The sequence below is a fragment of the Desulfallas sp. Bu1-1 genome, from assembly GCF_015594625.1.
GTDB lineage: Bacteria > Bacillota > Desulfotomaculia > Desulfotomaculales > Desulfallaceae > JADNRQ01.
This window is the reverse complement of sequence record NZ_JADNRQ010000001.1, coordinates 1-230,686: the sequence shown is the minus strand read 5'-3', so window position 1 is coordinate 230,686 and position 230,686 is coordinate 1. Positions and strand designations below refer to the sequence as shown.

Sequence of the window (230,686 nt, the reverse complement as noted above, 5' to 3'; positions counted from 1 at the left end):
GGTTGTCAAGATCAAGGTGCCAGGCACCTGTCAAAATTTGCTACGTGCCTGGCACCTGGGCGCGGGGTCGGGGAAGATTCAATTGCAATAAGTTAAGTTCCTGGCAACGGACTAGTTTACAACTGACCATAACCATATACCGGCACTTTAATAACCCGCCTTGCCTTGGGCGGCCTATCCTTCATCTTGTCAAGCTCTTTAATGACATCGGAATCAAAATATTGCTCTCCGCAACGCTCGCAAACCCATGCCGGAACGTTCTCCACCAAGGTCAACGTATCACCCCACCAATTCTCGGCAATAATAAGTTTTCTTACAGTCGAACTCCCACACTGAAAACATCTGGTCACCATATTAATCCCCCTTTCCGCGGGTGCGTTCATTAATCCACTTTGGAGGTTCAGGAAAATAAACCGTAATTATTATTAATGTGTCCGAAGGATCCATCCCACAAACAGCGTGCACCGGCTTACCGGGCCCAATATAACCGAGTACCAAACAACTGTGTCCACGGGGATCTTCCGGGTAATCCTCAATTATTTCCCCGTTCGCTATGGCAATGGCCACATGGGTCCAATATCCATTAAAGTCCATTCCTGGTCGTAAACAGTTTGGTTTAATTTATTTTGACATGATAAGGGGTAAAAAAACAAGAACACCCTGTATTTTATTTACCAAGGGTGTATGTAAAAAATTAACAGGTGCCTGGCACCTGTATCATTTTACGAAGAATATTGCTATAATAATAACAGCAAAGGGGAAAGGAGATTTATTATGCCTAACATTAAGCCGATTTCCGATTTAAGGAATTACAATGAAGTGTTGCGCAGCATAGAGGAGGGTTCACCGGTCTTTTTAACAAAAAATGGCCGTGGCCGCTATGTGGTTATGGATATGCAGGAATATGAAAAAATGCAGGCAAAATTAAAATTACTCACTGAACTTGCTAAAGGTGAAAAGGCAGGGCGGGAAAATGGATGGCTAACCATTGATGAACTAGAAGCAGCCCTGGGGGTAACGAATGGTTAATCTTAAAATTTCGCCCAAAGCGCAATAGGATATGCTGAAGATAAGCATATATCTCCGAAGAGTTATGTAATCCTACAGCAGCCACGAATGTGCTGGCCAAAATCACCAAACGGATCAGAGATCTTATAGATTTTCCGTTGATTGGAGCGCCCTTGTCCTCTGTTATTAAAATTGAAACAAGCTATCGTTACCTTGTGTGCGGGCAATATACAGCTTTTTACCGTTATGAAAATGATACTGTATATGTGGACAGAGTGCTATATGGCAGACGAGATTTTTTGCGAACCCTCTTTGGGGATGTTGCAGAGGAAGAAGACAACTGATTATCAAATATAAGATTTTAATTGGTAAGAGCATCGCTTAGATGGTGCTTTTTTCTTGCCCATTTTTAGGAGGAACGAAAATGAAGCTATCGATAAAATTAATATAAAAAAGTCGGTAAAGCCTCAGCCGTATAAATGAGGAACCAAAAAAGTACTTTTTTTAGGATAGCATAAAGCTATCCTATTTTGCTATGATAGGAATTGGATAGGTTTTGAAAAGAATCTATATATGTGCAATTCAAGATGATTATATCCAGTTCTTAAAACAACAACCGTAAATGATTTACATTCGATAGCTAATTAGTAAAATTGAAAATTCTTATTATTTTAAAAATTTATCGGACTATGTAAAATGGCGCCACCCTGCTGTGGAACAGGTTATTTGACGCCAATATTACTATACAAACAGATAGCCCGTCGGCCCAATAGCGACCTGCGGGCATTTTGCTGTTTATTGTCGAATTTTTAGAGTGAAGTGCCAGGCACCTTACGTCTATGTTAAACTGCCCTCAAATCCACTATTTTCAGGTCTATCTGGTACCCAAGGCGATTCAAATAGCTTCGGCAATCTTCCCAGGTAATGCCGAATGCTTTTACGTCAGCCAGGCCCAGACGACCGGTGATATCTTTGAGGTTTTCGTAGTCTTTTTCGTCAAAATCAGCTTCCATCATGGATTTTTCGGCCCAATCAATAAGTTCTGCCAGGGTAATACGATGGTAAAGGTAATCAATAATTTTTTGGGCTATATGTTTACGTGTAATTATCATTTTGTTTCTCCTTTCAAAACTTTTATGTGGCCTTTGTCAACAGGATATTTTTCGTGTATTTCAACAAGGGTACCGTTTTGGTCGTAGATTTCTTGATAGAATCTAACGGTAATTTCCGCTTGATCAACTTCTTTGACGTAACGGGCCGACCAGCCGTGTTTTCCTTTTATTTCGTAAAAATAGCGGCGGCCACCGTCGGGAAGATTGATCCAGAAACCAAACTTCTTTTCATTTTCTTTGCGTTTTTTAGACACACTTAAACCTCTTGTTTTTTATTGATTATATCTAGCATAGAGGTGTATGTCAATATTAACCATATATGAAAATATCTTCTGCTGTTTTATGCACCCCGCAGGTAAAAGTTAACTTTAAATTATCTATCGTTAGCTTAATTATACGGTATTTTACGTAAAACTTCACGACTTTTTAGCATTTTGGTTCGCGGATTCAGGTATGAGCTATTTGGTGTCTGGTACCGTAGGCTTCCCGAGGTAATAAGCTAAGCGCCTGTCAATATCACTATAAAAACACATAACCCGCTGGCCCAATGGCGACATGCGGGCATTTGCTAATTCAACACGGGCAAAAACCAACTCAACAATAAGTTAAGTGCCTGGCACCGGATTACGATTAGATTATTAAAATTAGCATCCCTTTAAATTTTAATGTATAATTTTGTCCAATAAACAAATTACGTTTAAAATGCTCTGGAGTTGGTTACTATGAAACGCCTTATTTTAGGCGTTGTAATCGGCATATTGATGGTAACCTCCTTAGTGGGTAGCAATTATAGCCCCGGTTTCAGCCCGGAACCCCGCCGGGGCGGCGAAATTGCCGCAGCCAAAAACCGGCCCTTAAATATTCTTTATATCCCCCTCGACAACAGGCCTTTAAATTACGACAACGTGATTTCCCTGGCCGAAATAGCCGGGGTCCAACTGCTTGCCCCGCCCCCGGAGATGCCCGGCGAGGGCAGCGGACCGGCGCAAACCGATGAGATTTGGAATTGGTTTAAAGATAACGCCGGCCGGGCCGACGCCTGCGTAATCTCCCTGGACATGCTGTTATACGGCGGGCTGGCTCCTTCCCGCTCCCATGACAGAAGCAAACAGGATATATTGGAAGACATGCAACAGCTGAGGGACCTGTTGAAGGGCATAAAAGACAAAGGTACCCCGGTGTACGTCTTCGCCACCGTGATGCGATCAGCCGCCTCCAGCGCCAGCGCCAGCCAGCCCGGCTACTTTGCCCGGCACGGCGACAGCATTCTGCGCTTATCCCAGTTATCGGATTTGGCCGAGCAAAAGCTGGCATCCCCCGGGCAATTGGTGGAGATGCAAAGGGTCAAGGACTCAATTCCACCGGAAATACTGGAAAATTACCTGTCGCGCCGTGACACCAACCTGACCGCGCTGAAGGAAGCGGTGCGCCTGACTGCGGAAGGGCTGGTCAACTACCTGGTGGTGGGCCGGGACGACTGCACCCCGTATAGTTTCAGCCGCATGGATATGAGGAAGCTGGACAACGCCATAAAACAGCATGGCGTGGCGAATCAAACAGACAGCTACCCCGGCGCCGACGAGCTGGGAGCGGTCCTCCTGGCCCGGGCCGTGAATGATTTACGGAGATACGAGCCCCGGGTTTACACTGTATGGGCCACTCCCGGGGGACCGGGCATCACCGCCCTGTATGAAGATATAACACTGGGGGAAAACGTAAGCCTGCATATTAAATCCGCCGGCGGCAGGGTGGTTGACAGCCCCGGTAAGGCTGACCTGATACTGGCGGTAAACACGCCGGCAGGTAAAGTAGTCGAAGCGGCAACACAGCCTGTAGAACCGCATCCTGCCGGGCACCACCATAACCTGGCCGATCAAATAGCAAGATGGATTGGTGAGGGCAAACCTGTCGCTGTAATCGACGTCGCCTACGCCAACGGCAGCGACCGAGCCCTGATGGGCGTCCTGGCCGACCGTGCAGTGCTGCCCCGGCTGGCGGGCTACGCCGGGTGCAATACCGCGGGGAACAGTATCGGAATGGCCCTGGCTCACGGCTTATTATACATAACCGGGGAAAACGGCAGTACCGGCAAAGAGGAGAAAACGGAGGCGCACCGGGAATACCTGGTGGCAAGGCTTGTGGAGGATTGGGGATTTCAGGCGATAGTGCGGCCCGGTTTGATAGCCCGGCATTACGGGGCCAGGGGGGCGGGAACTGTTCTGGATAATGAAACGGCAACCGTTTTACAAAACAAGATTAACTCCGAACTGAACAGCTTTTTACAAGAGGAAATAAACCCTCAATTTGGCCAAAAAAACAAGGTGACTAACGTCACCCTCCCCTGGAACCGGTTGTTTGATCTCCGGTTTGAGTTGCGGGCAATGTAGCGATGCTACGAAGGATCCATCCCGCAAACAGCATAGGGGGCAAAAAACAAGAACACCCTGTATTTTATTTACCAAGGGTGTATGTAAAAAATTAACAGGTGCCTGGCACCTGTACTGCCTGGCACCTGTTTAATTGGTTTATTCCAATACTATTTCGTAAATCATATCCCATAACATGTATACAGAAACTTTATAACCGCTGTTAAGATTAGTTTTACCTAAAGTGGTGCCGCTGGTATTGTGAATATATACATTATCTTGCAAGTCGTATCTTCTCCAGCTGTTTCCTTCTACCAGGTAAATACTGTCGCCGTTAACATCCGCGCTGAAGGCCAGTTTACTAGATACCTTTTCCATAACCCTGAAAACATACCCACCGTCATCGTTTTCGATAACTTCCACCCTGTCACCAATAGCCAGGGCGCTTAATGTCGAATATACTTTACTGCCGTTTTCAACCTTGCTACCGTTGCTGAAGGACACCGTGGTGGTTTTACCGTTAAACAACTTCAGGCTTACGGTACTCCTGGTTGTATCAAGAAAAGTAACCTGACCGTAAAGCGGATTGAGCACTTCAACCGACTTCAAATCACTGCCGCTAAAAACAGCCCGCACAAGATCGCCTTTATTCACATCCGCCACGTCGGGATAAGTAATGCCGGGGATAATCAGTTCCGCGCCGTCTCGGATATATAATCGTTCACTGTCTCCTTCTTCATCCACCACATCCAGCCTGTTTAAAGAATCCCTGACTGTTTCAACCCTGCAGATCAAGGTGCTCCGAAGATCTATTTCTATTACTTTATCGCCGGATAATACCAGGTACGCATAGTCGCCTCTTCTAAGTTCGTCCACTTCGTCCCTGTTATCCTTGCTGTCAACGTCAACATTTTTTGCTATAAAGTAAGTTTCTCTGTCACCGTTATCCCTCTGGAACTCCATGATCAAACTGTCGGAATCAATGCTGGTAATTATGCCGCCAATTTTATTGTCGGTTTCCAGATAGATGATATCTCCGTTAAACAGGCGAATCTTAACATCCATATCCTTTTTTAAATCACTTAATTCTGCATCATCGTCGTCATCTACTATGATGCGCGCATTACTCAAAACGTCATAAACCTTTAATGTCCCGGTGCGGTCTTTTAGAGTTATCCGGTCGTTAGTCGTGTCAACGGCCATTACGGTGGCGGTAAAATCATTCTCAACCTGGCGCCCGGAAACGGTTATTGATGTTACCTCGCCATCATTGATTGTCGCCGAAACCGTATCCCCCTCTTGCAAATCAGAGACATAAGCGCTGGTCATACCGGAAATGTTAACCCGCACATCCGCAGGCAAACTGTAAACACACAACTTACCGTTTACTTCAAGGTTAATAAAGTTCTTATCTGTATTAAGGGTAATAATCTTACCTGTTACGGTGAGCCGTGATGCAACCTCCAGTATTTCAATGGCGATAACCTGGTCGTCTTCAATGGTTACTTTAACCCGGTCACCTGTAGTAATATCATTCAAGGTAGGCAACCTAACCCCTTGGGCGGTAACATTGACCATGCTACTCAACCTGTAAGGTTGCAACCGGTTATCACTTAATTGAAGGGTTAAAAGCCCGGTTTCCATGTCCAAGTCATATACGATCCCTTCTGTTGCTAAAGAGCTACTTCTTGATTTAACATTTATACTTAAAACATAGCCTTGCGCATCCAGTCCAACACTTACTTCATCCCCGGGCTGAAGCGCATTTAAACCCTGGGCGCTGGAGCCCACAACAGAAACGGAAGCGCTATCCGGCAAGTATAGAGTTCTTAGGTTACCTCCTGCCTCCTCCACTACAAAGGCGCTTAATTCCGGATAAACTTTTACCACCAGGCCGTTTACAGTGCTGGATACCTGCTGCCCGGTATTATAGCCGCTTGTACCCGGTAATTCATTTGATGCGCGGCTTAAAAAAGATACCATTTCCGCCCGGGTGACTTCACGGTCGGGCTTAAATGAATTATCAGGATAACCTGCTATCAGGTCATAGTCCTGGGCCACCCGAACGTAGTAAACGGCCCAATCCGGTATTTTGAAAGTATCAGTAAATACGGGCATTAATAGTTTTTCCTCGGCTTCCGCTTCTTTACCGATCATCCGCACCAGGAGCCTGGCTACCCAGGCCCTGTTTGCAGCGCTATAAGCGCTAAACTGATCTGTATCTTTGATCAACCCCTGCTGCAATGCCAGTTTAACATCATTTTCCGCATAACTGGGAACAGGAAAAGTAATTTGAGGCAATGTGCCTGATGAAGAAGTTTGCAAACCCATAGCTCTAACAGCCATGCATATTGCGTCAACCTGGCTGACGGTATTGTTGGGTCTGAAAGTTCCATCAGGATAACCGCCTATAACTCCCCTGTCCGACATTGTTTTAATTATATTCGCAGCCCAATGGTCGGGCTTTACATCGGAAAAATCAGCCCATGCCGCCCCACTAAAAAAAATAGACAGAAGCAAGGTCAACGACATAACCCATAATCCCTTGAGCAGGCTTCGATTCCTCATGATAATATTCACTCCCCTGGCATATTCTACATGTGTATTTCGACATTAAGCGTTTATGTCCTGCCAAATTCCGGTTGGGCGACATGATTTTTTCAACCCACCGGCTCGGCAGACATGCCGGGCGAACGCAAAAACCCACCGGTCTGACAGCGACCCGTGGGCTTATAAAATAATTATTTAATCTTTAAAGTACCAGGCACTAATTATAAAGTTCCACCTTAACTTAAAAAAGATAACCATGGCTTTTTAAAGGTTAACTTGCATAAATTATAGTTAATCTTTATGTTTAGTAAATCCCCTTCAGCTTTGACAATAGCCATTTGGCTGTTTAAAAGGTCGTCCTTGGTTATCATACCGCTGTCATATAAGGCTTGTGCGTTTTTTAAACCCAATTCAGCCGTGGCCAGCGCCTGCGTTGCAGATTCATAAGAAATTTCCAGGGTTTTTAGGGAATCATATAATTCTTTCATTTTTTTTCGTGTTTCAACCCTGGCCTCGTCGTAGCTTAATCTGGCTTTATCAATGTCAACTTTACCGGCTTCCTCGGGCTGTGTATATGTCCAGGCATACTTTTGCAGTTCATAGCCTTCCTTTTTGCTCCACAAATACGGGTTTTGGTCAGGGTTCATGGCTCTTATAATTTCAGCATCAAGGGATGGTATCTCCAGTTTTTCAAATTCCACCGGGGTTACTAATTTGGGCCTGAAATCATTATCTTTACCCATGATCTTGTTTAAGGCCCGGTAGGCGTTTTCAAGGTCGGACCGGGCGAATTCCAGAGCGCTTTTGGCACCCTCAAGCTCCGTTTTTTTAGCCTGCACTGTTGTGCTGGTGACCATGCCCACTTCATTCTTGATTTTTGCTTGATTGTAAGCCCGTTCGGCTATTTCCAAGGTTAACTTTGCCGCATCCAAATTTTGTTGCTTTTTAATAATATCATAATAACTTTGCGTTACCTGGATGTTAATTGCATCCTGGCTGATTTCATATGTTTTCTTTTGTATAAACGCAGCACGGTCGGCGGCCAGGGCTTGAAAAAGAGAATCATCATCCGTACCGGGTAAACTCATGAACGCCTGTTCCGTTGGTACCCATGTTTTGCTCAACATGTAACGGTGATTGTCCCACGCCGCGTCCCGGACCTTTTCAGCCCGGTCGACATCAAGCTTGGCCTGCTGAATTTTAAAACTGTTTTTAAGCGCACTGTTTATTGCATCATCGAGCGTCAGCTCAACACCGGCAGGGCTTCCCTGGTTCTGCTGGTCTTCCGCGGCAAATGAAGTAAGGGCAAAACAAAAAACCATGGCTAATGTTATTAGAGCAATAATTACATGCCGTCGCCGCAATATGACCAACCCCTTCAATTGATTAATAATTTACCTATTTAAGTATAATGGCACATATTTAGCTAGTCAAGCCAAAATAATCTACTTTAAAGTCATTGCAAGTGGCGTAGCGGCGCAGCACCCCGCACTTCGCACGTAACATAAGAAAAACCCGGGTTTATGGCCCGGGCTTTTCATTGTTTCAGTTACTTAACGAACTTGAACGTAGCGGTCTTGGTGGCATCATCCCAGGTGAGCTCTCCACCAAAGGCCATCTGGATGCCGCGCAGAGTGGCGTAGGTGTAATTGTTGATAATCTTGCCGCCCTGATCGACAGCTATCTTGGTACCGTTGATGTAAATGGCGTTTTCACCCATCGGGAAAGCAACCACTTTGCCGTTCAGCACGAAGTAAGCGGTCTTGGTAGCTTCATCCCAGCTCTTCTGCATGCCGAGGACTTCGCACAGTTTGTTGACTTGTACCAAAGTGCGACCATTTACAACTGCCACGCCTTCGTCACCAACCTTGAAGGTGGCGGTAACTTCGTTCTCATTGACAACGGTGGCGTTGGCCACAGTGGCAATCACGCCAGTGTCGTCATAGTCTTCAATCAACGTAGCAACAGTAGTATTACTGTCAGCTCCGTCAACAAGATCCCTATCAATGTAGTAAGCCTTTAGTACCACATCACCGGTCAGTGCCAGGCGGCCAGTGTCGTAGTTAATGTTGTAAATCTTGATTTCACTAGCATCGGAGCTTTCCCTGGTTACTTCCAGCGCAATGATACTGTCGTCAATGACGGTGATATCGCCGTCAAAGTTGCCCTCAACTACATCAAGTTTCGGCTTGCCGTTTAGTTCAACACCTGAGGGCAGTTCCAGTACAAGCACGTCGTCCTTCTTCAGAGCGCCGTCGCCGGCTTCCTTGATGATGATGTCACCGGCTTTTTGGTTCAGAGCTTCGGCCAGAATCGGGGTTTTTTCAGCACTCAGTGTAATGGGCTTGGCTACCACACCGATGGTTACGTCGTCGAGGTCACCGTAATCGCCACCGATGGTCAGGGTGATGTCGCCGGGCTCAACGTCGTTAGGCAGTTTAATTTCCAAATCTTCCAAAGTAAACTTGTCAGCTATACTAGTACCGCTAAATGCTACATAAAAAGCTTTGTTGCTATCATAACGTTTGACAGATGTACCATTACCTGTAACAGTAGGATCTTTAGTGAATTTACCTTTATTCAGTTTAAAGGTCATCATATCGCCGTCTTTAAAGCTTGAGCCGTCTTCAGTTTTAATCTTTATTGAAACATCCAGTTCAGTTTTTTGGCCGCTGTATGCAACAGTATCATTGTCTTCCAGCTTGTCAATCTTCGCCTTGGCATCGCCAACGGTAGCTACTACAACAGTTGTTCTGCTAATGGTGCTTGTGCTAGTGTTTATCTTAAAGTAACCACTGGATTCAACAGTGCCTTTGACGCTGCTTACACGGATTTTAATATCACCAGTCGCATCCGGATCCACGTCTAATATTGGGGTTAAAACAATATCTCCGGGGAAGATATTTGATTTTGCAGTGGGCTTAAACACAAGTGTTTCATAATCGTCATCCGTGAAATACAGAGTACCTCCACTGAAGCTTACAGCTTGCACATTGCTATCGGGAGAGCCATTAGTTTCGCTAAACTTTACACCGCTGGTCATAATGTCAAAACGAACAGCCTCATCACTGGCTAATTTCCCAGGTTGAGTCTCATATACTTTTATATCTGCACCAGTTTTATTGCTACCCTTGGTAACATTTTTCGCAGTCTTTGCGGATACAAGAACGTCACCGGAACCTGCAACCTTAGCCAATGTTACTGTATCAGACTCGCTCCATACAACCGAATTATTACTAAGAGCCCAAACTTCGATTGTAGCATCAAGATTACCGGTGAAATCCGAATCAATGTCTACAGGCATAACCTTAACAGTATTGCCGCTAGCATCTTTGTACGAAAAAGTGAACTTTGTTTCAAAAGTTGCAGTAGTGCTAGTGTCAATTAAACCCTTCAAGGTTATGCTTGATGAATCGGACTTAACATAGTAAGTAGTACCAGAACCATCAGGTATATAACCAGTCAATCCAGTAACATTTACAAAATTCTTGGTTGGATCACTACTATTATTAACATTATCTTTAGTAGGTTTGTCGGTAAATTCAACACCGGATGGCAATGTTAACTTAACCTGGATATAGGTAGCACCAGCAACGCTCATTCCACTTTTTGCGGCTACGGCAGCAGTACCTATTGCTTGTTCAGTGTCAGCAGTAACATAATTGTAGGTGCTGCTGTATTTCGTATTGTCATTGTCTGCCGCGAAGCCTGCCACCGGCATAATTACTGTGAACAGGAAGATCAGAGTAATTGCCAGTGAAATTGACTTTCTCTTCTTGAGCAAATCGGTTTCCCTCCTTGAATTAATTGATTGGTTTTTTGGGACAATTCCCTGCGGCCTTTCGACCAAGTGGTTACCTGCTTACAGTGTTGCACATCCCTCCCCCGGTTGGTTCTTAATTTTGTCTCGTGTGCCGTTCGCGCTGCTTGCGGAGGCACTTCCCTTACCCTGTTTTCCGGCGGGGAACCGTGTTTATAGAGCGGGTTATTATTGCTGTTCCCCATTTTTGCGGGTAAGGTAGACAGGAAATGCATATTCTACATGCCCCGCCAAATTTCCTGCCTGCTGAGTAAAATTATGCAGTTGTGCAACGGCAAGGTTATGCAGTGTATGTTTTACTGATTTGGATGCCTCGTCCTTGCCATCTGATTAGTTAGACACGGCAGTTCCGGAAAAAGTTCCTTGCAGGCAAATTTTTTTTACCTGTTAAATTTTAACCATTTGAACCATGGGGCAAATTGAAGTAAATTAATATAGTAGGAATGGGGGCACACCCTTGATAAACACCGGGCAATGTTCCCGAATCAACTAGATACGTAAATATAACACACTAAAATACCATATGATTATTTTTTGAAAATTTTACTCCCTTCCGGAACTTTAATGTTATTTTTATTGTCTAAAATGTAACCGGAGCGGAGGGTCGGAAGGAATGTCTTCCCTTGGACAGAACCGTCAAGCTACTGGTAAACAAATCTAAACAGGGCAGCAACGAAGCGTTTGAACAACTTGTCAAGCTATATCAAAATAAAGTTTACGCGCTTTGTTATCAACTGACCAACAGCCGGTCCGACGCCCAGGATCTTGCCCAGGAGACATTTATCAAGGCTTACAGATCCCTGTCCGGGTTCCGTAACGAAGCGGATTTCGGAACATGGATGCATCGAATTGCCGTTAACCTTTGGATAAACATCAAGCGACGCAAAAAGCCGGAAGTTTCACTGGACGCCACAATAACTACGGACAACGGCGAAATGTCTATTGACGTGGCGTCCAATGACGAAACGCCCGATGAAAAGCTGGAGCGTAAGGAATTTAACACACTGGTTAAACTGGCGCTCAATGATTTGTCCGAAGAACATAGAACTGTGCTAATACTAAGGGAAATGTACGGCTATAATTACGAAGAAATTGCGCAAATTATGGACTGCTCCCTGGGCACGGTAAAATCGAGAATAAACAGGGCGCGCCAAAGCCTGAAAGAAAAAATTTTAAGGCAAGCGCAGGCCCGGGATTTAAAGTTGCCTTACGTAAACAGGCATTGACTTTATGGCGGTGATATACATGAAATGCGACAATTACATGCAAGAATTAATTTCGGCCTGGCTTGACGGCGAATTGGACCGGGCCGAAGCCGAAACGGTGGAGAAGCACCTGGGCGAATGCACCGCCTGCCGGGAGCACCTGGCATTTTTGAAGCAGATTCAAGCGGAGTTACGCGCCTGCGCGCTGGAATTGCCCGCGCCCGAGGGTCTCTCCGCCGCGGTAATGGCCCAAATAGCCGAACCGGGGTTGCCGAGCTCTGCTCGCAATGATAAGCGCAGAACATGGCGCTTGGGAAGTATTGTGGCCAACTGGAAGCGCAGTATTGCCGCGGCTGCCGCCACTGTGCTGATTGCCTGCGGAAGTTATGCCGCTGCCACGCATTCAGGTTTGACCACGGGAATACTGGTGGCCGATAAAAATAAAACTCGGGTGGCGGAGATTAACCCTGATAATAACGGGACTGTTGCACCGGTTAACAAACCCGGGAACGATATGGAAACAGAACCGGTGGTCAATAATGGTAATCCCGGTAACCCTGGTAACCTTGATAGCACAAACAATCAGGATGGGAATGGTGTTAATAACACTCTACCTAAAACAACCGAGGATAACGGTAAACAGCCGGAAAAATTCAGCACTACTTCCACACCGGCAGTTGATGTGATGCAAACTCCGGAGCTGGTCGCCCTGCTTAGTGTTGATAAGCAACGGATTATCAAAAGTACGCTGATTAAAACCAGGGTTGAAGAGCCCGGTACCGCGCGGGAACGGGTAAATTCGCTGGCAGGGAAATATAAAGCAAGCATCCGGCTGACGGAATCACAGAACACAGCCGGAGGAAGTCTTATAGGCTATGAAATAACGGTTGACAGGAATAAAGCCGATAATTTGATAAGTGAACTTGAAACCATCGGAACACTGGTTAATAAGGATGAAAGCAGCAAGGATATCGGAGGCCAGTATAACAAGCAGGTGGAGCAGTATCAATCTCTGGCCGCTCAATTAAAGAGGAGCGATAACGTTGAAGAACAGGAAAGATTAAGTTTAAGAATGAATGAAATTGCGCAGCAGCTGAAAGCATGGGATAGTAGTGCCAGCAAGCAGACAATTGTAATCTGGCTGGAAGGCTAGTGGAAGGGATTGCCATACTTCCCTCGCAATGATAAAAACATTTGGTTTAACGAATTAAAAAGGGAGCGATATGAAATTTGCTCCCTTTTTTATTTTTATTTGTGGCACAATATCACTGTTGCAGTTGTTTGCTTACCTGGTTTAGCAGTCGGTTTAATACCGCCGCCGTTTCTGCCCGGGTAATATTTGCTTGTGGCTCAAACTTATGGCCCGCTCTCCCGCCCAGCAAGCCCGCCTGCCCGGCAGTATCCACGCTGGTGCGCGCCCAACCGGGTATGCCGCCCGCATCACGGTAATTTGGGCTTGGGTTTTTTGCATCCAATTCAACATTAAGGGCTTGGGCCAACCGGACAAACATAACCGTGGCTTCCGCCCTGGTGAGAAGTGCCCGGGGGCGAAATGTGTTGTCCTCATAGCCCGTAATCAGCCCCCGGCCGTTGGCCAGCCGCACGGAAGTTTTGGCCCATTCCGGTATATCACCGGTATCTTTGTAGCCAAGCTGCGGCATGGAATTATTTTGCCCGCCCAGCAGCCGGGTCAGCATGGCTGTAAACTCAACCCTTGTTATGGGCTGTTCGGGCCGGAAGCTGTTATCGCCATAACCTGCAAGCATGCCCCTGGAAACCAAGCTTAATATTTCCACCTCGGCCCAATGCCCGGCTATGTCGTTAAAAACCTTGCCCCGGTGATCCGGCAGTTTAACTCGCACCCCGGTAACCGCACCGGTTTTGGCATCAACTGCCACAAGCTGCACCACACCCCCATTGGGGTAATAGACAGGATAATAAAACTCACCGTTTGTTAATTTAACCGGTTCCGATCTACCGTCCGCATACCAGGCCAAAAGCTTTGACGCCGGTGTTTTTCCCTTGATAATATAAAAGTTTTCAAAAGGAATGGTTGATTCAACAAACAAGTTCAAATCGCCGGCTTCCGGGGAACTGTGAGCCTCTGCGGAAACAAGTGCCTGAAAATTATTATTCTGCCCGCGCAGAGAAACCAGGTCAACCTCTTCCCCCGGGAGCAAGTCTACTGCTTGAACCGGGTAACCATTTTTGGTTATTGACGTTTTAGAAGTTATGACGTAGTTATGGCCGGATTCCGTGCTAAGCAGACTGTCTTTCTGATTATAGGACTTGACAACCTCCCGGCCCTGGAACCCGGTTTCCGCAATGTCAACCCTTAAAAGATTACCAGTGTTTGGATTAATTATTAACCGGACCCACTGGCCCGGCGCCAGCAGCGAGGTATCCGAAACCAGACCCCAGCGGTAAACCCGGGTATCCTGGTTGAACCTGTATTGCCGGTTTACCAGGTGGTTGTCAGTAATGTATAAAGTATTTTGGCCTGCAAAATACACACGCCCGTATACACAGGTTGAATAAACCGAAAGTGCCAGCACTTTGTTGCTGCCCGGAATAATTATACCCATAACCAGGTCGCCCGGTTGCAGCGCCGAAAATGAGGCCGCTTTGTCATCCCTGAGCAGTTTTATCCCCGGTAACACCTGGTATTCATCACCGGACGTCAAGGAAAATCTCCCGCCCTTTACATCAACGGAAGCAATATCACCCACAACAACCTGGCGTTCAGCCTCCATATGATAAACCGTACCGTCCTGGCCCAGAATCAGGCGGACAGGCATACCGGGCATGATATTTTCTTTATCTCCGGGCACAGGAGCGCCAAAAGGAACTGATTCGGGATCGCCCCCGGCAATTTTATCGTTAAAAGTAACAGCCAGTTCGGAGGCAACATTAAACTTTTCTTTATTATTCAGGAGTTCCAGTTCCTGGTTATCCCAATCCAGACTTTTTACAACCCCTTCCACTTCATGACTAGATGCCAGTACCTGCCATAACTTTTGGGTAGTGGGGTTAATTGACGCTTCAATACTCGCGCCCGGCGGTATGCCAACTCCACTGGGCAGTTTAATTCCGTTAAGCTTAACAGTGTTTTTGGGATGTTCATCAATATAATACCCTCCCTCCCTATAATCGCGGTTAATCCTGACCATCATTGTGCCCGCAGCGGAGAAGAGCGCCTTGATCCCGGATGCCTGCCAGCTCCGGCCGACCGCCAGCGCAGCCTCAGGTGTATTGGACGGCCCGGCCAGGTAAATATCGGAACCGGGAAGCGGGTCTCCGGGTACAATTTTACCGTTCAGGCTGGTCTTTAAATTTCCGGGTTTGTCTATTGTTTTACCGGAAGTCAATTCCAATTTATCGTTTTCATCTTTGACGACCACGCTTTGAAGGGGCGGCTGCCCGTACACCAGGGCGAAATCCTGTTTAACCATGTTCAAAACTGATGAAGCCTTAGTATTAACCGATGTTCCATGTACTTCAATTTTATAGTTTCCGGGTACAGGATTATTGATAACTACTTGTTCAACGTTGTTTTTGCTATCCGGCACCCCGCGCCCGCTGCTGTCATTACCCAGATGTTTTTTGCCGTCCGGACTAATTACGACCAGGTCCAGATTATTAACCAGTGCTTTTTTCGCCCCCGGGGTCGCCGGGGGATCTGTCCAGGCCAGGGTGACCTTAAACGGAGTTTCAGAGGATTTAACTTTAAATTCCCTGGTCTCGATGTCCCCTTCAGCAATCCCTTTCCGGTTATCCTCCAATTCGAAAAGTTTTTGCTGCAGCGCCAGCACGGTTCCGGCCATATCCAGCAAACCAAAGCCTGCTTGACGCACATTACCATCCAGAGGCCGGGCGCCGTTGATCAACACGGCCTTAAGCAGGGCAGCCGATGGTTTGTCCAAATCCGTATAATGCTGAAAATACTCGGCCAGTAATGCCGCGCTGCCGCCTGTTACGGCTGCAGCCATACTGGTCCCCTGCAGCCTGGTATATTCTTCACGACCGGGCAGATTGCTTTCAACCAGGCTGGAGCAGGTGGAAATAATTGAAGTCCCCGGGGCCAATAGTTCAGGCTTAATTCTACCGTCACCGGTTGGACCACTGCTGGAGAAGTCCGCAACTTGCTGTGTGTTACCTGTATCATTATCAAATACCGGCCTGGGGCTGCGTGAAGCGCCGACCACCAGCGCATTTTTACTGTTGGCTTCAGACGTTAGAGTACCGTCACCGGGCCCGAAATTACCCGCCCCAAAAATTGGAATAAAATCGGGGTGTTGACGCACAAAATCGTCTATTTGACTTGCGGCGCTGGCATATTGGTTATTTTTTCTCCCCCAGCCGTTGACATGAATGCGCGCACCGGCTTCATAAGCGGGCATAAACAGGCGGGACAGGTCGTGGGGAGGTATGATATTGTCATTGGCGTCCACTATGCCCTGGAAGTATAAGCTTGCATCCGGAGCTATACCGGCGTATTTCCCGGCGGAAGCAGCCCCACTGCCTACAATAGTGCCGGCCATATGAGTGCCGTGACCGATATTATCCGCAGGCGGGTCAACCCCCGCCAGGGAGTTAATCACCAGCACCCTCGGTCTTTTACCTTTATCATTGCGCAGGTCGGGGTGTAAAGTGCCCAACTTGCCGGTATCCAGGCCACTGTCAGCCAGCCCGACAATAACATTTTTACCCGTCAGGCCGCCCGGGGTAAAAAAATTGGGTATCGCCAGCGGTCCCGCCCCGGTGATATCCCTGGCCCGGTCATTTAAAAATTCGGGCCGGTGATATTCTTCCACATATAATACCCATGGGGAGGTAGATATCTTTTTAATATTGGTAACCGGAAGCCGCACTCTAAGGTAATTATCTTGGGTGTTCGCACCATCCAAGATTACGCCGTCAAGTTCCTGCACCAGTTTAACTACGTAGGATTTATCCTCTGCTTTAACCAGGGTCAGCGTTAAATCAAGTTGTTTTGCGTTTTGTTTTATGTTTTGACCGCCTGCATCCTTACCGAAACTGCTTTGTAATTCCCCGGTCATCTTTTCTTCCGGCTGATATGTATTAATTTCTCTAATATACGGCAGTTCTTTAAGCTTGTTTGCCGTTTCCGCTCCGGTGCGCACCATCATGAAAACGCCGTCAAGCTGCCTCATCCAATCAACTTTTCTTGCTAATTCAGCCCTTTCGCTGTCACTGAGCGAGCGTTCCAGTTTCAGGGTATACAATTCTAATTTACTGTCTGACATGCTGCCAGATGTGCCATCCAATGTGCTATCAACGGTCCCGCCGGCTTTTTCCGAGTCACCCGAGTTCGGGTTAATGACGGTTTGCCAGTTGATCAAGAAAAAAGCCAATAATGATAACGCAACTACAACTATCGTTTTTTGGGGATTTAGCGTAAACACCACCCCTTTCCGGCTATTATTTTCTCCATAAATCGCTATACTTGTTTCATTTTCTATAATTTATGCTGTAAATCCTTTTATTAAATCAGTTAATATTTAATATAATTAACTAACTTTTTTTAAAAAGGAATACATATTATATTTACGGGCAGATATGATCCGGCAGGAGGAATGAATTGCAAAACTTTACGCTTGCCCGGTTCGAGAATACCCAGGAGAGCAGCTTCTGTTTTTGGCTGCAATATACCGCTGTCTGGTATATAAAATGGCTTTCCGTCCCAACTGCCCGCCCCGGCAAAAACGCCCCCCCGGGGGTTTAGCAATAGGGCAACCCTTTGTTGGGACTCTATGGTTATGCTGTATACCACTCCATAGTTACCGGGATTTCTTGTATAAAGTACATTTTGGCCGCTGGTCACATCCTTGCCGTAAAGGAATGCATCATCCTTCCCGTCCGCTATAACAATCCTTGAGGGCTGTTGATTAAAATCAGGTATTTTCACAGTCATGTTTCGGCTGGGCAGTTGAAAGGTGCCTCTCGTATGGGTTTGATCCCGGGGAAGCACAGGTAGCTGTTCATAATCATTTATGGGGTCTTGTTTCCCTACGGCAACGATGGCAAAGGTTAAATAGCTGTCCGAACTAACATCAAAAATCCCGTGCACGGTCTGCCCGGGCTTTATTGGGTTATTAGCATCCTTGTTTAATATAATTTTTTCCCCCGGCTGCAGTTCCAAGGAATATGAATCGGATTGATCAAACCCCAAAAAATTGTAGGCAGCCAAACGGCCCACATCCATTGGGTTTGACGGACCCGCCATACCTTGTCTTTTTACCCAAAGCGTGGCAGGCCTGGAGCCGTTATTGATCGCCAGTAAATAGACACTTTTGGGCTGGTTTGCGCCGTTAAGGTGGTGATAAAGGATCCGGTTGTTACCCGTAACCTCATCTCTGTACAGAACACCGTCTCTTGTAAATGTTTCCGGGCAATTACTAATAATTACACTTTCTTTCTTCATGGTTACCACCCGGCTTAATATTTTCATTTCCAGCACCGGTAGATGAGAGACATCCAGAGCCTTGCCAAGGACAGGGTGGTTAAAATAATATGCCAGTTGATCCATTTCCACCTGGTCGGTAATTTTAATAATCTGGCTATAGGGTTCACTCCAGGCGCCGTTGCTGTCCTTGACCGTCAGGGATACTTTGTATTCACCCTGTTTAAAATATGCGTTTTCCCGGCCTTCCCATTTTCTTTCAATAATTGCATCGCCGTCGGGATCGTAGCTTTCATCTTCATATGCTATCGTTTCGCCCTGGGCATATGTATCTTTTGGCAATTTAAACAAAGCAACGGGACGCTGATTGGGAGGAGGTAATTTTTTAATCTGGATTTCTTTTGTATTTGTATTATAATTTACTTGATAATTCAGGTTTTGCGCCAGAAATCGCAAAGGAACCATTGTAGTACCGTCTTGTATCAATGTTACAATATCAGTAGTGCTTGAGGTGCCGTTAATATAGGCTATATTATTATGCGTATCAATTTGTATAGATTGTTTTTCATTCATCTTTAGGTTAACAATACCGGTATACTGTTCCCAGGAAACAGTACCCCCAAAAATTTCGGAAATTACACGCAGGGGCACCATAGTAACCCCTTCATGGACAGTTGGAGCTATTTGCATCTCATGCGCCTGTCCATCAACATAATAGTTGGTATCCCCCAGTTTCATTTCAACACTGTTTGCTTGCGGGTTGGCCAGGGCAATGCCGGGATAGCCCACTAAAAAAATCATAATTAATGTCCATTTCTTAAAAACATTCACAATAGCACAACCTCCCAAAAAAAATAACTGTAGCTTCCTCGCAAGATGTTTGTAGTTAACCCTTGCAAAATAGTGCCAAACCACTACTTTCACAACGCTAAGGGGGCATAGCTTGGGGATATGACGGGCCAGGGACCGCATCCAGTGTCTCACTTCTCCAGAAATCCGCCGGATCGCCTGCCGCTGTAGTTTTTTTTGCGGTTAACTCACAATTGTTTTTGTTATAGACGTTTGTTTTTTTTGTTTTGTTCCGGCTATATGCACAAAAAAAATAGGGACAGGCATCTTTTCAAAAAGCGAAAAATAGCCTGTCCCTTTTTTATCTATCAGCCGTCGTTAATTTTTGCCTGACCGCTTTGCTGATCAACCGCCGCTTGTGCTGGGCGTTCAGCACGTTGAGCATGGTCAGCGCCCTGCCGGTGCCGATGGCCACGCAGGAGAGCGGGTCTTCGGCCACGAAAACGTTCAGCCCGGTTTCCCTGGCCAGCAGCGTGTCGAGGCCGTGCAGCAGCGCCCCGCCGCCGGTGAGCACGATACCCTTGTCCACGATGTCCGCGGCCAGTTCCGGCGGCGTTTGTTCCAGCACTTCTTTGACCGTGCTCACGATCAGGGCAAGGTTGTCACTAATCGCTTCATGGATGTGATCGCTGGTAATGGTTATTTCCTTGGGCAGCCCGTCCACCAGGTCCCGGCCCCTCACCTGCATCCGGGCCGGCGCGCTGCCGTCGGGGTAGGCGTTGGCTATCTCCATTTTGATTTCCTCGGCGGTGCGCTCGCCAATGGCCAGGCTGAGTTCCCGGCGAACGTATTTTACAATGGCTTCATCAAATTTGTCACCGCCCACCCGGAGGGACCGGCTGATCACGATACCCCCCAGGGAGAGCACGGCCACGTCGGTAGTTCCGCCGCCGATGTCCACCACCATGGTTCCGCCGGGCTGGGAGATGTCAAGCCCGGCGCCCAGCGCCGCGGCCAGGGGTTCCTCGATCACAAAAGCCTGGCTGGCGCCCGCCTGAATTGCGGCCTGTTTTACCGCCCGTTCCTCCACCCCGGTGACATTGGCGGGTATGCATACCATCACCCGTGGTTTGAAAAGCAATCTTTTTCCGTTGGCTTTATCAATAAAGTAGCGCAGCATTTTTTCCGTGACGTCGTAATCGGCAATCACCCCGTCGCGCAGGGGGCGGGTGGCCACAATGTTGCCCGGGGTGCGGCCCAGCATGCGCCTGGCCTCCGAGCCCACCGCGATTACTTTACCCGAGTTTTTATCGATTGCCACCACCGACGGCTCCCTTAATACTATACCTCTTCCCTTCACATATACAATTATATTGGCTGTGCCCAGGTCAATCGCAATGTCGGTACTCATGCGGAACATGAACTTGTCCCCTTTCAGGATTGTTTCGCAGGTGCCTGCCCTTTTGGTCGTTAGTCGTTAGTCGTTGGTCGTTGGTATTATTAACTATTGGGCAGGCTGACGTTGATTATTTCTACTTGTTGGGACAAATTCCTCCAAGTTCTGCTATTTTTGTTAGTTATTTTGACGATATTTTTTTCTGGTGGCTTCTCCCCCGCGCAGGTGTCGTTCCGATTTATTGAAATCCAGTACTTTCTTTACCTGGTTGGCAAGTTCCTTGTTCAGCGACGGCAGCCTCTCCGTCATGTCCTTATGTACCGTGCTTTTGCTTACTCCGAACACCTGCGCGGCCTGGCGCACGGTGGCCTGGGTTTCCAGGATGTAGGTGCAGATTTCCAGAACTCGCTTTTGGATGTACTCCTGCATTGCCTTACCTCCCCGGGCATTTGTACATTATATGCAGGGGGAGGGTAGAAATGCTTTTGAACTTTCTAAGAAAATTCAGGATAAGTTGTTTAACATTAATCGCAAAATAGAACCCGCATTAATTTCATTTGAATATAAGGATCAATACCAAGCAGCCAGCGCCTCAGCCACTCGCGGTACTTTTCCAGGGGGTCGATATCCCGCAATCTTTTGCCAAAGGGCCACATAAATTTATCCTCCTTTTTAATTTTACCGGAGATAAATTTATTGTGGCCCGTTTATTCGATTTAATTCTCCCTTTTTATATCTTGCGCGGCCAAGCAGTGTGGTAATTAAAGATATTTTAGTTTTGGGAAATGAAGCACCGTTTTTAGTGCAAACGGGAGTTTCAATCTTTCAACACCCGGTACAAATTCTGAATACTGACGCCGGTATAATAATGCTTCAGGATCTGCCGGTAATCGTAACCGTGCTCCGCCATGCCCTTGGCGCCGTACTGGCACATGCCCACCCCGTGACCGTATCCGATCGTTTTGAAAGTGATTTTGTCGTCCTTGAGCTGCCAGGTAAAGTTGGTGGAGCGCAGGTTCAGCTTTTGCCTTACCTCCGTGGCGGGCAAGGGCTTGTCCCCCACCAGCAGCGTTTTGGGGCGGCCGGTGGAGGTGCTCTCCATAACCCGGATCATCTTATTGCTGCCCGTGGAAACCGCTACCGCGTGCAGATCGACGCCCAGGGCTTTTTCCACCCCGCCCAGGGTGAGGGTTACCTGCCGCTCCGGTTCCGGATCGGCGTCGTAGGGGCAGGCCACGCTGCGCAAATATGGGACCTCGAATTTCCATACATCTTCGGAATTTTCCGTGCGCCCGCCGCAGGATGCGTGGAATACCGGGTCGATGGGCTGGCCCCGGTAAGTGATGATTTCACCCGCCGTATCGTCCACAGCCATGCGAATTTTATAGTAATAGCGGTAGTAATTGACCGTACCCCAGCGTTTTTTCATTTCCTCCCGGGAAATCCAGGCCTGGGCGTGGTTTGGATCGTCACAGGTGTCGGCGCCCGGGTGGCTATTGTTCATCACGCCGCCGGCCACCATGCGCTTGTATATGTAGGTCCGGGCCGCCACCGCCTGGGCCATGAGCGCCTGGGAGGGGAATTCGGCGGGCATTTCGGCGGCCACCACGCCGGTGACGTAATCCTCCAGCGGAATCAGTTCAACCTCGCCGGTGGCGTGCCTGTACAGGCGCACAATGGTGCCCTCGTCCCGCACGGGCATCTCCATTATACGGTCGACCACCCAGGGCAGCCCCAGGGCCAGCAGCAGCGCCAGGATCAAGGTAATAAGAAAAATTCTACGCATAAGCCTTCACCCTTTATAACGCCTGTTCCAACATTATATGCCTCGCAACAGGCAATTATTACCTATTATTTCCTTTCGGGGTGAGGCTTAAACTTTTTCCGGGGCCATAACGGGGTAAGCGCCGAGTGCTTGAGCTTGAAAGAACAGGGCACCTGGTATATAGTTTAGGTGTAGTTATTATAGACACAAAACCAGTAAGATATGAATACTGCTTCAGTAAAAGTAATTTTTGTTATATGGGAGTAACGGGGTGAAGTAGATTGGCAAAAAGGTTGAACAAATTTTTAAAAGCCGATATCGAGCGGGGGTTTATCCTTGCTTACTACGAATTGGTCAAGGGTTGTTCGGTCAGCCTGGACAAGCCGGGGGAAAACTTTATGCCGGTAGTGGCTTTTGCCCATAAACCGGGAGAAATTTACGGCATGGATTTCTCAAGCACTTATCACTTCGCGGAAAAAGAAAAACCCCAAACGAGGTTGCGCCGGGTAAGAAGGAAAATTGACGAATTGCAGCGCTTTGTCAAATTTATGGAATCTCAGTGGGAAATGGAACACCGGTTGGTTTATGAAATCTGGTGTTTCTTGCGGCCTAACAGATTTGTTACCGAAACCGTAGATGCTGCAAGAAAAGAGGGCTTGCCCGTGGAACTGGTGGACCTGGATCAGGTGCATGAGAGAATCAGGCAGGTGGCCATGTTGGAGCCAATGAATCAGGATGTTATTTATGAGAACGCGTTCCTGTGGGCGGCCAGGCTTTTCCGGGAAGCCGGCGCCTGGAAATAGCCTGCAGCCGTTTTGCATAAATCAAAATGTTTCGCTCATTCAAACGCACCTCATTACCATGTTTTAACTTTATTATAACCTATCCGCAAAGAGCGCACAAGGTGCCAATTTAAAAAGGCCGGTGTTGGTGCTCCATTCGTTCCGGAAATCCACCGGATCGCCTACCGCTGTTATGTTTATGCAGTTAAACCACCTCTTCTATTTCCGCCCCCAGGCCCCGCAGTTTTTCCACCAGGCGCTCGTAGCCCCGCTCGATGTGGTGGACGTTGCCCACCACGGTTTCCCCCCCGGCGCGCAGGCCGGCCAGCACCAGGGCGGCCCCGGCCCGCAGGTCGGTGGCCTTGACGGGCGCGCCGCTCAGCCCGGCCGGTCCCTGGACAACGGCGTTGCGGCCCACCGTTTTAATTTTCGCCCCCATGCGCCTCAATTCGCTCACGTGCATGAAGCGGTTTTCGAATACGGTCTCGGTAATAATTCCCGTACCCCTGGCCCCGGTCATCAGCGCCATCATCTGGGGCTGCATGTCCGTGGGAAAGCCGGGGTAAGGCATGGTCTTGACGTCGACGGCCCGGTACTCGTCCCGGCCGGTGACCCGCAGCCCTTCGGATTCCTCGTAAACCATGATGCCCATTTCATTCAATTTAGCCACCACGGGCTTGACGTGGTCCAGGATAACGTTTTGCACAAGCACATTTCCGCCGGTGATGGCTCCGGCCAGCAGGAAGGTGCCCGCTTCGATGCGGTCCGGTATCACCGGGTGGGTGACTCCGTGCAGTTCTTTTACGCCGTTGATCCTGATCACCTTGGTTCCGGCGCCCTTGATTTGCGCGCCCATGGCGTTTAAAAAGTTGGCCAGGTCCACCACTTCGGGCTCTTCGGCGGCGTTTTCGATAATTGTTTGCCCTTCCGCCAACACGGCGGCCATGATGATGTTTTCGGTCGCCCCGACGCTGGGAAAATCCAGGTAAATCCGGTTGCCCCGCAGGCCGTTGGGGCCCACTTCGGCCCGCACGCTGCCGTAGCCGTGCTCGATGCGCGCGCCCAGCGTGTGGAATCCCTTCAGGTGCAAATCCACGGGCCTGCTGCCGATGGCGCAGCCCCCGGGCAATGATATGGTCGCTTGTCCCGTGCGAGCCAGCAGCGGCCCCATCACCAGGAAGGAGGCCCTCATCCGGCGCACAATTTCGTAGGGAGCCTCCGTGCAAGGTCTTTCCGGAGGATGAATCACCAGGGTGCTGCCGCTGCGATCAATCCTGGCGCCCAGGTGCTCCAGCACCAGGCAGATTGTGTGCACGTCGACCAGGTCCGGTATATCTTCCAGGGTGCACGGAGTAACGGGAAGCAGGCAGGCGGCGATAATGGGCAGCACGGCGTTCTTGGAACCGCTGACCCGCACGCTGCCGTTAAGGGGCCTGCCGCCCCGGATGACCAGGTTCTTCACCGTACACCTCCCATACCGGCATATATTACCTATTGTTACCAGTTTGTGCCCCGGACATACTTTATGTATCTAACACTAAGATTTGATGGATTGCAACAGTCATCCGTACCTGATCATACCCGTTGACATGGGGGCATAACAATGGTACATTACCGTCAATATCAGATTTTGTTATAGGCCAAATGCGGACCATCTTCCTCCCCATTTTCACGCCAGTTTTGGTGAACATGAAGAGGATGAATTGCTGGAAAACTGGCATCGGGCTTTCAACAATCAAGAGATGTTTAGAATTGATCCATTAAGATAGGAGGTTAACTTGTCGATGATCGCGCCGGGCTTAATTCAGGTCTGTGCAAATGACGATTATTCTATAACATGCCAATTTGCAGATGGAAAAATTACCAGGTTTTGCTTGCAAGATTTAATTAATAAGGGTGTTTTTACGCGATTAAAGGATAAAAATGTTTTCAAAGAAGCGCTCACTATATTGAATGATACAGCAGCTTGGGATTTGGAGGGCAACCGGGATGAAACCAAATGCATAGATATTGATAGGTGGGTATTATATACCAGTGAAGAAGTTAATTAAAGTTCGCGTATAAGAGATAATTCTATGAATATGTTTTTTTCTCCGACGCTGCATAACTTGGAGGCAAACCGAATGCAATTAATATTTAAGCGTAGAGTGCCATAATTGAACTGATAGAGCAACGTATAGCAGTAAGCTAAACAGGGGACAGGATGCTCAAGGCACTCTGTCCCCTGTTAATTGTTCACTTTGTTATTGTTCGGTTTGTCTTATTACGGTTATTGTTGATTATCGCGATATATTAATACTGCAGTTATTACAGTTACGACAGGCCTGACCCCTTAGCTTACGGCTTTGAGGCGGTTCAGGGCGCGCTTGAGGGCGGCTTCCGCCCGGGCGATATCGATGTCGGGGCCGCCGGCGGCCAGGCGCTGCTCGGCCCGCTGCTTGGCGGCCTCGGCCCTGGCCACGTCGATCTGGTCCTCACGCTCGGCGGCGTTGGCCAGAATGGTGACCCGGCTGTTGCGCACTTCCACAAACCCGCCGCTGACGGCAATTTTTAGCACCTTGCCGTCCTTGTGCACCCTGACCAGGCCGATTTTCAGCGCGCTGACCAGGGGGGCATGGTCGGGCAGGAAACCCAGTTCGCCCTCGCTGCCGGGAACCACCACGAACCGCACGTCTTCGCTGTATACCTTGCGTTCAGGTGTGACAACTTCCAGGCGTTGCAGTTTTTCTTCCGCCATACCTATGCACTTCCTTCTGCCAGACGTTTCGCCTTTTCAACTGCCTCCTCGATGGTACCCACCATGTAGAACGCGTCTTCAGGCAGGTCATCGTGCTTGCCGTCCAGGATCTCCTGGAACCCGCGGATGGTGTCCTTAAGCGCCACGTATTTACCGGGCATGCTGGTGAATGTCTCCGCCACGTGGAAGGGCTGGGAAAGGAAGCGCTGCAGTTTCCGGGCCCGGGCCACGATCAGTTTGTCTTCGTCGGACAATTCTTCCATACCGAGGATGGCGATGATGTCCTGCAGTTCCTTATAGCGCTGCAGCACCTGCTGCACGCCGCGGGCGGTCTGGTAGTGCTCCTGCCCGATGACGTTGGGGTCCAGAATCCGGGACGTGGAGTCCAGCGGGTCCACGGCCGGGTAAATGCCCAGCTCCGCGATTTGACGGGACAGAACGACGGTACCGTCCAGGTGGGCGAAGGTGGTCGCCGGCGCGGGGTCGGTCAGGTCGTCGGCGGGCACGTAAACGGCCTGCACGGATGTAACCGAACCCTTCTTGGTGGATGTAATCCGCTCCTGCATCTGGCCCATCTCAGTGGCCAGGGTGGGCTGGTAACCCACGGCGGAGGGCATCCGGCCCAGCAGCGCCGAAACCTCGGAACCGGCCTGGGTGAAACGGAAAATGTTATCGATGAACAGCAGCGTGTCGGCGCCCAGTTCATCCCGGAAGTACTCGGCCATGCACAGTCCGGTCAGCGCGACCCGGAGACGCACCCCGGGCGGCTCGTTCATCTGGCCGAATACCATGGTGGTTTTATCCAGAACGCCGGCCTCGGTCATCTCACGGTACAGGTCGTTACCCTCACGGGTACGCTCGCCCACACCGGCGAACACGGAGATACCGCCGTGCTGCTTGGCGATGTTGTTGATCAGTTCCATCACGATAACGGTCTTGCCCACGCCGGCGCCGCCGAACATACCGACCTTGCCGCCCTTGAGGAAGGGCACCAGCAGGTCGATAACCTTGATCCCGGTTTCCAGCTGCTCCGCGCGAGTGGACTGGTCCACCAGGGCCGGAGCCGGCCGGTGAATGGGATACTCCTGTTCACTTATAATGGGTCCCTTACCGTCAATGGGCTGCCCCAGCACGTCCACCAGGCGGCCGAGCACCGGCTTGCCCACGGGAACGCTGATGGGTTTCCCCAGGTCGACGGCCTTCATCCCCCGCACCAGGCCGTCGGTCGTGGACATGGCCACGGTGCGCACGATATTGTTGCCCAGGTGCTGGGCCACTTCCAGGGTGAGGTCGATTTTTCTTCCGAAAGCGTCCTCTTCATCGCTGGTAATTTTGATAGCGTTATAAATATCAGGTACCTGGCCGGGTGGGAAACGGATGTCCACCACCACGCCAATGACCTGTACTACTTCACCTACGTTAGCCATTAGCTACTCCGTACCTCCTTTGCCTTCGATATACTGGCTAACCGTACGGAACCCCCGCCCCGGTTACTCCAGAGCGGCGGCGCCGCCGACAATTTCGGAGATTTCCTTGGTGATGGCGGCCTGACGGGCACGGTTCATGGACAGCGTCAGCCTGTCGATCATGTCCGCGGCGTTGCTGGTTGCGTTATCCATGGCCGTCATGCGGGCGCTGTGCTCGCCGGCCTTGGATTCAAGCAGCGCCTGGAACATGGCGTTTTCCACGTACATGGGCAACAGCCGGCCCATGATCTGTTCCGCATCGGGCTCGAAAATATAGTCCACTCGCTTGCCGTCGTCCTCGCCCTCCGGGGGCTCGACGGGCAGGAGCTTTTGTACCACCGGCTTTTGTACCAGCACGTTCACAAACTGGCTGTAAATCAAATATACTTCGTCATACTCCTCGGCCGCGTACTTATCCATCACAAACTTGGCCACCCGGCGGGCCAGCCCGATGTCGGCGGTTTCACCGATGCCAACATACTGCTGGGCGATGTTGTAACCCCGGCGGCGGAAGTAATCCCGGCCTTTACGGCCGATAGTGACAACCTCGACGTTCGGGCGATCTTTCATCTCCTGAACGGCCTTTTTGATGATGTTGGCGTTAAAGCCCCCGCACAGGCCGCGGTCCGCGGTCACGATCACATATGCCACCCTGTTCGGCTCGCGCACGGCCAGCAGCGGGTGCTTCAGGCCCACGGAAGCCGAGCCCACCCGGCCCAGCACATCGCGCATCCGCCGCGCGAATGGCCTGGCGGCCAGCACGCTTTCCTGGGCGCGGCGCATTTTGGCCGCGGACACCGCCTTCATGGCCTTGGTGATTTGCTGGGTGCTCTTAATACTCTTGATACGGCGCCGGAGGTCGCGTAAACTTGCCATCTACTTTTTCACCACCTCGCTGTTAACTTTCGCCGGGTGCGTTACTTGACAAATGTATCCTTGAATTCCTTGATGGCGGCTTTGAGTTTTTCTTCCAGATCCTTGGAAATTTCCTGTTTGTCGCTCAGTTCCTGCCGGATCTCGGGCTTGTTGCTCTTGATGAACTTGAGCAGCCCTTCTTCAAACGGCAGCACCTGTTCCACCGGCAGGTCGTCCAGGAAGCCCCTGGTGCCGGCGAAAATGGAGATAACCTGGTCCTCAACGTCCATGGGCACGTACTGCCCCTGCTTGAGCAGTTCCACCAGGCGCTGGCCCCTGGTCAGGCGGGCCTGGGTGGCTTTGTCCAGGTCGGATCCGAACTGGGCGAAAGCGGCCAGCTCGCGGTACTGGGCCAGGTCGAGGCGCAGGGTGCCGGCAACCTGTTTCATGGCCTTGATCTGGGCCGCGCCACCCACGCGGGACACCGAGATACCCACGTTAACGGCGGGGCGGACACCGGCGTAGAACAGGTCGGGCTCCAGGTAAATCTGGCCGTCGGTGATGGAAATCACGTTAGTGGGAATGTACGCCGAAACGTCGCCGGCCTGGGTTTCAATAATCGGCAGGGCGGTCATGGAACCGGCTCCCCGCTCGTCACTAAGCTTACAGGCGCGCTCCAGCAGGCGGGAGTGCAGGTTGAACACGTCGCCGGGGTAAGCCTCACGACCGGGCGGGCGGCGCAGCAGCAGTGAAAGCTCGCGGTATGCCGCGGCCTGCTTGGTCAGGTCGTCATAAACAATCAATACGTGCTTGCCGTTCTCCATGAACTCCTCGCCCATGGCGGCGCCGGCAAACGGTGCAATGAACAACAGCGGAGCCGGGTCGGACGCGGTGGCGGACACCACGATGCTGTAGTCCATGGCTCCGGTATCCTTCAGTTTTTGCACCACGTTGGCCACCGTTGAGTTCTTCTGGCCCACGGCAACATAGATGCAGATAACATCTTTGCCCTTCTGGTTGATGATGGCGTCCACCGCGATGGCGGTTTTACCGGTCTGGCGGTCGCCCAGGATCAATTCCCGCTGGCCCCGGCCGATGGGAATCATGGAGTCGATGGCTTTGAGGCCGGTCTGCAGCGGCTGGTGCACGGATTTACGCTCGATAACGCCGGGAGCGATCCGTTCAACGGGACGGAACTTGTCGGAGTTGATGGGGCCAAGCCCGTCAATGGGCTGACCCAGCGGGTTGACCACCCGGCCGATCAGCGCGTCGCCCACGGGCACGGAAATAATCCGTCCGGTGCGCTTGACGGTGTCGCCCTCTTTAATGTGGGTGTAGGGTCCCAGGAGCACGCAGCCGATGTTGTCCTCTTCCAGGTTCAGCGCCATGCCCATGGTGCCGCCGGGGAACTCCAACAGCTCGCTAGCCATACATTTCTCCAGGCCGTAGACCCTGGCAATACCGTCACCCACCTGGATGACCGTTCCAACGTCGCTGACTTCAATTTCAGCTTTATATTTCTCAATTTGCTGCCGAATGATCGAACTGATCTCTTCAGGTCGCAAATTCATCTACTGTTTCACCCCTATCCACTTTAACTTATTTGCCTGAGGTGTTCGCGCAGGGTTTGCAGGCGGGTACGCACGCTGCCATCAATAACCTTGTCGCCAACGCGGACCACCACGCCGCCCAGCAGGGCCGGGTCGACGTCATAGCTGAGCTTGACTTGCTTGCCGGTGCATTTTTCCATGGCCCCGGCAAGCCGTTTCTTTTCCTCCTTGGTCAGTTCCACCGCCGAGGTGACCTTGACGTCGGTAATGTTGCGCGCCTTGTTGGCCAAATCAACAAAATAATCAGTGATATCGGCCAGGTAAATTTCCCTGCGGCGTTCCACCAGAAGCCCCAGGAAATTCATGGCGACCTCGGAAATGCGGTCCTTGAACAGGCTGTCCAGCACTTCCTTTTTTTCCGCGGCGGTAATGCGGGGGTGAAAAAGAACTTTTCTCAGCTGTACCGATTCATTCACCACGTCAACTACCGCTTTTAGTTCTTTTTCCAGTTGGTCAACCAAGTTTGCTTTAACCGCAATTTCATAAAGGGCCTCGGCATAGCGCCCGGCCACGGCCCCCTTTAGCATGGCAGATCCCCTGCCTCTTTAATAAATTCATCAATCATACCGCGCTGAATATCGGCGGTGATTTTCTCGCTGACAATCTTACCGGCAACCAGGATGGACAGCGTGGCCACCTGGTCGCGCAATTCTGCCACAGCCTTCTCCTTCTCCCTGTTAATATCCTGCATGGCGGCTTCCTTGATGCGGTTGGCTTCCGCCTTGGCCGCCTCGATAATTTCACGGGCCTGCTCTTCGCCGGCCTTGGTGGCCTGCTGGATAATCTCCCGCGCCTCGTCCTTGGCCTTTTGCATATCGGCCAGGTACTGCTGGCGCAAAGCCTCGGCCTGTTTTCTTTCTTCCTCGGCGGCGGCCACGTTGTTTTCAATGTAGTTCTGCCGCTCTTCCAAAATCCTGACGATATGAGGATATACAACAATGCGAAGGAAGATGAGTAACATAATAAAGTTGAAAACTTGCGCCACCAGGGTAGCATTAAGGCCTAAAGCCTGAACAACGGCATCCACAACTTACCCTCCTTCCTTTCGTTTGTGACAAAAGGAAGGCGATAGCAGGTCTTGAGCTGATCAAAACCCGCTATACCGCCTTTCGCCACAACATTCCTTGCCAGACGGGGTTAACCTCCAATTTTACCCATCAAAATGAAGGCGATAACGACAGCGATAATGGGCAGCGCCTCGATCAGACCTACGGAAATGAACATCATGGTCATCAGGTTACCCCTCATTTCGGGCTGGCGAGCGATAGATTCCACGGTTTTACCGGTTACGAGACCGTCGCCGATACCGGCGCCGATGGAAGCCAGGCCCACGGCCAGAGCCGTACCGATTGCAGCAGCACCCGCTAATTCCATTCTTTTCCCCTCCTTTCTCCAAATTTGTAAAATTAAACTATGGCTAGGTTATGGTGGCATATCTCTATTAAAGAGGCTTCCTGTTTCATTGAGTGGATCTCTCCGACAGGCGTAACTTCGGGCGGTCCCCGCCCTGGCCGCCTTTCATCCTCGCCCTCACGGACGGGGACTTCCCGGCGGAAAAGTTAATGATGTTCGGCGGTTACCTGGGAAATGTACGCAATGGTAAGCATGGTAAAAATGAAGGCCTGGATAAAACCGACGAAGATACTGAAGGCCAGCCATACCACCGACGCGATGAACCCGCCGAAAATGGTAATGGTCAGCGGGATCAACCCCAACAGCACCGCGATGAGCACCTCACCGGCGTAGATGTTGCCGTAAAGACGGAAGGCCAGCGTCAATGGCTTGGACAGTTCCTCGACGATCACCAGCGGAAGGAAGAATACAAACGGTTCGACGAAATGCTTGAAGTACTTGGCCTTGCGGTAATATAGGCCGAGGATCTGGACCGTAATAAACACCCCGATGGCCATCCCCAGCGTGGTGTTGACGTCCGCCGTGGGAGACATCATGGTGGGTATCAGGCCCCAGAGATTGCAGAACAACAGGTAAATAAAGAGGCTGAACAAAAGACACATCAAAGCGGCGCCTTTTTTCGGATCCAGGTTCTCGTAGGCCAGACCCCGCAAAAACTGGTACATCTCCTCCACCATCAATTGCAACTTGCCGGGACGTTTCAACTGCATGTTCCGGGTGGCGGACACGGTAAACAGGATTACCAGCGCCATCACGATCCAGGTCATGACCAGTGTTTTCAGGTTCATGGGAAAACCCAAAATATCCACCGGCGTCTCGGGAAACCCCCAAACGTTCAAGTTATGGTGCACCGTGGTAAGCATGTCTTGGCTTGCTTCGTGACCTGCGGCTGCGGACAACTCTCTCTCACCCCTTTCCCTTGATAAATTAATTATTTATATCTTATCAACGGCATTGCGTGCCGCGAAATACCGGTACAGCGCAACATTGGCGTCCACCACGGTGATCAGGGTGGGCACCAGAAGCCCGGCCCCCACGCCGTAAACGTTGATGAAGTCGATCCTGCCGGCCAGGTAGATTACCGCGATGATCATGCCCATGCGCGGGTAAAACCCCGCCCGCATGAACATTTTGGCCTGTTTCCGGCCGGCCTGCCGGCGGTCCGGCCGCATTTGCATGATCATTTCCACCAGCATGCGCATGCGCTTGACCAGAAAATAGCAGTTCACGATACCGGCGACGCTGCCCACAATAAAGCCCAGGATCAACGGGTCTTTGGGGCTCAAGACAAGCCCCGGCAACGTCAGGGCCGCGATCAGAGCCGTGATCCTGGTGGTGCGCGCGTATTGCAGATCGATATCTCTGATGGGTGTCCCGGACAACCCGATCACTCCTAACTTTTAAAAAACCGCTGCATGGTCTGGATGATGCCCGCTATGCCCACACCCACCCCGGTCAGGATGCCCGCGATCATGAACCAGGGATCGGTGCCCAGCCTGTCATCCAGCAATCTGCCCCCGTAAAATCCCAGGAGCACGGTAATGGCGAGCTCGGTGCCGATGGTGGTTGTCGCGGCTATAGCCATAAGCGCTCCGCTTTTCCTGGTTTTGGGTTCCTCCACGGTACCACGCCCATTCAACAAAAAATGTCGCATACCTTACATTTCTGTCCACAGAATACTTTCTACAAAAAAGAGGGTATTCCTCCAGCGGGAAATTACTTTTTTAAGGGATACGACTTTATTTATTTTTTGCAACCTTGGAAATAATTATGACAAAATAATTATGACCTTGTGACAAGGCGTACTTTTTAACCCGCACAAAACACTCCCTACATGCAGATATATTAAATAGATGCCTTACTTAGTAGATACAAATTCTCCGCCAAAAGGTGTTTTTCCTCCCCCCCGGAGCACGATGAAATTATATTTTTTGATTTCGCTGCAAAAAACCGGTACTTGTATCAGGCGCTCCAACGGTTTCTTCCGTTCGTTTCGCAATTTTACCCTTGGGGCCGGAGATGTTTGCAGTTAAATCATCTTTTCCGTTTTGGGGCCGGGTTTGCGCCGGGGCATGCTTAGGTATTTTTTCATTTTCCGGACCACGGTGGATTGATTGATGCCAAGGGCCTCGGCCATCCGGTATGTGTTGCCGTACGTTTTATAGGCCTTTTCAATTAACTGTTTTTCCACCTCTTCCACGGCATCCCCCAGGGGGCAGACATCCGGAACGTAAATCTTATTCAAATTTTTGCTCACGTGATTCAGCACGTAGCCTGGCAAATGGGCGGGTTGAATTTCAACTGTATCGGACGTTACAGCCAGCCTTTCCACGATATTTTCCACTTCCCGCACATTGCCCGGCCAGCCATACCGCTCCAGGATGGCCCTGGTTTCCGGGGCCAGTTTTTTGGCCATGCCGTACTTCCGGTTAATTGCATCCAGGTAGTATTCCACCAGCGGCATGATATCTTCGCGGCGATCCCGCAGGGGCGGTATCTCCAGCGGAATAACGTTGAGCCTGTAAAACAAATCCTCCCTGAATTTGCCCTCCGCCACCATATCCCTGATATTGCGGTTGGTGGCGGCAATAAACCTTACGTCCACATTGACGGGGGCTGTGCCCCCGACGGGCATGACGTTTTTCTGCTGGATCACGTGCAGCAATTTGACCTGCAAGTTGAGGGGAAGCTCGGCCACCTCGTCCAGGAACACCGTACCGCCGTCACCCATGGGAATCAAACCGCGCTTACCTCCCTTGAGGGCGCCGGTAAAGGCTCCCGGCGCGTACCCGAACAGTTCCGATTCCAGCAAGTTCTCCGGTATGGCCCCGCAATTGATGGATACAAACGGTCCGTCACACCTGCCGCTCAGCCGGTGAATCCGGTTTGCCACGACACCCTTGCCAACTCCGGATTCACCTGTGATCAACACCGTGCTGTCCACACCGGCCACCTTGTCCACCAGTTCCAAAAGCTTAACCATTTGCGGGCTGCGGGCAATAAATTCCTTGCGCCGGGTTTTATCGCTTTCCAGCTGCATCACCTGCTTGCGGTACGTTTCGGCCAGCTGCTCGGTTTCCTTCAGGCGCTGGCGCAGGGTGGCCAGCTCGGAAATATCCCGGGAGTTGACCACAATCCTGATAATATTGCCGCGCTCATCGAACACCGGGTTGGCGGTGACGATCAGTTCCTTGCCGCTGCGAGTGTGCTGGGTAATGGTGACGCGCTGCTTGCGTTCGAAAACAAGGCGGGTAACTGAAGGGGAAAAATAACCCTCTTTCTCCAAATCAAGCACGTTTTTACCGACGAGTTCGCTGGTTTTAACGCCGTAATAGGACTCGCCCGCCTTGTTGATTCTTTTGGTGATGCCGTTGCCGTCAATAACGAATATCTCATCGTATGATGAATCCAGAATGGCTTCCAGCTCCTCGTTGACTTCCTCCAACCGGCGGAGCCGTTCTTTCAGCTTTTCATGCTCGGTGATATCCTGAATGATAAAGATTGAACCTATGGGCCTGGTGTTTTCATAGACCGGGGTCCGGCTGACAACCACGCGCCTGCCGAAAATGGTGAGCTGCTCCTCCACAGTGGTCCTGTCCGTCCACAAAACATCGGTGAGCCTGCTGTCCGGGATGATTTCCTTGATCATTGTACCTGTGATATGGCGATACTCCAGGCCCAGCAGCACCCTGGCCGCTTCGTTCAGCATGGTTATCCTGCCCGCAGCGTCTGTGGTTATTACTCCGTGATTGCTTGTATTAAGCTGCATATCCCCCCACCTTTCAAAGGGCTCTTGCCTGTTATGCAGATGCCCTTGTCAACATTATACCAGACTTATTTGATTATCTAAAAAGTTTGCCGCTTTAATCGCCCGGTTGATCACTGGTCCCTGCGGGGGGATCCGGCAAAAAAAGTGGCCCGCATCAACGGGCCTGTTTTAGGAAGATGGAAATTATATTTGGAACTTGCGCGCCATTCAACCGGCGCGCAAAAGCATATTCCGCCGCACTCCTAGCTGATTCTGCCGTAGCGCTTCTCGTCCTTGCGGTCAATCAGGCGCATCAGTTCCCTGACCTGTTTTTCCAGCTCCTCCAGCTTGCGCACCGCCTGGTTGGGGGCACAATTGCCGTACTGGGCACACTTGCTGCATGGATCAGAGTAAGCGATGGGGCATCCGGTCATCTCCCATCACCCCCTTTTGTTATTAATTCACGATCAACCTAAGCCGGCTTGGCCTCACGCTTGATGTCGGCGTACATCTGGTTGCCCAGCCAGCCCCTCACGCGCATGCCCTCGCTGATACGCTCGATGGCCACCATGTAGGCCGCGCCCCGCATGTCGACATCCTTGCGCTTGCTGTACAGGCTGTAAACGTTATTGAAGGCTTCGACCATCTTTCTTTCCAGCCTGTTGTTGACTTCTTCCTCGCTCCAGTAATAACCGTACTGGTTCTGCACCCACTCGAAGTAGGACACGGTCACGCCGCCGGAGTTGGCCAGCACGTCGGGCAGCACCAGGATTTTCCTTTCGGCCAGGATCCGGTCCGCTTCGGGGGTGGTGGGACCGTTAGCCCCTTCGGCCACGATTTTGGCTTTGATCTTGCCGGCGTTCTGACCGGTGATCTGGTTCTCCAGCGCGGCCGGCACCAGAATATCGCATTCCAAAGTAAGCAACTCTTCGTTGCTGATTTCCTTGCTGCCCGGGAAGCCCTTGACGCTGCCGGTCCGGGCCTTGTGTTCCTCCACGGCGGCAATGTCCAAACCGTTGGGGTTGTATATTCCGCCCGTGGAGTCGCTAACCGCCAGTACGCGACAACCGTCCTCCTGCTGGAGCAGCCTGGCGGCGATGCTGCCCACGTTGCCGAATCCCTGCACAACCACGGTGGCCCCTTTCAGTTTCAGGCCGGTAACCCTGGCCGCCTCGCGGATTACAAACACACACCCGCGGGAGGTGGCTTCCACGCGACCCAGGGAACCACCCACGATGACAGGTTTGCCGGTAATCACGCCAAACTCGTTGTAACCCCTGATGCGGGCGAATTCGTCCATCATCCAGCTCATCACCTGGCCGTTGGTTCCCACATCGGGCGCGGGAATATCCAGGTCGGCACCGATCACGGGCGCGATGGCGCGGATATAGCCGCGGCTGAGCCTTTCCAACTCACCCCGGGAAAGGGTCTTGGGGTTGACGATAACCCCGCCCTTGCCGCCGCCATACGGAATGTTGGCCACGGCGCACTTCAGGGTCATCCAGGTGGACAGTGCTTTCACCTCGTCCAGGTTGACGTCATGGTGGAAACGAATGCCGCCCTTATAAGGACCAAGGGCGTTGTTGTGCTGGGAGCGGTAACCGGTGAAGACTTTGACGGACCCGTCATCCATTTGCACCGGAATGGTTACGGTCAACACGCGCTGGGGTTCACTGAGAATTTCACAAACCGACTTGCTTAAATTCAGCTTTTTGACGGAAGTGTCAATTAGATTTTTTACGATTTCAAAACTGTTGATTTCCTGGGTCATGCAAAGCCCTCCTTAAATGTCACCGTATTATTTGGTATATGTTGATTTATCTAACAAGCAAAAGGAGTGCCACATGACGCCGGTTTTTAAAAACATGACAGATTGTTTGTTTTTCAGGCATTGTTATATTTTCACCCCGGCGGGCGCAATGGATATTAATGCCTTACTGCATCATTTCCGTTCAAATCCAGATTGTATGCAATACACAAGCCCCAATCCCACCCACATTTATGCCTTTCTGCATCAAAATTTTAAATTAATTTACTTTTGCATTAATACATGCCGTTTGCTGCGGCAAATCTCCTTTTCCGGTTCATTAACCAGCAAATCATTATTATAATAATCACAATAAAATAACTTTTTCTTAATAATGTGTCTCAAACGTGATCCATTATGTTTCATGGTTGAGATTATTTTATCGTTTTTGAGACACTGTTGCGCTAAATAAAAGGATTTTTCTTAATGACACAGAAAATAAATGACAATTATACGGGGAAGTGATGGCCATGTCGCTATTATTATCGATTTCCGACACCGCCCAGCAGGTGGCGGAAGCCATTTCCGCAGTGCTGGACGTGGAAACCGAAATTCTGGACAACAATTACACCATCGTCGCAGGAACCGGAAAATATAAGGATTTGGTGGGCACCAAGGACGACGAGGCCTGGCATCCCGACGGGAATTTCATTTACACCCGGGTGCTGAAAACGGGAAAAACATTCATTATCGAGGATCCCGGGGAAAGCATTTACGGTCCGATTTTAATCGGCGAAATGGGCGAAATATGCTGCCCCATTAAGCTGCGGGATTCCGTAATCGGCGTGCTGGCCCTGGTTGCTTTTGATGAAACGCAGAAGAAACAGCTGCTTGGGAAAAAGGAACAGCTGGTTAATTTTCTGCACCGCATGGCCTTTTTGCTCGCCTCCAGGGTGTCGGAAGTTGAGGCATACAACCGGCTGGAGGTGACATCCAACAAGCTGAAGGTCATCCTGGAAACCATCAACCAGGGCATCCTGTCGGTAAATAAGGATAATATTATTACACATTGCAATAGTTATGCCGAATCGCTCACCGGCATTCCTCGAAAGCATCTCCTGGGCCGCCACATCCAGGAAATTTGGCCCGGCTCCCCGGTTGCGGAGGTGCTCAACACAGGCGTGGGTTACAGGGAGAAGGAGGAAATATACGGCTCTCCCCCGCAGCAAATGCATCTTTTGGTTACGGCCACGCCGATCCTGGTGGACAACAGGCCGATGGGGGCCGTGATTTCCTTCCGGAACATGTCCGACGCCCGCCAGCTGGCCTATGACCTGACCGATAACAAAATCGCCCTGGAACTGGACCAGATCAAGGGCAACAGCAGAAAAATAGTGGAAGTAAAGCGCCAGGCCCTGCGCGTGGCCAGAGGCTCTTCAACCATTCTGATTACCGGCGAGAGCGGCACGGGCAAGGAACTGTTCGCCCGGGCCATCCACTATGCCAGCCCCAGAAAGGACAAGCCGCTGGTCATCGTCAACTGCGGAGCCATTCCGGAAACCCTGCTGGAAAGCGAACTTTTTGGTTACGAGGAAGGGGCGTTTACCGGCGCCCGCAGGGGAGGGCGGCCCGGCAAATTCGAACTGGCCAACGGGGGCACTATTTTCCTGGATGAAATCGGTGACCTGCCCCTGCACTTGCAGGTTAAATTATTGCATGTAATCCAGCGCCGGCAGGTGGAAAGGGTGGGGGGAAACAAACCGATACCGGTGGACGTGCGGATAATCGCCGCCACCAACCGGAACCTGGAATCCATGTGCAAGACTGGTGAATTCAGGGAAGACCTGTACTACAGGCTCAACGTGATCCCGCTGTCCATCCCCCCGCTGCGGAACCGCAAGGAAGACATCGCCATCCTGATGGAATATTTCCTGGGAAAATACTGTAAACTGCTGGGGAAAAACATCACCGATTTCAGCGAAAACGTGCGCCGGGCCTTCACCCGGTACGACTGGCCGGGAAACGTGCGGGAACTGGAAAACGCCATCGAGTACGCTGTGAACATGGAGCCCGGCAAAATCATCACCCTGGAAAGCATTCCCCAAAAGATCACCGCCCAGTGGCTTACCGAAGACCAGGTGCACTCCGACAGCAACCTCAGGGACGACCTGGAGCACCTGGAAAAAGACCTTTTAATCTCCAAAATAATGGAGCTTTCCAGGCGCAACCTAAATAAAAAGGAAATCGCCGCCGCGCTGGGCATCAGCAGGGCCACGCTGTACAGGAAAATTAAGCAGTATGGAATCAGGATATAGACTTTTTATCGCTTTCATAATTTCCTGCATTATTTCGGGCGCGACCATATTAGAAATACACCTCTTTTCTTGAATGTTTTAATGCGGTTTGTATTTCTCTTTTTAGTTTTAATTATCCTCTTATTGCTATAGTATAGCCTGGTGAAAAAAAAGAAGCCGCCGGAGGCTTTATCTTTATAAAAGACATTCCAGCGACTTGATTGAGCGCAACCATTTTTGTTTGCACGGTTTTGTCCAACACATTTCGACAGCCTGTTATTTTATCCTTCCGGAACAGTTGGCGCAATTGCCGCTGCAACCGGCAATGCCTGTTTATTGTTCAAGCACCCGAATACTTCGTAGATGATTTTCAGCGCGGCCCAGGTGGTAATATCGGAATGATCCAGGGCGGGTGAAACCTCCACTATGTCCATGGCCTTGACCGGCAAATTGGTCATGATCAATTTGACCAGTTCCATCAGCTCGCGGCTGGACAGCCCCCCCGGCTCGGGCGTGCCTGTTCCCGGCGCAAAGGCGGGGTCCAGCACATCGATGTCCAGGGTGAAATAGATGGCGGAATAATCCCGGTAACGCTTTTCTATTTCCCGGTACGCTTCAATAATACCGTAATTGTATATATCCAGGGCATGGATTATTTTTATCTCCGGATGCGCCTTCAGAAACCCCGGTTCCTCAGCTTCGTACGAGCGAATACCCAAAAGCGTCAGATCCCCCGGCCCGATGACACCCTCCAGGCTTCTCCTTTCGGTGCAGGCATGCGACCAGCATTTCCCGTCATAGGTATCGCACAGGTCGCAGTGGGCGTCAAAGTGAATAATACCGTACTTGCCGGCCGTCCCGGCCCGGGCGCGGGCGGCCTCCCGGCAGCGCCCGAAGGCCCTGTGCAGGGGAATTGTTACCGAATGGTCCCCGCCCAGAAACAGGCAAAACTTGTTTGTCGCCATTAATTCAAAGGCTTTGTCCTCAACGGCTTTAAAGTAATTCTCCCAGTCGGGGTCCGGGGGGACGTCCCCGGCGTCATACACCTTGATCCTATCGATGAAAAGTCCCGTTTCCGTGGTGGGCGGAAAGTAGCGGGACAGCCTCCTGATTCTTTCCGGTGCCCGGGCGGCGCCCTTTCCGCAGCTTACCGCCAGGTCAAAGGGCAGCCCCAAAATGCATACACCGGCCGCGTCCAGTTCGGTTGCCAGCAAGTCCCCCCAGGGATGAAATTCAACCATACCATACCTCCCATGCCGCCGCTAATAACAAACCGGTATAAGTACTGCCATTATACCCAACCGCAGCGAAAGCTGCAAGCGGCGCGCAACACGAGCCGGTACCGGCAAGACCGCCCGGCCCGCCTCAAATATCGCCACCGGGATGGGCGGCACAAAGCTTATGCCTGAAATATGTCTTCAAATTTTTTGCGGTCATTTTCCCGGGACATGGGCTTCAAATTTTTGCCCCAAATCGCATACCAGATCATCGGCAAAATCAACATGGGCACTCCAACATACAGCGACGCCCTCAAATCGGGATTCAGCGCGACAACCACCAGGCAGGCCACCTGTGCCCAGATGGCAAAATGAGTAAAGTAAGGGAAGAAAGGCACCTTGAACTTCAACTTGTCAATGCCAAGCCCGCCCTGCTCCAGCCGCCGGCGGAACTTAAGCTGGCACCAGCAGATGGAAATCCAGGCCATGGCCCCGGTGAAGCCGGACAGCGCCAGGAGATAGGTATAAAGCATTTCACTTTTGTCCACCGTAAAGGCAATAACCCCGAGCCAGCAGCCGGCCACCGAGAATAATATGGCGTTGTAAGGTACGCCCTTTTTGTTCACCTTGCCCAGCCACCGGGGTGCCATGCCCTCCCTGGCCAGGGCGTATACCGCCCGGGAGGTGGCGTAAAGGCCGCTGTTGGAGCAGGAAATGGCCGCGGTCAGAACAACAAAGGAAAATATCGCGCCCGCCCACTTGAAACCATAACTGTTCAAGGCCATGGCAAACACGCTTTCCTCCAGGCCGGCGTCCTTCCAGGGGATGATGGTCACCAGCAGCATCACCGGGATAACATAAAGAGCAATAATCCGGTATGAAACGTTCTTTACAGCCACGGGTATGGATTTTTCGGGCTGCTGGCTTTCACCAGCCGCGAGGCCGATGATCTCGGAGCCCTGGAAATTGACCAGAATCATCACCATGGTAAGAAATACCGCCCATACGCCGTTGGGAAACATCCCCCCGTGACCCAGCAGATTGGAAGTTCCCAGGGGAGCTTTCGTTCCGATCAAGCCGAAGATAATCAACACCGCAATAACCGAAAACATAATGATGGCCAGTATTTTGATCAATGCCAGCCAAAACTCCAGTTCGCCGAACGTGCCTACGTAGGTCAGATTGACCACCGTGATCAACAGGCCGAAAAATAATGCCCAGTAAACCGTCGGTATCGCAGGGACAAAGGTATGCATGATAATGCCTGCCGCGATCATCTCGGATGGAACGTATGTAACCCACGTTGTCCAGTAGGACCAGCCCACGCCGCAGCCCCAGGTGGGGCTGATAAAGTCATTGGCGTAGTTGACAAATGAACCCGAAATGGGAATATGTACAGCCAGCTCGCCCAGGCACATCATCACCATGTAAACAAGCAGGCCGCCCAGCAAATACGCGAACATGGCCGCCGGGCCGGTTGACTCAACCACGTACCCGGTTCCAAGAAAATAACAACTGCCGATGATGCCGCCAAGGGCAATAAGTTGCAAATGTCTGGGTTTGAGGCCCCTTTTAAGCCCGCCCGCTTCAAGCCCGGGCTGGCTTGCATTATACTCCTGAACCGACATAGATATCCTCCTTTACCGGATAATTGCTTGTCGAATTACCGGATTGTTGCTTAATTTTTTTGCTTTTCTGAATCAATTATTTTAAACGGTAGTCCAAATTTTACTTATACAAGACTGGGTCCAGTATTCCGCAGCGTTCAACCTCCCGCCACCACCGGGAAGATGATCAAATGATCACCTTCCCGCAGCGCGGTTTGCATGGTTCCCTTTTTTCCATTAACCACTATCAATCCCACGTGATGGCATGGAATGTGCAACTGGTTCAGGATTTCCAGCACAGTGACCCCGTTGTCAGCTGTCATTTCCATCCTGCCGGTTCCCTTGTCCCGGGTACCGTAGCGCGCCAGCGGCCCGCGCAATTCAATTTTGACGGTCCCCATATCGCCCGGTTAAGCCAGGCCCAGACGGGCCAGCTTTTCCGGCGTGGGCCTGCCGTTTTCGTCCCAGCCCCGGAGAGAGTAATATTCGGCCAGCATCTTTTTAAACTCCCCTTCGGGCAGAGTTTTGCCCATGGTGGCGCCGCCCGGCAGCGGGTGGCTGTAAATTCTCTCCGGCAGGACGTCGTCTTTGGCGCCCATACCCTCCCGGATATTGAACAGCCTGGCCAGGTTGAAGATCCTTTCCCCGGCCAATTCCAGGTCCCCGGCGGTAATTTCCCGGCCCAGCAGCGCCGCCAGCATTTCGGCCATCAGGTCGAAGGAAAGCGCCCAGAAGTCGCAGAGGATCAAGGAAAACTTGGCCGCGTTGTAATGCTGCAGGTCTTTCACCAGCTCCGCCTTGCCTTCAATGGTAAAGGGATCGCGCTCGCCGTAGGCCTCCTCGGCCACCGGCCACGCGCTCATGTGGCAGGCGCCGCGGGGTGCGGTGGCGTAGGCCAGGCCCATGCCCCAGGAACCCCGCGGGTCATAGCCCGGGAACTCCAGGCCCTTCACCTGCATGGCAAACTCCCGGCCGCCGTAAGTTTCCGCCAGTTTTTTCACGCCGTTTGCCAGTTCGGCGCCAAGGCCCCGCCTGGTGGCGATCAGCCCGGGCAGTTCAAGGTATTTTTCCACATCCCCGAACCGGATGCCGAAATCGTGAATGCCCTTCTCGGTCATTTCCATGGCAAAGGCGATCACCCCGCCCGTGGAAATAGAGTCTAATCCGTAAGCGTCACAGTAGTTGTTAAATTTGGCGATGGCGCCGAGGTCGCCGATTCCGCAGTTTGATCCGGCGACGGACAGTGTTTCATACTCGGGGCCTTCCACCACGACATCGCCGGCTTTGATAAAGTTACCGCAGCCCAGGCCGCAGCTGGTGCAACCTTTTTTGGCCAGCCTGGCCGCCGTCACCGACTCGGACTTGATGCCGGCAAATTTGTCAAAGTTACCCTGCTGGAAGTTATTAGTGGGCAAAATCCCCGTGGTTTGGGACAGTTCCACGATCATCGGCGTGCCATCGGTATAAGCCCAGAGGTTGGTGTCCGTTAGCAGGTCGTTTTTGAACGCGTTATGGGCGACTTCCATCAGTTTTTGGATATCGGCCGCCCCGACCCCGCCGGTTCCCTTGACCACCACGGCTTTAAGCATCTTGCTGCCCATGACGGCCCCGACCCCGCCCCGGCCCGCCTGCCTGTACATATCGGAAGTGATGCAGGCGAAGGTGACCAGGTTTTCGCCGGCCGGCCCGGTGGAAAGGACGCTATAATCATCGCCGTAAGTTTGCTTGAATTTTTCTTCGGTATCGTGGCAGCCAAGACCCCAGTAATCCTTTGCTTCCCTGAGTTCCACCCGGTCGTCTTCAATCAGCAGGTAGACCGGGTGGTCCGACTTGCCTTCAATAATTACCGCGTCATACCCGGCACGCTTGATCTCCACCGCGGCGGAACCGCCGATGGAGCAATCCAGGATCGTGCCGCTGGCCGGCGATTTGGTGACGATGGAAAGCTTGCCGGAGCAGGGCACGATTGTCCCGGTAAACGGGCCGGTCATGAAAATCAGCTTGTTTTCCGGGGCCAGGGCTCCGGCGCCGGGGCCCACTTCTTCGTACAGGTATTTCATGCCCAGGCCCTTGCCCCCCAGGTAATCCGCGGCCCATTCCATGTTTAATCTTTCAGTGGTCACTTTTTGATTGGTCAGGTCAACCCTGAGCACCAATCCCTGGTAACCGCCCATCTACCTCGCCTCCTCTACCAGCAACGCTCCATGGGGACACCATTTGACGCAGTACGGGTCGCCCCGGCAGCCGTCGCACACCAGGGGAAAACCCTGCCCGCCGGGGCGCAAAACACCCGTGGGGCAGGCCTCGAAGCAGGCGCCGCAGTTGACGCATTCGTCCCCGTTCAGCACCAGCTGGGCCGCGTCAAACTTCAGCGCGCCTGTTGTGCAGGCGTCGACGCATTTCAGGCACCGGTCGCACAGCCTGGCCTCGTTGACCAGGTTGTAGGACTTGTATTTCGATGATACTTGCAGCCGGGCCAAAGCGGGGTTGAAAACCCCCTCTTTGTAACCGGAACAGGCCAGCTCACACAGGTGGCAGCCAATACACTTTTCCGGTTGGAATTTTAATTTCACGCTTACGCCTCCTTTTATGGGAGTTTTTCGAGGCAGGTCAATCATTCCATCAACCAGCAAATCTTAATCCGATTTTGCCGTTATGGTCAAGCATTATTTTAGTTCCACCGCGATTTTGTTTACTTCCTCCAGGGTTGCGGCAAGCCGCTCGATCACCTGGTCCTGCTGCTCCCTGGTGATGGTGAGCGGCGGCTCAATGCGAATGGACTTGGCGTTGATCAGGGTACCCGCCACCAGCACGCCCCGGGCGAACAGGCCCTTGGCCACTTCGTAGCCCAGCTCGTTGGTTTGAAACTCGATGCCGATCATCAAACCCCTGCCCCTGACTTCCTGCACCACGGCGGGATATTTTTCCGCCAGTTCCCTGAGTTTGCCCAGCATGTAGGCGCCGGACTCGGCCGACCGCCGGGGCAGGTTTTCCTCCAGCAGCACGTTGATGTTGGCTATGGCCGCGGCGCAGCAAACCGGGTTGCCGCCAAAGGTGGTGGTGTGGAGGAAGGGGTTCTCAATCAACTTTTCCCAGACCGGCTTTCTGGCCACGGTGGCGCCGATGGGCATCACCCCGCCGCCGAAGGCTTTGGCCAGGCATAGAATATCGGGCACCACGCCGCTGTGCTCGCAGGCGAACATTTTGCCGGTGCGCCCCATGCCGGTCTGCACTTCGTCCAGAATCAACAGCGCGCCGTACCTGTCGCAGAGTTCCCGCAGCCTGGGCAGGTAGTCGTCGGGCGGGACGATCACGCCGCCCTCGCCCTGGATGGGCTCAACGATCACCGCGGCCACATCTTCCCCGATAAAGGCGCAGCTCTCCAGCATCATTTCCACCGCATCTGCGTTGCCGTAAGGCACGTGGTGGAAGCCCGGAACCAGCGGCAGGAATGGCTTTCTAAAGACCCCCTTGGCGGTGGCGCTGAGCGACCCCAGCGATTTGCCGTGGAAGGCCCGGGTGGTGGAAATAAAGCTGCGCCTGCCGGTATACATTTTGGCGAATTTAATGCCGGCTTCAACCGACTCGGTGCCGCTGTTGACAAAAAACACATATTGCAGGTCCCCGGGGGTGATGGCCGCCACCAGTTTGGCCAGCAGCGCGCGCAGCGGGTCCAACAATTCCTGGCTGTGCAGGGACTGGCGCTTGAGCTGGTCCAGCACCGCCTTCATCACCTTGGGATGGCGGTGGCCCACGTTATAAATGCCGTATCCTCCCAGGCAATCAATGAATTCCTTGCCCCAGATGTCGGTGAAAGTGGAGCCGGAGTCCTTCCATTCCACCGAGGTATAATCCGTGGACACCGACTTCCTGTATTCCAGAAACCCGGGGTTGACGTTTTCCCTGAATCCCTCGACGGTTTCCCTGACCACCCATTCCTTTTCCTCCCGGGTCAATTCCTCTTTGGCGATCATGTCCAGGTAACGTTGTGATTGAGCGATAATGTCGTCATAGTTTTTAAGCATTTTTACCTCCTGCAGCATTTAATATTTGATTTAACTGCAAAAACACCACAGCGGCAGGCGATCCGGCGGATTTCTGGAGTGAGTGGAGCACTGGATGCGGTCCCTAGCCCGTCATATCCCAAGAGTCATGACCCCTTAGGGCGTGAAGAAGTAGTTAGGCAGTGAGTTGCAAGCGTTAACTACAAGCTTCACTGTCCTCAAGAGTAAAATTGTGAAACGAACGGAAGAAACCGCCGGAGCGCCAGATACAAGTAACGGTTTTTACAGCGAAATCATATTTTAAATAAAGTTTTTTTATCTGATTGATGAGCCGGGTCAAAACACCCCCCTTCTGGCAACAAAAGGTTGACCCAAGTGTTATGCAATCAGGGTGCCATACCGCCGCCGTGCCCCGCAAAGCAACATTTAAGCCCATTTCCCGGACACAAATAAATTTTTTCAGCCCCCCTTTGTCTTATTTATAAGACACCGCGACCCATACCGTGGTTTTGGTTGAATTTTGTGTATTTTCTAACTATATAACCAACAAATAAGGTATAACTGGTTGCTCGTTTTAATGCTATTCTTTCACAAGGATTATCTCAATTTTTAAACAATAGTCTTAATTCTGATACATTGTATACGTAATGCAAAATAATAAGCCCCAAAGCCGGTTTCCCGGCCGGAGCCCCTAAAAGTATATCGTATAATTGTCGTCCCAATTTGTACCCGGTTTTGGGACAGCGACCGTTTATCTCACAATGCGGCCACGGCGCCAAAATCCATCCGGGAGCCCCGGGTGATTGGAAATAACTGCGTCGTCGTGAACGCTGTTGCCGCTTACCACCCGCGCAGGCGGTAATAATCGTCCACCATCTTGTTGAGTTCCGCGAGGGTGATGCCGTTTTGCCCGTCGTTGACCTTCTCTTCGAACAACCGGGCCGGCAGAGTGTCGTCCGCCCTGGTCATGCCCTGCCGCAGGTTGAATTCTCTCGTTGCGGTGACGATCCGGTTGGCGATCTCCTCCAGGTCTTCTTTGGTATAGTCCAGGCCGGTGAGGGCGCGGTTCAGTTCCACCAGGGTCTCCCAGGGGATCAGGTCCCGGAAGAATACGCACAGGATCTGGGTGTTGAAGATGGTCAACCGGTTTTCAAAGTCGATGAATAGTTCGGCCTTGCCCTCGGTGGTGGAGGGGTCGATCATGCCCGCCAGTTCGGGTTTGTAGAAGGTGGCCCGCAGGTGGCAGGCGCCACGGGTCGAGGTGGCGTAGGCCAGTCCCATGCCTTTGAGTACCCGGGGGTCGTAGCCCGCGGGTTCCAAACCCTTGACGTGAATGGCGATGCTTTCAAGGCCCAGTTGTTTGCCGGCTTCTTTGATGCCCAGGGCGAGGGTGGCGCCCAGGTCTCTGCGCTCGGCGATCTGGTTGACCAGTTCCACCGCGGCGTTTATGTCGCCGTATTTGTAAGGGGCGTCGATGAGGCCGCGCTCCACGCCTTCCATGATCAGGCCCACCAGGTTGCCGGTGGTGATGGTATCCAGGCCCAGGCGGTCGCACAGGTCGTTCAGGTAGGCCACCCGGTCCAGCCTGTTGATGGCGCACAGCCCGCCGAAGGAGTAGATGGTTTCGTATTCGGGGCCTTCGATTTCCAGACCCGCGTATTCGCCGCCGGTGATGGTTACGTGTTTGCCGCAGGCCATGAAGCAATTGGGGCAGGCGGTCGATTTGACTTTGTGTTGCTGGAGCAGGGTGTCGCCGCTCAGGTTTTCCCAGTCCGGGTCGAAGGCCCGGTTCCAGTACCTGTTGGGAAAGGCTTTGGCGCCGTTCATGATTTTAACCATGACGGTGGTGCCGTAGGTCCGGTAGTTGTTGACACCGGGGTTGTCTTTGCCCAGTTCCCGGATTTTTTTAACTACTTCTTTTAATAGTTCGGGATCGGCGATTTCGGCTTTTTGGTTGCCGTGGAAGACCACAGCTTTTAGTTTTTTGGAACCCATGACGGCGCCCATGCCGGTGCGGCCGGCGGAGCGCCAGCGGTTGTTCTCGATGCAGGCGAAGCGCACCAGGTTTTCGCCCGCGGGGCCGATGACCAGCGCCTGGGCGCCGGGTACGTTCACTTTGTCCAGCGCCGCTTGTTCGGCGGCGTAGGTGTCTTTGCCCCACAGGCCGGTGGCGTCGTGGTAGGTTACGCCGCTGTCGCTGATTTCCAGCATGACGGGTTTTTCCGAGGCGCCTTCGATAATGATGGCGTCATAGCCGGTGCGGCGCATGGCCGGCGCCACCCGCCCGCCGGAGTAACTTTCGGCGTAGCCGCCCGTCTGCGGCGATTTGCCGTAGACGCCGTAGCGGCTGTTGCCCACCATGATGGTGTCGGTGGCGGCGCCGGTGGTGAAGATGAGTTTGTTGCCGGGCGACAGGGGGTCGACGCCCGGTCCCACGTTCTCCAGCAACAGGTGGGAGCCCAGGCCTTTGCCGCCCAGGTATTGTTCAAGTATTGTTTCGGGTATTGGTTCTTCCGTATGGCTTTGCCGGGTCAGGTCTATCCGCAGCAGTTTGCCGTAGAATCCTTTCATTTCTCTACCTCCCGGTAGTTCTAATAAAACTTCAAACTTTCAACAGTTGGTGCCAGGCACCAACTGTTGAAAGTTGACGAAGATCGCTTTAAAACAAACCGCTTATTTCAATCTTTCAACCTTTCAACACCTGGCACCAACGCTGGCTACGGCTTGTTCGAGCACATCGAGTCCTTTCTCCAGCTGTTCGTCGGTGATGACCAGCGGAATGAGGGTGCGGATGACGTTGCTGAAGATGCCCGCGGTGATGACGATGACGCCGTGTTCGATGCAGTATTTGGATATGGCCGCGGTTTCGTCTTTGGCCGGTTCTTTGGTCCGGCGGTCTTTGACCAGTTCGATGGCGTTCATGGCGCCCAGGCCGCGCACGTCACCGATGATGGGGTATTTTTCTTTCATTTCCAGCATGCGGGCGCGGGTCTTCTCGCCAATCTTCCGCGCCCGTTCCACCAGGTTTTCTTTTTGCATGTATTCAATGTTGGCCAGCCCCGCAACACAGGAGACCGGGTTGCCGCTGTAGGTGCCGCCCACTTCTCCGGGGTTCGGGGCGTCCATTATTTCCGCCTTGCCGACAACACCGCTCAGAGGCATGCCGGCGGCGATGGATTTGGCCACGGTCATCAGGTCGGGCTGCAGGCCGAAGTGTTCGCAGGCGAACATTTTACCGGTCCGGGCAAAGCCGGTCTGCACTTCGTCGGCAATCAGCACGATGCCGTGCTTGTCGCAGATTTTGCGCAGCCCGGGCAAGAATTCCGGCGGCGGAACGATGAAACCGCCCTCGCCCTGGACGGGCTCGATGATCATGGCCGCCACGGTTTCCGGTGCTACTTCCGAGGCAAACATCCGGTCGAATTGCTCCAGGCAGTGCATGCCGCATTCCGGGTAGGTGGACCGATAGTAGCAGCGGTAGCAGTAGGCGGACGGGATTTTGTAGACTTCCGGCGCGAACGGCCCGAAGCCGAATTTGTAGGGCTTGACTTTGCTGGTCAGGGTCATGGTCATCAGGGTGCGGCCGTGGAAGGCGCACTCAAAGGAAATTACAGCAGGCCGCTTGGTGTAGGAACGGGCGATCTTGACGGCGTTTTCCACGCACTCGGCGCCGCTGTTGACAAACATGACTTTTTTGGCATAGTTGCCGGGGGTAATTTCAATCAGTTTCTCCGCCAGGTCGAGGTAGGAATCGTACATGGTGACCATGAAGCAGGTGTGCAGCAGTTTTTCGGCCTGGTTCTTGATGGCTTCCACCACGGGGGGCGGGCAGTGGCCGGAGTTTAATGTGCCGATGCCGGCGTAAAAGTCGATGTATTCGTTGCCGTCTACGTCGATGATGGTGGCGCCTTTGGCCTCCTTGACGAATATGTTGGTGGAGTTGGAGATGCCGCGGGATATCAACTTTTGTTTTCTTGCCAGCAGTTCTTCTTGTACTTTGCTCATTTGGTTTTACCTCCAGTTAATTAATTTATTATTTTATTATTTATCCTTAAAGCAAGGAAAGACAAATCGGTTATGCGCCTGTTAAGCGGCGTTATCCTTTCTTTGAGACTCCGAGCCGAAAACATGTTCACGCATTCTTTTATCGGCTTCATTTATACCGTAAGCAGACCTGGCCCAGAAGTATAATCCCACACCAAGAATGGTCCAGACCAACACAATGGCCCATTCGTATGGCCAGATCAGGGCGGTGGGACTGCCTGGCATGCAAAGCAATATAAATATAGCGCTTAAGATAACGGCCCCGTAACCAATAAAATTGCCGTTACTGACCTTGAAGGGGCGGTCCATATGGGGTTCTTTTTTCCTTAAGATAACAAATGAGAGGGCCACCATAGTATAAGCAAGCATAATCCCAAGGCCGCCGGCGTCAACCAGCCAGACGAGCATCTTTCTGCCAAAAAGCGGGGCCAGAGTTGTGAGTATACCAATTAATAGAACAGCGTTATGCGGAGTTTTATACTTGGGATGCAATTTGCCCAAAAAAGCGGGAAGCATTTTGGCCTGTGCCATGGCATAGATGGCACGGCTGCCGCCAATGTAAAACGCGTTCCAGCTTGTAATAATACCGCAAATACCGCCTACGATGAGTATTTTACCGGCCCAGGAACCATTAAAGAGAATGGTCATGGCGTCAGCGGTAACCAGGGAAGATTTGGTCATTTGCTCCGCGGTCATGGCCATGCCGACGCTAAAGATCACGGCAATATACCAGAACGCCGCCATGAATACGGATAATATAAGCACTTTACCAATGGCTTTATAGGGCAGGTTGATTTCCTCAGCCGCCTGCGGGATAACGTTAAAGCCTACAAACATCAGCGGCGTCATTAATAATACAGCAAACATACCTTTAAAACCGCCGACAAATAAAGGTTCCATATTTGCAGGAGTACCGTTTAATAAACTGCCGGTGATCAAGAGCAGTCCCACCAGGGCGATACCCACAGTAAATACATTTTGCAAAAACGCTGCCACTTTAATGCCGATGTAGTTGAAAATCATGATCAAGATGGACCCGACTACACCCATCGCCGCCCAGGTTGCATATACATCCCAACCGGCGATGGTCCAAAGGTAGCCCTTGATATAATTGGGGAACAGGTATTCCACAACCGTGGGCAGCGCCACCGCTTCAAAAGCCACCACGGAGATATAGCCCAAAAGAATAGCCCAGGTACCGATAAATGATGCCGTTACACCCATAGCCCGGTAACAGAAAACCTGCTCGCCGCCCACCTTGGGCATGGCAGCGGTGAGCTCGGAATAGGTCAGCCCCACGAAAATTACCAGTATGCCGCCCAGTAAAAAGGCCAGCATGGCTCCCAGCGAGCCCGCGGAATTGACCCAGGAACCGGCCAGGACCACCCAACCCCAACCGATCATGGCGCCGAATGCTAAAAACAATACATCAGTGCGGCCCAAAACTTTTTCAAGATTCTGCTTCTGCTGACTCATCCTCTTCCTCCTTATTAATTAATATTAAGCAGCTCATTATCAAAGCAAGAACCTGGCCACGGAATATACACGCTTGAATGCACTATTTACAATAGTCTGAATAGTATTACTTGCGCCGGTTCAATGCGCTGTCGCATTGTTTTAGCACACCCTGGCTGGACATGCCCTCACCAATAAGCATTTCTATAAATGCGCCATTGCATTGTTTTAATGTTTAGGGGCATTTTTCGACATAATTTTAAGCCCCGGACGGCCCGCTCTCATAAACGCTCCTATAAATTACTTTTTATAATTATCTAAAGTCCCGTGCATCTCCAATTCACAACCGAACATGAGAATAATACCGGCTATTTTCAGATTAAATTCACGCTATTTCTAAAAGTATTCTATTACCGGCAGCCGGCCCCTTTTGCCCGTTTTTACCAACGGGTAATAAAAAAGCCCCGCCTTTTTGCCGGCGGGGCCGCTGCTTCTCATTCCCTTACATATACCATTTGCAGGACATATACGGCCTTAACTTTTTCATCATTCCGGGCAGGTGGGCCTATGTGCTCATTTGGCCCTACCTCCAATTTATTTATTTTTAGCCTCCTGTAATGTAGGGAAAAAGGATCACTTTGTCGCCCGGGTTCAGCTTTTCATCCCAGGTCTTTTTTTCGCCGTTAACGGTGACAAAGCTGATGTAATCCCCTGGTATGCCCAGCCGGTCGACCAGTTGCCTCAAGGTTGCCCCGCGCGGCAACCGCACGTTTACTTTGGGTTTCCTGTACGCTTCATCCACAACATGGCGGGCCAGCGCGATGCCCATGTCCACTGTCACGTCAAAGTTCATTTTATTCATCACTACCCGAGATATTTTTTCATTTTGCGCATAACGGTGGACTGGTTGATACCCGGTATCTCCGCCATGCGATAAGTATTGCCGTACTTGTCACAGGCTTTTTTCAGAAGCTGCTTTTACAGTCGCTCGACAGCATCCTTGATGGCGCCGAGACGGAATGCTGATTATTTAATGATTGCATTAACGCCCCGGTGGTTTTCCTAAAACCACCGGGGCGCCGTGTAATTCAACTTTGCACCAACTCGTACCGGAACTATTGATTAACTGGAATATTGCTTGCCATTGCCGAATTTGCCCAAAACATGCTCCCGCATGATCCTGTCCGCTTCGTTCTTGCCGTAGGACAGCCTGGCCCAGATATAGAATACCAGCCCCAGAACAGACCATCCCAAAAAGATCATCCATTCAAAAGGCCACACCAGGGCCGCCGGGCTGCCCGGCAGATACAGCAGTACAAATGCCAAGCTAAAAACCACGGCAATGTAGCCGATCCAAACGCTGCCCACCTTGAAGGGCCTGATCATGTTCGGCTCTTTTTTCCTCAGGATCACAAAGGACAGGGCCACCATGAAATAGGCTACTACGATGCCCAGCCCGCCGGCGTCCACCAGCCAGACCAGCATTTTCCTGCCAAACAGGGGAGCGGCAACGGATAATAATCCGATCAACAACACGGCGTTATGCGGGGTTTTGTATTTGGGATGGAGCTTGCCCAGAAAAGCCGGCAACATCTTGGCCTGCGCCATGGCATAAATGGCCCGGCTGCCGCCAATGTAAAAACCGTTCCAGCTGGTCAGAATACCGCAGATACCGCCGATGATAAGCAGCTTGCCGGCCCAGGCGCCGCCGAACAACGCGGTCATGGCGTCGGCGGCAACCAGGGAAGCATCACTCATCTGTGCCGCCGTAAGCGCCCTGGAAACGCCAAAAATAACCAGGATATACCATAGAGCCGCCAGGAACACGGATAAAATCAATATTTTGCCGATGGTCTTATAAGGTATATTTATTTCCTCCGCCGCCTGGGGAATGACGTCAAATCCGACAAACATGAAGGGCGTCATAATGGCCACAGCAAAGATGCCCTTGATGCCGTTAACAAACAGCGGGTGCATATTGGCCGCGCTGCCGTTGAACGTGGCGCCAAACATCAGAACGAGGCCCACCAGTGCAATTCCTAAAGTAAAAATCAATTGCAAAAATGCTGCCAACCTTATGCCCAGGTAATTTACCACGGTAATGAGTATGGAACCGAGAACCCCGATGGCAACCCAGGAAGCGTACACGTCCCAGCCGGCTATGTTCCAAAGAAAGCCTTTCATGTAATTGGGAAACAGGTATTCCACAACGGTGGGCAGAGCCACCGCCTCAAAGGCCACAACGGAAACATAACCCAAGATAATGGCCCAAGTACAGATAAATGAGGCCGTTACACCCATGGCACGGTAGCTGAAAACGTGCTCACCGCCCACCAGCGGCATTGCCGATGTAAGCTCGGAATAAGTCAAGCCCACCAAAATTACCAGCAGGCCGCCCAGCAAAAAAGCCAGCATGGCGCCCAGCGAACCGGCCGAATTGACCCAGGAGCCGGCAAGCACCACCCAGCCCCAGCCGATCATGGCGCCAAAAGCAAGAACAAGAACGTCTTTGCGCGATAGTACCCTGACAAAGCTTTCATTATTATTGTGTTGACTCAAGTCAAGACCTCCTCATGAAACCACATAATTTTGTCAATATCAGAGCAAATCAAAAGAAACCAACTTCTATACCAACTCCCCCTTTCCGGTGGTTTTTCAATCATTGCCAGATGCTGCAAATTCCTGCAAGCAAAAGACAAGTCATTTGCTCAACACACTATTTTTAACAGTCAGAAAAGTGCATACAATAACATAATGTAGATGCGCATTACAGATTTGCGCCGGCCAACCAAAATCTCCGGAATTAACTGTATTTGAAATAATGCAGCGCAGAATTTTGAAAATGCTGCCGCGCATTATTTCAGTAGATTTATATTACATACTATTGGAATATAAAAAGCCCTTTGAAGAATACAATTCTTCAAAGGGCCCCTTTGCCCCAAACGGTACTATATATTAAATCAATTTAATTATATATATTTTATTATAATTCGTCAATTACTAATTATTAAAAATAAATTTATTCAAAAATTTTTAATCGTTTTGGACATATCATTCCTTGCCGCATCTTCGCTTATTGAACCGCTTAACCGGCATTGGTACCGGTAACCGTTGTTTTTCCGGGGGCGCCGGAGAACTCGCGCCTTGCGTGCGCGATAGTCTTGCACCGGCGCGTATCCTCGGGCTCACTCGTTCTTTGAATTAAGCTCGTATGCAACCCTCCAATTAACACGAAACCACGCTGAATTTGAGTTTTTCAGGGGAAACTAGTTAGGCAGTGAGTTGCAAGCGCTAACTACAAGCTTCACCGTCCTCAAGAGAAAAATTGTGAAACGAACGATTGATGCCGCCGGAGCGCCAGATACAAGTAATGGTTTTTGCAGCGAAATCAGTTCTACTTACCCGAATTTTTGATGGTGATTTCGATGTACTCATCAAGCCCGGCCAGGCTCTTTCTGGCAGCGGCGCCGCCCATGATCAGGTTGGCCGGGTCGGCGGCCCGCACCGCCGCCAGTTCCTCAGCGGTGGGCTCGGGCGCGGTTTTTAGGCCGGCGGCCACTTTCAGATCCCAGCCCACCAGAGATTTTACCTCTTCCACGGCGACGCCGGGATAGATGGTATCCAGGTACATCTCATGCGTTTGGGGGTCAAACCGGAACAGGGCCTTGTCGGTCACCACCGCCACCGGGCCGCTGCCCAATAGTCCCGCTTTCTTCCTGGCGCCGGGGCTGCCGTCCAGGAATCCCGGAGTGGTTAGATAATCCACTTTTTCCACGAAGCGCAGGGGCTCCAGCCTCACCATCACCACCACGCGGCCGATGTTGGAGCCGATGTCGTTTCCGCCCCCGCTGCCCGGCAGGCGAACTTTGGGGGAATAGTAATCCTGCTCGCCGAAAATGGCGGTGGTGTTAAGGTTCCCGTACTTGTCGATCTGGGCCGCACCCAGAACCCCCACATCATAATAACCGCACTGCATGTCGCTGAACACCCGCCACTCGGAGGTCAGGCAAAGGGCGCCGTCCGCCGCCGAAGAATCGCCCACATTGAAATCGACGCGGTATTTTTGCGGCCCGATACAGCCGGATTCATACACGATATTTAGATTTGGCGCGTGAAAACGCTTGGCGGTGATTCCCGCCACCAGGGGGATGCCGATGCCTACGAAGGCAACCTCCCAGTCCCGGAATTCCTTGGCGGTCATGATGGCCATCAATTCCGACTTGGTGTATCTCGTTTCGCTCATGTTAATCCTCCCTCCTATCCCGGAATGCGGTTGAACCGGCGCTCCATGCCCATCAGCTTTTGCAGCCGGTCCCAGCCCACCTTTGCGCAGTAAGCCAGGTGGTCTTCCGAGCTGAGCACGTAATGGTCCAGCCATTTCAGGAATTTATCCCTGTCCTTGGCGGCTTCGTGATAGTCGCCGCAGAACAAAACATCATAAGCGTAGTAGCCGTAACAGGATTGCGGGTGGCACCCGAAGGGCACCTGTACCACGGCGTCCACACAGTAGAATGGAATCAGGGTAAGATTGCCCTGGCGCCTGATCTCGTCCGTGGACACGATTTCCTCGCAGGTGATGATGGTATGCCTGGCAGCGCGGGCCTTGTTTTCGTCGTTGCCGGTAAAGCCCCAAACCTGGGCGTTGCCCATCACGTCCGCGCGCTGCACGTGGATTATCGCCACGTCCGGGCGGGCCGCCGGAACAAGGGCGACGGGCTCTCCCTCATAAGGGTCGTTGATTACCTTGACCCGCTCATTGTACTTGATAATGTCCGTTCCCAGCATGGACCTGGTGGCCATGAAGGGGACGTTCAGGCTTCCGGCCAGGAATCGCATGCTGATACCGGCATTGGACCAGTCCTCCAGTTCGATCTTCAATGGCACGCCCTTTTCCACCGAGCGCCTGATATTGGGTGCCAGGCCGATGGCGCCGTACCCGAGGTAGGCTCCTTCCCACCTTTTAACGCAACCGGCGCCGACCAGTAAATCCATCACATCTGTTTTACTGTCGTCAATCACCGTCAGGTCACGGATTCCCTGCCTGATGATCTCGTGCGCGGCGGCAACGCAGTCCCGGCCGATGAAACCACCAAAGGTGATGCTGCAACCGCTTTGAACATATTTTTTAATCGCTTCCTGAAGCGTCATTTGCTTACTGGCATAATTAGACTCTGTCATAGCACATCCACCCCCTGGTTGACGTTTATGTAGGTACGATTTCTAAAAAGACCATAACCGCGTAGTGTTGCTACAATTCACCCCCTTCAATTGCTTCCGGCGAAGCGCCCAGGCGAATGGAAGCGTCCCGGGCGCATTTTTTGGCGACTGCCAGGTACCCCATCAACGCCTCCCGGCTCAACCTGGTCACCGGCCCCAGGATATTCAGAGAAGCAACCATTTTCCCGTGGCGGTCCCATACCGGCACCGAAAGACTTGCTCCCCCGGTAATTCTTTCACCGAAACTACTGGCCCACCCTCGCCGGTTAATCTCTTTCAGCTCCTGGAACAACAACCTCCTGTCGATGACGCCGCCATTCAGCCCGGCCTGTTCACACTGGGTCAGCACATTCGCCACTTCCTCCTCCGTCATGTAAGCCAGCAGCAGCTTACCGGGCGAGCCGGTATGGGCATTGAGGGGCACAACGGTTCCAACCCCCACCGAGTATTTCAGGGGGTGCGGGCTGACTATTTCCGCCACGCACACCCTGCTGTAACCCTTGCGCACGTATAAAGTCACTGTTTCCCCGGTATGCCGCCACAATTTCTGCATGAAGGGGTACACGCACTGCACCAGCTGTTGCTCCCGGGACAAACTTTCGGACAACAGCCCGATCAGGCCCCAGTGCAAAAAGTACCTGCCGGTTTCCTCGTCCCGGGCCACGAAGTTCTTTTTCTGCAGCGCCCCCAGAATACGGTAAACGGTAGCTTTGCTTAAATTAACTTCCTGGCTGATTTCCGTCAGAGTTTTTTCGCTGGTGCCCAGGCATTTTAAAATGTCCGCCGCCCGCTCCACGGAACGCACGCTGCCGGAACCTTTTTCCGCCATGTCTTTTCGCAGTGATTCCATACGGCTCAATTCCACCCCCTCACCAGATGTTTCACCTGACGAAACCCTATTTTAAATATTTATTTATGTCACAATTAAACATCACGAGTAAAAAATCCTCCTGAGAAATTTAATTATGTTTACTGATATGGGCAAATCACAGCTGTTTACTAAATCTAGTTAATTGATTTGACATTCAAAAAAGGTTAAAGTATGTTATGAATAGACAAAGATTACGATTTTTAATTTTGAATTGGGATTTCACAGGGCAATACAAGGGCGGTGAAACAATGCTGGTAAAGGATATTATGACCAGAAGCGAAATCACCTTAAAACCCGGCCAGGATGTCCTGGAGGCATGGGATATTTTTATCCGGACCGGGCTCAAGGGCATTCCCGTCACCGGTGACGGGGGCGGCGTTACCGGCATCGTCACCTGGGAGGAAATCATCAAAGCCGGCCCGCAAATCTGCGCCGGCGGTATCACAATTCAATCAATCATGCAGGACGAGGTCTACACCCTTGGTGAGAACCTGCCGGTTTCCGACGCCTGGACCCTGCCGGCCAACGTGTTTCCAGTGGTCGACGAGGACGGGCGGGTGACCGGTATTCTGGACCGGTCGGAGGTCGGACATGCCCTGTTTAAAAAAGCCAGCCAGCTGTTCCAGCAAATTGAAACCATCATGGACTCGGCCCATAACGGCATTGTCGCCATCGATAAGGACGGCATTATTACCACCTTCAACCAGGCCGCGGAGAAGATAACCCGGCGCAAAAAAAGCGAAGCCATCGGCCGGCACCTTTCGGAAGTGATCATACCCCGCGGCCTGCTGGATATTTTGAAAGAGGGCAATTACCAGTCCCATTATAAATTTACCGTGGAATATTCTTCCGGCACGCACACCTACCTGACCAACCGCAGCCCCATTATAGAAAACGGCAAGGTGGTGGGCGCCATCGGCGTGTTCCAGGACATTTCGGAAATTGAATTCATTTCTGAAGAATTAAGTACCGTCAAGCAGCTCAACAAGGAGCTGGAAGCAATCATTGAATCTTCATATGATGGAATTCTCGTCACCGACCGGGACGGCAACATCGTCAGGGCCAACCGGGCCAGCGAAAGAATCACCGGCATTGCAACCGGCAAACTGCAAAACATGAACATCCGTGATTTGATTGAAAAAAGCGGTTACTCCCAATCAGTGGTGGACGCCGTGATTAAAAAGGGCGAGCCGGTCACCCTGATGGATCAGACGGTCAACCAGAATCACCTGCTGATCACCGGCAACCCGGTGCACAACCATGCAGGAGAAATTGTCCGGGTCGTGATCAATATCAGGGACATGACGGACTTAAACAAGCTGCAGGCGCAGCTGGAGCAGAGCATCGCCCTGAGCGAGCGGTACCACGGTGAATTGACCCAGTTGCGCAGCAAGCTGATCGAACAGGAAGACCTGGTGATAAAATCCACTCAAATGAAAAAGGTGATGGAAATCGCCCTGCGGCTGGCCCAGGTTGATTCGACGGTACTTTTACTGGGGGAATCGGGCGTGGGCAAGGAAGTGGTGGCCAAAACCATCCACAAGCACAGCAAGCGCGGCGACGGCCCCTTTATCACCGTAAACTGCGGCGCCATCCCGGAAAACCTGCTGGAGTCGGAATTGTTCGGTTACGAGAGAGGTGCCTTTACCGGCGCCAACCGGGAAGGCAAGGCCGGCATGTTCGAACTGGCCGACAACGGCACCCTGTTCCTGGACGAAATCGGCGACCTGCCGCCGCCTTTCCAGGTTAAACTGCTGCGGGCCATTCAAGAACGGGAGATTACGCGGATCGGGGGCACCAAGCCCCGCCCCGTCAACGTGCGCATTATCGCGGCCACCAACCAGCCTCTGGAAGAACTGGTGCAACAGGGCAAATTCCGGGAGGACTTGTATTTCCGCCTGAACGTGGTTCCCATCAAGATACCGCCCCTGAGGGAAAGAAAAAATGATATCGTACCTTTGATTTACGCTTTCAAGAAGCACTTTGAAAAGATTTACGGCATTGAAAAGGAATTCTCACCCCAGGTTTTTAAAGCGCTGCTGGAATACCACTGGCCGGGCAATGTGCGGGAAATCAAAAACGTGGTGGAGCGGCTGCTGGTAACCTCCCCCGACAAGGTGATCAAATCCGTGGATATACCGCTGGAAATAGCACCCCAATCCAGGAGCGATACCCGGGAAATTACCGTCACCGGCATTATGCCTCTGAAAAAGGCACAGCTGGAATTGGAGCGCCAGCTGATCGGCACCGCGCTAAAAGAACTGGGCAGCACGTACAAGGCGGCCAGGGCGCTGTGCGTGGACCAGTCCACCATCGTGAGAAAAATAAACCGGATCAAGGAGCAGGGACTAACGATTTAAATCGCCGGTCGCCGGTCGGGTGCGACACCGGGGACACCGGGGGACACCGGGCGGGGGGGGGTGCGACACCGGGGCGACACCGGGGGGGCGACACCGGGGACGGTTCTTGCGGTGCGGGTGCGACACCGAGGTGCGACAACGGGGACGGTTCTTGGTTGTAGCACTAGCGATCGCTGCTCGTGCGCGACTTTGCGACATTTACGAACCGTCCCCTTGTCGCAGCGGTGCTTAGGTAGCAAAAAAAGACCTTTCTGGAACTGGCTGGTTCCGGAAAGGTCTTTATATTGAAATGCCCGGGTTAACTGGTTATTAGAGAATGGCCGAGATAAACGCCCCGGCGGCGACGGCGGTGCCGATAACCCCGGCCACGTTGGGTCCCATGGCGTGCATCAGCAAGTAGTTCTGCGGGTTGGCTTCGGCGCCCAAATTGTGCACCACCCGGGCGGCCATGGGCACGGCCGATACTCCGGCGGCGCCGATGAGCGGGTTGACCTTGTTCTTGGTGAACAGGTTCATCAGCTTGGCGATCAGCACGCCGCCCGCGGTGGCGAAGGCGAAGGCCACCACGCCCATAATAAACACGCCGATGGTTTTCCAGGTTAAAAAGGTTTCCGCCGTCATGGTGGAGCCCACGCCCACCCCCAGCAGGATGGTCACGATATTCATCAGCGCATCGCGGCTCACGTTGGTCAGGCGTTCCACCACGCCGCTCTCCATGAACAGGTTGCCCAGCATGAACATGGCGATTAGCGGAGCGGACTTGGGAACAAGCAGCATAATGACAATGGACGTTAACAGGGGAAAAACAATTTTTTCCGTCTTACTGACCATTCTCATCTGGGTCATTACCATCGCCCGTTCCTGCTTGGTGGTCAAAAGCTTGGCGATGGGCGGAATAATAATCGGCACCAGTGCCATGTAGGAGTAAGCCGCCACCGCCACCGAGCCCATCATGTGCGGGGCCAGGTTGGCCGACAGGAAAATGGAAGTCGGGCCGTCGGCTCCGCCAATAATACCGATACAGGCTGCCTCACTGATAGTAAAGCCCATGAGCAGAGCGCCGAAAAACGCAACATACACGCCCAGCTGGGCCGCCGCCCCCAGGAGCAGCGTTTTGGGATTGGCAATCACCGGGCCGAAATCGGTCATGGCGCCCAACCCCAGGAAAATCAGGGGGGGTATTAATTCATTTTCAATACCGTAATGGTAGAAAATATAAAACAGTCCACCCTCTTCTAAAAGGCCGGTCAGGGGGAAGTTGGCCGCAAAAATTCCGAACCCGATGGGAACAAGGAGCAGCGGCTCAACCCCCTTCTTGATGGCCAGGTAAAAGAGGACAAAGGCAATCAGCCACATGGCAATGTTGCCGGCGGTTAACTGAGTGATCCCCACCCCGCTGAATATTTCAATCAGCTGATTCATGCCCCTTCCTCCCAATTATTGTCTAATTATTTCAATGCAACCAGCACGGTTTCAGTATTGACAACATCTCCCGCGCTGACGTTAACTTCCGCCACTTCACCGTCGCTGGGCGCGTAAACTTTAATCTGCATTTTCATGGCTTCCAGGGTTACTACCACATCGTTCTTTTTCACCTGGTCGCCTACCTTCACTTCCACCGATAAAACCTTGCCCACCATGGGAGCATTGACTTGTACCATTAACCTAACCTCCCCAAATTAAGCTTTTTGTTTTTCCTTTTGTTTTTGGGCCTGGCTGTTGATAATCGCGCCGGCCACTTGAACGGTGACCTGTAAAACAGCCAGCACCGCGAATACCGACACTATACCTGACAGGGCCACCCTGACAGCTGCATCCCAGTCAACCATTTTGTAATTCCCTCCCTCTAGCCGCCTTTCATCCCCGCCCGCACGGACGGGGACTTCCCGGCGGAAAAGTTAAAGAGCTCTTGTTTTTAATGCACCGGCCCGGCCAAAACCCGGTTTTATTACATGTTGATGTTGGAGAACTTCCTCCAGGGCCTGGCCACTGTTTTGTTCTCAAGCAGGTCAAGTGATGCGCAAATCTTCTTCCTGGTTTCCGAGGGCAGAATAATATCGTCCACGTAACCGCGCGCCGCCGCATGGTACGGGTTTTCGTACAGGTCGCGGTACTCCTGGATCCGCTTGGCCCTGACCTCGGCCGGGTTTTCCGCGTTTTTGATTTCCTTGGCGAAGATTACGCTGGCCGCGGTTTCAGCGCCCACGATGGTAATGGTTGCCTCGGGCCAGGCGAAAACGATGTCGGCGCCGGTGTCCTTGCAGCACATGCCCAGGTAGGCGCCGGCGAAGGACTTGCGCATAATCACGGTAACCTTGGGCACCGTGGCGTCAATGTAGGCGAAAAGCATCTTGGCGCCGTGCCGCAGGATGCCCTTCCATTCCTGCTCGGGTCCAATCATGTAGGCCGGGGTGTCGTGCAGGTTGACCAGCGGGATGTTGAACAGGTCGCAGAACCGGACGAACCGGGCCACCTTGTCCGCGGCGTCGCAGTCAATCACGCCGCCCATCCAGTTGGGCTGGCTGGCCACAATACCGGTACTCCGGCCGTTGAACCGGGCAAAGCCGATAATCACGTTCTTGGCAAAGTCGGGCATTATTTCAAAGAATACACCATTGTCCACCAGTTTGTAAATAACTTCGTGCATATCGTAGGGGATCATGGTTTGCTCGGGAATCATCCCGTCCAGTTCGGGCACCAGGCGCATTGCTTCGTCACCGGTATCCACCCGGGCCGGTTTTTCCTTGTTGTTCTGGGGCAGGTAAGCCAGCAGTTCCTTGGCCTTGTCAATGCAGTCTTTGTCGTCGCCGGCGACGATATGGGTACAGCCGGACTTGACGGCGTGCGCTTGAACGCCGCACAGGGTTTGTAAGTCAATGTCAATGCCCAGCTGGGTCTTGACAAAGGCCGGGCCGGCAATGCCCATGTAACCGTGGTTGCGGCTCTGGATGACGAAGTCCTGCATCACCGGGTGATATGCTTGGCCGCCAAGGCACGGACCCAGCAGTAACGCTATCTGGGGGATAATGCCGGAAGCCAGGTTTTGGGCCTTGAACAACCAGGCGTAGGCTTCCAGAGTGTCCATGCCCTCCTGCAGCCTGGCGCCGCCGGAGTCGTTCAAGCCGATGAAGGGGATGCCCATATCCCTGGCCATTTCAATGGCCGCGGCAAATTTTTTACCGTGATACTCACCGAAGGTGCCGGCCATGGAGGTGTAGTCTTCCGCGCCCACCATGACCATTCTGCCGTTGACTTTACCGTAGCCGCAGACAACGCCTTCCGCCGGAACTTCCTTTTTGTCCATGCCGAAAGCGGTGATCCGGTGGGTGACAAAAGTGCCGATTTCCGTGAATGTTCCGGGGTCGAATAAATATTCAACTCTCTCCCGGGCGGTTAATTTGCCTTCCGCATGCTGCTTGGCCACGGCCTTTTCGCCGCCCATCTGCATGATTTTAGCTCTTCTGCGCTGAAACTCTTCATATTTTTGACTCAAGCTCAACAACCTCCCGTCCTTGAATTGCTCCAATATGTTATATTACCGGTTGGCCTTGCGGTAACCGAGGGCGTCCTGGGCAATGATGAATTTCTGGATATTGCTGGTGCCCTCGACGATCTGGTAGGACTTGGCGTCGCGGTAGTAGCGCGCCACCGGGTATTCCTCGGAATATCCGTAGGAACCGTATATCTTCATGGCACAGTCGGCGCAGAAGTTGGCCGCTTCACCGCACCAGTATTTGGCCATGGAAGTTTCCAGCGCGCAGGGTTTGCCCTGATCCTTCAACCAGGCCGCCTTGTAAAGCAGCAGGCGGGCAGCTTCGGTTTTCACGATCATCTGGGCGATCATGTCCTGGTTCATCTGGAATTTGCCGATGGGTTGGCCGAATTGCTGGCGCTCGTTGGCATATTGCAGCACCGCGTCAATGCAGGCCTGAGCAACGCCCAGTCCGCCGGCGGCGCAACCCAGGCGGGTGTCGTTCAACTGCTCCATGCAGATCTTGAAGCCCTGGCCTTCCTGGCCCAGCAGGTTTTCCTTGGGCACGGGGGTATCTTCAAAGGTAATCACACCCACGGGAGCGGCCCAGGTGCCCAGTTTTTCGGTGATGGGCTCGACGGAGATGCCGGGCGACTTCATGTCCACGATAAATGCGGACATGCCCTTGACTTTTACGCTCGGATCGGTGTAAGCATATACCAGCGCGATATCGGCGACGGGAGCGTTGGAGATCCACATTTTATCGCCGTTGAGAACATACTTTTCGCCGTCCCAAATGGCCCTGGTTTTCATGCTGGCCACGTCGGAGCCGGCGTTGGCCTCGGTAATGGCAAAGCAACCCAGGATGCTGGCGTCACACAAACCGGGGAGATACTTTTTCTTCAATTCTTCACTGCCGTACCTCAGGATGGTTTGGGCGGGCCCGAGGGCGTTCATGTTGAAAGGCAGGCGCATGGAACTGTGCACCCTGGCTATTTGCTCGGCAATCAAGGTGATGGCTAAAAAGCCCATTTCATTGCCGCCGTATTCTTCGGGAATAACACAGCCGAAAAAGCCCAGCTCGCCCATCTTGTTGACGATATCGCGGCGGAACCGGTGCGCTTTATCGTCCTCGTCCACCGTGGGGGCGATTTCCTTCAGCGCGAAATCACGGGCCATTTTCTGAACGTCAAGCAGCTCTTCGGTGAGTTCAAAATTCATGTTATACCCTCCTTGATTTTTTAAATTTTAAACAGGCACAGGACCCATAAACAGGGCTGTATATACGCTTATCATAACCAAGCAATTGCCGTGCCAAATCACCGGGAGCGACATTGCAGGTGTAATATTGCATACAACCCCCGTAAACAGAGACTTTGGCTGTAGACCAAATAAAAAAGCCGGCCCCCTTTCCGGAGAACCGGTAACTGCATTTTTACATCGATAATGTATTTTTGCAAGGCAATCGTGGCGTATTTTGGAGAAATATTGACTAGCCGGGCAATGCATTTTTGCAGCAGGTTTCATCTCTTTCCAAAAATTTTAATCTGAAAATGCTGGAGGTAATGCCCTGTCAAATTCCTGCGGTCTGTGGCCGGCCAGCTTAAATACATATTTTATGGCCTGGACGATCCGGGCGGCGGCCCGCCCGTCCCCGTACGGGTTAACGGCTTCGGCCATGGCCCGGTAATGGTCCCGGTCGACCAACAGGCGCTCGGTTTCCTCCCGCACGGTGCCGCGGCTCGTGCCCACCAGGCGGACAGTACCCGCCTCCACCGCCTCGGGACGCTCGGTGGTATTGCGCAGCACCAGTACCGGCTTGCCCAGGGAGGGCGCTTCCTCCTGCATCCCCCCGGAGTCGGTGAGCACAAGATGGCACCGGGCCATCAGGTTGACAAAGGGCTCGTAGTCCATGGGCTCCACCAGGTGCACCTGATCGGAGCCGCCCAGCACTTCTTGCACCACCCGGCGCACCGCGGGGTTTTTGTGCACGGGGAAGATCACCCGCACGTCCGGGTGCCGCTCCAGCACCTCCCGCAGGGCCAGGTAAATCTCCCGCATGGGATCGCCCAGGTTTTCCCGGCGGTGGGTGGTCATCAGGATAACCCGGTGCCGGTTAAAATCCATTTCGTCCAGCAGCGGATCGCCGAACCGGTAATCTTTCCGCACTGTGGCCAGCAGGGCGTCAATCACGGTATTGCCGGTGACAAAAATTTGCGCGGGGTCCACCCCTTCCCGCAGCAGGTTGGCCCGGGCCCGGGCGGTGGGGGCGAAATGCAGTTCGGCCAGCGCCCCGGCCAGTCGCCGGTTCATTTCCTCGGGGAAGGGGGAATACTTGTTGCCGGTGCGCAACCCGGCCTCCACGTGGCCCACCGGCAGCTGCATGTAGTAAGCGGCCAGCGCGGCCACAAAGGTGGTGGTGGTATCGCCGTGCACCAGCACCAGGTCCGGCCGCTCCGCTTCCAGTACCTCCTGCAGGCCCGCCAGGGCGCGCCCGGTAATGTCGAACAGGGTCTGCCCCGCCCGCATGATGTTCAGGTCGTAATCCGGTGCAATATCGAAAAGGCGCAGCACCTGGTCCAGCATTTCCCTGTGCTGCGCCGTCACCGCCACCCTGCAATCCAACTGCCCGTCCTTTTGCAGCATTTGTACCAGGGGCGCCATCTTGATGGCCTCCGGCCTGGTACCGAACACAACCAGCACTTTCAACCCAAAAAACACCCTCTCTTCTCAGGGGTCAGGCCTGTCGTAACTGTAATAACTATATTATTTATATATACTAATGATCCTATTCGGTATTTCCCTCTCCCGGGACCAGATACCCCTTTTGGATCAATTTTTTGATATGTTCATCCAGGGCTTTTTCAATACTGACACCGTAATGTTCCTCCAGAACAAACATCATGGAAACGGCGGTCTGGGCCACGTCCAGCAGTTCCCTGGTGATCCGCGCCAGCGCCTCGCGTTCGCCCACGGTACGGCGCTCCCCGCTCATCCCCCGCAGCTTGCCGATGGCCTGGGCCAGTTCCCCCGCTTCCTCCATCAGCTTGAGGGCGGTGGATTCCATGGTGGGGGTTAAATTATTCAGCTTGGGCAGGGCGACAATTTTCTTTTGCATCGGCATCACCGTTTTCCCTGTATAGCATTATCAAATTCCACCGGTTGTCCATTTTCACCCAAATAGATAATCTTATCAATCAGAGCATTCCTGATCATTCTCCGGCAGAGCAGGCACGGTTCGCCGGGAGCTATGGTTCCATCCGCATAAAAACCGGCGATATAAATAGTGGCGCCCTTCATTTTAACAGGGTCCCCGTTGATAATCGCGTTTTGCTCCGCGTGGACGGCCACGCACAATTCATAACGCTCACCCCGGGGAATGTTTAATTCATTTCTCAAGCATTTACCGGTATCGGAACAATTGGCCTCGCCTCTTGGCGCGCCGTTATACCCCGTACTGACTATGATTCTGTCATTGACTATAACAGCTCCATAGCGCCTTCTCAAGCAAGTGGAACGTGTCGACACAACCCGGGCGATTTCAAGGAAGTATTCATCCCAGGACGGTCTTCTTGAGTTTGTCCTGCTCAAATAGATTTCCCCCTATTATAATCAACTGACACCACCTTAATCAAGATTACCGGAACTGATCCAGGTAACCTGTATATAATTCCCCCTTTTGCACCGGCAGTCCTTCCGGCCATCCGAAAAACAGCGCGAATAATAACAAATTTCAAAGCGGCCAAGGTAGCTACCACGGCCGCTTTGTTATGTCTGACAATCATTGCCCCAACGGCTAACTAAAGGCCCATATCTTCATTAACAACCAGGATGCGCAAATCAGTTAAAGGAGGCTTGCGCTCAACAACAGTCATAATGCGACAAATGCGATCGGGGGAGTTGCAGTCGTGGCAAAAGCCGGTTTTGGCGCAAGGGGTGTTTTTGTTAAGCCGCTTGGCATTGGGAGGGGCTGCATATCTTTTAATCCGCTTAACCGCTTCCTCCACATTGTCGACGATTTTGTTCCGCCCGGCCACCACAATAACCTTTTTGGGCCCGAAGAACATCGATCCCACCCGGTTGCCCGTCATATCGATGTTCACGAGGCAACCGGACAAGGTCAGGGCGCCCGTACCGGCCAGGAACAGGTCACTGGTCAGCTGGCGGCGCATGATATTCAGCACTTCTTCAGGCTTTAGCCCCGGCTTGCCATGGATAAGCAGCTCTTTGCCCATTTCCGCCAGTTTCTCAGCCACCGCCAGGCCGGCTACGGACATGGAACCGCCGAATCCGACCGTCTGGGCATCCCGGGCTTCCTGCAAAATATAGTCGGCAGCCTGCTGTTTGGCCGGGCAGTATATAGCCGTAAAGCCGTTCTTTTCAAGGGCTTGTACCGCCTTCCGGCATTTCTGCTCGTAATTCCAGTTGACAAGTTCGGTTATATTCATGTTTTTATCCTCCCAACTAAAATAAGACAGGCTGCTTTTAACCTTTGAAAAGCAACCCATCCCATTTTATTTCGTTAAACAATTAAAAACCAGTTTCCCGGGAACGCCACTTTTTAGCCCAAGTGAGGAGCTGCATAGACTCCGCCTTCACGGTAGATGGGAAAGCGCCGACATAAACCGGCGGCCATTTCCCGGGCCTGCTGCCGGCGTTTGGTGTCGTCACCGAAACTCAAGGCCAGGTGGATGATCTCAGCCACTTCGACCATTTCCGTTTCTTTAAGACCTCTAGTGGTTACGGCTGGAGTGCCAATCCGAATGCCGCTGGTAATAAGCGGGGGCTGGGGATCAAAGGGAATGGCGTTTTTGTTTACGGTAACGCCCACTTCATCCAGCACTTGCTCGGCTTCCCGCCCGGTAATATTTTTGTTACGCAGGTCCACCAGCATCATATGGTTGTCGGTGCCGCCGGAGACCAGTTCGAAGCCGCGTTCCACCAGCGCCGCGGCCAGAGTCCGGGCGTTGCTGACGATCTGCTGCTGGTACTCCCGGAAGCCCGGTTGAAGCGCCTCGCCGAACGCCACCGCCTTGGCTGCGATTACGTGCATCAACGGGCCGCCCTGAATACCGGGGAATACGGCTTTGTCCACGGCAGTGGCATACTTATCTCTACACAGAATCATACCGCCCCGGGGCCCGCGCAATGTTTTATGGGTGGTAGTGGTAACCGCATCGGCATGCGGAACAGGACTGTTATGCAAGCCTGCCGCCACCAGGCCGGCAATATGCGCCATATCCACCATCAAGTAAGCGCCCACCGCATCGGCTATTTCTTTCATGCGGGCAAAATCAATTTCCCTGGGGTAGGCGCTGGCACCGGCCACGATAATTTTAGGCTTACTTTTGATAGCCGCTTCCAAAACCTGGTCGTAATTGATCCGCCCCGTGTCCTGCTCCACCCCGTAAAAAGTGACATTAAAATAGCGGCCCGAAATGTTTAAAGGGCTGCCATGGGTCAGATGCCCCCCGTGAGCGAGATTCATTCCCAGAATGGTATCGCCGGGCTCAAGCAGGGCGAAATAGACGGCCATGTTGGCCTGTGAACCGGAATGGGGCTGCACGTTCACATGCTCGGCGTGAAATATTTTTTTCGCCCGTTCAATAGCCAGCGTCTCAACTACATCCACATAACCGCAACCCCCGTAGTAGCGGCGCCCGGGCAATCCTTCGGCATATTTATTGGTGAGCACCGAACCCTGGGCTTCCATAACGGCTCGGCTGACAATATTTTCAGAAGCGATTAATTCCAGTGTGTTGCGCTGCCTGTCCAGTTCCTGGGCAACAGCACGGGAGATTTCAGGGTCCACCTGGGAAAGAGGGCTGTAAAAACTCATTAAAACTTCCTCCTAAAGCAAGCTAGATTAGTCGTCGGTCGTCGGTGGTCAGTCGTCAGTGTATGAATACATCCACCCGGTAAATGAAATATACCGGGATAACTATTTGCAGTTAAAACTTCTTTCTATCTCCGCAATCTTTTCAAGCCGGCGGGCATGTCTGCCGCCGGCAAACCGGGCGTTAAGCCAGGCGGCGACTATATCGCGGGCCAGACCGGGCCCGACTACCCGCTCGCCCAGGGTGATAATATTGGCCATGTTATGCTCGCTCGCCATCCGGGCGGAATAAGTGTCATGGCAAAGGGCGGCCCTGATGCCCGGCACCTTGTTGGCGGCAATGCTTACGCCAATGCCGGTGCCGCAGCACAGAATACCCCGTTGGAATTCTCCCCCCGCCACGGCTTCGGCCACGGCCCGGGCAAAATCGGGGTAATCCACCGAATCCAGCGAGTATGTACCGAAGTCATTGTATTCTATATGATGTTCCTTCAGGTAAGCGATGATTTCCGCTTTTAGTTTGAATCCGCCGTGATCGCTGCCAATGGCTACCCGCAAGGTTTTTCCCTTCCTTTTAAGCAAAATTAAACATAAAATTAAAACCGAAATTCGGCCGGATCCAACCCCGACCCCTTAACACGAACATATTCTACATTATTTGCCCGGTTTCCTCCAGATGTGCTTAAAATATCAAAACAGCCCTCTTGGCAAACTTAACCACCACCTGCTAAAGCAGGTGGGACTGGTATCGACTGAAAATCGACTTAAGCAGGAGTGCCGCAGACCCCCGACTTCAGTCGGGGGTAGTTGAACATTCTACCGCTTCCCCAAAACCCCCGTTTTTAAACGGGGGGTCAAGAAACAGGCGCTAAAGCTTTCCGGCTGAAAGCCGGAGGTTTTAGACCTGGCGGCTGGAAAATAAATCAACTTATGCAAATAATGCAGTTATTACAGTTACGACAGGCCTGACCCCTGGATGAAGCGGTGGAGGGCCTGGCGCACCAGGTTGTCGAGTTTGCCGGCGACGGAACGGTAGTAATTTTCGTCAAGGCCGAACGGGTCGGGGATATCGCCGCCGGAGCCGGCATATTCGGCCAGGGTGTGGATTTTGCCCGCGGCTTCCGGGGCCGCCCGGCACAGCATATCCCGGTGGGCGGCGGTCATGGTCAGAACCAGCGCCGCCTTCTCCACGTCTTCGGGCTCGACCCGGGAAGATTTGTGACCGGCCAGGTCGATGCCCATCTCGCCCAACACGGCGACCGCCCGGGATGAAGCCCCGGTACCGGGCAGGGCGGCGATTCCCGCCGATTTGATTTCAATGTCATCCCGGCCGGGATAAAGCTCGTCCAACGCCCGGCGGGCCAGCGCCTCGGCCATGGCGCTGCGGCACGTGTTGCCCGTACAAATAAACAGGATTGTTTTCTTGCCCATCGCGTTCAATCTCCCCATCCTGAAAAATATTCCTGCGCTGCGCTTCGCTTCACTCCGGAAACCCGCCGGATCGATTGCCGCTAAGGCATAATCATGCGCAACCCGATACCCACCAGCAATAACCCGCCGCCCAACACGGCGCGCTCGCCCACGCGGATGCCCACGAACCGGCCCAGAACGAGGCCGGCCGCCGTCATCACCCCGGCGGTTACGCCGATGATGCCGGCGGTTACGGGCAGGTTCACCTGCCTTGTACCCAGGGAAAAGCCCACGCTCAGGGCATCCATGCTGACGCTGGCGGCCAGCAACAAGAGGCCCCAGGTATTGACCAGCACCACCCTGGGATCTGCAGCATCCCCGCCCTTCCAAGCCGAACGGATCATTTTCACTCCCAGGTAAACCAACAACAATGCGCCGGCGATACCGGCGGCCCGCCCCGCCAGGGTACCCACGAATTCACCGGCGTACCAGCCCAGCAGGGGCATTACGATGTGAAACACCAGCACCGTCAGGCTGACGATCAATATCTGGCGGCGGGTCACCCCGGCCATGCCGAGCCCCAGGCACATGGAAAAAGCGTCGGTACCAAGGGCTACCGCCAGGGCTAAAACGGTTAAAAGGCTCAACTTGATTCCCCCGAGTCACATTTTTGTTTATGTCTATGCGCAAGCTCTGGGGCTATGACGGGCCAGCTATGATATTCCCTCCCGCGGCCCGCCGCAGCCTGTTCATCACCGCCAGGCCGACCCCATCTTCGGAAATACCCTCGGCCAGAATCACATCAACCTCCATCCGGTCAAACCGCCGCAGCGATTCGTACAGCGCCGCGGCCACGCTTTCAGGATCGGACCGCCTGCCGGCCACAACCACGGGATATCCCTCGCGGGCGTAAATCTGCGCCGTTTCCTCGCAGGCCAGGATACCCACCTTTCGCCCCTCTCCGGCCAGCCGCCCGGCCTCCGCCAGGATGCGCGCGGCCATGGACTCTTTACCGCAGCCTTCGAAAAGCAGCAGCGGCGCGCGGGGCGCGTAATGCGTATATTTCATGCCGGGAGAACGGGGCTTGCCCCCGGGCGCCTGGCCGTCAACCGAGGGGTCCAGTTCCACCGGCCCCAGCACCGCCTCCAGTTCCCGCCTGGTAACCCCACCCGGGCGCAAAATAACCGGGTTCCGCCCGGTTAGATCCAGCACGGTGGATTCCACGCCCAGACCGGAAGGGCCGCCGTCCAGCACCAGGTCAATTCGCCCGGCCAGGTCGTCCATCACGTGGCCGGCCGTGGTTGGGCTGGGGCGTCCCGAGATGTTGGCGCTGGGAGCGGCCACCGGTACGCCCGCCGCCCGGATCAGGGCCAGGGCCACCGGGTGACCGGGCACCCGCACTGCCACTGTTTCGAGACCACCGGTAACCACCGCGGGAAATTTATTCCTGTTTTCAATCACCAGGGTAAGCGGCCCGGGCCAGAAACGCTCCGCCAGCTTCGACACCGCCGGCGGAATTCTTTCAACATAATTTGCCAGTGCCTCCGGGCCTTCAATATGTACGATCAGCGGGTTGTCGCCGGGCCGGCCCTTGGCCCTGAAAATACCCGTCACCGCCCGGGGGTCAAGGGCGTTGGCCCCCAGGCCGTAAACCGTTTCGGTGGGGAAAGCCACCAGCCCGCCCTGGCGCAATACCGCCCCGGCCTCCCGGATTACAGAGGGATTCGGGTGTTTCGGATCCACCACCAGGCGCTGCGTGGAGCCATTATCCCGTTCCATCTTTTACCACGCTCCCTGTTCTCTGGAGTAGTATACCACAAAGGATTCCAGGATAAAAGGAACCGGCCGGACCTTTGGTATTTCGAAAATATTTAGAATTTGCAGTCGAATCATGACATAATATATCGTTATTTGTAGGAAAAATTTTTCAATTTTAGGCAGGTTTATGCATTTTTTTGTGGAACATTGTTCCATATATAGTAATTTAGCATAAACCCTGTCATAGACAAATCAAGCTTCTTGCCGGTGGAAGGTGGTATCTCATGGACTCGATAATCAAAAGGCTGTCCCGGTACCTGGCCAGGGAAGGCAATTTTGCCCAAATCGCCGGTAACAACGGAGAGGTTTTTACTTACGCTCTCACATTGCTGGCTGTCAACATGACCGCCCTTGGGGCAATCGCGCTACTGGCCTGGCTGCTGGACACGTTGAAGGCCACCATCTTTATCTGCCTGGCTTTTTACTCCCTGCGCATTTTCACCGGAGGCCGTCACCAGTCCGGACCGGTCAAATGCTGGCTGCTGACGGTATTCATTTTGACAACCCTGGGTTACCTGGCAACAACCCTGGCGCCCCGGGCAGCTCATTACATGAACCTGATTACCGCCCTGGGCCTTGTATTTGCGCTTTTTGCAGCCATCACCCGGGCTCCGGTCACCATCGCCAGCAAAAAATTCACAACGGAAAAGCGCCGGAAACTAAAAATGGCTGCAGTGGCGGTAATTATTTTCTGGGCCACCCTGGTGTTGATACCGGCTTCGACAATAATCACGGCCGACCCGGTCATCGTGCTGGCAATTATAACCGGGCTGGTGACACAATCAATTTCCATCCTGCCCCCGGGTTCCCGGGATCGGGGCTGTAACGAATAAATATAACGTATTTACGCCACCGGTAGGGCACACAACGAAAAACCGGTAGATTTCCCGCGTAAAATTAAGTATAATCTGGAAAGGGGGGATGGACATGAAAAAAGTACTGCTGATTGCAACCGCCACAGCGCTGCTCTGGATTGCTCAAATCGGCGCCGCCTCGGCTTGTTTTGGGGGGTGGTACGAGCCCGAAGTTCCGGAGAGATTTAGATGAGCCAATTATCGGACCTACTGGTTTTCTTAATCACCATCGGCATTCCGGAATGCATTAGTATGGCAATGGTATTAGTGGCGGCATTAAGATTGGAATTTCGGTGGAAGAAAATCCTCCAGATAAGTATTATCCTATCTTTAATTATATTCATTGTCAGACTGACAGTCGTTAAGGCTATAATTACGCCGGGAATTCATTCAGCGATAGCAGTTTTGACCTTGGCCCTGCTGGTGGCGTATTTTTATCAAACTTCAAAACTGTTGTCCCTTACCACCAGCATCATTGTTATGTTCCTACTCGGTACGTTAGAGACTTTTACTTTCAAGTTGTCCGAAACAATTTTTCAACATGACTTACACGACTTGGTTCAAAACAAGTTGATTTGGATCTTCACCAACTGGTTACATATTATTCTTTTAGCCGTTATTGCCTTTTTAATCACCCGAACAAACTGGTACAGGCGCGGAAGAACATGAAACTAGTTCCCATATATGAAGGGCGCGGCTTAATGCCGTGCCTTTGATCGAATACGAGAGGTTTGACACATGAAACTGGATTCGGGCTTGAACCGCATCAAAGAATGCTACCTGTTCGCTCATCTGACCTACTGCATTTTATCCGTCTCCTGCCTGGCAGAATTGCTTAGAACATCACAATTATCTTTTAACGAATATTACTATCATTTGTTATGGGTTGTCTACCTGCTGATCATCATCGCATTGATCCCGGCCCAGCACAAAATCATCACCAAAACCTTTTACCGTGACCATCGCCACCTGCACCTGTACAAGCTGCTTTATACCGCGGCAATCTGCATCATCTACACTCCCATCATCACCAGTATCCTTGCCGGAAAAAGCCTGAGCATTTTGGTAATCGTTCCGGTGATTTTAAACTCGATCATTTGCGGCACCGTTTACGGACTGGTCACGTCGCTGGTGGTTTTACTGGTGGCCTTACTGGTATGCATCAACCATTTCGGGTTTTCAAACCAGCTGTTGACCGAGTATCTCCTGACCCTGGCCCTGATGGCCACCACCGCCTGGTTTACCGGCCAGTCTTTCGAATATATCAAAAACCTGTTCTACCAGCTGGTGGAAAGCGATAAAAACCAGAAAAGCATTCTGGACAACCTGGGTGTGGCCACCCTGCACGTGGACGGCTCCGGTTACATCATTCACGCCAACAAGCGGTTCCGTGACCTTTTCGGATACCAACCGGAAGAACAGGCAATGCTCAACGACATCATAGAGCGGCACCTGCCGTTTTTGAAACCCGCCGCGACCGGCAAGGGCAAGCTGCTTATAAGCTGTAGTCCCGTGTTTGGACAGGCCGTCGACGGCCGGGGCAAGTCGATGCCGGTGCAATGCGTAATTCATCAGGTAAGCACCGGAATGGGCAATGATAACGGCCTGGTTTTATGTATTAACGATCTTTCCCTTTCGGAAAAACTGGAGGAAGAAAGAGCCCGGACAAATTATTTTATCGACTTCATCAATTCAGGGGTCATCCTCGCCGACGGTTCGGGCAAAATCATTGAGCTGAACCGGCAGGCCGAGGCATTGCTGCACCTGGACAAACAAAGCGTATTGAACGAGAACCTGCAGTGCCTGCTGGGCCGGCTGGCGGGCAAAAAACCGGATCAGCAGGCAACCTCCAGTTATGAAGTGGAAATGGCGGGCCGGACCCTGCTGTTCAACCGCGCCGAACTGCGTACTCGCAGCGGTAAAATAGTGGGCATGGCATGCATTGTCAACGATATCACCGACACAAAAGAAATGGAACGAAAATTACAGCGTTCCGCCACACTGTCGGCCATAGGGGAACTGGCAGCCGGCACCGCTCATGAAATCAGGAACCCGCTGACCTCCATCAGGGGCTTCCTGCAGTTGATGAAAGAAAAAAAAGATGCCCCCATCAGGGACTTTGACGGCTATTTCGACATTATCCTGGCCGAAGCTGACCGGATCAACGCCATCATCACCGAATTTTTAAAGCTGGCCAAACAGGAAAAGGTGGAATTGCGCCCGGTTAACCTCAATGACATTATCAATTTCATCTGGGGACTGCTCAACAGCGAAGCGCTGCTCCGCGAAATTCACCTGGTCCGTAAGCTGGATCCCGAAGCGCCTCCCATCATGGGCAACATCGACATGCTGAAGCAAGTGGTGATAAACCTGGTCAACAACGCGCTGCAGGCCACCGGGCGGGGGGGTGTCGTGAAGGTGGTCACCAGGCGGAAAGAAAACGGCGTGCTGTTAACCGTGGAGGATAACGGCGCCGGAATAGAAGAGTCGATTTTACCCCGGATTTTTGATCCCTTTTTTACCACCCGGGACGAGGGAACGGGGCTGGGCCTGGCCATTACCAATAAAATACTGGGCGAGCACAATGCTTCTATAAATGTAACCAGTAAACCCGGTCGGGGAACAACTTTTTATATCACCTTCCCCCTGGCCGAAAAGGCCGAAAATACAGATACGCATTAATTTTAAACAATTTTGATTTAACTGCAAAAACACCACAATGGAAAGTTGCAAGCGTCAGCGAAATCAATTTTAAAAAACCGATGGGAATGGAAGCGGAACGGGGAATATAAAAATTAATATAAACAAAAGGGGACGGCTGCTTTACAATACAGGCTTACCGTCCCCCTTTTTTTGAGCAACAATAAGGCGGGGGCGGCCCGCCAGGTCCGGGAGCGCCGTTGACCGCCAGCGGGGCGGAGGCACCAACTCCAGGGCGCGCTCCTTCTGATCCGGGGCGATTTCCACCAGCAGGTGCCCGCCCGGGGCCAGAAGTTCCCCGGCCCCGGGCACCAGGCGGCGATAAAGTTCAAGGCCGCCGGGACCGCCGTCCAGGGCCAGAGCCGGCTCGTAATAGCGCACGTCCCGGGGCAAACCCGCCATTTCCGCGCTGGGGATGTACGGCAGGTTCGCGGCCACCACCGCCACGGAACCGGGTGGCAGCACGCCTTGCAGGGGGGACAGCAGGTCTCCCCGGTAAAAGCGCACCGGCGCGCCGTGCCTGCCGGCATTGGCGCGGGCAATTTCCAGCGCCTCCGGCGAAATGTCGGTGGCGTATACTTCGGCACCCGGCGCCAGGCGCGCCAGGCTGACGGCCACCGCGCCGCTGCCCGTGCCCACGTCCACGGCAACCCTCCGGCCGGGGGGACACCCGGCCAGCATGGCCAGGGCGTATTCCACCATCAACTCGGTTTCGGGGCGGGGAATTAAAACATGAGGCCCGACTATAAAGTCAAGCCCCATAAATTCCTTGTGCCCCGTCAGGTAAGCCACGGGCTCGCCCCGGGCACGGCGTTCCACCAGATCCCGGTACACCCGGGCCTCTTTTGCATCCAGCCGGTGTTGGGATTCCCGGAACAGGTAGACCCGGTCCCGGCCCAGCGCGTGGGCCAGCAGCACCTCGGCATCCAGCCGGGGCGAAGTTGAACCGGCTTCCCGCAACCATTTTTGCGCCCGGGCCAGCGCCTCCCCGATAGTCAGGGCATGCACGGTTATTCCACCTGCTGCAGCCGTTCCGCCTGGTCGGTGGTAATCAGGCTGTCGATGATTTCCTGCAGGTTCCCCATGAGCACTTCCTGCAGCCGGTGCAGGGTCAGGCCGATGCGGTGGTCGGTCACCCGGTTCTGGGGGAAATTGTAGGTACGAATCCGCTCGCTGCGGTCGCCGGTCCCCACCTGGGATTTACGGGCACTGGCCATTTTCTGCTGCTGTTCCTGCTGGGCCTGGTCCAGCAGGCGGGCGCGCAGCACCCGCATGGCCTTTTCCTTGTTTTTATGCTGGGACTTTTCATCCTGGCAGGATACCACTATTCCCGTGGGAATGTGGGTGATACGCACCGCCGACTGGGTGGTGTTCACCGACTGCCCGCCCGGCCCGGTGGAGCAGAACACATCAATTCTCAAGTCGTTGGGGTTGATATCAACGTCGACCTCTTCGGCCTCGGGCAGCACCGCCACCGTGGCGGCGGAGGTGTGAATCCGCCCGCCCGATTCGGTGGTGGGCACCCGCTGCACCCGGTGCACGCCGCTTTCAAATTTGAGCTGGCTGTAAGCCCCCCTGCCCTCGATGAGAAAGATGATTTCCTTGATGCCGCCCAGGTCCGTGTAATGGGAATCCATAATCTCCGTACGCCAGCCTTTCAACTCGGCAAACCTGGTATACATGCGAAACAGATCGGCGGCAAACAGTGCCGCTTCCTCCCCGCCGGTACCGGCGCGTATTTCCATGATTACGTTCTTGTCGTCGTTGGGGTCCCTGGGCAAAAGCAACACTTTTAACTGTTGTTCCAGGGCCGCTTTTTTCTCCCGCAGTTCTTCCTCTTCCATTTCCGCCAGCTCGAGCATTTCGGGGTCCAGTTTATCCTTCAGCAACAGCCTGACGTCGTCCAGCTCCGACACCACCCGCTTGTAATCACGGTAAACCGTGACCACGTCGCTGAGATCGGCATGGGCTTTTACGTATTGCTTCCATTTATTCTGATCTTCCATCACCTTGGGATCGGCGATCAGTTCACTCAATTCATCGTACTTTTTTTCCAGATTCTCCAGTTTATCTAACACTGACCTCACCTCTATCTTCCCTGAGTACCGCTTTCAGGGCGGTTAGGGCCACCTCTACCATTTGATCGTCGGGTTCACCGGTGGTCAACCGCTGGACCCACTTGCCGGGCGCGGCAAACAGGCGGAAAAAAAGATTATTTTCGTAGCGGGCCGAGGCTTTGAGCAATTCATAGGAAATGCCGGCCACGACGGGCAGCAGCAAAATCCGGGACAGGATGCGCCACCACAACACCTGTTCACCCAGCATGGCAAAAACAAAAATGCTGACCACCAGCACGATAAGTAAAAAGCTGGTGCCGCAACGCGGGTGATAGGTGGGGTAACGCTGGATCCGGTCCACCGTGAGCTCTTCACCGGCCTCGTAAGCGTTGATTACTTTGTGCTCGGCGCCGTGATACCGGAAAACCCGCTTAATGTCGTTCATCCGGGCAATGGCCGCCACGTAGGCCAGGAACACCCCGATGCGGATCACGCCCTCCACCAGATTTTGCAGCACGCTGCCCGGCACCCAGCGGGTGAGCATGTGGGTGGCCCCGGTGGGTACAACCACGAACAGCACGATGGCCAGGGCAAAGGCGATGATCATGGTAATGGCGATGTCCCGGGTGGTCAATTCCTCATCTTCTTCTTCAACAGCCTGGCCGGCGGAAAATGAGAGCGCCTGCAGGCCCATTACAAGGGACTCGAACAGCACCACCACGCCCCGCACCATGGGCCACTTCAGCGGCCGGACGCGGGAAGTGATCGACGACACTGGTTTTTCGTCGATGACAATGGTATTGTCCGGGCGGCGCACCGCCACGGCGCGGCTGTCCGGCCCCCGCATCATCACGCCCTCAATGACGGCCTGGCCCCCGTAATTAAATTCCGGGCGCATAAAAAATCACCCTTTGCTTTCTAAAATAAAATAAAAGCAGAGCACCCGCCCTGCTCTAAGCAGCTTATTTCAAGCCGTATTTTTTGCGGAATTTCTCCGCCCGGCCGCCTGTTTCCACAGTCCGCTGGGAACCGGTGTAAAACGGATGGCACTTGGAGCAAATTTCCACCTTGATTTCCTTCTTGGTGGAACCGGTCACGAAAGTTTCACCGCAAACGCAGGTAACCCTGGCTTCGCCATACTTGGGATGAATTTTTTCCTTCAACGGAACTCACCTCTTTCCAAAACATGATGTTTATCGGCAAAACAGCTGGTTAAACCGTGTTTTCCCTGATTAGACACTTATCAATTATAGCATAACCACGTAATTCAAGCAAGAATTATCGGTTAAGGCCAGTGTGATTTCGCTGCAAAAAAACCGTACTTGTATCTGGCGATCCGATGGTTTCTTTCGCGTACTTCGCAATTTTCTTCGTAGTGGTTAAAGATGTTTCGAGAAAATTCATCACTTTTTTGTCACCGGCCGGGAGAAATTACCCACCTCCAAACCGGGGATGTTTTTCAGTACTTCGATAAGGTGGAGAATTCCGAAGATTTCTCCTTCAGCAGAAACCCGGCGCCAGAAGTAGTCCGGATCGATGTTCAGGTTGCGCAGTTGGACCTTGTTGACGTCGTTTTCCCGGATAAAATGCACCAGGGATTCAATTTCCCGCTCCCGGTCGTTCAACCCCGGCAGCACCAGTAAATTCAGGGATACGTACACGCCGCGGGACCGGGCGGTTCTGATGGAACGGGCCACGTCAGCCAGGGTGTAATCCCGCGGCCGGTAATAAGCATTATACACTTCTTCCCGGGCACTGATCAGGCTGACCCGGATGGAATCAAGGCCCGCTTCGCAAATTTGCTCCACTCCCCGGGTGTACCCGGCGTTGCTGTTCATGTTGATGGTGCCGTGGCCGGTTTGCCTGCGGACCTCACCAATTACCGCCGCTACATCGCTCGCCGCCAGGGAAGGTTCACCCTCGCAGCCCTGCCCGAAGCTGATAATCCCCTCCGGGGCGTGCAGCAGGTGGTGCAGGGCCACTTCCACCGCATCTTCCCGGGAAGGCCGGAAGGTCAGCCGGGACTGGGGGGAGGGGCAGCATTCCGCCGGCTGCAATGAAATGCAGCCCAGACACCGGGCGTTGCAGGCGGGCGATACCGGCAGGCCGCCTTCCCAGCGGGTGTAAAAGATGTTCTGGGCGGTAAAGCAACTGTATTCCAGGGCGCAGCGGGCCAGTTGCCCCAGCACCCGGTTGCCGGGGGCCGCCGCCAGCCGGTCCTCCACCAGCCGCGGTAAATCCCGGGTGTTGTAGTGGGCGGGATCCCAGCGGTCCGGGTCGTCGGTGCGGGCGGCGGCAACGTATATCTTACCGGACCGCCAGGCCACCGCCGCGTAACCCAGCAGGGGGAGCGGCTTGTCCTCCCGCCGGCGGTAACCGGGCAGCAGGGTGCGGGTGTAACCCTGGGGCAGCAACGCGCCCACGGCCCGGGCCGGCCCGCCACCGCCGGGGGCTTTTTCCAAGAGCTTGAACTGGCCGTTTTTATTTATCCCCACGGGGGTGCTGCCCGGCAATAGCACCAGGGAGGCGCCGGGCGGTAACTCTATCACGTCATCTTCCAGTATTTCCACCAGCCGGTCCCCCGTGCGCCCGGTGGCGGCCAGCCCGTGGTCGAACATTTGGCCCTGTTCGTCGGCGTATAATAGTCGATACATTCGCAAATCCCCTTAAACCCGGATTACCAAAATCATCATTTGCCCGCAGTTAAGCTCCAGTATTCCGGCTTTTATTTTAACACTATCCAGCGGGCACATTCCACTAATAACTTGTTGCTGGCATCTCGTACCTGTCGAATTTCACCCTAAAAAAACAGGACAGGCCTGTTTGGAAAAACAGCCTGTCCCTTTACCCCGTCCCGGCGGGCGGCAGGGCAACCCCGTTAAGCAGAGTAAACCATGAGCTTATTTTGGGGTGTATTTAGATATTATTGCCACACTGTCATAGATAGCAGATTTAACCCCTTTATGCGTAGGTACGTTTCAGGCAGATCATGGGGTCGAAGGGTACACCGTTCAAGCGCACTTCCAGGTGCAGGTGCGGTCCGGTGGAACGCCCGGTACTGCCGACCCTGGCGATGGGCTGGCCCGCCAGCACCTTCTGGCCTTCCCGCACCAGCAGGGTGGAGTTGTGGGCGTAAAGTGTTTGCAAACCGCTGCCATGGTCGATGATTACGGTGTTACCGTAATCGCCCCGCGGCCCGCAGAATACCACCCGGCCTCCCTTCACCGCGCGAACTACCTGCCCGTGGTCCGCCGCAATATCAAGCCCATGGTGCATTTCACCGTCCCGCATGCCGAAAGGTGAGCTGATCCAGCCCACCACGGGCCAGCGCAACTGGTTCAGAGGCAGCGCCCGGGACACCCCGGCACTGCCCCCGCCCTGCCCGGCCGGGATCGTCAAGCTCTGTCCCGCCAGCAGGTGATCCGGGTCACGCAGGCCGTTCATGGCGGCCAACTCTTCCTCGTCCACACCGAAGCGGCCGGCAATGCTGCCGAGAGTCTCACCCTTTTGCACCACGTATGGGAAAGTGGTGCCCGGCAGCATCAGCACCTGCCCCTTGATGATGTGGTCAAGATCGCGCAGGTTGTTCATTTCCGCCAGTTGTTTTACATCGACGTTGTGCCTGAGGGCAATTGCACCAAGGGTATCTCCTTCGCGCACAATATAAATCCCGGGCGTCGCCGCCACCCGGACATTCTTTTCTCCCGTCGGCGATTCCGGCCCGGCAAAGTAAGGGGCATCGGGCCGGATAAGCTCGTCCAGCCTGGCCTGGGCCGGCTGGGGAGCCGCCAGTATGCAGCCGGCGATCAAAAAGGCTGTCCCGAAAGTAAAGATTCTTAAAATATCTTTTTTAAGCCAGTTAAACATGGTTCTACCTCTCCTGACAGTTTTATCTAAAAACATGCCATCATAGAGTATATCCCGCCACCGGCTTATTTATACCTGGTTGTTCCTCCAAAAACCCCATTTGGCAGGGCTCCGTGCCAATTGAAGGTTTGAGCGAGCGCGGGGATGCGCGCCAAAAATTAAAAGACGGGAAAGCCCTTATTCCCGTCCCTAAAACACAACCGGTACCTTTTACTCCTGCCGGCACCGCGCCGGCGGCCGGCGGTAGCTTGCAACTAACGCCAGCAACTTACCGCCCAACTACTTCTCCATCGTCCCAAGGGGCTGTGGCTATAGTGGAATGTTGCGCATCGACACCGACCACCGGCGACCGACCACCAACCACCAACCACCAATCAAGTCAGGTTTGCGCCCGGCTGGAGTCCCTGGTTTCCGTTGCTCCGGCGCATGGTCCGGAAAGCCCGCACCAGCTCGGCATTGGACCTGGTTTTTTTCAGCCGCTCGGTAATGTACTCCAGCGCCTCCGCCGCCGACAGGCCCGCGGTGGCCTTGCGGAAGTACCAGTTTAGCTCCAGTTCATCCTTGGTCAACAACAGGTCCTCGCGCCTGGTACCCGAGCGCAGCACGTCAATGGCCGGGAAGATGCGCCGTTCCGCCAGCTTGCGGTCAAGGATCAGCTCCATGTTGCCCGTGCCTTTGAATTCCTCGAAAATCACGTCGTCCATCCGGCTGCCCGTTTCCACCAGCGCGGTGGCCAGGATGGTCAACGAACCGCCTTCCTCCAGTTTACGCGCCGCCCCGAAAAACCGCTTGGGCTTGTGTAGTGATGACGGGTCCACGCCCCCGCTCAATGTGCGCCCGCTGGGGGGAACCACCAGGTTATGCGCTCTGGCCAGGCGGGTAATGCTATCCAGCAAAATCACCACGTCACGGCCGTGTTCCACCAGCCGCTTGGCCCGTTCCAGCACCAGGTCCGCCACCCGCACGTGGTTTTCCGGCGGCTCGTCAAACGTGGAACTGATCACGTCACCCTGCACCGAACGCTCCATGTCGGTAACTTCTTCGGGACGCTCATCTATAAGCAGCACGATCAGGCTGATTTCCGGGTGATTTGTGGTAATGCTGTTGGCAATCGCCTTCAAAAGCACGGTTTTTCCCGCCTTGGGCGGAGAAACAATCAATCCCCGCTGGCCTTTGCCGATGGGAGCTATCAAATCGATGATCCGGGTGGAAAGCTTATCTCTCTCGGTTTCCAGGATAATCCGCTCATGGGGATATAGTGGGGTAAGTCCAGCAAAGTGCAGTCTTTTGGCGGCTTCCTCGGGGTCGGCTCCGTTGACCTGTTCCACGCGCAACAGCGCGGAATAACGTTCGTTATCCTTGGGGCCCCGTACCTGCCCGGCAACCAGGTCCCCTGTTCGCAGGTCAAATCGCCTGATCTGGGAAGAGGAAACATAAATATCGTCATAGCTGGGTAAAAAGTGGGACGGTCGTAGAAAACCATATCCGTCCGGAAGTATTTCCAGCACGCCGCTGGAATACTGCAACCCGCTTTTTTCCATTTGCGCCCTGATTATTTCCGCTACCAGTTCCTTCTTGCGCAACCGGGAATACCCGGTAAGTTCCAGTTCCTTGGCCATGGCGTAAAGCTCGGCCAGGGTTTTACTTTCAAGCTCGGCGTAATTCAACGGCATCCCCCCTTCAAGGAAAAAATTTTTTACCGGTACTTAAAATAGTCCAGATGTCCATTTTTCAGATGATACCCTTCCTTTTTTGCCTCAGGATCAGGATCCTGCGCACGATAAAAAACAGCATCAACCCGGTCAGAAAAGAATTAATTGCCGCGCCGGCCAGAAAAGGGTAACCTAGCCGGGTCAAATAGTTCAACCAGTCCGACGGTGTGAAACCGTCCATTTTCATCACCTTTTCCATCTTGTCAAATTCATCGAAGCCCAGCACCAGGCTCCCCGTGGCTACATTTAAAACATAGAAAAAAGGCACGGCCCACTTGAAAAACGCCGCCGTCAACGCCGCGGCCACGCCGTTGCCTCCAGCCAACCGCGCCGCCAGGTAGGCGATAGGGATACTGATAAGCGGAATGGGCAAAAAGTCCATAGCAACACCCAGTGCGGCGCCGCGGGCAATTTTTATGGGCGCGTCGGGAATGTCCATGACCTTGGTGTAATACTGCTTGAGGCGCCCTATAATTTTCAACGGGTTTTCCTCCTAACCTTTGGGTACTGTGGCCCAGTCCGCCAGGAATTTTTCAATCCCCAGGTCGGTCAAGGGATGCTTGAGCATCTGCATCAACACCTTATAAGGCACGGTGGCAATATCCGCACCGGCCAGCGCCGATTGGGTCACATGCAGGGGATGCCTGATACTGGCGGAAATAATTTTCGTTTCCAGGCCATGCAATTCAAAAATCTGCACAATTTCTTCAATCAACGCTATGCCGTCATGGCCGGTATCATCAAGACGGCCTACAAAGGGGCTCACGTAAGTCGCCCCGGCCAGGGCCGCCAGCAGGGCCTGGTTGGCCGAAAACACCAGCGTCACATTGGTCTTAATGCCCTTTGGGGACAGCGCGCTTACGGCTTTCAGGCCGTCCGCCGTCATGGGTATCTTGACCACCACGTTGGGGTGAATGGACGCCAGTTCAACGGCCTCTGCGATCATGGGGCCGGCTTCGGTGCTCACCGCCTCGGCACTCACCGGGCCGTCGATAATGGAGGTGATTTCCCTCACCACCTCAACAAAATTCCGGCCCTCCTTTGCGATTAGGGACGGGTTCGTGGTAACGCCGCTGATTACTCCCAGTTCAGCGGCAGCCCTGATTTCCCCAACATTGGCAGAATCAATGAACAGCTTAATGAGAAACACCCCCGGAAATAGTGGTTGGCTTGAATAGTGGTTGGTGGTTGGTGGTTGGTGGTTTGCCATGGCGGTTTGAAAACCTGTAACCGGCATCAAAGCCGGCTTAACTAAAATTTGCCCTTTAATTATATTACAGGTAATGGAAAAAGTCCAGCATATAACAACGCCTGCAACGCCTGGTCTAACTAACCACCATCCACCCACCACCAACCACTTATAACCAAATCAGGCTTTGCCCGAACTGCCGAACAACCTGATTTTTTCCCTGATCAATTCCACAGCCGCTTCCCGCGCGGGGCCCAGTATTTTACGTGGATCGATTTCGTCGGGATAGGCGGCGATAATTTCACGGCAGCGGTCTACAAAGGCCTCGCGGATATTGGTATCAATGTTAACCTTGCGCACACCCAGGCGGATGGCCTCCCGGATGGCGTCGCCGGGCACTCCGGAAGAACCATGCAGTACAATTGGTATGTTGACAAGGGAGCGGATTTTTTCCAACCGCGCAAAATCAAGTTTCGGCTCGCCCTTATACCGGCCGTGCGCGGTGCCGATGGCCACGGCCAGCGCGTCGACCCCGGTTTCCCGCACAAATACCCGGGCTTCCTCGGGATCGGTAAAGAAGGCGTCGGCTTCGTTGACGTGAATGTCGTCCTCGGTGCCGCCGATTTTGCCCAATTCAGCCTCAACGGATACCCCCACCGGCCTGGCGGCGGCCACCACCTGCTTGGTCAGAGCGATATTATCTTCCAGGGAATGCTTGGAACCGTCAATCATGACGGATGAAAACCCGGCCCGGATGCATTGCATCACCTGCTCAAAGCTGGTACCGTGGTCCAGGTGGAGGGCCACCGGGACGTTGACCAGTGAAGCGGCGGTTTTGGCCATGGCGGTGATGTACTCAATGCCCGCGTATTTAATGGCGCCCTGGCTGGCCTGCATGATCACCGGCGCCCTTTCCGCCTCGGCGGCGGCGGCAATGGCTTGAACAATTTCCATGTTGTTGCAATTGAAAGCGCCCACGGCGTAGCCTCCGGCATCGGCCGCCTTAAGCAAATCGCTGACTGGAACCAAACCCATCACTGATGCCTCCTCAACAAACGGGTATATTTTATCGCAAAATTATTATACACCCCGTAAGGGGTGTTTATCATGCTATTTTCGCCTGCGGCTGTTTTTTTTGCCCGTTTTGCCGGTATTGGCCACGCTGTCCAGACACTTGAAACCGTTACGGGTTAGTTCTATGGTGTCTATTTCCCGGATGATCATTAAATCATCTTCAGTTTCCGCGTAGATAATGTTGACACTGTCGCAATCCTTGCAGTGCAGTTCCAGGCGATCGGGGAAAACATCCACATCAACGTCCCGGTTGCCGCACTGGCAGTACAGCGCTCCCTGTTCGGCAATGTCATGCAGGCAGTTCAACACTTCATACATTATACCGGCGTTGTGAAAGAATTCATCTTCCTTTTCAAACTCACCGGCCAGCGCATCCATACTTTCCTCGTACGCCGCGGCAAGGGCCATGACATCTTCTTCCGGGCCCAGGTACCCCAGTTCCAAACCGGTCTCCTGGCAAAACAAGTAATTAACCTCGCCGGACCACAACATTTCGGCGCTGAGGGTACGCACGTGCCTGGCCTCGCAAACAACACAAGGCACCTGCAGCAGGTAATCCTTGCGGTTCCTGGTGGTAACGAAAAGTTTCACAAAGCCGCACGTGCAAGTTATCTCAACACGTTTCCGGCCGCTGAAATCAAAGCGGGAAAGTTTATGAAAATCAAGTTTTCCGCATTCAGGGCAACGCATACCAAGTAGCGTATCAGTTACTATAATCATGGCAATCCCCCTGCCGCTAATATTACTGATACCCATTAATTCTACACCTTCACAACCAAATCCTCTTTCGGGTTTTATTTACGGGCCTTAACCCAACTGCAGCGCGCTTTCCCGCAACCCGGTTTCAAGAATGCCTTTGACCAATGCGCGTAACTCGTTCAAGTCAAACGGCTTGCTGATTTGATGTTTGACTCCTTTGTTGTGGGCTTCTTCCATTATCTCAAGTTCACCGTAAGCAGTCATCATTACCACCGGGACATTACGATCGATCTTTCTTATTTCATTTAAAGTTTCCAGACCGTTCATTCCCGGCATTTTAACATCCAGCAAAATCACCCCGTATTTTTTCTGTTTGACTTTTCGGATTGCTTCCGCACCGTTGGAGGCCTGTTCGACCAGATAGCCATCATCCAGCAAAGCTTCGTAGATCAGCCTGCGCACACCTGCCTTGTCATCGACTACCAGTATATCATATGTTTTGCCAGGCATACCTTACCCCCTCTGCAAGAAGCCTTTCACATTTGTGTTCGACGGAAGGGGTAAAATCCCTTTTAATTGTCATGCAATACAACTTATTTTTTAAAAAATTTTAAAATATGGATCTACAGGGAGAGTTGACACCGCAGACCCAACAATGATCATCGCCAGTACCATTATCGTCACTACAGCCAGGGCTGGCGAAAATACGGTCAGCACGGCCCTGCCCGTACTGAAGCGGTGCACCTCCCGCACGCCGGTAATCAACAGAACCGTGCTCCAGACAAACACTCCCAACCCCAGCAGGCTGGCAATTAATGTACGGGTAAAACCCGCGGCAAGATAAAATAGTAATATATTCACGGGGATCATGAACACCGCGGGCAGGCCGGCCACTCCGTAAACGGCAAAAACTTTCCGGGCACTGCCTTTGCCGCCGAAAATTTCGGCCACCAGGTGCAATAAGCCGGCCATGACAAACCATTTCATGATGCCCAGCACAAAGCCGCCCGCCGCCACGAGCGGCGCCATATGACGCACAAAATCAACCCCCATCATGCCGGGTACGTGCATCTCCCGGAAATACTGGGGGGTGATAAACAACCCCATTAATGATTCCAGCAGGTGAAGCGAAATATAAATAACCACGGCCGCTCCAACGGGAGGGTTATGGGCAATTCCGGCAAATGTGCGGGCGGGGTCGAATAAAACCCCGTAAATAATGTCGAGAATGCCGTTTTTCACCGGCCCCACATTATGGATAATGTCCCTCTGCCCTTCCAACATCATCCCCCCTTCGTTAGTCCGCCGCCGGTCTGTAAATCAACCAGGCGGGGGCGTGGAATGCCGGTAATTCCAGCTTAACGCTGCTCAGCGTCTCCCACCAACCGCGCCTGGGAGCCAGTTCGACAACTTCCGGTTCACCCCGGATTCCAGCCAGAACGGCCGCCGCCCTGATGGCATCGTAATAATTGCCCAGGTCATCCACAAGGCCGTATTCCAAAGCCTGTTGGCCGGTGAAAACGCGCCCGTCGGCCAGTTTCCGCACCTGGCCGGGATCCATGCCCCGGCCGCTGGATACCGTGGCGATAAACTGCTCGTACATTTCATCCACCATATCCTGAAAAATCTTTTGTTCTTCCGCGGTAATGTCCCGGGCGGGAGAACCCATGTCTTTATGCTCTCCGCTCTTAAACACCCTGGAATCCACCCCCAGTTTTTCGTAAAGCCCCTGCAGGTTCTGCGTCTCCATGATTACGCCGATACTTCCGGTAATGGTGCCGGGGCTGGCCACAATCCTGTCGCACTGCGAAGCGATCCAGTAACCGCCGGAAGCCGCCACGTCACCCATGGAGGCCACCACTTTCTTACCCGCCTTGCGCAAGCGGGACACCTCGAGGGCTATTTCCTGGGAGGCCGCCGTCGTGCCGCCGGGAGTATTGAGTCGCAGCACCACCACTTTGATGGACGGGTCCCCGGCCGCCCGGCGCAGTTGTTCCATCACGCTTTCCGAGCCGGCCACGGTGCCGAACAGGCTGCTGGAACCGGGCCCGCCGACAATCATACCGTTAATGCGAATTACCCCCACCGCGTCACCGGTGGCTCCAGCGCCGTAGTAATCGACGCCCCTGCCCCCGAAAACGGCCGCGGCCAGCAGGGAAAGCGCCACCATCCCGATGATTACACCGGCTACAACCTTGCGTTTCAAAATCATCACACAACCTTCCTTAATGGTCGCCAGTTGTCAGTGGCCGGTCGCCGGAGCAACCAACCACGACCCGAGTTGCCTTCATTTATTCAACATACATACCTTTCCTAAAGAAAAAGCCTTGGATTGTAACCAAAGCTGACATTTTGGTTGCCGGTCGTCGGTGGTCGGTCGTCGGATTAAACAAATCCGTGCCCCGATACTGTTCGTTTTTATCCATGTTGTCTGGCTTTCATTATGTAATGAATTTTTATCAACATTATACCATAAAGGTTTACTATGAAAGGTCCAATATCATTAACCGGTAGTCTTTTTTACCGGCGACCGACGACCATTCAGCGCTGCCCCGATGAAGTCCCGGAACAGCGGGTGAGGCCTGTATGGTCGCGATTTAAATTCAGGGTGGAACTGGGTGGCCACAAACCACGGGTGGTCCTTTAATTCAATTATTTCAACCAGGTACCGGTCGGGCAGGGTGCCGCTCAGCACAAGGCCGGCATCTACCAGCGCCTCGCGGTACTTGTTGTTGAACTCATACCGGTGACGGTGCCGCTCGTAAATAATTTCTTCTCCGTACGCCCGGTACGCCAGCGTGCCCGGAACCAGCCGGCAGGGGTAACGTCCCAGCCGCATGGTGCCTCCCATTTTATCCAGTTCCTTTTGCTCGGGCAGCAGGTCAATTACCGGGTAGGGTGTATCCGGGTTAAATTCGGTGCTGTTGGCCGGCGTCCAGCCCAGCACGTTTCTGGCGTACTCCACCACCGCCAGTTGCATGCCCAGGCACAGTCCCAGCAGGGGCACCTTGTTTTCCCGGGCAAAGCGAATGGCGTTGATCTTGCCCTCAATGCCCCGGTCCCCGAAACCGCCGGGCACCACGATACCGTCCAAGCCGGAAAGTAATTCTTCCGGGCGCTTCACTTCCAGCTCCTCGGCGTTGATCCAGCGGATCTCCACCGCGGCGCCGTGATAAAGCCCGGCGTGGCGCAGCGCCTCGGCCACGCTGATATACGCGTCGGGCAGGGCGACATATTTGCCCACCAGGCCAATGGTGGTCCGGCGGTATAAGTTTTTCATTCTATCTACCATAGCACGCCACTCGGTGAGGTCCGGCGCGTTGGGACACCGCAGGCCCAGCCGCCGGACGGCCAGGTCTCCCAGGCCTTCTTCTTCCATCATCAACGGCACCTCGTAAATATGCGAAGCATCCACGGCCTGCACCACGGCGTCCCGGTCGGTGTCGCAAAACAGAGCCAGTTTCTCCACCATTTCCCTGGACAGCGGTTTTTCAGTGCGACATACCAGCACGTCAGGCTGGATGCCGATGCTGCGCAGTTCCTTCACGCTGTGCTGGGTGGGCTTGGTTTTCAGCTCGTTGGCCACTCGCAGGTAAGGCACCAGGGTAACGTGGATGTACATCACGTTGTCCCGGCCCAGGTCGCTTTTCAACTGGCGAATGGCTTCCAGAAACGGCAGGGATTCGATATCGCCCACGGTGCCGCCGATTTCGCAAATCACCACATCGGGATCATGCTCCCGGGCGATCCGCAGCACCCGCTCCTTGATTTCGTTGGTGATATGGGGGATAACCTGCACGGTGGCCCCCAGGTAATCGCCCCGCCGCTCCTTGCTGATCACCGACCAGTAGATACCGCCGGTGGTGACGTTGCTGCTCTTACCCAGGTCGACGTCGATAAACCGCTCGTAATGCCCCAAATCCAGGTCGGTCTCCGCGCCGTCCTCGGTGACGAACACTTCACCGTGCTGGTAGGGACTCATGGTGCCCGGGTCAATGTTAATGTACGGGTCCAGTTTTTGAATTGCAACTTTAAGCCCGCGGCTTTTCAGCAGCCGGCCCAGGGAGGCGGCGGTAATCCCCTTGCCCAGGGATGATACAACACCTCCGGTCACAAAAATAAACTTGGCCATGGTGCTCCTCCTGTTGTCCTTTTCTCACATAATACCTTAAATATTCTATCACGCTGCAAGAACATGTCAATAATGAGCACCGAATGTCGGGCGCCCGGTGTTAAAAAATTAAGTCATTTAATCCCAGCCGAACAGGCGGGTGGCCGCCCAGTAGCCGAGGAACAGCCCCACGATGCCCATAACCCCGGCCAGCGTCGGCGGCGCGGGAACGGGCAATTTAAACCGGGCAAAAATGAGGCCGATAACGAATCCGGCCAGTGTGGTCAAAATAATATCACGCATATTGATCCCCTCACATTTTTTCGGGCGCGCTGACGCCCAGAAGCCCAAGGGCGTTGCGCAGCACCACCCGGGTGGCGTCCACCAGGAGCAGCCGGGCGTTGCTCAACTCCAGGTCATCGGTGATCACCCTGTGCACATTATAAAAGCTGTGCAGCAGGCCGGCCACCTCATGCACGTAACGGGCGATCCGGTGCGGGGCCAGCTGCCGGGCCGCCAGGGTCACTTCCTCGGGGAAATCGGCCAGGCGGCGGGCCAAGGCCAGTTCAGCCTCCTCCTGCAAAAGCTCCAGGTTCACCCCGCCCGGGTCGGGCAGTTGCCTCCCTTGCTCCGCCAGCTGCCGGAAAATGCTGCAAATACGGGCATGGGCGTACTGTACGTAATAAACCGGGTTTTCATTGGACTGTTTCCTGGCCAGGTCCATATCAAATTCCAGGTGGCTGTCGGCGCTGCGCAACACAAAGAAATACCGCGCGGCGTCACGCCCCACTTCTTCCACAAGTTCCTCCAGGGTGACGAACTGGCCGGTGCGCTTGGACATGCGCACCAGTTCCCCGCCCTGGAACAGCCTGACCAGTTGCATCAGCACCACGTGCAGCTTGTCCGGGTCATAGCCCAGGGCCTCCATGGCCCCCTTCATCCTGGGCACGTGGCCGTGGTGGTCGGCACCCCAGATGTTGATGACCCAGTCGAAGCCCCGCTCGAATTTATCCATGTGATAGGCGATGTCGGCGGCAAAATAAGTGGGAACGCCGTTTTTACGCACCAGCACCTCGTCTTTTTCCACGCCGAAAGCGCCGGCCTTGAACCAGAGGGCGCCCTCGTGTTCATAAGCATGGCCCCGTTCCCGCAAACGGCTGATGGCTTCGGCCACTTTGCCGCTGTCATGCAGGGACTGCTCGGAAAACCAGACGTCATAGCGCACACCGAAATCCGCCAGGCTCTGTTTAATCGCCCCGATTTTTTCCGCCAGGGCGAACTTCACAAGGGCATCCAGCCTGGTCCGCCGGTCCGCTTCCAGTAAACCGCCGCCGTGCTGATCGATAAACCGGCGCACCGTATCAATGATGTCCTTGCCGTGATATCCCCCTTCGGGCACCTCGGCCTCCCGGCCCAGCAGTTGAAAATAACGGGCCTCCAGGGTCAGGGCGAAGTTTTCGATTTGATTGCCGGCATCGTTGATATAATACTCCCTGGTGACCTGCCAGCCCGCAAAATCCAGGATGGAGGCGATGCTGTCCCCCAGCGCGGCGCCCCGGGCGTTGCCCATGTGCAGCAGGCCGGTGGGGTTGGCGCTGACAAACTCCACCTGTACCTTCCGACCCCTGCCCAGCCGCACCCGCCCGTAATCGGACCGCTGCCGCACCGCCAGGGGCACCGCTTCCAGCACCCAGCGAGGGTCGAGGTAAAAATTAATGAACCCGGGACCGGCTATTTCCACCCGCTCCAGCCAGCGGACGGAGCGGGGCAGGTTTTCCAGCAGGACTTCGGCGATTTTCCGCGGGGCCATCCGGGCCTGTTTCGGCAGCAACATGGCCAGGTTGGTGGCAAAATCCCCGTGCTCCCGCTCCCGGGGCACCTCCACCACGAAGCCGGGCAATTCCACCGGCGGCAGCCCGCCGGCCTCCACGGCTCCCTTAACGGCATCCACCAAGGCGTGTTTCAGCCCCTCGCGCATTTGCTCCACTACACCACTCGAATTGTTTGTACCATTCATGATAGTCGTAACGGCCTCCTTTTGGTGCCAGGTGTTGAAAGGTTGAAAGTTTTGCGAAACACTGGTAAAATTAGGTTAACTGTTCCATTGTACAAAGGAGGAAATAAATTATGGGAAGACTTCCTCGCTACCCGGCACCAGATACAGTATACCATGTTATTTGCCGGGGAAATAACCGGCAGGATATTTTTCTTGATAACCGCGATTATTTTAAATACCTTGATTTATGGCTCAAATATAAAGCCGAAATGAATTTTGAAGTATACGCTTATGTATTAATGACCAATCATGTACACTGGTTGTTAAAAACAGGTCTGACACCGCTCTCCGAAATAATTCATCGAGTGCATAGTGTTTATGCAAGATGGTTTAATTATAAACACGAACGGGTGGGACACCTGTTTCAGGGACGCTACCAGGCTTATACCTGCACAGATGATGCTTATTTGCTGGCACTGGCAAGATATATCCACTTAAACCCGGTAAAAGCCGGCCTGGTTGAAAAAGTATACCTCTACCCATGGAGCAGCTATCACAGTTATCTCGGCCAGGAGTCTAATTTAGTCGATACCGAATTTTTATTAAATTATTTTAACCAAAATATCGATCAAGCCCGCCGGGGTTTTGTCAAGTTCACTCAGCAAGCAATTTCCCCGGAGGATGACGCCCTCCTGAAAACACCTCCACAAAAAGAAAAACGGCAGTTAATGCCATTAAAAACCAAACCGGAAAGAACATATGATAAAGCCAGTCCTAATAAAGGCACTACCACAGTTCGTAATAATCCAAGCTTGGACCAAATTGCAGCGTGGATTGAAAATGCAACCGGCGTTTCATTGCCGGAGTTGAAGGACACTACCCAAAAACGCCAGGTTGTTTTGGCCAGAAATTTATTTATCAAGATAGCGGTACAGGAAGCCGGGGTGAAACGCAGCCTGGTGGCAAAATATCTGGGTAAAGATCGTTCCCTGATCACCAAGGTACTTGAGAAATGGTCGGAAGACAATATTTCTCCCCCGGCTATTAAACTATTACTACGGTTTAAAAAAGAATTTGGTTTGGCAGGTTGATTATACTAGGGATTACTTATAACTTTCAACCTTTCAACACCTGGCACCTTCGTTGAAAGCTTTTTGGTTCACTTCCAGGAACCGGGGCGGAACTGTGGCCGCCAGCGCTTCCCGCCAGATTTTTTCTTCAATGGGCAATTGTTTGGCCAGGGCGCCCAGCAGCACCACGTTGGCCGCTTTGGCGTTGCCGCATTCTATCGCCTTCTGCAGGGCGTCGAGCACCAGCACGCTGGTTACCCGCTCCTTGATTTTGCCGATAATATTTTCGGGATACTCGGCCGCGCCCGCCAGCACGGGCACGGGGTAAATCCGCTGGTTATTGATGATGATTGTTCCGCCCGGCTTGAGGTAAGGCAGCCAGCGCAGCGCTTCCAGCTGTTCAAAGGCCAGGATCACGTCGGCCTCGCCCTCGGAAATGAGCGGGGAGTGAACCTTTTCCCCCAGGCGCACCTGGGTGACCACGCTGCCGCCCCGCTGGGCCATGCCGTGAATTTCGGACATTTTGACGTCGTATCCGGCCGCCCGGGCAGCCGCCGCCAGCACTTTACTGGCCAGGATGGTGCCCTGGCCGCCGACGCCCACCATGAGTACATCCACCGGTTTAAGCATCCGCGCTCCCACCTTTCATCGCCCCGGTCTTGCACACCTGCACGCACAGGTTGCAGCCCACGCACAGGTTGGCATCCACCGAAGATTTATTATCCGTGACCGAAATGGCCGGGCAGCTCAGTTTCAGGCACATTTTGCACCCCTTGCATTTCTCCCGGTCCACCGTAACCGCCGGTTTGGGTTCCCGCTTGAGAAGTGCGCAGGGGCGCCGGGCGATGATCACCGACGGGCCCGGCGCGGCCGTCTCGGCCTTGATGACCTCTTTCAACCGGGCCAGGTCCAGGGGATCCACCACTTCCACCCTTTGCACCCCCAGTGCCTTGCACAGCATGGTCAGATCCACCTCGGGCGCCCCGGCGCCCTTCAGGGTCCGCCCGGTGCCCGGGTGGTCCTGGTGACCGGTCATGGCGGTGGTACGGTTGTCCAGGATAATTACAGTGGTATCACTGCCGTTATATACCGCATTCAATAACCCGGTAATACCCGAGTGCAGGAAGGTGGAATCGCCGATCACGGCCACGGTGCGTCCCTTCAGCCCGGGCACCGCTTTGTCGATGCCGTGAGCCATCCCGATGCTGGCCCCCATGCACACGCAACTGTCAATACCTTCCAGGGGCGGCAGCCCGCCAAGGGTGTAACAGCCGATATCACCGGTGACGGTCAGTTTCAGGTTCCGCAGGGTGTAAAACACGCCCCGGTGCGGGCAGCCCGGGCACAGCACCGGCGGGCGGGGCGGCGCCTGGGGCAACCCGGCCGTGTTGTCTTGCGCCTGTGGCGGAGCCGGCAGCACCCCGGCCTCAACGAATTTGCGCCGGACCAGTCCCTGGCTGAATTCACCGGTGACGGGGAACAGTTCCTTGCCGGTCACTTTTATCCCCAACATGCGGATTTGTTCTTCCAGGTAAGGCTCCAGTTCCTCCACCACGTACAGGGATTTCACCCGGGAAGCAAATTGTTTAATTAATTGTAAGGGCAGCGGGTTGGTCATGCCCAGTTTGAGCACCGATGCCCCGGGCAGTACCTCCCGCACAAACTGGTAGCTGATCCCGCTGGTAATTACGCCTACATTATCGTCTCCGCGGACGATAAAGTTGACCGGGGTGGTTTCGCTGTATTCCGCCAGCCGGGCCATCCTTTCCGCCAAACTGACCCGGCGCAGGCGCCCGAAGGCCGGCACCATCAGGTTTTTCTTGACATCCTTGGTATACGGTTTAATCTCCCTGGGGCCCGGTTCGCCCAGTTCCACCATGCTTTGGGAGTGAGCCACCCGGGTGGTGATGCGCAGCATCACGGGAATATCAAACCGCTCGCTGATTTCCAGGCCCAGGCCCACCATGTCCTTGGCCTCCTGGCTGTCCGAAGGCTCCAGCATGGCTACCTTGGCGAACCTGGCGTAATAGCGGTTGTCCTGCTCGTTCTGGGAGCTGTGCATGCCGGGGTCGTCCGCGGAAACCAGCACCAACCCGCCGTTAACCCCGGTGTAGGCGGCGGTGAACAACGGGTCGGCGGCCACGTTGACCCCCACGTGCTTCATGGTTACCAGAGCTCTGGCCCCGGCCATGGCGGCGCCGATGCCCACCTCCAGGGCCACCTTTTCGTTGGGCGCCCACTCGCAGTACACTTCCTCGTAGCGGGCGAGGTTTTCCAGAATTTCGGTGCTGGGGGTACCGGGATAGCCGGCGGCCAGGGTGACTCCGAATTCATAAGCGCCCCTGGCGATGGCGGCGTTGCCGGAAAGCAGTTCTTTCAAGTTTTTTCCCTCCAGTGTTGGTGGTCAGTTGTCAGGCACCGGACACCGGATAAAAACAAAACGATGCCCGGTGTCCGATGTCTATTTGGGGCGGTTGTCGATGACCCGTTTGATTTTGCCCTCACTGCGGGCCAGGGACCGGGGTTCCAGCAGTCTCACCCTGCAGTTGATCGACAGCACGCTGAATATCTTCTGGCGAATTTTCTCTTCCAGGGTCTCCAGGTCCCGGAAGTGGCCGGTGAACATTTCGTCCGTCAGTTCCACCTGCACCTCCAGGTAATCCAGGTAGCCCTTTTTGTCTACCAGGATCTGGTAGTGGGGGGACAACCCATTGATGTTCATCAGCACGGTTTCAATCTGGGACGGGAATACGTTGACGCCGGAGATGATCAGCATATCGTCGGTGCGCCCGCGCACCTTGCGCATCCGGGCGTTGGTCCGGCCGCAGGGGCATGGCTCTTCAGTGAGCACGGTGATATCCCTGGTGCGGTAGCGCAATATGGGCAGCGCTTCCTTGGTCAGCGTGGTGATGACCAGCTCGCCCTCCCGGCCGTAATCCAGCGGCTCGCCGGTTTCTGGGTCGATGATCTCCGCCAGGAAATGATCCTCATTAATATGCAGGCCCGTCCCAAGGGCGCACTCGCCCGCGACGCCGGGGCCCATGACCTCGCTGAGACCGTAGTTGTCCGTGGCCTTCATGTTCCAGGTGCGCTCCAGTTCGGCGCGCATGCTTTCGGTCCAGGCCTCGGCGCCGAACAGCCCCGTGCGGATGCCCAGGGTTGCCGGGTCCACGCCCATAGCACGGGCGGCATCGGCCAAGTGCAGCGCGTAAGACGGGGTGCCCACCAGGGCGGTAGTCCCGAAATCCTGCATCAACATGATTTGCCGGCTGGTATTGCCCACCGAAGCCGGTACGATGGTGGCCCCCACCTTCTCCAGGCCGTAATGCAGGCCGAAGGCGCCGGTAAACAGGCCGTAGCCGAAGGTAATTTGTACCACGTCTTCACTGGTAACTCCGGCCGCGGTGACGATGCGGGCCACCAGTTCGGACCAGTTTTCCAGGTCCCGGCGGGTATAGCCCACCACGGTGGGCTTGCCCGTGGTGCCCGAAGATGCGTGCAACCGGACGATTTCCTTCACCGGTGCCGCGAACAGGCCGTAGGGATAATTGTCCCGCAGCGCCGTTTTATCGGTAAAGGGCAGTCTTGATACATCGGCCAGGGTGCGGATATCCTCCGGCCGCACGCCGGCCTTGTCCATGGCAGCGCGGTAAAACGGCACCCGGTTGTAAACCCGGGCCACCGTTTCCTTGAGCCTTTCCAACTGCAGGGAGCGCAGTTCCTCCCTGTCCATGCACTCGTGTCCGGGGTCCCAAATCATACGCTTTCCACTTCCTTGTTTTTATATAACTTGCCCTGTTCCCGCCCCGGAGAGGAACCAAAAAGGTTCTCCACGTGTTGTGTCTGGGGCAGCCCCCAGGTGCCCAGGCTGGTCAGCACCACCAGTGAAGCCAGCGGGAGCCAGCCCGGGGGGCCCACCGGCGCGGTCAAAGCCGGGTTGATTTCGGCCAGGCGCCGCACGCCCTCGGCAATGCCGCCTACCTGGGGGACCGAGATTACGTAATACAACAGCATGCCCACGCCCAGGATCATGATCATACCCTGGAAAAAGTCCGTCATGGCCAGGGCCCGGTACCCGCCCATCACCAGGTACAGGGCGGTGAGCATGCACATGAATACGGCAGCATACAGGTAAGGAACGCCGAATACCTGGTTGAACAGGTAACTCAGGCCCATGTATACCGAGGCCGAGTACGGCACCACGAAAATAAAAATAACCAGGGCGGAAAAAATTTTAATACCCCGGCTTTGATACCGGGCTTCCAGGAACTCGGGCATGGTCATGGCGTTCAGTTTGAACATGCTGCCATCCACCCATCCTGCAATGAATTTTAATATTTATAATCAATAGTTTTTTATTCTATAAACTTTGACAGATTCCTTCCAAAATTAAAGGGCCGAAATTGTCAACGGGGTGGAGATCACCCGCGGGCGCACGCCACGACGGCGGACAAAGCGGGCCATCCGGCGGAAGGCTTCGCTGAGATCATCCAGGGACGCGGCGTAGGACACCCGGGCAAAGCCCTCGCCCGACCGGCCGAAGGCGTTGCCGGGCACCAGTGCCACCTGCTCCTCCTTGAGCAGTTCCCCGGCAAATTCCTCGGAGCCAAGGCCGGTGACGGATACCTGCGGAAAGGCGTAAAACGCCCCGCCGGGTTCAAAACAGGGCACGCCCATATCCTTGAATGCCTGCACCACCAGGTGCCGGCGGCGGTTATAATGTTCCACCATGCGGCGCATGCCGGGCTTGCCGTTTTTCAGGGCTTCCAGTGCCGCCATCTGCCCGGTGATGGACGTGCACAGCATGGAATACTGGTGAATCTTGACCATGGCGCCGATGAACTCGGGATTGCCGGCGGCGTAACCCACCCGCCAGCCCGTCATGGCGTAAGCCTTGCTGAACCCGTTGAGCAACACGGTGCGATCCCGCATGCCTGGCAGCGATGCCATGCAGGTGTGCCGTCCCACGTAGGTCAGCCGGTCGTAAATCTCGTCGGAAATGACAATCAGGTCGTGTTCCACCGCCACTTCGGCGATCCGGGCCAGTTCCGCCCGGTCCATCACCGCCCCGGTGGGATTGTTGGGATAGCACAGCAGCAGGATCTTGGTCCGCGGGGTAATGGCGGCCTGAACCTGGTCCGCCGAAAGGCGGAAACCGTTTTCCAGGCCGGTGGGCAGGAATACCGGCGTACCCCCGGCCAGGGTCGTGCACGGGGCGTAGGAAACGTATGACGGTTCGGGAATGAGCACTTCATCCCCCGGCTGCAGCAGGGCGCGCATAGCCAAGTCCAGCGCTTCACTGACTCCCACGGTGATCAAAATTTCATTCCTGGGGTTGTATTTGACGCCGTAAGTCGCTTCCAGGTCGGCGGCGACGGCCTCGCGCAGTTCCAGGAGCCCCCAGTTGGAAGTGTACATGGTATAGCCCTTTTCCAGGGAATAAATACAGGCTTCCCTGATGTGCCAGGGAGTGACGAAATCCGGCTCACCCACGCCCAAAGAAATGACACCCCTGGTTTCGGCAACAAGGTCAAAAAATTTTCTAATGCCGGAGGGCGGTATATTGCGCACCGCCGGGTTGATTTTTGCCGCCCACTTGTTTTGCGTCATGGTGATATCACCAGCCTCCTGTCTTCCTCTCCGTCTTCCATGATTACTCCATCCTGCTTGTAGGTTTTCAGAACGAAGTGAGTGGTGGTGCTGACCACTCCCTCGATGGTGGCCAGCTTGGTTGAAACAAAGTTGGATATTTCCTTCATGCTGCGGCCTTCCAAGAACACTGCCAGGTCGTAGGTACCGCTCATCAGGCGCATACTGCGCACCTCGGGGAAGCGGTAGATGCGCTCGGCCACGGCGTCGAAACCGACGTCTCGCTGGGGTGTGATGCGCACCTCGATCAAGGCGCTGACCTTCTCTTCCCCCACTTTTTCCCAGTTCACCAGGGTAATGTACCCGAGGATGACTTTTTTGTCTTCCATTTCCCGGATAACCTGCCGCACCACGTTTACTTCGACATCAAGCATGACTGCAATTTCTTCAGGCGTCAGCCTGGCGTTGTCTTCCAGCAGTTCGAGAATTTCTCTGGTTAAATCGTTCATCTGGTCACCCCTTTCCAGCGGTATAAAATACTTTTGATTTCGCTGCAAAAACCGACACCTGTATTTGGCGCTCCGGCGGTATCAATCGTTCGTTTCGCAATTTTACCTTTGTGGCTGGAGCAGCTTTTAGTCAAAGCTTGCAGCAAACTGCCAGCCTGCTTCTTCACGCCCTAAGTAGTCATGGCTTTTGGGATATGACGGGCTAAGCACCGCATCCAGTGCTCCACTCACTCCAGAAATCCGCCGGATCGCCTGCCGCAAAAGATTTTCTGACCGAAGTCATATAATCGGAAACTTCCATGTGCACCGGATGCACCTGGTAGGACCCCTCCTCAAAACCACTGACGACCGGCGACCAATAAAAAACCCCGCCCCGGCAAGGGACGAGGTTTACTCGCGGTACCACCCTATTTGACCGCTTGCGGCAGTAGCCGGTAAACGGTCCGCTCTAAGCCCTTTAACGGGGGCGAGCCGGCATAGCCTACTTAATCGCGCATTTCGGCCGGCAGCTCCGGGGTGGCACGGGTGCTTTTACCTGCCGGGCTTGCACCATCCCCGGCTCGCTGGATGGTAATAAGACTCCCTTAATCCCCTTCATAGCTATTTTTCATAGAATTTACAGCGAATATCGATATTGTAGCATGCCCCCCCCGGGGTGTCAACAAATAACCGGTAAATTAGCTGTGGTAGTTATTGTCCGGAGAGCCGGAACAACCACTCTCCGGGCGTGCGCCCGCCCGGCCCTGCGCCGGCGAACGCCCCGAACAGCATGCACACCAGTGCCACCGGTAAACCGGCAAACAGGGGGTGCATGTTGATTTTACAAAAAAACCACCTCGCGCAAGGTGGTTCACATGGTCAGGGCGCCATCCCTGGTTTGAATCAACTTGAGCACTTTTTCCTCGTTGCCGTCCAGGGCGTTGATATAGACCAGGTAGGTGTCGGGCCCCAGTGTGCCCTTGAATTCCCAGGTCAGCCTCTCCCTGTCCACTTCCAGCGGGATCAGCGCCAGCCTTCCCCGGCCCTGTAGATTAAGTTTTTCATTCACCAGCGTCCGGGCCTGTTGTTCCGTCAGCCCGGGCCGGGGCAGGCTTCGCTTGCGGTGCGACATCAGGTAACCCCTGGCGTCAACACCGACCACCTGACCGTTATCCAGGGCCACCGTGACCTTGACCAGGTCGGGGTAAATGATAACCCCGTCCTGCGTAAGGGCATAGTTGAACGTCACCGTATTGTCGTTGCGCTGGTAATAACTCATGGTCATGTTTCTATAACCATGGCTTTCCAGGTATTCCCCCGCCCTGGCCCCGGCTTGTTCAATGCTCCAACCGGCGCGCGTTATGTTGCGGGGAATGATCATCCAGATGAGGTGGCCGCCCTTTTTGGAAATGTCGGCGACCGCCGGTTCTCCCCTCACCTTGCCCCCGCTGCGGCGCACCATTTCCACCCGGTAAGCCGGAATATTGCCTTCCACCGAACCGGTAACCCGGGCGATGATATTATCCTCGCCCTTGTTGTCATAAAACTTTCGGGCTATGGACTTCGCCTCGTTCTCATTGATCATGGTCCCGGTGACACCGCGGGCCTCGCTCCGTTCCATGTGATCGGAAAACGGCCCGTCATAAATCAGGGTTGGGTATCCCTGCATTTCCCGGTCGACTTCCTGAAAGTTGGCGCTGGCCAGCTTTCGGCCTTCCCGGGCCAGCCGGGTCGAACCCGCCGCGGCGAGTTCGAAAAAGTTAAGCCTGCCGTCCGCCACATCTGCGTGGATTTTCCGCAGTTCACTGTTCAGGTCGGAGGCCTGGTTGTAAAGCCGGTTCAACGTGTTCCACTGTTCCCCGGTTACGGGCTTGCCCAGAGCCACCTGCTCGGAAAGCATGCGGGAATAATCCCCCAACTGGGTGATAAACTTGTTCGTGCGGCCCAGCAGCGCGTCTCCCACCGGCAGTTGGGACAGGTTGTCCAGCGCTTGGTTGGACTGAATCCAAATTTGTTCAAAGAGCTGCTCGTACTGGCCGGGCCCGGATGCAACAAGGCTTTTCCCCAGCAGCACCTGGGCGTTTTGCACGTGGTAGGATGCATTGTAAAACGCTCTGAGGTAATTATTGCCCAGGGCCGTTTGCAGCAACTGCCTGTTGGTATACTGCTGGTAGCCCCAATATCCAAGCCCCAGCACCGCCAAAGCGGCCAGGCCAAGCAAAGTAATCCACTTTCTCATTCATTCCGCCTCCCATCTTAGTCGTCAGTAGCCGGTAACCGGTGGTAAAACTACCGGGCAAACACGTGTCTTCCGATCCGGGCGATAATTTGCCTGCCCCAAATCCAGGGGCTGACATTTTTGGCCGGGTTCCAGAAAAACGTGGCTCCGCCTGTAGGGTCGTAACCGGCCATGGCCTGCCTGGCCGCAATGATGGATTCCTTGGTGAGCGGGCGGGTGTACTGGCCGTTGGTTACCGATTCAAACGCATGGGGCTGGAAGATTACGCCCGCCACCGTATTGGGAAAAGCGGAGCTTTTGACCCTGTTCATAATCACAGCCCCTACGGCTATTTTCCCGTATAACGGTTCATCAGCCGCCTCCCCCTCGATGACCCGGGCCATCAGAAGCACGTCCTGGGAGGTACTGACCGCCCCCCTTGATACGCTTGCATTAACTGCGGCCGGGGAAGCTATCTCGTTCGCCGGCACGTTGTATCCCAGAGCCGCCCAGGTTCTTGGACCCACCACCCCGTCGGGACGCAACCCGTTTTTCCGCTGAAAATCCAGTACCGCGCGGTAAGTTGCGGAGCCGTAAACGCCGTCCGTAAATCCATGGTAATATCCCCATTGCCTGAGTTTTTGCTGCACTGTCACCACATCACCGCCCCGGCTGCCCCAAAAGAGTGTTTTTCTCTGGGCGCAGGCCAGGTTACCTTCAATTATGACCAGGGCAATGGCATAGATGACCAGTGTCCCCAGCAACACCGGCAACAACCTGGTCACAATTATACGAAGCTTCAATAAACGGCACCCCCCGAGCATTTTTTAAATAGTGTTTCTTAAAATGTCAAAACCTATGTGCCGGTGAAAAGATTTTAGCCTGCAGGCAAGGATTTACAACAGGGCGGGTAGAATAACTGACGGTAAGCTAAACAAGCAACTGGTTTTACGGATTCCCCGGCGCGTCAAATTGCGTAGCTTAACTTACAGGATGGGGGGTGAATACCCTGGCCGGAACAATCGATGTGGATAAATTTATCCAAATGCGGCAAAATGAAATAACGTGGCGGAAATGCTTGATGCGGGTAGCACCGCGGGTTATGACAGGGTTGATCACTAAATCAAACCGGGAGTTGTTATCGTTATGAATTATAAAACCATAGCCTTTTTAATTTTTTTAGGTGTCGGCGGGTTAATGGCCTTCTTTTACGGAGCGTTTTACGAATATCGTAAAAAAAATCGCCGGGAGCAACCTGCTACCGACGATTAAAAGACGAGCCGGGGTCCGGCATCCAGCGTGCATTTCACTCCGAAAAGCCGCCGAGTCGTCTTGCGGCTCGTTGGATTAATGCGTGCTCCGGGCCCTGTAATTCTCCCCCGCCGCCACCAGTTTTTCCGCCCAGCCTGGGCTTGACAGCGCGTGCAGGTGAGTGTAACAGGCCAGTACATTTTTATAAATTACCCCGTCGTGTGTTCCGTCAATTCCGTAGCCCCTGGTCACCCGGAAAGCGAACCTTACTTTGTCATTTTCCAGGTTAACCACGCGGGAATGGTGGAACTCGTGCCCGCGCACGCTTGCTCCCGCCTTAAAATAGGGGGTTTCCCCTTCCACCTCCAGGGTAATATACCCGTGCCCCTGGGGCTGGTCAGTCATGGTCACGTCGAAGGGCAACGCGCCCGACATGGCGTATTCCCTGCCGTTCCAGATCAGCTTGCGACCCAGGTACATCAATCCGCCACATTCCGCGTATACCGGCAAGCCCACCTCAATGCGATTCCGCAAATCACGACTCAGCCCCTCGTTGGCCGCCAGCCCGGCGGCGAACATCTCGGGAAATCCTCCGCCGATGTAAGCCGCATCCACGTCCGGCAGGCGATTGTCCTGCAGGGCGTTGACCGGAACCAGTTCCGCTCCCGCGGCGGCCAGGGCTTCCAGGTTTTCCGGGTAGTAAAACGTAAAAGCCCGGTCCAAAAACACCGCCACTCTGATGCGGGGTACGGCGGGCCGCAGCCCGTCCAGCCCCGGCAGCTGCATCACGGGCACGTCAAGCAGCGGGTGCCCGGCTTGGATTGGTCCCGCTTGTTTGGCAATTTCCACGATCCCCGGCAGGTCAAGGTAATCCCCGGCGGCGCTTCCGGCATCGTCCACCGCCGCGGCCAATGCGTCGTCCTCGGCGGCTGGGATTAGTCCCAGGTGACGGTCCGGAATATTAAACTTTTTGCCTTTGGGAATAACCCCCAGCACCGGTATGCCGCAATAACGCTCTATGGCTGCCCGGAGCATCTGCTCGTGGCGCGGGCGAGCCACCTTGTTCAGAATCACCCCGGCCACATGCACGCCTGGATCAAAATGCATGTAACCGGACACCATGGCCGCAACGCTCCTGGTCATACGGGTGGTATCCACCACCAGCAGCACCGGCGCCCCTATGGTTTTGGCGATTTCAGCCGTACTGCCGCTGCCCTCCAGGTCCACGCCGTCAAACAATCCCATGGCCCCTTCCACCACCGCGATATCGGCATCGAGGGCGCTGCGCACGAACGAGGCGCGGATGGCCTCCCGGTCCATTAAGAAGCTGTCCAGGTTGCGGCAGGGGCGCCCGGTAATCCTCGTCATCCAGCTGGGATCGATAAAGTCCGGCCCCTTCTTATAAGGTTGTACGCGATAACCGCCAGATTTCAGCGCGGACAAAAGCCCGATGGTGGCCGTGGTTTTACCCGACCGGCCGTGGGGCGCCGCGATCACCAGGCGGGGGATATTGCATTGCCTCATCTTTGTCACCGCCTCTCGATTTCGGTGGTCAGTGGTCGGTCGTCGGTATGACACCTGGTGCTTGCACCCGGTGCTCCGCTCCTATCAAAAATAACAGGCACGGGGCTTTCCCGGCGCTTTACACGCCGGGCATTACCTGTGCCTGAAACAACCCAAACTAAATCAAAGGTTCATAAAACCAAACACTTAAAACTTGCCTTGCATTGACAAATGTCTCCTATCTAAACGCCAGGCATAATTGTTCTACCGACGACCCACCACCGGCGACTATTACACGCAGCCGGTGGGCTTGGGCAGGCCCGCGAGCTTGCAGGCCCCCTTGGCCGGGCCGGAGGGGAACAAATCGTAAATATATTTCAGACTGCAACCCGTTTCCTTGCACAGTTTGCGGACCATGGGCGCAATGTGGTATTGCTTGAAGTAGTCACGCAGGTAATTGATAATCTTCCAGTGGTCCTCGGTTAACTCGTCAATTCCCTCGGAGGCGGCAAGAGCCCTGGCCACATCTTCGTTCCACAGGTCCGGATCAATCATGAAACCGTCCTCGTCCAGTTCAATTTCCACGCCGTTGATGATTGTGCTAGGCATCGCTTTCACGCACCTCCATAATATGTTAACCGGCGACCGCTATTTCCAAACCAGGGCCTTGCCGACCAGGTCGACCAGTCCCTTGACCTCCACGCCCAGTTCGTGTTCTTCCACCATCGGGTACAGCTGGGCCTTGCAAATGGAGCACGGCGCGCACAGAATCCCGTCGCCGTTCTTACCCACACCGGTGGCCCGGACTTGCTCCGCCTTCTTCTTGCTGAGCAGAATCCGGCGCTGGTACATTTCGGGATCGTCAAACAGAATCGCCGAGCCGCCGCCGCAGCAGAAGTTATCCGCGCCGTGGGGCGTCATTTCCCTGAAGTCGGTGGTTACCGCACGGATAATGGTGCGCATGTTTTCGTTCAAGCCGCAGGCGCGCACGTAGTTACAGGGGTCGTGCAGCGTAACGGGCTTGGAGTTCTTGGAAGGATCAAGCTTCAGCTCATTCTTCCGGATCAGGTCGGCAATTTCATCGTGAATATGGGTGATGGGCCACCTGACCGGCCTGTCGGCCAGGGACGGGATGTACATCTTGGCCGCCCGCCAGCCGTGACCGCATTCGCCCCAGACGATCTTCTTGACACCCAGTTCCTGGGCCGCGTTTAACAGGCGCATCACGTTGCCCCGCTGAGTCCAGTACTGGTCGAACAGCAGGCCGAAGTTGCCCGCCTCGGTGACGGTGCTGGGGATGGTCCAGTTGGCGCCGATATAGGTAAAGAACATGCCCGCGCCCATCAGGGTGTAGGGGTTGAGCAGGAAGTCCGCCGAGGATGGAATATACATGATGTCGGAGTCTGGCTTGTCAACGGGAAACTCAACTTCCACGCCGAACTCGTCCATGATTTCCTCGGACATGAATTCCAGGGTGTCCACAATACCTGGCTTGGGAAGGCCGGTGTGGTTGCCCACCTTTTCCATGGCGGCGCCCACGCTGGCATGCAGCTTGGGCGTGATACCCAGCCAGTGCAAAATCTGGCGGCCAATAAAGGTTACCTCGCAGGTGTCGATGCCGAAGGGGCAAACGTGCGCGCAACGGCGGCACTGGCTGCACTGGTAGAAATAAGAATACCACTGCTCGATGACGTCCAGGCTGATGTCTTCAGCCCCCACCAGCTTGCCGAACCAGCGCCCTTCCAGGGTAAAGTAACGCTTGTAAATCTTACGGATTAATTCCGCCCGGTTGGTAGGTATATTGTTGGGGTCCCGGGTGCCAAGGTAGGTGTGGCAGTTTTCCGCGCACTGGCCGCACTTGGTGCATGACTCCATGGCCATAACAAAGGAACGGAATTTTTTGCGAATTTGGTCCAGGTATTCCAGCGCCTTTTGCGGTTTTTGCTCGTCGGGTACGGGTTCAATGTGAATTTTACGCATTTCCTCCGGTGTGGCCCGAACCGGTTGTACCATACCTTTATACTCAGGCATAACTTACACCCCCTCTTCAGCGGCATCCGCAGGCACGCCGATACCGGCCGCGCGGGCCGCGGCTACGTCGACATTGGGCAAACCGGGGGCGGGATCATGATAGACCCGGTTGACAATCCAGCGCTCGGCGAACATGCCGAACAGGTGCATCAGCTTGCTGTACGGGAACACGATCAGCAAAATCTGCACCAGCAGGTAGTGAGTCAGGAAAAATCCGCTATTCAGGAGTTCCATGTGCACCACGGGCTGGAACAGGGCCAGCGCCACGATGTAGTCGCGCACCAGTTCGTATTCAATGTGAAAAGCGGGAACAAGACGCATGATGTTGCCGACGCCGACCAGCACCAGCAGGTAAACAAGCCACAAATTGTCGCTCAGCCTGGTCACCTGTTTAACATGGGTGAGGGCTAAACGCCTGTACAACAGGTACAGCAAGGCAACAAACAACAAAATACCGAAAACCGTACCCAGCAGGTCGGACATTTCCTTACTGAGTTCCGGCGTGATGCCCAGGAACGGGATCAGTGCAAACTGCTCGCCCAAAAAGCCAAAGCCCACAATATGCCCGCCGAGAATGTTCAACAGAGCAAAATGCATTAAAAAGGCGCCGGCCCACAGGGCTAAATCAAACCTGAACAGGTTACGGAACAAAAACGCTTCCGAGCCTATTCTTACAGCAACCTGGGTATTGTTTTGCAACCAGGGCGAAAGGGTGATGTTATGGATAATCCGAGCTCCCGCCCAGCGGCCCAAACGGTAAAGTATCCCCAGGGTAAACAATGTTACAGTTATATACGGAAGTATTTGTCCAATTAGTAATTTCACTCGCACACCTCCCTCGGAGCATAGCCCTGAGCGCACTGGTCAAAACTCATGCCAATATTAATTTTCTTCCACTTTTACGGCTCCGCTGGGGCACACGCTGACGCAGGTCTCGCAGCCCAGGCAGTCGTCAAGGCTGCCGGTCACGTCGGCCTTGCCGTCCACCATTTCCAAAATGGAAGCCGGGCAGTTGTCGGCGCATTCGCCACAACCCTCGCACAGGTCACGGTCAACGGTAACTACGTACATTGAGTTCACCTCCTTAACGGCATTCGCTTTCTACTTCTTGCAGGCGGCCCGGCTCCAAAAGCTCTCCTCTCCGGGCGGGGCCGCCCATCGAACAGATGACGGGTAAACCGTACAAATCCCCTATACATTATTCGTTGCTTGCGAAATTATTCCTTCCGGAAATCAATAATCACAACTGGTTTTTTTCGGGATTGGACGAATACGCGCAAAAAATGACGACAGCGATTCGCCCATCCAGATAAAATGACCACCACTTTGGGATTTCCCCAAACGGCGGCCACTAAAGCGGCATTTATGTTTCTTTTATTTCAAGTTTAAGGGATACGCTTAATTGTAGATTAGCATGTCATTAACCAACCTGTCAACGGACACAATATACCAGACATAATTTCATTAGGTTACCGGGAAGGAACCAGTCCCTCGAAAATAGGAAATGAGACCTCGTCTCGCCGGTTTGACGCTTATACAAGGTGCTGTTATACTTAAAAAGTAAGCCCCAAGATATTTTTCTACATTAATAAATATTAGAGGGATGTGAAATCATGCCTATCTTCGAATTTCGGTGCTTAAAATGCGGTAAACTTTTTGAGAAGCTGTTCATATCGGGTTCAATGGAGCAAGTGGAGATCGCCTGCCCCGAATGCGGCTCCGACTCCTTTGAGCGTGTGATCAGTAAAACCAATTATGTGATGGGGTCGGGCAAGGGCGGCAACAAGCCCGGCGTTACAACCAAGTCCTGCAGCTCGGGAAACAGTTGCACCTCCTTTGAAATCCCCGGCCCGGAGTAAACCGCAACTTTCAATCTTTCAACACCTGGCACGAGAGGATGAGCAACATTCCATCATGAATAATTATAGAGAATGCCGCGACACCAGGGTCAGGCCCACATGCCCTTTTTGCGGGCTACCCATTGCGCGGCCCAAAGAGCCGGACGTGCACAGGCCCGGGGAAATGCCCGTGGGGTCCTGTTCCTGCGGCGCCGTGTACGCGTTCGACGCTACCGGGCACAATCTCGGCGCTGCGTTTTCCGAGGCCCTGGTATTCGGGTGCAACATGGACTGGGACCTGGCCTGGAACCTCCTGCCGGAGGAAGATTACCTCGAAGCGCTGGTGGAACATTACGATATTGAAAGCAATTTGATTGTCCCGGCGGGGTCTTACGAAGGCAGGCGCATCTCCGGCGCCCTTTATTTCGTAAGGCTGCACAATGATATCCGGGAAGTCACCGGCCAGGGCGTACAAAAAAAATTGCGCCGGTTCATGCCGGTTTCCCCCGAGCCCCCCGTCAAACGGAACGCGCAAAAGAGCTTCACCAGGCGAGATGTCGAGGAATGGGTAAGGGAATACCGGCTGGAGCCGCTGCAGGATGCCGCCGGGCGGGATAACAGAATCATCAGGGACCTGCAGCGCCTGCTTTACACGGGTGACCGGGTGCTGCGGTTCAAAGCGGCGGACGCCCTGGGCAGGGCCTGCAAGGTAATTGCTCAAAGGGACCCGGGCGCTGTCGCCAAGCTGCTGCAAAGGTTGTTCACCTCCGTTTCCAACGCCGACTACGGGGCGTCAAACTGGGGGGCCATCGACGCCATCGGGGCGATCATCGCAGGCTCACCCGGCATGTTTGCGGGGTACATCCCCACCCTGTACCAGTTTCTGGAAGACGAGGAGTTGCGGCCCGATGTCCTCAGGGCGCTCGGAGTGATTGCGGAGGCCAAACCCGAACTAATTCAAAAGTCCGGCGTGTTTTTCGCAAGCTACCTGCGCGACGGCAAGCCGGAAACCCGGGGCTACGCGGCCTGGCTGCTGGGGAAACTTGATTATTCGGGGACAAAGCCCGGCACGGCGGAAGTAAAAAAAGCGCTGGAGGGCGCTCGCAGTGACGAACATGAAACCGGTATTTATACAGGCGGGCGGCTGGAAATGAAGACAGTCGGCCGGCTGGCCGCCGAAGCGCTGGAAAAGATGAACCGACGCTGAAATAAAAACACTCCTGGATCAATAGGCAGGAGTGTTTTTTTGTGACTTGAAGCTTACCCGGTACTGGTTAAATTATCCGGTGGGGTCTTGATGGATTTGGAGACGCTGACCAGGAGGGATGCCCTGTCCAGGTCGGTTTGGCCGGCCCGTTCCAAAATTTTTTTCGATAATCTATATAATTCTTTGTAAATGCCGTCCAGGTCAAAAGCGGGGTACGCTTTGCCTTTTTCAAACCCCGCCTTCCAGCAGGCATGAATTTTCCCGTTAATAACGGTTGGAATGCCGTATACCCGGCAGGTGACGGGCCTGTAAGGGTAAAGGGAACATTTATGTTCTTCGCTGAGCAGCGGGCACCGGACCCTTTCCCTGCCTATGGCCTCGCTTAATTTTTGCGGGTCGTCGCCAAGCTGTTCCAGCCTCTTTTGCATTTCCAGCAGGTCCCGATCCGCCTGGTCCGCCCGGGCGAGAATTATCCGCCTGGACTCCTCGTCCAGCGCGTTGAAATGCCGGCTGAGGTATAAGGATTCCACGAGAAAAAGCCCGAACACCGCGTTGCAGCAATCTGAGCATTGCTCATGGCACTTGACGCATTTTCCGTACTGCCGTTGCATTTCCCGGAATGCCCGGTCCGCCTTTGCCGCCAGTTGTTCGTATTCTTGGATGATATCATTGTAGTCATTCATTTGCGATACGGCTCCAGTTCCTTGATAAATTGGGGGTGAGGCTTGAATCCCAGCTCAATTGCCTTGTCCAGGTGCTTGATGGCCCTGGCGTAATCTTCCTTCAGGTAATAAGCATAGGCAAGATTATTATGGCCGAGGGCAAATTCCGGAGCAAATTCCACCAGTTTTTCACCGGTCTCGATCGCCTTGTCCAGGTCGTCTTTCTGCAGGTAGGCATTGACCAGGTTGCTCCAGGCCTGGGCAATGCCGGGGTTAAGCTCGATGGCTTTCTCCAGCGCCTTAATGGCTTCGTCCGTTCTAGCCATCTGCAGGTAGGCAAATCCCAGGTTGGCATACCCCCGGGCATACCTGGGCTCCATTTCCACGGCCTTTTGATTGGCCTCCACAACTTTCTCCAGATCTCCCAGTTTGAAATAAATGTAACCCAGGTTCACGCAGGCCTCGAACATGCGGCCGCTGTTGGCAATGGCCTCTTCAAAATATGGGATGGCCTCTTTTAATTTCCCCTGCTGCATCAGCATAACGCCCAGGTTGTACTGGGCATTGGCACACTCCGGGTTTTCGTTCAGCATGTCAATTTGCTGCCGGATAAATTCGTTGGAATCCTGCGGTGTTTTCATGCTATCCGCCTTTCCATCCAGATTTTAACACAAAAGAGAGGCCACCACCCGTAAAGGACGGCAACCTCTCCCCAATACCAGGGTTTACTCCGGATCTTCGGTCATGCCCCTGCCCTTGAGGCCGTACATGGTGCTGCTGCCGGTGGAGAAGTAAATTAAAGTGCCGTCATTGATCAGTTCCGTGCAGGCCTTTTTAATCTCTCTCATTTTGGCGTCCGGAATCACTTTCTGGACGGCTTTCTCTATATCTTTAAAATAAAACTTGGTTTTTTTGTTGGTTTCGGCAAACTCAACGATTGCTTTTTTAATGTCTTCCATCGCCATAATATCCTCGCTCCTTTTAAATACAGGGACAGCCCTGTTCTGTAAAGCAACAGGTCTGTCCCCGTATAAATTTTCTCAAGTATAAATTAGTCTATCCCACCGGCGGCTTTTGATACATTCCAGGCCGCATCGGTGAACTTGAACTGGGTGCTGGTCCGCCAGGTGTCATAGGCCAGGCGGTAGTCGTCAATGAGGTGCTCGGTGAACTCGAGACCGCACTTCTCGAAGAATTTCTCCCAGCCGATCCGCTCGGCCCAGTCGCCCAGACGCTCGTACTTGTTGGCGTTTTGGGCATAGGCGTTGAGAATCTTCTTCACGTTCTCGACCACTTCCGGGAACCGCGGGAAGTTGTTCGGCAGCCAGGGCACGACAACTTTCGAGAACTTGGGCGGGCTGATCCGGTTGGAGATCTTGCCGCCGGCCAGGATCGTCACGCCGTCGCCCTCTTTGTCCGAGAGCGGCAGAGCCTGGCACATGGTGTAGCAGTTACCGCAGAACATGCAGCGGTCTTTCTTGATTTTAACCGTTCTACCGCCTTCCGGAGTCTTATCGGGCGAAATGGCGCCCACCGGGCAGGCGGCGATGGCCAGCGGAATTTCACAGACCTTGTCGATAATATCATGGTCAATGATCGGCGGCTTGCGGTGGTAGCCCAGCAGGGCGATGTCCGAGCAGTGCACGGCGCCGCACATGTTCAGGCAGCAGGCCATGGAAACCCTGACCTTCGCCGGAAGCTGCATGTTTTGGAACTCGTCAAACAGCGCATCCGCGACCGCCTTAACCATGGAGGAGGCATCGGTGGCCGGGGTATGGCAGTGGATATAGCCCTGGGTGTGCACAATATTGGTCACACCGGCGCCCGTCCCGCCGATGGGGAACTTGTAGCTGCCGCCGGCAAACTTGCGGCTTTGCAGGTCTTTTTTCAGGGCCTCCAGTTTTTCCACGCTGTCCACCATGAACTCGATGTTGTTCCGGGTGGTGAAACGAACATAGCCGTCGCAGTACTTGTCGGCAATGTCACAGATCTCCCGGACATGTTGAACGGTCATGAAGCGGGCCGCACCGCATCTCACGGTATATACCTTGTCTCCCGTTTCCGATACGTGCACCAAAATACCCGGCTCAAGTACTTCGTGATAAGCCCACTTGCCGTAGTTATTTTGAATGACAGGAGGGAAATACTGCCAGAAGTGCCTGGGACCAAGGTCCGTACGCCTGTTCTTTTGCGGATCCGCAGGATCGTATTTGCCGAGTCTTTCTAAAGATAAAGCCATTACACTAACCTCCTATCCCTTATCTCTTATGTCTGGCCCGATAATCTTTGATATCCCTGTCCCAACCGCCGGGCACATCCTCTTCCTTCCAGAAGATGTACGGGTTCTCACGCGGCATCTTGACCATTTGCGGTGCGGGCGGCAGTTCCATGATTTCCAGGAACTTGGGCAGGCCGAAACGCTGGATCAGTTCGCCCAGGCGCTCGCGGTTCTTGCCTTCCTCCATCCAGAACTCCCAGACTTTCTCGATGAATTCCTTGACGTTGTCATAAGGAGGTTCCAGCTTCATGAAAGGAACGATCAGGGTGGACATCTGAGCGCCTTCCAGGATGGGAGCCTTGGCGCCGCACAGAATGCTGATACCGGTATCTTTACCCGGTTTCAAAGCCCTGGGCATGGTGTTGATGCAGTGCATGCAACGGACACATTCGCTGTTGTCGATGGTCAGCACGCCGTCTTCATATTTCATGCACTTGGAGGGGCACAGGTCGATAACTTCTTTTTGAATATCGAATTTACCCCAGTCCCTACCGGCAAAAGCGCCGCCGTTGGGAGCGAAGTCACCGGCGATATAGCCTTGAACTGCGTCTTGATCAATGCGGATTTCGTCTCTCCAGGTGCCGATGAAGGACATGTCGGCACGGGCGATGGAGGCCACACAGCCGTTGGGGCAGCCGTCGAACTTGAACTTGAACTTGTAGGGGAACGCCGGGCGGTGCAATTCGTCCTGGTAATAAGTGGTCAGTTCATAGCTCAGGTCCTGGGTGTCATAGCAGGCAAATTCGCAACGTGCCTTACCGATGCAGCAGGAAGGCGTGCGCAGGTTCGAGCCGGAGCCGCCCAGGTCCTGATCCAGTTCGTTGGTCAGTTCAAAGAAAATGGGTTCAAGCTGCTCGGTGGTGGTGCCAAGCAATACCAGGTCGCCGGTGGAGCCGTGCAGGTTCATCATGCCGCTGCCCCGGTATTCCCACAGGTCGCAGATGGTTCTCAGGAAGTCGGTATTGTAAAACTTACTGGCCGGCTGGTTCACGCGAATGGTGTGGAAATGGGCGATGGAGGGGAATTTTTCCGGCAGGTCGGAATAACGACCGATAACGCCGCCGCCGTATCCGAACACACCCACAATACCGCCGTGTTTCCAGTGAGTTTCACCGTCATTGAAAGAAACCTGAAGCTGGCCGAGCATGTCCTCGATTACGTCCCGGTCAATCAACATTCTGTCGTCGGCAAGCTTTCTCCTGTGCAGGGCGCCCTGCTTGGCGTCGGACACAAAGCTGGGCCACGGCCCTTTTTCGAGCTCTTCCAGGTCGGGAATGTCATGCTTGATTTTAAAGTTTTTCAGTTCTTCTTCCGTGTAGTTGTTCAATTCTTCGTCGGTGTAGATCCGCATTTCGGAGTACTTTATTTCTTTTTGCGGTTCTTTGGGTTCAAAAGCCACTGCAATACCTCCTTTGGTTAAGTACATGTTAAAGACCAAAGATATCCGTCAACGGGCAGTTTAGTTTACCTAACTCCACCCCCTTCCAGAATTAAATGAAATTTCAATAGGCCATACTATAACTGCAACCGCACAGTCACAAAGACGCGAAAAACTCAGCCCAACCAACGCCCCGCAGCGTTTTGGACCAAGATGCGGTTATTCGCCGGTACCATTGAAAAAACTTACATACGTAAGCTATTCGTTACAATTTGCATTATTCCTTCCCGGCAGCATTATTTTTTTGTGGTATTTCGCACAAAAACCTTGCCCGTACCGGTAAAAATATGTGGAATAAACCACTCTTCACGCCCTCTACGGGGCCAAGGCTCCGGCTATGACGGGATCAAGCGCCAGCAACGCGGGCGTCTGTTGGAAAAAGGCCAAAATTTGTCCCGCCGGCCCTCTCTTTATTTTAATTAATTAACAGGCGTCAGTCCATAGGCGATCCATGGCATTTATAAACAAAATGCCCCTCCAATCCCGGAAGGGCCATCGTCTACGCTTTACAAAGCACAAGATTCCATTTTAGCACAGGTTCTTTAATTGCTTGCCCAGAACATCCTCCAGGCCCTGAAACAATTCCGGCTCGTACTGTTCGATCCGCCCGGCATCGCAGAGTTCGGCCAGGGCGGGGTCGATGGGCAGCCTCTCCAGCAACCGCAGGCCCATGGATGTGGCCAGCGACGCGGCGCGACTTTCACCGAAAACCTTGATTTCCCTGCCACAGTCCGGGCAACGCAGGTAACTCATGTTTTCCACGAATCCCAGGATGGGGACGTTCATGTGCCTGGCCATGTTCACTGCCTTTCTAACCACCATGTTGGCCAGGTCCTGGGGCGAAGTGACGATGATTATGCCATCCAAGGGCAGCGACTGCATTACGGTCAGGGGTACGTCGCCCGTCCCGGGCGGCAGGTCCACCACCAGGCAATCAACCTTGCCCCAGGCCACGTCGGTCCAGAACTGCTTGACGGCTCCGGCAATGATCGGCCCCCGCCAGATCACGGGCTGGTCTTCGTTTTCCAGCAACAAGTTCAACGACATTACTTTAATGCCCTTGCCCGTCATTTTGGCGTAAAGCACATTTTCATCCCGGTCGGGAAGCCCGCTGATGCCGAACATCTTGGGTATGCTGGGGCCGGTAATGTCGGCGTCCAGAATGCCCACCTGGTAACCCTTGCGGGCCAGGCTAAGGGCTACCAAGGCGGATACCGAAGATTTGCCCACCCCGCCCTTGCCGCTCATCACGGCAATTACATGCCTGATATCGTTATACTCATTCTGGGGCAGCGTTTGGATACCGCATGTATCCGGCGAGCACCCCTCCGTTTTTTGATTGCATGTACTGCATTTGTCTTCTTGTGACAATTTCCTCTCCCCCTTTGATAAACTTATACCCGCGTACTGCCTTTCACTCCCAATAGAAAACTATATACCCAATTGCCGCTCAACGCAATGCCAGAGCGAAACAATGTCGTCCACCACCGCGCTCATCACCTGCACTACGGGCTTTCTCTCCATGGCCGCGGCAATCACGGCGGGGTCGTAGCCAACCCTGCCGATCAACGGTATGTCCATATCCCGGCACATAATTTCCACCGTGCGGCTGTTTCTGGGGTTAATATCCCACTTGTTGATACACACCGCCGTTTTAACCCCAAAATGTTCCGCCAGCCTGATCACCCTGACCAGGTCATGAATGGAAGAAAGGGTGGGTTCAACCACCACCAAGGCCAGGTCGGTACCGCCCAGGGCGGATATTACCGGGCAGCCGATCCCCGGCGGGCCGTCGGTGATAATTAATTCCCTCCCCTCCCTCTCGGCCAGGCTGCGGGCCTGCCGGCGCACCTCCGCCACCAGCTTGCCCGAATTATCTTGAGCGACCCCCAGCCGGGCGTGGACAAAAGGACCGTAACGGGTCCTGGAGATAAACCACTCCCCGGCCAGGTTTTCCACCAACCGCACCGCTCCTTCGGGGCAGGCATGGTAACACACCCGGCAGCCTTCACAGGACATTTGATCCACCCGGCCTTGCTTGACGGCGCCAAAACGGCACAGTTCCTCACACAGGCCGCAACCGGTGCATTTTTGTGGATCAATTTCAACCTTGGGCATGCCCCAAAAATTTTTTCTCACCTGGATTTCAGGATCAAGCAAAAGGTGTAAATTGGCGGCGTCCACGTCGCAGTCAACCAGCACATGGTTTTGGGCAAGCACGGCAAAAGAGCCGGTGATGCTTGTTTTACCGGTTCCACCTTTACCGCTGATTACAGTGACTTCTTTCATTGGCAACCAGCCCCCCGATCTCCCGGTAAAGCTGTTTGAATGCGTCATTCCAGCCCCTGTCGAACTTTGCCAGAGACACTCCCCGGGAATAAGCCTCGGCTATTTCCTGGCTCAAGGGTATCTTCATCATTACGGTTATTCCTTCTTGCCGGCAATACTTTTCAATGATCCCCCACCCTTCCCGGGCACGGTTGATCAGTACGCCGCAGGGCACCCCCAGGCTCCTGACCATTTGCACGGCCAGATCCAGGTCGTTTAACCCGAAAGGGGTGGGCTCGGTAACCAGCAGGCAGAAATCCGTACCCCGGACGGAGTGGATGACCGGGCAGGAAGTGCCGGGCGGGGCATCCACAATGGTAATTCCCCCGGGCCCCCGGTTTTTTCTTACCGCGTCAACCAGGGGCGGGCTTAACGCAGCACCAACTTCCAGGCGCCCGCGTACAAAAGCCAACCGCCCGGCCACGCCCCGTTCCACCGTGCCGATTTGTTTCGGTTCCGGCGAAATAGCCCCCACAGGGCAAAAATACCGGCAACCGCCACAGCCATGACACAGTTCGGGGAAGGTGATAACCGCTTCCCCGGCGACAAGCAGGGCGTTGAAAGCACATACTTCGGCGCATCTCCCGCATAAATTGCATTTGCCCGGATCGATTTTAGGCACTTCGATATATATGTTCTCTGTTTCCGTAAACTCCGGATTAAGAAAAATATGCCCGTTGGGCTCTTCAACATCACAATCAAGAAAGGTAACATGATCACAGGCTTGCAATGCCAGGGCCATACTTGTGGCAACCGTAGTTTTTCCCGTTCCTCCTTTGCCGCTGGCCACGGAAATAATCATTTAACCACCCGCTTCTCCGGCCCCTTGCCCGAATGTTGACGGGCATTGGGAACGGCCAGCGGCTGCATGAGTCCTTTTTTATAGTTTTCCAGGGTCCCGGACACCGTGTCCGCAACACCGGTATAAACCGCCACCCCGCCGGCCAGCAGGGCATTTATGGCCTTGGGACCCACCCTGCCGGTGAGCACCACATTTACATTGTGATCAAGTAAAATCTGGGTGGTTCTGATACCTGCCCCTTCAGCGCTGGCCGCACCTTCATTGTTAATTGTCTCCAGCACGTTGCCGTTTTCGTCAAACACCACAAAATAAGCGCAGCGCCCGAAACGTTCTTCCGCCGGCGCGTCTTTTGAAGGCCCGGAGGCGCCAACCGCAATCCTCATTTAAATCACCCTCCTACAATTCCCTTGCCGACCGCGTCCCCGGCCGGAACCACGGTCGCAAACTCCCCGGCCAAACCCTGTTCCGGGAGTTCCACTACCGGCTCCCATAATGCCGGGCTGGTTCAAACGGCCACCACCACCAACTCCGGCTCTGTCATCACGGATCATTTTGCCCCCGCAATCGGGGCATATCATGTCCCTGCCGCGCTGGTTCGTACACCAGCCCAACTCGGCGCTTTTACCACAGGAAACGCAAATAAACTTGCGCAAAAAAATCACTCCTTGCGGGTTTATGTTCATATGTTCAAATCTAATATAAACCCATTATGAACTTATGTCAATAATAATTTGTCTTTTACTGCCACACTTCTCTCATAAATTTTAAAATTAAAATAGCCCTTCAAAATCCAACCTACGGGAGTGGTTTTGAAGGGCTTCAATTTCCAGCATCATCTATTTTCTTGCGCCTTTTTGATCTTGGCCCAGGTATCCTTCAAGGAAACGATCCGGTTGAACACCGGTTTGTTACCGGACGTGTCGGGATCGACGCTGAAGTACCCCTGCCTCAGGAACTGGTACCTGCTGCCCGGCGCCGCGCTCGCCAGGCCGGGTTCCACCATGCACCCGGTCAACGTTTCCAGTGAGTTCGGGTTTAAATTGGCTTTAAAATCCTCGTCTTCATCCGGACTTTCTTTCAGAAACAGGTGGTCGTACAACCGCACTTCGGCCTCGACGGCGTGGGCGGCGGAAACCCAGTGCAATGTGCCCTTGACCTTGCGCGTTTCCGTAGCCATACCGCTGCGTGTCGCCGGGTCGTAAGTGCAGCGCAGTTCTATAATCGCACCTGTTTGCTCGTCCTTGACCACCCGTTCGCACTTGATGATATAGGCGTGCTTGAGCCGCACCTCGCGGCCGGGGGCCAGGCGGAAAAATTTTTTCGGCGGGTCTTCCATGAAATCATCCCGCTCGATATAAATCACCCGGGAAAAGGGAATTTGCCGCGAACCCATTCCGGGGTTTTCCGGGTTGTTCTCAGCGTCCAGCATTTCCACTCGATCCTCCGGGTAGTTTTCGATGACCACCCGCAAGGGGCGCAGCACCGCCATCACCCGCGGCGCCCGGAGGTTCAAATCCTCCCGGATACAGTGTTCCAGCATGGCAATATCAACAATGCTGTTGGCCTTGGCCACCCCGATGCGCTCGCAGAAGTCCCGGATGGCCTCCGGCGTGTAACCGCGCCGCCGCAACCCCGAGATGGTGGGCATGCGCGGGTCGTCCCATCCCCTGACGTATCCCTCTTCCACCAACTGCCGGAGCTTGCGCTTGCTCATCACGGTGTGACTCAGGTTGAGCCGGGCAAATTCGATTTGCCGGGGTGGGTTCTTGATCTTACATGCCTCCAGCACCCAATCGTACAGCGGGCGGTGATCCTCAAACTCACACGTGCAAATCGAATGCGTAATTCCTTCGATGGCATCCGAAAGGGGATGGGCGAAGTCGTACATCGGGTAAATGCACCACTTATCGCCCGTCCGGTGGTGCGTTGCCCGCATGATGCGGTATAGAACCGGATCCCGCATGTTCAAATTGGGCGAGGCCATGTCGATTTTGGCCCGGAGTACCCGGGAACCATCCGGAAATTCCCCCGCCCGCATCCGCCGGAACAGGTCGAGGTTCTCTTCCACCGAGCGGTCACGATACGGGCTGGGCTTGCCGGGCTCGGTGAGAGTGCCGCGGTACTCCCTGATTTGCTCCGCACTCAAATCGCAGACATAGGCCTTGCCGTCCTTGATCAACTGCACCGCATATTCATACAACTGTTCAAAGTAATCCGACGCGTAGAACAGCCTGTCGTCCCAGTCGAAACCCAGCCACTTGACGTCGGCCTTGATGGACTCCACGTATTCGACTTCCTCTTTGCTTGGATTGGTGTCGTCAAAACGCAAGTTGCAGAGGCCCCCGTACCGGGCGGCGATACCGAAGTTGAGGCAGATGGATTTGGCATGCCCGATGTGCAGATAGCCGTTTGGTTCAGGCGGAAAACGAGTATGCACCCGTCCGTCGTTTCTATTGTTAGTCAAGTCCTCGTTAATGATGCTTTGAATAAAGTTGACAGGCTTTTTCACATCCGTTTCCCCGGTCGCCTCATGGTTTTTCATACAGCTGCAATGCTCGATGCCCTGGGTCCGCATATTGATCTATTTCCTCCTTGGGTAAAGACATCATTTCTGCTACTAAACTTTATTTTAAAGGGTTGGTTCATATTTCCATATCTTAACCCAAAACCCTTCTTTTTATGATACTGTTCCCTAACCCCTTATCCCGGTTACGCTTTAATAATCCTCGGTTATCAGTTAATACCATCCTACGACAATACATTATACCATATTTAGCATAAAACTACCCGGCATTAGGTTGAATTGAGCCGGAACTGCTGCATGCCAGTACATGTAAAAGTACCCAGCAATCCCTTTTCAATTAGTCATGGCATCTACTTGCCACCAATGTCAATTTAAGGACTCCCCGCATTCTTCCTAATGACAGTCCCCGTTTTTCTTGAAACACTTCCCAGCCACCATTTCAATACGGGTGGGACAACGAACAAAATAAACAACAGTCTGAACATCTGATAAGCGGTTACCAGGGAAAGATCGGCTTTGACCAGAACGGCCGTCAATCCCATTTCCGCTATTCCGCCTGGCGCCGTGCTTAAAAAGGCATCGGCAAGTTTTAACGGGTGCAGGCAAGTAAGCAGGTAACCAATAGCAAGCGCAAAAAAAACTATGGCCACACTTCCCCCAAGGGTATAGGGCAAGATCCTCTTCCAGTCGCTCAAACTTTCAAAACGCATGGTCAAACCCAAATACGCACCGATGCAGATTTGGGCGGCAACTATGAGATACCCGGGCACCCGCGGCGCTTGCAAACCGGCTAGAACAAGAATGGCGGACCCCAGAAGAGGTCCGAGTAGAAATGGTGTGGGCAGGTGAACACGCTGCGCGACCCATATTGAAACCAGGGCCACGCCTAAAAACAAAGCCCAAACCCAAGTAATTTCGGCCGGTGGAATACCGCCCGCCCCTGCCGTGCCGGCGTAGGCCATATCCCCGGAATGTTTGGCCAGCCCGTGAATGACGACAAATGGGACGATAAAAATTGCCGACAATAAGCGAAACGTTTGCATGAATGTTATAACCGTGATATCCGTGTCCGCGATCTCTTCGCCCAACACCGCCATTTGCGTAAGGCCGCCAGGTATGCTTCCGAGTACGCTGCTGGCCAGGCTGACCCCGGTTTGCCGGCAGGTAATACAGCCCACCAACAGGCTGAAAAGAACCGTCGTTGCCGTTGCCAGCAACATAGTCGGCAGTTGTTTGAAAATCTGCAGGCCGGTGGCCAGGGTAAACGAACCGCCCAGCAGGCAACCGAGAACGATCAACCCCGCGTTGCGCAGCCCGACCGGCCAGTACACAACCCGTTTAAGCACTGATTTCCAGATCATTATTGCCGTTAAAGGCCCCAACATCCACGCCAGGGGGATGTGTAAAAAGTGGAAAAGAACCCCGCCGCATAAAGCAACGAATAACGTTTCTATAAAATGTAACATTGGTGATGCTCCTTTGAGTAACGATCGATTGATTATCAAGTTAAAATCATTATACCACCATTGTCAGGGAGGCATAAAAATCCCCCTTTCATCTGCCGGTTCCCCGGCAAACAAAAAGGGTGTTTTATTTTCCAGCCGCCAGGTCTAAAACCTCCGGCTTTCAGCCGGAAAGCTTTAGCGCCTGTTTCTTGACCCCCGTTTAAAAACGGGGGTTTTGGGGAAGCGGTAGAATATTCAACTACCCCCGACTGAAGCCGGGGGTCTGCGTTTTAATTTCCATTATTTGGGCGCACCGAACACTTTAACGTGGCGGTGGAGGTTTTAATCCGCCCGGCAATCTTTATTTATCTTAGCTTATCGCCGGTGAGCCGTCGCCCGCTCGTTAAGCAGCTCATCCCATTGCGCCTGAAAACTATTGTAAATAAGCGGGTATTTCCTTCGGATAGCCAGAACGCCATCAGCAATATTTATATCTATGTAATCACCATAATCCGAATATAAATTCTCCAAAATGCTTATCCTTTTTTCCCTTATCTGGGAGGTATCTTCAAGCGTTGTATATTTTTCATAAAACCATTCAATTGCATACGTGCTAACTAGTGGAAAAATGTCCGGGTCAGCACACAAGCGATCCAGCTCTTTCTCAACACGCAACAACTCCCGGGTTTTGCGGCGTTGCTGTTTTATATGCGGGTTTTTGGAATCAATATTATGCGCCAGATCAATAAACAGCATGGCTTCACGAAAACAGCCCGTTTCAAAATATTCATTGTGCTCGCTCAGCAAGGCGGTTATAACCATAAGCTTGTCTTCTTCATCTTGAATAGCTTTTAAAAATTTGCGCGTGCGCAACTGGACTGCAGACCAGACGTCCCATTTTTCCAGTTCGATCATTATGTTGATCCAATGAATATAAACGAAGATGTCCTCCGGATTCCGGGAGTCCGGGGACGGTAGCGTATCCATGGTGAGGGCCCACAAATCATCTTCCCGTCCCAGAATCTTGTAGACATCAATATACATGCTTTGTAACAGGTCACCATGCTCCGGGTATTGTGCCCGCGCATATTCCAGTATCTCAAGAGCTTCTTCCGGGCGATCTTTTTCCAGTAACAACCTGGCCTTAAGCGCCAAAATCAACGCTTTCTCATTTTCCGGAGCCAGGTTGCCCGCCAGTTCAAACTGTTCCTGGAACGTTTGTTCATCGTCTTGGAGGAGGGCGATCTGGCCCAGCGCAAGGCATATTTGCATATTATCCGGAGCGATTTTCCGGGCCTGGTGCAACAAGTTTGCGGCCTTATCCCATTGTTCATCTTCCGCAAATGCCAGGGCCTCTTCCATAATCCGTTCGATCTTGCCACCGTACTTCCTCATCAAATCGTATTCCCGGCGTTTGACCGGATCGCGGAGCGTTTCATAAGCCCGGCGGATGCGCTGAAACTCTTCGGGATGGGTTTCCGGAGGGAAAGACTTAACTGATTCAATATATTTCTTTTTAATCGTTTCCTGGGATGCATTGGACCGGGTGCCAAGTATTTTGTAATAATTTTCAATTTTGGGCTTGCGCGATTTTCTCCGGGATGGTTTTGGTTTTTCCATCTTTTCATTTTACTCCTTGAATTCCAGGTCGATCATCAAGTCCGTCACCCTGTCAAGGGCTTCCTGGAGCTGGTCGATATCATCCCCGGACATGGCATTATTCAGTAAATGAATAGCTTTTTCCAGCTTCAACCGTTCTGCACCGGCCAATGTAGGAAGTAACTTTTGGGCCCGGGCAAGTAAACCGGATGCTTCTTCATGCATATCGGCAGATGCGAGCTCCTGGTCCACTTCCAATTGTTCATCTCCGTTATCCGGCAACTCATTGAACAGTTCCATTTCCTCCCCGACCAGTTCATCGTCAAAATCCTCATTATCGACATTTTGCCAGAGCGCCTCCAGCCTTGCCGCGCTTTCAGAAAACGCTTCCTGCGAATCACGGTTCAATGCGTCCTGCACAGTAACACTCATCTCTTTGCCGGTGGACACACACCTGGCTGTTACTTCAAGAATGCCGTTTAGATTATAGCGATAGGTCACCTCGACGGCTTCCGCCCCGGCTTTGTTAGGGGGGATGCCCTCCAATAAAAATTCTCCCAGCCGGTGATTGTGTTTCGTCCACTCATGCTCGCCCTGGTAAATTTCGATGGAAGCAGCGGTTTGCCCGTCAGATGTGGTATAGAATGTTTCCGTGCGCGTCACCGGAATGGTGGTGTTGCGTGGAATAATCGCATGAAAACCGCCCGGGCGTAACGTGATACCCTTCCATTCCTTCAGCACGGCAATCCCCATGGAAAACGGGGCAACATCTGTCGCCACAAGCCCGCTTTTGGACAGCGACCCCGACTTCAAGCCTGCTTGAACAGCCGCCCCCAGTGCCACTGCTTCGTCGGGATTTACATCCATGCGCGGTTCTTTGCCAAAAAAGTTGCGGATTAATTCATGTACACGCGGTATCCTCGTTGACCCCCCGACAAGCAGAATCTCATCTATATCATCCTTGACAAGTCCCGCATCTGCCAGCACGCGCTGCACGTGGTTCATTGTCTCCTGCAGCAGGGGATCGATAAGGGCAACCAGTTGTTCACGGGTAAACTCAAGATCAAGGCCCACTGGACGATTATCCTTGACTGTCACTACAGGTAACGATACGGTAACAGTTTCTCGAGCGGACAGTTCTTTTTTAATTTTTTCCGCCTCTTCCTTCAGCAATGCCCTGGCGCGAATATCGTCCCGCGGGTCGATGTTGTGTTCTGCAATTATCTTTTCAGCCAACCAGTCAACGATCTTCCAGTCGAAATCCTCGCCGCCCAGGTGATTATTTCCCGTAGTTGCTTTTACTTCCAAAACGCCGCTCATCATTTCCACGATGGAAACATCAAACGTACCGCCGCCCAGGTCATAAACAAGAATGTGCCGGTCTTCTTCCAGGTGATCCAGGCCGAAAGCAAGTGCAGCGGCAGTGGGTTCGTTGATAATTCGCTCCACGACGAACCCGGCCAGTTCCCCCGCTTGCTTTGTCGCCCGGCGCTGTTCGTCGGTAAAATAGGCCGGCACCGTAATTACCGCTTCCTTTTCACCTTCACCCAGCCGGGTATCAACATAACTTTTCAGCTCTTTCAGGATTAGGGCGGAAATTTCCTGTGGAAGCAGTGCTTGTCCACCGACCGGTATGCGTTCTTTGGAGCCCATCTTCCGTTTTACCGCAGCAACGGTACGATCGGGCATGGCAACAAGAGCGGCACGCGCATCCTCACCCACAATGATCCTGTTTTTCAGGTCGATCAATACAACTGATGGGGTAATCCGCCTGCCCTGTGGCGATGGTATGATCTCCGGTTTTCCGCGGTGGATGAATGCCACTGCGGAATTGGTTGTACCAAGATCGATCCCCACGACCGGGCGAAAGGTTGGCCGGGCATACTTGTCATCAATATTGCTCATATTATACTTCCTCCCGCATGGTAATAACTTGCGCTTTTCGCAGCAACCGTCCGTCATTGAAAACAAAACCCCGCCTGGCAACCTCCACCACTTGGTACGGCACGGTAGAGCGAGTATGCCCATCGTTTGATGCTCCCGGCGCGGACGGGCTGCAAGCCACCGTACCGATTGACTCCGCCAATTGCGGGTTGAAACTACGACCCTTGACCTCCAGTTCGTGAACGCCGATCCCGGCCAGTGCCGTTAATATCTGCCCGGCCCATTTTTTCAGTAATTGCCGCCAGGCTTCTTGTTCCCCATCCTGCAACCTGGCACTAATCAAGTCAATATCGTCAATCCAGTTGATAAGAACCATCATCAAAGAATCAATCTGCCGTTCCATGGCATGCAATTGCGTTAATTCGGCATCGCGGGCCGCCTGCCAGTGTTGCCGGGCGTCATCTATGCCAATCATCAACTTTTCCAGCTTTACCTGCATGTCCTGTCCCGTTTTATATTGTAAGCGGGCAAGCTTATTCAATTGTATACCCAGCTCCGCCATTTGTTCATTACTTTTGGCGATTTGTTCACTTTGCCGGGATATATGTGCAACTATTTGCATTATTTGTTCATTAAGTTGCTCCAAAGTCACATTTTCTTTGCTTTTCTTTAACTTACGCCAAAAATTCCAGCTCATTCATTTCCTTCCTTTATCGGGGGACACCCCTTCTTTTCGCATGCGACATGTGCGACATGGGCATGGGACGCGACATGGGGACGCGACATGGGGACGGTTCGGGACGCGACATGGGGACGCGACATGGGGACGGTTCTATTGGCACTAAATTATTTCTGTCTATTTTAACAAAACGGATAGCATGCGACAAGTGAGAACTGTCCCCTGTCGCACCATCGTATACTACTACGTTACCGGTGGTAAGGCTCGCCCTTGGAAATTTTAAATGCCCGGTAAATTTGCTCTAACAATATCACCCGCATGAGCTGGTGCGGAAAGGTCATCTTTGAGAAAGACAAACGCCAGTTGGCCTGTTTGAGCGCCTCCTCCGGCAAGCCAAGGGTGCCGCCGATTAAAAAGGTGATGTCGCTGCGGCCGGCCAGGATCAGATTGTCCAGGCGGGCGGACAGTTGCTCGGAAGATACCTCTTCACCCCGCACGTCAAGAGCCACCAAGTATGTACCCGCCCGCAGGTACCGGGCCAGCCGATGCCACTCCCTGGCCTTTATTTGTTCTTCCTCCGCCGCCGACAGCCCCTCGGAAAAAGCCTCGTCGGCCGCTTCGTATATTTCCAGGCGGCAGTAAGCACCCAGCCGCTTCGTGTATTCCTTGACCGCATCCCGCCAGTATTGCTCCTTTAACTTGCCTACTGCAGCCACGGTAATTCTCATTTACTCCACTTCCTCATGGATGTAAATGGTGGTATGATGAAGTCAAACTGTAGCCCACCCATGCGACACGGGGACGGATCGTGCAACAAGAAAGGGCGCATCATATATTGTGTGGGAACGTCTGGCCAGGGAGCGCCCGGCTTCTTCCAGCATCCAAATTATGCTACAAGAGAGAACCGTCCCCGTGTCGCATCCTGGTTAAATCGGCCCCTAATGATCTGAGCTTTTCTTCCAATTGGTGGTATCCCCGGTCAATATAGCAGGTATTGGAAACCACTGTCCGCCCCCGGGCCATCAGGCCGGCGATCACCAGAGCCGCACCCGCGCGCAGGTCGGTAGCCCGGACCTGGGTGCCGTGCAGCGCCGGTACCCCTTCCACCACCGCCATGCGGCCTTCCACTTTGATCCGGGCGCCCATTCTTTTCAGCTCATCCGCAATCTGGAACCGGTTTTCAAAGATATTCTCTATAATTACGCTGGTACCCTCCACGGTGGAAAGAAACGCCATCATCTGGGACTGCATATCGGTGGGGAACCCGGGATAGGGCAGCGTTTTTATATCCACCGGGCGCAGGGGGCCGTTCACCCCCACGGTAAGCACGTCCCCGTTTTCCGTCACGTCCACTCCGGCATCGCGCAGCTTGGCGCTGATTGGTTCCACGTGCGGCGGAATGATGTTTTCCAATTCCACCTGCCCCCGGGTGGCCGCAGCGGCCACCATGAAAGTACCGGCCTCAATCCGGTCGGGGATCACGGCATAGCGCATGCACCCGCCCAATTCGGACACACCCTCGATTTTAATGATATCAGTCCCGGCGCCGCGCACCTTCGCACCCAGGCAGTTCAGGAAATTGGCCAGGTCTACTATTTCCGGCTCCTTAGCCACATTTTCCAGCACGGTTTGTCCATCGGCCAGGCAGGCGGCCATCATGATGTTTTCCGTTGCGCCGACGCTGGGAAAATCAAGGTAAATCCGGGCGCCTTTCAAGCGGGGCCCGGATTTACCTACGGCATACCCGCCGTGGAGGTCGATCCCGGCGCCCAGCCCGGCCAGGCCCTTGAAGTGCAGGTCCATCGGCCTGACTCCGATATTGCATCCCCCGGGCAGGGAAACCCTGGCGTGCCCGAACCTGGCCAGCAGCGGTCCCAGCAGCAAATTGGAGGCCCGCAGCTTCTTCACCAGTTCACAGGGCGGATCGCCGGCCAGTTTTGACGGTGCGATAATCCGCAGCGAGGAATCCCCCTCCCAGGTGACTTCCGCCCCGATATGCCTGATTATTTCTATCATCACCCGGACATCGCTGATGTCCGGAACATTTTCCAACAAGACCGGTTCACCGGCCATAATGGAAGCACACAAAATGGCCAGGGAAGCGTTTTTCGCACCACTGATCCGAACTTTGCCCCGCAAAGGTTTTCCCCCGTAAATAACCAGTTTGTCCATGTTTAAAATTCTTCCTCCCGTTTTACGGCCGGGGACTGGCCCAATTCCCCGGCCAACCATTCGTGCCATGCCTTTTCAAAAGATATCATATCCATGCCCAGGGCTTGTTCCAGGGAATCGGCCAGGTTGATGCCCCGGGCCAAATTCCTTATTATGTTATTCAGCCCGTCCTCGCCATAGACCGCTACAATATATTCCACGACCGAAAGGGATTCCCGGTAAGCCAGGGCCTGGTCCGGCAAAGCGTCAAAATTGCGGTCCATCCTCTGTAAGGGATACAATCCCCGGTCCCAAATCCCTTCCGGATGATCAAACATAAACCCGGTAATTTTATATTCCTCGTACTGGGCCAGGCCTTCGGTAAACCAGCGGGGGTAATTGCCCCGGGCCAGGTAATCCAACACCAGGTGGGTTATTTCGTGAGCCATCGGGCCCGCCTGTTGAAAAATTTGCTCCACCACTTCCGGATCACTGTCCCTGATCCAGGCCTCGGGCGCCAGCACCCTGATCACGCCACCCCAGTAAACGCCCATGGCGTTTTCACTGGCCGGCCAACCAAAGCTGGCGTTCAACTCCTCCCGCGAGGGATAAACCACAATGGGGATTTTTTTCCCGGGAACACAGGACAAATCGTTGCAGATGCGCCGGTAAAAAATCCGGGACGTTTCCAGAACCAGGCGGGCCGAATCCTCGTCACCCCGGTAGCGGATGATGAAATGCGCATCTTCCATCTGCCGCCACCCCTGGGTGCGCAGCAACATCTGCCCCCGGGCGATTTCCCTGAAAATGCTGTAAATGTAACCCTTGACACCGTCCGGTACCCGGACCAGCAAAAATACACTCACTGCGAACAAAAGCGCCAGCAGTGCGGATATAAACTTTGCCGGGCGGGAAACCGGAGCCCTGGCTGCCTTCATATTTATCAACGGTTCCGGGTTCATGATATTCACCTTTTCCAAGTTGATAAATCAATTATATAATCAATGTTTATTCATTCCCACGGTAAAATCTAACAAAAAAAGGCCAGACAAGCCCTGGCCCCGTCATTTTACTGTTTGCCCGACTTTAATTCCTCGATCATTTGCCGGGCCTTTTGCACGTCAATCCCCTCTTTTTGCAAACGCACAAATTCCTCCAGTTCCTTGATGCCCTTGTCGACATCCCGGCCGCCATCGCTGCGATAAGCGTAAAACTGGCCCAAATAGTAATGCGCTTGGGCGTCACTGGAATTTTGTTTCAGAACTTCCTCAATTTCGCTTACGGCTTTATCGTATTCTCCCATCAGGTAATAAGTGAGCGCCAGGTCCTTGCGCAACCTGACGTCACCGGGCTTAATCTCCAGCGCCCTGGAGTAGGTGTCCACCGCCTGCCGGGCCTTGCCATTCTGCCAGTAAAGCTCCGCCAGCCGCCCCATTAATTCGGTGTTCTTCGGATCTTCCTTTAACATGGCCTCCAGGTTTTTGATTTGTTCCTCCGCGGTAACTTCCGGTCGGGTTTCGGTTGCTGCCGAATTGTCGGTGATACTGTTACTGCCGCCAAAAGCCCAGAACATGGAGGAACCGACCAACCCCACCCCCAGCACTATGGTAAGGATGATAAACACAATCTTTTGCTGTTTTTTTCGCCCGGCCACGTTTACAAATGATGAGGAGACGCCCTTTTGAGTTTTTTTAGTGCTTTTTTTAGCCATATTTGTTTCGCCCCTCATACTTGGACTTAATTTCATACAAAAACATTATACCTTAAACGCGGCCCAAGGCAAACAGCATTACATGGAAAGCCGATTCCAGGTATGTTACGGGCAAATTAGATAAATAGCGACGGGTTCTTGTGCTCACCGTTGACGATCACTTCAAAGTGCAGGTGTGGCCCGGTGGAATTGCCCGAGGAACCGGTCCGCCCGATAAACTGGCCCCGCTCCACCCGCTGCCCCGGTTTCACCGCTGCCGAGGAAAGGTGCGCGTAGCGGGTAACCACTCCACCGCCGTGACTGATGTCAATACACAGTCCGTACGCACCCCGGTAGCCCGCCCTTAACACTGTGCCGGCCTCCGCCGCCACCACGGGGCTGCCGTAATTGGCTGCGATATCCACCCCTCGATGCAGGCGGCCGTGGCGGTTGCCAAAAGGCGAGGTAACAGCGCCCACGGTGGGGTAAGCCAGGCGGCTGTTGCCCCCCCGGAAGGCCAGCAGTTTCCGGGAGCCCTTGGCGATAATTTGCGGCACCGGTTCGGTAATAACTTTTTGCTTTAGAACTTTCCTTTTAATCTCCACCCCGTTTTCCAGGGCGACATTGTAAACAACTTCCCGCTCTCCTGGTTTACCCCGCTGCACCAGCTTGCGTTCACCCAAATACAGGCTGTCGTCCACTCTTTCCTGCACCCGGTATAGAATCTCTTCCCGGCGGGTATCCCGGTACGTGCTGATTACGTCAACCAGCGGGCACGTTTGGGAAATTTTTATTTGCTGCCCGATTTGCATCGTTTCCGGGTTCAGTTCCGGGTTGGCCTGTAACAGTTTATCAACCGGCAGTTGCACCGCCGCGGCGATATCCCACAGCGTGTCGCCTTCCTTAATCTCATAGGTACTGGCCCTGGTGCCGCCAAACCGGATATATTCCACCGCTTCTTCCGGGTCCATCAGGTCGGAGCCGGCCACCTCCACCGGTTTGAGTTCCACCTTTTGCTTGAAGGATACTTTCCATGCCCCGTCGTTATCATACGTATGTAAAAGCGTATCCAGCACCTTTTTGGCCGCCTTGGCGTCTTTGACCGCGGCGATCATTTTGCCGTCGGCGAAAATGCCGGTGGCTTCGTAACGGCAATCCACCTTGGCAGCCAGGTTTCTCTGGATTTCCTCCTTGCCGGCAACCGTCCCAAACTTCCAGACGGGCCGGTACTTGATTTCTCCTTTTACTTTAACCGGCATCCCGGTGATTCTCTCCAGCCGGGTGAAATACTCCTCAACCGCAGCTTCGGCTACCCGGCGGTCGGGGGCCACCGCCACCACCTCATTTCCCAAAACAACGGCGCAACGGGCCTGCGAGATGAATGCCAAAATAACAATGATGGGAACGCAAACCAGCAAAATCTTTTTGGTACCCGGACGAGAACCGAATCTAATAATCCAGTTAAGTTTATCTTGGTTTGTTTGATTGTTTGATCTGTCCGTCAACCGGTTAAAAATTGGCTACCACTCCTTAAAACACCATAACATGCCAAAATAATCGATGCCAAACCTGTTTTATTATAGCACAGAAAGAAGCTTGTCGCAAACTCACCTTTTTTAGCGAACTTAACCACCACCTGCTAAAGCAGGTGGGTTTGGTACTTAAGCACGAGTGCCGCAACCCCCCGACTTCAGTCGGGGGTAGTTGAACATTCCACCGCTTCCCCAAAACCCCCGTTTTTAAACGGGGATCAAGAAACAAGCGCTAAAGCTTTCCGGCTGAAAGCCGGAGGTTTTAGACCCGGTGGATGGAAAATAAGGGGGCCTGTTTACGCCCCCTGATAATTGCCGCCCGGTATTTATTTTTGCGTGCATACCTTGAGATATAACGCGCATTCCAGTCGCTTGCGGGCCAGCAGGCACCCCAACCGGTAAGGTTCCAGCAAGTTGCCGTTAAAGGCAAGGGCGTTGGCATGACAACCGCCGCTGCAGTGAAATTTGGCCCAGCACTGCCCGCACGCGTTCTTATTATATATATGGGCCTCCCGGAAAAAACATGCCGGATTGCTGTTCAAACCCTCGAAGACATTGCCCATCCTGAAGTCCTGCCGGCCCACAAACTGGTGACAGGGGTACAAGTCTCCACCCGGGGTCACCGCCAGGTATTCCAGCCCCGCGCTGCAACCGGTCAGGCGCTTGGGCAGGCAGGGGCCGTCCTCCAAGTCGATGTTGAAGTGGAAAAAATCCACCGGGCGGCCCTGGCGGTGCCTACCCAACAGGTACCTGGTCAATTTTTCGTATTCCTCCAGTAAAACGGGGACGTCCTCATCCCGCAGGGCGTAGCCGGTGTCCGCCCCGGCCACCACCGGCTCCACCGAAATATGTTCAAACCCGGCCTCCGCCAGGTGCCTTACGTCCTCGCTAAAGTCCAGGTTATACCTGGTAAAGGTACCCCGGATATAGTATTCTCCGCAGTACGGGGAGTGGACGAACTGCTTGATCCTTTCCATAACCCGCCGGTAACTGCCTTCGCCGGAGGGAAAGGGACGCATGCGGTCGTGCACACCCGGTCGCCCGTCGATGGAAAGTACCACCGCCAGGTCATTTTCGCCGATAAACCGCTGCATTTCCCGGTCCAGCAGCAGGGCGTTGGTGGTAAGGGTGAATTTGATTTCTTTGCCCGCCTCCCGGGCCCGAAACCGGCCGTATTGGACCAAATCAAACAGTACCGGCCGGTTGAGCAGCGGCTCGCCGCCAAAAAAATCCACTTCGACGTGCCGGCGCCCGCCGGAGGTTTGCATCAAAAAATCGATGGCCGCGCGGCCCACCTCCAGGGACATCAACCCGCGGTCGCCGCCGAAATCACCCTGGCCGGCAAAGCAATAGCGGCAGCGCAAGTTGCAGTCATGAGCCAGGTGCAGGCAAAGCGCTTTAACGACCCCCTCCTCCGGGGGGCGGTACCCGCCCGGCAGGGGATCGCCGGAAAAGAGCAGTCCCTTGTTTTTTAATTCGTCCACTTCTCTTAATATTTCCCGTACCACATCCGGGCCGTATACCGGCGCATACTTCTCCACAAGTTCCCCCCCGGTCGCGCCGGCGTATTCCTTAATAATATTGAAGGCCGGTTCGTCCACCACGTGCACCGCGTTGCTGTTCACATCAAGCACAATATTGGTGCCGTCGAAAGTAAAGGCATGAATCAAATTGTTTCATTCCCTTCCAGAACAATTCCCAAAAAAAAGACCTCATCCCGTACGGGATCAGGTTCAGTTATTTTTCTTACCGCTGGCGCAAGCCTGGTTACCCACCGTGCAGGAGGTCTTGCAGGCCGACTGGCAGGATGTCCGGCACTCCCCGCAGCCCCCGTTGCGGACGGTGCTCTGCAACGTGCGGCTATTGATGGTTTTGATGTGTTTGCTCAACTTGTTCTCCCCCTTATCAGTTGACTGTTTAAATTATATGCCAAAAAAATAAAAATAAGCAAGATAATTTCTTCCCGGGTTGAAATATCTGATTGGACCGGTGTTATTAGTGATTCCCGGGTATCGTTATGAAGCTCAATTATAATTAATTCAATTTCTTGGGTATTTTAATTACTTGCCCGACTTGAAGTGTGGCTTCAACCGTCAAGCCGTTTAATTTAGCCAACCGGGAAGCGTGATCATCCGTCCCGAAGTATTGTTGCGATATTTTCCCCAGGGTATCGCCGGGCTTTATCTCGTAGTACAGGTACAGCTCATTTTGGGGTAATTCATTTACTACTTGTTGACCAGCCAATTTTTCTTTGAGGATGTTGATTTCTTCTTTGAGGGTTTTATTTTCAACCGCCAACATATCATTTGCGGCTTTCTGACGGGCCAGCACCGTGTTTTGATGCCATATCACACAGCTTAAAATGACCAATGCAGCCCCCATAACCAGTAATAATAAGGACTTTAATTGCGTCTTTCGATTTTTGTTTTTCAAACTTGCTTCGATTTCCCTGACGGTTTTACCCTCTATGCTGTTTAATTTCATGTATTTCTCCCGGGCGGTCTTTAGTGGTATTATACCACAAAGAAGTCAACCCATCCCGCACCAAGTTGACGTTCCCCCAAAAAAGTTCCGGGCAGTCCGGCAATAATATGCCATACACAGTAACAATAGCTTTTGCTAAGTTAACGACTGCTTGCGCATGCGGAGAGATTTGGGCGTAACCTCCACCAGTTCGTCATCACCGATAAACTCCAGGCACTGCTCCAGGCTCATTTGCCGGTGCGGGGTCAGTTTGGCGGATATTTCCGCAGTGGAACTGCGAATATTGGATAACTGTTTCTTCTTGCAAACATTAATGTAGAGATCCCCGGGGCGGGAATGCTCCCCTACGATCATGCCGCGATAAACGGGCACGCCCGGGCCTACGAACAGTTCACCCCGCTCCTGGGCGTTTTCCAGGCCATAAGTTGTGGTCTCCCCGGTTTCAAACGCCACCAGCGACCCCCTGGTCCGTGTCAGAATCTCCCCCCGGTAAGGCGCGTAGTGATGGAAAGAGTGGTGCATAATGCCCTGGCCCTTGGTATCGGTTAAAAACTCCGAACGAAAGCCGAACAGGCCCCGGGTGGGCACATGGTATTCCAGGCGCACCCGGCCGTCATCCTTGTGCAGCATATTGACCAGCTCGCTTTTGCGAGGGCCTAGGCGTTCCATCACAATTCCCATGCACTCACCGGGCACTTCAAGGATTAATTCCTCCACCGGCTCGCATCTAACCCCGTCAATTTCCCGCTCGATCACTCGCGGCCTGGAAACTTCGAACTCGTAACCTTCCCGGCGCAGCGTTTCAATCAGAATGGCAATGTGCAATTCCCCCCGGCCCGACACCATGAATGTATCCGGCGAGCCGGTGGCGTCCACCCGCAGGCTGACATCGGATTCCATTTCCCGCAGCAGCCGCTCACCCAGCTTGCGGGAGGTAACGTAAACGCCCTCCCGGCCGGCAAACGGGCTTTTATTGACATGAAATGCCACCGCCACGGTGGGCTCGTCAATGCGGACAAAACTCAGGGGAACCGGGTGTTCCGGGTCGGCCACGGTGTTGCCCACGTTGATGTCCTCCAGCCCGGCCACCACCACGATCTCCCCGGCCGCGGCCTGTTCCATGGGAATTTTTTTCAGCCCATTGAAGACGTAGAGACCGGCAATCCGCTGGCGCTGCCATGTCCCGTCCCCCTTGATCACCGCCACTTCCTGTTTGGCCCTGATCATGCCGTTGTGCACGCGACCCACGGCCTGGCGGCCCAGGTAGGGATCATAGTCGATCAAGGTAACCCCCAGCTGCAGGGGAGCTTCGGTGTCACCCCCCGGTGCCGGGATTTTATGCACAATCATTTCGAACAGGGGTTTCAGATCGGTGCCCGGAACACCGGGGTCCAGGGTGGCCACCCCTGTGCGGGCGTTGGTGTAGACCACCGGAAAGTCCAGCTGGTCGTCATCCGCTCCCAGCTCGATAAACAACTCCAGCACCTCATCCAGCACCTCGGCCGGCCGCGCGTGCAACCGGTCGATCTTATTGATCACCACGATGGGGGCCAACCCCGCATCCAGCGCCTTGCGCAGCACGAAACGGGTTTGCGGCATCGGCCCCTCAAAAGCATCCACCAGGAGCAATACCCCGTCCACCATCTGGACAATGCGCTCCACCTCCCCGCCAAAGTCGGCATGGCCGGGGGTGTCCACGATATTGAGCTTGTAATCGCCGTAAAAAACAGCGGTGTTCTTGGCCATGATGGTGATGCCCCGCTCCCGCTCCAGGTCATTGCGGTCCAGTACCCGTTCCTCAACCACCTGTTTTTCATGAAAAACGCCGCTTTGCTTGAGCATGCCGTCCACCAGCGTGGTCTTACCATGATCCACGTGGGCGATGATGGCCAAATTGCGTATTTTATTCCGTTCCATACATATTCCCTTCCGCTGCTTATAGTAAGTTTGGCGTAGCAAGAAATAACTCTTATCTTACAAGATATTACTCCGTTTAGCGCTTTTTTTCAACAGCCCCCGTTTACCGCCGGCGCTTTAGCGGTTAACAAGTAAAACAAATTAGTTTCCCCTGAAAAAGGCCGCGAGGCCCCATTTCAAACGTGCTATCGCTTTGGCCCCCGGTTTGCCTTGAGCCCGTTTTTCGGCACAAAACACAGGCAGCCCTTGCCCGTCGCTCTCAGCACTTCCACGGCGGGCAGGTATTTGCTTTTGATGCCGTAACCCCTGCAACCGTTGGGAAACCTGTGATCCCAGGTGATATAAAAGTGCTTGCACTTATGGCATACCGGCCGGTTCCCGTCCATAGATAACCTCGGTAAAACTGGTTTACTACTTATCCCCGCCAACCTTCAAAGCCCGCCCCACGCACACCCTTTCCAACCGGGCGCCGGCGAGCAGCGGGTTCAGGCTGACATCCACAACATCCCCCGGCTTGATGGGCAAGTCGCCCACTTCAACCACCGTCAGCTGCATGCTGGTTTTACCCAGCACCTTGAGGGACTTTCCTTCGTAAAACACGCTGTGCTCGGGCTTAATAAACGTCTTGATCAGATGATACTGTTCCCGCAGGAAATCCACAAACCTGAAAGAATCGATCTTCTTTTGCACACCGAAGCCGTCGGTGTAACCTATGGGCAGCACGGCGACGTTGGTATCCCTTTTGACCCGGTGGGTGTTGCTGTAACCCACGAAACTGCCGCTCTTCAGCCGGCGGACCTGCAACACCCTGACCCGAAAGCGGTAGGCCCTGGTCAGCGGCACCCGGGCATTAAGCGTGCCGTTGCCCAGTAAAGCCGAACCGATCCTTACCATGTCCATATGGGTCTCGGGGAACTTTAAAGCGGCGGTGGAATTGGCGCTGTGTTTAATCGAAAAGGTCAACCCCTTGTCTTCCAGCCGGTTAACCAATTGTAAAAAACTGTCCTTTTGTCTTTTGGTATAATCAAAAATCTTTTCGAAAGCGTTGCTGTAATGGGTATAAATGCCCTCGTACCTAAGCCCGCCGAGCTCCTGCAGCCTTTCCGCCGCCGCCAGGATTTCCTCCGGGGCAAAACCCATCCTGCCCATGCCGGTATCGATTTTTACGTGCACACTAATGGGCCTGTCCAGTTCCAGGGCAACCCGGTGTAATATTTCGGCGCACTCCAGGGAATACACCGACGGGGTAAGATCATAGCGCCATAAATCATGCACCTTCGCCTGGTCTGCCAGGGAAGGCGCAAAAACCAGGATCGGGGACCGGACGCCACCGTTTCTGAGTTCAACGCCCTCATGGATATGGGTAACCGCGAAAAATTTAATCCCCAGCCGCTCCAGGAAGTTGCCCACCGGCACCGCACCCAGGCCGTAGGCGTTTTGTTTCAGTACCGCCATAATGGGCACCTTGATAAAACTCCGCAGCGCCTCGAAGTTTTGCCTTAACTTATTGAAATCCACCTCGATCCACTTGTCCACGGCCCACCCTACTTTCTCAGTTTTTTCCCGGCCATGATGATTTTGGACCGGATATTTTTCGCCAGCGGAAGCCCGATGTCCCAGAGCTTGTACATCAAGGGATCAAAGACCAGGTCAAATTCTCCGATCAACTCCGTAAACACGCCGTTAAACCCTTTTTTGAACCGGTAGAGACCGTACAAGGGGTTGGACGGGTCCAGGTCCCCCGAGATACCCCGAAAATCGTAAAGAGTACAGCCCGATTCCTTGGCCCACTTGATCATTTCCCACTGCAGCAGGTAATTGGGCATCACGTTTCTGCGGGTATTGCTGCTGGCGCCATAAACGTACCAGCATTTTTTCCCGAACATCATGTTGATCGCCCCGGACAGTATATCTCCCTCGTGTTCCGCAACGTATAACCTCATATACCCCGGGGGCACGAGATGGTCATACATTTTCTCAAAGTAGGCCAGGCTCCTGACGACAAAGTTGTCCCTCAGGCCCGTTTCTTCCATGATTTCGTGAAAGCGCTGCAAATCGCTTCTTTCACCCACGCGGACCGTGACGCCTTTACGCTGCGCCAGGCGGATATTGTACCTGGTTTTTTGATGGAAGCCCATCATGATCTCATCCAGGTCCCCGGTAATGTCCAGGTGGGCCACAAACCGGGGTTGAATGCCCTCAAAGTTGAGGGTCTGCGGTTTTTGAACGAACCCTGCGCCAAGCAGCGCGTCAACCGCGTGTTTCTCGGTCGCCTTGACATACGGGTCGATTTTCAGCATTAATGCTTTGTGTTGCCTGGCGACCTGCTTGATGTTTTCCACAAAAAACCGGAGCACCTCACGGTCGTTATAATCGGCAAAAACAGGCCCCCTGGGGCAGTACATAAAATTCCTGCCCACAACGGGGAGTTCCCGGATCAAGATGCTCCCCGCCGCTTTGATGGCGCCGTTGTTCTTGATTACAAAATAGAGATTGTCCCAGTCGTCTTTAACCTTGGACCACTCAATGGTCTGCATGAAATGCCCTTTTTCCTGGTTCCTGATAAAATCCGTATATTCCCGCGGGTCTCCGTTAAGGATAAACTCCATGTCCATTCTCCCATCTATTTGTTGTTGATAAACTGATCAAAAGGTTGTCCGGTTTGTTCGGCGACAAACCGTTCAAACTGGTCCAGGGTAACCAGGCGAAATTTAAATCGATTGTAATAATCCCTTAAAAAGCGGTCAAAGCCCTCTTTCCCCAGGGTAAAATAGATGTTTTCAAACAATTTTTCGCCATTGGCGTAATGAACATCGCGATACTGCCGCCAGGAGCCGAACTCTCCCAGGTTGCGATCCAAACCCCGGATACCGGGCCAAAAACGCGGCGTTTTGTCATCCAACGCGTATTTGCTGATAAATTCAACCAGCCCCTCGTCCATAAAGGGGTGGTGATACTGGTCGTTTCCTATAATATTATAGAACCACTGGTGACCCACCTCGTGAAAAACCGTCCTGGCCGGGTTGTTTTTAATGGCCCTGGTTGAAATCAAGACCATGGTGGAGTATTCCATGCCGTCAAGGTACATGTCGTTTTCCACGATATTCAGCTGTTTCCAGGGATATGCCCCCACGGTGCCGGTATAAAACGCCACGGCCTTTTTGGCCGCATCCAGGACCTCATCACTGTTTCGGGAAGTGTAATAATAGCGGATTTCAGTTTCTCCTTCCCTGGCCACGGCTTCCTTGTAGCCGCGGTTCAAAAAGACGGGCAGATCCCTGACCCGCTCCAGGATGCCATGATAAACCCTGGCGTTTTCCCGTTCCTCCACGATCTCCGCATTGCTTAAAACCAGGTCATAGCCCCCGGGCACGGTAAACAAAAACTCATAGGTGGATGAATAATTTACATAAGGGTCGCCGATTTCGGTGGGCTTGTACCCCCGGGGGTCAATACAAAGCGTGGGCAGCCAGTTGCCCAACCAGATTCCCTGTTCGTTGCCCCCCACCCTGTCGGCGATAAAGGGGATCTTAACCCGAAACCCGATTTTTAACCGGTGTTCGCCGGGATCAAAAACTCCTTTCTCCGGTGTCACCATCAACAATTCCCCGTCTTCCCGAAAGGAAACCTTTTTACCCTCGCACGACACCCGTTGAATATCAATGTATCCCGGGTCCATTCCCCGTTTCAAAGCATACCGCCGGATTTCGGACGAGTTCAGGGCATCGTTTTGATAGCGGTTGAGGTATAAATTAAATACCGCTTCCCGCCGGGGTTCATCAAACTCGAACACAACCTCTTGTTCCCCTTCAATCATTTTGTGTTGGGGATAAAAGACGGCCTTCACCCGGTAATAGGGAAGGGGATAGGCGTTTATATGAGCCGGAGAGGCGGAAACACCGGCTTCTTCAGTCACCGGTATAAACGACGCTCCAACAAACAGAGCTGAAATTAAAATAATCAAGACTAAAGAAACCAGGGAAACCGCTTTTGGGGCAAAGATATACCCGGTGCCGGGCGACGGTTTCCCCTTGGGGCTTAACCTGTTACCGGCCGCAGTGCCGTTTTGTTCGCCCAAAACCTGTTCGTTGTAAGCCTTGCGGATGAGGTTCAGATTATTCACCGCTGATTTTGCGTAGGTATGGCCGGCCCCGAAAGCCTGGGTCGCTATCCTGACTGATTTTTCCGCCAGTTTAATAGCTTCCGGGTAACGCCCCCGCCGGTAAAGCGTAACCACCTCGTCATCAAGTTCCTCAAGCAGCTTTTCGATCCATGATGAACCGGTTATTTTCATCCTCCCCCTTCAGGAGGTTTCGCCGCAAAACCCTTGAATGTTAAAAGCGCGCGGCAAGTGGAAGGCCAGGGATTGGGCGACACAATAAGCCCAATTTTACAAATATCAAAAACTTATACAAACAATGATAACCCCAACCTGGCCGGGCTGTCAAAGAAATATACAGGATTAAGCGGAAATAACAACAACCGCTGCAATGCAGCTTCCAATTTGGCTTTGCAATTATTAATCGGATCTTGTTTAAACAACTAAATAACTGGTTATCAACATGAAATTTAGGCTATAATACAATCAATCAAATAACAAAACCCCAAAAGCTATGTACTAAGATGGCAATTAACGGCGATTACTTTTCATGCCGAGCAGGTGAAAAAGCCGCCTGCCGGCGGCCTAAAATACAGTAGTTTCCGTTTTGTATTTTCCTATAACTTCATCTGTATCTTTTAACGCAGCCATATCCAAACCCGCCGTAATAACAGTTCTTTCAGCGTATTCTGCTTTTTTTCTTTCCAATTCTTCCCCTCTTATTTCGGGCGTCATTTTAAAACCTCCTCTCAATTTTGATTTTAGTATGCTTAAAAAAGGATTGGGATATAATAAGTTATTTCTGGGTATTAATTAAATTTATATTGAAAAAGGATAGCAATGTTTGCTGTATAAATGAAAGCGCAGGATGAAAAATTCAATCCTGCGCCGGGTTAGTATTAACAGTCTATTAACATTTACTATTATTGTTGCTGTTTTTTGTTGCTGCTGCATCCTGATAAATCTACCTTCGCGGACGAAGCCCCCGGGCTTGTCACGGAGGAGGTTCACTGCAGTAAAATGGGGTACTGCAGTTAATACAATACCCCGAAACCCTTGCTATAACTGGAGCGGGTGACGAGGATCGAACTCGCAACCCTCAGCTTGGGAAGCTGATGCTCTACCATTGAGCTACACCCGCTTGTGATTTAGCATTATTAATTATAGCATTTTAAAATGAAAAGTCAAGTTGCAAACGTTTTTATGCCCCACATCAATATTTGCTAAATGATCAGTTGTCCAGTTAATGGAATGCCTCCGTGGCTAATGTATAAAAAAATGCCAAAGTAGTAGGCATTGGCATATTTATAGATTAATCAAACATTAAAATGGGCTAAGCGATTGTATAAGAAGCTAACCTCTGTGTTAAGCCAAAGCCAACTATTTACAGGGAGTGAGTCAATTGTTAAAGATTGTTATTGACCCGGGACACGGGGGGAATGATCCCGGTGCCGCAAACGGCTACCATTACGAAAAATATTTCAACCTTTCCATAGCAACGGAAACGGCCCGTTATCTAAACGACAACTATTCCGCAGCGGTCTTCTTGACCAGGATATCCGATATCGCGATGGGACTCTCGGAAAGGGCGAGTTTTGCAAATGATTTAAAAGCGGATTATTTTGTATCGCTCCATGTTAATGCGGGGGGAGGAACCGGTTTTGAAAGTTTTATTCATACCAAAGCCAATTCCACTACGCAGAAGTACCGGGACATACTGCATAACCGGGTAGCCGGTTTCTACATTTCAAGCGGTTTTAAAGACCGGGGCAAAAAAAAGGCTAATTTTGCCGTCTTGCGCGAAACCAACATGCCTTCTATTTTGTTGGAAAATTTATTTATTGATCATCCAACCGACCTTGCAGCATTAAAAAAACAGAGTTTTTTAAAGAAGCTGGGTGAAGCTATCGGTGAGGGAATCGCCCGGACGCTACAGTTGAAAACCAAAGCCCCCGGCAGCGGAATCGTTCCAGCCCGGATGCCGGCAGTGGCAAAACCGGACATAGCCAGGCAGCTATTAAAGTCTCGCAACCCGGCGGCACCGGACTATGTCAATATATACGTGAGGATGGGGGAGCTTTACCGGATACGATGGGATGCCGTATTTGCCCAGTCCTGCAAGGAAACCGCCTACTGGAAATTCGGGGGGGATGTCCGGCCGGAGCAAAACAATTTTGCCGGGCTGGGAGCATTTAACGGTAAGGGAGGAGCATCCTTTGCCACTCCGGAGGAGGGCATCGAAGCTCAATTCCAGCACTGGCACGCTTATTTCCACGGTGGTAAACTGCCTCCGGGCAGACCGGAATTGGACCCCCGGCGCCAAGCGGTGCTGGAAGCAGGCTGGGGGGGCGCTTTGAACTTCGTAGAAGATCTGGGGGGCAGGTGGGCGCCCGCCCCGGATTACGGAGTTAGCATCGTCAGGGACTATATGGCCAAGTTCGTGGATGAAATTGCGAAGCCCGACGGCAATGAAGGGTGGAATCCGGAGGCGGAAATCGAACGCCTGCGGAAAGACGGGTTGGTCGCCAACGAACACGATGCGAAAGCACCTGTTACCTGGGGGGAATTCGCCACCGTGCTTAATCGTTTGAGGGACCGGCTGGCATAAATATTGATAAAATTAAATTAAAAATTTAGGGGCCGCTATTCAAGGGCCCCTAAATTTTGCATAAAACTTCCCCAAGGCTACTCACGACGTAATCAATTTCATCTTCAGATAAATTATTATGAAAGGGCAAGGCCAGGGTGGTTGCAGCAACAGCTTCAGTTACAGGGAAATCGCCGGGCTTATAACCAAATTCCTTGCGATAAAAAGGCTGAAGGTGAATGGGCTGGAAATAAGCGCGGCAGCCAATTCCCCGGTCATTAAGCTTTCGCATCACAACATTCCGGTCAATTCCGGGGTCCAGCCTGATCACGTAGACAAACCAGCTCATTTGCACCCCCGGTGCCACGAACGGCACTGTAACACCATCCACGTGCCGCAATCTTTCGGTATATGCCCCGGCCACTCGCTCCCGTTTGTCTAATATCTCGGTCAATCTTGCCAGCTGGGCGCAACCTAACGCCGCGCTCATCTCATCCATTCGATAATTATACCCCAAGCGGGTATGGTCATACCACCCGTCCCCTTCGCCCCGGCCCTGGTTGCGCATGCTGCGACAGAGATCAGCCAATTCTTTAAGGTTTGTTAAAATAATTCCCCCTTCGCCGGTGGTTATTTGTTTATTCGGGTAAAAGGCAAATACCGCCGCAGTGCTTTCACTGCCTACAGGTTTGCCGTTATATCTTGCACCTATGGCCTCGCAGGCGTCCTCAATTACCGGCAAGCCATATTGCATAGCGATGGCCATTATTTTATCCATGTCCGCCGGGTGACCAAAAACATGAACCGGCAAAATGCCCTTCGTTTTTTGATTAATTTTCTGCTCGATTAAATTATGATTAATATTAAACGTCTTGGGATCGATATCCACAAATACCGGACGCACCCGCTCGAAAAGCAGGCAATTCGCTGAAGCAACAAAACTGAAGGGTGTGGTGATTACCTCGTCTCCCTCGCCCAACCCCAGGCCGCGTACCACCAGGTGGAGTCCGGAAGTTCCGCTGTTGACGGCGATGGCATATTTTACCCCTACATATTCAGCGATTTTTTTTTCGAACATGGTCACCACCGGCCCCATACTGAGCCAGCGACTTTTTAACACGTCCAGCACAGCTTCTCTTTCCCGGTCGCCTATGTCAGGCAAAGATAGGGGTACTTCCATTTTCATTTTTTATGCCTCCAGATAAAACCCATTTCCGACAAATTCGCTATAGATTAACTATCCATAATAACCCAACTTGTGGCCACAGGTCTTTCTCCCGCAGTATCGGAGGGTTTATTTAAAACCCGGTTTTTGAAAACCATTGTGGAAGAGCCGCCTCCGTCCAGGTTAAAAGCATTATAAGCCCCGAGTGCCATCATTATTTCTTGTAGTTCATAGTAAGTAACCCCCATACTCCACCCGGGCCTGCGACCGTCTATGACTACGAATAATAGTGAGCCGTTTTTCTTTTGCCCGATGGCAGTGCGGGGGTGGGCTTTACCACCTGGTTTTTGCAATCTTTTACCATTTTCAATTAGCTGTGGCCTAAATGATACGCCTTCTACTATGCCCGCTTTTTTGATATCAGCGGGATTTGCAAAAGTTCCACCCATCAAGGTACCGTTTTTTGTCAGACCTACCAGAATTTCTGAGTTGTACCTGTCAACCCGGGTAACTACCCTGCCCCCCTGAACGGTATAATAAAGGGGGTAAAATAGGGGTTCACCCGGCAACGGGCGATTAAAAAAGCCCCCTCCATTGACGGCGGCCACCGCACCTGCTTTTTGGGCCATCTCGCTTGTTTTCTGCAAGCTGCCCGGTCCACCTTCGGGCAACATTACTTTTACCGCTCTCGGATTACTTACCAGCATAACGAAACCACGAAATACAACTTCTTCTTTTTTATCCTTACCCTGGATTGCATCTACCCTAACATAAAGATTACCGTTGGAAAAATAGCTGACAGGAGTTTCCTCAAGGTATTGCCACGTCGATACCGTACTGTTTGTGGTAAGGAGATGAAAGCTTAAAATCCCTGTCAGGACAACAATCAGGAATAAAAAAAACCTTTTTCTCAAAATTTCACCCCCCGGCAACCTTCACTTCCTTTCCCGGGGTTTCAACTATATTTGGAATATTAATCTGAAACGGCCAATTCTACATCTACACATACTTTAATTTATGTCGAGTAACGATGATAAGTGATTCCCGTCCGGCTCGCTATTATCCCCCACCCCTCTAAAGCGTATTACAATCTGTTCTGCCGGTAACAGCCAATCACCTTGCCCAGGTACCTGTAATAAAAAGGCGAAGGCCTGGCCCACAAAGTGCGGTGAGCCTTTAAAACTGTCTCACGCAGGTCTTCAAACCGGCTGTAAAAATTCACCGCTCCCAATTTCAATTCGCTGGCGAAATGGGCGTCATTACCCACCAGAACCGGCTTGTCATATGCGCGGGCCAGTTCCATGGCAAACCGGTTTCCAGCAGAATCTATACGACAGTTGTAACCCTCTATAAGATCTACGCAACGCATTAATTCATCATCCACAACCTTGAGCCGTACCGGGTGCGGCAGCAACACCAGCCCGCGCTGGGACTTGATCGCGGAAATTACCTCCACACTGTTTCCGGTCGATATTTCTTCAGTTAAAAACAACCCGATAATATCTCCCTTTTCCGTGCTGTATTCAGCCCCGGTGATAATATGCAGCCCGCTGCATTTGTTAAACTTTTCCGCTTCACGCGCGCCGGCCAAAGTATTGTGGTCCGTAATCGCCAAAAGATCAAAGCCGTGATCCAGGGCATAATTTACTACTTTGGCGGGGTGCAGTAAAGAATCAAACGAATGCCTGGTATGAATGTGAAACAAGCCTTTCATGGGTTTACCGCCTGCTTTTTTTAATATTTTTATGTCCTCCGCAACCGTTAAGTGAGTGTGCTTTACCAAAAACCATATAGCATTGTAACAAAAGCAGGTAAAACCCACTTCAATCAATTTATTAAACAGGCCATTACGCATATTAACCATGTGCTGACAGGTAATTGAATTACAGGTAAATACAGGAACAAAAATTTCTCATTATTCATATTCTGTAATTGCAAAGTAAAGGAGGGAACTCTTTCTTGAAGCAAAAATCTCGCGCGATCCCCTTGATGCCACCGGAAATATTAAGTGACCGGCAGAGGCAAATCTATCAACTTTATTGTCGGGGAATGGCGAATAAAGAAATTGCGCGCAAGCTGAGCCTCGATCCAAGGGTAGTGGCGACCCAGCTATCACGCATCAAAAAGAAAGCGGCAAACCTCAATTTTACATACAAAATCGAACCCGGGGCGGAGTATGCCCATTTACAGCACCAGTTGAATTCCCCGGCCGAGCAGCTTAAGAAAAAAATCCGGGAAGACCCCGGGTTTTTTTCTTTGATGTTTGACCGGTACGCCTCAAATGATGAACCCGCGGGTGAAAACAGGTTCCGCCTTGCCTCCGCCGGCTTTAACCCTGCGCTGCTGTCGTACGCCAGGGCCAGGCGCTTAAAAATAATCGCAATATCGGGCAGGAATTCCGGTAAGGCCACAATGGCCGTAAAAATAGATAGAAAAGACCGCCAGGTCTTGAAACATTTCCTGGAAGAAAACAAAATCCGGCCGGTGGAAACGTACTGGGACGATGGCAGCGCGATATACCTGTTGTCCCCCCGGGATCTCAGGAAAATACAACAATTGCTTGGCAACTTCCCTGGTGAAATATATACCCGATAACCCAATATAAAAGGAATTGAAATAGTATGCTTAAAAAAACGATTATCATCATCGGTCCCGAAAATGAAGCCGAGCAGGTGGCTCAAAAAATTTCCGGCCATTTTGGCGGGCAGCTTGAAATCTTTATCTACCACGAGGTTATTGACGCCGGCTTGTTTAATAAGCTGGTTAAAAACCATGACCTGGTCTGTATAACTTCAGGCGTATCGAAATGCCAAATGCAAGAAATTATATCTTTGTGCCAGGAAGCAAATAAAACATTATACCTGTTGCCGGGTTTATTTGAAGTTCTGTTGCAGGGAGCAAATTTTTTTTACGTGGACGATATGCCGCTTTTCACCATCAACTGCCTGGGACTTTCCCGCCGGCAACAATTGAAAAAAAGAATATTTGACATTTTTTTGTGCATCCCCGGTCTGATAATTGCTTTTTTTTTATTCCCTTTAATCGCGCTGGCCATAAAATTAACCTCCCCCGGGCCGGTTATTTATTCCCAGGAAAGAGTAGGTTTAAACGGCAAAATATTTAAGCTATTAAAGTTTCGCTCCATGATTCACCAGGCGGAGCAGCTGACCGGACCGGTGCTGGCCACTGATGATGATGCCCGGGTGACCCCGGTAGGAAAAATATTGCGGGCCACCCGTTTGGATGAACTCCCGCAACTGTTTAACGTTATGCGGGGGGAGATGAGCATGGTGGGCCCCCGCCCGGAGCGCCCCGATTTTGTTGGAGAATTTATGCAAACTATACCTCATTACAAATACAGGCTTCGCGTTAAGCCGGGAATTACCGGCCTGGCTCAGGTTAAGGGCAGATACGCCACCTCGGCGCAAGATAAGTTGAGATATGATCTCTGGTATATCAGTAACTACTCCTTGCGGCTCGACCTGAAAATACTGTTAAAGACACTGCCGGTGGTCCTGAACGGTAAAAATGCGGAGGGTATATACCGGAAAAAATCTTAAGTTTGCTAAACAAGGAACATGGAACGTGAGCTATAGATACGAGTATTCTGTTATTTGAAATGAGGGGTTTGATGCAAAAAATTTGTGTATTGGGATTGGGATACATTGGTTTACCCACGGCCAGCTTGTTGGCAACAAAGGGTTTTAAAGTCCATGGCGTAGATGTCAATGCGCAAACTGTGGAAACTATTAATCGTGGCAACAACCACATTCATGAACCCGACCTTGATGTTCTGGTTAAATCAGCGTTCCGAAGCGGTAATCTTGTTGCCGCTTTAGAGCCTGCGCCTGCAGATGTATTCATCCTTGCTGTGCCGACGCCCCTTAAAGAGGGCCATCTTCCCGACATCACTTACATTAAAGCAGCTACCCGTGCCATTGCTCCTTATTTAGCTCCCGGCAACCTAGTTATTCTAGAATCAACGATTCCTTTGGGTACAACCGAAAAAGTGGCCGACTGGTTGAGTGAATTACGTCCCGACCTCATCATTCCTCCTATTAATGAGCATGGAAGAACAGTTGATAATGATAAAGCTCAAATTTTTATTGCGCACTGCCCGGAACGTGTTTTGCCCGGACAGATTTTAAAAGAACTGATAGACAACGACCGGATAATCGGCGGTATCGATCAATCTTCCGCCAGAACAGCTCAATTGTTTTATGAAAGGTTTGTTAAGGGCAATATTTTACTTACCAATGCCCGCACGGCGGAATTATGCAAGTTGGTAGAAAATGCATTCAGAGACGTGAACATCGCTTTCGCCAATGAGCTCTCACTTATCTGCGAAAAGTTGGATATCAACGTTTGGGAGCTAATTGATTTGGCCAACCGCCACCCAAGGGTAAATATACTCCAGCCCGGTCCCGGTGTAGGCGGCCACTGCATTGCCATTGACCCCTGGTTTATTGTTAATTCCGCCCCGGATGAGGCCAGGCTCATTCGCACCGCCCGGGAAGTAAATGATCATAAACCCCAATTTGTCGTAACCAAAATCAGGGAAAAGGCGGCTCGCTTTAAGAAACCTGTAATCGCCTGCCTAGGGCTGACCTTCAAGGCCGACACTGATGACTTGCGCGAAAGCCCGGCAGTGGAGATCGTGCGACAGCTGGCCATAAAACAAGCAGGCCATATTCTGGCTGTGGAGCCGTATATTGGGACACTACCTGCGACGCTTGTAAATTTTGGCAATGTCCAACTTGCTGACCTTAAAACAGCTTTGCAGCGGGCGGATTTGATGGTGTTGCTGGTTAACCACCGTGCCTTTTATGATATAGGTCGCGAACTGCTTAATGAAAAGGTCGTAATTGATACACGAGGGATATGGCGATGAAACAGGTACTGATTAAACAAGGAAAAGCCGTAGTTGAAGAGGTTCCCGCACCCCAGCCGGAGCCGGGAACGGTGCTGGTTCAAGTCAATTATTCTTGTATCTCCATCGGTACCGAGATGAGCGGAATAAAGGTCAGTGCATTGCCGTTATGGAAGCGTGTCCTTCAACAGCCTGAATATCTTAAGAGAGGATTACAAATGCTGGCCACCCAGGGCCTTGCCCGCACCCGCAGTTTGGTAGAAGGCAAACTTTCTACGGGACACCCCACCGGCTACTCAGCCGCCGGCATTGTGCTGGAAACCGGCGAAGGGATCGAGGACCTGCGGCCGGGTGACCGGGTTGCCTGTGGCGGTGCACAGTGCGCCCATCATGCCGAGGTCATCCGCGTGCCACGCAACCTTGTAGTTCCCGTACCTGGTAATCTGAACCTTGCTGCGGCCAGCACAGTTACTTTGGGTGCCATTGCCCTTCAGGGTGTGCGCCGTGCTAAAGCTACCCTGGGCGAAACTTTTGTGGTTATCGGCCTCGGTGTGCTGGGGCAACTTACTGTGCAGCTACTCAAGGTCAACGGTTGCCGGGTGATCGGTACGGATTTAAATCAGGGGCGTATTCACCTGGCTCAAAATCTGGGCCTGGATGCAGGCATTCATCCCGATGATGGCAGCGACCTGGAGCATGTAGGACGCCTGACCGGCGGTATCGGCGCCGATGGCGTGATCATTACCGCTGCCACGCCTTCCGATGCAGTGGTCTCCACTGCTTTCCAAATGTGTCGCAAAAAGGGGCGGGTGGTATTGGTGGGCGATGTGGGGCTAAATCTTAACCGGGCTGACTTTTACGAGAAAGAACTGGACTTTTTCATTTCCTGTTCTTACGGGCCCGGTCGTTACGACAACAACTATGAGGAAAAAGGGCTGGACTATCCCGTTGCCTATGTACGCTGGACCGAGAATCGCAACATGGCCGAATTTTTGCGGCTGCTGGACGAAGGCAAAGTAAAAGTCAGCCCGCTGATCGCCGCCACTTATCCCATAGATGAAGCGACAACTGCTTATGAAAAGCTTAAGGAAGGAAATGATATCCCACCCGTCGTTTTGCTTTCATACCCGCAACACACGGGGACTGCCGCACCTTCCCCATTAGTTATCAATCCAGCTGCCCAACCTGCCGGACCTGACCGGATCCGGATCGCCCTAGTGGGCGCGGGAAGCTTTGCTAAGGGTACGCACCTGCCGACTCTCCAGGCACTATCAGATCGTTTTCATTTACAGGCGGTGGTGAGCCGCACCGGTCATAACGCCACCGCTACGGCGAGACAGTTTGGGGCCAACTATGCCACCACCGACTACCGGCAGGTTTTGGAAGACCCCGCGGTTGATGCGGTGCTGATTGCCACCCGCCACAACCTGCATGCCTCGATGGTCCTGGAAGCGCTCAAGGCCGGCAAGCACGTGCTGGTAGAAAAGCCGCTTGCTTTAACGCAGGAAGAACTGGACATGATCGAAGCGTTCTACGCTTCCGCCTGCGGCGATTTTACGCCGCTGCTGTTGACGGGTTTTAACCGCCGCTTCTCCCGCTACGCCCGGCGTATTTACGAACTGGTTCAGGGCCGGAGCAATCCGATGATCCTTAACTACCGCATGAATGCAGGCTATATCCCACCGGATCACTGGGTCCATACTGAAGAAGGCGGTGGGCGCAACCGCGGTGAAGCCTGCCACATATACGACCTCTTCACCTACTTTACGGGCAGCAAAGTTGTTAAAGTTAACGCTCAGGCCATTATGCCAGATACAGAATATTACAAACGCAACGACAACTTTGTGGCCAACATGACTTTTACAGATGGTTCGGTAGCCACCCTTACTTATACGGCGCTGGGGTCCGGGGAATACCCCAAGGAACAGCTGGAGGTATTCGTAGACGGCAGGGTCTTGGTGCTGAATGATTACAAGCGCCTGGAGGTTTTTGGCGCAAGAGGCAAGGGCATAAGCAGCATGATTATGGAAAAAGGGCAAAGGGACGAACTGGAAGCATTTGCCCGCGCGATTCAACAAGGGGGCGACTGGCCCATTCCGCTCTGGCAGCAGGTGCAGGCTACGAAGATAAGTTTGGAAGTGGAACGAAAGATATCCCCTTACTCAACCAGCAGTGGGGGTAACTCCTGATGTGCGGCATCGCCGGTGCAATGACGTTCAAAAACAGCTGTTTTAAGATTACCGAACCATACATTAACCGCATGCGGGATACCATGGTCCACCGGGGCCCGGATGGAGCGGGAACATGGGTGGCGGAGGACGGCCGGGTGGGCCTTGGCCACCGCCGGCTGGCCATTATCGATTTATCCTCAGCCGCCGCCCAGCCCATGTGCAACGAGGATGCTACACTGTGGGTCACCTTCAATGGCGAGATCTACAATCACGCGGAAATACGCGCGGAGCTGGAACAAACAGGCGGGCATCTGTGGAAGACGGACCACTCGGATACCGAGGTTATCCTGCACGCGTTTGAACAGTGGGGCATCAATTGCCTGGAAAAATTTCGGGGCATGTTTGCCATCGCCTTATGGGACGCCAGGGAGCGGGAAATGTGGCTGATCCGTGACCGGATTGGGATCAAGCCGCTGTATTACAGCATCCACCACGGCCGCATCACCTTCGCCTCCGAAATTAAGGCTCTCCTGGAAGACCCCGAACAAAAACGGGCGGTAAACGAGGAAGCACTCTACCATTATCTTTCTTTTTTAACCGCACCGGCGCCTCACACCCTGTTTGAGGGCATTCACAAGCTGCCCGGCGGCACCTGGCTGCAGGTAAGCGAAGACGGCCGGATCCGCAAGCACCGCTACTGGGATGTTCTGGACCACACCACGCCGCTGGCCGGCGTCTCCGAAGAGGAGATCGCCGGGCGGATTTTGGCTGAACTGCGCACAGCGGTAAAGCTGCGCAAGGTCAGCGATGTGCCGGTGGGGGTTTTTCTTTCCGGCGGGATTGATTCAAGCACCAATGCGGCGTTATTTTCCGAAGGGGAAGGCGGCCCCATCAAAACTTTTTCCATAGGCTATCAAGGCGCATACCGGTCATACCAAAACGAACTGCATTACGCCCGCAAAATGGCAAAGGAAGTCAGGGCCGAATATTATGAGCGGCTGCTCAGTATTGACGACCTGATCGATTTTCTGCCCCAAATGGTGTACTTGCAAGACGAACCCATTGCCGACCCGGTATGTGTCCCGGTCTACTACGTTTCCAAGCTGGCCCGGAACAACGGCGTGATCGTCTGCCAAGTGGGGGAAGGAGCGGATGAGCTGTTTTGGGGCTATCCCGGCTGGCAAACCGCGCTCCGGCTGCAGCGTTACGATGACCTGCCGGTCCCCCGGGTGTTCAAACACCTGGGGCTCCTGGCACTGGAGGTATTAGGAAAGAAACAATCCACTTACTACGAATGGCTGCGCCGGGCAGCCAAGGGGCAGCCAATCTTTTGGGGCGGGGCGGAAGCCTTCACCGAATCCCAAAAGCAGCTACTCCTGTCTCCCCGCCTGCGCAAGCGGTTCAACAGGCTTACTTCCTGGGAGGCCCTGCAGCCCATCCGCCGGCGCTTTACGGAAAAAGCGCGGGAAAAGTCCCACCTCAACTGGATGACTTACCTCGACCTGAACCTGCGACTCCCGGAGTTGCTGCTGATGCGGGTGGATAAAATGAGCATGGGGGTCAGTTTAGAGGGGCGCGTCCCCTTCCTTGACCACAAACTTGTGGAATTGGCCATGAGCATTCCGGAAAGGGTAAAGACAAAAAACAATACTCTTAAATACATTCTCAAGCAAGCCGTGCGGGGCTTAATTCCGGACGAACTGATCGACCGCCGGAAACAGGGCTTTGGTGTGCCGATATATGAATGGTTCTTGGACCGCCTGGGCGACAAAACCAGGCAGGAACTGAATGACTTCTGTAACCAGACAGATTATTTGGACCGGGCCGGGGTTGAGCGTTTAATGGACCAGGGACGGGGCCCGCAGGCCTGGTATCTGTTAAATTTTGCCCTGTGGTGGAAGGAGTACATGGCATGAATAAAAAAATTTTTTTATTCGGCCCTTACCCTCCGCCATATGGCGGGGTATCAATATATGTTCATGCTCTAAATGAGTTTCTTATTGAAGTTGGGTTTGATTGCAACCTTAAAATATATCGACAAGACGGCACAGCGATTGATTATGTGCAACCGAGTTTCACCAGTGTGTATAAAAATTTCTTCAAAATCACGAAGAAAGATACCTGTTTAGATTCGTGCAGCTTCTTTTTGGAATATCCTTCAATAAAAGCCACCCTGGCATGGCTATTAATTAAGATGTTAAAAAGATTCAGGTGGATAAAAATCATACATGATGGGTCACTACCGTCACGATATAAACATTTTGCATTTGTCCAGAAGTTTGTTTTCCATGCAGCAATTAAATTTATTGATGAACTTATTGTAGTCAGTGAAGATCTGTACTCCTGGTTACGAAACAACATCAAGGTTAAACAAAAGGTCTTACTTATAAAAAGTTTGCTGCCAATTCCTCCTCAAACTTTTAATACCCCCTTACCTGTTGAAATCGAGCAAGCAATAGCGCATCATAGAAAAACGGTATGTTGCATCGGCGCATTTACTCCGACCTATGGATTCAAACACGTTGCAAATGCTGTAGAGAAAATTCGTAAAGAGACAGAGGATGATATTGGACTGGTTTTTATCAATGCATCTTTTACCGGGGACAAAAATTATAAATCTAAAGTATTAAAGCAGAGGGAATGGATTACTGTCCTAACAGACATTCCACGTTCACAAGTGTTGCAGATTTTAAAAAGAAGCAATGTTTTTGTCAGGGGGGTTGATTTCGAAAGCTACGGCCTTTCCAGAGTAGAATCGCTTTGGTGCGGCACCCCCGTTGTAGCAACAAGGGTTGGGGAAACACGAGGGATGCTGTTATATGATTGCGGAAACGTAAAAGAGCTGGTTCAACAAATTAAAAAAGCTTTATATACTCCCTCCGGACAGGATATCCATAAGTGGGCGGAGCATTTTCGCCAGGAAGCGGAGGCTAATTTGGCGGCAATAATAAACATCATAAACTCCGGTAGAGGTTCCAATGGTTAATAAAGTAAAAAATCTCCTTGCAGGCGGTACAATACAAAGAGATGCTTTGCAGATATACGCTATTCAGTTTTTGTCACTTGGCTTGGGTTTGGTTGGGAGCATTATTGTGGCACGAACTCTTGGCCCGGCCAACAAAGGCATCTTTGACCTCTTTAACTTACTGAGCTCATTTATTGTTGAGTTTGGGTTGCTAGGCTTTGGTAGTGGTCTTCTATACTATTTAGCCAACAAAGGCGAGCCGGTCAGTAAAACCCACGGGACAGGGCTTATATTTGTACTGGTAATGGGTTGTTTAACTGCCATAACCGGGTGGCTTGGTCTACCCGGTTGGAAAAGGATTTTCCCCGGTTTACAGGATTGGATCATCTTGCTGGCCTTTTTTTGGGCCCCGGCAGCTTATTACCGGATAATTTGGTCAAATATTTTGACCGGAATTAATCGAGCTGTAGTAACTTACCGAATCGGGTTATATATTACAGTTGTTAATATCCTGGCAATTGTAACCCTGTGGGCTTCCAACAGGTTGGATGTCGAAAACATTATAAGACTAACTGCTATGCTAGGTGTTATTAACGGAATCGTTGCTTTTATTATCCTGTGCAAACACGAGAGGAAGGTTAAAGCAAGTCTTAACTTGGCCCGAAAAAGCCTGCGGTATGGTTTGGTGATCTATGTTGGGTTTATCGCAAACATAATGCATTTCAAAATTGACCAGGTAATGATAAATTACTGGCTGGGAACAAAAGCGGTGGGAATATATGCCGTTAGTGTTCGCTGGGCGGAAATGCTTTTTTTTTAGACGGTGCGATAATCTCCGCTGCGCTATACAAAATAAGTTCTGCGAGTGCTGAAGAGAGCTATGTGCTATCAAAGCATCTTTCTAAAATACAACTTTTGATCAGTGGCGGGTCGGGCATATTACTGGCTGCAGTGGCTTACCCGGTGATTCTGATTTTATATGGTGAGGCTTACCGTAATGCTGCGTGGTCGCTTATCTTACTTATTCCTGGTGTAGTAGCCTGGTCCGTTTCAAAACTGTTATCCAATACGCTAACTTATAATAGAAATATGGCATCATTTGTTGCAAAAGTTGCTGTTTGTGGTTGCTTGCTTAATATACTGCTAAATTATGTATTTATAAACGTCATATTAATTGGAATTAATGGTGCTTCCATAGCGTCTTCGTTAAGTTATTTTTTTGTAGCATTATTGATCGGTTTAAAAACCAGGGGAGTAAGTAACTATGAAGCTAACAAAACAACAAATCGAATATTTTGTGAATAAAGTTGGACAGCCCGAGGCTTCAATTTTACTGAATAAATTTTTTAATTCATACAGGCATTATCTTAATTCAAGTGATGTTGCCGATCTGTATGATGATAATTACGCAGCTAAAATCAACTCCTTGGAAACTTATTTAATAATTAACAATAAATACAAAATACACACATACAATAAATACTCTTATGAATACTTAATCCCAAGGCTCACAATACATAGCAGAATACTGGATGTGGGTTGTGGAAGTGGAGATTTTGCATTAGCCATAGCTGCACAGGGAGTAAAATATGTGGTTGGCATGGATTTTTCCCGGAAAGCCATAAAGGAGGCCAATGCCAAGCTTGCCAAATCCGGATTAAATATGTGTCACTTCCTTTGTGCAGATGTGTTAAATATGGATAACCAATTTATATTTGATTTTGTTGTTCTTAATGACATAATTGAACATCTTTCGGACGCAGAATTGAAAACCCTGTTTAAGAATATCAGCAGTGTTTTGGTTACTGGTGGCGAGGTTATTATTCATACCCCCAATGGCTTAGCCATATGCAATGATACTGATACAAACTTTTTTCAAAAAGCTGCGAAAACATATTTACGACTGTTTAAACGCTGGAGAGGCTTTGAAAGAACAGTTGAACAAATATATTATGATCAAACTCATATAAACATAAAAAGTTTTCGACAACTAAGAAAATGTTTAAAAGAATATGGTTACCAAGCATCAGTAATCTACGACGAAAAAAGCAAGTTGCCGTTTATAAACCAGCTATCATCCAACATGCTTGTTATAGCAAAAAAATAATTAATGATTGATAGTATGTGCCGAACTTAGTATAAAAACTGGAGGCGCATAAGACGTGAGGAAATTAAATAGTGAAGAATACGAGCATTACTGGAACAACGTTCATATGAAAATTACGGACGACTTGGCAGCTGTTTGCTTTCCTGATAAGCCTGCTTATTTTAATGCATTTTATGACAACATACAAAAATATGCTTTAAATAAGTATTTTACCCATGAAAAAATATCTTTTAAGGGTAAAAAGGTATTAGATATTGGTTGCGGGAGGGGACGTTGGTTGTCGTTCTATAAAAAAAGATATGGTGCACAAGCTGTAGGTATCGACTTGTCGGAATCCGCAGTGCACGCATGCCAAAATCAAGGTCTTGATGCTCACGTAGGCTCAATAACTTGCATGCCGTATGAAGATCAGTGTTTTGATTTCGTTAATTCAATAACTGTATTAATGCATTTACCTGACCAACTCAAAGAAAAAGCCATAGCTGAAATTGCAAGGGTTTTAAAATCGGGTGGTAATGTATTTATTCTTGAAGCCACCTGGAAAGACCCCTCTCCTCACGTTTTTAGCTTAAGTGTTTTAGAGTGGGAAAAGCTATTTAAGAAATATGGTATGCGTTTAATACATAAATCTGCTCATTGTTTTAACTTATTTCGAAGGAAACTGCCATTTTTTCCAATATTCAGAGATTTCATATCTATTTATCTAGACTATCCATTAGAATTTTTATTAATGAATTACTTTTATGGTAAACAATCAAATGTTTCCTTACAGCATTTGTTGGTGTTTGAAAAATGAGAAACATATCATTTTTGAAATCTAAACCGATTCAATATTATAAAGGTATCCGCATAAAGGCGGATACCTTTTTGCATGATCAACTGGCCAATATTATTTGTTCCTTTTTGCCGAAAGGGTCGAATATTTTGGATTATGGTGCTGGTGAAGGCGCTTTTTCTCAACGTATTCATGATCTTGGATACAGAGTATTTGCAGTGGATATAGAACAAGAAAGTTTTAAGGCCAGTGTACCATTTGAACGACTGGATTTTAATAATAACTCTCAAATTATATCTTTCCAGCAAAAATACCTTGAATCATTTGATTTGGTCCTTGGAATTGAAGTTATTGAGCATGTTGAAAATCCCTGGCAGTTTATCCGAAACTTAAAAAGCCTGGTCAAGCCAGGAGGGTGGATATTAATTTCAACACCTAACGTAACATCATGGTACTCAAGGATAAATTTTTTCTTAAAAGGACGGTTTCATCAATTTGAAGACTATGACCGTCATTATGGACACATTAATCCGGTTACCGAAGATGAATTAAGACTAATTTGCGAACAGTCCGGATTGCAGGTTAAACAAATACTTCCGGGAGGATGGTTGCCCAGGCTTTGGTTGAGTTGCTCTCCAAAAGCATTACTAATTAATTTGTTGGGTTTTTGGGGATCCTTCTTCATGAAAGGCCTTTATGAAGGCTGGTGCTTGATTGCATTAATTAAAAAACCCGGTGATTAAGCAGGCGATAATTATATGTCTGTTTTAAGAATTATTATTTTGAAAAATGCACTTCAAAAGCCTAAACCTTCTTCTCATTGCACTGTTATAACATTTGAAGAAATTAAGAATTGGATTGCACGAGGGGTCTTTTTAAGACATCTTTTTTGCTATCAGGAGGTAAAACTGTTAACCTACCGCCTGGAGGTCTTATCCAAGCCTTTTATAACGGCAATATTAATACGCCTGTTAAGCCGAAGGGTTTGCTGCTTTGAAGATGAACAAGGGCGCTACCAGTCGATTACAATACCATTTCTTGTTAAACTATTTTGGCACTTAATAAGAGATTTGGTACAAAAATTCATCTCAATACATTGCATACACCGTGAAATCGAACAACTATCCGGTGAATGTTTTACCCGGGCATCTACATCTAAAGTCTTGGATTTATCGGCAACCCCGGTCTACCTGCGAACTGATTTATGGTTTGGCATCCGCTCGGGAGGGTCCGTCGGGCATATTGCGGGAGTTTTAAACCACTTGGACGAGTTTACCGGAAAACCCGTTTTTTTAACCACTGATATCATCCCCACAGTCAGAAAAGATATAGAAACCCATATTGTTTTACCGGACAACTCCGGCTGGGATTTTAAAGAACTCCCCGGCTTTTTCTATAATCAAACCCTGGAAACAGCAGCCCGTAAACTTTTAGGCAATAAAAAAATTTCATTTATTTACCAGAGATACAGCGTCAACAATTACGCGGGTGTAAAGCTGGCGCAATTTTACAACGTCCCCTTCGTGCTGGAGTACAACGGCTCGGAAATCTGGATCAACCGGCACTGGGGAAAACCGTTAAAACACGAGTCCTTATCCGAACTCATTGAGTTCTTGAATCTCAAAGCAGCTGACGTTGTGGTGGTCGTCAGTCAACCGATGAAGGATGAGTTGGTGGCGCGGGGTATTGACGCCGACAAAATCCTGGTTAATCCCAACGGCGTTGACCCGGAACGATATTCGCCCGGTGTGGATGGTTCCGCTGTACGCCGGCGATATAATTTGGCCGGCCAAACAGTGATTGGTTTTATCGGCACATTTGGCAGGTGGCACGGGGCGGAGGTGCTGGCGGAAGCCTTTGGACGCCTGCTCCGGGAGTTTCCGGTGTACCGGAGGCAGGTACGGCTTCTCATGATCGGGGACGGGCCAGCGATGCCGCGGGTAATAGATATTGTTAAAAAGTTCAATATAACGGATGCCTGTATCCTCACCGGGCTCATTCCCCAGGAAGAAGGACCGGCTCACCTGGCGGCCTGCGACATCCTGGCTTCTCCCCACGTGCCCAATCCCGACGGCACCCCTTTTTTTGGCTCGCCCACGAAATTATTCGAGTACATGGCGATGGGCAAAGGGATCGTGGCGTCAGACCTGGAGCAAATCGGCGAGGTGCTCAAGCACAATCATACTGCCTGGCTGGTTAAGCCGGGAGATGTGGAATCGCTCATGCTGGGCTTAAAAACGCTGCTGGATGATAAACAACTCGGGGACAGACTGGGTCGGAATGCCAGACATGAGGTGATGAACAGATATACATGGAGTGAACACACCAGGAGGATTATCAATTGGCTAAACAAACGTTGCGGTTAAAATATTTAACCGGTATTGTTTTGCTCTTGATCTTTTCGGTTTCATTATTGGATGCCTGGGGTCTCTATACTCTCAGAAAATATGGGTTTTTTGCTCGCTTTCATGCAGTTGACACCCGTACTTTTGACGAACTCGGGCGCAGCCAACCTCTAACAAGTTATTCGGATGCAATCTGGTTCAGGCAAGAGTTAGCCGGGGCCGGTCTTAATCATGGCAGCGATGAGCAACAGGTTGTCCAGGTAATGAAGTGGATTATGAACCAAGTTAACAAAGCAGGTGTGTCATCTCCCGGGTCAGCCCGGGAAGCCCTGCAATTGGCCAGAAACGGTGAAGGCCTTTCTTGTGGTGCCATGAGCCAAATATTTGGAGAGGCTTTAAATTCACTTGGCTTTCAAACCAGACAAATTCAACTGGTCCGCAGTCTATTAAATAATAAGGATACTCATGTAACTACCGAAGTATTAATAGGCGGAAAGTGGGTCATATTTGATCCTACTTTCAACGTCAGTTATAAAAAGAATGGTACGCTGATTGGTGTTCAGGAAATACGAAAAGCACTATTGGATGGAACTGCATCCGACATTAAGCCCTGTTTTTATGGTGAAGTAGCTTACCCTGCAAGACTGGAAGCTTATTACTTAAATTGGTTGCCGCTATATAACAATTTATTCATTTACGAGCAAAGAAATACGGAGTTGTGGTCTAAGCTCCCGCCTTTTCGTTACTTGTTTGGACCTAGAATTTATTATCTTGAAGAAAATTCAAAGGGATTGTGGTATTTCGAGTTAGAGGAAAAGGTATATTTTGTGTTTGTAGTTTTGTTACCTGTTATCGCCTGTATTTTATTTTTGGTTTTAATATTAATTTTATTTATTTATTCAATTGAAATAAAGGGGTAGGTTATTATTGCATATGGATTTAAAAACATTCAAATACATTTATGATTTATTAACCAGTGACAAAATTCGCACATCAGTTTTTGCCGGCCCCGCCTGTTAACTTGTTTTTTCGGGATTGATCCTATGAGACTAACATATTACCTTCAGCGGGCCAGGAATCTTCCCCCGCATATGGTCATAATAAAAGCAATGAGCAAGGCCTGGAAACGGGCAACGCTTTTATACCGGCGCCGGCGCGATGCCAGGCACTCAACTTACGTAAAAAATGTCCCCTTCCCTCCGGGCAGACTGAACAATTATTTTGGCGCCGTACCCCTGGGTATATTACGGTCGCACGCCGAACAAATCGCAGCGCTGGCCGGGCATTACCTGGAGCACCGCTTCGATCTGCTTGGTTCGGGCTGGGTGCAGGTGAAGCACGGCATACATTGCCGCGGTTTGGAAGGTTACCGGTATGGAATGGGCTCCCCTGTACATCCGGACAGCAACGGCAAGTGGTTGGACGGGAAAATTAATCGCACCAACGTAGCCGAATCCCGGCGCATCTGGCGTGTGGTGGACGGGGATTACGTCCCTATTGATTGGCATTTGGATTTTAAATCCGGCTACCGCTGGTCCGAAGATACCTGGTATCTTGATATTGCCTACGGGCATAAACCGGGCGTGGATATCAAGGTACCGTGGGAACTGGCACGCATGCAGCATCTGCCGCAACTGGCCTGGGCCTGTGCCATGGCAAAGGATGGGCAGGTTGGTTTTGCGCCCGCACGGGTTTATGCCCGTGAGTTTCGCAACCAGGTCCTGGATTTTATCGCCACCAACCCGCCCCGTTACGGAGTAAATTGGTGCTGCACCATGGATGTAGCGATCAGGATAACCAACTGGCTGGTTGCCTATGACCTTTTCCGGGTACAGGGAGTGGATTTTGATGCAAAATTTATGAACGTATTTATGCGCAGTGTATATGAACACGGCCGGCATATCGCAACACATTTGGAATGGAGTCCAGAGCTGCGCGGCAACCACTACCTCGCCGATATTGTCGGCCTGTTGTTCGCGGCGGCCTACCTGCCCCGCAATCCGGAAACCGATACTTGGCTGGCCTTTGCGGTTCAGGAATTGATCAGCGAGGTAAACCTGCAGTTTTACCCGGACGGCACAAACTTTGAAGCATCAACTTGTTATCACCGTCTGGCCGCGGAACTGGTTGTATACGCCACTGCGCTGGTGCTGGGCCTGCCGGACGAGAAACGAGCCGCGCTCAGGGAATATAACCACCACTTGCTTACGGTCCAACCCGGACTTAAGCCCGGTCCGGTTCCCCTCTATCCTTTGCCGGGCAGTAACCGCCTTGCCCCCTTCCCGGCTTGGTACATTGAGCGGCTGGAAAAGATGGCCGAGTTTGCCATGCACATCACCAAGCCCAACGGGCATGTTCCCCAGATCGGCGACAACGACAGCGGCCAACTGCTCAAACTCCAACCGGTTTACCGGAAAATGACCGTGGCCGAGGCCAGGGCCAGGTATGCAAATTTGGACGGTTACACCGATTTGCCCGGCCAGGCTGTTTACTGGGATGAAGATCACCTGGATCACCGCCACCTGGTGGCCGCTGTTAACGGCCTGCTGGGGCGGGAGGATTTAGCGGTCTTTGCGGGCGATAACCGGCTGGAGACCGGTCTTGTGCACCACTTGGCCGGCGGTACTCGCCTGGCATCTTACCGCCTTGGCGGTGAACCTGCGGGCGCCGAACGGGCGCGCATCGGAACAAGGAAAGACTGGTTGAGATTGAAGTCCCGGTTTAATGCACTGACCGGGGAGCAGCGGGTTGTGGAAATTCCGGTACCCGGCAGTAACCTGCTCAAAGATCTAAAGCTTTATGCCTATCGCAATTTCGGATTGTATATTTTCCGTTCCAGGCGCCTTTACCTGGCGGTGCGCTGCGGGCCCATCGGTCAAAACGGCAATGGCGGCCACGCCCACAATGACCAGCTGGCCGTCGAATTGAACGTGGACGGCGAAGATTGGATCGCCGACCCGGGCACGTACCTTTACACGCCATTGCCCGCGCGGCGCAATGAATACCGTTCAGCGAAAGCACATTTTGTGCCGCTGGCCAAGGGACGGAGGGAACCGGGACGGTTGGACCGGGGATTGTTTACATTGGGCGATGAAGCAAAAGCAAAGTGTTTATATTTTGGCGGAAAGGGGTTTATTGGCATGCACTGGGGCTACGGGGACCCTGTTTACCGGGTGGTGCAGTTAATGGAACACGGGATACGGATTATGGATTATACCGGGGAAGGCAGCTTTTGTTGCAGTACCAATACCACAATTCCTTCATTATCCCCCGGTTATGGTATCCGGCATGGATAAAATCGTTCCACGCCCTCCATCAACGGCCGGGTCCCTGTTTAAAACAACCGGGAATACCAAAGTCAGCGCATTTTTGTTGATATATGCGGCACTCATGTTCGGAAATGCGCTGGATGCCTATAACCTCGGCCCCATACCGGTTCAATGGCTGGCACAACTCGGAACGATTGCCGCCGTTTTGTTCCTCGGGTGCACCCGCAAGCTTTATATTGTACCGGGAAGTCAAGTGTTGCTGTGGTTCTTGTTATGGGCGCTGCTGGTTACAACTTTCAATAGTGCAATTAACGACTATAAAAGCTTAATGCCACCCCTGGCAACCACACCTTACCCGGTTTTCATTTCCTTGCGGTTTCTGACAATATTGTCTTTTATTTCTACTTTATGCCTGGTCTACTGGCTGGTGGTAAAGGGTTACCGGGACTCGGTCATTAAGTGGATGGTAATCATTGGAACCATCGTTTCCATTGTGGCAATTTATATCTATATAGCCCAGATCTACGGTCTTCCGGAACTTCCCCGGAACCGAATCAGCACTGATGGGGTAACAGCTGGAGAAGGCCAGCCGGTGGTTTTCACTTATGCTTTCCACCGGGCTCTGGGCACTTTCCGTGAGCCCAGTCACCTGGCGGAATGGCTGGTTGTACCCTTTTTTTTAAGTTTAATATACCGCCAAAGTGTGCTACACAATATCCACACTATTCTCATAGGCACAGCTATTCTTCTCACCGGTAGCTTGACCGGCATTTTAGGGTCCGCACTGGGATTTGTCGGGGCAATTTTTATTTTCAACCCATTCAAGCTTAATAACCTGAAAACTTTATTGCGTTTTGCTGCAATAGTTTTACTGGCCCTGGTTATTTTTAACAGTATTGTTGTAAGCTACGGAACTGGAGAAATAAATTTATTCCAAGTAATTGGAGACCGGTTAGCTCCGATTTTCTTTGAAGGGGGAATGAAAGAGTCTAATAGAAGTTACATCTATGAATATGTTGCCAATACTTCAATTCCGCTGTTTGGTTCAGGACTTGGAAATGCAAATATTCTTCTTAGCCAGTATTTGGGAGTCGAGGTTATAGCCAGCTTTCTCAGCTTGTATTTTAACATTGTGTTTTCGTCAGGTGTTTTGGGGTTGGCTTTACTTTTCCTTTTTTTCTTTCGCCCCGTAGTTAAAATATTAGTAATTAAAAAGCTTCGGCAAAGCAAAAAAATTTTGTTGATACTTGCCGCTTACCTGGCGTGGTTAATCATGCTGGCGGTTCATGCAGAAGAATTACCAATGATGTTTGCAGTGGCCTGTGCTCTGTTGGCCCATGAAATCTATAGACATGAATAAGTCAGAGTGTGAAAACTTATGAAACATGTCCTTATTATCACCTATTCCTACGCTCCCGCAATCACGCCTCGCGCTTTCCGCTGGGCTGCCATTGCCGAACATTGGGCCGGTCAGGGACATCATGTGGATATTGTCTGCGCCTGGATGCCCGGCCTGCCCCGGGAGGAAATTTTAAACGGCGTCCATATTTACCGGGTTGGGAGTACTGTCAGCGAGGTGCTGCGAAGCCGGTTTGGCAAACCGGATGCCCATCCACAAACCGGGCGTGGTAAATTAACAAAAGGTATAATTTCAGCCTCTCTACTCCGGCCGGCTTCTCTGGCCAAGTGGATTCATGACCGGACATGGAAAAAAATATACTGGCCTGATTACGCCTGTTTGTGGTATTTTCCGGCCCTAAAAAAAGTGCAGCAACTGGTGCTAAAAAACCGGTATGACAACCTGATCAGCGTATCCCATCCTTTCACGGGGCATCTGGTCGGGCTGGGCTTAAAAAAGAAGTATCCGCAATTGAGATGGGTCGTTGATATCGGCGATCCATTTTGTTTTCTTGAAGAAACACCGGCGAACAATCACCAGCTGTACAAATCATTAAATTATTCCATCGAAAGAAATATTTTTCGCCATGCCGACGCCGTTGCGGTCACAACTGAACCCGCTTTGGAAAAGTACGCCGGCTTGTTTCCTGAAAGTGCCGGTAAAATTCGCGTTATTCCCCCTTTGCTTTCGCTGGTGGAAGATTATGCAATTGAGAATACACGGTTTCCGGGAGATCACAAAATCAGGCTTGCGTTTATCGGCACCCTGTATAAAACGATACGGAATCCCGGCTTTTTACTGCTCTTGTTCGAGAAACTGCTGCAGACTCACCTGGCAGATAGATTGGAACTGCATTTCCTTGGGGACATAAATAACTGCCGTGATTGCTTTAAACCTTACAAAACACTGCTGGGCACCAGGATTTTTCTCCACAGCCCGGTGACCCATGACAAGGCGCTTGAGGCCATGAAAAATGCTGATGTGCTTGTAAATATCGGCAACAGCACCCCCTACCAGTTGCCCAGCAAACTGGTGGAGTACGCAAGCACGGGCAAATCGATTTTAAACCTTGCTAAAACGGCCAATGACAGCTCTACAGCATTTTTAAAAAGTTATTCGGCTTCGCTCTGCCTTTTGGAAAATACCACCACCCTGGATGCAAACCAGTTAGTTAATCTAATTGAATTCATAGAATATCCGCCGCAGATCGATAGATTGACGCTCCGGCGCCGGCTTGCTTCTTTCCGGATAGAGGTGATTGCAGCCGCCTATGAAGGATTATTAACGATAAAAAACAGGCCTGTAGTACTTACTACCAGCAATTACTATATTCCATGCTATAAAGGCGGCGGGACTATCCGCACCCTGGCCAATATGGTGGACCGGCTCGGAGACGAATTTAGTTTTAAAATTATCACCCGGGATCGCGACCTGGGTGATTTTAAGCCCTGCCCGGGAATCCTGGCTAATTGCTGGCAACAGGTAGATAAAGCAAATGTCCTGTATCTTTCCCCGCAGCATAGTTCACTGTGGAAGATCAGAAAAGTGCTCCGGGCAACGGAGCATGATGTGCTTTATATAAACAGTTTTTTTTCCATTGATTTTACCGTCAAGCCGCTGCTCCTCAGGCGGCTGGGGTTAATTCCCAAAGTGCCGGTAATCCTGGCCCCGCGGGGAGAGCTTTCCCCGGGCGCCCTGGCGCTGAAAGGTTTCAAAAAACGCCTGTTCATAATCGCAGCAAAGCTCCTCGGATTGTATCGCGGCATTACCTGGCAGGCATCCAGTGAGCATGAGGAAAAAAATATCAGAAACCGGTTCGGCGACCGTATCCCGGTAATAATTGCCCCGGATTTGCCGCCGGTTGTACGTCTAACACACCAGGAACCATATCGACGCAATAAAATTAAAGGCTTTTTAAATGTTATTTTCCTGTCACGCATAGCCAGGATAAAAAATCTGGACGGCGCCTTAAAAATGCTCAAGTCCTTGCAGGGTAAAATCCAGTTCAATATATACGGGCCGGTGGAAGATCCGGATTACTGGGCGAAATGCCGGGAAATTATTGATTTACTGCCCGGCAACATCGAGGTGCGTTATATGGGCGCAGTGTCTCATGAGCATGTCGTATCCGTAATCAAGGACCATGACCTGTTCTTTCTCCCCACCCGCGGGGAGAATTTCGGGCATGTCATCCTGGAGGCACTGATCGCCGGGTGCCCGGTGCTGACCAGCGACCAGACGCCCTGGCGAGGCTTGGAAGATAAAGGTGTAGGGTGGGATGTGCCCCTGGATAAACCGGAAGTCTTTCAACATGTATTACAGAAATGCGTGGATATGGATACCCAAACCCACCGAAAATTGTCGCAGCGGGCGCGGGCATACGGTTGGCAATGCAGCCGGGCGGCAAAGTCGCTGGAGCAAAATCGCACTTTATTTCTAAGTGTTGTTCGAGGAGTGCTTTAAGTTGAATATTCTTGTTGTCACTCAATATTTCTGGCCGGAAAATTTCCGCATCAATGATTTGACACAGAATTTAAGGGAAAAAGGTCACCAAGTGACGGTCCTTACGGGAATACCGAATTACCCCGGCGGGAGTTTTTTCCCGGGTTATGGATTTTTCAAACCGCGCCGCCAGAATTATTACGGTGTCAAAGTAATCCGGGTGCCATTGATACCACGCGGCAGGGGACAGGGCTGGCGTTTAGCCATAAACTATTTTTCTTTTACTCTATTGGCCAGCTTTCTTGCCCCTTTTTACTGCCGCAACAAGTTTGATTTAATTTTTGTTTGCCAGTACTCCCCCGTTACCGTCGGCATACCGGCCATTATTTTAAAAAAGTTAAAAGGTATTCCCGTTATGTTTTGGATCCAGGATCTTTGGCCGGAAAGCCTGTCCGCAACGGGTGCCGTGCAATCCCCGTGGGTGCTGCGCATGGTTGGTAAATTAGTAAATTTCATTTACCGGAATTGCAACCTTATCCTGGTACAGTCCAGGGGCTTTTACCCTTATGTTGAGAAGGAAGGAGTAAAACCCGACCGGATACTTTATTTTCCGAACTGGGCCGAGGAGCTGTATAAGCCGGTGGTCATAGAAAATGACGCGCCGGAGCAAACGGGTATGCCGGCGGGGTTTCGCGTGATGTTTGCGGGGAATATCGGAGCCGCCCAGGATTTTGATACAATACTTGCCGCCGCCGGAAAACTGAAGACTTACCCGGATATTCACTGGTTGATTGCCGGGGACGGGCGAATGCGCAGGTGGGTTGAGGAGCAAGTGAAAGACCGGGGACTGACCGGCAATGTACACCTGCTGGGCAGGCATCCGGTGGAAGCGATGCCGCGTTTTTTCGCCCTTGCGGATGTGATGCTGGTTACATTGAAAAGCGATCCGGTTTTTTCGTTGACCATCCCGTCAAAACTGCAATCTTATCTGGCTTGCGGGAGGCCTGTCATCGCTGCATTGAACGGTGAGGGCGCCCGGATTATAAATGAAGCCGGCGCCGGTTTCACTTGCCCGGCAGAGGATCCGGAATGTTTGGCGAAAATGGTTCTCAAAATGTACCGGACGCCGGGTTCCGAAAGGCAGGCCATGGGATTGCGCGGCCGGGCTTATTACGAGGCACATTTTAAACGGGATATGATATTGGATCGCTTGCAATTTTGGATGGAAAAGCTGGTAAAAGAGGGGTAATATGCAGACTAAAAAAGTATTAATTCTCGGCGGCACCGGGATGTTGGGCCATACCCTGTTCGTGCAGCTTTCAACAACGGCACAACTGGATGTTTATGCCACCGTACGGAATTCCAACCTGGTTTCCCGGCGGTTTCCCGCAGCACTGGTGGAAAAGATAATCGACAACGTGGATGCCAACGACTTTGCCACTATTATCCGGGCCGTTGACGACACCCGGCCCAGTATTGTCATCAATTGCATCGGCTTGATTAAACAACTGCCGGCGGCCAGCGATCCGCTGGCCGCCATTTCAATAAACGCTTTGCTGCCGCACCGGATCGCAGCGGTATGCCGTGCTGCCGGAGCGCGGGTGATTCATATAAGCACGGACTGTGTATTTGATGGAAAAAAAGGAAATTACAACGAAAACGAACCTGCCAGCGCCACCGATCTTTATGGCCGGTCAAAATTGTTAGGGGAAGTTTACGACCCGCATTGCGTTACCTTGCGCACATCAATTATCGGACACGAACTCAGGGGAAAACATGGCCTGATCGAGTGGTTTCTCGCTCAAGAGGGGACCGTTCATGGATTTACCAACGCAATTTATACCGGGCTTCCGACCATTGAGATGGCACGCATTATCGGTGAGTTTGTGATTCCCAGTCCAAACCTGAAGGGCCTGTATCATGTTTCGTCGGATCCCATCTCCAAATATGATTTGTTAAAGCTGGTGGCCCGGAGGTACGCAAAACAAGTTACCATAGAGCCTGATGAAGAATTCAGGATAGACCGCTCTCTGGACTCTTCCGTTTTTCGCCGTATCACCGGCTATACTCCGCCATCCTGGCCGGAACTGGTGGATAAAATGTACCAAAATTATATTTCGTCAACGTATTACAATTAGTTTTTGCAGCAGGGTGTAAAAAATGTTAATTTTTGATAACAAAACAGTGGTTATAACCGGTGGAACAGGGTCACTGGGCAAAACTTTGGTGCGCCGTGTTTTAACCGGAGAGTTGGGAATCCCCAAAAAAGTGATTGTATTTTCACGTGATGAGGCAAAACAGCATGAAATGAGACTTTCTTACCTGCAAAGGCACGCGACTACTGACGAGGTTATTTATCGCAATTTCATGCATGTACTGGAATTTCGTGTTGGCGATGTGCGTAATTACGCCGATGTTTGTTCGGTGATCAGGGATGCGGATATCGTGATTAACGCAGCCGCATTGAAACAGGTGCCTTCTTGCGAATACTTCCCGACGCAGGCACTGATGACCAACTGTATCGGCGCCGCCAACATCGTGCGGGCAATTGAAGAAAATAATTATTCCGTGGATACCGTTATCGCCATCAGCACCGATAAAGCCTGTAAACCCGTTAATGTCATGGGAATGACCAAAGCCCTCCAGGAGCGCATCTTCACTGCGGCAAATATTTTAAATCCCAAAACCCGTTTTATCTGCGTGCGTTATGGCAACGTTCTGGCCTCACGCGGTTCAGTCATTCCGCTGTTCCATGACCAGATTAAACACGGTGGCCCGGTTACCGTAACCGTACCTGAAATGAGCCGGTTTTTGTTAAGTTTAAATGATGCTGTGGATACCGTTATCGCTGCTCTAAAATACGCCAAACCAGGTGAGACTTATATTCCGATTGCCCCTGCCGCCACAGTGATAAATATTGCCAGGGCATTAATCGGCAATCGCAGGATGGAAATTAAGGTCATCGGCCTTCGCCCGGGTGAAAAAATGCACGAAGTATTGATCTCTGAAGAAGAGGTGCATCGCTGCATAAAACGCGGTGATTATTTTGTTATTCGACCTATGCTCCCTGAGTTGCGTGATGAAAAAGATGTTGAACCAAAAATCTTAACCAAGGAATTTAGCTCGGCGGATCAGGTTTTAGACTTGAACGACACGGTTGAGTTACTGAAAAAACATAATCTCATGGTAGACCGAGATAATTTTATAACTGGTGGCGAATTGCTTAGATAACAAGGAGAACGAGATCAGATGTCGTTAAAAGTAATGACTCTGGTTGGTACACGCCCGGAAATTATTAAACTCAGCAGGGTGATACACGAACTGGAGAACCATACCAACCACGTACTGGTCCATTCCGGCCAAAATTATGACTACGAGTTGAATGAAATATTCTTTCAGCAATTGGGCATAAAAAAACCGGACTATTTCCTTAATGCCGCCGGGAAAACCGTTGCGGAAACTATTGGAAATATCATCTTCAAGTCGGATGAAGTAATGGCCAGGGAGAAGCCGGACGCCCTGTTGCTGTATGGCGATACCAACAGTTGCCTGGCGGTTATAGCTGCCAAGCGCCGAAAAATTCCGGTTTTCCACATGGAAGCCGGGAATCGCTGCTTTGACCAGCGCGTGCCGGAAGAAATCAACCGGAAGATTGTCGATCACTTAAGTGATATTAATATGCCCCTAACTGAGCACGCCCGCCGCTACCTGCTTGCCGAGGGTATTAAGCCGGAAACCATTATTAAAACCGGTTCCACAATGATGGAAGTGCTAAACTACTACAGGCCTCAAATCGAGGCCTCGGACGTGCTGTCGCGCCTGAACTTGATACCCCGCGGATATTTTGTTGTCAGTGCCCACCGGGAAGAAAATGTGGATGCTGAATTGAATTTACAAGATTTGCTGGATTCTCTAAATGCAATCGCGGAGAAATACCATAAGCGTGTTATCGTCTCCACGCATCCAAGGACAAGGAAGAAACTGGAGCAATTGCGGTCAAAGGATTTGGATACACGGATACAGTTTTTCAAGCCCCTGGGCTTTTTTGATTATATAAAGCTACAAATGCAGTCTTATTGCGTGATTTCCGACAGCGGAACAATTACGGAAGAGTCTTCTATCCTTAATTTTCCTGCAGTAATGATTCGCCAGGCCCATGAACGTCCGGAGGGTATGGACGAAGGTACACTGATCATGTGCGGTCTGAAACGTGAACGAGTGTTACAGTCCATTGATACTGTAACCGCTCAACATTCCAATGCCAATCGTCAATTCAGGCTGGTTCCCGATTATCATGCCAAAAATGTCTCTAAAAAAGTTGTTCGTATAATAATAAGCTATATTGATTACGTAAACCGTACAGTTTGGTATAAATAAGCAATTATTAAACAATCCATAAGAGGTGGGAGGAATTGTCAAGTGAGCGTAAAACCGGACATTGAAGTAGATCTGAAAGATATATTGATTATCTTGAAAAAAGGTCTGCCAATCCTTATTTTCATTCCGTTATTATGCATGATTATCACCGGGTATGTGAATCTAAATTACCTGCCTCCTGTTTACCAGGCGTCCACAACACTCATGGTAAGTAACATATACACTTTTGATGATAAACAATACATGCGTTACGAGGACTTACTGGTGGCCAATCAACTGGCCAAAACTTACAGTCAAATCGCCAAAAGCAGGTCTGTATGCGAACAGGTAATAGCAAAAAACGGCCTTGAGATGAGCCCGGAAAGCTTTAGCACCAAGATATCGGTGCAGGCGCTCAATAACACACAGCTTATTTCTTTAAACATTACCGATTCGGACCCGGTATTGGCGGCCCGGCTGGCCAATGAAACAGCTATGGTGTTTATGGAAAAAGTAACCCGAATCATGCAGTTCAACAACGTCAAAATTATTGATTTTGCAACAATTCCTTCAAAGCCTATCGAGCCAAATGCCAGGCAAAATGTTCTCTCAGCAGGCATTCTTGGATTACTTCTGGCAGTTGTACTTGTTTTTGTGAGACAATTTTTAAAACAAACTTTTGAAAACACTGAAGAAGCGGAGCAGTTGCTGGAAATTCCCGTACTGGCAAGCATCCCGGTAATTAAAAACTCTAAAAATAGCCCGGAGGAATAAAAAATGCTCCATCATAAACTGGTTACCTGGCATAATCCCAAATCCCCGGTTGCTGAAACCTACCGTATTTTACGCACCAATATTCAATTTATGAATATTGACCGTAAAATAAAAACCATATTGATTACCAGCCCGGGTCCAAACGAAGGAAAAAGCCTCACCACCAGCAATTTAGCCGTCAGCATGGCGCAAAACAACAATAAGGTAATAATAATCGACGCCGACCTGAGAAAACCGGTATTGCACGATGTGTTTAATGTTTCATCCAGAGCGGGAGTAACCGACGTATTACTTGGCCACGCGGAACTTTCTTCCGCACTGAAGGAAACCGGCATAGAAAACCTAAGCATACTACCATCGGGGCTGCTCCCGCCCAACCCGGCTGAAATGATAGGTTCCGCCAGGATGAAGCAACTTATCCGGCAAACCGAAGACCTGGCTGATGTGGTGCTCATTGACAGCCCCCCGCTTATGCCGGTAGCGGACGGGGCGCTGCTGGCCGCTGCGGTGGACGGGGTAATCCTGGTAATTGCCAGGGGCCTGACTAAAATAGACCAAGCATTGAAGGCAAAAGACATTATAACCAGTTCGCAATCCAGGCTGCTTGGGATGGTTTTCAATAAGTCCGGCGTAAAACGTAGCGGATATTACTATTACCATAGTGTGAAAAAGTAAGACTGTACGAGGGGTGATATGGTAAACAAGGTATTTGGAGGTGGGTATTTGAAAAAATTATTTACACTGGTATTAATTTTTATCATACCCTGGATTGTTGGTTTCAATTTTGTCAGCGGCAGCGATGCCAGCAAGGGGCACCTCCATTCTCATGAAGGTACACCTCCAAAATAGAAATCCGGGTTCTGCAACAGCCAATCCCGCATCTTGATCAACCCTTCCCTGATCGTTACCGAACGCCCGAGCTTGAGGACGTTTTTGGCCAAAGTGCCGTCAATAACCAGCCGCCTGTCGTCAGCCGCGACATTTTCCTCCAAAATAACCTGGCTGTCGCTACCGGTCACCTCTTTAACCAGCAGCGCCAGGTCATACAAGGAAATGGCCTGGTCCCCGGCGATATTCAGCACCATACCGGCCGCCGAAGGAGTTTGCAGGGCGCTGAGCACCGCCCGCACAAAATCATCCACGTAAGTGTAAGTCCGGGCCTGCCTGCCCGAACCGAACACCCGCAGGGGGACCCCTTGTAGGGCGTTGATTAAAAATCTTACCGGCACGCTGATCCTGGTGTTCCTGGGCCCGTAAATGTCCGCCACCCTGAGGATAATTGCCTTTAAACCGTGGCTGTTGGCCAAAGCCCGGCACAGGAACTCACCGGAAAGTTTCATGGCGCCGTGCAGCATAACCGGCTCCAGGGGGTGGTTTTCATCCACGGGCACGTACTTCTGGTCGCCGTAAACGGCGATGGAAGAAATAAAGACAAATAAAGCATGGTTTGCTATGGCTTCTTTGAGCAGGTTGAACAACCCGGCCAGGTAATCCACCACAACGCTTGTTTCCATGGACCGTTCCCGCATGGACATGGGAAAGGCCGCGTGGACCACGGCATCAACGCCGCGGCAGGCGTTTTTCACCATGCTTGCATCTTCGACGCTGCCGTCGAATAATTCCAGCCGGTCCTCAATGCCGGCCAGGTTGGATACCCGGCCGGAGGAAAAGTTGTCCATCACCCTTACCCCGGCCCCGGATTCCACCAGCGCTTCGCAGAGGTGGGAACCCATAAAGCCCCCGCCCCCTGTAACAAGTACCGTTTGATGCGACAAGTCCATCTCTTTTCCCCCCGTCAGTATTTCATAAATGGGTCGACATCCTTGCGGTCCGGCCTGGCGGTCGAACTCTTTTTATCAAAAATAGTCAGCACGGTTTTGAACAAAATTAAAAGATCCAGCCACAGGGAATAATGGTCAAGATACCAGAGATCCAGTTCAATGCGCTGCGGCCAGTACAGGGCCACCCGCCCGTTCACCTGGGCCCACCCGGTGATGCCCGGCTTTACCAGCAGCCTTCTTCTTTGTTCCGCATCATATTTGGGCAAATGAAACACAGGCGCGGGCCTGGGTCCGACAATGCTCATCTCCCCCTTTAATACGTTGATCAGCTGTGGTAATTCGTCGAGGCTGGTTTTGCGTAAAAATTTGCCGACGGGCGTAATTCTGGTGTCGTTTTCTTCCAGTAACATTCCGGACCCCATGGACACCGCGTTTTTAACCATACTCCTGAATTTTAACAAATAAAAAACCCGGCCGTGCCGGCCCAACCTCTCTTGCTTGAAGATAACCTCTCCGGGAGAAGTTACCTTAATCGCAAAAGCAATTAATAGCATCAACGGGCTGAAAATAATTAGCAGGATGATAGCTGTAACCAGATCAAACATCCTTTTTAACAACTGATTGGTTTTCGTGATCGCCATAGATACCTCCGGCAAAGTGACAAATACTTTTCTTCCAGTTGCTCGGACAACTTGTGATAAAATAGTTGTTTATAAATATCTTATCCCTCGGATTCTTGCTTCCTATAAATTATGTTTTTACAGTTGCTCGTGTTACAAAGAAAGTTGGACAACATCTCTCTGATCTCATCGTCAGCATATGAAAAATCGGGATTTTCCAGCCTGGCAAGCAACTGCTTGAGATCATCAAACGTAGTCTTTTTTTTGTTGATCACAAAAATTTTATTATGCCTGGTGGGCGAAACTTGTTCATCATCCTCAATCAATATTTCCCTGATCTTCTCCCCCGGCCTGATGCCGGTATATACTATGGGAATATCCTTTTCCGGTTCCAAACCTTTCATCCTGATCAGTTTATAGGCAAGGTCCTTGATACATATCGGCTCCCCCATATCCAACACAAAAATTTCCCCTCCCTTCACCAGCGCCCCCGCCTGAATCACCAGTTGTGCCGCCTCGTCCACGGTCATAAAGTAGCGGGTCATCTGCGGGTGGGTAATGGTTACCGGTCCCCCCATGCCAATTTGTCTTTCAAACAGGGGTATGACGCTGCCCCTGCTTCCCAGAATGTTACCAAACCTGACTGCCGCAAATTTTGTGCTTCCCAGGCTATTCATCATTACCACAATCATTTCAGCCACTTTTTTAGTGGCCCCCATGATACTTGAGGGTTTCACAGCCTTATCGGTTGATATCAGGATAAATTTCTCACATCCCGTTTCAAAGGCGACATCGCATAACACTTTTGTGCCAATGATATTATTTTTTACCGCTTCTTCCGGGATTCTTTCCATGTAAGGCACATGCTTGTGGGCAGCCGCGTGAAAAATCACATGTGGCCTGTATTTTTTAAACAACCTGGCCACCCTTCCACGATCTTTGATATCCGCTATTTCAGTCACAATGTTTTCATGCAAATTGCTCAGTTTCAGTATTTGTTCCACTTCATATATACTGTTTTCACCACGTCCCACCAGTATCAGCTTTCTTGGATTGCTGTTGGCCACGTGATAAGACAATTCCGTGCCAACCGAACCACCCGCCCCTGTGATTAAAACAACCTGGTCATTGATGTATTTATATATCTCTTTTGTGTCAAGGGTCAGCGGTTCTCTTCCCAACAGGTCGCTTAATTGCACGTCACGAATTGGTGCGGGCTTTAACCTGCCGGTGACCAGGTCATAGGTGCCAGGTAGAATTTTAACCCTGGCTTTTGTTTGATTACAAATTTCAATAATTTTGCATATTTCCCGGGGAGGCGCCGACGGCAGTGCCAGGATGATTACGTTGATCCGTTGTTTGGCAACTACCGCCGGAATAGCAAACCTGTTTCCCCAAACAGGTATACCGCATACTTTCGAGCCTATTTTACGGTAGTCGTCATCTATAAAACCTACCGGTGTCCAACCCTGCCGCCCCTCTTTATTTTCATTGAGGGCGTGGAAAACCCTGTTGCCGGCGGAACCGGCGCCCACGATCAAAACCCTGGTTTGCTTGTTTTCCACAATTTTTCCTCTCCATCTACCCCGGTGGGTGGTTTATTTTCTATCATATGGAAATCTTGCCGCCGGGGTGATTAATGCCATGCAAAACTTGAGGAGAAACCGAGGCTTATTATGACAAAGAATAACGCCGGACAGGAACAATTTTATTTTAATTTCATACCCTTAATTATGAGCTTCGGGCTTCATCGCGCGAATGCAACGGCGGGCGGTTCAGCCGGGCTCGATGCGGTGGCTACAAAAACGGTGCCGGATCAAGCCGTTGTTGCCGGCAATCCCGCAAAACAATAGCGTTGAGGGCGGTTGATCCAGAGTGAAAATAGTCACGGTGATCGGGGCAAGACCCCAATTCATCAAGGCCGCGCCGGTTTCTTCCATCCTTTCCCCCAAATACAACGAGATCATCATTCATACCGGGCAGCATTATGACCATGATTTATCGGAGGTTTTTTTCAAAGAACTGGGCATACCGGAACCCAAATACAATCTTGCCGCAGGTTCCGGCAGCCACGGGTGGCAAACGGCGAAAATGGTTGCAGGAATTGAAGCCATACTGATGATGGAAAACCCGGATATTGTGCTGGTTTACGGTGATACCAATTCCACCCTTGCGGGCGCTTTGGCCGCCAGCAAACTGCACATCCCCATAGCACATGTCGAAGCCGGTGTAAGAACGTATGACATGAGGATGCCGGAAGAAGTCAATCGCGTGGTAACCGATCGCCTCGCTTCTTTTTTGTTTTGCCCGACGGAAACCGCCGTAAACAACCTCAAGCTTGAAGGGTACAGCAGCATACTGGGGCAGGGCCAACCGGTTGAAAACATGGAAACACTGCCTGACATATATACAAACTACGGTTTCGGAATCGCCTGCAATGTAGGCGACGTTATGTATGACGCCGCTCTCATGTTCGCTGAAATCGCCTTTAAAGAAAGCGGTATACTGGGCCAGCTGGGGTTGCAAGAGAAAAATTTTGTGCTGGCAACGATCCACCGGCCGCAAAATACGGACCGGACGCAAAACCTCGCGCAAATAATAAACGGTCTGGTTGCCATAAGCGAGGAAACCACGGTGGTGTTCCCCGTGCACCCCCGGACCCGAAAAGCGCTGGCCAATATTTGCGATCTCAACCTCCTTAAAAAAGTACCCTCCTTCAAACTAACCCGGCCCGTATCTTACTTGGACATGATCGTCCTGGAAAGCTCGGCGGCCGCGATCATAACCGATTCAGGCGGTGTTCAGCACGAAGCGGCTTTTTACCGCGTTCCCTGTGTCACCATCCTGGAACGAACACCATGGATTGAAACCGTCAACAATAATTGGAACAGGCTCTGCCCGCCTGATAAAAACAAGATTATAGAGGCTTACAGGGAAGCAATCAACAGCAACCCCTCCTGGGACGGCCTTTGCTCGTGTTACGGAACGGGCGACGCGGCTAAAAAAATTATTGGTATACTGGAGAAGTACCGGCCGTCCCGATAACATATTCCCCGGTGTTTAAAACAACACCGGGGAAGGCTTTTTTCTCTTGCCAAAGCCTTCCCCGTTTTTTCCTAAATGGCATGCACGGTATAGTCGTTCAATTTCTCATAAGCTTTTTTGCACTCGTCACACCGGGCGTAGTTACCGGTAAAATTTAACAGGCTGCCGCATTGGCAGGCCCACCCCCGAACCGCGGCGGGATTGCCGTACACCACCGCATAACCGGGGACGTCTTTTGTCACCACCGCCCCCGCCCCAACCAGAGCATACTCGCCGATCTCCACCCCGCAAACGATGGTGGCGTTGGCTCCAATGGAAGCGCCTTTTCTGATTACCGTAGATGCGTAATGCCCCCTCCTGTTCACATGGCTGCGGGGGTTTTTTACATTGGTGAAGACCACCGACGGGCCTAAAAAAACATCATCCTCACAGGTTACACCGGTGTACACTGAAACGTTGTTTTGTATCTTGACGTTCTTGCCCAGTTTAACCCCCGGCGAAATGACGACATTTTGGCCGATATTGCATTCCTCGCCTATTTCAGCCTCCGGCATGACATGGCTGAAGTGCCAGATCTTTGTTTTCGCTCCGATGGTACAACCTTCGTCAATTACCGCTGTGGGATGGGCAAAATAATTAAACTCCTGTTCCTCTTGTGGTTTTACCCAAAACGCATTGTTTTCCAGCGACTGTTGGGCGGCGGCCAGTACCCTTAACACACGCAACCCTTCCTCCCCGCTGGTTACCGGCTGTTTTCTGAATTGTACCGCCTGGATAAAAGCATGGCATTCTGCTCTCAGGGGTTCGATATCGTCCAGTGGAACAACTTCGGGTTCCTGCTTGCCGGGGGTTGGCTTTAATCCCTGCCATTTGACGGGCTCCGGGTAATAGAGCAATTTTTCCCGCCTGGATACATCGTTAAATACCAGCATCCCCCTTTCGCCCGCTATGACCAGCCTCTGTTCTTTGAACGGGTGCAGCCAGCTTACAAAAATATTGGCGTAGATTGAGCCTTCAAATTCCATTTGCAGATTGACGGTGCCGGGCACGCCCGCCGTCAATGCGCCGGCCCCCGTGGCCATCAACCTGACCGGCGGGGACCCGGTAAGCGACAGGATGACGGAAATGTCGTGGGGCGCAAAACTCCATAGCACATTCTCTTCGGTTCTAAAAATACCGAGGTTTAAACGGTTGACATGAATATAGTGGATTTTTCCCAGCCGCCCCGCATGAACCATTTCCTTAATTGCTTTAACCGCCGGGTGGTAGTGCAACAAATGGCCGACCATGATCATTCTGTCCTTTTGTTTGGCCAGCTCACATAGTTTCCTGCCCTCACCGGGATCAAGGCATAATGGTTTTTCCACAAATACATCTTTGCCGGATTCCAGGGCAAGCCGGGCCAGCGCAAAGTGTGTTTTGGCCGGTGTCGCCAGGACTACGCCCCGGATGCCGGGGTCATTCAATACATTGCGATAGTCGTGCTCCGTGTGGATGCCGGAATAGTTTTGGGAACACTCCCTGCGGCGTTCAGCTGATAAATCACAAACGGTTTTTAAATATCCCAGTTCATAAAAATTTCGCACCAGGTTTTTGCCCCAGTAACCCGCTCCGACAACCGCGATCTGTTTTTGATTATTCATCAAGTATTATCCTCTTTCGGTTATTGTAAAAATCATTAATGACATTAACGACCCGTTCTTGTTGTTGCAGCGCCAGTTCAGGGTAAACGGGTATGGCGATAACCTCGCCCGCCGCCGCTTCCGCCACAGGCAAATCACCCCTGGCGTAACCCAGTTGGCGAAAACATTGTTGCAGGTGAAACGGAACGGGGTAGTATACTTCGTTACCGATTTGATTTCCGGTTAAATATTCTTTTAACTGATCCCGGTGTTTGACCCTTAAAACAAACTGGTTATAAATATGGCCGTTCTTGATACCGGGATAAACTTCAACCGGCAATTGGACATAGCCCGCATCCACCAGGCCGGTTTTGGAAAACAATTCCCTGTATCTTTGGGCATTGGCGATCCGCATACCGTGCCAGCGTTCCAGGTGCGCAAGTTTCACGGATAAAACGGCCGCTTGCAGTGCATCCAGGCGGAAGTTGCCCCCGATTTCGGCATGATAGTATTTCGGCCTGGCCCCGTGGGTTCGTAACAACCTGATTTTCTCCGCCAGGGTACTGTCTCGGGTCACCACCAGCCCCCCATCACCAAGGCAGCCGAGATTTTTACCGGGGAAAAAGCTGAAACAGCCGCAATCTCCGATGGTCCCGGCATTTAAAACCTTACCTTCAAACGGGCACCTGGAGCCGATGGCCTGGGCCGCATCTTCAATTACTTTAAGGCCGTAATGACGGGCTATGCTCATAATTTCGTTCATATTGGCGCACTGGCCGTACAAGTGTACGGGAATAATCGCCTTGACGGCTTCGCCTTTTTCCAGGGCATTGGCAATGGTTTGCCGCAAGGACTCGGGACAAATATTGTAACTGTGGGGTTCAATATCGGCAAACACGGGCTTTGCCCCCGCCCTTGCGATCACCCCGGCGGTGGCAAAGAATGAAAATGCTGTTGTAATCACGGTGTCACCGTGGCCAATCCCCAGGGCCATTAACGAAACCAACAAGGCATCCGTACCAGACGAAACCCCGATGGCGTGTTCGACCCCCAGATACTCCGCTATTTCATGCTCAAATTTTTGCACCCAGGGTCCCATAATAAATTGACCTGAATCGTAAACCTGTTCAATGGCCTTGATAATGTCATTTTTAATGGGCTCATTTTGGGCCCTCAAGTCCAGAAGAGGAACCGGATAGGTAGTCATCGCCATATCCCTCGTTTTCATTTTTCATCCCCGGTAGGGCGGGAAAAAATCTTCTTTTTGGCCCGGCGACGGGCAGCCCGTCAACCGGGCCACAATTTCCTCATTGTGAACCTTCTTGCCGATGTAATACCCCCGGCGATCCCTGGAAAAAGTGCTTTTGTAGCGAAAAATTCCGTCATCGTCACTTCTGCCCCCGCCAAGCACGAAATACTTGATTCCCCTTTGTTTGGCCCAGTTGATAATTTCGTGTTTAAGCAAATTATTGGGACGGTAAATGAAATAGTCCGCCAGGGTCCCGCCTAAAAAAGAGTGAATATAATGTTTGTTGTAAATCAACAGCTCGGAGGCCACGATGCGACCGTCTTTCCAGGCATGGGCGTAGATATGGCCGCCCGGCAGGAAGCAATGCACCCGTTCAAAAAAATCAGGGGGGAAATAATAAAACAGACCGGCGTTGTTTCTATCCAGCGTTTGCCTGTAAATGGCCATAAAATCGGCAAAATGCCCGGGTGAGTTATCAATCACCACCGACACATTTTCACGCCGGGCCTTATTGATGTTCTTGCGGTTGCTGCGGTCGTATCCGGACCAGATTTCATCAGGGGTTTTGGACAGGTCGACGAACACTACCGTGGAGTTCCTGGCGACATCAACCAAACCGGTCATCAACTCGTGGTTGCGCAGCAGGGGGTGAAAGCGAATAAATTCGGTAATAATGTTGTTTTCCCGGCAAAACTGCTGAAAGCAGGCGTAAAAATCGTTGATCAGCCGCTGATCCGTGCCGGGTGGATACAGGGGTCCCCCGTAGCCGTAAGGAGAAGTGATATCGTAAAAAAATTCCGAGCCGGCTGCGCCCGGAAGGCCGTTTACCGGCCTGAGAATAAACGGGTAGATAACGGTTTGGGCCTCCCTTTCATAGACAAACAGCCGGGGCTCGCCTTCCCGGAAAACTTGCAGATACCCGGGTTCAAAATGCACGTCCGGAGCCGGCATCCTTTTCAATAAATCAAGCCATTCACCTCTGTCCGCGATGCCCAAAACACGGTATACGCCGCTCATGGTTCAACCCCTGAAGCCGCTGGCTCCAATTCCCTCGTTTTAAAGCCGCGCCCCACGCCCTGGTAAACAAACCCCCAGTTGCGCATGGCCCGGGGATCCAGTAAATTACGTCCGTCAATAAAAATGTTGCCCTTCATTAGCTGGCGGATTTTCCGCCAATCGGCTTTTTTAAACTGGTCCCACTCGGTAAGCAACACCAGCGCATCACAATCCCGGGCCAATTCCACCGGGCTTGCGGCGTATTCCACTTTCAAGTCAGGGTATTGTTTCCGGTAATTTTCCATTGCCACCGGGTCATAAACTTTAATGAACACGCCCAGATCCAGCAACTCCGAGATCACGTCCGTGGCGGGAGTGTCCCGGATATCGTTGGTGCCGGGTTTAAAGGACAGGCCCATGATGCCCACGGTACTGCCCGGAACTTTTTCCAACAACGACCGGAGTTTGGATGTCACTATTTTTCTCTGCCTGCGGTTCACCTCCAGGGCCGTTTCCACCAGGGAAAGGGTATAGCCATACTTTCGGGCGATGGAAATGATGGCGCTGGCATCCTTACCGAAACAACTGCCTCCCCACCCCACGCCGGCATTGAGAAATTTATCACCAATCCTGTGGTCAAAACCCATGCCCCGGGATACTTCGACAATATCCGCATCCAGTAGTTCAGCCAGCACGGCAAATTCATTGATAAAGGAAATTTTCATGGCTAAAAACGCGTTTGATGCATATTTAATCAACTCCGCATTGACGGGACTTGTTTCCACCAGGGCGGGCCCGGAATAACCCTTTGGACCGGGAAGGCAATGCGGGGGCTCAAAATTTTGCTCCAGTATGGGGGCATATAGTTCCTTTAGCAGGGAAAAAGCAGACTGGTCGCCGGCACCCAAAACAATCCTGTCCGGGTAGAAAGCATCCGAGAGGGCGTTACCCTCCCGCAAAAACTCGGGATTTGCGGCCACGGAAACCCCCGGCCGCAACCCCTTGCCGGATATGAATTTATTTATCAGTACCTGGACCCCGTAGGTCGTTCCCGGAGGCACGGTGGATTTAATTACAATTAGCGGGTATTTTTCGGCGCCCAGTTGATTCGCCACGGCCAGGACCGCGTTTTCCAGAAAACCCAGATCGGCGTTGCCATTGCTTTTCGGCGGCGTACCCACCGCGATGATGACTATGGCGGAATCATTAACCCCGGAAAAAGAGCATGTAAAAGAAATGTTATCCCGGGCTTGTTGCATTACCACATCCAGACCATTTTCATAGATTGGACTGGTACCACTCTTCAGGCTTCTGATCAACTTCCGGTTGTTATCCAGCACAGTAACGCGATGGCCCAAATAGGCCAGGGTTACTCCGGTCGTTAGTCCAACATACCCCGCTCCGATAACGGTTACCTGCATTGCCTTGTTTCCTCCACTACCGAATCTTTTAGATTAAACTATGATTTTGCTGCAAAAACCGTTACTTGTATCTGGCGATCCGGCAGTTTCCTCCGTTCGTTTCGCAATTTTACCTTAATGGTTGGAGCAACTTTTAGTTAACGCTTGCAACTTACTGCCCAACTACTTCTTCACGCCGCTAAGGGGTCATGGCTTTGGGGATATGACGGGCTAGGGACCGCATCCAGTGCTCCACTCACTCCGGAAATCCGCCGGATCGCCTGCAACTGCGATGTTTTTGCAGTGAAATCAACTATGTAATTGTTAAATTTTGTGTTACTGCCCACCGGCTGAACTAACAGGTTTTTACCAGCGTGCATAACTATGGTTGACCGGAAAAAGGCCAGGTGAGATTATTGCTGTTGGTTGCTGTGCTTGTTACAGCCTATGGCCATTTTTTAACTGAATATGTTTTACAAAAAACAAGGCTGGGGGTTTTAAAAAGAAAAAATTTTCCGGGACTGCTGTTACATGCCTTTTTATGGACGATTTCAGTATGTCCCGGACTTGGCCTGCTTGGCATATTTGCCCCGTGGAAAGCCTGCTTTTTATTTTCCACGCATGCGCTGATTGATTCTGTCAAAATCAGGCTAAAGCCGGGAAAATTGCAGATCACACACCCTGTTAACATTGCAGATCAACTGCTCCATTTATTAACAATTGTCATTGTTTATTTAAAATAAAAAGAGACTATTAAAACCTGTAAAAACGGGCTTTAATAGACCTCTTTTTTTTGTCACATCAAGGAAACCAAGCATACTATATATTGACCCGGCCGGAATTCAAACAATAGCAGGGAGGGAAAGAAAATTAAAAACAACCGGTTTATAATTGCGACGGCCTTTAGCATCATATTTGCGCTGGCGATTGTATTTTTGCTCTATAACAACCTCGGCATTGGAAAACAAAATGCCCGGACTGACCCGAATCAAGCGTCATCCGGTGACAAAAACTTGAAAACAATCATTTTCGATAAGCCGGCCATTTTAAACGGTGATTTTGAACAGGGAGAGCTGGGTTGGGGAAACCAGTACGCGATACAAACTGAAGAGAATGGAAACCACTATATCATCAACAATTACAGCTGGCGAGTGTCGCAGGATTTGGATTTACTTCCCCATACCACTTACGAAGTAAGCGCCTCCACCAAGAAGGGAACCGCAAAAGGGCCGGCAAGAATAACGTTTACGTTCCACGACGTCAACGGCAATAAACTGTTCCAAAGTTATGACATCAAGTATATGCATGAAGGCACTGAATGGGAGGAAATTCCAAAGCAGTTCATAACTATCCCCGCTAATGCAGCTGTTTCGAAGATTTACCTGTTAACCAATGACCCGGAGGGATACCACTGCTTCGATAACATCAATATTGCCAGAGTGAGCGATGTGGGCGATCGAAAAGAACTTGAAGCGAACGCAGACAAACAGGAATTATTGATTAACGGCGATTTTAACCTGGGGCTTTACGGCTGGGCCGGCTATGCCTCGCTAATAAAGGAGGAAAACGGTAATAAATTCATCAGGAACGGGTATAACTGGGAAGTATTCCAGCCGCTGGAGGTTGTTCCCGAACAAAACTATGTCATTACCGCTAAAACTAGAACTGTAAATTCATCAGCACCATCAAGAATTAAAATAATTTTTTATAATGATGAGGGTCAGAGGGCACCTGAATTTTACAATATCTTACACGTGCCTGGCACCGGTACCTGGGAAAACATAACGGAAGTCCTTCAAATACCTCCGGGTTACCACCTGGCCAGAATTTACCTGCTGTCGGATGATTCCGCAGGCAACGGCACAAGTGATTTCGACAACGTATCTTTTAAACCGGTCAGCGACGAGGAATTAAAAAACATTGTTATGTCAACCGGTGAAAAAACCCGGATAATTCGCGGTTCTCAAGATAATCACATTAAATACGCAGTGCAGAGCGGCGATACGGCCTCAAGCATAGCCCGGCATTTCGGTGTACCCGTTGAGGATTTAATTGACGAAAACAGCCTGAGGAACCCCGACAGGCTCGAGGTGGGTCAGATACTGTATATTCCGCAAAAATAGTATAGAGGGAGCCGGGATAACCGCTCCCTCTTTTTATGGCGCCCATCATGCCCACTGGACGCCATTGCACGCGTTTAGCATCACAACCCCCGGATGTGATTCACCGGGCAAGGCGCCTGGCGCTCGTTCATTCCGGAAAGTCTGAATCGCCCTTTCTTCAAACCGCCGTGCTGCACCAATGGCCCGGCCTGTAATAGAGTATGGGGTGAATAGTAGTGAAATTAGTATTTTGGTGCACCCTGGCACTTACCTTTTACACCTTTGTTCTTTATCCGGTTATTTTACTTGTTTTGCATTTAGCCAAAAAGCCGGAAACCAAACCCGCGGGAATTATGCCCGCCACGTACCAACCGAACGTATCATTTATTATCGCCGCCCATAACGAGGAAGCGGTAATCGAAAAAAAAATATTTAATACCCTGGATCTGCGCTACCCCCGGGATAAAATACAAATCATTGTAGCTTCGGACAACTCCACCGATGCCACAAACGATATTGTGAAAAGGTACCAGAATAAGGGTGTATTGCTCCTTGATTTGCGCCGGCGGGGGGGCAAAACCAGGGCCCAAAATGAGGCGGTAAAAATGGCATCAGGAGAAATTCTGGTCTTTTCCGACGCCAATTCAATGTGGAAGCCGGACGCCCTGGAACAGTTAATGCGGCATTTCACCGACAATAAAACCGGCTACGTTTGTGGCCAGTTAAAATATGTAAATACCGGCAGCAACAGCGGGTACTCCGAAGGACTGTACTGGAAATACGAAATGCTGCTGCGCCGCCTGGAGTCCTCCCTGCATTCCGTTACCGCGGGCAACGGTGCCATCTACGCCGTGCGGGCCGCTGATTACGTCAATATAGCCGAACTTTACAGCCACGATCTTGAAATGCCTCACCTGATGGTCGCAAAAGGAAAGCGGGCTATCTACGAGCCCGCTGCAATCGCCATTGAAAAAACGGCAAGTAATAGTCAAGAAGAATACCGGCGAAAAATAAGAATGTTGACCAGAACCTGGCACCGGGTTATCTACGGGCCCTGCCTGTATAACCCTTTCAAATACGGGGTCAAGTACGCTTGGATGATGGTTTCCCACCGCCTGTTCCGGTACCTGTTTCCTTTTTTTCAAATCATTATTTATTTATCCAACTGTTGTTTATGGAAGCAAGGCTTAATTTACCAGGGCCTTTTAATTTCTGAGACCCTTTTTTACCTTCTGGCCCTGGCCGGTTACCTCCTGCCCTTGAAAAGTAAATTATTTTACCTGCCCTATTATTTTTGCATGTTCAACTATGCCTCGCTGGCAGGGTTTGTCAAAGCCGCTACCGGGAAAGTATCCACCACCTGGGATAAAGCGGAGAGTACCCGGGCCGCGGATTGAATCCACAGCTCTTTTATTGATAAACCCCCGGTTGGTGAAGCTGTTACTTGGTCATCAGCTTCGTTGTAGCTTCACGGCCCGGGCCGTTTGACAAGTTTTCGTAAAACTGAAGCAATTTCCGCGCCTCGGCATCCCAGTTATATTTTGCGCTAACCGCCTCCTGCCCGCGCTTGCCCATGGCTTCCGCCTCACCCGGATTTTCCAGCAACCATTGCATAGCCCGGGCAATCGACCGGGGGTCCAGCGGGTCTACCACAACCCCGCATCCGGCATCCTCAATAATGCTGCGCCATAGGGGGAAATCGGATGCGATCACGGGCAAACCCGCTGACATGTATTCAAAAAGCTTATTCGGGTAGCCATTAAGATTATTCGGTGTCGGGTACCCCATTACCAGTCCCACCCGAACCCGGCCCAGAATCTCCGCAACCTGTGCGCGGGACTGCCAGCCCCAAAATTCAACTTTTTCCCACCCGGGCACATCCCGCAATTCATTTTCCAGCCCGGGCGGGTTGAAATTACCGGCCAGAACCAAACGCGCGTTTATGGTTTCCGGCAAAAGCGCAACGGCCTCCACCATTTCGCGGATTGCCCGGATGACCCCAATTACGCCAACATATGCTATTAAAGGCGGGCGCTCGCTATATTCCACCCGCCGGGGGGCGGCCAGTTCACCGGGCGAAGGAAAGTTTTGCACCAGGACAGTTTTACTAACGGGAAATTGTTCTGCTATTGTCGGGGTTGCGGCCACAATACCATCCAGCAGGCGGGCGGCCGACGCCTCCATTACCCTCGCGGCCCCCGCGGCCATACCTCTGAACCACTTTGGAATCCAGTCTTTATTTAAAATCTGGCGCGGCACATGTTCATGCACATCATATACAACCCGTTTTCCCCGCAACTTGAGCATTAAACCCGCGGGAACCAATTCCGGGTCATGAAAGTGATAGATATCCGCATTTTCCGCCGCAGCCGCCCGGTATACCCGCCAAACCGTGCGGGTCAGCCGCGCCCGCCTTCCGCCCGGTTGCGGCACCGCGCGGATCCGCACTCCTTCCACAACTTCATCCCGGTCATGCGGGGCCACCAGCACCGTCTCGTATCCGGCGCCGGCCAGCGTCTTCGCCTCCCGGTAAAAAATCCGGGTATCAAAGGGGCGGTGCACAGAGGTGAGGATACATATTTTAACCGCTACCCGGCCCCCGGCACTCATAAAAGCACCACTTTCCCATCCCGGTTGGGTACCGCTTTTGTAACGTTCCTGGTGTCCACGATTTTCCATGCCTTTTCCACCAGCCAACGGTAATCGATGTTGGAATGGTCAGTGATAATGACGACAAGGTTCACCCCCGACACAAGTTCTTCAGTCAGAGGCTCCGATTTAAAAGTGTAATTTGCTATAGTTATTTCGGGTATATACGGGTCGTGGTACGCCAATTGCACACCATCCCGTAATAACAACTCCGCCACACGCACCGCCGGTGACTCACGGTAATCATTAATATCTTTTTTATATGCCATACCCAGGATGAGCACTTTGGACCGGGAGGGGGCCCGGCCCGTTTCATTAAGTGCCTTCAAAACCTTTTCCCTGACAAACTCCGGCATTCTCCGGTTGATTTCGCCGGCCAAACCAATGAACCTGGTGATAAAATTATATTCCCTGGCCTTCCATTCCAGGTAGTGAGGATCAAGAGGGATACAATGTCCTCCCACACCGGGCCCCGGGTAAAAGGGCATAATGCCAAAGGGCTTGGTAAAGGCGGCGTCCAATACCTCCCATACATTGAGGTCCATTTTATCGCATAAAAGAGCCAGTTCGTTCACCAGGGCAATATTCACGGCCCGGAAGGTATTTTCATAAACTTTGACCATTTCCGCCGCCCGGGCGCTGGAAACCGGCACCACATACTTGATGGTTTGCTCATAAAAAGCCCGTGCCACCTCCAGGGAACCGGGCCCCACACCCCCCACCACCTTGCAGGTGTTTTTTGTGGTATAACGCCGGTTCCCCGGATCCACCCGTTCCGGGGAGTGGCATAAGAAAAAATCCCGCCCCAATTTTAAACCGGATGTTTCCAGTATGGGCAGCATGATTTCCTCGGTAGTGCCCGGGTAAGTGGTTGACTCAAGCGATATCAACTGGCCGGGACGCATCCGCCGGGCAATTTCCCTGGTAACGCTCACGACATAACGCAAGTCAGGCGCCAGGTTTTTATCAAGAGGGGTGGGCACGCAAATAACAATAACATCCATAACCGGCACCGAAGCAAAATCAACCTCGGCGCGAATCAGACCACGACCGGCCAGTTCTTTCAGTTCTTCATCCCTGACATCGGTGATATAATTTTCCCCGGCGTTTATTTTGTTCACCCGCTCCGTGTTCTGATCAATACCAATTACTTTATAGCCCACTTTGGCCTTTTCCACCGCAAAGGGCAGCCCTACATACCCCAAACCCACGACGCCGATGCAAGCGGTTCGATTATAAATGCTTTCCATCAGGGTTTGTTTGAAACTTTTATCATCGCGAGCCATTACTCCGGCCATGACATTACCTTCTTCCTTTCCCAAGCGTGATGAAAGTTCTTCGGCTCTCATTGGCAATATAGAAATATATTATTCAACAGTGTTTTCCAAGGTTACCGGGCTTTTCAAGCCGGTCCGGCCTGTGCGCGTCGATCCGGTCCTCCCATGTTGCGGCCATAAATGCCGTTTATTTTCAATAAAAAGCCCGGGGCATTAATTAACCCCGGGTTTTTTCGCTCTTTTTTAAAGAGCCTTTGACTAAACTATTACGAGTCATTGTTAATTAGCAGGAAGCAAAGTTACATTATCAAAGTCATGGGTGCCGGAGCCGCCGTCCACCGAGAGGTAAATCCTGGTGACCACCGCCGTGGACGGCACCTCGATGGTCATTTCGGGCATGGATTCCCAGCCGCTCCCGCTGTGCCGGTATCTGAAAGCATAAGGAACTGTTTTACTGCCGTTCCGGTGGATAAATTGTACCACGACTCTGGCGCCTTCACGAGCCGTACCTTTACGGGTTTTGACGTTTAACCTGTATGTGCCCGGCTGCAGTTTCAATTCCTGGTAAAATTTGAAGTTATATGTGTTGGTGGCGTATTTGTTGCCGGTGCGGCTTGTATTTATAACGGCCGTATTATCTTTATTTACCCAGCCCGCTACGCCGGCGCTGAAATCACCGTTGACTATGAGGTTGCCGTTATCATTGCTGTTACCGGTACTGTTTTTGACTTGAATGGTAATTGGTTCCGAGGCGGCGCTGTTGCCCGCAGTGTCCGTCGCCCTGGCCTGCAGGTAGTAAGTGCCGTCCGCCAGGCCGGTTACGTTCCAGTTTAACCGCCAGGTGCCCGACGCTTCCGTGCCACCGGCCAGGGTGGCCTCGCCAATGGTGGTCCAATTGCCCTGCGTACCGGCGGCATAGGCGAAGGTAACCTTACTGACGCCCCTGTTGTCGCTCGCCTTGACGTTCAGGTTTACCGTGCCTTTCAAGGCGGCGCCCGCCGCCGGGGCGGTTATTGTTGCCACGGGCGCCTCGGTATCCGGTTGCGGCGCCGGTGCGGGGGCGCCACCCGCGGAAACCAGGGTGATATCATCAAAGTCATGGGTCCCGGCGCCGCCGTCCACCGAGAGGTAAATCCTGGTGGTCACCGCCGTGGACGGCACCTCGACGGTCATTTCCGGCATGGATTCCCACCCGTTGCCGCTGTGCTTGTATTTATAGACGTAGGCAAATTTGCTGCTACCGTCACGGTTTATAAACTGCACCGGCACTCTGACACCCTGAGTAGCCGTGCCTTTTCGGGTTTTAACATTTAACTTGTAAGTGCCCGGCTCCAGGCTCAGGTCCTGATATAATTTAAAGTTATAGGTGTTGGTCACATATTTGTTTCCGCTGGATTCGGTTTTTATTACCGCCGTATTGTCTTTATTTACCCAGCCCGTTGTACCCGCGCTGAAATCACCGTTGACAATGAGGTTACCATCCAGCCCCGGATTGGGTGTGGGATTGGGCTCCGGGGCGGGACCGGGTTGCTGTCCCCGCGGAGGATCTGACTGGTTGCTGCGGGCATAAGCATAGTTTAACAGGGCCAGCGCGGCCAGTTCGTTAGGTATTACCGAAGTTCTATTTTTAAAGAGATTATATGATACGTCAATCAAAGACGGCGCCCAGGGCTCAAACCATAACCAATGGGCGAGCTGCCCCGGATCACTGGCGGTGCCGTTACCGTCAAGATACCTGGCTATCGTACCGTCGCTTTTTACCAGAACCTTGCTGGCGGTATTAGCAAACTTTTGCATGTCCGAGTCGCTAAAAATACCGTTGCGATAGGCCAGGTTGATAAATTCCACACACCAGGTGCTGTGGCTTATATCTTCAATTACACTGCCATATTTGGGGCTGTTGGGGTAGTATTTCCAAAAATAACTGTTTGTAGCTCTGTCCACCGTTAGATATTTTTTAAAGTAGTTGGCAATTTTTGTGGCCTTGTCCAGGTACACCCTGTCCCCCGAAGCCTCGTAAATAGCCAGCATGGCGCTGCCCTGGGCCAGGTTCATGTTAACGGGCCTGTCCAAATACATTGATGTTGCATCCTCATACCACCTGCTGTTGACATCCAGGTATTGAGGCTTGTCCCTCATATCATGCACGGCAATGGCGTCTTTGGCGGCCTGTAAATACTCGTTCGCCCTGGCTCCATATTCCGTCAAGGCCGGGTCTTTTTTGACAATGGCTGCAAATTGAGCCATAGGTGTAACAATCAAGCCGGTTTGCACGGCGTAAATATAATAATTATCGGTATAGCTGCCACTGCGCCAGGCGGGCAGGCTCAAGCCGCGGTAATCCGTTACCCCGCGCTCGCTGTCCCTGCGCCGCAGCAGGCTGTCGGCATGCCCGGTGAATAAATCCAGGTAATGCTTGTCCTTCGTTGCCTGGTACATAAGCAGGTACGATCTCATAACCATACTTTCGCCCCAGGCTATAGCGCTCTGGTCGACCATGGTCTTATACCCGTTCCATTTATTCTGGTTATCCAAACGGTCAAACAATTGCCTTAAATCTGTTTCATTTACTGTTGCAGCCTGAACATAATCAGAAAATCCCAGGGTAAACATAAAAACCAGTGCAAGCAAAATGTAAATAAATTTCTTTTTTTTCACTTACTAGCCTAACCTCCTTATTTTTGTTATATGGAACAAAATTCGACACAATTGGCGTTAAACCTCCTTTTTTTTCTTGGCAATTTATACCTTGGATTACTGTAAACTATTTCGCCAGGCAGGCAAAAAAAGAAACCCCGTGCAATTTAAAACCACGGGGTCAGCATTGCGCCGGTTTGGCAACCATCATAATATCCATCAAAAGTTATTTAAACGCAACAGCTGGATGGAAATTGGCTTTCCGTTTGTTCTATCAACCGGCGGTAAACATTCCGGTAGGCTTCGGCTGTTTGCCGCCAGGTCAACCAGCCTTTCAGAATCGATTGCCTGGCATAATCCCCCATTTTTCTCCCCAGTTCGGGATCAGCCAGCAGCATTTCCAATGCTTCCACAGTTTCATCAATATTTGCCGCCTCCACGAGAATCCCGGATTTACCGTCAGCCACCAACTCCGGAATTCCCGTAACCCTGGTGGCTACTACCGGCCTGCCGCAACTCATGGCTTCCTTGATTACATTGGGAACTCCTTCGTGGTAGCTCAATAAAACAACACATTCGCAGGCCGCGTACCACCAAACAAGCTCTTGATACGGTACTTGCCCCGCAAAGAAAACTTTTTCCCGCAAACCCATTTGATCCACCAGGGTTATTAACGCGTTTTTTTCCTTCCCTTGCCCGGCCATGGCCAAAACAGCATCCGGAAATCTCCGGTTAACCTGCGCAAAAGCTTCGATTAACTCGTATACTCCCTTCTCGCGCACCAGCCCGCCGACAAAAAGGATGATCCGGTTATTCGGGTTAAATCCCAGTTTTAATTTTGCCTGGATCCGGTCCACATTTGTTGTGTCAAAAATACCGCTGTCGACACCCTCATATATTACTTTAATTTCTTTAGCCGGTTCGGATATTTTTTCAGCCTGTGACGCCAGATCCTTGCTCACCGCCACAACCTGCCCGGTGTTTTCCAATACGTATTTAGCCCGGGCCCTCATTGTTTCCGATGTTTGAGCCATGACATTGATATCCGAGCCGATAGCGGTACAAATTGAATTTAAATTCAACTTCCGGGCAATCATTATGCCGGCATAACCTGCAGGCAGCACTCCATAGGAATGAATAACTTTGTACCGGGCCTTGTCGTTAATAATTTTTATGGTGGGACAGATGGCCCAGTACATAAACAACATGTTCCATTCGCTAAATCTTCTCCCGGGCAGGCCGAAGTAACGGGGATGAAGTATTTTCACCCCGTCGATACACTCTTCCCACGGAATGTGCCCCATGTTCCTCCATTTTTTGTTAAACCACAAGCACACAGGCGCATAAGGAACAGGCGCAATAACGTCAAGGGATGCACCCGCGGTCTTAAGATTTTTAACCAGCTGCAGGGCAAAAATACCATAGGTTGGGTTTGACCGGTTAGGGAAAATGGGAGATAAAAACAAAATTCTATCTTTATTCTTGCCGGCACCACCACCCGGGTGGTCAATTTCTTTCCAAAAACCAAATTGGGCCAGAATAGCGGGGATCGCCATTCCCAGCCAGAAAAACTTGCTGAAAATATCCGTACTCGTTAACCCGGAAAATAAAAGAAAAATTATAATCAGCTTACCGGTAACGGCATCAACCGTGCTTTCCGCGCGCCCGCTTAAACGCCATGCCGAATAGAAAAGAGATAAAAAAAGCAGAAACCCCGGGATACCCAATTCAGAGACAACTATCAAGTAATTATTATGCGCGTCTCTATTTAAACCGATAAACCGGTCAACACCCCCGGTTTTCGGAAAATATTCCGTATAGGCGTATGGAAAGTTATTGATCCCCACACCCTTGATCCAGTTATCTTTGGCAATTTCCAGCCCCACCATCCAGATATCAATTCTGCCCGCGCCTCTATCCACCTGGTTGGAAATTTGCGTTAATGTTTGCGCCCTTTGGACGACAACGGGCGGTAGGTGTTTAATTATGTAAGGGCTTAAAACCGCAGCAATAAAGATGACGGCCACAAGGCTTGACAAAGCGAACCGTTTTTTACGCAAAACTTGAACAATCAGGGGCCCGATTAAAACCAAACCCACAACCAATGTAATCAAGATAGCAATCCAGGCACCCCTTGAACCCGACAACATAACGGCAAATATTACCGTAGCCAGGCAAATCAAGCCGGCCAGGCGAACAGCAGCATGCCTGGCAATTATAATAAAGTAACCACAGAATAACGCGCCAAGCAACAGCTGCCGGGCGTAATAATTCGGGTCATTGAAGTTGCCTAAGTCCGTCCTGACGGTAAATTCATGCAGATATCCATTATAGATACCGAGGCATGCCGCCAAAAACGCGCCCAGCAGGTAACTTCCCATGATAAAATACGCGTCTTTTTTATTTTCAACCAGGTTATAGCCTAGAAAAACCATCACCAATAACTGGCTCATGGAAATAATCCTTTTAATGCTCTGCCCGGGTTCAATAGCCCATGCGACAGAAATCAGGCACCATAAAACAAAAAAAGTCAATAAAATAATAAAGCTGTTCACTTTGACAAATTTTTTGCCTACAAGTAAATGCATCAACCAACCCCAGAATGTAATAATGCCGATTAATTTAATAATGGTAAAAGAAGGGAAAAGCAAGGTTAAATTTTCCAGGGGTATAAAAAACAGCATCAGGCCAAAACCGGTTAACGGCTGCCAGATCACCAGGGCAATAAATAAACAGGCAAGTACGGCGAGCAACGGTAATAATGATTGAAAAATAAGACAAACAATAGTTATTAAAAAGCAAAATAATAACCCCTGTACTTTTAAATTCCGCATAATATCCTTCATAATTCCACTCCCAATTTTAATCTACTTAACACCATCCCTCCAGGCAAAACCTGTCACATACAAGTTAAAATACCTTCCACCACCCCTGTCTCGAACTTTTATAAATATATAGTACGTGTCACTTTACCAAGTGGTTACCGCCTGGTTCGGGCGGGCAGTCCCAAAAAGCTCCGGGAAAATTCGAGAACAGTAACAATTAATCCGCCATAGCATAATTTAAACTCAGGGGGTGGATTACTTGGAGGGTCATAAATTTATCTTTATCGGGGGCTTGCACAGGAGCGGCACATCGATGCTTTTCAAGTGTCTCCGGGATCATCCCCTGATCAGCGGGTTTAAGGACACCGGTGTGCCCGAGGATGAAGGGCAACATTTGCAATCGGTTTATCCCCCGGCATATGTCTACGGTGGTGCCGGAAGGTTCGGATTTCAAACTGTGGCGCATCTCACTGAAATGTCACCACTGGTTTCCGGGGCAAACAGGGAAAAACTATTTAATGAATGGAGCAGGTACTGGGATACCGCAAAACCATTGCTTTTGGAAAAATCCCCTCCAAACCTGATTAGAACCAGGTTTTTGCAAAGTTTGTTCCCCGATTCTTATTTCATTATTGTCCTCAGGCACCCCGTGGCGGTTACTCTGTCCACCCTCAAATGGGGTAAAAGAAGAACGACTCATTCACTGATTAAACACTGGCTGGTTTGTCACGAACTGTTTCAAGAGGACTGCAAATACTTGAATAATTTATTTGTGCTCAAATATGAAGGCCTGGTTAAACAACCGGGACATTATTTAAGCCGGATTTTTGACTTCCTGGGCATCGAAAATTACCCCACCAGGCAAATAATGCACAGCGACATAAACGAACATTACTTCAACCTGTGGCGAAAACGGCAAAATAACCCTCTTTCAGGCTACTACATAAACTATATCGCTAATCTTTATGAGGAACGGGTAAACAAATTCGGCTATAGCTTGCTGGATTTGGCTTATTGCGCCGGTTGGCAGTGTGAGAGGGCAGGCTGATAATTTTCCGCAGGCGGTGATTAAAATAGATTCCCTAATTAAAAAAAAAATATTAACCGGCAGTTATTATGTTTTATTGGGGCAGGCAGCCGGCCTGGTCCTTGGGACGGCCAACAATATCCTGTTGGCCCGCCTGCTGGGGCCGGCCAATTTCGGCCTCTACGCAATTTTTTTAAAAACCTGCAACGTGGCGGAGATACTATCCCAATTGGGAACCAACGCGTCAACAGTCAAACTGGTGGGCATCGCCGCCGGTGCCGGGGACTGGGGCAGGCTGAAAGGCATCCTGCACAGCACCTGGCGCATTATTATCGCCAGTTCCGCCATTACGGCACTTATTATTTGGATCACCAGGCGGCCACTATCCTTGCAGGTTTTCAACTCCCCGGAGCTGGGTGGTATTCTGGCCTTCGGGGTAGCATTGATTCCCCTGCAAAACGGTTTGCTGCTGGTCAGGGAAACTTTTCGCGGCTTGCAGGACTTAAAGATCGTTTCATTTTTGCCCGTGTTGCAACAACTGGTATTACTCGCAGCGCTGGCAATTTTAAGTCTGAAAGTCATTACATCTATCCGGAGTGTGCTTACCGCCTTTTGCACGGGCGTATTTTGCGCACTGGCCGCAGGGTTGTTGCTCCTGCGGCGCAGAGCCGCACACTGGGAAACGGCGGCGGAAAAGGTCGACGCAACAGCCATCCTGGCGGAATCGCTACCCATGATGGTAACCAGGGGTTCCTTGCTGGCCATCTCCAGCATGGATGTGTTGGTGCTGGGAATGCACGCCAACTCATTCGAGGTGGGCATTTATAGCGCAGTTAGCAACCTGGCCGCTACGTCAGTTTTTTCCCTGGGCATAATCAATCAGGTTATACCAGCCTTAATTGCCCATTATCACGCCCAAAAAGATTTGCAAACCCTGGCCTATGTCGCCCGGTACGCCTCCACCGTCGGGGCACTGTTCTCCTTCCCGGTTTTTATTTTATTACTATTGTTCGGTAAACCTGTTCTAAGTATAGTTTTTGGACCCCAATATGCCGGTGGAATCCTGGCCCTGAATTTTTTACTTATTGGCCAGTTAATCAACTCCGTCACCGGATCCTGCGGGTACATGCTGCAAATGACCGGGCAACATATGACGTTAATGAAAATCAGCATATCATGCGGGATGTTGAATTTGATTTTAAATTTTGTTCTGGCCCGCTATTTCGGGAAAGAAGGGGTCGCCGCGGCCACCGCTTTGTCCCTGGTTATGCAAAATGTTTTAGCGGTAATCATGGCCCGTAAAAAAACCGGTATTTGGACCATGGCCTCCATGGAAATGACCATAGAAATATTAAAACAGGCAAGGAGATACGTATGCACTTTATTCTCACGCTAGGTTATCCCAAGAGAGATCATTTAAAGCGGGACGAATGGACTATGTACAAGGAATGTGCCCTGCAAATCATCAACTGGGAAACCGGGACACTGGTAAAAGAAGTTAAGTATATTTCACCCCCTGATAGAATAGCCGAAGATGGCAGTATTTTATTCAAGGCGGGTACTTTAGATAAAAATAGCTTTATCGTACCGACCAACACGGAGATACTTGTTTACGAACTTCCCGGGCTCAAGATTAAAAAAATCTACAGCCATCCTACTTTCAATGACCTTCACCACGTAACTGTGCACAATGACTTATTTTATATTTGTAACACCGGCCTCGAGATAATTCAAGTTATGAATGACACCGGGGATATTATCGCCGATTATAATGTGGGGACCACCAACACCTGGGAGCGCTTCAGCCGGGATGTTGACTACAGGCTGGTTCCCACCACCAAGCCACGTGAAACACATGCCAACTTTCTATTTTTCCTGGAAGAGGAGCTATGGTGCACACGCTATTTGCAAAAGGACGCCATCTGCCTTGGGGATAAAACAAAAAGAATAGATTTAAATATCAGCAAGGGTGGGCCTCACGACGGGCTGGTCCAAGATGATTTTATTTACTTCACGTTAACAGATGGCTATGCGGTTATAGTAAACAAATATAACTTAAGGCGGGAAGAGGTAATAGATTTAAATAAAATCAGCGATTATAAGGTCTTGTTGGGCTGGTGCCGGGGCATTGAAGTAGTCGGGAATAAAGCTTATGTCGGTTTTACCGCCTTTAGAAAATCCAAGTACCGGGAGTATGGACTCTGGATCAAGTACGGGAAAAAACCACTGGGCAGCAGGGTCGCCGAGTACAACCTGCATACCAAAACGCTTGAAAAGGAAGTGCATGTGGCACAAGAAACCGGGGCAGCAATTTTTACAATAAAACATATTCCGTGGAGTTTAGGGGCTAATGTTGAATACCTCAAATAGGGCTTATATCAAGCAGCAAGGAAGGATAGATATGTACAAAACAGCAAATGCAAAGGGATGATTCGAGCAAAGTCTCACCGGCGCCCCAGAGGGGCGCTTAATTATTTATATATTAAAACACCTCATGCGGTGGCATTACCGGTTCCGGCCTCATAATTTGGTAAGTGTGTAATTGAAAATAACTGGAACAGAGGGGAGAGCCTGTTGTGCAAAAAGGATTTACCCTGTGGTTGACGGGTTTGAGCGGCGCAGGCAAAACCACAATCGCCCACATCCTGGAAAAAAAGATGAAACAAATGAGATTTAAAGTGGAACTGCTGGATGGAGACGCAATTAGAAGCAACCTTAGCCCCGACCTGGGTTTTTCCAAACAGGACCGCATGGTGAACATCAAGCGGGTGGCGTTTATTGCCAAGCTGTTGACCCGCAACAATGTCATCGTCATTGCTTCGTTGATTTCACCGTACAATGATATCCGGTCATACTGCCGGGCAGAGATTGGTGATTATATTGAAGTATTCGTCAAATGCCCGCTGGATGTTTTAATCAAAAGGGACACCAAGGGCTTGTACGAAAAAGCCATGGCGGGTGAAATAGCCAACTTTACCGGAATATCCGATCCTTATGAGGAACCGTTAAATCCCGAAATAACAGTGGCAACGGACAGAGAACCCCCTGAACAAAGTGCGGAAAAAATCCTGCAATGGCTGAAACAAAAAAACTATATTCGATAATCCTTGCCGTGTACCGGTTACCAGCAAGAAAGGCGCGCTTTAAATCAGTTCCCTTTAATGCGCGCCTTTTAGTACTTTATTCCTTTGCCCTGGCTATAATTTGGCCAGGTATAGTTTCCTAAAGTGCATAGAGAAAAGGGCAGTTACCTTTTTAAAGTAACTGCCCTTTTGCTGGTGACCCCACCGGGATTCGAACCCGGGTTACCGCCGTGAAAGGGCGGTGTCTTAGGCCGCTTGACCATGGGGCCGTTGGTGAGCCATCCGCGACTCGAACGCGGGACACCCTGATTAAAAGTCAGGTGCTCTACCGGCTGAGCTAATGGCTCACTGAAGTCTTACAGTTCTATATGATACATTAAGTTAGCCGACATGTCAACAATCTTATTCTGTTAAACGTGTTATTGTTTTACGTTACGGGGAGCAGCCCCGGGCGGGGCTGCTCCCGCGATAAAAGCAGGTGGTGCCGCTTGTGGCATGGGTATCTCTGCAAACAATAGTTTAAAAGATGTCGTGCAACACCAGCGTCTGGGTCCGCCCGGGACCAACCCCCACGATGGCCACGGGCACTCCGGACAAATCTTCCAGGTACTTGAGGTAATCCCTGGCGTTTTGGGGCAGCTCGCTGTAATCATTCACATTGGAGATATCTTCCTGCCAGCCGGGGAATTCCCGGTACACGGGTTCACACCGGGCCAGCACCTTCAGGCTGTCGGGGAACTCCGTGATAATTTCGCCCTTATACCGGTAGCCCGTGCAAATCTTCAACGTTTCCAATCCGGTGAGCACATCCAGCTTGGTTACGGCCAGGTAGCTCAAACCGTTGATCCGGGCCGCATAACGGGCAATTACGGCATCGTACCACCCGCAGCGGCGCGGCCGGCCGGTGGTGGTACCGAACTCGTGTCCCCGCTCCCTGATCTGTTCGCCCAGCTTATCGTGCAGTTCGGTGGGAAAAGGCCCTTCACCCACCCGGGTAATATAGGCCTTGGCCACACCCACCACGGTGTTGATTTTAGTGGGGCCGAGCCCGGCGCCCAGGCAGGCGGAAGCGGCAATCGGTGAACTGGAAGTCACATAGGGATAAGTGCCGTGGTCGATGTCCAGCAGTGTGCCCTGGGCGCCCTCGAACAGCACCTTTTTCCCCCCGTCGATAGCCTCATTGACCAGTATGGACACGTTGGCCACGTATTTTTTGAGCCGCTCGCCATACCCGCTGTAAAGTTCCAGTATTTCCCGGTAATCAAATTGATCGCTGGAGCCGTACACCCCTGTAAGCAGCTGGTTCTTAAACTCCACCACGTCCCGCAGCTTCTCCGCCAGCTCTTCCCGGTCAATCAGTTCCACCATGCGGATGCCCACCCGGGTAGCCTTGTCCATGTAAGCAGGACCGATGCCCCGGCATGTGGTGCCGATTTTGCTTTTACCTTTGCGCTCCTCTTCGGCCATGTCTATTCTTTTGTGATAGGGGAAAATGACGTGCGCCCGGGGACTGATCCTTAAATTGGCGGTGCTGACGCCCTGGCTTTCCAGCACATCCAATTCCTCCAGCAACACCCCGGGGTCAATCACCACACCGTTGCCGATCAGGCACATCTTGTCGCTGTACAAGATGCCGGACGGGATTAAATGCAGCTTGTAAATTTTATCGTTCACCACCACGGTGTGACCGGCATTGCTACCGCCCTGGTAGCGTACCACCATATCGGCCCGCCGGGCCAGAAAATCGGTAACCTTCCCCTTTCCTTCGTCCCCCCATTGCGCTCCTATTAAAACAACCGTAGACATCGGTAACCCCCTTACCTTAAAATCCCGGAAATTAATTTTTCACTATAATTTAACGGCCGGGGATTCTGTTAAGAATTTCCCTGGCAGCCACCACGCCCGCCACCGAGGCCTGGGCCAGACCCCTGGTCACACCGGCGCCGTCGCCAGCCGCAAACAGGTTTCTGATCTGCGTCTCCAGGCTGTTGTTTAAAGCCAGCCGGGAAGAGTAAAACTTAACCTCCACCCCGTAAAGCAGCGTGTAACGGGAATAAACCCCGGGTGCAATTTTATCCATCGCCTTTAGCATTTCCACAATGGCCACCAGGTGCCGGTACGGAAACACCAAGCTCAGGTCGCCCGGCGTAGCTTCCTTCAGAGTGGGCACCACCAGGCTCTTTTTCATCCGGTCCAATGTGGAGCGGTGCCCGTCCAGCAGGTCCCCCAGGCGCTGCACAATCACGCCGCCGCCCAGAAGGTTGGCCAGGCTGGCCACGTACTTGCCGTAGGCGATCGGCTCCCGGAATGGTTCAGTGAAGGTTTTACTCACCAACACGGCAAAGTTGGTATTTTCAGTCTTGTTGAAGGCGTGGCTGTGGCCGTTTACCGTCACCAGGCCGTCGTTGTTTTCCAGCACTACTTCACCATACGGGTTCATGCAAAAAGTCCTGACCCGGTCGTCAAAAGCACGGGAATAATAGATCAACTTGGACTCGTAAAACACCCTGGTCAGCGGTTCCATCACCTCGGCCGGAACTTCCACCCGCACACCGATGTCGACGGGGTTAACCGCGGTTTGCAACCCCAACCGGAACGCTTCCTGGGCCAGCCATTCGGCACCCTCCCGGCCCGGCGCCAGGATTACGTGGTCGCCGGTGATCTCCTGGCCGTTATCAATGCGAACGCCCTTTACCCGACCATCGTCGACGATGATTGATTCCACCATTGTCCGGGTGCGTATTTCAACACCTTTTTTCACCAGGTGATCCCGCATGTTTTGCAGTATTTCCTGGCAGCGGCCGGTGCCCAAGTGCCGTATGGAAACCGGAATTAATTTAAGCTCGGCCATGGTGGCCCTGTGTTGAAATTCCTTGATTTCCTCTTGATGTTCCAACCCGAAGACCTGTTCCGGCGCGCCGAATTCCAGGTAAATATTGTCAATGTATTTGATCATTTCATTGAGCTTTTCTTCACCCAGGTACTGTTCCAGGCTGCCGCCGATTTCGGAAGAGAGAGTCAGTTTGCCGTCACTGAACGCGCCGGCGCCCCCCCATCCGCAAATGGTGGAGCACGGAGAACAATTAAAACAACTGCCGCCCTTCTCCCGGGAAGGACAATTACGCTTATCGATATCGCGACCCTTTTCCAGGATCAGTATGCGCAAATCGTCCCTCTTCGCGGCCAGCTCCAGGGCAGCGAATATCCCCGCGGGTCCGGCGCCGACAATAATAATATCATAGTGATGCAACACTTGGGCAAACCTCCCGTTTTCCTAATAATATTTTGTGCCTTCGACATAAAAATAACCCAAACGTGCTGCTGTTTGAGTCAACTAATCAGTGTACGCCGGGTGTAGTCGTTTATCAATTTATTGTACTCGGGTTTATCAAAGCACAGCACTACAATATTATCAAACCGGACAAGTTTTTGTCAAGGATAATTGAGTAATCGTTCACCGGTATACAACATACATACATTTGAATATCCTCGCGGCCGTCCAACCCGGCTATTCCCCGGCGTTTTCCCTGCGGGCCAGGTTCATGAATCTGGTGAATTCCTTCAGGAAGGCCAGCTCCACCGTGCCGGTGGGCCCGTTTCTCTGCTTGGCCACGATAATTTCGGCAATCCCGACTTTTTCCGTATCCGGGTGATAATACTCATCCCGGTAGATAAACATAACCACATCCGCATCCTGCTCAAGGCTCCCGCTTTCTCTCAAATCCGACATGATTGGTCGTTTATCCTGGCGCTGCTCTACTGAGCGGGAAAGCTGCGCCAGGGCCAACACCGGAACGTTCAGTTCCTTGGCCAACCCTTTCAACGACCGTGATATCTCCGCTATTTCCTGCTGCCGGTTCTCGGCGCGCCGGCTGCCCTGCATCAATTGCAGGTAATCGATAACGATTAAAGCCAACCCCTTTTCCAAGTGCATCCGGCGGGCCTTGGCCCTGATCTGGCGCACCGTGAGTACGCCCGAATCGTCGATAAAAATGGGCAGCCTGGCCATCTCCCTGGCCTGCTGGGTCAACTTGGCCCAGTCGCCCTCACTAATAAAACCACTGCGCAGTTTATGCTGGTCCACCATGGCCTCGGCACACAGCATCCGCTGCACCAGCTGTTCCTTTGACATTTCCAGGCTGAATACGGCCACCGGCTTCATGGTTTTTACTGCGGCATGATAGGCGATGCACATCCCGAAGCTGGTTTTGCCCATGGAAGGGCGCCCGGCCACTATGATCAGGTCACCTGGCTGAAGTCCCTGGCAAATCCGGTCCAGGTCCTTGAACCCTGTGGGCACGCCAGTAATTTCGCCCTTGTGCTTGTATAAATACTCGAAATGTTTGAACGTGTCCAGTAACACGTCTTTAATTTCCGTAAACACGGTGGATGTCCGCCGTGAACCCAGCTCCAGCAACATCCTTTCCGCTTCTTCCATCAACCGCTCGGCGTCCTCGCTGCCCTCGTAGCTCATACCGGCGATACGAACGGCTAGATTGATCAGGTTGCGTAGCAGGGCCTTTTCTTCGACTATGCGGGCATAGTATTCAACGTTGGCGGCGGTGGGGGCGATATTGGTCAGGGAGGCCACGTAAGTGGCACCGCCCACCTTCTCCAGCTCGCCCTTGCGGCGCAGTTTTTCCGTGACGGTCACCAGGTCGGCAGCCTGGCCGTTATCCTCCAGTTCAAGGATGGCATTAAAAATTACCCGGTGGGATTCCAGGTAAAAATCCTCCGGGTTTAAAAACCGCACCACCTTGGAAATGGCGCTGTTGTCCAATAGCAGTGCGCCCAGCACCGATTGCTCGGCGTCTATATTATGGGGAGGCACTTTATCCCACATGAACTGTATCACCCGTTTTTAGTCAGTTGATCTTCTTATTACACTGGCGGGAAGACTTGTTTAATAATTTCCTCCACCGTCTCCACAGGTATCACTTCCACCCCCCGCGTGTCGGCGGGAATGTCCTTTTCGTTTTCCCGGGGTAAGAAGACCGTTTTTATGCCGCATTGCTTGGCGCCGTAAATTTTTTCCGGCACGCCTCCCACCGCCTTAATGCGGCCCTGGATGGAAAGCTCACCGGTGACGGCAATGTTCTGGGGTATGGGCAGGTTTTCCAGTGCGCTGTATACCGCCATGAATATGGCCACGCCCGCGGACGGGCCGTCGATCCGCCCGCCGCCCACCACGTTTACATGCACGTCATAATCATATATATCCCGCCCGGTCAACTTCCGCAGTACCGAAGCCGCGTTAAATACGGAATCCCGGGCCATGCTGCCCGCCGTTTCATTAAAGCGAATCATACCGCCGTCCTTACGCCGGGCCGGAAACACCATGGCTTCGATCTCCAGCGCCGAACCCAGGAACCCCGACACCCCCAGGCCGAAAATACAACCCACTTCATGGTTTTCCGAAGCACGCCGGCTAACAAAAGGTGTCAGGCGACCAACCTTGATTACCTCGTAAATATCGGCCTTGGTGATCACCACATTGTTTTCATCCCCCGCCCTGTAACAGGCCAGGGCATAAGCATCAGCCAGGAAATTATTGGCCTTTCTACCTTCAATGGTATATTCGGCAATGATATCCGCCACGCCTTCTTCTATGGCAACTCCCAGTTTCGATGCGGCCTGCTTGACGATATTCCGGATATCCGCGGGCGTCAGCGGTTCAAAAAATATTTCCGTACAGCGGCTACGAATGGCGGGATTGATTTCTTCCGGCTCCCGGGTGGTAGCCCCGATTAGAATAAAATCCGCGGGCGCCCCCTCTTCAAACAGTTTTCTAATGTACTGGGGTATATTACTGTCGGTGGGGTCATAATAGGATGATTCGAAAAAGACCCGTTTATCCTCCAGCACTTTAAGCAGCTTATTCTGCAGGATGGGGTCGAGCTCACCAACCTCGTCGATAAAAAGCACGCCACCGTGTGCTTCCGTCACCAGGCCAGGTTTGGGTTCCGGCACCCCGCTGTCCGCCAGGTCACGCCGCGCTCCCTGGTAAATGGGATCGTGCACCGACCCCAGCAGCGGGTTGGTCGATTCCCGCGGGTCCCAGCGCAGCGTGGTGCCGTTCACTTCCACGAAGGGCGCGTCCTCGCTGAACGGGCTGTGTTTCATGGCACGGGCCGCCTCCAGGGCCAGCCGGGCGGCGGTTGTTTTGCCCACCCCGGGCGGGCCGTAAAGTAGAATGTGCTGGGGAAATGGCGACGCCAGCTTGGAGAGCAATGAACGCACCGGGCGCTCCTGGCCCACGATTTCATTGATACTGGACGGGCGCAGCACTTCCAGAGCCGACCGGGTCAGGCTTTTCCGCTCCAGTTTTTCCAGAATTGCGAGTTTTTTCAGCGTCTGGGCATTTTCCGGGCCGGCGTTTTCCTTGATGATTTGCATCTTGATTTCACGCACGTAATCCTCGTGTTTTTGCTGCATCCGCTCATTGATTTTTTTCTCCAGGTCGTCTTCCACCGTGCGCCGGGCGATGATATCGGCTATTTCATTTTCAATATCTTCCAGTATGCCCGGAATATCCTCCAATTCAGGCAATATATCAAGGGTGGGATCCTCAAAGACAAGTTTCTGCAGGGCCAGCACCTGCTCGGACAGGTAATCGGACCGCATCATCTGTAGCACGTTCAATTTCCCCGCCCGCAGCACAATTTTATCGGACCCGTATAACTCGGATAAAATGTTGTACAATGATTTTACCTGCCGCCTGAGCTGATCCTGTTCCCTGTCCCTGGAACCAAAGTCGTTTACGTTTTTGAATTTCTCCAGAAAGCTTTTCATTGCTGTCAATTCTCCTTGCTGTCCAGGATGATGTTCTTTATCCGGCTTATATTTATTCCGCCACAACCTCAACGGTAATTTGCACCTGCACAGCCGGGTGCAGCTTGATCGTGACCGGGTATTCACCAAGCGATTTAATGGGATTTTTTAGTACAATTTTTTTCTTGTCCACGGACAGCCCGTGATTTTTTTGCAGGGCTTCGGCAATATCCTTGTTGTTGATGGCCCCGAACAGTTTCCCCGCGTCACCAACACGGGTTTGAATGGTCACTTTCAACCCGTCCATTTGCCGCCCCAGGACCCGGGCTTGTTCCTCGATCTTCTTTTTTTGCTCATTCATAATCTTTTGTTGATGCTCAAGGTCTTTCATCTTACCTTTGGTGGCTTCCACCGCCAAACCCTTGGGAATCAAAAAGTTGCGGGCATATCCCTCCGCCACTTTGACCACATCGCCCTTTCGGCCGAGTTTTTTCACATCTTCAAGGAGAATTACCTGCATTAACCGGAGCCTCCTTTCGATACCATATCATTATCAACTGGTAACCGACGCAAGTTGGCCACGGGGTCCACCACACCCAGTGACAAAATAATCGCCGCTGCCAGCGGCAAGTACAGGACCATAGCGATAATAATAAAAATCTTGGCCGGCGTGGAAATTTTCCATACCCGTATAAAATACGCCAGCACGGCCGTACCCAGGATCAAGAAAATAAACACCGAGATATACAAAATATTCTTGCCGGCAATTCCCACCAGTTCGAGGGAAAATTCCTCCCCCGCCATGGTCAGCGCCAGGCCCGCAATGACCAGCCAGATGGAATACCAGGGCAACTGCCACTCCGTAAAACGTAAATTGCCGGAAACGTTATAGCCCAGGCCGCGAGCCAGGTGCCTGGTGATAAAATAGGTGAATATGGTGATAATAATGGTCCACACGGCCATACCGCCGGGCAACAATTCCCTCACCAGCCTACCCGCTTGTTGGGAGACCTCAAGAAATTCCTGCCGGCCTGCTTCATCCATCAAGCCGCTTTGCAGGTAAAACTGGGACATTTGTTCCATGGTGGTATTAAATTCCGTCGCTATCCTGGACAAACCGGAACCGCTGAGCACAAAACTGAACAACAAATTTATTCCGGTCACCGCCAGCGCCCAGAAAAACAGCACGGCCATGCTCTTGTCCACCGCAACTTTGTTCTTTAAAAGCAGGCCAATAATAATTCCCACCGGTCCAAATTGCAGGAGCAACAAAAATACGGGTTTTATCCCGCTAATGGCGAAAGACAGCATCAGCGCGGTTACGCCCAGCGCCAGCAGGCCGTACAGCAGGTTCCGTTTGATGATCAGGTAGGCCAGAGGCACCGGGAGCAATAATGTAGCCAGATAAAACGCCGGCATAAGATAAAGGCCCAGTAGTCCCAGCAGGGCCATGACGGCGGCGACGATTGCGGTTTCAATCAAAACCGGTGAATCATTTTTGAAAACCAAAGGATCACCTCAAAGGCTGAAATCCAACTTATAGTTCTGCACTAAACAGAGCTTTTCCTCCCCGGTTCACCCGGTCCGACAATGTTATTTGTTACCCGTCGTGCCATGTCCCAAGAATAAAGGAAGGGGAACCCTCTCTGTTCCCCTGTTGCTGCTCAGTTTTTTTATTTACTCAACAGTAAAAGGCAGCAGCGCAATGTTGCGCGCCCTTTTCACTGCAACCGTCAGCATCCGCTGGTGCCGGGCGCAGTTGCCGGAAATTCGCCGGGGCAGTATTTTACCCCTTTCCGTGATATATTTTTTTAAACGGGGCACGTCCTTGTAATCTACTTTTTCCAATTTATCCACGCAGAAGCTGCAAATCCGCTTCTTGCCGCGCCGCCCGCGTTCACGTTTCATCTTCCTTCCCTCCTAGAACGGGATTTCCTCCTCGTTGAAGCTTATTTCACTGCCGAAACTTTCACCTTCGGTGAGATGGCTTCCTCCGCCTAATGACCCCTGGGCATCCTTCGGCCGGTCCAGGAACCTCACATCGTTGGCCACAACTTCGGCGACCCTGCGGCGAATCCCCTGGTTATCGTCATAGGAACGAATTTGCAGCCTGCCGTCCACCGCCACCAAGCGGCCTTTGCTCAGGTGATTGGCGCAGGTTTCCGCCAGCTTCTGCCAAACCACAATATTGATAAAATCGGTTTCCCTTTCTCCCTGCCGGTTGGAAAACTGGCGGTCCACCGCCAGGGTAAACCTGGCCACCGGTACTCCGTTGGGAGTATAACGCAGTTCGGGGTCCTGGGTCAGCCTGCCGATCAGGATAACTTTATTCAACATATTCTCACCGCCCTGGTGTTCCTAATATTTAACTGGTATCTTTTAATCTTTAATTATCGTCATCACGCACAATGATATGGCGCAGAATTTCATCGGTTATTTTCAGCACCCGGTCAAGTTCTGCGGCGACCGCGGCTTCTCCTTTAAAATTCATCACCACGTAGTAACCTTCCCGGACATGCTTGATCTCATAGGCCAGCCGCCGCTTGCCCCACTTGTCAAGCTTGGTTACCTCGGCGCCATTGTTTTCAGCCAGTGCCTTGACTTTTTCAATTACGGCCTCAACGGCTTCCTCTTCCAGGTCAGGCCTGATGATGAATACCAGTTCGTACTGACGCACGATGTTCACCTCCTCCCTGTGGACATAAGGCCCTACTTTTAGTGGTGGTCGGTCGTCAGTGGTCAGTCGCCGGTTAATTCAGGCAACACCAACATCCTTTACATTGCCTGATAGTATTCGTCTTGGAAAACTATTGACCACTAAAACCGGTCACATGTAGAGCAGGGTAGGCCACATATTATATTTTAAACTCTAAAATTATAGCACATAAATGCAATTGGGGCAAGGAATAATTGTTAATTTAATCCGTCGCTTTTGACGCCACGATTTTTTTAACGCTTTTTTCAAATTTGGGCCGGGGCAACAGCAGCACCCGGCCACAAGTGGTGCACTTGATGCGAAAGTCCACCCCGGTGCGCATTACTTCCCACTCATCACCGCCGCAGGGGTGGGGTTTACGCATTTTTACAATATCCCCGATATTATATTTCACCAGCATGGCCCGTCACTCCCGGTACATGGATTCAAGACTGTAAAAACGCCTGGTAACCGCGATACATCATAAAAATATCGGCCTTATGACTTACCTCGAAGGGGGAATGCATCCCCAGCAGAGCCGCTCCGCAGTCAACCACATCCATGCCGTAGGCAGCCAGCATATAGGCGATGGTACCTCCGCCGCCCTGGTCCACCTTTCCCAATTCCCCGGTTTGCCATATAACGTTGTTCTGATTAAAAATTCTCCGCACCCGTGCCATATACTCAGCGTGAGCGTCGTTGGCCCCTTTTTTTCCGCCGGTGCCGGTATACTTGGTCAGTACCACTCCGCACCCCAGCCGGGCGGCGTTGTTCTTTTCCATTACATCTTCAAAATTCGGATCCAGCCCCGCATTGACATCGGCAGAAAGTGCAGCAGAAGAACTCAGCATTTTTCTCAGTAACAACTCGTTATAGTGTTTAACGCTTTTTTCCAATAACTCGGCAATAAAATTAGTGAAAAATGCTGATTCCATGCCGGTATTGCCCACGCTACCAATTTCTTCCTTGTCAGCAAATATCCCCACCGCCGTGCGGGTCTGGTTATTAATGCCACCGATGGCCATGAGCAGGGCGTAAGCGCAAACCCTGTCATCCTGCCCGTAGGCTCCGACCATGGACCGGTCCAACCCTACATCTCGTGGCGTTAGTGCAGGCACCAGGGATAATTCCGCGCTGACCAGGTCCTCTTCAATAATCCCGTATTTGTTGTTCAGGATACCCAGCACCGTTTCCTTGACCCTTTCTTTAACCTCTGTGTTTTTCAGCGGTAAGCTGGCGCACAGGGCGTTCAGGTTTTCACCGGGAAAAGCCTCGGATAATTTTTTTTCCATCTGGTCTTTGGACAGGTGCGGTAATAGATCGGTAATGGTGAAAACGGGATCGTCGATTTCTTCGCCCAGGCAGATATCTATTTTAGTGCCGTCATTTTTATGAACAACACCGTGCAATGCCAGCGGCAACGCCAGCCAGTGATACTTTTTGATGCCACCGTAATAGTGTGTATCCCAGAGAGCCAGCCCCGATTGTTCATAAAGAGGGTGTACTTTTAGATCGAGGCGTGGGCTGTCCACGTGTGCGCCGATAATGTTGGCTCCTTCCGTGAGCGGGCGCTCCCCCAGCACCGCCATGATAAAAGATTTCCCTCGTACCGCATGGTAAACACGATCGCCGGGCTTAAGTGGTCTCTGTATTTTGTCCAGTGAGACAAATCCCCTGCTTTCAGCATACTCCCTAATTAATAAAGCAGTTTCCCGTTCCGTTTTGGCCCGTTTTATGAAGAGCTTGTAGTTTTCACCCATGTCCATTACGGCCTGCTTTTCTTGTTCACTCAAGTGTTCCCAGGCTATTTTTCTGCTATAGGCCAGGTGGCTCTTTTCAGTCATATACAACCCTCCATCATTTCGTTTATTGCACTTATTATGGCCGGATTAAGCATATTTACTTACCACGGCCTTTAAAGGCCACCCGCTGGTGGTAAGCCGGGAAAATGAAGATTGAGCAAATCGAGCGCCTGGCGAACATATGGCATAAAAATTGAGTTTGCGGCAGCACGCCCCAGCATGCCGTTTTCCCCCGCGCCAGCCGGCATAAACTGCTGTAAGAGCATAACTATAACCAGCACGATTAATATTCCCCGGGCCAGGCCCAGGACCAAACCTCCGAGGCGATTCAGGGGTCCGAACGGTGTCACGGCAATAACACCGGAAAATATTCTAAAAATCATGGAAACAACCATAGTAATGGCAATTAATAAAACAATAAATGAAAACAACTCCAGTAACGACAGGGCCAGCTGGTGCGCCAGGTCTGCCAGGCCGGCCGGTATATCCCTCCCCACGGCAGCCCCTTTCTGCATCCCTTTAATAGGCATAAACTGTTTTAGATCAGTTAAGGATAAACTGCCGGCCATTCCCTGTAATAGCGGCTGCGGAAGCCATTTCAATAAAAAGTTCGCCACGCTGTCCCCCCAACCCAACTGCCTGTCGAAATAGAGGGCCAACGAGCGGTGCCAGGTATAGGCTGCAGCTATCCCGGCCACCAGGCCTAACAGCCTGGAAACCCCTGCAATTAAACCGGTTCGCAAACCTTGCAGGGCGGACAACCCGATAATGATCATGAGCAGCCAATCCAGCCAGTTCATTAATTATTTAAATCCCTCCAATGAGTTTAACTTTTCGCTGGTAATATTTTTTTCCCTGCCTGAAAAGGAAGATTAATCCTTTGCCTTCCAAGAAAAAGTGTTGCCTATTATTTTTTGTACTCAGGCAGTTTCTTCCGTTCTTTTCGCAATTTTGATTATTACCTACCATATTATATTACAACCTCAAGATTAATTGTTCCTTTTTATAAAGGCCATCGCCGGTGGCGCCAACAATAAAGCGGCTATGATAACCAATCCGGCGTACCCGAAAACCGGGTATATGGTGTTCACCAGGCGATCGAAATCAACCAGCGAAAGCGGTATGGCCAGCAATGTAACACACAGACCGGCTAATTTATACTTAATGCTCCCCGGGGCGGCTATCCGGGCAGCCAGCCCGTGCGTATTGGCCACCGCAGTGGTTAGTATTGCCAGCCAAATTAATAATCCAATCGGTAATTTAATAGACTCATGAATCATTCCGGCCATGTATATGGTTGGTACCTTATAGGCCAGTATCTTTGGCCACAGGGCAATTCCGGCCAAGCACATGATACCTGCTGTCAACCCCAGGCCAACCCCCCCAATCACTCCGCCGGCCGCCGCTTTTGTAATAGATATGCTTTTTCCCAGTGTCGCCAGCACCGCAAGCACTAACATCATATTATAAGACACATATAATATCCCGGACCAAACCCAGGACCTAAAGATCTTTTCAACCGGCTGTCCCGGATCGGGTAGACAACCGGTTTTATTTTGAGTATGGATTACCAATAAACATAAAATAAAAATAGCAGTAATTTTAACCGGTACCAGAATGGCGTTTATCCAAAGTACTCCATGCAGCCCTTTTAGCATTACCACGCCATTGATTAGTGCCACCAGAGCTATACCCAGCCAGGCGTCAATTTTCAGATGTTCCTCAAATACCGCTCCGCTGCCCGAAAACATTACACTCAAGCCCCCCAGAAGCATCGCCATGCTCAACAAGTCAAAGAAATAACCGGCTTTTTTTCCCAATAATCTATTAATCAAGCTTAAATAATTATTTGTTTTTAATTTAACGGCCAGGTAAAGAATGGAGGCTCCCAGGTAGCTGAACAGTAAGGTAACTAAAATGACCTCACGCAATGCGTTCCCGCCATGGACGATAAAAAATTGCGAAATTTCCTGGCCCGAGGCGAAGCCCGCTCCTATAACAGAACCTATATACATTGTGGCAATCTTTAATATTGAAATATCACCTTGTCTTTCCAGGTTCGATCACCTCCAGCGTTTAGTTGATTGTATGCTTCAATTAACTGATTTTTTACAACAACCGGAATAATGTACCTGGTTTAAGGGAATAAATATATTAATTGTTTGTTTTTAAGGGGTGAAAATAATGGCTGTTTTTAATCAAATTAATCTAAATACTGTGAAGAATAACCGAATTCACGTGGAAGATCCGCTTGCCATAGAAAAAATACATCACGCCGTTATGAAAATGCTGGTTCGGTATAACATCCCCGACAACCGTCCTGTAATTTTACTTTGCATCGGTACCGACAGGTCCACAGGCGATTGCCTGGGTCCGTTGGTCGGTACCCGGCTAAGTTGCGAGCAACAACAACTATTTCAAATCTATGGTACGCTGGATCACCCGGTTCATGCCGGAAACCTTCAGGATTGCCTGGATGAGATTCACAAAAACAATGATGATGTTTTTATCATTGCCCTGGATGCCTGCCTTGGCAATCTTGAAAATGTTGGTTGTATTACCATCGGCGATGGTTCTCTTCAGCCCGGTGCAGGAGTAAACAAATCTCTTCCCCGGGTCGGACATATGTATATAACGGGGATTGTCAACGTTGGTGGGTTTATGGAATACCTGGTGCTCCAAAACACCCGCCTCAATCTCGTAATGAAAATGGCCAATACCATTGTCGAGGGATTGTTAAAGGTGGCCAATGAAATGCGGCACGAAAAAGCCCGGACGGTTTAAACCAAACCCGGGCTTTTTTCGCTTGATTTTTCATATGTCGTCTTTTGCATCAATATGGTTTAGGGGATATTCCGCAACTCATCAATAATTTCTTGGATGCTTTTACCGCTGGCGTCAATTATTTTTTTTTGCGTTCTGATGTCCTGCATATTCATAAAATTGTTTTCCAGGCCCGAAACAACAAATGCATCGGCTTGTTCGGCCATGGAGCTTTCCACTACCCTGTAGCCTTCCTTCTCCAGATTGGTTTTTAATCTTGCCAGATCGTCATCAAGGGCTATTGTTTTCAAACTATACACCTCCTGCTTTAATTGTTCTTTAAAGTCCCCACTTTTATGCAGAAGGTCGATTACTTCTTGATCCGTCGTCTGGTCAAAGTTTTGATAGAACTGGCCCACGGCATAAAAATCTTCCGGCACCAGCGGGCATACCACATCGTCAACCTCTTCTTTAAAATTATTGATTGTGTCAGCGGGCGCCACCGGCACCGCCAAAATTATTTTCCGTGGTGAAAACATTTTTTTAATTGACCTGATGGCTGCCATTACGGTAAATCCGGTGGCTATGCCGTCATCGACGAGAATTATCGTTTTACCCCGGTAATCCGGGTACTCAGCCTGCCCGCGATATTTGATCATCCTGCGTTTAATCTCGGCAATTTGTTCTTCGGCCAGTTTTTGAATCTGGTCTTTATCCAATCGATGCAACGATGCAGCATAATGATTAACCAGTATGGTGCCGTCCTGTGTTACGGCGCCTATAGCCGCCTCCGGATTAAGGGGTGAACCAATCTTGCGTGGAATGATAATATCCAAAGGCAACCCGAGTTTACCGGCCACCCTGGCGGCTACAACCACACCACCCCGGGGGATGCCCAGCACTACTGCGTTTTGTATATTTTTTCCCGCCAAATTTTCCGCTAGGATATCGCCAGCCCCGGCACGGTCCCGGTATTTGTTCAACATCTTCACCCCCGTATCAGCATTCTTAAATTATAAAGAGATTGCCAATAACTAATACAATTTAATATCCACATTTATTATGTCAAACTTATGATATTAAATCCCCTGTTTCCACGGTATTTAGTAAAAAACATACGCCCTGTTTTAACTATACCAGAACATGTGTTTCTTAATAAAAAATAATCCACCCTTTCCCGTGGATTCGTGTGGATTATAATATTGATTTCGCTGCAAAAACCGTTACTTGTATCTGGCGCTCCGGCGGTTTTTTCCGTTCGTTTCACAATTTTACTTTTGAAGACGGTGAAGCTTGTAGTTAACGCTTGCAACTCACTGCCTAACTACTTCTTCACGCCCCAAGGGGTCATGACTCTTTGGATATGACAGGCTAGGGACCGCATCCAGTGCTCCACTCACTCCAAAAATCCGCCGGATCGCCTGCCGCTGTGGTGTTTTTGCAGTTGAATCAATGTTAAATAAAATTTAATTTCTGGGCAAAGTAAGCTAGAGGTATCACTACGATTACAGCCGGCAGCAGGTTCCCAACTTTTATTTTTTTAATCTCCAGTATATTTACAGCAATGCCGATGATCAGCAAACCACCTGTGGAAGTTAACTGGCTGATAACAAACGGGTTTAAGATATCTTTCAGGGTAGAGGCTAACAAAGTAATAGTTCCTTGATAAACCAGCACGGGCAATCCCGAAAACAATACCCCGATGCCCATGGTGGAAGCAAAAAATATTGCACTGACGCCGTCCAGAAGAGATTTAGCCAGAAGGGTGTTCGGGTTTCCGGTTAACCCATCTTCAATTGAACCCACAACCGCCATGGCCCCGACACAGTAAACCAGGCTGGTTGTCACAAAAGCCCGGGCAACATCCCCCCCGTCACCGCCCATCTTGCTTTCCAGCCATAATCCCAATTTTTCCAATCTGTATTCTATTTTTAATAATTCCCCGCACACTCCGCCCAGGGCCAGGCTGATTATTACAACCAGCAGCTGGCTTGCCTGTAAGGACATTTGAGCGCCCACCAAAAATACAGCCAAGGCAATTCCCTGCATTACCGTACTTTTTATCTCCGGCGAAATACCTCTTTTAAGTGTTACCCCGATTATAGCACCCAAACCAATGGCAACCACGTTGACAATTGTTCCTGTCATAAAGATTTCTCCATTCAATTGTTTCACGTGAAACAATTAACTGATTTTTAGTTTGTTTATTAAACGAATCAATTCTGTTCGGTTGTTGTATTCAATAATCAATTTACCACTACCTTTGGAATTGTTTTTAATCTTGACAGTTTTTCCAAGCCTTTCTGCAAGTTCCCTTTCCCAAATCAAGCATTCCTGGTCGGTTTGTTTTTTCTGTCTTTCCTTACCTTTACCTTCAATATATTTTCTAACCATTTCTTCAGTTTTACGTACGCTTAACTGTTGTTTTATAATTTTTAAAGTAAATTTTATTTGTGTTTCGCTATCTTCCAGGGCCACCAATGCTCTTGCGTGACCGGCAGATATCACACCCTCCGCCAGCATTTCCCTGATTTCCGGTGGTAGCGTCAATAATCTTATCATATTTGCGATAAAAGACCTGCTTTTACCCACCCGGTTCGATAATTCCTCCTGGGTGAGACCGTAGCTGTCCATTAACTGTTTATAGGCATTTGCTTCCTCTACAGCGTTTAAATCCTCTCGCTGTATATTTTCGATCAATGCTGCGGCCGAAGCCTCAAGATCATTGTATTTTCTTATTATTACCGGCACCCGATCCATATTTAATTTTTTGCATGCTTGCCAGCGTCTTTCACCGGCAATAATTTCGTAACTTTTATCATTTTTAGGTCTGACAATAATCGGCTGAATCAACCCATGCGTTTTTATTGATTCCATTAATTCTTCCAGACCCTTTTCATCTATTTTTTGCCTGGGTTGATTTGGATTTGGTTTAATCTGGTCTAAGGATATATGTTGTAACTCATTTTCCATATTGCCGTTTTCAACGTTTTCTTGCACCGGTATAAGCGCGGATAAACCCCTGCCCAACCCTCTCCTTTTAGTCAATCCCCATCACCTCACGCGCCAGTTCTTGATATTGTTCGGCCCCCCGGGACCTGCGATCGTATAACATAACTGGTTTTCCGTGGCTTGGCGCCTCGCTTATTCTGACATTTCTGGGTATAATACTCCTAAATACCTTATCTTTAAAATGTTTTTTTACTTCGTCAACAACTTGAATGGATAAGTTTGTTCGCCCATCATACATGGTTAAAACAACGCCTTCCAACACCAAATCTCTATTCATTCTTTGCTGAACTAGATTAATTGTGTTCATTAGTTGACCAAGTCCCTCCAGCGCATAATACTCACACTGTAAAGGTACAATAACCGAATCCGCCGCTACCAGTGCGTTGACAGTCAGCAACCCCAGCGAAGGAGGGCAATCGATAATGATGTACTGGTAATTTTCTTTTTGTTTACGTAATATATTTTTAATTAGTACTTCCCTGTTTTCCATACCGACCAGTTCAATTTCCGCCCCCGCCAGTTCGATAGATGACGGAATTAAATCAAGATTCTCGATGATGTTTCGAATTATAATATCTTCAATGTCCACATTACCAAGTATTAAATCATATATATGTTGTTCCAGTGCGTCTTTATTAACGCCCAAACCACTGGTTGCATTCCCTTGCGGATCAATATCAACAAGCAATACACCGCACCCCAGCATAGCCAACGACGCCGCCAGGTTTACCGCTGTTGTTGTCTTGCCCACACCCCCCTTCTGGTTGGCTACTGCGATTATCTTACCCACTTTATGCACCCCTCGGAGGCTGTATTTCCATAAATTTTATTCCACATCAATATCCAATCTTCCTTCCCTTTTATTTGCAACAAAAAAACAGGGATACACTCACCCCCTGCCCTATTTTAATAATTGAATCCTTCTATGTTTAATTGGTTGTTTACATCACACATGACTATAGATCCTCAATTTATGAATTACATATTGCAAAGGTTAATTTAATTTTTAAAGCGGATTTTTCCTGGGTTTACCCGCCTTGCGCGGGTACTTTTTCGGCGTATTTTTTACTTTTCTGATGGTGATGATGACCCTGGGGTCACCGCTGACCGGCAGTTTATCATGCCTAATGTTTTCCACCTGACCGCCCAGTACATTGATCGCATGCCGGGCCAAGATAATTTCTCCTGTTACGCCGGGTCCTTTGGCAGCAATAAAAACACCACCCGGCTTAACAAATGGCAGTGTATATTCAACCAGTACCCGCATCTCCGCTACCGCCCTGCTGACAGCGACATCATAACTTTCTCTGATTTTTCCGGCCAAGTCTTCCGCCCTTGCGTGTACTGTGTTAACCCCTTTTAAACTCAGCTTTGTAATAACTTTATTCATAAAATCAACTTTTTTTCTAACTGCGTCAACCAGTAAAACCTCAATATCCGGCCGGTATATTTTTGTCGGCAGACCTGGAAAACCAGCTCCGCTGCCGATGTCAATCATGGAAATATTAAAAAAATATTTTAATTCCCTGCTGATCATTAATGAATCCAGGAAATGCTTTTCCGCCACTTCTTGCTGTTTCGTGATGGAAGTTAAATTATATTTTTTATTTTCCTCCAGCAACAGATGGGAGTATTCCTCAAACTGTTCCAGCATTTCCTCCGTAATGTTCAATCCCATTTTTTCCGCGCCAGTTACTATGGTTTGTTTAAATATATTCATTACCCGGTATCTCCACCTGCTATATTGCGCCTGTTCTTTTCCAGGTACACCAGTAATACTGAAATATCCGCCGGGTTGACCCCGGAAATGCGCGAAGCCTGTCCAATTGATACAGGTCTTATTTTTTCTAGTTTCTGCATTGCCTCGACCGCCAAACCTCTTACCTTTTTATAATCAATATCGGGCGGTATTTTCATTCCTTCCATCTTTTCAAACTTTTTAATTTGTGACTCCTGCTTTTTGATATATCCTTCGTATTTAACCAGTATTTCCACTTCCTCCATGACTTCCTCGTCCAGCTGCGGGTGCTCCAAGGGTAATTTTAAAAGGTCACCGTATTCTATTTCAGGTCTTTTTAATAAATTAGCCAATGTTGTACTTCCCTGCACTGGAGACGATCCTTTTGTCTTCAGAATTTCATTCATTTCGGGGCTCACTACCACCATGGTACTTTGAAGCCGTTCAATCTCCGCTTCAATTGCTTTTCGCTTGCTGATAAAACGTTTATAGCGTTCCGGGGTTACCAGGCCGATCCGGTACCCGCGTTCAGTTAATCTTAAATCGGCATTATCCTGGCGCAACATTAAACGGTATTCCGCCCTTGATGTAAGAAGACGATAAGGCTCGGTAACACCCTTGGTGACCAGATCATCAATCAATACCCCGATATATCCCTCCGACCGTGAAATAATAAACGGCTCTTCCCCTTTTAAATACATGACAGCATTAATGCCTGCGATTATACCTTGCGCCGCGGCTTCCTCGTAACCGGAAGTACCGTTAATTTGTCCAGCCGTAAACAAACCGTGGATCGCTTTTGTTTCCAGCGATAATTTAAGCTGGCTTGGGTCGATATAATCATATTCAATGGCATAGCCGGGCCGAATAATTTCAACATTCTCCAACCCCGGCAATGTTCTCAACATGGCTACTTGAACATCCTCAGGAAGACTTGTGGACATCCCCTGGACATACATTTCATTAGTCCATCTCCCTTCAGGCTCGATAAATACCTGATGTGCCGGCCTGTCGGCAAACCTGACGACTTTATCTTCTATTGAAGGACAGTACCTCGGTCCTACACCCTCAATAAATCCACTATAAAGAGGCGAACGGTGCAAATTTTCCCTTATTATCTTATGTGTCTTTTCATTACTATAGGTAAGCCAGCACGGGATCTGTTCCCTGTCCGTTACATCCGAAATAAAAGAGAAATTAAGTAATTTTTTATCTCCCGGCTGAATAGTCATCTTGTTAAAATCAATGCTTCTCCTATCTACCCTGGCCGGTGTCCCTGTTTTAAATCTACCCAGGGTAAACCCCAATTCCTTGAGGCTTGCCGATAAATTTATTGAGGGAAAATACCCGCTGGGACCGCCCGAGTAAGCCAGGTTGCCGATTACTATCCGTCCCCTCAAATAGGTGCCCGTGGTGAGGATTACAGCTCCGGCTTCAAAAACCGCACCGGTTTGTCCCACCACTCCCACAACCCTGTCACCACGCACCAGTATTTTCTCCACCATTACCTGCTTGATATCAAGATTCTTCTGGTTTTCCAGCACCCACTTCATGTTCACGTGATAAATCTTTTTATCAGCCTGGGCACGCAATGCCTGCACAGCCGGTCCCTTGGCGGTGTTCAACATGCGCATCTGGATTGCCGACCGGTCCGTATTAAGCCCGATCTCCCCGCCCAGCGCATCTATTTCCCTGATCAGCTGACCTTTGGCCGGTCCGCCCATGGCGGGATTGCACGGCATCATAGCAATATTATCCATATTTATTGTCAAAACAAGTGTTTTCATACCCATCCTGGCGGCTGCCAGCCCCGCCTCGCAACCGGCATGTCCGGCCCCCACAACCACTATGTCGTATTTTCCAGCCAAATATTCCATATCTCCACCTCACTTTCCAATACAAAACTCTTCAAATATTTTATCCACGATATTTTCCGTTATAGCAGTGCCGTTGATTTCACCAATCGCCTGCCAGGCGCCACGGATGTCCACGGCTATCAAATCCAGGGCCAATCCGGATTTTATTGCCGCCTGCGCCTCTTTTAAGTTTTCCAGTGCTTTCTTAAGCTGGTTTTTATGTCTGACGTTACTGACCAGAGTACCATCCCGTGGCACAACCCGCCCTTGGGTCACAAGGTCATATATTACTTTTTCCAGATCATCTATTCCCGCTTCCTGTGTGGCAGATATTTCCACCAGTGGCCAACCGGGCAACACCCCGCTAAGCTTGTTTTTTAAATCCGTAGGGTGTTTAAGATCGATTTTATTTAATATTTTAATTCCTTTTTTTTGCTTAACCAGATCTATTATTTCCTCGTCTTCATTACTGAAACCCGTCTCCGCATCAAAAACCAGCAGCACCAGGTCAGCCTGATCAATGCTTTCCCTGGTTTTCTGTACGCCTATTTTTTCAATAACGTCCTCCGTCTCCCTGATTCCTGCGGTATCTATAATCCTTAACGGTATACCGTTGATATTCAACACTTCTTCAATAATATCCCTGGTGGTGCCGGGTATATCGGTAACAATGGCCCTTTTTTCCCTCAGTAATACATTTAGCAAAGACGATTTACCGACGTTCGGCTTGCCGGCAATAACGGTTTTCAGACCTTCCCGGTATATTTTTCCCGTTTCCGCACCCGCCAGCATTTTCTCAATTTCCTGCCTGATTGATTCCACCCGGTTATAAATATCTTCCACATCATATGCATCCACATCATCTTCCGGAAAGTCGATGCTGGCTTCAATCAAAGCAGTGATTTGCAACAACTCCTGTTGGATGGCATTAATTTTTTTGGACAACCCCCCCTTGAGTTGCCCCACGGCCAAGCGCAGTGCATCATCGGTGGTAGCCCTGATAATATCGATAATGGCCTCGGCCTGAGCCATGTCCAGTCTGCCGTTTAAAAATGCCCGCTTGGTGAATTCACCTGGTTCGGCCAGACGCGCCCCAAGGGAAAGAACAAGTTCCAACGTTTTTCGCAGCGGCAATATGCCGCCGTGACAGTTTATCTCCACCACATCCTCCCTGGTGTATGTATGGGGCGCCCGCATCACGCCCAATAAAACCTCATCTATAATTTCATTATCCTCCGGGTCGTGAACATACCCGTAGATCAACCGGAAGTTATCTTTTTTTAAGTCGCGCTGTTTATAAGGTTGAAATATTTTTTCCGCAATCGAAATCGCTTGCGGTCCACTAACCCGGACAATACCGATACCGCCTTCACCCAGGGGTGTGGAGATGGCGGCTATGGTGTCACCAATCATATGCTACCTCCATATTTTTAAAAAACCCAGCCTTTTTCCGGCTGGGCTTATTTTACTCTATTTTTTGGGAGCAATGATTATTTTTCTGTATGGTTCTTCTCCCTCACTAAAGGTATAAATATCTTCCCTGTCCTGCAAAGCGGTATGGATAATTCTTCTTTCCATCGAGTTCATCGGTTCCAGCACCACATTGCGACCGCGCTGCCTGGCTTTGTCGGCCAACTTGTAGGCCAACTTTTTTAACGTTTCCTCACGCCGCTTGCGGTAGCCTTCAATATCGATTAATATCCTTTTTCTTTTTTCCATGTTTTTATTGGAAGACAAATTAACAAGGTACTGCAGCGCGTCCAGCGTTTCCCCCCGTCTGCCTATCAGTATTCCCAAATCGGGCCCGTTAATATTAATCAGTATCTTTTCATTTTTTTCATTCACTTCAATATCCACGTTCAGGTTCATGGTTTGCATAACTTTTTCCAGCAACTCCCTGGCCCTTTCCGATGGACTGTCCTTTTTCATCACCCGAACCCGTGCGGGCTTGCCTCCCAATATTCCGAACAACCCCTTGGTGGGCTCCTCCAATACTTCAACTTCCACTTGATCCCTGGTTAAATTCATCTCTTTTAACGCGCTTTCAACCGCCTCATCCACTGTTCTACCGGTTTTTTCAATGTAATTCACTTCGAAGGAGCACCCTCCTTTATCTGCTCTACTTGCTTATTGACCAGAATCTGTTGAGCATAACCCAAAATATTAAATGTCACCCAGTATAACACCAGCCCGGCAGGAACCGTTGTGCTGATCCAGGCAATGAACACAGGCATCATGTAAAGCATCATGCGCTGCGTTTGATCGGTGGTAGATGTGGTTAGCTTTGATTGCATATAAGTGGTAATACCAGCCAAAACAGGTAGTATATAATACGGGTCATGAGCTGATAAAGTTTTAATCCAGAAAAAACCGGCATGTTGAGGATCTAAAAACTTAATGTGCAACAAAGATCGATACAAGGCAATCAAAATCGGCATCTGGATTAGAATAGGCAAGCATCCGGCCATGGGGTTAACATTGTTTTCCTTATAAACTTCCATAATCTTTTGCTGCATTTTCTGCGGGTCCTTACCTTTGTACTTTTCCTGTATTTCCTTGATTTTAGGTTGAATCTCGGCCATTCTTTTCATAGAAGTCATTTGTTTATGGGTCAATGGAAACAACACCAGTTTAATTAATATTGTCAACAGAATAATGGCCAGTGCATAACTGGGTAAACCAATCGTTACCGTCAGGCCGTACAGCCAGTGGGTTAAAGAAGTCATGCCATCAACAAGCGTTTGAAATATCTCGCCCAAACCATCGCCTCCCTGGGTTGAACCAAATATAAAATAGTTTAAACCGGGTCATGCCCGCCCGGGTGAAAAGGATGGCACTTTAAAATTCTGATGATTGCCTTGAATGATCCTTTAATAAGACCATATTTTTCCATAGCCTGGATTGTATATTCGGAACATGTCGGGTAAAACCTGCAAGTCCGTCCCTTTATTGGTGATATAAAAAGCTGGTAAAACCGGACAACATAAATTAACATTTTTTTCACAATACTAATTTTCCCTTGCTATCTTTTTGTTTATTCTGTACGCCAGATTTTCCACACTATCCTGTATTGAGTTGTAACTTAACTCTTCAATTCCCTTACGGGCGATTAATATATAATCATATCCGTTTAGAAAGAATTCATCGTTTTTTCTGCAAATTTCCTTTAACCTGCGCCTCACTCTGTTTCTTTCCACAGCCTTACCTATTTTCTTACTGACTGAAAATCCAAATCTCTTTTGGCCCAGGCTATTCTTGAGGGTAAAAATTACCGCATAACGATTGGCCAATGAGATACCCTCGTTATAGATTTTTCGATATTCCTTGTTTTTCTTGATCAGGTATTTTTTATTCATAACGGCTTTTCATACCTTATATAATTAGCAAAAGGCCACTTGGATCAAGCGGCCTTACGCTGTAAGCCTTTTTCTGCCTTTTAGTCTTCTTCTCTTGATAACCCTCCGTCCCGCTTTGGTTGACATTCTCTTCAAAAAGCCGTGAACTTGTTTTCTCTGCCTGTTTTTAGGTTGAAATGTTCTTTTCACTTAAACACCCCCCGGCTACTGTCTTTTTCAATTATATAATATTGATACAATTTCTTGGAAAATACTAGGCGTACATACTACATTATATAGTATGCCCTGTTTTTGAGTCAAGCAGTGATTTTTTCCGACTTTCGCGAATGAACACTGCGTAATGCCAAGACAATTGTTATGCTTATTGAATAGATCAGTAAATTTTGGTATCATTTAGCTTAGCCCTTGTATACATTTGACTTATTCACAGCCTGTGGATAAGTATGTGTATAAAATGTTAATATTAATTTCTTTTAGATTTAGACAAAACGTGACAAAATTATTAACAAATCTGTCTGAGGGGGATATACCCATTGTCTTACTCCAGTTTAACCACCATTTGGGAAAAAACCATTACGCATTTAAAAAATCATCTTAATAGTCATTCATACGAAACATGGATCAAGGTAATGAAACCGGTAACTATTAAAAATAGCATATTTTATATCATTGTTCCGGATCACTTTTCCAGAGATTGGTTAAATAACAGCTACGCCCCACTGTTTAGAGAAATTATTCACCAGTATAATCAGTCCATCACTGACGTACAGTTTATCGTGGAAGAGCAGATCAACCAGTTATTAAATAATTTAAACCCCCAGCCGGCAGATTTTGACCTGCAAAATACACCGTTGAATCCAAGATATACCTTTGATAACTTTGTTGTGGGCGACAGCAACAGGTTCGCCCACGCCGCCTGCCTTGCTGTAGCCGAATCTCCCGCCAAGGCATATAACCCACTGTTTATTTACGGCGGCGTGGGGCTGGGCAAAACACACCTAATGCATGCCATCGGTCACTTTATTAAGGATAACAACATGAACAACCGCGTGGCTTATGTAACCTCGGAAAAATTCACCAACGACCTGATCAACGCCATCCGCGAGGAAAAAACTGTTGAATTTAAAAACAAATACCGTAATATGGATACGCTGCTCATTGACGATATTCAGTTTTTAGCCGGTAAGGAGAGAACACAGGAGGAATTTTTCCACACTTTTAACACTTTATATGAAGCAAACAAACAGATCATCATTTCCAGCGACCGGCCGCCAAAAGAAATACCAACCCTGGAGGACAGGCTTCGTTCCCGTTTCGAATGGGGTCTGATAACTGACATTCAGCCTCCGGACTTTGAAACCAGGGTCGCCATTTTGCAAAAAAAAGCCCAAATGGAGAATTTAAATGTTCCAGACAGCGTGATTGCCTTTATCGCCGACCAAATCCATTCCAACATCCGGGAACTGGAAGGTGCGCTAATCAGGGTTGCCGCTTATAGCTCCTTAACGAAAGAAGTAATTGATAGCGATACCGCCAAGGAAATTCTTAAGGATATTCTGCCGGCCAAAAAACCTGTTGAAATTACTATTCCCTTAATTCAACAGAAAGTAGCCGGTTATTTCGGAATTAGGGTTGACGACCTCAAATCAAAAAGAAGAACCCGTTCTGTCGCTTTTCCCAGGCAGGTGGCCATGTATATTTGTCGCGAGATGACGGAAAATTCACTGCCGCAAATCGGTGAACAATTTGGCGGAAGAGACCATACCACCGTGCTACACGCCTATGATAAAATAACCATGGAAATGAAGAACGACGCTACGCTAGCGTTAACTATCAAAAACATTATGGAATCTATTAAACAAAATTAACAGTACCTGTTTATTTTTTTGTGTATAATGTTATTTCCAACTAACGAATTTCACCAATCCCCGGAGAATTTTCTACAACCTTATACACCGGCTTTAGCTTACAATGGCGGGGAAAATACTACTTATCCACCATTTCACTCATACTACTGTTACTACGACTTTAATCTATGAATTTTTCTTGTTCTGGAGGTTATTATGCAGTTCATTGCACCCAGATCCGATTTAAATACAGTTACCCAAATTACCCAGAGGGCCATTTCTTTGCGTAGCCCGTTGCCAATACTATCTTGCCTGTATTTTGAAACCGGCGATAATATTCTTACTGTTACTGCAACCGACCTCGAATTCGGTATTCGCTGCACTTTGCCGGTAACCACTTTGTTAGAAGGTTCGGCGGCCTTACCCGCCAAGTATGTTACAAGCCTACTGAACAAGTTACCTGATATAGATATAAATGTTTGTTGTGATGTTTCCAACAATAACACATCTTTTACCTACGGTGATTCGGAATTGGTTTTAAATGGCTACCCGGCGGATGAGTTTCCAAGATTTCCCGACTTACCTCAAACTCCAGCGCTTAAAATAAAACAAAATGTATTTAAGAGAATGCTGAAAAGAGTGCTGTTTGCTGTTTCCAATGACGAGCGCCGGCCTATATTCACCGGTGTGCATATTCGTTTAAACGAGAAAGGTGTTTTATCCATGGTGGCTACGGACACGCGAAAGCTGGCCGTTTGCGAAGAGAACCTGGAAATACCCCGGGACAGGCTTATAAATGTAATCGTTCCCGGTAAAGCTTTAAATGAGCTTTATAAATTAATTGATGCCGTGGATGATGAATTTGATTTATATCTGACAGAGAACCAGATTTTTTTTGTCATTGGCAATACCTGTTTAATGACCCGTTTAATCGCAGGTCAGTATCCCGATTACCAGGTTGTAATACCCGCCCGTTACGAATGTGAGGTTAAAGCGCCGCTAAACGATCTTCTGGAAGCTGCGGAAAGGGCCTCGTTACTGATTGATACCAAGCGAAACGTTTTTAATATATCTTTTCAGTCACAGGGTTTAATGATCTACTTTTACACCGAATCCGGAAGAATCCGGGAAGAATTAATGGCAGATTTTTCCGGAAATCCTATTGATGTGGGTTTTAATGTGCGTCTTTTTATTGAACTGCTCCGTTCCATGGATTCAGAAAACGTAATTATTAAGCTGAGCGGCCGGGAAAGTCCAGCTTTGTTTCTGCCCGTTGATCAAGAAGGCTATTTTTCCCTTCTGGTACCGGCCGTGGCATGAAAAGGATGCGTGAAAATTGATTCGCAATATCCAGGTCAATGGAGAAATCAGGCTTGATCAATTTTTAAAATGGTCTCGATTGGTTTCCACCGGTGGTCAGGGTAAAATTTTAATTTCTAATAATCATGTCAAAGTGAACGGCGAAATTGAAAACCGACGCTCGCGCAAACTAAAGGACGGAGACTTGGTGGAAGTAACAGATTTGGGCTCTTTTCGTGTTGTTTTCAATTAGGGAGGACTCGTGGTTGATTTTAAAGAGTCTTGACCTGGTTAATTTTCGAAATTACCATAAATTATACTGGAAACCACATTATGGTATTAATGTGATCACCGGTCCCAATGCCCAGGGAAAAACCAACCTGCTGGAAGCTATTTATTTAACCGGTTTGGGGTTTTCCTTTCGCAACAGGGACAGAGATGTGGTAAGATGGGGAAGCGATTTCACCTCCCTTAATGCCACTTACCAATTGCAGAGGTCGCAGGGTTTAAATGTTGATGTGGCATTAACCGTTGATGTTGAGGGAAAGAAAAAGGTCTTGATTAACGGTGCCGAAAACAAGCGGAATCTATTGCCCGGGCGTTTCGGCATCGTTCTTTTTAAACCTGACGATTTACAAATCATCAAAGGTCCGCCATCCCGGAGACGTGATTTCATTGACCAGGACCTCGGATTCATCGATCCTGTCTATCACCGCCTTTTACAGCAATACCGGCGCGTGGTGATCCAGAGAAACAACCTGTTGCGCCTTGGGGAGGTTCACCAGGAATCTTTCCAGGTATGGAACGAACAATTTTATCGCTATGGCGCTGAGGTTTTAGCCAGGCGGTTTAAGCTATTAAAGCAGTTTTTCCCCCTGGTACGGGAGATGTACCGCGGCATTGCCGGTGACGGTGAAGAATTGGATATGAAATACCTTTCCACCACCACGCTTACCGGTGTTAAGGATAATGAACAGTTATTAAAAGATTTCGTAAGGGAAGGAAAAACAAGGGAAAAGGAAGAATTATATAAAAAACAATCCGTTTTTGGGCCACATCGTGATGATATTGTTTTTTTTCTAAACCAAAGAGATGTTCGTTATTACGGTTCACAAGGACAAATCAGGTCCATTGTGCTGGCGTTGAAAACCGCCCAAATCCGGCTGTTTCACCGGGAAATCAAGGAATATCCCGTATTGTTGCTTGATGACGTACTGATGGAACTCGATGAACAAAGGCAAAACTATTTAATGCAACTGGTCAGCGACAAAATTCAAACTTTCATAACCACAACTACATTAACCGATAAAATTATCCGTTTGTCGGACAGGGTATACTTTATAAATAAAGGCATGATGAAGGAGGAAAAATAAATGTTCTTGCATCTTGGCGGTGATGTGATTGTACCGAAAAAGGATATCATCGCTATTTTGGATATCAGGTCCAAGTCTTCCGCCGTGACCAAAGAATTTTTAGAAATTGCCTCTGATGAGGGTTTTATTGTTAATATTTCAAAACCGGGGAATGAAAAAACTTATGTAATTACAAACAACGAAATTTATCTTTCTCCCATCTCCTGTACCACATTAAAAAAGCGTGCCCTGGCGTCTTACCAAATTTAAGAGCTATTATTTCATATTACACTTTTTGCACCTATATAAAAAAATTTAGAAATGGAGGATTCCTTATTGTTGGAAAATAATACCAGATACGGTGCCGAGGAAATCCAGGTACTTGAAGGGCTGGAAGCGGTTCGGCGCAGGCCGGGTATGTATATTGGCAGCACCAGCGCCAGGGGGCTGCACCATCTGGTTTACGAAGTGGTGGATAACAGCATTGACGAGGCCATGGCCGGTTTTTGCAATAAAATAGACGTGATCGTGCATCATGATAATTCGGTAACAGTTGTTGATAACGGTCGCGGTATTCCCGTGGAAAATCATCCCAAAATGGGCATACCCGCGGTGGAAGTCGTTCTGACCATGCTGCATGCCGGTGGTAAATTCGGAGGTGGCGGCTACAAGGTTAGCGGTGGATTGCACGGTGTGGGTGTTTCAGTGGTTAACGCCCTTTCCGAATGGCTGGAAGTTGAAGTGCGCAGGGAAGGTTTTGTCTGGCGCCAGCGTTTTGAACGGGGTGTGCCCGTAACCAAGCTACAAAAAACAGGCAAAGCAAAAAATACGGGTACCAGGGTAACCTTTAAACCTGATCACGAAATATTTGAAGAACTGGAATTTAACCAGGAAACGCTGCTTCAACGCCTTCGTGAACTTTCTTACCTGACTAAAGGCGTGAAAATTACCTTGGTCGACGAGCGTACCGATCAGCAATTTGTCTACCAGCACAGCGGGGGCATCAAGGACTTTGTCGTGCATCTCAATAAAAATAAAAACGTTCTGCACAAACCGATTTACTTTGAAGAAATCAAGGACGACATTATGGTTGAGGTGGCCTTGCAGTATAACGACGGTTTTGTGGAAAACATGTTTTCCTACGTCAACAATATCCATACCGTTGACGGTGGTACCCATGAAACCGGCTTCAAGACGGCATTAACCAGGGTTATCAACGATTACGGCAAAAAATACAATATACTGAAAAACGGTATTGCCAGCCTGCTCGGAGAGGATATTCGCGAGGGTTTGACCATCATTATCAGCGTTAAAGTTCCCGAGCCGCAGTTTGAGGGCCAGACAAAGACCAAGCTCGGCAACAGCGAAGTGCGCGGTGTGGTGGACACAGTGGTATCCGAAAAACTGAGCACTTATTTTGAAGAAAATCCCGCAGTGGCTCGAAAAATCCTTGAAAAATCAATTAATGCCGCTCGGGCCAGGGAAGCGGCGCGCAAAGCCAGAGAGTTGACCAGGCGTAAAAACGCCCTGGAAAGTTCAACCTTGCCGGGCAAACTGGCCGATTGTTCCGAACGCGACCCCGCCTTGAGCGAACTGTTTATCGTGGAGGGCGACTCCGCGGGAGGCTCGGCCAAGCAGGGCCGGGACAGGCGCTACCAGGCCATTTTGCCCCTGCGGGGTAAAATATTAAATGTGGAAAAATCCCGTATGGACAAGATACTGGCAAACGAAGAAATCAGGGCTTTAATTACCGCGCTGGGGACTGGTATCGGCGAAGATTTCAACATAGACAAGGCCAGGTACCACAAAGTTATTATCATGACCGACGCCGACGTGGACGGTGCGCATATCCGCACCTTACTGCTTACTTTCTTTTACCGGTACATGCGGCAGTTAATTGAGAACGGGTACGTTTATATTGCTCAGCCGCCGTTGTACCGGGTGCGTAAAGGAAAAAACGATTATTACGTGTTTAGCGACCATGAACTGGAACAGTTGCTCAATCGCATCGGACGCGAAAAAATATCCATCCAAAGGTACAAAGGATTGGGAGAAATGAACCCGGAACAACTCTGGGAAACCACTATGAACTTTGATTCCCGGACTATATTGCAAGTCAAGCTGGAGGACGCCATCGAGGCCAACCACATTTTTTCCATGTTGATGGGAGACAAAGTGGAGCCACGCCGGGAATTTATTCAGGAAAACGCTCGGGCTGTTAGAAATCTCGATGTTTAAGATGCTTAAGATACGGCGGGAGCAACGTGTTTCCCGCTTTTTTGTTACGCATAATTGTTATAGTATTGCCATACATAAATAAGGAAATTATACTAATAAAGATGTTAAATATTTCTTTTATGAGGTGAAACACTTGTGCCGGCACTGACTGGAAAAGTAATTCCCATTAATATAAACGACGAGATGAAACATTCTTATCTGGACTATGCCATGAGCGTAATCGTGGGCAGGGCCTTACCTGATGTACGGGACGGCTTAAAACCGGTGCACCGCCGGATACTTTACGCCATGCATACCCTCGGGGTAACGCCGGATAAACCTCACCGCAAGTCGGCCTACATTGTGGGTGAAGTTATGGCCAAGTACCACCCTCACGGTGACTCGGCCATCTACGACACGCTGGTAAGGTTGGCCCAGGATTTTTCTTCCCGTTACCCGCTGGTGGACGGGCACGGCAATTTCGGGTCCGTGGACGGAGACGCTCCGGCGGCCATGCGTTATACGGAAGCCCGCCTGGCCAAAATCGCCACTGAAATGCTGGCCGATATTGAGAAAGAAACGGTTGATTTCATTCCCAACTATGATGACAGTGCCAATGAACCGGTGATTCTTCCGTCCCGTTTTCCCAACCTGCTTGTGAACGGTTCCGCCGGCATTGCTGTAGGCATGGCCACCAATATTCCCCCCCACAACCTGTCGGAAGTAATTGACGGGGTGGTAATGCTCATCGATAATCCGGAAGCCGGTGTCAATGATTTGATGCAAGTGATCAAGGGTCCTGATTTTCCTTCCAGCGGGATAATCATGGGCCGGGAGGGCATTAAGTCGGCCTACAAAACCGGCAGGGGCACTATTATTGTCCGGGCAAAGGCCGAAATCGAGGAAACCGGCAAAAAAACCAGCATTATCGTTACGGAGTTACCCTACCAGGTTAACAAGGCCAAACTGGTGGAGAAAATAGCCGACCTGGTCAAGGATAAAAAAATAGACGGCATTACCGATTTAAGGGATGAGTCGGACCGGCATGGCATGCGCATTGTCATTGAATTGCGCCGGGATGCCAATCCCAGGGTGATCTTGAACCAGCTGTACAAGTATACCCAAATGCAGGATTCCTTTGGGGTGATCATGCTGGCGCTGGTTAACGGCGAGCCCAAAATATTGAATTTAAGAGATATCATCTATTATTACCTGGAACACCAGAAGGAGATCATTGTTCGCCGTACAAAATACGATCTGAGGAAGGCCGAGGAAAGGGCGCACATTGTCGAAGGGCTGCGCATTGCCCTGGCCAACCTGGACGAAGTGATTAAAATCATCCGCGGTTCCCGCACGGTGGACGAGGCCAGGACCGGTTTGATGGAAAGATTTAATTTTACAGAATTGCAGGCACAGGCTATTTTGGATATGCGGTTGCATCGTTTGACCGGCCTTGAGCGGGACAAGCTGGAAGCGGAGTATAAGGAGTTAATCAAAAAAATTGAATATTTTCGATCCGTTTTGGCGGATGAAAAAATGGTACTGGCTATAATTAAGCAAGAGATCATGGAAATTAAGGACAAGTATGGAGATAAACGGCGGACGAGCATATCGACCGTTGAAAACATCGATTTCGAAGTAGAAGACTTGATTCTCGAAGAAGATGTGGTGGTGACCATCACCAACCAGGGATATATTAAAAGAATGCCGCTGGATACTTACCGCAGCCAGAGAAGAGGCGGTCGGGGCATTCACGCCATGGGGGTCAAAGAGGATGATTTCCTGCGGCACCTGTTTATCGCCACAACCCATCATTATTTCTTGTTCTTTACAAATAAAGGGAAAGTTTACAGGCTTAAAGGGCACGAAATACCCGAAGCCGGGCGGCAGGCGCGTGGTACGGCCATAGTCAACCTTTTATATATTGATAAAGATGAATATATTACAACGGTAATACCCGTCAGGGATTTTGAGCCCGATTATTACCTGTTCATGGCTACCCGCAATGGAATTGTGAAAAAGACTCCTCTGACCGATTACGACACCTCCAGGAGGGACGGCATTATCGCCATTAATCTGGACGAGGGAGATAACCTGGTGGATGTTTTATTGACGGACAACAGCGGGGAAGTCATTATCGGCACTAAATACGGAATGGCCATCAGGTTCCCCGAGGATGAAGTCCGGCCCACGGGTAGAGTATCCAGGGGAGTTAAAGGGATTACCTTAAGGGAAAGTGACCAGGTGGTTTCCGTGGACCGGGTACGGGAAAACTCGGATTTACTGGTGGTAACCAGCAAAGGTTACGGCAAACGAACCAGGCTTAGTGAGTACCGGGTCCAGTCCCGGGGTGGCATTGGAATTACCAATATAAAATGCACGCACCGCAATGGCCATGTTGTAGCCTTGCAGGTAATCGCGCCCGGTGAAGAAATTATGATGATCAGCGCCGACGGAATTATGATCAGGCTAAAGGCAGACAATATATCTCTATTTGGCCGTGCTACCCAGGGCGTGTTGTTGATGAAATTGGGCGAGGGTGATTATGTTGTGTCAGTGGCCAGAGTGGTTGCCGGGGACGACGGCGGGGAAGATTAATTTTTCCCCGCTTTTTTTATTGACAGTCCAACGCTTGCCGTGCTATATTATAAGTCGTGATTAGGCTGGCTGAGGTAAATTCTATAAGTTACCTCTTGCAATGCGCCGGCCTAAATGATAATATGTAAAAGTCGTCGCGAAACGGCGAAGCGAGACCGGAAAATAGATCTTGACAGTGCCGTTCCGGCATGATACAATTACAAATGCCGCTGAACAAGCGGTGGAAAAAACAACCTGATCCTTGAAAACTAAACAGTGTGAGAGATGGAAAAAAACCTCGTCAAAAGCCAAGAGCTTAAAGAGCGAGAGTAATTCCAAAAGCGAGCAAAGAGATTAAACTCTTTATATAATCTTAAAAAATATATGGAGAGTTTGATCCTGGCTCAGGACGAACGCTGGCGGCGTGCTTAACACATGCAAGTCGAGCGATTTGGTGGTGGGTCGTTAGTGGTTAGTGGTTGGAGTAGAAGGAATTCGC

Annotated in this window: 210 protein-coding genes, 3 tRNA genes, 1 rRNA gene, 2 pseudogenes and 1 other annotated feature; of the genes and pseudogenes, 58 read left to right on the top strand and 158 right to left on the bottom strand. The window is 51.2% G+C overall.

The annotated features are described in order from the left end of the window. Positions 1–116: 116 nt before the first annotated feature. Positions 117–353, bottom strand: a complete 237-nt coding sequence (locus IT084_RS01065) for a type II toxin-antitoxin system MqsA family antitoxin (RefSeq protein ID WP_195710302.1) — start codon at positions 351–353, stop codon at positions 117–119. A 1-nt stretch (position 354) separates the two neighbouring features. Beyond that, entirely contained in the window at positions 355–594 is a 240-nt protein-coding gene (locus tag IT084_RS01060) for a DUF4258 domain-containing protein (protein ID WP_195710301.1), read from the bottom strand. Between the two features lie 180 nt (positions 595–774). On the opposite strand from IT084_RS01060, the gene IT084_RS01055 reads away from it, so the two are divergent. Together IT084_RS01055 and IT084_RS01050 are read left to right on the top strand one after the other, a co-directional pair. Continuing rightward, complete coding sequence (locus tag IT084_RS01055; protein WP_195710300.1) at positions 775–1,029, top strand: type II toxin-antitoxin system prevent-host-death family antitoxin; 255 nt, start codon at positions 775–777, stop codon at positions 1,027–1,029. Positions 1,030–1,118: 89 nt separating this feature from the next. Then, on the top strand, positions 1,119–1,352 hold the full coding sequence (locus IT084_RS01050; protein ID WP_395879218.1) for a type II toxin-antitoxin system RelE/ParE family toxin: 234 nt from the start codon (positions 1,119–1,121) through the stop codon (positions 1,350–1,352). A 498-nt stretch (positions 1,353–1,850) separates the two neighbouring features. On the opposite strand, the gene IT084_RS01045 is transcribed toward IT084_RS01050, so the two are convergent. Both IT084_RS01045 and IT084_RS01040 read right to left on the bottom strand, forming a co-directional pair. Continuing rightward, positions 1,851–2,120 (bottom strand): hypothetical protein, encoded by a 270-nt coding sequence (locus IT084_RS01045; protein WP_195710299.1) that lies wholly within the window; start codon positions 2,118–2,120, stop codon positions 1,851–1,853. Then, positions 2,117–2,374 (bottom strand): hypothetical protein, encoded by a 258-nt coding sequence (locus IT084_RS01040; protein WP_195710298.1) that lies wholly within the window; start codon positions 2,372–2,374, stop codon positions 2,117–2,119. Before IT084_RS01040 ends, IT084_RS01045 begins: the two co-directional genes overlap by 4 nt. A 468-nt stretch (positions 2,375–2,842) precedes the next feature. On the opposite strand from IT084_RS01040, the gene IT084_RS01035 reads away from it, so the two are divergent. Then, positions 2,843–4,507 (top strand): DUF4127 family protein, encoded by a 1,665-nt coding sequence (locus tag IT084_RS01035; protein ID WP_195710296.1) that lies wholly within the window; start codon positions 2,843–2,845, stop codon positions 4,505–4,507. A 138-nt stretch (positions 4,508–4,645) separates the two neighbouring features. Here the strand turns inward: IT084_RS01035 and IT084_RS01030 are convergent, their stop codons facing one another. The 3 genes from IT084_RS01030 to IT084_RS01020 all read right to left on the bottom strand — a co-directional run bounded on the left by IT084_RS01030 (position 4,646) and on the right by IT084_RS01020 (position 10,820). Then, the gene (locus IT084_RS01030; RefSeq protein WP_195710294.1) at positions 4,646–7,054 is read right to left on the bottom strand and encodes an S-layer homology domain-containing protein; all 2,409 of its coding nucleotides are present in this window, start codon (positions 7,052–7,054) and stop codon (positions 4,646–4,648) included. A gap of 218 nt (positions 7,055–7,272) precedes the next feature. Further along, positions 7,273–8,400, bottom strand: a complete 1,128-nt coding sequence (locus IT084_RS01025; RefSeq protein ID WP_195710292.1) for a TolC family protein — start codon at positions 8,398–8,400, stop codon at positions 7,273–7,275. Positions 8,401–8,585: 185 nt separating this feature from the next. Beyond that, on the bottom strand, positions 8,586–10,820 hold the full coding sequence (locus IT084_RS01020; RefSeq protein WP_195710290.1) for a copper amine oxidase N-terminal domain-containing protein: 2,235 nt from the start codon (positions 10,818–10,820) through the stop codon (positions 8,586–8,588). Positions 10,821–11,479: 659 nt separating this feature from the next. Here IT084_RS01020 and IT084_RS01015 point away from each other — a divergent pair. Beyond that, entirely contained in the window at positions 11,480–12,082 is a 603-nt protein-coding gene (locus tag IT084_RS01015) for a sigma-70 family RNA polymerase sigma factor (protein ID WP_195710288.1), read from the top strand. A gap of 19 nt (positions 12,083–12,101) precedes the next feature. Then, complete coding sequence (locus IT084_RS01010) at positions 12,102–13,214, top strand: zf-HC2 domain-containing protein (protein WP_195710286.1); 1,113 nt, start codon at positions 12,102–12,104, stop codon at positions 13,212–13,214. Positions 13,215–13,326: 112 nt separating this feature from the next. Here IT084_RS01010 and IT084_RS01005 read toward each other — a convergent pair whose 3' ends face one another. From IT084_RS01005 to spoIID, 6 genes are all read right to left on the bottom strand, one after another. Further along, a complete protein-coding gene (locus tag IT084_RS01005; RefSeq protein WP_195710284.1) occupies positions 13,327–17,487 on the bottom strand; it encodes a S8 family serine peptidase in 4,161 nt (1,386 codons plus the stop codon). A gap of 119 nt (positions 17,488–17,606) precedes the next feature. After that, positions 17,607–19,316: a copper amine oxidase N-terminal domain-containing protein gene (locus IT084_RS01000; protein WP_195710282.1), complete on the bottom strand. Its 1,710-nt coding sequence runs from the start codon at positions 19,314–19,316 to the stop codon at positions 17,607–17,609. Between the two features lie 319 nt (positions 19,317–19,635). Next, a complete protein-coding gene (locus tag IT084_RS00995) occupies positions 19,636–20,694 on the bottom strand; it encodes a rod shape-determining protein (RefSeq protein WP_195710280.1) in 1,059 nt (352 codons plus the stop codon). Between the two features lie 153 nt (positions 20,695–20,847). Then, on the bottom strand, positions 20,848–21,099 hold the full coding sequence (gene spoIIID, locus IT084_RS00990) for a sporulation transcriptional regulator SpoIIID (protein ID WP_195710278.1): 252 nt from the start codon (positions 21,097–21,099) through the stop codon (positions 20,848–20,850). Positions 21,100–21,194: 95 nt separating this feature from the next. Next, positions 21,195–21,326 (bottom strand): hypothetical protein, encoded by a 132-nt coding sequence (locus IT084_RS18455; protein WP_279327789.1) that lies wholly within the window; start codon positions 21,324–21,326, stop codon positions 21,195–21,197. A gap of 161 nt (positions 21,327–21,487) precedes the next feature. Next, positions 21,488–22,456: a stage II sporulation protein D gene (gene spoIID, locus IT084_RS00985; RefSeq protein ID WP_195710276.1), complete on the bottom strand. Its 969-nt coding sequence runs from the start codon at positions 22,454–22,456 to the stop codon at positions 21,488–21,490. Positions 22,457–22,716: 260 nt separating this feature from the next. Between spoIID and IT084_RS00980 the strand changes: the two genes are divergently transcribed. Next, positions 22,717–23,238 (top strand): hypothetical protein, encoded by a 522-nt coding sequence (locus IT084_RS00980; protein WP_243276632.1) that lies wholly within the window; start codon positions 22,717–22,719, stop codon positions 23,236–23,238. Positions 23,239–23,422: 184 nt separating this feature from the next. Here the strand turns inward: IT084_RS00980 and murA (IT084_RS00975) are convergent, their stop codons facing one another. After that, positions 23,423–24,679 (bottom strand): UDP-N-acetylglucosamine 1-carboxyvinyltransferase, encoded by a 1,257-nt coding sequence (gene murA, locus IT084_RS00975; protein WP_195710275.1) that lies wholly within the window; start codon positions 24,677–24,679, stop codon positions 23,423–23,425. A 316-nt stretch (positions 24,680–24,995) separates the two neighbouring features. On the opposite strand from murA (IT084_RS00975), the gene IT084_RS00970 reads away from it, so the two are divergent. After that, on the top strand, positions 24,996–25,268 hold the full coding sequence (locus tag IT084_RS00970) for a hypothetical protein (protein ID WP_395879212.1): 273 nt from the start codon (positions 24,996–24,998) through the stop codon (positions 25,266–25,268). Positions 25,269–25,549: 281 nt separating this feature from the next. On the opposite strand, the gene IT084_RS00965 is transcribed toward IT084_RS00970, so the two are convergent. From IT084_RS00965 to IT084_RS00905, 13 genes are all read right to left on the bottom strand, one after another. After that, the gene (locus tag IT084_RS00965) at positions 25,550–25,954 is read right to left on the bottom strand and encodes a F0F1 ATP synthase subunit epsilon (RefSeq protein WP_195710274.1); all 405 of its coding nucleotides are present in this window, start codon (positions 25,952–25,954) and stop codon (positions 25,550–25,552) included. Positions 25,955–25,956: 2 nt separating this feature from the next. Then, on the bottom strand, positions 25,957–27,381 hold the full coding sequence (gene atpD / locus IT084_RS00960; RefSeq protein WP_195710273.1) for a F0F1 ATP synthase subunit beta: 1,425 nt from the start codon (positions 27,379–27,381) through the stop codon (positions 25,957–25,959). Positions 27,382–27,444: 63 nt separating this feature from the next. Beyond that, positions 27,445–28,296 (bottom strand): ATP synthase F1 subunit gamma, encoded by an 852-nt coding sequence (gene atpG, locus IT084_RS00955; protein ID WP_195710272.1) that lies wholly within the window; start codon positions 28,294–28,296, stop codon positions 27,445–27,447. A 41-nt stretch (positions 28,297–28,337) separates the two neighbouring features. Next, positions 28,338–29,846: a F0F1 ATP synthase subunit alpha gene (atpA, locus tag IT084_RS00950; protein ID WP_195710271.1), complete on the bottom strand. Its 1,509-nt coding sequence runs from the start codon at positions 29,844–29,846 to the stop codon at positions 28,338–28,340. Between the two features lie 23 nt (positions 29,847–29,869). Then, on the bottom strand, positions 29,870–30,412 hold the full coding sequence (gene atpH, locus IT084_RS00945) for an ATP synthase F1 subunit delta (RefSeq protein ID WP_195710270.1): 543 nt from the start codon (positions 30,410–30,412) through the stop codon (positions 29,870–29,872). Beyond that, positions 30,406–30,912, bottom strand: a complete 507-nt coding sequence (gene atpF, locus IT084_RS00940) for a F0F1 ATP synthase subunit B (RefSeq protein ID WP_195710269.1) — start codon at positions 30,910–30,912, stop codon at positions 30,406–30,408. The genes atpH and atpF overlap by 7 nt, the downstream gene beginning before the upstream one ends. A 110-nt stretch (positions 30,913–31,022) precedes the next feature. Beyond that, positions 31,023–31,259, bottom strand: a complete 237-nt coding sequence (gene atpE / locus IT084_RS00935) for a F0F1 ATP synthase subunit C (RefSeq protein WP_195710268.1) — start codon at positions 31,257–31,259, stop codon at positions 31,023–31,025. A 185-nt stretch (positions 31,260–31,444) separates the two neighbouring features. Then, positions 31,445–32,197, bottom strand: a complete 753-nt coding sequence (gene atpB, locus IT084_RS00930) for a F0F1 ATP synthase subunit A (RefSeq protein ID WP_243276631.1) — start codon at positions 32,195–32,197, stop codon at positions 31,445–31,447. A 36-nt stretch (positions 32,198–32,233) separates the two neighbouring features. Beyond that, the gene (locus IT084_RS00925; RefSeq protein WP_195710267.1) at positions 32,234–32,680 is read right to left on the bottom strand and encodes an ATP synthase subunit I; all 447 of its coding nucleotides are present in this window, start codon (positions 32,678–32,680) and stop codon (positions 32,234–32,236) included. A gap of 11 nt (positions 32,681–32,691) precedes the next feature. Beyond that, positions 32,692–32,919 carry an AtpZ/AtpI family protein gene (locus tag IT084_RS00920; protein WP_313885400.1) on the bottom strand — a complete coding sequence of 76 codons (228 nt, stop codon included), beginning with the start codon at positions 32,917–32,919 and terminating at the stop codon, positions 32,692–32,694. Between the two features lie 408 nt (positions 32,920–33,327). Next, a complete protein-coding gene (locus IT084_RS00915) occupies positions 33,328–35,067 on the bottom strand; it encodes a sigma 54-interacting transcriptional regulator (RefSeq protein WP_195710263.1) in 1,740 nt (579 codons plus the stop codon). A gap of 242 nt (positions 35,068–35,309) precedes the next feature. After that, positions 35,310–35,480 carry a hypothetical protein gene (locus tag IT084_RS00910; RefSeq protein ID WP_195710261.1) on the bottom strand — a complete coding sequence of 57 codons (171 nt, stop codon included), beginning with the start codon at positions 35,478–35,480 and terminating at the stop codon, positions 35,310–35,312. 38 nt (positions 35,481–35,518) lie between these two features. Continuing rightward, positions 35,519–36,817, bottom strand: coding sequence for a Glu/Leu/Phe/Val dehydrogenase (locus IT084_RS00905; RefSeq protein WP_195710260.1), 1,299 nt, complete (start codon positions 36,815–36,817; stop codon positions 35,519–35,521). 506 nt (positions 36,818–37,323) lie between these two features. On the opposite strand from IT084_RS00905, the gene IT084_RS00900 reads away from it, so the two are divergent. Beyond that, positions 37,324–39,108 carry a sigma-54-dependent Fis family transcriptional regulator gene (locus IT084_RS00900; protein ID WP_195710259.1) on the top strand — a complete coding sequence of 595 codons (1,785 nt, stop codon included), beginning with the start codon at positions 37,324–37,326 and terminating at the stop codon, positions 39,106–39,108. Positions 39,109–39,368: 260 nt separating this feature from the next. Here IT084_RS00900 and speB read toward each other — a convergent pair whose 3' ends face one another. The 15 genes from speB to IT084_RS00825 all read right to left on the bottom strand — a co-directional run bounded on the left by speB (position 39,369) and on the right by IT084_RS00825 (position 57,481). Further along, positions 39,369–40,328 carry an agmatinase gene (gene speB, locus IT084_RS00895; RefSeq protein ID WP_195710258.1) on the bottom strand — a complete coding sequence of 320 codons (960 nt, stop codon included), beginning with the start codon at positions 40,326–40,328 and terminating at the stop codon, positions 39,369–39,371. A 158-nt stretch (positions 40,329–40,486) separates the two neighbouring features. Then, positions 40,487–41,932 (bottom strand): amino acid permease, encoded by a 1,446-nt coding sequence (locus IT084_RS00890; RefSeq protein WP_195710257.1) that lies wholly within the window; start codon positions 41,930–41,932, stop codon positions 40,487–40,489. A gap of 137 nt (positions 41,933–42,069) precedes the next feature. Continuing rightward, a complete protein-coding gene (locus tag IT084_RS00885) occupies positions 42,070–42,312 on the bottom strand; it encodes a MoaD/ThiS family protein (RefSeq protein WP_195710256.1) in 243 nt (80 codons plus the stop codon). Between the two features lie 9 nt (positions 42,313–42,321). After that, a complete protein-coding gene (locus tag IT084_RS00880) occupies positions 42,322–44,085 on the bottom strand; it encodes an aldehyde ferredoxin oxidoreductase family protein (protein WP_195710255.1) in 1,764 nt (587 codons plus the stop codon). After that, positions 44,086–44,484: a 4Fe-4S binding protein gene (locus IT084_RS00875; protein WP_195710254.1), complete on the bottom strand. Its 399-nt coding sequence runs from the start codon at positions 44,482–44,484 to the stop codon at positions 44,086–44,088. A 93-nt stretch (positions 44,485–44,577) separates the two neighbouring features. After that, positions 44,578–45,936 carry a putrescine aminotransferase gene (locus IT084_RS00870; RefSeq protein WP_195710253.1) on the bottom strand — a complete coding sequence of 453 codons (1,359 nt, stop codon included), beginning with the start codon at positions 45,934–45,936 and terminating at the stop codon, positions 44,578–44,580. 819 nt (positions 45,937–46,755) lie between these two features. Continuing rightward, the gene (locus IT084_RS00865; protein ID WP_195710251.1) at positions 46,756–48,486 is read right to left on the bottom strand and encodes an aldehyde ferredoxin oxidoreductase family protein; all 1,731 of its coding nucleotides are present in this window, start codon (positions 48,484–48,486) and stop codon (positions 46,756–46,758) included. Positions 48,487–48,609: 123 nt separating this feature from the next. Next, positions 48,610–49,920 (bottom strand): 4-aminobutyrate--2-oxoglutarate transaminase, encoded by a 1,311-nt coding sequence (gene gabT / locus IT084_RS00860; protein WP_195710249.1) that lies wholly within the window; start codon positions 49,918–49,920, stop codon positions 48,610–48,612. 81 nt (positions 49,921–50,001) lie between these two features. Continuing rightward, positions 50,002–51,435 carry an APC family permease gene (locus IT084_RS00855; RefSeq protein WP_195710247.1) on the bottom strand — a complete coding sequence of 478 codons (1,434 nt, stop codon included), beginning with the start codon at positions 51,433–51,435 and terminating at the stop codon, positions 50,002–50,004. A 583-nt stretch (positions 51,436–52,018) separates the two neighbouring features. Next, entirely contained in the window at positions 52,019–52,267 is a 249-nt protein-coding gene (locus tag IT084_RS00850; protein ID WP_195710246.1) for a MoaD/ThiS family protein, read from the bottom strand. 11 nt (positions 52,268–52,278) lie between these two features. Then, on the bottom strand, positions 52,279–52,383 hold the full coding sequence (locus tag IT084_RS18945) for a hypothetical protein (RefSeq protein ID WP_195710787.1): 105 nt from the start codon (positions 52,381–52,383) through the stop codon (positions 52,279–52,281). Positions 52,384–52,536: 153 nt separating this feature from the next. Further along, entirely contained in the window at positions 52,537–53,973 is a 1,437-nt protein-coding gene (locus IT084_RS00840) for an APC family permease (RefSeq protein WP_243276628.1), read from the bottom strand. A gap of 835 nt (positions 53,974–54,808) precedes the next feature. Beyond that, positions 54,809–55,657: a CoA-transferase subunit beta gene (locus IT084_RS00835; RefSeq protein ID WP_195710245.1), complete on the bottom strand. Its 849-nt coding sequence runs from the start codon at positions 55,655–55,657 to the stop codon at positions 54,809–54,811. Between the two features lie 14 nt (positions 55,658–55,671). Continuing rightward, on the bottom strand, positions 55,672–56,592 hold the full coding sequence (locus tag IT084_RS00830; protein ID WP_195710244.1) for a CoA transferase subunit A: 921 nt from the start codon (positions 56,590–56,592) through the stop codon (positions 55,672–55,674). Positions 56,593–56,662: 70 nt separating this feature from the next. Continuing rightward, a complete protein-coding gene (locus tag IT084_RS00825) occupies positions 56,663–57,481 on the bottom strand; it encodes an IclR family transcriptional regulator (RefSeq protein WP_195710243.1) in 819 nt (272 codons plus the stop codon). Positions 57,482–57,750: 269 nt separating this feature from the next. On the opposite strand from IT084_RS00825, the gene IT084_RS00820 reads away from it, so the two are divergent. Next, a complete protein-coding gene (locus IT084_RS00820) occupies positions 57,751–59,862 on the top strand; it encodes a sigma 54-interacting transcriptional regulator (RefSeq protein ID WP_195710242.1) in 2,112 nt (703 codons plus the stop codon). 309 nt (positions 59,863–60,171) lie between these two features. Here the strand turns inward: IT084_RS00820 and IT084_RS00815 are convergent, their stop codons facing one another. The 14 genes from IT084_RS00815 to IT084_RS00750 all read right to left on the bottom strand — a co-directional run bounded on the left by IT084_RS00815 (position 60,172) and on the right by IT084_RS00750 (position 72,359). After that, the gene (locus IT084_RS00815; protein ID WP_195710241.1) at positions 60,172–61,284 is read right to left on the bottom strand and encodes a sodium ion-translocating decarboxylase subunit beta; all 1,113 of its coding nucleotides are present in this window, start codon (positions 61,282–61,284) and stop codon (positions 60,172–60,174) included. 26 nt (positions 61,285–61,310) lie between these two features. Beyond that, positions 61,311–61,523, bottom strand: a complete 213-nt coding sequence (locus tag IT084_RS00810) for a biotin/lipoyl-containing protein (RefSeq protein WP_195710240.1) — start codon at positions 61,521–61,523, stop codon at positions 61,311–61,313. An 18-nt stretch (positions 61,524–61,541) separates the two neighbouring features. Then, positions 61,542–61,691 carry an OadG family transporter subunit gene (locus IT084_RS00805; RefSeq protein WP_195710238.1) on the bottom strand — a complete coding sequence of 50 codons (150 nt, stop codon included), beginning with the start codon at positions 61,689–61,691 and terminating at the stop codon, positions 61,542–61,544. Between the two features lie 119 nt (positions 61,692–61,810). Then, on the bottom strand, positions 61,811–63,355 hold the full coding sequence (locus IT084_RS00800) for an acyl-CoA carboxylase subunit beta (protein WP_243276626.1): 1,545 nt from the start codon (positions 63,353–63,355) through the stop codon (positions 61,811–61,813). A 42-nt stretch (positions 63,356–63,397) separates the two neighbouring features. After that, on the bottom strand, positions 63,398–64,555 hold the full coding sequence (acd, locus tag IT084_RS00795) for a glutaryl-CoA dehydrogenase Acd (RefSeq protein ID WP_195710234.1): 1,158 nt from the start codon (positions 64,553–64,555) through the stop codon (positions 63,398–63,400). A 321-nt stretch (positions 64,556–64,876) separates the two neighbouring features. Next, positions 64,877–66,043, bottom strand: a complete 1,167-nt coding sequence (gene wecB / locus IT084_RS00790) for a non-hydrolyzing UDP-N-acetylglucosamine 2-epimerase (protein ID WP_207744354.1) — start codon at positions 66,041–66,043, stop codon at positions 64,877–64,879. Positions 66,044–66,122: 79 nt separating this feature from the next. After that, a complete protein-coding gene (locus tag IT084_RS00785; RefSeq protein WP_195710785.1) occupies positions 66,123–66,452 on the bottom strand; it encodes a MazG-like family protein in 330 nt (109 codons plus the stop codon). Between the two features lie 5 nt (positions 66,453–66,457). Beyond that, the gene (locus IT084_RS00780; protein WP_207744353.1) at positions 66,458–66,925 is read right to left on the bottom strand and encodes a cytidine/deoxycytidylate deaminase family protein; all 468 of its coding nucleotides are present in this window, start codon (positions 66,923–66,925) and stop codon (positions 66,458–66,460) included. A gap of 209 nt (positions 66,926–67,134) precedes the next feature. Continuing rightward, a complete protein-coding gene (locus tag IT084_RS00775; RefSeq protein ID WP_195710230.1) occupies positions 67,135–67,782 on the bottom strand; it encodes a lactate utilization protein in 648 nt (215 codons plus the stop codon). 113 nt (positions 67,783–67,895) lie between these two features. Then, the gene (glyA, locus tag IT084_RS00770; protein ID WP_195710229.1) at positions 67,896–69,173 is read right to left on the bottom strand and encodes a serine hydroxymethyltransferase; all 1,278 of its coding nucleotides are present in this window, start codon (positions 69,171–69,173) and stop codon (positions 67,896–67,898) included. A gap of 102 nt (positions 69,174–69,275) precedes the next feature. Beyond that, a complete protein-coding gene (rpiB, locus tag IT084_RS00765; RefSeq protein WP_195710228.1) occupies positions 69,276–69,728 on the bottom strand; it encodes a ribose 5-phosphate isomerase B in 453 nt (150 codons plus the stop codon). Between the two features lie 396 nt (positions 69,729–70,124). Beyond that, on the bottom strand, positions 70,125–70,601 hold the full coding sequence (locus IT084_RS00760; RefSeq protein WP_195710227.1) for a low molecular weight protein arginine phosphatase: 477 nt from the start codon (positions 70,599–70,601) through the stop codon (positions 70,125–70,127). 80 nt (positions 70,602–70,681) lie between these two features. After that, positions 70,682–71,227 carry a manganese efflux pump MntP family protein gene (locus IT084_RS00755; protein ID WP_195710226.1) on the bottom strand — a complete coding sequence of 182 codons (546 nt, stop codon included), beginning with the start codon at positions 71,225–71,227 and terminating at the stop codon, positions 70,682–70,684. A gap of 52 nt (positions 71,228–71,279) precedes the next feature. Further along, positions 71,280–72,359, bottom strand: coding sequence for an L-threonylcarbamoyladenylate synthase (locus IT084_RS00750; protein WP_195710225.1), 1,080 nt, complete (start codon positions 72,357–72,359; stop codon positions 71,280–71,282). A gap of 263 nt (positions 72,360–72,622) precedes the next feature. Here IT084_RS00750 and IT084_RS00745 point away from each other — a divergent pair, with 263 nt between their 5' ends. From IT084_RS00745 to IT084_RS00730, 4 genes are all read left to right on the top strand, one after another. After that, complete coding sequence (locus tag IT084_RS00745) at positions 72,623–73,231, top strand: accessory gene regulator ArgB-like protein (RefSeq protein ID WP_195710223.1); 609 nt, start codon at positions 72,623–72,625, stop codon at positions 73,229–73,231. Positions 73,232–73,325: 94 nt separating this feature from the next. Then, positions 73,326–73,445, top strand: coding sequence for a cyclic lactone autoinducer peptide (locus IT084_RS00740; protein WP_195710221.1), 120 nt, complete (start codon positions 73,326–73,328; stop codon positions 73,443–73,445). Continuing rightward, on the top strand, positions 73,442–73,921 hold the full coding sequence (locus tag IT084_RS00735) for a hypothetical protein (RefSeq protein ID WP_195710218.1): 480 nt from the start codon (positions 73,442–73,444) through the stop codon (positions 73,919–73,921). Before IT084_RS00740 ends, IT084_RS00735 begins: the two co-directional genes overlap by 4 nt. Positions 73,922–73,990: 69 nt before the next feature. Then, on the top strand, positions 73,991–75,934 hold the full coding sequence (locus IT084_RS00730) for an ATP-binding protein (protein ID WP_195710216.1): 1,944 nt from the start codon (positions 73,991–73,993) through the stop codon (positions 75,932–75,934). 141 nt (positions 75,935–76,075) lie between these two features. Here IT084_RS00730 and prmC read toward each other — a convergent pair whose 3' ends face one another. The 17 genes from prmC to argS all read right to left on the bottom strand — a co-directional run bounded on the left by prmC (position 76,076) and on the right by argS (position 92,678). Continuing rightward, complete coding sequence (prmC, locus tag IT084_RS00725; protein WP_313885399.1) at positions 76,076–76,960, bottom strand: peptide chain release factor N(5)-glutamine methyltransferase; 885 nt, start codon at positions 76,958–76,960, stop codon at positions 76,076–76,078. A 2-nt stretch (positions 76,961–76,962) separates the two neighbouring features. Continuing rightward, positions 76,963–78,030: a peptide chain release factor 1 gene (gene prfA, locus IT084_RS00720; protein WP_195710214.1), complete on the bottom strand. Its 1,068-nt coding sequence runs from the start codon at positions 78,028–78,030 to the stop codon at positions 76,963–76,965. Continuing rightward, positions 78,020–78,907, bottom strand: coding sequence for a DUF1385 domain-containing protein (locus tag IT084_RS00715; RefSeq protein WP_195710212.1), 888 nt, complete (start codon positions 78,905–78,907; stop codon positions 78,020–78,022). The genes prfA and IT084_RS00715 overlap by 11 nt, the downstream gene beginning before the upstream one ends. Positions 78,908–78,971: 64 nt before the next feature. Next, a complete protein-coding gene (gene rpmE / locus IT084_RS00710) occupies positions 78,972–79,172 on the bottom strand; it encodes a 50S ribosomal protein L31 (RefSeq protein ID WP_195710210.1) in 201 nt (66 codons plus the stop codon). Between the two features lie 240 nt (positions 79,173–79,412). Next, entirely contained in the window at positions 79,413–80,663 is a 1,251-nt protein-coding gene (locus tag IT084_RS00705; protein ID WP_195710208.1) for a radical SAM protein, read from the bottom strand. A gap of 307 nt (positions 80,664–80,970) precedes the next feature. After that, positions 80,971–81,876: a peptidoglycan DD-metalloendopeptidase family protein gene (locus IT084_RS00700; RefSeq protein ID WP_195710206.1), complete on the bottom strand. Its 906-nt coding sequence runs from the start codon at positions 81,874–81,876 to the stop codon at positions 80,971–80,973. 374 nt (positions 81,877–82,250) lie between these two features. Continuing rightward, the gene (gene rho / locus IT084_RS00695) at positions 82,251–83,543 is read right to left on the bottom strand and encodes a transcription termination factor Rho (RefSeq protein ID WP_195710204.1); all 1,293 of its coding nucleotides are present in this window, start codon (positions 83,541–83,543) and stop codon (positions 82,251–82,253) included. A 64-nt stretch (positions 83,544–83,607) separates the two neighbouring features. Then, the gene (locus IT084_RS00690) at positions 83,608–84,069 is read right to left on the bottom strand and encodes a DUF2062 domain-containing protein (protein ID WP_195710201.1); all 462 of its coding nucleotides are present in this window, start codon (positions 84,067–84,069) and stop codon (positions 83,608–83,610) included. A gap of 12 nt (positions 84,070–84,081) precedes the next feature. After that, positions 84,082–84,729 (bottom strand): fructose-6-phosphate aldolase, encoded by a 648-nt coding sequence (gene fsa, locus IT084_RS00685; RefSeq protein ID WP_195710782.1) that lies wholly within the window; start codon positions 84,727–84,729, stop codon positions 84,082–84,084. A gap of 228 nt (positions 84,730–84,957) precedes the next feature. Then, the gene (locus IT084_RS00680; protein WP_195710199.1) at positions 84,958–85,812 is read right to left on the bottom strand and encodes a class II fructose-1,6-bisphosphate aldolase; all 855 of its coding nucleotides are present in this window, start codon (positions 85,810–85,812) and stop codon (positions 84,958–84,960) included. Between the two features lie 75 nt (positions 85,813–85,887). Then, a complete protein-coding gene (locus IT084_RS00675) occupies positions 85,888–86,571 on the bottom strand; it encodes a hypothetical protein (protein WP_195710197.1) in 684 nt (227 codons plus the stop codon). Positions 86,572–86,658: 87 nt separating this feature from the next. Continuing rightward, entirely contained in the window at positions 86,659–87,060 is a 402-nt protein-coding gene (locus tag IT084_RS00670) for a response regulator (protein ID WP_195710195.1), read from the bottom strand. A 90-nt stretch (positions 87,061–87,150) separates the two neighbouring features. Then, positions 87,151–87,831 carry a Yip1 family protein gene (locus IT084_RS00665; RefSeq protein WP_195710193.1) on the bottom strand — a complete coding sequence of 227 codons (681 nt, stop codon included), beginning with the start codon at positions 87,829–87,831 and terminating at the stop codon, positions 87,151–87,153. A gap of 16 nt (positions 87,832–87,847) precedes the next feature. Continuing rightward, the gene (gene sppA / locus IT084_RS00660) at positions 87,848–88,762 is read right to left on the bottom strand and encodes a signal peptide peptidase SppA (protein ID WP_207744352.1); all 915 of its coding nucleotides are present in this window, start codon (positions 88,760–88,762) and stop codon (positions 87,848–87,850) included. 291 nt (positions 88,763–89,053) lie between these two features. Next, positions 89,054–90,682, bottom strand: coding sequence for a CTP synthase (locus IT084_RS00655; protein WP_195710191.1), 1,629 nt, complete (start codon positions 90,680–90,682; stop codon positions 89,054–89,056). A gap of 117 nt (positions 90,683–90,799) precedes the next feature. Then, positions 90,800–90,964, bottom strand: a complete 165-nt coding sequence (locus IT084_RS00650) for a XapX domain-containing protein (RefSeq protein ID WP_195710189.1) — start codon at positions 90,962–90,964, stop codon at positions 90,800–90,802. Positions 90,965–90,974: 10 nt separating this feature from the next. Then, positions 90,975–92,678 carry an arginine--tRNA ligase gene (argS, locus tag IT084_RS00645; protein ID WP_195710188.1) on the bottom strand — a complete coding sequence of 568 codons (1,704 nt, stop codon included), beginning with the start codon at positions 92,676–92,678 and terminating at the stop codon, positions 90,975–90,977. A gap of 110 nt (positions 92,679–92,788) precedes the next feature. Between argS and IT084_RS00640 the strand changes: the two genes are divergently transcribed. After that, positions 92,789–93,748, top strand: a complete 960-nt coding sequence (locus IT084_RS00640) for a transposase (RefSeq protein WP_195710187.1) — start codon at positions 92,789–92,791, stop codon at positions 93,746–93,748. A 33-nt stretch (positions 93,749–93,781) separates the two neighbouring features. On the opposite strand, the gene IT084_RS00635 is transcribed toward IT084_RS00640, so the two are convergent. The 8 genes and pseudogenes from IT084_RS00635 to sleB form a co-directional block, all read right to left on the bottom strand. Next, positions 93,782–94,357 (bottom strand): indolepyruvate oxidoreductase subunit beta, encoded by a 576-nt coding sequence (locus IT084_RS00635; protein WP_195710186.1) that lies wholly within the window; start codon positions 94,355–94,357, stop codon positions 93,782–93,784. Beyond that, a complete protein-coding gene (gene iorA, locus IT084_RS00630) occupies positions 94,350–96,107 on the bottom strand; it encodes an indolepyruvate ferredoxin oxidoreductase subunit alpha (RefSeq protein ID WP_195710185.1) in 1,758 nt (585 codons plus the stop codon). Before iorA ends, IT084_RS00635 begins: the two co-directional genes overlap by 8 nt. Positions 96,108–96,188: 81 nt before the next feature. Then, entirely contained in the window at positions 96,189–97,487 is a 1,299-nt protein-coding gene (locus IT084_RS00625) for a phenylacetate--CoA ligase family protein (RefSeq protein ID WP_195710184.1), read from the bottom strand. A gap of 83 nt (positions 97,488–97,570) precedes the next feature. Continuing rightward, a pseudogene (locus IT084_RS00620) lies at positions 97,571–98,029 on the bottom strand (sodium:solute symporter); the annotation flags it as partial. A gap of 87 nt (positions 98,030–98,116) precedes the next feature. Continuing rightward, on the bottom strand, positions 98,117–99,337 hold the full coding sequence (locus IT084_RS00615) for an aminotransferase class I/II-fold pyridoxal phosphate-dependent enzyme (RefSeq protein WP_195710183.1): 1,221 nt from the start codon (positions 99,335–99,337) through the stop codon (positions 98,117–98,119). Further along, positions 99,334–99,825, bottom strand: coding sequence for an Lrp/AsnC family transcriptional regulator (locus IT084_RS00610; RefSeq protein WP_195710780.1), 492 nt, complete (start codon positions 99,823–99,825; stop codon positions 99,334–99,336). The genes IT084_RS00615 and IT084_RS00610 overlap by 4 nt, the downstream gene beginning before the upstream one ends. 376 nt (positions 99,826–100,201) lie before the next feature. After that, positions 100,202–100,432: a binding site (T-box leader), on the bottom strand. Between the two features lie 243 nt (positions 100,433–100,675). Next, on the bottom strand, positions 100,676–102,043 hold the full coding sequence (gene ypeB / locus IT084_RS00605) for a germination protein YpeB (protein WP_195710182.1): 1,368 nt from the start codon (positions 102,041–102,043) through the stop codon (positions 100,676–100,678). A gap of 50 nt (positions 102,044–102,093) precedes the next feature. Beyond that, positions 102,094–102,825, bottom strand: coding sequence for a spore cortex-lytic enzyme (sleB, locus tag IT084_RS00600; protein ID WP_243276624.1), 732 nt, complete (start codon positions 102,823–102,825; stop codon positions 102,094–102,096). A 343-nt stretch (positions 102,826–103,168) separates the two neighbouring features. Between sleB and IT084_RS18450 the strand changes: the two genes are divergently transcribed. Further along, complete coding sequence (locus IT084_RS18450) at positions 103,169–103,294, top strand: hypothetical protein (protein ID WP_279327788.1); 126 nt, start codon at positions 103,169–103,171, stop codon at positions 103,292–103,294. A 75-nt stretch (positions 103,295–103,369) separates the two neighbouring features. On the opposite strand, the gene IT084_RS00595 is transcribed toward IT084_RS18450, so the two are convergent. From IT084_RS00595 to IT084_RS00575, 5 genes are all read right to left on the bottom strand, one after another. Beyond that, complete coding sequence (locus IT084_RS00595) at positions 103,370–104,797, bottom strand: cobyrinate a,c-diamide synthase (protein ID WP_195710179.1); 1,428 nt, start codon at positions 104,795–104,797, stop codon at positions 103,370–103,372. 270 nt (positions 104,798–105,067) lie between these two features. Then, the gene (locus IT084_RS00590; protein ID WP_195710177.1) at positions 105,068–105,385 is read right to left on the bottom strand and encodes a TusE/DsrC/DsvC family sulfur relay protein; all 318 of its coding nucleotides are present in this window, start codon (positions 105,383–105,385) and stop codon (positions 105,068–105,070) included. A 39-nt stretch (positions 105,386–105,424) separates the two neighbouring features. After that, complete coding sequence (dsrK, locus tag IT084_RS00585) at positions 105,425–106,807, bottom strand: sulfate reduction electron transfer complex DsrMKJOP subunit DsrK (RefSeq protein WP_195710175.1); 1,383 nt, start codon at positions 106,805–106,807, stop codon at positions 105,425–105,427. 3 nt (positions 106,808–106,810) lie between these two features. Beyond that, the gene (locus tag IT084_RS00580) at positions 106,811–107,632 is read right to left on the bottom strand and encodes a respiratory nitrate reductase subunit gamma (RefSeq protein WP_195710173.1); all 822 of its coding nucleotides are present in this window, start codon (positions 107,630–107,632) and stop codon (positions 106,811–106,813) included. A 57-nt stretch (positions 107,633–107,689) separates the two neighbouring features. Then, the gene (locus IT084_RS00575; protein WP_195710171.1) at positions 107,690–107,878 is read right to left on the bottom strand and encodes a 4Fe-4S binding protein; all 189 of its coding nucleotides are present in this window, start codon (positions 107,876–107,878) and stop codon (positions 107,690–107,692) included. A 542-nt stretch (positions 107,879–108,420) separates the two neighbouring features. Here IT084_RS00575 and IT084_RS00570 point away from each other — a divergent pair. Further along, a complete protein-coding gene (locus tag IT084_RS00570) occupies positions 108,421–108,666 on the top strand; it encodes a zinc ribbon domain-containing protein (RefSeq protein ID WP_195710170.1) in 246 nt (81 codons plus the stop codon). A 55-nt stretch (positions 108,667–108,721) separates the two neighbouring features. Then, complete coding sequence (locus IT084_RS00565) at positions 108,722–109,852, top strand: DVU0298 family protein (protein ID WP_195710166.1); 1,131 nt, start codon at positions 108,722–108,724, stop codon at positions 109,850–109,852. Between the two features lie 53 nt (positions 109,853–109,905). Here IT084_RS00565 and IT084_RS00560 read toward each other — a convergent pair whose 3' ends face one another. From IT084_RS00560 to IT084_RS00415, 30 genes are all read right to left on the bottom strand, one after another. Further along, positions 109,906–110,535, bottom strand: a complete 630-nt coding sequence (locus tag IT084_RS00560) for a YkgJ family cysteine cluster protein (RefSeq protein WP_195710165.1) — start codon at positions 110,533–110,535, stop codon at positions 109,906–109,908. Further along, complete coding sequence (locus tag IT084_RS00555; protein ID WP_195710164.1) at positions 110,532–111,155, bottom strand: tetratricopeptide repeat protein; 624 nt, start codon at positions 111,153–111,155, stop codon at positions 110,532–110,534. The genes IT084_RS00560 and IT084_RS00555 overlap by 4 nt, the downstream gene beginning before the upstream one ends. An 84-nt stretch (positions 111,156–111,239) precedes the next feature. Continuing rightward, positions 111,240–111,479, bottom strand: a complete 240-nt coding sequence (locus IT084_RS00550; RefSeq protein WP_243276622.1) for a dissimilatory sulfite reductase D family protein — start codon at positions 111,477–111,479, stop codon at positions 111,240–111,242. 86 nt (positions 111,480–111,565) lie between these two features. After that, a complete protein-coding gene (gene dsrB, locus IT084_RS00545; protein ID WP_195710163.1) occupies positions 111,566–112,753 on the bottom strand; it encodes a dissimilatory-type sulfite reductase subunit beta in 1,188 nt (395 codons plus the stop codon). A 19-nt stretch (positions 112,754–112,772) separates the two neighbouring features. Continuing rightward, positions 112,773–114,191 (bottom strand): dissimilatory-type sulfite reductase subunit alpha, encoded by a 1,419-nt coding sequence (dsrA, locus tag IT084_RS00540; protein ID WP_195710162.1) that lies wholly within the window; start codon positions 114,189–114,191, stop codon positions 112,773–112,775. Between the two features lie 567 nt (positions 114,192–114,758). Next, a complete protein-coding gene (locus tag IT084_RS00535; protein WP_195710161.1) occupies positions 114,759–115,601 on the bottom strand; it encodes an Mrp/NBP35 family ATP-binding protein in 843 nt (280 codons plus the stop codon). Positions 115,602–115,661: 60 nt separating this feature from the next. Next, the gene (locus tag IT084_RS00530) at positions 115,662–116,519 is read right to left on the bottom strand and encodes an ATP-binding protein (protein ID WP_195710160.1); all 858 of its coding nucleotides are present in this window, start codon (positions 116,517–116,519) and stop codon (positions 115,662–115,664) included. Next, on the bottom strand, positions 116,491–117,360 hold the full coding sequence (locus IT084_RS00525; RefSeq protein WP_195710159.1) for an ATP-binding protein: 870 nt from the start codon (positions 117,358–117,360) through the stop codon (positions 116,491–116,493). Before IT084_RS00525 ends, IT084_RS00530 begins: the two co-directional genes overlap by 29 nt. Next, positions 117,357–117,743 (bottom strand): NifB/NifX family molybdenum-iron cluster-binding protein, encoded by a 387-nt coding sequence (locus IT084_RS00520; protein WP_195710157.1) that lies wholly within the window; start codon positions 117,741–117,743, stop codon positions 117,357–117,359. Before IT084_RS00520 ends, IT084_RS00525 begins: the two co-directional genes overlap by 4 nt. Then, positions 117,744–118,013 carry a hypothetical protein gene (locus tag IT084_RS00515; RefSeq protein ID WP_195710155.1) on the bottom strand — a complete coding sequence of 90 codons (270 nt, stop codon included), beginning with the start codon at positions 118,011–118,013 and terminating at the stop codon, positions 117,744–117,746. Positions 118,014–118,192: 179 nt separating this feature from the next. Then, entirely contained in the window at positions 118,193–119,902 is a 1,710-nt protein-coding gene (locus IT084_RS00510) for a glutamine--tRNA ligase/YqeY domain fusion protein (RefSeq protein ID WP_195710776.1), read from the bottom strand. A gap of 353 nt (positions 119,903–120,255) precedes the next feature. Beyond that, positions 120,256–121,350: an AbrB family transcriptional regulator gene (locus IT084_RS00505; RefSeq protein ID WP_195710153.1), complete on the bottom strand. Its 1,095-nt coding sequence runs from the start codon at positions 121,348–121,350 to the stop codon at positions 120,256–120,258. Between the two features lie 354 nt (positions 121,351–121,704). After that, complete coding sequence (locus IT084_RS00500) at positions 121,705–122,949, bottom strand: DnaJ domain-containing protein (protein WP_195710151.1); 1,245 nt, start codon at positions 122,947–122,949, stop codon at positions 121,705–121,707. A gap of 9 nt (positions 122,950–122,958) precedes the next feature. After that, complete coding sequence (locus IT084_RS00495; RefSeq protein ID WP_195710150.1) at positions 122,959–124,833, bottom strand: Hsp70 family protein; 1,875 nt, start codon at positions 124,831–124,833, stop codon at positions 122,959–122,961. A gap of 1 nt (position 124,834) precedes the next feature. Beyond that, a complete protein-coding gene (gene grpE / locus IT084_RS00490; RefSeq protein WP_195710149.1) occupies positions 124,835–125,509 on the bottom strand; it encodes a nucleotide exchange factor GrpE in 675 nt (224 codons plus the stop codon). A 230-nt stretch (positions 125,510–125,739) separates the two neighbouring features. Then, positions 125,740–126,219, bottom strand: a complete 480-nt coding sequence (gene rlmH / locus IT084_RS00485; protein ID WP_195710148.1) for a 23S rRNA (pseudouridine(1915)-N(3))-methyltransferase RlmH — start codon at positions 126,217–126,219, stop codon at positions 125,740–125,742. Positions 126,220–126,382: 163 nt separating this feature from the next. Continuing rightward, entirely contained in the window at positions 126,383–127,663 is a 1,281-nt protein-coding gene (gene murA, locus IT084_RS00480) for a UDP-N-acetylglucosamine 1-carboxyvinyltransferase (protein ID WP_195710147.1), read from the bottom strand. 2 nt (positions 127,664–127,665) lie between these two features. Beyond that, positions 127,666–128,604 (bottom strand): peptidase MA family metallohydrolase, encoded by a 939-nt coding sequence (locus IT084_RS00475; RefSeq protein ID WP_195710146.1) that lies wholly within the window; start codon positions 128,602–128,604, stop codon positions 127,666–127,668. Between the two features lie 107 nt (positions 128,605–128,711). Further along, positions 128,712–129,353 carry a tetratricopeptide repeat protein gene (locus tag IT084_RS00470; RefSeq protein ID WP_195710145.1) on the bottom strand — a complete coding sequence of 214 codons (642 nt, stop codon included), beginning with the start codon at positions 129,351–129,353 and terminating at the stop codon, positions 128,712–128,714. Positions 129,354–129,469: 116 nt separating this feature from the next. Continuing rightward, positions 129,470–130,750, bottom strand: coding sequence for a M23 family metallopeptidase (locus IT084_RS00465; RefSeq protein WP_195710144.1), 1,281 nt, complete (start codon positions 130,748–130,750; stop codon positions 129,470–129,472). A 440-nt stretch (positions 130,751–131,190) separates the two neighbouring features. Continuing rightward, positions 131,191–132,534 carry a thioether cross-link-forming SCIFF peptide maturase gene (gene scfB / locus IT084_RS00460; protein ID WP_195710143.1) on the bottom strand — a complete coding sequence of 448 codons (1,344 nt, stop codon included), beginning with the start codon at positions 132,532–132,534 and terminating at the stop codon, positions 131,191–131,193. A 63-nt stretch (positions 132,535–132,597) separates the two neighbouring features. Continuing rightward, positions 132,598–132,753: a six-cysteine ranthipeptide SCIFF gene (scfA, locus tag IT084_RS00455; RefSeq protein ID WP_195710141.1), complete on the bottom strand. Its 156-nt coding sequence runs from the start codon at positions 132,751–132,753 to the stop codon at positions 132,598–132,600. Between the two features lie 145 nt (positions 132,754–132,898). Continuing rightward, the gene (locus IT084_RS00450; protein WP_195710139.1) at positions 132,899–133,348 is read right to left on the bottom strand and encodes a LysM domain-containing protein; all 450 of its coding nucleotides are present in this window, start codon (positions 133,346–133,348) and stop codon (positions 132,899–132,901) included. 135 nt (positions 133,349–133,483) lie between these two features. Further along, positions 133,484–135,265 carry a translational GTPase TypA gene (gene typA, locus IT084_RS00445; protein ID WP_195710137.1) on the bottom strand — a complete coding sequence of 594 codons (1,782 nt, stop codon included), beginning with the start codon at positions 135,263–135,265 and terminating at the stop codon, positions 133,484–133,486. A gap of 185 nt (positions 135,266–135,450) precedes the next feature. Next, positions 135,451–135,651 (bottom strand): uracil-DNA glycosylase, encoded by a 201-nt coding sequence (locus IT084_RS00440; protein WP_195710135.1) that lies wholly within the window; start codon positions 135,649–135,651, stop codon positions 135,451–135,453. 25 nt (positions 135,652–135,676) lie between these two features. Continuing rightward, positions 135,677–136,801, bottom strand: a complete 1,125-nt coding sequence (gene alr / locus IT084_RS00435) for an alanine racemase (RefSeq protein ID WP_195710133.1) — start codon at positions 136,799–136,801, stop codon at positions 135,677–135,679. An 8-nt stretch (positions 136,802–136,809) separates the two neighbouring features. Next, positions 136,810–137,874, bottom strand: a complete 1,065-nt coding sequence (locus tag IT084_RS00430; protein WP_195710131.1) for a peptidoglycan bridge formation glycyltransferase FemA/FemB family protein — start codon at positions 137,872–137,874, stop codon at positions 136,810–136,812. Between the two features lie 14 nt (positions 137,875–137,888). Next, positions 137,889–139,559, bottom strand: a complete 1,671-nt coding sequence (locus IT084_RS00425; RefSeq protein WP_195710129.1) for a M1 family aminopeptidase — start codon at positions 139,557–139,559, stop codon at positions 137,889–137,891. Positions 139,560–139,949: 390 nt separating this feature from the next. Next, the gene (locus IT084_RS00420) at positions 139,950–140,099 is read right to left on the bottom strand and encodes a hypothetical protein (RefSeq protein WP_195710127.1); all 150 of its coding nucleotides are present in this window, start codon (positions 140,097–140,099) and stop codon (positions 139,950–139,952) included. A 331-nt stretch (positions 140,100–140,430) separates the two neighbouring features. Next, positions 140,431–140,505, bottom strand: a tRNA-Gly gene (locus IT084_RS00415). A gap of 261 nt (positions 140,506–140,766) precedes the next feature. Between IT084_RS00415 and IT084_RS00410 the strand changes: the two genes are divergently transcribed. After that, the gene (locus tag IT084_RS00410) at positions 140,767–141,972 is read left to right on the top strand and encodes an N-acetylmuramoyl-L-alanine amidase (protein WP_195710125.1); all 1,206 of its coding nucleotides are present in this window, start codon (positions 140,767–140,769) and stop codon (positions 141,970–141,972) included. Between the two features lie 49 nt (positions 141,973–142,021). On the opposite strand, the gene IT084_RS00405 is transcribed toward IT084_RS00410, so the two are convergent. The 3 genes from IT084_RS00405 to IT084_RS00395 form a co-directional block, all read right to left on the bottom strand. Beyond that, positions 142,022–143,137 (bottom strand): DegT/DnrJ/EryC1/StrS family aminotransferase, encoded by a 1,116-nt coding sequence (locus IT084_RS00405; protein WP_313885398.1) that lies wholly within the window; start codon positions 143,135–143,137, stop codon positions 142,022–142,024. Between the two features lie 47 nt (positions 143,138–143,184). Then, positions 143,185–144,030: a phosphodiester glycosidase family protein gene (locus IT084_RS00400; RefSeq protein ID WP_195710122.1), complete on the bottom strand. Its 846-nt coding sequence runs from the start codon at positions 144,028–144,030 to the stop codon at positions 143,185–143,187. A gap of 170 nt (positions 144,031–144,200) precedes the next feature. Continuing rightward, entirely contained in the window at positions 144,201–144,830 is a 630-nt protein-coding gene (locus IT084_RS00395) for a PHP domain-containing protein (protein ID WP_195710120.1), read from the bottom strand. A gap of 245 nt (positions 144,831–145,075) precedes the next feature. On the opposite strand from IT084_RS00395, the gene IT084_RS00390 reads away from it, so the two are divergent. The 22 genes from IT084_RS00390 to IT084_RS00285 all read left to right on the top strand — a co-directional run bounded on the left by IT084_RS00390 (position 145,076) and on the right by IT084_RS00285 (position 171,264). Then, the gene (locus IT084_RS00390) at positions 145,076–145,711 is read left to right on the top strand and encodes a response regulator transcription factor (protein ID WP_195710118.1); all 636 of its coding nucleotides are present in this window, start codon (positions 145,076–145,078) and stop codon (positions 145,709–145,711) included. 26 nt (positions 145,712–145,737) lie between these two features. Beyond that, positions 145,738–146,676, top strand: coding sequence for a sugar transferase (locus IT084_RS00385; RefSeq protein WP_195710116.1), 939 nt, complete (start codon positions 145,738–145,740; stop codon positions 146,674–146,676). 71 nt (positions 146,677–146,747) lie between these two features. Then, positions 146,748–148,007: a UDP-N-acetyl-D-mannosamine dehydrogenase gene (gene wecC / locus IT084_RS00380; protein WP_195710114.1), complete on the top strand. Its 1,260-nt coding sequence runs from the start codon at positions 146,748–146,750 to the stop codon at positions 148,005–148,007. After that, positions 148,004–150,175, top strand: coding sequence for a bi-domain-containing oxidoreductase (locus tag IT084_RS00375; protein ID WP_195710111.1), 2,172 nt, complete (start codon positions 148,004–148,006; stop codon positions 150,173–150,175). Before wecC ends, IT084_RS00375 begins: the two co-directional genes overlap by 4 nt. After that, positions 150,175–152,073: an asparagine synthase (glutamine-hydrolyzing) gene (asnB, locus tag IT084_RS00370; RefSeq protein WP_195710109.1), complete on the top strand. Its 1,899-nt coding sequence runs from the start codon at positions 150,175–150,177 to the stop codon at positions 152,071–152,073. Before IT084_RS00375 ends, asnB begins: the two co-directional genes overlap by 1 nt. Next, the gene (locus IT084_RS00365; RefSeq protein WP_195710107.1) at positions 152,070–153,143 is read left to right on the top strand and encodes a glycosyltransferase family 4 protein; all 1,074 of its coding nucleotides are present in this window, start codon (positions 152,070–152,072) and stop codon (positions 153,141–153,143) included. The genes asnB and IT084_RS00365 overlap by 4 nt, the downstream gene beginning before the upstream one ends. Further along, positions 153,136–153,942: an oligosaccharide flippase family protein gene (locus IT084_RS00360; RefSeq protein WP_195710105.1), complete on the top strand. Its 807-nt coding sequence runs from the start codon at positions 153,136–153,138 to the stop codon at positions 153,940–153,942. The genes IT084_RS00365 and IT084_RS00360 overlap by 8 nt, the downstream gene beginning before the upstream one ends. 62 nt (positions 153,943–154,004) lie before the next feature. Continuing rightward, a complete protein-coding gene (locus tag IT084_RS00355) occupies positions 154,005–154,427 on the top strand; it encodes a polysaccharide biosynthesis C-terminal domain-containing protein (RefSeq protein WP_195710103.1) in 423 nt (140 codons plus the stop codon). Then, the gene (locus tag IT084_RS00350) at positions 154,387–155,229 is read left to right on the top strand and encodes a class I SAM-dependent methyltransferase (protein WP_195710100.1); all 843 of its coding nucleotides are present in this window, start codon (positions 154,387–154,389) and stop codon (positions 155,227–155,229) included. Before IT084_RS00355 ends, IT084_RS00350 begins: the two co-directional genes overlap by 41 nt. A 55-nt stretch (positions 155,230–155,284) precedes the next feature. Next, positions 155,285–156,025: a class I SAM-dependent methyltransferase gene (locus IT084_RS00345; RefSeq protein ID WP_195710098.1), complete on the top strand. Its 741-nt coding sequence runs from the start codon at positions 155,285–155,287 to the stop codon at positions 156,023–156,025. Positions 156,026–156,096: 71 nt separating this feature from the next. Further along, complete coding sequence (locus tag IT084_RS00340; RefSeq protein WP_165608155.1) at positions 156,097–156,747, top strand: bifunctional 2-polyprenyl-6-hydroxyphenol methylase/3-demethylubiquinol 3-O-methyltransferase UbiG; 651 nt, start codon at positions 156,097–156,099, stop codon at positions 156,745–156,747. Between the two features lie 519 nt (positions 156,748–157,266). After that, complete coding sequence (locus IT084_RS00335; protein WP_207744350.1) at positions 157,267–158,370, top strand: glycosyltransferase family 4 protein; 1,104 nt, start codon at positions 157,267–157,269, stop codon at positions 158,368–158,370. Then, the gene (locus tag IT084_RS00330) at positions 158,346–159,269 is read left to right on the top strand and encodes a transglutaminase domain-containing protein (RefSeq protein ID WP_195710093.1); all 924 of its coding nucleotides are present in this window, start codon (positions 158,346–158,348) and stop codon (positions 159,267–159,269) included. The genes IT084_RS00335 and IT084_RS00330 overlap by 25 nt, the downstream gene beginning before the upstream one ends. 123 nt (positions 159,270–159,392) lie before the next feature. Beyond that, on the top strand, positions 159,393–161,645 hold the full coding sequence (locus IT084_RS00325; protein ID WP_195710091.1) for a heparinase II/III family protein: 2,253 nt from the start codon (positions 159,393–159,395) through the stop codon (positions 161,643–161,645). Beyond that, positions 161,638–162,978: a hypothetical protein gene (locus IT084_RS00320; protein ID WP_195710089.1), complete on the top strand. Its 1,341-nt coding sequence runs from the start codon at positions 161,638–161,640 to the stop codon at positions 162,976–162,978. The genes IT084_RS00325 and IT084_RS00320 overlap by 8 nt, the downstream gene beginning before the upstream one ends. 18 nt (positions 162,979–162,996) lie before the next feature. After that, entirely contained in the window at positions 162,997–165,480 is a 2,484-nt protein-coding gene (locus IT084_RS00315) for a glycosyltransferase (RefSeq protein ID WP_195710088.1), read from the top strand. Position 165,481: 1 nt separating this feature from the next. Next, positions 165,482–166,708 carry a glycosyltransferase family 4 protein gene (locus IT084_RS00310; protein WP_195710087.1) on the top strand — a complete coding sequence of 409 codons (1,227 nt, stop codon included), beginning with the start codon at positions 165,482–165,484 and terminating at the stop codon, positions 166,706–166,708. Between the two features lies 1 nt (position 166,709). Next, positions 166,710–167,597, top strand: a complete 888-nt coding sequence (locus IT084_RS00305; protein WP_195710086.1) for an SDR family oxidoreductase — start codon at positions 166,710–166,712, stop codon at positions 167,595–167,597. Between the two features lie 22 nt (positions 167,598–167,619). Then, positions 167,620–168,690, top strand: coding sequence for a polysaccharide biosynthesis protein (locus IT084_RS00300; RefSeq protein WP_195710085.1), 1,071 nt, complete (start codon positions 167,620–167,622; stop codon positions 168,688–168,690). An 18-nt stretch (positions 168,691–168,708) separates the two neighbouring features. After that, complete coding sequence (gene wecB, locus IT084_RS00295; RefSeq protein ID WP_195710084.1) at positions 168,709–169,836, top strand: non-hydrolyzing UDP-N-acetylglucosamine 2-epimerase; 1,128 nt, start codon at positions 168,709–168,711, stop codon at positions 169,834–169,836. Between the two features lie 42 nt (positions 169,837–169,878). Further along, positions 169,879–170,589 (top strand): Wzz/FepE/Etk N-terminal domain-containing protein, encoded by a 711-nt coding sequence (locus IT084_RS00290; RefSeq protein ID WP_195710082.1) that lies wholly within the window; start codon positions 169,879–169,881, stop codon positions 170,587–170,589. A 3-nt stretch (positions 170,590–170,592) separates the two neighbouring features. Continuing rightward, positions 170,593–171,264, top strand: coding sequence for a CpsD/CapB family tyrosine-protein kinase (locus IT084_RS00285; RefSeq protein ID WP_195710079.1), 672 nt, complete (start codon positions 170,593–170,595; stop codon positions 171,262–171,264). A gap of 149 nt (positions 171,265–171,413) precedes the next feature. Here IT084_RS00285 and IT084_RS00280 read toward each other — a convergent pair whose 3' ends face one another. The 3 genes from IT084_RS00280 to IT084_RS00270 all read right to left on the bottom strand — a co-directional run bounded on the left by IT084_RS00280 (position 171,414) and on the right by IT084_RS00270 (position 174,555). Then, complete coding sequence (locus IT084_RS00280) at positions 171,414–172,370, bottom strand: NAD(P)-dependent oxidoreductase (protein WP_195710077.1); 957 nt, start codon at positions 172,368–172,370, stop codon at positions 171,414–171,416. Positions 172,371–172,384: 14 nt separating this feature from the next. Further along, on the bottom strand, positions 172,385–173,011 hold the full coding sequence (locus IT084_RS00275; RefSeq protein WP_195710075.1) for a sugar transferase: 627 nt from the start codon (positions 173,009–173,011) through the stop codon (positions 172,385–172,387). Positions 173,012–173,091: 80 nt separating this feature from the next. Then, positions 173,092–174,555, bottom strand: coding sequence for a nucleoside-diphosphate sugar epimerase/dehydratase (locus IT084_RS00270; RefSeq protein ID WP_195710073.1), 1,464 nt, complete (start codon positions 174,553–174,555; stop codon positions 173,092–173,094). A 111-nt stretch (positions 174,556–174,666) separates the two neighbouring features. On the opposite strand from IT084_RS00270, the gene IT084_RS00265 reads away from it, so the two are divergent. Beyond that, entirely contained in the window at positions 174,667–174,843 is a 177-nt protein-coding gene (locus IT084_RS00265) for a hypothetical protein (RefSeq protein ID WP_195710071.1), read from the top strand. A gap of 22 nt (positions 174,844–174,865) precedes the next feature. Continuing rightward, entirely contained in the window at positions 174,866–176,035 is a 1,170-nt protein-coding gene (locus IT084_RS00260; protein ID WP_195710069.1) for a UDP-N-acetyl glucosamine 2-epimerase, read from the top strand. Positions 176,036–176,106: 71 nt separating this feature from the next. On the opposite strand, the gene IT084_RS18070 is transcribed toward IT084_RS00260, so the two are convergent. The 5 genes and pseudogenes from IT084_RS18070 to IT084_RS00240 form a co-directional block, all read right to left on the bottom strand. Continuing rightward, positions 176,107–176,721, bottom strand: coding sequence for an acyltransferase (locus IT084_RS18070; protein WP_243276664.1), 615 nt, complete (start codon positions 176,719–176,721; stop codon positions 176,107–176,109). Beyond that, positions 176,707–177,678: pseudogene (locus IT084_RS18065) on the bottom strand (Gfo/Idh/MocA family protein); the annotation flags it as partial. The gene IT084_RS18070 and the pseudogene IT084_RS18065, both read right to left, overlap by 15 nt. Continuing rightward, on the bottom strand, positions 177,671–178,885 hold the full coding sequence (locus IT084_RS00250; protein ID WP_243276618.1) for a DegT/DnrJ/EryC1/StrS aminotransferase family protein: 1,215 nt from the start codon (positions 178,883–178,885) through the stop codon (positions 177,671–177,673). The gene IT084_RS00250 and the pseudogene IT084_RS18065, both read right to left, overlap by 8 nt. A gap of 3 nt (positions 178,886–178,888) precedes the next feature. Continuing rightward, positions 178,889–179,923, bottom strand: coding sequence for a GNAT family N-acetyltransferase (locus IT084_RS00245; protein WP_195710065.1), 1,035 nt, complete (start codon positions 179,921–179,923; stop codon positions 178,889–178,891). Beyond that, positions 179,920–181,323: a UDP-glucose/GDP-mannose dehydrogenase family protein gene (locus IT084_RS00240; RefSeq protein WP_195710064.1), complete on the bottom strand. Its 1,404-nt coding sequence runs from the start codon at positions 181,321–181,323 to the stop codon at positions 179,920–179,922. The genes IT084_RS00245 and IT084_RS00240 overlap by 4 nt, the downstream gene beginning before the upstream one ends. Positions 181,324–181,718: 395 nt before the next feature. Here IT084_RS00240 and IT084_RS00235 point away from each other — a divergent pair, with 395 nt between their 5' ends. The 3 genes from IT084_RS00235 (at position 181,719) to IT084_RS00225 (ending at position 184,801) form a co-directional block, all read left to right on the top strand. After that, positions 181,719–182,045 carry a DUF3307 domain-containing protein gene (locus IT084_RS00235; protein ID WP_195710063.1) on the top strand — a complete coding sequence of 109 codons (327 nt, stop codon included), beginning with the start codon at positions 181,719–181,721 and terminating at the stop codon, positions 182,043–182,045. A gap of 270 nt (positions 182,046–182,315) precedes the next feature. After that, positions 182,316–183,425, top strand: coding sequence for a LysM domain-containing protein (locus IT084_RS00230; protein ID WP_195710062.1), 1,110 nt, complete (start codon positions 182,316–182,318; stop codon positions 183,423–183,425). A gap of 215 nt (positions 183,426–183,640) precedes the next feature. Continuing rightward, positions 183,641–184,801 carry a glycosyltransferase family 2 protein gene (locus IT084_RS00225; protein WP_195710061.1) on the top strand — a complete coding sequence of 387 codons (1,161 nt, stop codon included), beginning with the start codon at positions 183,641–183,643 and terminating at the stop codon, positions 184,799–184,801. Between the two features lie 43 nt (positions 184,802–184,844). Here IT084_RS00225 and IT084_RS00220 read toward each other — a convergent pair whose 3' ends face one another. The 4 genes from IT084_RS00220 to IT084_RS00205 all read right to left on the bottom strand — a co-directional run bounded on the left by IT084_RS00220 (position 184,845) and on the right by IT084_RS00205 (position 192,813). Continuing rightward, a complete protein-coding gene (locus IT084_RS00220; protein WP_195710060.1) occupies positions 184,845–186,014 on the bottom strand; it encodes a glycosyltransferase family 4 protein in 1,170 nt (389 codons plus the stop codon). Further along, complete coding sequence (locus tag IT084_RS00215) at positions 186,011–187,351, bottom strand: nucleotide sugar dehydrogenase (RefSeq protein ID WP_207744349.1); 1,341 nt, start codon at positions 187,349–187,351, stop codon at positions 186,011–186,013. The genes IT084_RS00220 and IT084_RS00215 overlap by 4 nt, the downstream gene beginning before the upstream one ends. Positions 187,352–187,609: 258 nt before the next feature. Beyond that, the gene (locus tag IT084_RS18805) at positions 187,610–189,988 is read right to left on the bottom strand and encodes an Ig-like domain-containing protein (RefSeq protein ID WP_195710059.1); all 2,379 of its coding nucleotides are present in this window, start codon (positions 189,986–189,988) and stop codon (positions 187,610–187,612) included. A 209-nt stretch (positions 189,989–190,197) separates the two neighbouring features. Further along, entirely contained in the window at positions 190,198–192,813 is a 2,616-nt protein-coding gene (locus tag IT084_RS00205; protein ID WP_195710058.1) for a glycosyltransferase, read from the bottom strand. A gap of 238 nt (positions 192,814–193,051) precedes the next feature. Here IT084_RS00205 and IT084_RS00200 point away from each other — a divergent pair, with 238 nt between their 5' ends. The 4 genes from IT084_RS00200 to cysC all read left to right on the top strand — a co-directional run bounded on the left by IT084_RS00200 (position 193,052) and on the right by cysC (position 196,923). Continuing rightward, positions 193,052–193,840 carry a sulfotransferase gene (locus IT084_RS00200; RefSeq protein ID WP_195710057.1) on the top strand — a complete coding sequence of 263 codons (789 nt, stop codon included), beginning with the start codon at positions 193,052–193,054 and terminating at the stop codon, positions 193,838–193,840. 16 nt (positions 193,841–193,856) lie between these two features. Then, a complete protein-coding gene (locus tag IT084_RS00195) occupies positions 193,857–195,215 on the top strand; it encodes an oligosaccharide flippase family protein (RefSeq protein ID WP_195710055.1) in 1,359 nt (452 codons plus the stop codon). Further along, complete coding sequence (locus IT084_RS00190; RefSeq protein ID WP_195710053.1) at positions 195,194–196,189, top strand: hypothetical protein; 996 nt, start codon at positions 195,194–195,196, stop codon at positions 196,187–196,189. The genes IT084_RS00195 and IT084_RS00190 overlap by 22 nt, the downstream gene beginning before the upstream one ends. A 182-nt stretch (positions 196,190–196,371) precedes the next feature. Next, positions 196,372–196,923: an adenylyl-sulfate kinase gene (gene cysC, locus IT084_RS00185; protein ID WP_195710767.1), complete on the top strand. Its 552-nt coding sequence runs from the start codon at positions 196,372–196,374 to the stop codon at positions 196,921–196,923. Positions 196,924–197,095: 172 nt separating this feature from the next. On the opposite strand, the gene IT084_RS00180 is transcribed toward cysC, so the two are convergent. The 15 genes from IT084_RS00180 to IT084_RS00110 form a co-directional block, all read right to left on the bottom strand. Next, a tRNA-Glu gene (locus IT084_RS00180) sits at positions 197,096–197,171 on the bottom strand. A gap of 2 nt (positions 197,172–197,173) precedes the next feature. Continuing rightward, positions 197,174–197,249: transfer RNA gene (locus tag IT084_RS00175), tRNA-Lys, on the bottom strand. Between the two features lie 172 nt (positions 197,250–197,421). Further along, on the bottom strand, positions 197,422–198,708 hold the full coding sequence (locus IT084_RS00170) for an adenylosuccinate synthase (protein WP_195710051.1): 1,287 nt from the start codon (positions 198,706–198,708) through the stop codon (positions 197,422–197,424). Between the two features lie 49 nt (positions 198,709–198,757). Beyond that, positions 198,758–200,155, bottom strand: a complete 1,398-nt coding sequence (locus IT084_RS00165; protein WP_195710049.1) for an NAD(P)/FAD-dependent oxidoreductase — start codon at positions 200,153–200,155, stop codon at positions 198,758–198,760. A gap of 255 nt (positions 200,156–200,410) precedes the next feature. Continuing rightward, positions 200,411–201,745, bottom strand: a complete 1,335-nt coding sequence (gene dnaB / locus IT084_RS00160) for a replicative DNA helicase (RefSeq protein ID WP_195710048.1) — start codon at positions 201,743–201,745, stop codon at positions 200,411–200,413. Positions 201,746–201,783: 38 nt separating this feature from the next. Next, complete coding sequence (gene lonC, locus IT084_RS00155; RefSeq protein ID WP_195710047.1) at positions 201,784–203,694, bottom strand: Lon family ATP-dependent protease; 1,911 nt, start codon at positions 203,692–203,694, stop codon at positions 201,784–201,786. 52 nt (positions 203,695–203,746) lie between these two features. Continuing rightward, entirely contained in the window at positions 203,747–204,193 is a 447-nt protein-coding gene (rplI, locus tag IT084_RS00150) for a 50S ribosomal protein L9 (protein WP_195710046.1), read from the bottom strand. Then, positions 204,193–205,182, bottom strand: coding sequence for a DUF2232 domain-containing protein (locus tag IT084_RS00145; RefSeq protein ID WP_195710045.1), 990 nt, complete (start codon positions 205,180–205,182; stop codon positions 204,193–204,195). The genes rplI and IT084_RS00145 overlap by 1 nt, the downstream gene beginning before the upstream one ends. A 168-nt stretch (positions 205,183–205,350) precedes the next feature. Continuing rightward, entirely contained in the window at positions 205,351–205,581 is a 231-nt protein-coding gene (rpsR, locus tag IT084_RS00140) for a 30S ribosomal protein S18 (RefSeq protein ID WP_195710044.1), read from the bottom strand. Positions 205,582–205,593: 12 nt separating this feature from the next. Then, positions 205,594–206,010, bottom strand: coding sequence for a single-stranded DNA-binding protein (locus IT084_RS00135; RefSeq protein WP_195710043.1), 417 nt, complete (start codon positions 206,008–206,010; stop codon positions 205,594–205,596). Positions 206,011–206,059: 49 nt separating this feature from the next. Then, positions 206,060–206,350 carry a 30S ribosomal protein S6 gene (rpsF, locus tag IT084_RS00130; RefSeq protein WP_195710042.1) on the bottom strand — a complete coding sequence of 97 codons (291 nt, stop codon included), beginning with the start codon at positions 206,348–206,350 and terminating at the stop codon, positions 206,060–206,062. 241 nt (positions 206,351–206,591) lie between these two features. After that, complete coding sequence (locus tag IT084_RS00125) at positions 206,592–206,789, bottom strand: DUF951 domain-containing protein (protein ID WP_207744348.1); 198 nt, start codon at positions 206,787–206,789, stop codon at positions 206,592–206,594. Between the two features lie 25 nt (positions 206,790–206,814). Continuing rightward, positions 206,815–208,212: an aminopeptidase gene (locus tag IT084_RS00120; RefSeq protein ID WP_195710041.1), complete on the bottom strand. Its 1,398-nt coding sequence runs from the start codon at positions 208,210–208,212 to the stop codon at positions 206,815–206,817. A 71-nt stretch (positions 208,213–208,283) separates the two neighbouring features. Next, positions 208,284–208,970 carry a CvpA family protein gene (locus tag IT084_RS00115; RefSeq protein ID WP_195710040.1) on the bottom strand — a complete coding sequence of 229 codons (687 nt, stop codon included), beginning with the start codon at positions 208,968–208,970 and terminating at the stop codon, positions 208,284–208,286. 189 nt (positions 208,971–209,159) lie between these two features. Next, positions 209,160–210,101, bottom strand: a complete 942-nt coding sequence (locus IT084_RS00110; RefSeq protein ID WP_195710038.1) for a hypothetical protein — start codon at positions 210,099–210,101, stop codon at positions 209,160–209,162. Positions 210,102–210,354: 253 nt separating this feature from the next. On the opposite strand from IT084_RS00110, the gene yyaC reads away from it, so the two are divergent. Next, positions 210,355–210,954 carry a spore protease YyaC gene (yyaC, locus tag IT084_RS00105; protein ID WP_195710036.1) on the top strand — a complete coding sequence of 200 codons (600 nt, stop codon included), beginning with the start codon at positions 210,355–210,357 and terminating at the stop codon, positions 210,952–210,954. 59 nt (positions 210,955–211,013) lie between these two features. Here the strand turns inward: yyaC and IT084_RS00100 are convergent, their stop codons facing one another. The 12 genes from IT084_RS00100 to rpmH form a co-directional block, all read right to left on the bottom strand. After that, positions 211,014–211,919 (bottom strand): YkuS family protein, encoded by a 906-nt coding sequence (locus tag IT084_RS00100; RefSeq protein WP_195710034.1) that lies wholly within the window; start codon positions 211,917–211,919, stop codon positions 211,014–211,016. Positions 211,920–212,388: 469 nt separating this feature from the next. Continuing rightward, positions 212,389–213,081 carry a DUF554 domain-containing protein gene (locus IT084_RS00095; protein ID WP_195710031.1) on the bottom strand — a complete coding sequence of 231 codons (693 nt, stop codon included), beginning with the start codon at positions 213,079–213,081 and terminating at the stop codon, positions 212,389–212,391. 36 nt (positions 213,082–213,117) lie between these two features. Beyond that, positions 213,118–213,981, bottom strand: coding sequence for a ParB/RepB/Spo0J family partition protein (locus tag IT084_RS00090; RefSeq protein WP_195710029.1), 864 nt, complete (start codon positions 213,979–213,981; stop codon positions 213,118–213,120). Continuing rightward, on the bottom strand, positions 213,974–214,735 hold the full coding sequence (locus IT084_RS00085) for a ParA family protein (protein WP_195710027.1): 762 nt from the start codon (positions 214,733–214,735) through the stop codon (positions 213,974–213,976). The genes IT084_RS00090 and IT084_RS00085 overlap by 8 nt, the downstream gene beginning before the upstream one ends. Positions 214,736–214,951: 216 nt before the next feature. Beyond that, positions 214,952–215,665: a 16S rRNA (guanine(527)-N(7))-methyltransferase RsmG gene (rsmG, locus tag IT084_RS00080; RefSeq protein WP_195710025.1), complete on the bottom strand. Its 714-nt coding sequence runs from the start codon at positions 215,663–215,665 to the stop codon at positions 214,952–214,954. Next, positions 215,665–217,560, bottom strand: coding sequence for a tRNA uridine-5-carboxymethylaminomethyl(34) synthesis enzyme MnmG (gene mnmG / locus IT084_RS00075; protein WP_195710023.1), 1,896 nt, complete (start codon positions 217,558–217,560; stop codon positions 215,665–215,667). Before mnmG ends, rsmG begins: the two co-directional genes overlap by 1 nt. A 9-nt stretch (positions 217,561–217,569) precedes the next feature. Continuing rightward, positions 217,570–218,952 (bottom strand): tRNA uridine-5-carboxymethylaminomethyl(34) synthesis GTPase MnmE, encoded by a 1,383-nt coding sequence (gene mnmE, locus IT084_RS00070; protein ID WP_195710021.1) that lies wholly within the window; start codon positions 218,950–218,952, stop codon positions 217,570–217,572. 57 nt (positions 218,953–219,009) lie between these two features. Next, a complete protein-coding gene (gene jag / locus IT084_RS00065) occupies positions 219,010–219,630 on the bottom strand; it encodes an RNA-binding cell elongation regulator Jag/EloR (RefSeq protein ID WP_195710019.1) in 621 nt (206 codons plus the stop codon). After that, positions 219,627–220,289 carry a YidC/Oxa1 family membrane protein insertase gene (locus IT084_RS00060; protein WP_395879298.1) on the bottom strand — a complete coding sequence of 221 codons (663 nt, stop codon included), beginning with the start codon at positions 220,287–220,289 and terminating at the stop codon, positions 219,627–219,629. Before IT084_RS00060 ends, jag begins: the two co-directional genes overlap by 4 nt. Positions 220,290–220,336: 47 nt before the next feature. Then, positions 220,337–220,546: a membrane protein insertion efficiency factor YidD gene (yidD, locus tag IT084_RS00055; RefSeq protein ID WP_195710761.1), complete on the bottom strand. Its 210-nt coding sequence runs from the start codon at positions 220,544–220,546 to the stop codon at positions 220,337–220,339. Position 220,547: 1 nt separating this feature from the next. Further along, on the bottom strand, positions 220,548–220,895 hold the full coding sequence (gene rnpA / locus IT084_RS00050; protein ID WP_195710017.1) for a ribonuclease P protein component: 348 nt from the start codon (positions 220,893–220,895) through the stop codon (positions 220,548–220,550). Between the two features lie 54 nt (positions 220,896–220,949). Then, complete coding sequence (gene rpmH, locus IT084_RS00045) at positions 220,950–221,084, bottom strand: 50S ribosomal protein L34 (RefSeq protein ID WP_195710015.1); 135 nt, start codon at positions 221,082–221,084, stop codon at positions 220,950–220,952. Positions 221,085–221,428: 344 nt separating this feature from the next. On the opposite strand from rpmH, the gene dnaA reads away from it, so the two are divergent. The 8 genes from dnaA to IT084_RS00005 all read left to right on the top strand — a co-directional run. Beyond that, entirely contained in the window at positions 221,429–222,763 is a 1,335-nt protein-coding gene (gene dnaA / locus IT084_RS00040; RefSeq protein ID WP_195710012.1) for a chromosomal replication initiator protein DnaA, read from the top strand. Positions 222,764–222,958: 195 nt separating this feature from the next. Then, positions 222,959–224,062, top strand: a complete 1,104-nt coding sequence (gene dnaN, locus IT084_RS00035) for a DNA polymerase III subunit beta (RefSeq protein WP_195710010.1) — start codon at positions 222,959–222,961, stop codon at positions 224,060–224,062. Positions 224,063–224,081: 19 nt separating this feature from the next. Further along, positions 224,082–224,294, top strand: coding sequence for an RNA-binding S4 domain-containing protein (locus tag IT084_RS00030; RefSeq protein WP_195710759.1), 213 nt, complete (start codon positions 224,082–224,084; stop codon positions 224,292–224,294). A 13-nt stretch (positions 224,295–224,307) separates the two neighbouring features. Continuing rightward, positions 224,308–225,414, top strand: a complete 1,107-nt coding sequence (gene recF, locus IT084_RS00025; protein WP_195710008.1) for a DNA replication/repair protein RecF — start codon at positions 224,308–224,310, stop codon at positions 225,412–225,414. Next, entirely contained in the window at positions 225,415–225,663 is a 249-nt protein-coding gene (gene remB, locus IT084_RS00020; RefSeq protein WP_195710006.1) for an extracellular matrix regulator RemB, read from the top strand. A gap of 51 nt (positions 225,664–225,714) precedes the next feature. Then, positions 225,715–227,631, top strand: coding sequence for a DNA topoisomerase (ATP-hydrolyzing) subunit B (gene gyrB / locus IT084_RS00015; RefSeq protein WP_195710004.1), 1,917 nt, complete (start codon positions 225,715–225,717; stop codon positions 227,629–227,631). A 135-nt stretch (positions 227,632–227,766) separates the two neighbouring features. Further along, a complete protein-coding gene (gene gyrA, locus IT084_RS00010; protein ID WP_195710002.1) occupies positions 227,767–230,208 on the top strand; it encodes a DNA gyrase subunit A in 2,442 nt (813 codons plus the stop codon). A gap of 360 nt (positions 230,209–230,568) precedes the next feature. Beyond that, positions 230,569–230,686: ribosomal RNA gene (locus IT084_RS00005) — 16S ribosomal RNA — on the top strand; the annotation flags it as partial.

Excerpts from the sequence above, each read along its gene's own strand:
- IT084_RS00350 (WP_195710100.1), top strand. The coding sequence starts at position 154,387 with ATGAAGCTAACAAAACAACAAATCGAATATTTTGTGAATAAAGTTGGA.
- IT084_RS00495 (WP_195710150.1), bottom strand. The coding sequence starts at position 124,833 with ATGAGCAATATTGATGACAAGTATGCCCGGCCAACCTTTCGCCCGGTC.
- IT084_RS00760 (WP_195710227.1), bottom strand. The coding sequence starts at position 70,601 with ATGGGCAAGAAAACAATCCTGTTTATTTGTACGGGCAACACGTGCCGC.
- IT084_RS00815 (WP_195710241.1), bottom strand. The coding sequence starts at position 61,284 with ATGAATCAGCTGATTGAAATATTCAGCGGGGTGGGGATCACTCAGTTA.
- atpE (WP_195710268.1), bottom strand. The coding sequence starts at position 31,259 with ATGGAATTAGCGGGTGCTGCTGCAATCGGTACGGCTCTGGCCGTGGGC.
- IT084_RS18455 (WP_279327789.1), bottom strand. The coding sequence starts at position 21,326 with ATGTGGCCCTTTGGCAAAAGATTGCGGGATATCGACCCCCTGGAAAAG.
- IT084_RS00550 (WP_243276622.1), bottom strand. The coding sequence starts at position 111,479 with ATGGCGATGGAAGACATTAAAAAAGCAATCGTTGAGTTTGCCGAAACC.
- mnmG (WP_195710023.1), bottom strand. The coding sequence starts at position 217,560 with ATGGAATATTTGGCTGGAAAATACGACATAGTGGTTGTGGGGGCCGGA.
- IT084_RS00590 (WP_195710177.1), bottom strand. The coding sequence starts at position 105,385 with ATGCCTAGCACAATCATCAACGGCGTGGAAATTGAACTGGACGAGGAC.
- IT084_RS00280 (WP_195710077.1), bottom strand. The coding sequence starts at position 172,370 with ATGGACTTGTCGCATCAAACGGTACTTGTTACAGGGGGCGGGGGCTTT.
- IT084_RS00205 (WP_195710058.1), bottom strand. The coding sequence starts at position 192,813 with ATGAAGGATATTATGCGGAATTTAAAAGTACAGGGGTTATTATTTTGC.
- IT084_RS00170 (WP_195710051.1), bottom strand. The coding sequence starts at position 198,708 with ATGTCTACGGTTGTTTTAATAGGAGCGCAATGGGGGGACGAAGGAAAG.
- IT084_RS00430 (WP_195710131.1), bottom strand. The coding sequence starts at position 137,874 with ATGGAGTTTATCCTTAACGGAGACCCGCGGGAATATACGGATTTTATC.
- atpD (WP_195710273.1), bottom strand. The coding sequence starts at position 27,381 with ATGGCTAACGTAGGTGAAGTAGTACAGGTCATTGGCGTGGTGGTGGAC.
- IT084_RS00625 (WP_195710184.1), bottom strand. The coding sequence starts at position 97,487 with ATGATTTGGGACCCCGGACACGAGTGCATGGACAGGGAGGAACTGCGC.
- IT084_RS00470 (WP_195710145.1), bottom strand. The coding sequence starts at position 129,353 with ATGGCTAAAAAAAGCACTAAAAAAACTCAAAAGGGCGTCTCCTCATCA.
- IT084_RS00530 (WP_195710160.1), bottom strand. The coding sequence starts at position 116,519 with ATGAAAGAAGTCACTGTAATCAGCGGTAAAGGTGGAACCGGTAAAACA.
- speB (WP_195710258.1), bottom strand. The coding sequence starts at position 40,328 with ATGGTTGAATTTCATCCCTGGGGGGACTTGCTGGCAACCGAACTGGAC.
- IT084_RS00880 (WP_195710255.1), bottom strand. The coding sequence starts at position 44,085 with ATGGGCGGTTACCAGGGATTGGTGCTCAGGGTTGACCTGACCAATCAA.
- IT084_RS01030 (WP_195710294.1), bottom strand. The coding sequence starts at position 7,054 with ATGAGGAATCGAAGCCTGCTCAAGGGATTATGGGTTATGTCGTTGACC.
- IT084_RS00275 (WP_195710075.1), bottom strand. The coding sequence starts at position 173,011 with ATGGCGATCACGAAAACCAATCAGTTGTTAAAAAGGATGTTTGATCTG.
- IT084_RS00715 (WP_195710212.1), bottom strand. The coding sequence starts at position 78,907 with ATGCGCCCGGAATTTAATTACGGGGGCCAGGCCGTCATTGAGGGCGTG.
- IT084_RS00830 (WP_195710244.1), bottom strand. The coding sequence starts at position 56,592 with ATGACAGAGTCTAATTATGCCAGTAAGCAAATGACGCTTCAGGAAGCG.
- yyaC (WP_195710036.1), top strand. The coding sequence starts at position 210,355 with ATGGCTGTTTTTAATCAAATTAATCTAAATACTGTGAAGAATAACCGA.
- IT084_RS00565 (WP_195710166.1), top strand. The coding sequence starts at position 108,722 with ATGAATAATTATAGAGAATGCCGCGACACCAGGGTCAGGCCCACATGC.
- IT084_RS00285 (WP_195710079.1), top strand. The coding sequence starts at position 170,593 with ATGCTCCATCATAAACTGGTTACCTGGCATAATCCCAAATCCCCGGTT.
- sppA (WP_207744352.1), bottom strand. The coding sequence starts at position 88,762 with ATGATTTTGAAACGCAAGGTTGTAGCCGGTGTAATCATCGGGATGGTG.
- IT084_RS00520 (WP_195710157.1), bottom strand. The coding sequence starts at position 117,743 with ATGAGGATTGCGGTTGGCGCCTCCGGGCCTTCAAAAGACGCGCCGGCG.
- IT084_RS00265 (WP_195710071.1), top strand. The coding sequence starts at position 174,667 with ATGACAAAGAATAACGCCGGACAGGAACAATTTTATTTTAATTTCATA.
- IT084_RS00965 (WP_195710274.1), bottom strand. The coding sequence starts at position 25,954 with ATGGCGGAAGAAAAACTGCAACGCCTGGAAGTTGTCACACCTGAACGC.
- IT084_RS00610 (WP_195710780.1), bottom strand. The coding sequence starts at position 99,825 with ATGAACGATTTAACCAGAGAAATTCTCGAACTGCTGGAAGACAACGCC.
- IT084_RS00915 (WP_195710263.1), bottom strand. The coding sequence starts at position 35,067 with ATGCAGCTTAATACAAGCAATCACGGAGTAATAACCACAGACGCTGCG.
- IT084_RS00730 (WP_195710216.1), top strand. The coding sequence starts at position 73,991 with ATGAAACTGGATTCGGGCTTGAACCGCATCAAAGAATGCTACCTGTTC.
- IT084_RS00510 (WP_195710776.1), bottom strand. The coding sequence starts at position 119,902 with ATGAAAAACCATGAGGCGACCGGGGAAACGGATGTGAAAAAGCCTGTC.
- IT084_RS00805 (WP_195710238.1), bottom strand. The coding sequence starts at position 61,691 with ATGGTTGACTGGGATGCAGCTGTCAGGGTGGCCCTGTCAGGTATAGTG.
- IT084_RS00870 (WP_195710253.1), bottom strand. The coding sequence starts at position 45,936 with ATGCTTAAAAACTATGACGACATTATCGCTCAATCACAACGTTACCTG.
- rnpA (WP_195710017.1), bottom strand. The coding sequence starts at position 220,895 with ATGAATAAAAAATACCTGATCAAGAAAAACAAGGAATATCGAAAAATC.
- IT084_RS00505 (WP_195710153.1), bottom strand. The coding sequence starts at position 121,350 with ATGTTACATTTTATAGAAACGTTATTCGTTGCTTTATGCGGCGGGGTT.
- IT084_RS00855 (WP_195710247.1), bottom strand. The coding sequence starts at position 51,435 with ATGAGTCAGCAGAAGCAGAATCTTGAAAAAGTTTTGGGCCGCACTGAT.
- IT084_RS00575 (WP_195710171.1), bottom strand. The coding sequence starts at position 107,878 with ATGTACGTAGTTACCGTTGACCGTGACCTGTGCGAGGGTTGTGGCGAA.
- IT084_RS00095 (WP_195710031.1), bottom strand. The coding sequence starts at position 213,081 with ATGACAGGAACAATTGTCAACGTGGTTGCCATTGGTTTGGGTGCTATA.
- IT084_RS00555 (WP_195710164.1), bottom strand. The coding sequence starts at position 111,155 with ATGAAAACACCGCAGGATTCCAACGAATTTATCCGGCAGCAAATTGAC.
- IT084_RS01060 (WP_195710301.1), bottom strand. The coding sequence starts at position 594 with ATGGACTTTAATGGATATTGGACCCATGTGGCCATTGCCATAGCGAAC.
- IT084_RS00560 (WP_195710165.1), bottom strand. The coding sequence starts at position 110,535 with ATGAATGACTACAATGATATCATCCAAGAATACGAACAACTGGCGGCA.
- IT084_RS00475 (WP_195710146.1), bottom strand. The coding sequence starts at position 128,604 with ATGAACCCGGAACCGTTGATAAATATGAAGGCAGCCAGGGCTCCGGTT.
- IT084_RS00325 (WP_195710091.1), top strand. The coding sequence starts at position 159,393 with ATGAGACTAACATATTACCTTCAGCGGGCCAGGAATCTTCCCCCGCAT.
- asnB (WP_195710109.1), top strand. The coding sequence starts at position 150,175 with ATGTGCGGCATCGCCGGTGCAATGACGTTCAAAAACAGCTGTTTTAAG.
- IT084_RS00570 (WP_195710170.1), top strand. The coding sequence starts at position 108,421 with ATGCCTATCTTCGAATTTCGGTGCTTAAAATGCGGTAAACTTTTTGAG.
- IT084_RS00850 (WP_195710246.1), bottom strand. The coding sequence starts at position 52,267 with ATGAACTTTGACGTGACAGTGGACATGGGCATCGCGCTGGCCCGCCAT.
- IT084_RS00900 (WP_195710259.1), top strand. The coding sequence starts at position 37,324 with ATGTCGCTATTATTATCGATTTCCGACACCGCCCAGCAGGTGGCGGAA.
- IT084_RS00785 (WP_195710785.1), bottom strand. The coding sequence starts at position 66,452 with ATGCAAAAGAAAATTGTCGCCCTGCCCAAGCTGAATAATTTAACCCCC.
- IT084_RS00395 (WP_195710120.1), bottom strand. The coding sequence starts at position 144,830 with ATGAAAGGCTTGTTTCACATTCATACCAGGCATTCGTTTGATTCTTTA.
- IT084_RS00385 (WP_195710116.1), top strand. The coding sequence starts at position 145,738 with ATGCTTAAAAAAACGATTATCATCATCGGTCCCGAAAATGAAGCCGAG.
- wecB (WP_195710084.1), top strand. The coding sequence starts at position 168,709 with ATGTCGTTAAAAGTAATGACTCTGGTTGGTACACGCCCGGAAATTATT.
- IT084_RS00120 (WP_195710041.1), bottom strand. The coding sequence starts at position 208,212 with ATGACTGAAAAGAGCCACCTGGCCTATAGCAGAAAAATAGCCTGGGAA.
- IT084_RS00320 (WP_195710089.1), top strand. The coding sequence starts at position 161,638 with ATGGATAAAATCGTTCCACGCCCTCCATCAACGGCCGGGTCCCTGTTT.
- IT084_RS00905 (WP_195710260.1), bottom strand. The coding sequence starts at position 36,817 with ATGACCCAGGAAATCAACAGTTTTGAAATCGTAAAAAATCTAATTGAC.
- IT084_RS00810 (WP_195710240.1), bottom strand. The coding sequence starts at position 61,523 with ATGGTACAAGTCAATGCTCCCATGGTGGGCAAGGTTTTATCGGTGGAA.
- wecC (WP_195710114.1), top strand. The coding sequence starts at position 146,748 with ATGCAAAAAATTTGTGTATTGGGATTGGGATACATTGGTTTACCCACG.
- IT084_RS00525 (WP_195710159.1), bottom strand. The coding sequence starts at position 117,360 with ATGATTATTTCCGTGGCCAGCGGCAAAGGAGGAACGGGAAAAACTACG.
- spoIID (WP_195710276.1), bottom strand. The coding sequence starts at position 22,456 with ATGCGTAGAATTTTTCTTATTACCTTGATCCTGGCGCTGCTGCTGGCC.
- dnaN (WP_195710010.1), top strand. The coding sequence starts at position 222,959 with ATGCAGTTCATTGCACCCAGATCCGATTTAAATACAGTTACCCAAATT.
- IT084_RS00115 (WP_195710040.1), bottom strand. The coding sequence starts at position 208,970 with ATGAACTGGCTGGATTGGCTGCTCATGATCATTATCGGGTTGTCCGCC.
- IT084_RS00820 (WP_195710242.1), top strand. The coding sequence starts at position 57,751 with ATGCTGGTAAAGGATATTATGACCAGAAGCGAAATCACCTTAAAACCC.
- IT084_RS00220 (WP_195710060.1), bottom strand. The coding sequence starts at position 186,014 with ATGAGTGCCGGGGGCCGGGTAGCGGTTAAAATATGTATCCTCACCTCT.
- mnmE (WP_195710021.1), bottom strand. The coding sequence starts at position 218,952 with ATGATTGGTGACACCATAGCCGCCATCTCCACACCCCTGGGTGAAGGC.
- IT084_RS00650 (WP_195710189.1), bottom strand. The coding sequence starts at position 90,964 with ATGCGTGATATTATTTTGACCACACTGGCCGGATTCGTTATCGGCCTC.
- IT084_RS00615 (WP_195710183.1), bottom strand. The coding sequence starts at position 99,337 with ATGACGCAAAACAAGTGGGCGGCAAAAATCAACCCGGCGGTGCGCAAT.
- IT084_RS01045 (WP_195710299.1), bottom strand. The coding sequence starts at position 2,120 with ATGATAATTACACGTAAACATATAGCCCAAAAAATTATTGATTACCTT.
- IT084_RS00675 (WP_195710197.1), bottom strand. The coding sequence starts at position 86,571 with ATGATTATAGTAACTGATACGCTACTTGGTATGCGTTGCCCTGAATGC.
- IT084_RS00360 (WP_195710105.1), top strand. The coding sequence starts at position 153,136 with ATGGTTAATAAAGTAAAAAATCTCCTTGCAGGCGGTACAATACAAAGA.
- atpA (WP_195710271.1), bottom strand. The coding sequence starts at position 29,846 with ATGAATTTGCGACCTGAAGAGATCAGTTCGATCATTCGGCAGCAAATT.
- lonC (WP_195710047.1), bottom strand. The coding sequence starts at position 203,694 with ATGAAAAGCTTTCTGGAGAAATTCAAAAACGTAAACGACTTTGGTTCC.
- rlmH (WP_195710148.1), bottom strand. The coding sequence starts at position 126,219 with ATGAGAATTACCGTGGCTGCAGTAGGCAAGTTAAAGGAGCAATACTGG.
- IT084_RS00300 (WP_195710085.1), top strand. The coding sequence starts at position 167,620 with ATGTTAATTTTTGATAACAAAACAGTGGTTATAACCGGTGGAACAGGG.
- gyrB (WP_195710004.1), top strand. The coding sequence starts at position 225,715 with ATGGAGGATTCCTTATTGTTGGAAAATAATACCAGATACGGTGCCGAG.
- IT084_RS01035 (WP_195710296.1), top strand. The coding sequence starts at position 2,843 with ATGAAACGCCTTATTTTAGGCGTTGTAATCGGCATATTGATGGTAACC.
- IT084_RS00440 (WP_195710135.1), bottom strand. The coding sequence starts at position 135,651 with ATGGACGGGAACCGGCCGGTATGCCATAAGTGCAAGCACTTTTATATC.
- IT084_RS01065 (WP_195710302.1), bottom strand. The coding sequence starts at position 353 with ATGGTGACCAGATGTTTTCAGTGTGGGAGTTCGACTGTAAGAAAACTT.
- IT084_RS18450 (WP_279327788.1), top strand. The coding sequence starts at position 103,169 with ATGAATTATAAAACCATAGCCTTTTTAATTTTTTTAGGTGTCGGCGGG.
- IT084_RS00405 (WP_313885398.1), bottom strand. The coding sequence starts at position 143,137 with ATGAAAATGGAAGTACCCCTATCTTTGCCTGACATAGGCGACCGGGAA.
- IT084_RS00500 (WP_195710151.1), bottom strand. The coding sequence starts at position 122,949 with ATGGAAAAACCAAAACCATCCCGGAGAAAATCGCGCAAGCCCAAAATT.
- IT084_RS00835 (WP_195710245.1), bottom strand. The coding sequence starts at position 55,657 with ATGAGCGAAACGAGATACACCAAGTCGGAATTGATGGCCATCATGACC.
- acd (WP_195710234.1), bottom strand. The coding sequence starts at position 64,555 with ATGAATTTTGAACTCACCGAAGAGCTGCTTGACGTTCAGAAAATGGCC.
- gabT (WP_195710249.1), bottom strand. The coding sequence starts at position 49,920 with ATGAGCAAAGTACAAGAAGAACTGCTGGCAAGAAAACAAAAGTTGATA.
- IT084_RS00700 (WP_195710206.1), bottom strand. The coding sequence starts at position 81,876 with ATGTTTAACTGGCTTAAAAAAGATATTTTAAGAATCTTTACTTTCGGG.
- IT084_RS00705 (WP_195710208.1), bottom strand. The coding sequence starts at position 80,663 with ATGTATCGACTATTATACGCCGACGAACAGGGCCAAATGTTCGACCAC.
- rplI (WP_195710046.1), bottom strand. The coding sequence starts at position 204,193 with ATGCAGGTAATTCTCCTTGAAGATGTGAAAAAACTCGGCCGAAAGGGC.
- IT084_RS01055 (WP_195710300.1), top strand. The coding sequence starts at position 775 with ATGCCTAACATTAAGCCGATTTCCGATTTAAGGAATTACAATGAAGTG.
- glyA (WP_195710229.1), bottom strand. The coding sequence starts at position 69,173 with ATGAGTTTTTACAGCCCTCTTTCCCAGGTGGACCCTGAAATCTCCCGT.
- remB (WP_195710006.1), top strand. The coding sequence starts at position 225,415 with ATGTTCTTGCATCTTGGCGGTGATGTGATTGTACCGAAAAAGGATATC.
- IT084_RS00450 (WP_195710139.1), bottom strand. The coding sequence starts at position 133,348 with ATGAAATTAAACAGCATAGAGGGTAAAACCGTCAGGGAAATCGAAGCA.
- IT084_RS00775 (WP_195710230.1), bottom strand. The coding sequence starts at position 67,782 with ATGAATATAACCGAACTTGTCAACTGGAATTACGAGCAGAAATGCCGG.
- dsrK (WP_195710175.1), bottom strand. The coding sequence starts at position 106,807 with ATGCCTGAGTATAAAGGTATGGTACAACCGGTTCGGGCCACACCGGAG.
- IT084_RS00745 (WP_195710223.1), top strand. The coding sequence starts at position 72,623 with ATGGACTCGATAATCAAAAGGCTGTCCCGGTACCTGGCCAGGGAAGGC.
- IT084_RS00245 (WP_195710065.1), bottom strand. The coding sequence starts at position 179,923 with ATGAGCGGCGTATACCGTGTTTTGGGCATCGCGGACAGAGGTGAATGG.
- IT084_RS00890 (WP_195710257.1), bottom strand. The coding sequence starts at position 41,932 with ATGTCGGTTCAGGAGTATAATGCAAGCCAGCCCGGGCTTGAAGCGGGC.
- dnaB (WP_195710048.1), bottom strand. The coding sequence starts at position 201,745 with ATGTGGGATAAAGTGCCTCCCCATAATATAGACGCCGAGCAATCGGTG.
- atpG (WP_195710272.1), bottom strand. The coding sequence starts at position 28,296 with ATGGCAAGTTTACGCGACCTCCGGCGCCGTATCAAGAGTATTAAGAGC.
- murA (WP_195710147.1), bottom strand. The coding sequence starts at position 127,663 with ATGGACAAACTGGTTATTTACGGGGGAAAACCTTTGCGGGGCAAAGTT.
- IT084_RS00735 (WP_195710218.1), top strand. The coding sequence starts at position 73,442 with ATGAGCCAATTATCGGACCTACTGGTTTTCTTAATCACCATCGGCATT.
- IT084_RS00885 (WP_195710256.1), bottom strand. The coding sequence starts at position 42,312 with ATGGGGACCGTCAAAATTGAATTGCGCGGGCCGCTGGCGCGCTACGGT.
- IT084_RS00670 (WP_195710195.1), bottom strand. The coding sequence starts at position 87,060 with ATGCCTGGCAAAACATATGATATACTGGTAGTCGATGACAAGGCAGGT.
- ypeB (WP_195710182.1), bottom strand. The coding sequence starts at position 102,043 with ATGAGAAAGTGGATTACTTTGCTTGGCCTGGCCGCTTTGGCGGTGCTG.
- IT084_RS00315 (WP_195710088.1), top strand. The coding sequence starts at position 162,997 with ATGAAACATGTCCTTATTATCACCTATTCCTACGCTCCCGCAATCACG.
- IT084_RS00420 (WP_195710127.1), bottom strand. The coding sequence starts at position 140,099 with ATGACGCCCGAAATAAGAGGGGAAGAATTGGAAAGAAAAAAAGCAGAA.
- grpE (WP_195710149.1), bottom strand. The coding sequence starts at position 125,509 with ATGAGCTGGAATTTTTGGCGTAAGTTAAAGAAAAGCAAAGAAAATGTG.
- IT084_RS00595 (WP_195710179.1), bottom strand. The coding sequence starts at position 104,797 with ATGAGGCAATGCAATATCCCCCGCCTGGTGATCGCGGCGCCCCACGGC.
- IT084_RS00240 (WP_195710064.1), bottom strand. The coding sequence starts at position 181,323 with ATGCAGGTAACCGTTATCGGAGCGGGGTATGTTGGACTAACGACCGGA.
- rsmG (WP_195710025.1), bottom strand. The coding sequence starts at position 215,665 with ATGAATATATTTAAACAAACCATAGTAACTGGCGCGGAAAAAATGGGA.
- IT084_RS00740 (WP_195710221.1), top strand. The coding sequence starts at position 73,326 with ATGAAAAAAGTACTGCTGATTGCAACCGCCACAGCGCTGCTCTGGATT.
- IT084_RS00215 (WP_207744349.1), bottom strand. The coding sequence starts at position 187,351 with ATGGCCGGAGTAATGGCTCGCGATGATAAAAGTTTCAAACAAACCCTG.
- IT084_RS00375 (WP_195710111.1), top strand. The coding sequence starts at position 148,004 with ATGAAACAGGTACTGATTAAACAAGGAAAAGCCGTAGTTGAAGAGGTT.
- IT084_RS00635 (WP_195710186.1), bottom strand. The coding sequence starts at position 94,357 with ATGCTTAAACCGGTGGATGTACTCATGGTGGGCGTCGGCGGCCAGGGC.
- IT084_RS00655 (WP_195710191.1), bottom strand. The coding sequence starts at position 90,682 with ATGGCCAAGTTTATTTTTGTGACCGGAGGTGTTGTATCATCCCTGGGC.
- IT084_RS00250 (WP_243276618.1), bottom strand. The coding sequence starts at position 178,885 with ATGAAAACGAGGGATATGGCGATGACTACCTATCCGGTTCCTCTTCTG.
- argS (WP_195710188.1), bottom strand. The coding sequence starts at position 92,678 with ATGAATGGTACAAACAATTCGAGTGGTGTAGTGGAGCAAATGCGCGAG.
- IT084_RS00190 (WP_195710053.1), top strand. The coding sequence starts at position 195,194 with ATGCACTTTATTCTCACGCTAGGTTATCCCAAGAGAGATCATTTAAAG.
- IT084_RS00100 (WP_195710034.1), bottom strand. The coding sequence starts at position 211,919 with ATGTTGAACAAATACCGGGACCGTGCCGGGGCTGGCGATATCCTAGCG.
- IT084_RS00865 (WP_195710251.1), bottom strand. The coding sequence starts at position 48,486 with ATGAAAGGATTCTACGGCAAACTGCTGCGGATAGACCTGACCCGGCAA.
- IT084_RS00640 (WP_195710187.1), top strand. The coding sequence starts at position 92,789 with ATGGGAAGACTTCCTCGCTACCCGGCACCAGATACAGTATACCATGTT.
- IT084_RS00995 (WP_195710280.1), bottom strand. The coding sequence starts at position 20,694 with ATGTTCCGCATGAGTACCGACATTGCGATTGACCTGGGCACAGCCAAT.
- IT084_RS00425 (WP_195710129.1), bottom strand. The coding sequence starts at position 139,559 with ATGAAAATAACCGGTTCATCATGGATCGAAAAGCTGCTTGAGGAACTT.
- IT084_RS01010 (WP_195710286.1), top strand. The coding sequence starts at position 12,102 with ATGAAATGCGACAATTACATGCAAGAATTAATTTCGGCCTGGCTTGAC.
- IT084_RS00910 (WP_195710261.1), bottom strand. The coding sequence starts at position 35,480 with ATGACCGGATGCCCCATCGCTTACTCTGATCCATGCAGCAAGTGTGCC.
- IT084_RS00365 (WP_195710107.1), top strand. The coding sequence starts at position 152,070 with ATGAATAAAAAAATTTTTTTATTCGGCCCTTACCCTCCGCCATATGGC.
- IT084_RS00680 (WP_195710199.1), bottom strand. The coding sequence starts at position 85,812 with ATGGGTTTGGTTCCAGTCAGCGATTTGCTTAAGGCGGCCGATGCCGGA.
- dsrB (WP_195710163.1), bottom strand. The coding sequence starts at position 112,753 with ATGGCTTTATCTTTAGAAAGACTCGGCAAATACGATCCTGCGGATCCG.
- IT084_RS00305 (WP_195710086.1), top strand. The coding sequence starts at position 166,710 with ATGCAGACTAAAAAAGTATTAATTCTCGGCGGCACCGGGATGTTGGGC.
- IT084_RS00125 (WP_207744348.1), bottom strand. The coding sequence starts at position 206,789 with ATGCTGGTGAAATATAATATCGGGGATATTGTAAAAATGCGTAAACCC.
- atpH (WP_195710270.1), bottom strand. The coding sequence starts at position 30,412 with ATGCTAAAGGGGGCCGTGGCCGGGCGCTATGCCGAGGCCCTTTATGAA.
- IT084_RS00750 (WP_195710225.1), bottom strand. The coding sequence starts at position 72,359 with ATGGAACGGGATAATGGCTCCACGCAGCGCCTGGTGGTGGATCCGAAA.
- typA (WP_195710137.1), bottom strand. The coding sequence starts at position 135,265 with ATGGAACGGAATAAAATACGCAATTTGGCCATCATCGCCCACGTGGAT.
- spoIIID (WP_195710278.1), bottom strand. The coding sequence starts at position 21,099 with ATGCAGGAGTACATCCAAAAGCGAGTTCTGGAAATCTGCACCTACATC.
- IT084_RS00135 (WP_195710043.1), bottom strand. The coding sequence starts at position 206,010 with ATGTTGAATAAAGTTATCCTGATCGGCAGGCTGACCCAGGACCCCGAA.
- rpsR (WP_195710044.1), bottom strand. The coding sequence starts at position 205,581 with ATGAAACGTGAACGCGGGCGGCGCGGCAAGAAGCGGATTTGCAGCTTC.
- IT084_RS00825 (WP_195710243.1), bottom strand. The coding sequence starts at position 57,481 with ATGGAATCACTGCGAAAAGACATGGCGGAAAAAGGTTCCGGCAGCGTG.